The sequence below is a fragment of the Glutamicibacter sp. NPDC090743 genome, assembly GCF_044769125.1.
Taxonomy (GTDB): Bacteria; Actinomycetota; Actinomycetes; order Actinomycetales; family Micrococcaceae; genus Glutamicibacter.
On record NZ_JBIVXE010000002.1, the window covers coordinates 57,672 to 281,828 of the forward strand.

Sequence of the window (224,157 nt, forward strand, 5' to 3'; positions counted from 1 at the left end):
CGCCGACTTTTACGTCGAATCCCGCTGTGAGCTTGGCAACTTGCCGCTTCCCAATGCTCCCTCGGCTCTCGTTGCTGGCCCCGTGAAAAGCCATGATCACTACGGGTCAACGAACAACTTGGAGACTTTCGCCCTTGTGGCCGGGTTGTCCCCCATCAGAGATTACGGATGGCACTCTGGGAAACTCACAGCGTACTCACGTAGGATTTTTGCTGTGCTAGATCATTCTTCGTTTCTTTCCCTTGTGACCGATTATGCGGCTCCAACCATGGGCGCGGCTTTCCTGCCCGACTGGTTGAACCCAGTCGTCTTCCTGAACAACCCCGCGCTTGGCCCATGGGTCTTGCTGCTGGTTTGCGCCATTGTCTTCGCCGAGACCGGCTTGCTGGTGGGCTTCTTCCTGCCAGGCGACTCGATGCTCTTCACCGTTGGCATGCTCATTGCCACCGGCACCATCCAAATTCCGTTGTGGCTCTTCGCCGCCGCGATCTTTGTCTGCGCCTTCGCAGGTGACCAGACCGGCTACATCATTGGCAAGAAATCCGGACCTGCCATCTTCAAGAAACCGGATTCCCGCTTCTTCTCGCAGAAGAACGTTGAGCGGGCCCACGAGTTCTTCGAGAAGTTCGGCGGCCGCGCTGTGATCCTGGCACGCTTCGTTCCAGTGGTCCGCACCTTCGTCCCGGTAATCGCTGGCGTAGCGAAGATGAACCACAAGACCTTCATCCTCTACAACCTGATCGGTGCCGCCCTGTGGGGTATCGGCGTCACATTGCTGGGTTATTGGCTGGGCCAATTCACCTGGATCGAAGAGAACATCGACCTGATCTTCATCCTGATCGTCCTCATCTCGGTGATCCCTATTGGTGTTGAACTGCTCAAGGCCCGCAAGCCGAAGAGCAAGACCCCCGAAAACTGATCTTCAAGCACTTCGGCGGCGGAACTGACCGCCGCCCCACTGTACGCCGCGGCGCATCAACCAATGTCCACATGGTTGGATTGTGCCGCGGCGTACTCCTTTACAGACAAGATTTTCGTCATTGTCCACGGCTTGAATCGCTTCACGCGTGATCGGGCGGATGGCATTGGCCAGCACTTCGCAGTCGCAGAATCCGCCCAGCAGCTGCATTTTCCGGTCAATCGCGGTAGCTCGCGGAGCGCTCGCATCGCGATAAGACAAGAGGAAGAGATGGGTCCCGTCGCATCCTTGCGCGCAGACCGCACGATACAAATAGCACGCAAGGCATTCATGTTCGACAGGTTCGAGTACTGCAGGCATTGGTGGCTCCTTGAAACAGTGGATGGCAGTAACGAAGCGTTACTGCCATCCACTGTCCATTTTGAAGCGCCGCGCGCAGCGCATTGCTCACCCAATGTGGAAAACTAGCTTCCTGCCAAGCTCTGCCGTAGGAAAGCCGCAACGCGTTCCAGGGCTTCTGCCACACGCTCATATCCGGCCGCGAAGGACAAGCGGATAAACAGGTGGCCTTCGAACGGATCAAAGTCGCCGCCAGGGGTCAGCGCAACATGCGCATGCTCCAAAACCGCTTGGCAGTACTTGCCCGCAGAACCGAAATGCTCCAAGACTTCGGGGGCCAACCGGCCGTAGAGGTAGAAAGCCCCATCGGCGGGAGCTGCCTCGCTGATGCCCAAGCTGCTGAAGTGCTCCAACACGTGGGCTCGGGTGCGGGCGAACTCGTCCACGCGCTCATTGGCTTCATCGAGGCTCCGCTGTTCAAAGGCAGCTACCACCGCGCGCTGTGCTGTCGCTGGAGCGCACAAGGCGAGGTTCGAAGCCAGTGCGTCCACCGTTGGCACTAGCTCATCGGGCACGATCATCCAGCCCAGGCGCCAGCCGGTCATCCCCCAGTATTTGGAGAAGGAGGAGACAACGATGGACGAGCGGGAGAACTCCCACGAGGTATGTGCCTTGCGGTCTGGGACGAATTCAATGCCGTGATAGATTTCATCGCTAATCAGCCGCACATCATTTGCTTCGCACCAGGTGGCCAAGTCCGAGAGCTCGCCTGCGCTGAACATGGTTCCGGTGGGATTATTCGGCGACGCAACAACCAGCCCATCGAGGCGTCCATGCTCCTTCTTGGCCGCCTCAAGCAGCTGCACGGTGGGCTGGTAACGCTGCGCTGCACCGGTGGGCAGGTCGACAACTTCCAGCCCCAGGGCACCCAGAATATTGGCGTAGGCCGGGTAGCCGGGACGGGCCAGCGCCACCACGTCTCCAGCATCGAAGGCTGCCAAGAACGAAAGCTGGAATGCACCGGAGGAACCTGTGGTCATCACGAAGTTCTTTGCGGGGATCTGTAAGCCATAGGTATCGAGGTAGTGCTTCGATAAGGCCTGTCGGGTTTCGAGCAGTCCCGCAGTTGAGGTGTACCCGAAGTCGGCATGCTCGGCATGCAGCTTCGCGGCCAGGTCATTCACGGCCGCTGGAGCACCGCCGCCAGGTTCTCCCACGCACAACGAGATCACGTCGTGGCCGGAGGTCCGCATCGTGGCGACCTGATCAACAATTTGCATCACTTCAAAGGGAGCTACCTTGGAACGCTGGGAGGCTTGCACTGTTTGTCCTTCTTTTCGCAGGCGTGGAAAACCGAAGCGCCCTCGCTTTGGTCTTCTCAGCTATCTGCTTCAAGGCTATCGGCTCCAGCTTGGTATTAGTGCGCGAGACAGCCGGTGAGCAGGCTCACCGACCCAGTTCACCCTTCGTTTGCCTCATATCCACCCTTGGGGCACGCGCCCCGGGCATCCTCAAGGTACCCGCCTTTTGCAGGCGACACCTCGCACAGGAGAACGCACTATGAACAACAAGCCCCTCTCGGCCGCACTTGCCGCCGCTGTATTGATCCCGTTGGTCTTGGCGCCGGCAGCCAGCGCCGCTACTCTGCCAGGAACCGCTGCTTCCGCGCTTCCAGCGGTAACGGCCTAGTCCCCAGAACCGGGTTTCCGCGTACTGCCCTACCTCCAAGCTCCTGCTGCCACGTCGATGACCATCAACTGGATCAGCGAAACCGATGAGCCGGGCACGATAAGCCTCTCGGGACCGGGACTGGGAAAGTCCGGGAAGCAGAGCAGCGCACCACAGTACCTGGATCTCATGGAATACACCCGGGCCGAACTTGATCAGCAGATCGAGGGCTTGGAACAGGGCTCGTGGTTGAAGTCGAATTCGAACTACAAGCACTCGGTGACCTTCCAGGGCCTGCTGCCCGGAAAGTCCTACAACTACACCGTGACCCAATCAGGAGAAACCCACAGCGCGGCTTTCAAAACAGCTCCCAAGGGCGGGGCGTGGAAAAACGTGCGCATCATTGCGTTCTCAGATTCTGAAACCGAACCACGCGGACGCACCGAACACCGCGAGTGGGAGCTCTCCCCGGTCAACGGCTACACCGCAGATTCCATCCAGCGTCCGGGCGCGGGGTCCAAATGGGACCAGCAGTTCGGCATGACCACCCGCAACGGCGAACCGACCCTGCGCTACCCGCTGGACCAGTCCACCGCATTCAACGAGAACCTCAAGCACATCGAAGCTGCCGATCCGGACCTGGTCATGATGGCAGGCGATCTCACCCAGGGTTCGGGATACCAGCCGGCGTGGGATGAGTTCTTCGGCCATGTGGCCGGCGAGCATTCGGACTTGGCCTCCAGCGTTCCGCTGCTTCCAGCTTTGGGCAATTGGGAAACCTATGCGGCGCTGAACGGCGGCTACGGCACGGAAACCGACCGCACCCCCGCGGTCATCTCACGCAACCGCTTCCTGGATTACTTCTCCTTGCCGCAGGACCCCGAGCACCCCGAGTACAAGGGCTCGTACTACCGGGTAGATCATGGACCGGTGACCGTGCTGACTCTGGATTCCACCAACGGCCGTCCGGACGAGGACACCAGGACCGGACAGCTCTCCGGAGAGAAGTTCTCTGGCGATGATACGAATATGGCCGCAGGGAATCTGTCCACCGACACCCAGGACGAGTTCACCTTCGAATCCTATGCCCAGGGATTCAAGGACCTGTTCCCCGGCGCTACCGCGCAAGACTTTGACCTTCCCAACATGGATGCCGCCTCTGCGCAGTGGAATTGGGCCGAAAAACAACTAGCCGACGCCCGCGCCAACGGCCAGATTGTGCTGGTCCAGTTCCACCACTCGGCCTACTCCAACGGCGTGCACGGCACCCCACCGAACCACGAGCACCCTGACAATTAGTCGGGCACCGCGATGCGCGCCTACACTCCGATGTTCGAGGAGCATGGCGTGGCAGCGGTCATCTCCGGCCACGATGAAATGTTCGAGCGTTCCTGGGTGGACGAGGATGGGGATGGCCGCGGCTTCCACTCGTATGATGTCGGTGTAGCCGCCGATGGCTTGCGCGGCGAGAAGCTGGTGCAGAATGCCGAAGGCAAGTACGAGCCGCTGCGTTTCAACTCGCACTCGCAGTGGTCAGCTCCTGCCGACGAGCCAGAGACCTGGGCCAAGGATGAGGACGGCGTTCCGCAGCTGGTCTCCGGCGGACTGCACTACGGGCACCTGCAGATCGATATCGCCAATACCGCGAAAGGCGCAGAACTGACCTTGACCCCGGTTCACATTTCCCCCCAGCAGGATTCGGAATACCAGTTGGGAAAGACCGAGCGACGCGCCTATGACGACGTCGTGAGCTTCGCGGTAGGCAAGGATGGCGTGCCGCTGGCGAAGTAGTGCCCACGGCAGCGACGACTTGTCGCCACGGCTGCACGTAGTGGAGTATTGAAGCAGACGGCAAGACGCTGGTCAGAGCATCGTAGAGAGTAAGGCAGCAGATGAGTGAGCAACGCGTTTTCAAGGCAGTAGTCGGCAAGGAAGGCGGCTGGTGGAACATCTGGGTTCCGGAATTGGACCATGTGACGTCCACCCGGAAATCACGCAAGATCGCCCTTTACACCCGCTCACTGATCGCTGCGGTTCTGGGGATTGACGAGTCTTCCTTCCGCGTGGAACGAGAAGTGGTCAGCGACGAAGAATTCGAACGCCGCTACACCGAAGCCGTGCGCAAAGCCAACGCCTGAGTTGGTATTGGCCGCCGTTTCCCCTACCCGGGCAAACGGCGGCCTTTTGCTATTTGCCCGTCTTTTCCAGTTCGCGTTCCTTGACCGGGTGACGGGAAAGGATCGAAATCCGGTTGAAGGCGTTCATGGCGGCGGCAATCCATTGGATGGCTGCCACTTGCTCCACGCTGAGCACCAGACGGGCCGATGCCACCGCGGCGATACGCTCTTCTGGCTTGGGCAGGTCGGTAGCGGCTTCAGCGATGGCTAGTGCTGCGCATTCTTCTTCGCTAAACAGGCCGCCGCATTCATCCCATGTGCTCAGCAGGTTGATGCGTTGCAGGCTCTCCCCTGCGTCCAGTGCCTTGCGGGCATGCAGGTCCAGGCAGTAGGCACATCCATTGATCTGCGAGACGCGCAGGTTCACCAGCTCGGCGGTGCGGTCGCTGATTCCGGCTGCGCGGTAGGACTTGGCGACATCTTTGGAAAATCTGCCAATCGAGTTCCATAGCTCTGGATTGGTCTTATCAAGGAAAAGCGGGTCTGAAACGGCCATATCAGAACCATACATGCAGTCGTAGACCTCCTGCACGAAGAGGGGTCGTTAACGCACCGTGGAGACCAGCGAAAGCTGGTCTCCACGGTAAATGCTACTTGTCGCCGTCGGCTGCGAGCTGGCCGCAGGCGCCGTCGATTTCCTTGCCTCGGGTATCGCGCAGCGTGGTTGGCACGCCGAGCTCATCGAGGCGGCGAACGAACTTGGAGGTGATATCCGGTTCGCTGCGGGTCCAAATGGAGCCCGGCACCGGGTTCAGCGGAATCGGGTTCACGTGCACCCAGCCGCGGCCACGCGCGTTCAGCTTCTTGGCCAGCATTTCTGCACGCCATTCGTGATCGTTCATGTCCTTAATCAGCGCGTACTCGATGGAAACTCGGCGACCGGTCTTCACGTAGTAGTCGTACGCGGCATCCAGTGCCTCGTCGACCTTCCAGCGCGAGTTGACCGGGATCAGCTCGTCGCGCAGCTCGTCATCCGGCGCATGCAGCGACAGCGCGAAGGTGACCTGGACATTCTCCTCGGTCAGCTTGCGGATCGCCGGAACCAGGCCAACGGTGGAGACGGTGATGCCGCGGGCGGCCATGCCCAAGCCTTCAGGGGCATCGGCGACCATGCGGTGCACGGCGTTCATCACGCGCTTGTAGTTGGCCAGCGGCTCGCCCATGCCCATGAACACGATGTTGCCCACGCGTTCCTCGGGGTGCTGGCGTCCGCCCAGTCCGCCTTCGGCGATGACGCGGTTGGCCTGGACGATCTGGTCCAGGATTTCAGCGGTGGACATATTGCGGGTCAAACCCGCCTGGCCGGTGGCGCAGAACGGGCAGTTCATGCCGCAGCCGCACTGCGAGGAAATGCACAGGGTGATGCGGCCCGGGTAGCGCATCAGCACGGACTCGACCAGCGAGCCGTCAAACAGGCGCCAGAGGAACTTGATGGTCTTGCCATCATCGGTTTCCAGGCGCTTGACCTCGGTGAGCAGCTTCGGGAACATGGCCTCGGCCAGTTCCGCACGGCGCTCCTTGGGAAGATCGCTCATCTTCTCCGGGTCGGTGGTGTAGTGCTGGAAGTAGTGCACGGAGAGCTGCTTGGCGCGGAAGGCCGGCAGTCCCAGTTCCTTCAGCTTGGCCTGGCGCTCGGCCAGGGACAGGTCAGCCAGGTGCGTTGGCGGCTGGGAGACACGGCGCTTGGTGGCGAACTGCAGCTCTGGACGACCATCGGCACCCATCTCCTGCTTCCAGCCTTCGGCGGTTGGAACGACCTGGGCGCGGCCTTCGGCTTCGGCTCGGGACTTGGAGATGCGCATCTGCTGGGCGCGCTGGGCCGCGGCCTGCTCATTGCGCAGTGCCTTGCGTTCTTCAGCGGAAAGTGGGGTGGAATCGATGGAAGTCATTGCTACCTATTGTTTCATGTATCCGCGAGTATTTGGCGGTGAGTTTGGGCACGCAAAAACAGTGCCGCTCCGCCAATCTACCGGCGGCGCGGAACTGCTGCATTCGGGTGTTCAGTACTTGAAGGATTCCTTCAGGTGGCCGAGGTTGCCCACGGCACCGGCAAGGTCCATGTCCCCCAGATGCCCGCTGGTAGCAGAGGCCGGTCGGTCTTTGCTCCAGTGCCGGAATCCATCTTGATGCTCGCGGGTGGCCACCGCATCACCGGTGCCGGCCATGACCGCCTCCAGCTGGAAGGTTTCGCCCCAGATGGACTCGCCATGGTCGGTTTCACCCAGGTAAACCCTGACTTCTCCGCTGACCGAGCCGTTGGCGAGCTGCTTGTCGATGTGCACTTCCTGCGCCACTGGGCGCCATCCGGATAGATGCTCCATTCGCAATCAGTCTTCGAAACGTTGCCATTTCGTCATACGACGGGAACCGAACGCTGTCCGGGACCGGTCATAGTGAAGTCGCGCGCCACCTTCTCATGCAGCCAGGCACTGGAGGCCAGCCGGGACATCGCCGAATCCCGCAGCGGGACAGCCCAGCGCGGCAGGGCACGGCCCAACAGCATGTTCACCTGCGCACGCCGGGCCGCACTGCGCGCTGCCCCGAGCCGGCGATCATCCAGTGCTCCCATGGGTGCTCTGGCAGCAATGAGCTGCGCCACCGCCTGCGCATCAGCCAGCCCCAAGCTCAGCCCCTGCCCACCGATCGGGCTGATCTGGTGGGCCGCATCGCCCAGCAGCACCACGCGCCCATGGACCATCGAGGGCACCATCCGGGTGGCAGTGCCGAAATTGCTGGTCATCGTGCAGGCCTCGGCGTCAAGAAGGTATCCGGTGCGGTCCAAGATGGTCTCGGCCAGCATGCCCGGCGAATCATCGACCTGCGTTTGCTCGACGCGCACCACCCAGCGCCGCCGCGCAGCGGGCAGCGGGAAGGATTCGACAATCCCCTGCTGATGCAGGAAAAGCGCGGCAGTGTGCGCCAGTCCAGTGGTCTCCGGGAAGTCCCCCATCAGGTAGCGGTCCCGATGGTCCCTTCCGGCAAAGCCCACGCCGAGATCCCTGCGGACCGCGGAACGGACCCCGTCGGCTCCGGCCAGCCACCGGGCCCGGTGAACCACGCCGCCAGCGGCAAATTCCACCGCCTGCTCTGACTGCTTAAGAACCTGCTCGAAAGCGCAGTCCATCATCAATGACCCCGGTGCCAGCTGTTCCAAGCGCTCGCGCAGCAATTGCTCGGTGTCCTGCTGCGGCAAGGACAGCACATAGGGATACTGGCCGCCAATAGTGGAGAAATCCATCGAAGCGATGCTCCGCCCGCGCGAGATTCCCAGTCCGCCGCGGATCTGCACCCCGCCGCGCTGCGCCGCCGGTCCCACGCCGAGTCGCGCCAGGACTTCTTGCGCTGGAGGGTGCAGGCCGATCGCGCGCGAGTGGGCTACCGGTGCGCTGCGCTGCTCGAAGACCCGAACGGTACGCCCGCTTTGGGCGAGCTCTATGGCCAGGGCCAGTCCTACCGGTCCGGCCCCGATGATCGCGGCGTCATCCACGGCCGCCAGCTTCCCAGAGCAGCAGGTTGCGGTAGGGCCGCTGCGTGCGCACCTCCCAACCAGGGCGGAGCAATGGCCTCAGTTCCCCCGGCACGAAGCTGCGCCGAATGGAGGTCAGGCCATCGCGCCGGATCAGCGAACTGCCTGCCAACGGCAAGGTCGCCAGCCCGAACAGCCCCAGCGCCACCGGGGAGCGCCTGATATCGCTGTGCAACCCGATCCCGGTGCACAATTGCTCGGTCTCGTCCTGCAACTGGCGCAGCTGGTCCGTACCCAGATGGTGCAGCAGGTGGTTGGAGAGCACCAGGTCGAACTGCTCGCCGTCGGCCGCTAGCCGGGTGCTGGTCGTTTCCCGGAATTCCAGCACCCCGCGCGGCAGCTTGCAGCGTTGCAGCGCTTGCCGGGCGTAGGAGATGGCCCGGGGATCCGGGTCGATACCGCACACTGCCACCTCGAACCCGTCGGCGAGCGCCCAGCGCGCCAGATTCGCCGCAATGTCTCCTCCCCCGCAGCCCACGTCCAGTATCCTGGCCCGGACCCGGCGCGCCAGCAACGGGCGGATGTACTGCACGTAATTGCCCCGCCAGCCGGCTACTACCCGGTTCACCAGAGGGAACTGCGCGTAGGTGCGGCGCAGCAGCACCGGGTCGCAATCCGGGCGGTCCATTTCCTCGATGGCTTCCGCTGCCCGCGCCAGCCGGAGCATTATCCTTGCCGGCATATGGTGAACAGCCCGGATTCCACCGTCAGCCCCGGACCGAATGCCATGGAGCAGACCCTTTCGCCCTCGTCCGCAGCGGCCGCTTCCAGGATTTCCTTGAGCACGAATAGCACCGTGGCGCTGGACATGTTCCCGTAGCGATCCAGGATCGCGCGGGCTGGCACCAGCTGCTGGTCATCCAGGCCCAGCCGGTTTTGCACCCGGTCCAGGATGGCCCGGCCCCCGGGGTGCAGACCCCAATGCTGGATCCGGTCCACAGAGAGTTCCGGGTCGGCGTCCTTGGCCAAGAGCGGCTGCAGCGCCCCGGTGATGTGCTCGTCGATGATGTGCGGAACGTAGGTGCCCAGCACCATCTCGAATCCGTGGTCGCCGATATTCCAGGCCATGGCCTCCTCGCCCACCGGGGTGAGCACGGTTTCGAAGCCGTCCATTTGCAGCAGCCCGCTGCCCTGCGCCGAGACGATCACCGCCGCGGCCCCGTCGGCGAAGATGGCCGAACCCATGATGGTGTCCGGGTCATTGGAGCTGTGCACATGCAACGTGCACAGCTCGGCGCAGACCACCAGCACGGTGGCTTGAGGATCGGCCAGGCAGAAGTCGCGGGCCGCGCGCAGGGCGGGGAACGCCGCGTAGCATCCCATGAAACCAAGGTGGTGGCGCACGGTGCTCGGTGCCAGCCCCAGCGCCCGCACGATCTGGTAGTCCGGGCCCGGGTTGTAGAACCCGGTGCAGGAGACGGTTATGACGTGGGTGATATCTTCCGGGGCAAGGTCCGGGCAGGCGTCGAGGGCCTTTTTCGCGGCGTTCGTGAACAGCGCGCTGGCCTGCTTCGCATAGATGCCGTTGCGTTCGGCGGTGCTCGGGGAGAGCAACCGGCCTTCAACCCGGTCGTAGAACAGCGGAGTTTCGGGTTCGGGCAGGGAGAGGTCGAATTCATCGACGCAGCTGTACCTGGTGCTGATCGCGGCGGAGTTGAACGAGGTGGCGATGAGCCTTTCACCCAGCCGGCTCAGGTTCGGCTGGCTGGCGAAGACATCGCGGATCTCTTCCTGGGCCAGGGTCGTCGCGGGAACTGCGGTTTGAATCGTGCGGATCTTCACTGACATGACCCGAGCCTAGGACCGATGCGGCGGAAGGTAAACAACTTTGGCGAATTACCAGCAATAGCCCGGGTATTCTGTTCCGCCGTGCGCGTGGATTATCTATCCCCTGCGAAGAATATGATTATTGTTATTAACATCAGATTTAATCGATCACGCATGAAGAGGTCATCTTGGCAAAGGCATCAGTTCATTCCCTGGAGGGTATCCGCCGAACCATCCTTGATGGCTTCTGGTCCCCCGGCGACCGCCTTCAACCAACCACTTTGGCAGAGCAGTTCGAGACCAGCACCACCGTGATCCGCGAATCGCTGACCCGGCTAGCGGGGGAAAACCTGGTGGTCATCCGTCCAAACCGCGGTTTCTTCGTGCCGGATCTGAACCTGCGCGAACTGGCGGATATCACCGAACTGCGGTGTTCCACCGAGGCACTGGCCGCCCGCTTGGCGGTGGAGCGCGGAGATGTCGCGTGGGAATCGAACTTGATCGCAGCCCACCACAAGCTTTCGCGCACCCCGCGGCGTTTGCCGGAGGAACCCGGCACCGTCAACCCCGCATGGTCCGAGGCGCACCGCGAATTCCACCATGCACTGCTGGTACCGTGCGATTGCCAGCCGATGCTCAAGCTCTCTGCCGACCTTTCGAACTTCACCGAGCTGTACCGCCGCTGGGCTGCCCCGTCGAAGGCCGCAGGCAAGCGCAACGTTGAAAAGGAGCACCAGGAAATCCTGGATGCCGCCTTGGATCGTAATGCAGCCCTGCTCGGTGAACTGCTCAATAGCCATTACCGTTCCACTATCCAGGTGGTCATGGATGCGGGATTGAGCACCCTGCGCTGAATCATCGCGCAGTAGTCTTTCCTTTCGAGCGCCGTCCAGCTATTTCTTGCCAGGCGCGGGCGGAATGACGCGCTGGGTAACGATGGCGGCGTTCATCGCTGCCACTGCCCGTTGCGCTGAATCGGCTGCCGGTGAATCCTGTGCGAGTTCCGCAATCCGGGACTGCGCTTGGCTTCCCGACATGGGTGCCAGCTCGTCTTCCAGCACATGGTTCACCAGACCTATCGCCTGCAAGATCGCGAGCACGGTGGTATCGCTGGTTCCCGGGATCTTCTGTCCGTGCAGGGCGCCTTGCAAATCGGTCCGGATCTGGCGCTGGATCTGCTGGTTGATGATGCGGACCCGTTGCTTGCCCAAGCCCAGCAGTGTGCGTTCGCCGTATTCGATAATCCCGGCCTTGGCCAAGGAATCGGTCAGCGAGCGGGCATCGCACAAGGAATTGATCTTCACCGCTTCGTCGAGGCTCAGATTGCCTCTCTTTTCCAGCTTTTCCAAAGGCGCGGCGAGAACTGGATCCGGGCAGGGGCCGGCACCGATGAGGTGGATCTGCCGATGCTGATCCTCGCTCAACGCCACACGCCCAGCGATCATCAAGTCGGTGATGATGGCAGCATTCATGCCGTATCCCGTAGCTGATACAACTGTCTCCGGCTTTTCGGAGTCATCGGCCATTAGCAAGTAGAGCTTTTCCGCAATCAACATATTTTCAGGCTACCGGCCTGCAGTGGCGAAATGCTTCAGCCTTCCGACGGATATTCAAGTTCAGCCGCCCTTGGCCGCGGACTTCTTCGCCTTGGCTACTTCGGAAGGCGAGTGGGTGGTTCGGGGTTCTGAACGGTCCTGGGTCATCGCCGAAGTCGTGCGGATGAACACCGAGATCCAGCTGAACATGATGGCCACGACCGAGAGCTCGAAACCGGTCAGGTTGTAGTAGGACCATTCGGTCCACAGCTGGAAGGCCGCCCAGATCGCGCCAATGGCCGCGTAGGACAGCATATGGAACACCGCAGGGTAGCCAGGCAGCAGCACGACGGTGCCCAGCAGCAAGAAGATCATGGCTGCCGAGACCATCTGCACGAAGGCCGAATGCACTTCCATGGCCACGTCGAAGGGAACCAAGCCAATGCCGATAATGCCCACCGAAACAATCAGCAAGCACCAGCGGACAAGCCACGGCCGCGGACGCACCATTCGTGCAATCCTGTATCTTTCCAGCGCCGGGCGGCAACGGTAGGACTGCGCCAGGCGGACCAGGTCGCGGGTCAGGAACTCGGTGAAGGCCGCCAGCACCAAACCGGAAATCACCAGGGTGAGGTTGAAGGTCCAGAAGGAGCCCATGCCGGCCTGGGTTGTTCCCAGCGAAGAGAACATGCTCTGCCACCAGCCTTGGTCTTCAGCCAGCAGCATGCTGATCAGCACGCCAGCGCCCATGAAGATGCCCAGCACCACGGAAAGTGATTCCGCGTTGATCCGCGCGGTTGCTTCCAAGGACAGGTAGGCGGAGATGCCCGTGGCGACGCTGACCGCCAACGCGCCTGCCAGCACATCCAGATGCAGCCCGTAGAAGGCCTGTTGGAACAAATGGAACACAACCAGCAGGATCATGACAGAACTGGCTACGTGCACCAATACGAGGCCCAGGGCCGTGACGATTTGGCGCCATTTGGGAATCTTCTTCAACCACGGTTCCCGTGCCCTCAGCATCGAACGGAAAGCATAGGCGCTGCTGGTTCCGGCCGAGACAGCACCGCAAGCGGCGGAGACGATGCCCACGGACAGATCGCCAAAGAGCGGCGGACGTTCACCGGCAAAGACAATGAGCCCCACAACCAACCCGAATAGGGAACAGAACAGGCCAGCCCACAGGGCACGGCGCTCAATGTCTAGTTCGCTGACTCGTTTGCTGAGAGTTACATCGGGATATTGGGAATGCACGGAGTACATTCTCTCATTTTCATTGAAAAACGTGTACCGCCCGCGGCGCCGCCGCACACCGCGCAGCAGCGCACTGCGCTAGTGGGAGGCCAAGTCGACCAAGCCGCTGGCCATCAGGCTCACGGCACCGCCGAAGGCAATCAGTATCACGAATGCGCGACTGAATTTTTGCGGGATCCTCGGAGCCAGGTAATTGCCCAGCAAGATGCCCAGCACCATCGCACCAAGACAGGCACCCCACTGCTGCCAATCCAGGTGAGGCATGCCGCCCTTGGCGGCCAGGGACGTCAGCGACAGCACCAGGAAGTAGAGCTGAACGGAGATGGCGAATTGCGCCTGCGGCCAGCGGCTGGCCACGGCGTATCCCGCGATGGCCGGGCCGGAGACACCGGCGGTCACCGACATGAAACCGGAAACTGCCCCGGCACCGACGGCCAATCCCTTGCTTTGGGCCATCGCGAGATCTCGAATCATGAAGCTCGAAACCAGTGCCAGGATCACCATGAACGATATGCCGATGGAAAGCCATGGACCCTCCAGCGAGTTCGCCAGCCAAGCTCCGGGAACGGTCATGAGCATGGCCGGTATGAGCATGAAGGCGACCTTCCGGTACTCGACCTGACGGAAGACCTGCGCAAAGATCAGCAAACTGCTGCAGGCGCCGAGCAGGTTGACCAGCATGACTCCATCATGGGGTCCCAAGACCATGACCAGGAAGGGCGAGGAGACCAGTGCGAACCCCATTCCGGAGATTCGTTGCGTGGAGGCGCCCACGAATACCGCGGCTGCCAAGCCGATTACCGCCACTAGTTGCACGCTGCCTCCGCTTTCCCGATTCCCATCCTCTATTACGTTAGTCCACGGCCAATGAGTCAATTGAATGGAGCCCGCTTCATTTGGAGTTTTACGCTGTAGAGGTGAGCAATGACGTAGATTTCCTGATTATCGGCGGCGGCGCGATGGGCTCGGCGGCCGCGTGGTCCCTGGCCTCTGCCGGGCACGAGGTGCTGCTGCTGGAACGCTTTGCCCCGGGCCATATGGAGGGCGCCTCGCACGGAGCAACCCGCAACTTCAATCCTGCTTACACCGAACCGGAGTATCTTCGCCTGTTGACGCGTTCCGATGCTTTGTGGGATTCGCTTTCCGAGCAAGCCGGCACTCCGCTGCTGGAGCGCACCGGATTGGTCAATCACGGAATCGTTGCCGAACAACGGGCAATGCACCAGAGCCTCGCCCACGCAGGATTCGGCAGCGAGCTGCTGAGCATCGCTGCGGCCGAAGAGCGTTTCGCGGGAATGAAGTTCGAGACCGAAGTCCTGCATATCCCCGCCGGCGGCCAGATCAATGCCGATCTTGCGGTAGCTTCGCTGCAGAAGCTGGCCGTCGCGCACGGGGCTGCCATGGAATACGGGCACCGGGTGACCGGATTGGAGGTGCTTGCCAATGACCGTGTCGAAGTGCAAGTCCAGCACCAGGGCACCATGTCGGCCATCCGTGCCCGCCATGCCATCGTCACCGCGGGGGCTTGGACCGGGCTGCTGCTGGGCGATGCGCTCAAGCTTCCTGCCATCCACGTCACCGAAGAGCACCCGGTGCATTTCGCGCAGAAGGACCTGCCGGCGCACTGGCCGGGGTTCAACCACACCCTGGATCCGGCACGGGATATCGGATCACGCGTCTTCGGGCCCATCTACGGCATGCGCACTCCGGGGGAAGGCATCAAGGTGGGCTGGCATGGTTCCGGACGGATCATCGATCCGGAGCACCGGCCGCACCAGGCCAGCGACGAACAGCTGCGCGGACTGCAGGACTACGCGGCACGCTGGCTTCCGGGTGCGGATCCTTCGCGCTACGAAACGGTGTCCTGCACCTACGCCAACACCGTCGACGAGCACTTCATCCTCGATTCGCTGGGGCCGGTCACCGTCGGCGCGGGATTCAGCGGCCACGGCTTCAAATTCGTGCCCGCCATCGGCGAATACCTGGCCGACCTGGCCCTGGGCCGGCGTGCGGCCGACCCCCTGTTTTCCGCGACTCGCACGGCGGCGAAACCGGTCTTCTTGGAACGTCGCCGCGCGGTCGGCCTGGGCTAGGCGCCTATCCCCGTTCGGTGGCGGGCAGCTGCTGGGTGATGCAGTGGATGCCGCCGCCGCGGGCGAACAGCTCGCGCGCATCCACGCTGGTCACTTCCCGTCCGGCATAGGCCGCAGCCAGGATGCTCGCGGCCTGGTGGTCGTTGGGATCATCGAAGCTGCAGGCGATGACCCCGCCGTTGGTCACCAGGTGGTTGATATAGGAATAGTCCACCCAGCCTTCGGCATCGCGCAGCACCGTCGGTGCCGGCACGGCAATGAGCTCCAGCACCCGTCCCTGCGCGTCGGTTGATTGCTCAAGCCGTTCGCGCACGGCCTGCGAAATCGCGTGGTCCGGGTGCCGCGGATCCTGCTGGTCGTGGTAGAGCACGACACCGGGCCGGGCGAAGCAGGCGACGATGTCCACGTGGCCACGCGTGCCGAATTCCTCGTTGTCGCGGCTCAGCCCGCGATCGAGCCAAATGGTCTTCCGGGTTCCGAGCAGCCGGGCGAACTCGTCCTCGATGTCCTTCTCGGTCTTGCCCGGGTTGCGCCCCGGATCCAGCTGGACGCTGCGCGTGGCCAGCACCGTTCCCTCGCCGTCCACGTGGATCCCGCCGCCCTCATTGGTGATCGACGCCCGGATCTCCTCTGCCCCGGCAAGGCGCGCGACATGGCCCGCCACCAGTCGGTCCTTGTCCCAGGATGCCCAGCTCTGCGCGCCCCAGCCGTTGAAGTTCCAGTTCACCGCCTTGAGCTGGCCTTGTGCGGTGCGCACGAAGCTCGGGCCGGAATCGCGCATCCAGGCATCGTCCAGCGGGTGCAGGCAGTAGGCGACCGCATCGCCCAGATGGCGCCGGGCTGCGGCTTCGCTGGCCGGGTCCACCACCATCGTGACCGGGGTGAAAGCGCTGACCGCCCGGGCCACGGCGCTCCAGGCGGCGCGGGCCGCTTCGGCCTGCGCTTCGGTTTCTCCCAGCGTGTAGCCGCCGGAGGGAAATGCCATGAAGATGCGCTCATGGGCTTCGGTTTCTGCCAGCATGCGCAACTCAGGCATGGGTCTGCGTCCGTTCTCCCAGCTGGGCGTTTTCGCGCGGCGCCGCCAGCGCCGCGTAGGTATCGGGACGGCGGGTGCGCAGGAATGGGAAGAGCGCCAGCCAGTCGCGCCGGGCGTCCAGGTCCAAGGTGGCCACGAGCACCGCTGAGGCATCGCGCGGGGCGCGGGCCAGGATGCGGCCGTAGGGGTCCGAGATGAATGACGAACCGTAGAAGTCCAGTGCTCCCTCGTCGCCCCACCGGTTGGGGACAACCATGAACAGCCCGTTGGCAATGCCGTTGCCGATGATGGTCTGGCGCCACAGCGGCTCGGTGTCGAAGTCCGGGTGGTCCGGCTCGGAACCGATTGCGGTGGGATAGGCCAGCAGGTCCGCTCCGGCCAGCGAATAGATGCGCGGCGGCTCGCTGAACCATTCATCCCAGCAGGTGGGCAGGCCCATGGCCAGGTCCCCGAGCGCCGCGATGCGGTGCACCGGATAGGGCTCGTCATTGGGCCCTTCGCGGAAGTACTTGTCCTCGTAGTAGCCTGCGGTCCGCGGAATATGCAGCTTGTTGGTCAGCGCGACGATCCGGCCCTGCGGGGAAAGAACCACTGCGGTGTTCAGTCCCAACCCGTCGGCGGCCGGAGCCTTGCGGAACAGCGAGATGTGCACGTGCAGGTTGTACTTCGCGGCCATCTCGCGGGCGAAGGCCACGGTCGGCCCGTGCTCCAGATCCTCGGCGGTCTCGTCCGCGGCGTCGGCGTCCGGGATCTCGAAGGCCGGATATTTGCCCAGGGTCAGTTCTGGGAGGAAGACAATGCGCGCGCCATGCTTGGCCGCGCGGGCAATGCCGTCTTCCAGTTCCCCGCGCAGTTCCCGCGGGTCTTCGCGCCAGCGGTGCTGCACCAGCGCAATGGTGATCTCGCCGCGCGACTTGGCTTCGGCACGCGCTGGGGAAACGGGTGGTTCAAGGGCCAGGATCTCTTGCATTGGGCTCCCCTTCGGATATTAAACGAATGGTATTCGTTTACAGATTAGGTCCAGCGGCGGCCTCGGCGCAAGAGATTTAACGAATGACTTTCGTTTATTTGTGTAAGCTCTACCCAGAACCTTCAACAACGGGAGAATTCATGGCCAGGCCTTCCAAGCCGAAGCTCAGCACCGCCGCAATCGCCGATGCCGCACTCAAGCTCGTCGACGCCCATGGCGAGTTCACGCTTCCGCAATTGGCCAAGGCCCTCTCGGTCTCCGCTTCGTCCCTGTACAACCACGTGTCCGGCAAGGATGAGATCATCGAGCTAATGAGAGGCCGGGCCATGTCGGCGATCAGCCTGCCAGATAACGCTTCCAGCGACTGGCAGGAGATCGTACGGCAAATTTCCACGTCCTACTGGGAGTCGTATTCAAGGCACCCACGGCTGATCCCGCTACTCACCAGCCACACAGTCCGCGACAACACCACGCTGCGCGTCTACGATGCACTGGCCGAGGCCTTCGCTATGGCCGGGTTCGAACCGAAGCGACGTCTGCAGGCCATCACGATCGTCGACTCCTTTGTGCTCGGATCCGCCTTGGACGCGGCGGCACCCGAGAATGTATGGGAAATCGACGGAGAGTCGACACGCGCTTTCAGCGAGTCACTGGCCACTGCCCTGGGCGACGAGGACCGGGCGTCAAAGACCTTTGCGGTGGGCCTTGATCTGATTATCAATGGTCTATATTCGCTGCCACACTAGTGCGGTTGGCAGGTTAAACGCTTGTTGATGCCCAGAAGTCCGGCGCTGCCATGAATTTGAGTAAAGCTCACGGGGGCTGAACTCCATGATCCGTAATTCGCCCTGATCGCCACCGTGAATTTTCTGTCGAAGCCTACGAGCAAATCCAGCAGGGCACCCAGTAGACCCTGGCTCGAAGACAGGGATGTCGTGTAGCTTCGCGTGTTGCCAGCAAGCGACTCTGTCTTTACCGTCGAGCTGCCATTGAGTTGTCCGGTGATGGTATAGGACGTTGGTTCTGGGCCGGAAACTGACCAATCGAATCGGATGGTTTGCTGGTCCCCGACATTGCCTGTGCATTTAGCGTTGGCTGGGGGCAGAGCCGTGAGCGCAGTAGCCGTGGCGGAAGCCGCCGCTTGGCTGGAGAAAGCTGCCTGGGTTTGTTCGATTTGAATCGGCAAAAGGCACAACGTGAGCATTGAAAACATGCCAGCCATCTGAATCAGGGTCCGTCGCCGAGATCGTTGCGGCATGGATTCCCGACTAGCTCCGGATACCCGAAATTCAGTGGCTTGATGCTCGCGACCAGCAAAAGGGCCTGGGTCCATTTCGGCCTCATTCACGCCCTGCCCGGATGAAAGTCGGCCGCTTCCACCATCCCTCTTGATGAACGCGACATAGAGCAGGTAGGCGCACAGCAGTCCGCCGAGAGAATAGGCCCATGGCTGGGACAGCCACGATACGACGTAGCCCAGGACCGGTACACTGGCCAGCAGCTTGTCGACGCTGTCCACCGCATACGGTTGCAGGTCCGCGACGGGATTGGCATCACCCTTGAGGATCAGCCCCTCGTCCGTCTTTTCGACAACCCGGTGCGTCACCCGCACTTCGTCACTGATCACCACCGAAACCACGTCGCCTATGGCGGCGTCCTCTACCGCGGTCGGAACAGCCAGACCCAGCGAACCAGTGGGGATGCCCGGTCCCATTGATCCCGAGGCGAAAACCAGGGGCTTGATCCCGAAAGCCAACGCCAGCACCGCCATGACCAGGCACAGGGTCCCGGCCGCGGCGCAGGCGTTCAGCACGAGGCGCTGGAACAGCGTCAGCGAAGATCCTGTGCGGGGTCCAGTTCGATTCAACTTCATCTCATGAACCCACCGTCGAGGTGAAGTCCAGGGTGATTGCCGTCGTGGCGCCCTGCAGGGTATTGGCCGCGGTTACTGGCAGCGAGTACTGCACGCACAGGGTTTCGCTGCTGCCGGCGGCCAAGGGCCTGGCGGCCGAGGCACTGCCGAACTGGGATCCAGCGTTCTTCGACAGCAGCGTGGTTCCGCCCGAGCAAGTAACGCTGGAGCCGGTGCCGCTGACCGTGGCGCCTGTTTTTACAACGATATTGAGTGCCGCCCCCAGCGCAGCGTTGCCCGATTCGGTGATTCTTCCGCCGAAAACATAGGGCGCCGAGATGGAACCGGTGTTCTTCACTGTCACGACGGATGCCGATGTCGAGCCCGGAAACAGGTTATTGCCGCTGATGGGCATCTGGTAGCTGGCCGAGGTTGCGCTGGTCGCAGTAGCTCCAACTCCCAGGGCAACGGTGGCCGTGCTGACGTTCGAGGTAGCTGTCGCTTGTCCGGTCCATGAGGCCAGCGTCGAGACGGTGCCGAATCCTACGAGGATGCCCAAGGACAGAATTGCCTTGATGCGCATTGAACGGTCGCTCATTCTTCCACTCCGTCCGTTTCAAGTTCCTTTTGTTTCCTGCGTTGCGCAGCAAGCAACGATAATCCCCCGATACCCGCGATGCCTGCCGCCGCAAGCAGCGCCGCACCGCGGAACCCGGTATCTCCGAGCCCATCATGCTGCTCGGGAGGATCCGATTGGGGCAGCTCTTCCCTCGGCGCATCACTGTCGGGCGAATCCCCTTCGTCAGGCGGCCGCGAAGAATCCGGAGCTTGCCCATCTCCGCCTGCTAATTCGACGGCGTCGATGCGCACCTGCAACGAAGGCACCTGCTGGTCCTCCGAATCATTTTTCGCCGACCAGGGCAGTCCGACCCTCAGTCCGAATTCCGCGGCTTTGTCAGGTTCCAACCGGACTACCGAGGCTCCGGCTGTTTCGAAATAGATCCGGGTTGACGCAGCGGGCTCGATCGTCCGGATGCGGACTTCGATATCCGACTCCCGGTCATTGCGAATCCACAAGGATCCTGTGGATTCAACGCCAGGCGCCAAGACCGGACCTCCTCCAAATACCTGCGGTGGGGCATCGGAATAGACCCGGCCGTCCAAGCTGTAGCTTAGGCCCTGGTCAGTTTCCGCGGCTGATGCGGGCAGTGCCAGGCCGAGTGCCGCACAGGGAATCACGGCCGTCATGGCCGCGCTGGCTGCAAGAAAACGGAGCTTCATCGCTGCCCTTTCCCCTGCCGTTCACGCCATGCCCCGCCGAACATCACCAGCGAATACACGATCAATCCGCTCGCTGCGATCCAGGTCAGCCACGTTCTCTGCTGGAGTGACAGCGCGCTGTTCACGTATCCCAGGAGCGGGACGGAATACCAGAGCTCGCCCCGGATCTGTTCGGGTTGCACCGGCTCGTCATCGGTATTGTTTGCATCCCCGCGGAAAATGAATTGTTCTTCCCCGCCCAGGCTCGCGCCGATAGCGGAAACACGGTGCGTAACGACTTCAGGCTCACCTGATTCCAGCTGGTAGGTGGCAACCTCGCCAATGCGAAGGTACTGCGGGTCAATCGGCTTCACCACTACCAAAGTACCGGGCGGCAAATGCGGCCGCATGGATCCGGTGAGCACGGTATACGCCGTCGCCCCGCCCAATTTCGGAACCACGATCATGACGGCAATCAGGGCAAGGACGATGAACAGCACGAGCCAGGAAAGCACCTGACCGCACCACCACCGGATCCCTGTGCGTTCCTGCTGTTCCCTGCGCCGGACGCGATTCCCAATTGTCATCGTTGCTGCCCCGCGAACCCCAGCTTGAGCGCTACTTTCCCGCCGGAAGCCGTTTGAGGTGCCCCGGAGGGAACCGAAACACGAATGCACAAGGCCTCATTCGCCATCGCCGGCGCTGCGCGCAGCACCCTGGCAGCTGCGAAGGAGGCGGTGGATCCCAGCGGCCCGGCATACAGCCGTTCCCCGGCCAACGGCTGGTCGGCTTCGCAGGCCGCTTGGTCCATGCCGGAATAGATGCTCAGTTGCAAAACGCTGGACAGGGCACGATCAGCGGCAGTCGGCGAAGCGGTCGCATTGACCGCCCCATCCAGCTGATAGGTCAAGTCCACAGTGCCAGCATTGCTGATCACCAGTGATGCTTGCGTAAACGCCCCGGGGATCAGCTCACTGCCGGACAGCTTCGCGAACTGGTGCTCGGTTTCGCCACCGGCCAGCAATGCCAGCGAACCGGTTTTCAAGGCTGGCGGATCCACCGTGCTTTCGGCGCGCCAAGTTGCGGCCGTGCTTTGCGCGCTGATACCCAGCAGCAAGAGCACAACCGCGACTATGGCGAACTTCAAGGGTTTGGGCATGCACCAGCCAATCCACGTTCCATGACTAAGCGCGGACTTGGTCCAAGGTCAGCGTCAGCGCTTCAAGATCCAGCGGCTGGTCGTAGGTCGACGGCGGGGTGTCCCCCACCGCTCCTTCGGCAAAGGTGACGGTGATCAGGAATGGAACTGAATAGGTGCCCGGATCGGCAAAGCTCAGTGTGCCGTCAGCTTCCTCCGTAATCCCCGGCGCCGATGCATCGACCTGCAGAGCGACGGTCACGTATCCTTCCAACGCTCCCAGCGCCGTAGCCGCCTGGTCGACGCTCAGCGATCCAGCAATGTTCTTGCCTTCGGCATCGATGGTGGCGGTCTGGCTGAACGCAACAACGTCCCCGGGAACGAGCTGCTGGGTTGCCGGGTCGAACGGCTCGGGCGCTTCCGGATTGCTGATGTCCTGCCAGCTGCCCTCCCCGTTGGTCGTCAAGTTCAGGTGGCCGGTTTCCACGGTGCCCGCGTCAATAGTCTGCTGCGCCTGCCAGCGCGCGATCGTTCCAGCGCCGCCGAGCAACAGCGCTCCGGCTGCAACAGCAGCAATGGTTGCTTTGGTTACTTTCTTCATGAATTACGCATCCTCAAAGTTTCAGGTGCCCCCAGTGACACACACTTTAAGTAAAGCTTGTTTAGTAGGTTTTACAACCCCCGGACGTCACATGTCGCTGCCGCCGGCCTGCACCGCCATAGGAAAGAATGCAACCGCCGCGGAAGCGCATTCTCATGGCGTCGAAGGTTTTGGCTAACCAGTAGCTGATCAGTACCTTTGCATGGTGCTTCCAACTCTCGAAACGATCCGGCGCCGAATGGCGAAAGATGGACGGCAAAGGCCATCCACCTGTCCATAAAAGTCTAGCTAGTTAGCGAATCAATCCGCCTTTTGGATAATGCGTGAAACGCCCGGGATCAGCTTTCCCGATCTGGCGCCGACGCAAACAGATTCAGGCCCATGGCACGCGAAAGCTGCCCGATGGCCAGCTGCGCGCGCACCGAGTTCCCGGCCATGTCCAAGGGCGGCGAGAACGCGCCAATGGCGCCCTTGCCCGGAGCTACCGCGACAATGCCGCCAGAAACCCCGGACTTAGCCGGAATCCCGATCTCGAACAGCCACTCGCCAGAACGCTCGTACAAGCCGTTGGAGGCCACGGTCGCCAGGGTATCGCGGCAAACGTCTGCATCGACGACGCGCTTTCCGGTCACCGGGTTCACTCCGCCATCGGCCAGCGTCGCGCCCATGACGGCAAGATCATGCGCGCTGATATTCAGCGAGCACTGCTTGGTGTACACATCAACGGCATCCGCAGGTTCGTTCTCCAGCCGCCCGTAGCTCTTGAGCAAATGACCCAGGGCCTTGTTGCGCTCGTTGGCCAGCGATTCGGAGTGGTAGACCTCGTCATCCAGGCTCAGCGCCCGGCCAGCAAAGGCGGAGAGCCCTTCCCGGACGTTCTCCCACTTCTTGGCAGCGGTCTTGCCGGGCATCATTGCTGTCGTGGCGATGGCGCCGGCATTGACCATGGGGTTCATCGGCAAGCCGTTGTTCAATTCGACGGCCATCACAGAGTTGAAAGACATGCCCGTATTGTTCACGCCGATGCGTTCGCGAACGACCTCGCGCCCATGCTCCTGCACCACCAGCGCGTAGACGAACATCTTGGAGATCGACTGGATCGAGAACAGGTGATCGCAATCGCCAACCATGTGGACAGAGCCGCCGACGTGGGACATGGCGATGCCAAAGAGATTGGGGTCCGCTTGGCCCAGGATCGGAATGTAGTGGGCAAGGAGCCCGTCGTCTGCATCCGCGTATCGCTCATGGGCTTCCTTGAGCAGGGAATCGATGCGATCATGTTCCAGCTCACCGGTAGAAACTTGCTGAACGACGTCGTCGAAATCGGTGGGAATAGTTTCGTTATTCCCTTCCGAAGGATAGGTCATCTTCACCTGCCTTTTAGTCCTGGGTCCGTTGATTCATGCTGCTTGATTTGACCTTATCAACAGCATTGCCGCTTAGCACCTTGGATACAGCCATCAGCAGGCAAGAAGCATTGGGCCAGTTCTCCCGGCACCCGCCCCAATCACGCGTCCACTTGGTATTCAATGCATGAATCGCATGTGTTTTCCCCTACATTGTGGAGCACCTTACAGCGCAATGCACCCGATCTGACTTAGCATTTTGTGTATGGCTAAGGGTATTACTTTTCATACGCGCAAGTGGGTTCGCCCAGAAGACTTGAACGCAAACGGCACGCTGTTCGGCGGCAGCCTGCTGCGCTGGATCGACGAAGAAGCTGCGATCTACTCGATCATCCAGCTGGGCAACAAGCACGTTGTCACCAAGTTCATGTCCGAGATCAACTTCATCGCCTCCGCAAAGGAAGGCGACCTGATCGAGATGGGCCTGACCGCTATCGACTTCGGCCGGACTTCGGTCACCCTGCGCGCTGAGGTGCGCAACATCTTCACCCAGGAATCGATCCTGACCATCGAGAAGATCGTCTTCGTGAACATCGGCGAAGATGGCAAGCCGGCGCCGCACGGCTACGACCACATCACCTACACCCGCGATCGCATCCCGCTGGAAATCACCAAGGCACTGATCTAGTCCCCGTTTGAATGCCCGAAGCCCTCAAGAATTCAAGGGTTTGGTTCAAGGCCCCGCACGGCCGCGCTTAACTGCGTGCCTTAGCGGGGCCTTGTTTCATTTCAAGGTTAATCCCGCATAGCTCTTGCGCTCGGTTCATGCGTCCAGCAAAGTTGTTTTTGCACTGAGGAATTCCCCCTACGCAGAAGCGAGAAACCCATGGGCCAGATGATTTTCGTCAACCTACCGACCGCCGATCTAGCCAGAGCCGACAAGTTCTACGAGGCCATGGGCTTCACCAAGAACACGACGTTCTCCGATGAAAATGCCACCTCATGGATCATCGCCGAGAACATTCTCGTGATGGTGCTGCGCCAAGAGTTCTTCGCAAGCTTCCTGGTCAACGGCGATAAGCCGGCGCTCGGAAGCGGCCTGCGGGAAACCCTCAATGCCCTCTCGGCAGAAACCCGCGAAGGCGTCGACGACTTCGTTGCGCGGGCCGAGGCCGGTGGCGGCAGCGTCTACCGCCCGGCAGATGAGCCATTCCCGGGCATGTACCAGGCAGCCGTCCAGGACCCGGATGGCCACGTCTGGGAAATCGCGTGGATGAGTCCAGAAGCAATGGAAAACCCAGGCAGCTAGGCAGCTAAGGAACTAGCCGACCTCGGAAATCCGCAGGTGCCGCAGCTCTTCTGCTTTGCGGCGCTTGCGGAACTGCTTCTTCATCCCCTTGGCCGGATGCATCGGCTCCGGCCAGCGGGGACGCAGCTGGTCCCCCAGGGTAATGCCGCGCATGCGCCGCCCGAACATCGGCAGCACCCACTGCCTCAGCCACTCCACGTCGCGCTGCGTGGCCTGCCAGAATCCGACCCGGTCCGCGGCGCCAAAGGGATCGAAAACCAGCTGGTGTGGATACCCGAGGATCTCCAGGATCCTGATGGCCATGTAGCGATGGCCGGCACGATTCATGTGCAACTTGTCGATATCCCACATGCGCTTATCCCGGTACGCCTCCCAATTCCAGTAGTCAACGAGCACTACTGAGTCCGGATAGCGTTCAGCGAGCCGGCGCACGTGGTCATTGAAGCGCCAGTTGCGCCGCTTGAACGGGGCGAGCACCGGGTGCACGGGGATATCGAACCCGGTGAACAGCAGGACCTTGGCACCCGTGGAAACCAGGGCTTCGACAGCCTGCGAGTATCGGGCAAGGAATTCCTTCATGTCCTTGCGGAATTCCAGGATGTCGTTGCCGCCGGCATAAAAGGTGATCACCTCCGGCCTGAGTTCCAGGGCTATGGGGATCTGCTCGTCGATAATCGACTGGAGCCGTCGGCTGCGGATTCCCAGGTTCACGTACTGCCACTCGGGATCCGCTTTGGATAGCTGCTTGGCCACGCGATCGGCCCATCCGCGTACCCCGTTGGGCAGCCTGGGTTCCCAGTCCCCCACACCTTCGGTAAAGGAATCCCCGATCGCCATAAACAGCCGTCCCATGCTACCGACGCTAGAAGCCGAAAGTGCATAGCATGAAGCTTGCGGTTGAATTTCTGGTAAACCCTGGCGGTTCAGAAAACCATGCGCATGATCAGCCGGGGCATCCTGCTGGCCTGGGCGTCGCTGACCCCGACGACCTCGAACCCGGCCTGCTCGAACATCTTCCTAGTTCCGACGAAGGCCATGGTCAGGTCCATCCGCCCTGCCGGATCCACTGGGTAGGCTTCGACCGCTGGCGCCCCGAGGTCCCGCGCATACTGCACTGCGCCTTGGACCATTTCCCGATTCACGCCCTGGCGGCGGTAGCCGCTGCGCACCACCATGCAGGTGATGCTCCAAGCCTCCAGATCATCCACGGGCCTGATGAGCTTGGACTTTTCCAGCAGTGGGATCCTCGATCGCGGAGCGATGCTGCACCAGCCTACCGGTTCCCCTGCGCGATAGGCGATCACTCCCGGGGCAATCGGCTCGGTGCTCAGCGAGCGCATGGCGGCGAACCGGTCCCCTGCACCTCGTTCCCTGATCTCGGCGGCACCGATCCGGTGCGACAAGCACCAGCAATGCTTCTGCCTCCGGCTCGGATTCACTACCGTCGCGAAGTCGTCCATGCGTTCTTCGGCCAGGGGCCTGATCTCGATGGGCGCTGTTCCTGCCGCCTGCGGATCCTGGTTCGTGTCCATCTGTCCATCCTGCGCTCCGAAAACCCAAAAGGGCACCCTGGGAGGCAAATTCTTCGGGTTTTCCATAATGAAGAACTCCGGCTCCCTCGGTGTTGGCGCTGACCTGCGCGCTCTAGTGTTGAGGTATGACTTCGACACCTAAGGTTCTACCGGGCACCGCACCTGCCCGTCCCCCACTGAGATTGGGCATGACGCTGCTGCATATGGCATTGTTCGGGTCTGCCGGCCTGATCCTGTTTTCGCTGCTGCTGGCCTGGCTCTCGCTAGGCGTCGCGCTGACCCCGATCCTCGGTTTGGGCCTGGTCGTCTTGGCCGGATTGGTCTATGCGCTTTTCGGCCTGGCCCGCTTCGAGCTGACTCGAATCAGCAACCTCTACGACATGGACGTCGCTCCGCTGACCTGGCGGCCACGCCGCCGTGAAGGCTTTGGCGAATACGTCCGTTCGCTCGGACGCAATGTGTCCAACGGACGCATGTGGGCGCTGCTGGGAAGCTTGCTCTTCTCCTGTCTCGCCGGTTCGCTGATGCTCACTGCCCTGCAAATGGCCGTGCGTTCGTCCATCGTTGCCTTCGCCCCGGTCTTGCGGGCAGATAATGCCGACCCGCTGGGAACCGTTCCCGGGCTGTGGGGCTTCCAGACCCCGGTAAGCCAGGCACCTTGGCTGGTGCTGGCGGCGCTGCTGGGAATAGCAGTGGTTATCGGCTTGGTTTTCTTGCACCGGATGGTCACCGTGGGAATCGTCGGCTCTATTGCCCGCGAGAGTGCACTGGTCGAACGCGTGCGCACGACCGCGGTGCAGCGCGAAGGAGCGGTGCGCGCCGCAGAGGTGGAGCGCACCCGCATCGAACGCGACCTGCACGATGGGGTCCAGCCCCGGCTGGTCTCCGTGGCCATGACCTTGGGGCTTGCGCACCAGCAGATCGACAGCGATCCGCGCCAGGCCAAGGAACTGGTGGCCGAAGCCCACGCTTCAACCAAGTCCGCGATTACCGAACTGCGCCAGCTCACCCGCGGAATCTACGCGTCGGTGCTCGATGACCGCGGACTGGATGCGGCGCTCTCGGCTATCGCAGGCCGCTCGCATATCCCGGTTGGCCTGGATATCCAGCTCAATGGGCGCTATCCGCGCGTGGCCGAAGCGGCGGTGTACTTCGCCATTGCCGAGGCGCTGACCAATGCGGCCAAGCATTCGCGGGCCCAGCGCTGCCAGATCACCGTGAGGGTCCGGGAGCATGAGGGCCGGCAGAGCCTGTGGGCCCGCATCGAGGACAACGGCACCGGCGGGGCGCGCATCACCCCCGGCGGAGGGCTGGATGGAATCAATAATCGGGTGCTCGCCGCCGGCGGCACCTTCAACCTGGACAGCCCCCAGGGCGGGCCAACTGCAGTGGAGGTGAACGTGCCATGCGCGTACTGATTTGCGAGGATTCGGTCCTGCTGCGTGAAGGGCTAGTCCGGTTGCTGGCCCACAGCGGCCACCATGTTGTCGCGGATTTGCCCGAAACCAGCGGGCTGATGGATTTCCTGGACAACTCGTCCGCCGATGATTTCCCGCAGATCTGCATCCTTGATGTCCGTCTCCCGCCGACCTACACGGATGAAGGCATCCGTGCGGCGCTGGAACTGCGCAAGAAGTATCCGGATCTGCCGGTGCTGGTGCTCTCCCAGTACGTCGAGGAGCGCTACGCCTCGGAACTGATTTCCACCCAGTCCGGAGCGATCGGCTACCTGCTCAAGGACCGTGTTGCGGATGTCAGCGAGTTCATTGCTTCGCTGGAGCAGATTGCAGGTGGTGGAACCGTCTTGGACCAGGAAGTGGTGGCACAGCTGTTGACTCGACGCAATCACGATGACCGCATGCAGAAGCTGACCGACCGGGAACGCACAGTCCTGGCCGCACTGGCCGAAGGAAAATCCAACCAGGCGATCGCCGCGCTGCTCTTCCTCTCGGAGGCCAGCGTAGAAAAGTACATCACTTCCATCTTCCAGAAACTCGGCTTGGAAGCCGACGGAACGGGCAACCGGCGCGTGCTGGCAGCCCTGGCTCATATTGAAACCCTGGGCACCAACCGCACAGACAGGACAGGATCATGACTACCACGCAAACCATGCCGCTACCGCCAAACCCACCGGCGCCACCCAACAACGGCAAGCCGCTGAATATCATCCTCGCGGTGCTCGGCGGGCTGGTCATTCTCACCTTGGTCATCGCCACGGCACGCAGCGCCTTCGCTTCGGTCTCCCGGGAGCATTCGGTCCACGAAGCAGAGGTCTCCGGGGTGACCGCCTTGGAAGTTTCGGCGAGCTCGGGACGCTTCGATCTGGTCTTTGCGGACACCGACAAGGCAACACTTGAAGTCAAAAGCGCCAAGTCCGCGAGCTGGAAGCTGCATCGGGAGCGCGATCGGCTCATCGTCGAAGCCCCGAATGCCTGGGACAACTTCTGCTTCTTCGGCTGCGGATTCGACGACAACGAGGCAACGCTGGTGCTTCCGCAATCCATGGACAACGGAAGGCTGGATGCGGACTTCGAGCTGTCCGCCGGATCCTTCAACGCAGTCGGCGCCTACAAGGACCTGGTGGTTGAAGTCGGTGCCGGGGAGCTGAACCTCACCGGCAGCGCGCACACCGCCGATATCGACTTGGGCGCAGGGGAAGCAACGGTGCGCCTGGACAATGTCCGAAGCGCCCGGTTTGATATCTCGGCCGGCGAACTCATTGGCGAACTCTCGGGCACGGCGCCCAAGAGCATCGAGGGCAGTGTCAGCGCCGGCTCGCTGGAGCTGGAACTGCCCGAGGCCACCTACGATCTGCGGCAGAATACGGCCGCCGGATCCGTCGAGAACCTGCTCGCCACCGATCCGAACTCCCCTAACAAGATCACGATCGATGTCTCCGCAGGCAGTGCCACCTTGCATCCAGCAGGCACCGCCCAGGAATCGGTTGGCCGCTAGACCCGGTTCCCACGAAAAAGGCAAAGCGTCCCTTCCCGGATCAGTAGTGATCCGGGAAGGGACGCTTTGGCGCTTGTGGCTAGGACCTAGGCCTGGTTCTTCTTCAAGGCAGCCAGGCGTGCTTCGATCTCGGAAACCTGCGGTGCGCCGGCTTCGATCTGCGCTGCGCCGTCGGCTTCCTCGAGGATGTCCTGCGGGGCGTTGCTGGCCTTCAAGGCTGCCAAGCGCGCATCGACTTCGGTCTCGGCACCGAGGTCTTCCAGCTGCGCGAACTGCGCATCCAGGGAAGAGGCCGCCAGTTCCTGCGCACCGCGGACCTTGGCTTCGTCCTGGCGGATCTGCTGCTCGAAGCGGCTGATCTCGCTGGTCGGGTCGTTGATGTCCAGGGCCTTGAGGGTGTCCATCATCTGGTTCTGGGTCTTGGCATTGCGCGCGCGGGCCACCAGCTCATCGCGCTTGGCCACCAGTTCCTGGCGCTTGGCCTGCATGGTGTTCAGACCGGTCTTCAGCTTGGCCACGACATCACGCTGGGTGGTGATCGTGGATCCCAGGTTCTTGGCGCGCTTCTCGGCATCCATCTGGCGCTGGATGGCCACCGTAGCCAGCTGGTTGAACTTCTGCTGGTTGGTGCTGTCACCGGCGGCAGAATATTCGTCAGCCTTGTTCGACGCGGCCAGCGCCTTGTTGCCCCAGTCCTTGGCTTCCTGCTGGAACTTGGCGTGGTCGTCCTCGGCCATGCGCAGGTTGCCGATGGTCTGGGCAACCGCCTGCTCGGCCTGGGCAATGTTGTTGGTGTATTCGCGAACCGACTGGTCCAGCATCTTCTTCGGATCCTCCAGAGCATCCAAAGCGGCGTTGGCGTTAGCCTTGCCGATACCGAACATTCGAGCCCAAATTGAGCGCTTCTTGGCCATAGTGCGTCCCTTCGTCTTCCGTTGCTTAAAGCTTAGGGGAATTAGCAGCGCCGCTCTAACCGAAGACCACGCTGCGTCGGCAATCTAGTCATTGAAATGGCGCAGGTACCGTCCCGGGGCATCCAGGAAAAGCCGCCAGTTCCGCACCATGTCCAACTCGTCGTAGTCCGATTCGCGGATGCCCCACTCCCCGATTTCATAGATCCGCGCCTCCGGCAAGGAAGCAAGAATTGGCGAGTGGGTGGAGAGAATTACCTGGGAACCGGAACGCAGCAGATCTGCAATATGCGAGAGCAGCATGAGGCAGCCATTGAAGGACAGCGCTGACTCGGCTTCGTCGAAAACCCACAACCCATTGACATACGAGCGCTCGGTGAAGAACTCGACGAAGGATTCGCCATGGCTCTGGAAATTGTGCTTTCCGCGCGAGCCGATGGAGCCCAGATAGGCGAAGTGCCCGTGCATGGTTTCCGCGCGCAAGAACACGCCGGCCTTGGACGCACCGGCTCCGCGTTCCAATTGCAGGTGCGAGGACAACCCGGATTCGGTGGGTTGGGTCTGGTGCATGCTGTTGCGGGTTCCGCCCTCGGCATTCAGCCCAAAGGCCGCTGCAATCGCCTCGACGAGCGTTGATTTTCCCGCGCCGTTCTCCCCCACCAGCACAGTCAGCTGGCCCAGTTCAAGGCCCTCGTCAAGCAGTTGCTGCACCGCCGGGATCTGGGCGGCCCAGTCGGAACGATCCATGGGTGCCTTGGGATGTTCGGTGATGCGGCGAACCGGCAGCGTGTCGAAAAGTGCGCTCATGCACCCGAGGCTACCAGCAGCGCGCGACAGCTTGGCGGCAGTTATGCAGGCTTGGCCCCTTGGCCGCACCCATGGTTCAGCAGGGTGCGGCCAAAAGAGCCAATAGGGTTTCCTAGCCGTTGACCGGAAGCATGTTCCCGGCGAAGAACGCGGCGATCTCCTCACGCGCATCCAGCGGGAAGATCCCGGCGACGTACTGATCCGGGCGAACCACCACGATGGCGCCGTTCTTGCTGATTTCGCGGTCGCGGAAGATGTCGCGGCCGTGGCCGGCTGCGAATACCTGGTTGATGTCGTGCAGGCCGTACGGGACCTTCAGCGGCTGGAAGGCCTTGGGCACATCATGCAGCTCGACCTGCGTATAGTCCTGCTGGTAGATGGCCTTGGTATCGAAAACGGCATCCTCGTCCCCGCCTGCCGGGGTGTACAGGTTGCGCGGCGATGCCGGATCGGCGCTCCACCAAGCGGCGAAGTCGGCCATTGCGGTGCCCTCCAGTGCCGGTGCAGCCGCATCGGCGAAGGCGTAGATGCGCCAGCGTCCGTCAGCCTCGTGGAAGTGGCCCAGGTGGCGCCAGCGGTTATCCGAACGGCGGATGACCTCGGCGGACTTGAAGCGCTTGCCCACCGGGAAGCCCGGGGCCAGATCCTGGTGCTCCAGGCCGGCGGTGATCAGCGATTGGGTGTACTGCGTCATGAACCCGGCAGGGAATTCCTGGGTCTTGGTGTAGTACTTCTCCAGCTCGTCAGGGTCTTCCCAATCGTCCACGGACTTGGCCATCAGGGTGGACCATTCCTTGTCGAAGTCAATCAGGTTCTGCGCGATGACCTTGCGTTCCCCGGCGTAGGTATCCAGCAGCGCATCCGGGGCGCGGCCTTCGAGCACGGCGGCCAGCTTCCAGCCCAGGTTGAAGCCGTCCTGGATGGACACGTTCATGCCCTGCCCGGCCTTGGCCGAGTGGGTGTGGCAGGCATCGCCCATGATGAAGGCGCGCGCGCAGCGGGTGCCGCGCTCCTCATCGGAGACGTCGTCGAAGCCGTCGGTGATGCGGTGGGCCACCTCGTAGACCGAGAACCAGGCGACGTTCTTCACGTCCATCGTGTACGGGTGGATGATGCGGTTGGCCGTGGCCACGATTTCCTCGACCGGGGTGTTGCGGATGGCCCCGGCATCCTCGGCGGTCAGCTCGCCCAGGTCCACGTAGAAGCGGACCAGATAGCCGCCCTCGCGCGGGATAAGCAGGATATTGCCCGCGTCATGGGACTGGATGGAGCATTTGACCTGGATGTCCGGGAAGTCGGTGTTGACCATGACGTCCATGACGCCCCAGGCATGCAGGGCCGCATCGCCGTGCAGCTTGTGGCCCAGCGAGCGGCGCACCTGGCTGCGCGCGCCGTCGCCGCCAACCAGGTACTTGGCCTTCACGGTGCGCTCTTCGCCAGTACGCGGCCCCGCCACGTACTTGATGCGCGCGGACACCGGGTATTCGGCGTCCGGGTCGATCTCGCAGCCGAGGTATTCCACGCCGTAGTCCGGGGTGATTTTGCCCGGCGCGCGTTCGGCGTCACGCAGGAAGTAGTCCAGGATGCGCGACTGGTTCACGTAGATGTGCGGGAACTCGCTCATTCCGGTGGAGTCGTCGGCAGCACGCGAATGGCGCTTGATGTTCGCCGGGTTCTCGGGGTCCGGGGTCCAGAAGCACATTTCGACATTGCGGTAGGCCTCTTCGACAACCTCGTTGGCGAAGCCGAAAGCCTGGAAGGTTTCCACCGAGCGGGCCTGGATGCCGTCGGCCTGGCCGACGTCGAGCCGGCCCGGGCGCATCTCGATGGCGCGGGCGTTGATGCTCGGGAAGCGCGAGAGCTGCGCGGTCACCACGGCGGCCGCCGGACCGGTTCCAACGATCAGCACATCCATTTCATCGGGAATTTGCTCGGCGCGGTCGATGCCGTAGCCGGCCGCTTCCTTGACCCGTGGATCCCCGGAAACGTATCCCCTGTGGTGAATCTGCATAATGTGGCTCCCCTATCGCTGTGCCGCTGAACTTCATTGTCTCTATAATTGCGACACTGTCCTAACTATAGAAACAATCGTAGCTTTCACGTAGGCTGTAGGCAAGACGTGGATCACACCGGGAACAGCGCGGCAGGCATCTGCGCAGGCCAGATGGAATGATTGGAACATGAGCAAAACCACCGAAGGCGGTTCGCAGACCCTGGGCCGCGGGCTAGAGGCACTGACCCTGATCGGGGAATCCGCGACGCCGCTGAGCGTCTCGGAACTCGCCGGACTGCTAGGCGTGCACCGCTCCATGGCCTACCGGCTGGTCAAGACCTTCGAGCAGTACGGATTCGTGGAACGCAATCCGGCAGGCGAGCTCGAATTGGGAGCCCGCCTGGGCGCGCTGGCGCGCAACGTCGCCAAGTCCCTGCAGGCCGCGGCCGCACCGCATCTGGCCACCGTCTCCGATGAGCTGCAGATGACGGCGCTGCTTGTCGTCTTCGATGGCGAGGCAGCCGTTACCCTGAGCACCGCAGAACCCCGGCTCGCCGATGCCACCGTGGCCCAGCGCCCGGGCACCCGCCATCCGATCGACAACGGCGCACCGGGACGGGTCATCCGTTCCATGCTCAATCCCCAGGAGCACCCGGCCAAGAACTTCGAATTCAGCCATGACGAAGTGATCCCGGGACTAACCTCGATTGCCGTTCCGCTGGTGCTCCCGCAGGGCAAGCCCGCGGCCATCGCCGTCATCTACCCGCCACTGGAACGCGATCGCAACCACATTGCAGCCGTGCTTACGGCCGCCTCGGCACGCATCTCGGCAAGCCTGGGCATCCGCTCGTGAGCGGTACCTGCCCGCACGCTGCGCTAGCTAGGCGGTGCAGGCCTCATTGGAGCACCCCGCATCACGCGGACGGTAGGTCTGGGTTCCTTCAACCTTCTCCCACACTATGTGGCGGTGCTGCCCGCAGCGATCGCATGAAGGAGCCAGGTACGTGGCCCGCTCTTCCATGGTGTATGCACGAAAATCACCCATCACAACCTCCGATGACCAGCCGCGAAGCGAAGTTCGCGGGCCTGCTGGACCTGCTTGGTGCCTTCACTCTACGCGCGGTTTGCACAACCGGCTAGGGTCCACTGGCGGCAGTTACCCACAGCCCCTCAAGCAGGGCTCTGCACCTCGTGGCAAACTAATGCAGAGAACCGGATATGACCGCTTCGCCACCGCCGGACCGCTAGCAAGGAAGAAGCCATGAGCACCTCTGAGCAAAAGCTGCAACGCTTGAAAGAACGCATTGCCCTATTGCTGAACAAGGCCGAGAACACCACTTTTCCGCACGAAGCGCAGGCCTTCCAGGAACATGCCGAACGGCTCATGGTGCGCTATGGCATCGGCCGTGCGGAACTGGATGCCGACTCGGCCCACCGGGGCAAGAAGAAGGAAGCCATTATCGAGGAGCACTTCGATATGCGCGGCGTCTACCGCCTGGGACAGCGCGATGGCCTGTCCGCTGTGGGCCGGGCCTTCCGCACGGTGTCCATGCTGCAAAGCAACTACTCGACCTCGTGCAGGCTGTACATCATCGGCCATGAATCGGATGTAGCTACCGTCAAGAATCTCTTCGCCTCCTTGGTTGTCCAGGCGACTGCTGCCATGGCCCACTGGTGGGCACAGGAGGGCAAGCTCTACGCGAATTGGTACACCGATTCCGAGAAAACCATTGAACGCCGCGAATTCCAGCGCAGCTTCTACCTGCAAGTCGCTTCGCGCATCGCCATCCTCTACCAGGAAGAAAGCGTGCACAGCGGCAGCGGGACCGAACTGGTCCTGGCTAGCCGCAAGGAACAGGTCGACGAATTCGTCAGCAGCCAATATCCGTTCCTGCGCCGCAGCAGGAACCGCGCCGCAGCCGGAAGCGCCAATGCCTCATTGGCCGGACGGGTCGCAGGAAGCCAGGCAGATCTCGGTTTCGACAAGCACGTCGACTCAGCCGCGACCGGCGAAGTCGCCAGCTAGCGCACTTGCTCTAGTTGCGTGTCCTCGATGTAGCGCGGACGCCCGGCCATGATGCCGACCAGGGTCTGGAAAACGATCAAGCCGGCAATTAGCCACATTGGCGCAACCCATGAACCCGAAGTTTCGTGCAGCACCCCGACCAGGAACGGACCGGGGAACGCCAGCAGATAGCCCGCAGACTGGCCGAAGGTGGAGAGCTTCGAGACACCCGCGGCGGTGCGGGCCTTCAAGCCGATCATGGTCAAGGCCAGCGGGAAGTTCGACCCGCAAATGCCCAGCAGCACCGACCACAGCACCGCTCCCTGGACCGGAGCAAGCAGCATGCCGATGATCGCGATGATGCCCACGGCACCGTTGAAGATCACCAGTGGCGCCTGGTTCGAGAATTTGGCAGCGAGCGCCGGCATCACGAAGGACAAAGGCACGCCCACACCCAGCAGGATCGCCAGCAGGGATCCAGCGAATGCCGGCGAGACTCCCAAGTCGATGAAGATCTTGGGCAGCCACCCCATGAAGATATAAGCCACGGCGGACTGCCCGCCGAAGAACAACGCCACCCACCATGCGGTGGCGTTCTTGCTCATCGGCCCGATGTCGGCCGCATCATTTGAGTTACTGGCAAGATGCTGCTGCTGGGCTGCGATTTGGTTGCGCATCCCGAAGTACACCAAAAGCCACAGCACCAGCGCCAGCAAGGCCAGAATTGCCCAGAATCCCAAGCCCACGCGCCAGTTTCCGCCGAGCATCTGATTCACCGGCACGGCGACCCCCGCAACTCCGGAAGCACCCAAGGCAACCGCCGTAGTGTAGGCGCCGGTGACAATCCCGATCTTTCCCGGGAACCAGCGCTTGACCAGTACCGGCATGAGAATGTTGCCCACCGCGATGCCCGCAAGGGCCAATGCGGTGCACAGCAGGAAGAATCCGGTCCCCGGAGCCACCGCGCGCAGGGCAATGCCCAACAGGACAGCACCCATGGCTGAGGCCACCACTAGTTCCGGTCCGCGCTTCCCGGCCAGCCGCGGCGCCAAGGGACCCAGCAGCGCGAAGCACAGTGGAGGGATGCCGGTGATCATTCCGGCCACGAAGCCATTCATCTGCAGGTCGCCAATCACCAGATCAAGCAGGGACCCCAAGGAGGTGACGGCAGGACGCAGGTTCAGCGAGGCCAGGATGATGGCAAGGATCAGCAGTGCGCCAGAGCCCTTGGACAGGGTGGCGCGGTTTTTCGGGAAGTCAGGCATGGTATCCACAGACTATCTGCTTCAAAACCCGGTTCCCATCCCCGTTGCCTGGACTACGGCAACGGGCCGCCCCAAAAGTGGGACGGCCCGTGCCGAATGAAAAGTCCAGTGTTGGCTAGCCCAGTTTGGCGCGCACCATCTGGGAGACAGCCTTGCCGTCGAAGCGGCCAGCGATTTCGGCGCCGACCAGCTTCATGGCCTGGCCCATGTCCTTCATGGTCAGGTCGTGATCGGCTGCAAGTTCGGCCATGATCCTCTCGACAATGTCCTGGGCTTGCGCTTCGTCAAGCATCTTGGGCAGGTACGTGGAGATGAATGCAGCTTCGGCCAGTTCGCGTTCAGCCAATTCGGTGCGGCCATCCTTGGCGGCCAGTCCAGCAGTTTCCTCGCGGTTGCCGACTTCCTTGCGAAGCAGGTTCTCGACATCCTGGTCGTTGAGCTCGCTGGGGTTCTTTCCGGACTTTTCCTTGGTGCCGATGGCACTGAGGATATTGCGCAGGGTCGTCTTCTCCAGCTCGTTGCCGGCCTTCAGATGGGCGATGCTGTCATCGCGCAGGCGATCTTTCAAACTCATGGGAACTCGCTTTCAATACGTGTGCTTGAAATTTTACTCGCATTATCCGGTTACCGTTTTCCGGAGTACCAGCGGTCAAGCATGAGGTCGCATTTGATACAGTAGCCAGATGAATTCACTGCGCGCTGGAGCTAGCGTCATCGCACTGGCTCTTATCGCAGCCATCCTGGTGATCTGGCAGCCATGGAATTCCTGCGACGCGCCCGATGAAGTTTGCGATTTCGTTGCAGCCGTCGAGGACCGGGACGGGGTCCTTGGCGTCCAGATGTCCTCCGAGGTCATGGATCACGATGCCTTGGCCGCACCGGATCTGTCAGTTGACCTGCAATTCGTGCTCTCGGATCAGCTCGATCCTGCACAAGCGGAAGAAATCGTGCGGGAGATGGCACAACAGATCCAGGCTGGGGCCCATGCCCTGAACTTGCGGGACATCGATCTGGCCTTTGTCGCCGGTGAACCCCAGAATATCCCAGGCTCAAAGACGAAAACCTACCCACTGGAAGTCTCCGACAATTTTTCGCACTTTGGAGGCGAAGAGCAAGCGAAGCCTGGTCTTCTCGGTGAGAGGGCTTCATTCGCGTTCCGCCTACGCGAGCTCGGCGCGGCAAGTGCGGCTAACTACTCGGCCACGGCGTTTAATTTGGAGCAGCTGCTGGCGCTGGGAAAATTCGCTGCACAGGCCAAGCACCCCACCGATTTGGCACTAGCAGACCGATCCGTGCGCTATTCGCCCGCGAATCGCACTGATATTCCCGAGCTCCAGCTTCTTATCGAGGCGGCCAAGCGAGGTGTCTTCGAGAGCGCCAGCATTGATCATTCCGGATTGAACCTGGTCCTCGGCAACGAGGCGCCAGCAGAGGCGGAAAAGGAAACCCGCTTATGGCTGGAGCGGCAGGGTCCCTTTGGCGAGCCCATGCCCTACAAGCTGGCATCGCCTCGATACGAGGTCCTTGCTGAAGGCTGGGTTGGAGACAAGAAACCACAATGGCTGATCCCCAAGCCTGTGGTTCTTCCCGACAAGGTCAAAAGCTGGCCAGCGAATCAGTCAGCTCCGTTGTGCGCAGAGGGGGACTTGGAAATAGCCCTCGGCGCACCCGATGCAGCTGCCGGTTCACGGTACATGGCGGTCTACGCCAAGAACATTTCTGCTCGCTCGTGCGCGTTGCAGTCCTACCCGCAGATCGATTTCCTCAACGATGCCGGCGATGCCCAGCCGGATATCGAGCTGCAGCCCGAACCGGATATCCTCCTTGAACGCGTTGCCATCCCTTCCGGCGAAGCGGTGATTTCGACGCTGGATTGGAATGCCATGTCAACGTCCCAGGATCCGGATGAAACCGTTGCCCTGGTCATCGCCGCAGCCAAGGGAATGAAACCGGTCCAGCTCGCACCCCAATACGATGGCCAGCCGACGTCCCTTGACATCCTGGACGGGGCGCAGATCGCCCAAAGCCCCTGGGTCCAGGCGCGCGACGGGTGGGCAATTCCTGGAGACGCCTTCAAACCGCAACCACCGGCCACTCCTAGGCCCTAGGCCTGGGCAAGCCTACTGGGTGCGCGGCGGGAACGCCTTGAACTTGCGGTAGTGGTTGGCCGCATTCAACAGCAGGTAGAGCTTGCGGCGAGGGTTCTTCTCGGCTGCGAATTTCAACGGGTTCGAGACCTTGCCGGCCTTGAGCAGTGCTTCCGCCTTGCGGCCGGTTCCGCTGTCCAGGAAGCGGCGCAGCAAGTGGTGCGGCAGCACGGTGAATAGCCGCTGGCGCGACAGCTGCAAGACACCTGTCCCGGTGTCCACCACCGCGTCGGTTTCCGGGTTCGACTGATCGAACTGCGCGCCGAGGAACTCGGTGACATAGAAACGGGCCGGGTTCACCCCGGCTGCGGTCAGGTAGAAGTGGTTGCGGCCCAGGCGCGGGTTGATCTCGAAGAATTTGATCTGGCCATCGCGGTGATCGTATTTGGCATCGATCATGGCAATTCCGCGCCAGCCCAGTTCTTCGAGCATGCGCGCGCCATCGGCGGCCATCGCATCGTTGCGACTGCTGACAATGGCGGCCGAATTGCCCAGCACCAGCGGGGCATGCTCCTCGATCACCACTTCGCCGTAGCCGGCGAAGATGACCTTTTCTTCCTGGGTGGCGAAGTAGGTGCACAGGCGCATCGCGTCATCTCCACCCGGAATGTACTCCTGGAAGATATAGCCCGAGTCGTAGCCGCTGCCATCGATTCTGGAAACCAGGGCTTCGAGGTCGGCGCGGCTGTCGATGGTGTGGATCTTCTGCTTGCCCGCGAACTTGGCGGCGATCCAATCCGCGGAGCTCGATGGCTTGCCGATGACCGGGTAGTCGAAGGAACCTACAAGCGAATCCAGCGGGGTTCCCGGGTAATACACGGCGGTGCGCGGATGGGCGATGCCCAATTTTTCGGCGAGCGCGTAGAAGTTCTCTTTCAGTGCCGCACCCTCGATGGTTTCCAGCTGGGGGTACGGGATGACGTACTGTTCCTCAAGCTGCTCACGGTTCTTGGCGATCAGCATGATGTGGAAGTCCAGGGAGCCGAAGAGCATCAGCGGCCGATCCGCCGCGGACTTCAGCTCATCGGCCAGCTCGGCCAGGGCCGCGACTACGCGTCCCTCGTCGGCCATGGAGCCGATGGGGCGCAGTTCGATGGCTATCGAGTGCTCGATGACGCCGTTGCCGGCAGCCGGCAGGACCACCGAGCGAACCCCGTAGGCCTCGTAGAATTCGCGCGCCAGGGTGTAGGTGCCGATGTCCCCGCCGAGGATGACCGGGACAAATGGCTGGGTTGGATCGATTGCCAAAGTGGTGTTTTCCCTACTTCTTGCGCCAGTTCATGTATTTTTCGAAGGCCCACGCCAGGGGCTTGTTCAGCGCCAGGTCCCACTCGCCGTTGGTCTGCACGATGTCGCAGCCGGTGTTGGTCTTGAACTTGGTCAGCCCCGAGAGGTGGTGCTCCTTGTCCAGGGTCGCGCTCACGCCGCCCTGGTCCAGGTAGCGGCAACCGGCCTCGATGGAATCGATGACCATGTGCTGCATGATCGCCTTCGGCGCGAACAGCTTGCGCTGCTCCGAGGAGGAAGCGCCGTACAGGTACCAGGCCAGGTTCGAGGAACGGATGACAATGGATGCGGCCAGGTCCACGCCTTCATTGCTGGCGATGTACAGGGTGCAGGAGCCCGGCACCGCTTCGTTGAGCACGGTGTGCATCTTCTCGAAGTAGCCCAGCGGGCGGCCGGTGAAGTCCTGGCGATCCGCGGTGTGGTTGTACAGGGCATGGAAGCGGGCCATGTCCTTGGTCTGGCCGACTTCGATTTCCAGGGTGCTCTTCAGCGCCTTGCGGGTCTCGTTGCGGGTGGTCGCCGAGTAGCTGGCCATGACCTGGTCCACGTCCAGCTGGTTGCCGTCATCATCTTGCAACGCCACGCGGGCCACGAATTCCGGCTGGCCCGCAGCGAAGTCCAGTCCCACATCTTCTTTGGAGAAGCCCATTTCCAGCAAGGCGTCATTCAGCGCTAGCGCGGTGCCTGAGGTGCTCTGGGTTTCAAGGTCAGCGAGCTGGGTGAACCCTTCCTTGCCCAGGTTCTTGCGCACCGCGGCGGCACCCCAGGTGCGCACGGCCAGTCCCGGGCCCATCTTCAGCTGGAATGCGCCACGATTCTTCAGGTAGGCGGCCAGCGGCTGGATTACCTGTCCCGGAGCATAGGTGCCGAAGTCGATGACCGGGCCATCGGGGATGTAGGCGAGGGTCTTCTTGATGACCGGGGCTGCACGATGCAGCACCAGTGCCGCGCCCACCAGCTCGTCTTCCTCGAACCAGCCGAGGGATTCACCGCGCCAGCCGCCCTTGACCTGAGCCCATTCGGGACGCTGCAGGAAGCTGACGTCTTGGGCGGTCTCAAGGAATGCTGAGTGCTCGGTGCCGGAAATCGGACGCACATGAAGTTCGTTGTGGCTCACGGGTGAAATCCTACCGTGCTTCCCTCTCCGGCTGGGGGATGCTGGATACCCCTAGGGGGTACTTGACTTAATACCCCTAGGGGGTATAATCGTTATATGGATACCAACCACACGCCACATGAAACAGCTGAGCACCACGGCTATCACGCGGATAAAAGCGCGTTGGAACGACGCCTGAAGCGCATTGAAGGCCAGGTGCGCGGAGTGGCCAAGATGGTCGATGAAGACAAGTACTGCATCGACATCCTGACCCAGATCTCCGCTATCAACGCGGCATTGCACAAGGTCAGCGTGCAGCTGATCGATGACCATATCGGCCATTGCGTGGTTGATGCGGCCAAGTCATCCATCGAGACGGGTGATCCATCCATCGTGCAAGACAAAATCGCCGAGGCCACGGCCGCCATCTCCCGTTTGGTGCGCTGAGCGCGCCCCAACGCACCCATTTCCAATTCACACAGAATTCATCGAAAGAGAGCAAGATCATGAGCCACAACTGCAATTGCGGATGCTCCTCGGAAAAGAACTCCAACCAGGGCCTGCAGATCATTCCCCGCGAGCAGAGCACCCCGTTGACTAGCCATATGGAAATCAAGATCTCCGGCATGACCTGCGGCCACTGCGTATCCTCTGTCACCGAGGAGCTCAAGGAGCTTGATGGGGTGCAAGAGGTGGAAGTGTTCCTCGATGCGAAGGGCGTGTCCACCGCCAACGTCACCACCAGCGCAACCGTAAGCGAAGAGAGCATTCGCAATGCCATCGACGAGGCTGGTTACACCGTCGAAGCAATTAACGCCTAGCCGCAAAAAAGCCAGGCACCAAGCCTCAACGGCAAGAAAGTGCAAGGTCGTAAATCATGACTTCCCATGCCCCGCATGAAACAATCCCCGAATTGCGCACCGTCGATCTGGACATCCAGGGAATGACCTGCGCCTCGTGCGTGAATCGGGTGGAACGCAAACTCGGCAAGCTGCCCGGTGTCAGCGCGACGGTGAACCTGCCCCTGGAAACCGCCAAGGTCCAGGTCCCAGCCGATGTCACCGATGAGGCACTGATCGATACGGTGCACGCCGCCGGCTATACCGCTTCCCTCAAGCACCCGCCCAAACCCGCCGGTTCGGATCACCAGGGACACAGGGAGCATGATCACGGCGGGCACGAGCACCTGGTGCCCAACCACCTGCTGCGCCGCCTGCTGGTCTCCGCGATCTTCACCATTCCGCTGTTCATCATTTCCATGATTCCCGCAGCGCAGTTCCCGCATTGGGGTTGGGTCGCCTTCGCGCTGGCCACTCCCGTGGTCTTCTACGGCGCCTGGCCTTTCCACAAGGCAGCGGCCGTCAACGCACGGCACCTGGCCTCGACCATGGACACTCTGGTTTCCCTCGGTGTGCTCGCGGCCTACTTCTTCTCTGCAGTGCAGCTGATCCTCGATCCGCAGCTGACCGCCCATATCGGCATGGCCATGTCCGAGCATGCGCTCTACTTTGAAACTGCCGGCGTCGTGGCCACCTTGCTGCTGCTGGGCCGTTTCCTGGAGCACCGCGCCAAGTCCTCGGCATCCGATGCGCTGAAGTCCTTGCTGAACCTGGGCGCCAAGGATGCAGTGGTGCTTCGCGACGGCGCGGAAGTGAAGATCCCTGCCGGGCAGGTGCAGGTCGGAGACCATTTCGTGGTGCGCCCCGGCGAGAAGATCGCTACTGACGGCGTGGTCATTGACGGCGCCAGCGCGGTAGACACCTCGCTGCTTACCGGCGAATCGGTCCCGCAGAAGGCCGGGCCCGGCGATGAAGTCACCGGCGCGACCTTGAATGCCTCGGGCCGGCTGGTGATCGAAGCTACCCGCGTTGGCGCGGACACCACCTTGGCCCAGATGGGCAAGCTGGTCTCCGAAGCCCAGTCGGGCAAGGCGCCCATTGCCCGCCTGGCTGACCGGATTTCCTCCGTCTTCGTACCGATCGTACTGGCCATTGCGCTGCTCACGTTCGTGATCTGGTTCTTTGCCAGCGGCGATCCCTACCAGGCGTTCACCGCTGCGGTCGCCGTGCTGGTCATCGCCTGCCCCTGCGCATTGGGCCTGGCGACCCCGATCGGCTTGCTGGTCGGTACCGGCCGCGGCGCGCAGCTGGGCATCCTGATCCGCGGCCCGCAGGTCCTGGAAGATACCCGCAAGCTGGACACCATCGTGCTGGACAAGACCGGCACCGTGACCACCGGGGTCATGGCCCATCAGGGCACCCGGGCCATCGACGGAGTCGATCCCGATGAGGTCCTGGCCTTGGCCGGTGCCGTGGAACACCATTCCGAGCATCCGATCGCCCAGGCCATCGCCAAGGCCGCAGCCGGCTTGGGCCCGCTGCCCGAAGCCAGCGACTTCGATTCCGATCCGGGCGGCGGCGTGGTCGGCACGGTCAACGGGCATCGCGTTGCCGTAGGCCGCTTCAGCTGGCTCGAAGCCCAGGGCGCGTCCTTGGATGACTGCGCCAAGGCCATGCTCGCGGAAGCCGAGCAGGCCGGCGCGACCGCCATCCTGGTCGCGGTGGACCAGCAGTTCCAGGCAGTGATCTCGGTGGCGGACAAGATCAAGGACAGCTCCGCAAAAGCTATTGCCGAACTCCAGGAGCGCGGCCTGCGCGTGGTGCTGCTGACCGGCGACAACCAGTCGGTGGCTACCGAGGTTGCCGCCCAGGTAGGCATCAAGGCCGAGGACGTATTCGCCGGGGTCTTCCCTGCCGGCAAGGCCCAGGCGATCACCTCATTGCAAGAGCAGGGCAAGGTCGTGGCCATGGTGGGCGATGGCGTGAATGACGCGCCAGCACTGGCGCAGGCCGACCTCGGCATCGCCATGGGCTCGGGCACCGATGTGGCCATCGAAGCCGCGGACATCACCCTGATGGGTAACGACCTGCATCAGGTCACGCAGGCCATCGACCTGTCGGCCCGAACCCTGTCCACCATCAAGATGAACCTGTTCTGGGCTTTCGCCTACAACACTGCCGGCATTCCGATTGCGGCCCTGGGCTTGCTGAACCCGATGATCGCCGGAGCGGCCATGGCAGCCAGCTCGGTGCTGGTGGTACTGAACTCGCTGCGGCTGCGACGGTTCGGGAAGTAGCCCTCCGTACCTCCCCACGCGGGGCATCGGTTGAACCGATGCCCCGCTTTGCCGCATCCATGCCCTTGCTTCCCGAATCATTACGAAGCGGAGAATCCCCCCATTTCGCAAGCCACTTTCCACGATTGGCGTGGCCAAGCGGTTATCCGGGGCCCGAAGTGTGAAATTGCGACTTGCACCACGTTCATTTTTCTGCGCATACTGTGATGGCAATCACCACATATGCCGTTGATGCGTGGCGGGAGAGATCCGCTCACACCATGGGCGGGCGCCGTAGGAGCAATTTCCTCCCCGGGAAACTCTCAGGCACCCGTACCGCCACGACGAGGCAAATCTGGAAAGCAGCGCGGTTGTACCGCGCTCACCGAAGGAGCAAGCTTCGCCCAGTATTCGGGCCGAAGTGAAAACTCTCAGGTAGACATACAGATTGGGGAGGGACCAAGAACAGTGCCGCACCGAGCGCACCGGTTTCGAGGTACTCCCCGTGGCTTACCTGGCTCCTGCTCCCTGCGCAGCTTGCTAGGCACGCCAGCTGGCCCCCTCCCTATCGGATGTGCTCATCGAAGCGAGTCCCTGTGCTCCAAGCCATGAAGGCTTGGAGGCAGGACACCTTCGGGGCGTCACGCCACACTCCTGGAAGGCAACCAGCATGAGTACCACCAGTTCTGATCCCACTCTCGAGCGCGGGCTCTCCAATCGTCACATCCAGCTGATCGCCATTGGCGGCGCTATCGGCACCGGCCTGTTCATGGGCTCGGGCAAGACCATTTCGGTCGCCGGCCCGTCGGTCATCTTCGTTTACATGATCATCGGCTTCATGCTCTTCTTCGTCATGCGCGCCATGGGCGAGCTGCTGCTGAGCAACCTCGAATACAAGACCTTCGCCGACTTCGCCGGGGACCTGCTGGGCCCGTGGGCGGCGTTCTTCACCGGCTGGACCTACTGGTTCTGCTGGGTAGTCACCGGCATTGCCGACGTGGTGGCCATCGCCCACTACGTCGCCTTCTGGTGGGGCGACCTTCCGCTGTGGATCCCGGCGCTGGGCTGCATCGCACTGCTGCTGGTGCTGAACCTGGCCACCGTGAAGGCCTTCGGCGAAACCGAATTCTGGTTCGCGCTGATCAAGATCGTGGCCATCGGCGCGCTGATCGTGGTCGGCTTGGTCATGGTCATCACCGGCTTCGAGCACGACTCGGCCACCGCTTCCTTCTCCAACCTGTGGACCGAAGGCGGCATGTTCCCCACCGGCTTCATGGGCTTCGTCGCCGGCTTCCAGATTGCGGTGTTCGCGTTCGTGGGCATCGAGCTGGTTGGCACGACCGCGGCGGAAACCAAGGACCCCGAAAAGACGCTGCCCAAGGCGATCAATTCGATCCCCATCCGCATCCTGTTCTTCTACGTCGGAGCCTTGATCATCTTGATGACCGTGGAACCGTGGAACCTGTTCTCCGCCGAGCAGTCCCCGTTCGTGGGCATGTTCGCCCTGGCCGGCCTGGCCGGTGCGGCAGGCATCATCAACTTCGTGGTGCTCACCTCCGCGACCTCCAGCGCCAACTCGGGGATCTATTCGACCTCGCGCATGCTGCGCGGCCTGTCCATGGAAGGCGATGCGCCCCAGGGCTTCGCCAAGCTTTCCAGCCGCAAGGTGCCGAAGAACGCACTGATGTTCTCCTGCATGTTCCTGCTGGCAGGCGTCGCATTGCTCTACAGCGGCGACTCGGTGATGGGTGCCTTCACCCTGGTCACCACCGTCTCGGCCCTGTGCTTCATGTTCGTGTGGACCATCATCCTGCTCAGCTACCTGGTCTTCCGCGCACGCCGCCCGCATCTTCATGATGCTTCGAAGTTCAAGGTGCCCGGCGGGGTTGTCATGCCCTACGTGGTACTCGGCTTCTTCGGCTTCATCCTGTGGGCACTAACCACCCAGGCCGATACCTTCAGCGCCCTGCTGATCACCCCGGCATGGTTCCTGATCCTGGGCGCAGGCTACCTGTACATCCGCCGCAACCCCCAGCACCAGGCACTGCGCGCCGCGCACCTGGCGAAGGTGGCGCACGAACGCTATGAGGCCGCCGCCTACAGCGATGCGAAGTCCTTCTCCAAGCGCGAAGCGGAAACCGCCGCACAGGTTGCCGAGGACATCCGCCAGTAGCCCGAGCACTTGACAGCTGTCTCAGCCGGGCCCCGGCATCACCCGATGCCGGGGCCTAACTGCATAGTCGCTGGGATCGCTACCGCGATAGCCGGGGTCGATGCGATCATGATGGCAGGCAGCAACCACTTGCATAGTCCGACCCGCTGCCGCTTGGAGGAGAGAACCATGGCATCAACCGGTCCGTTACCGCGCTTCGAATTCGATCAGAGGCTGGGCGCCTTGCCTGATTGGAAGCGTGATGACTTGGGTTTGCGGGCCGCTTACCGTTTCGATTGCGCGAGCACGGCCTTGCAGTTCATTGTCCAGGTAGGCCTGCGCGCCGAGCAGGACAACCGGCATCCGCACCTGGAGTGGCGGGTTTCCATCGTCGAGCTGCGCCTAACGCACAACCAGCCCGAGCATCTGGGAGCACTGGACCTGGAATTAGCCCGCCATATCTCCATCGAGGCCGGCAAGCTCGAAGCGCAGGTGGTCACCGAGCACTGGTAGCCCCCGGCGTTCGGCCTTGGCGCCGGCGGGCCACCAGCAGCGAGATGGCGATGCTCTGCACCGCACCCACCAAGGCGCCCAGCGCCGTCATGAAGATGCGGTCGATGAGCAGGGACGCGGCCGGTTCAGGGCTGACCAGGTGGACCATGAGCAGTGCGGTGACCGTCATGAAGACCATCCCCACCGCATAGTTGCGCAGGATCACCAGCTCGATGACGAACTGCGAGGCCAGCGCAGCGGCCAGGATCACCCAGACCGGGGAATCGAAGGCGAAAACTATTGCGGTCAGCGCTACGCCAATGCAGGTGCCTGCGCAGCGCTGCAGCCCGCGGGCTACCCGCGCATAGGCATCAGCGCCGGTGACCGCGGCGATCGCGCCGAGACTGGCCCAGTACCAGTGGCCGTCGCTGAGCAGATGCCCTGCGATGCCCGCCAGCAGCACGCCCGAGCCCATTTGGAGCGACTGGGCCATGGCCAGGGGCGAGGGCGCCCAGGCATATCCGGAGCGCAGGGTATGGAGCAGGTTGGCTTTGCGCATCGACAGGCCAAGCATCAGCAGCATGCTGAAGGCCATTGTTCCGCCGCCGGCCAGCAGCACCCCGGTGAAGCTTTGCGAACTGGCCGGGATGCCCAGGCAGGCGCCGCCGGCGAAGACCGCGAAGACCGGTCCCGGCGGCATCCAGCGCGCGGCATGGGAGACGTAGTTGGCGCCAAAACCAATGAATGCCAGCACTAGCACACGTACCGGGAACGGTGCCTCGATAAGCGAAAAACAGGTGCCCAGCAGCATCGCGGCCAGTTGCACGATGCCTGCCGAGAACTGCTGCCAGAAACGCGGCGCGTACGCGTCGAAACGGCCGAAGACCGCGCAGAAGGCGCCGAACGCTGCATACATTGCCCAGTCAAGGCGGCCAAGGCCGGCCAACAGGATCAGCGGCGCGGCCAGGCTGATCGTCGCCTTGGCTGCCGGGATGAGCGACGGGCGGTGCGGGGCCACGACGACGCTGCGCTGCACTATTTCTTCCAGGTGGCGCTTCACTGGCGTGCCTCGCCGTCCTGCGTAGCGACCAGCTGCAGCAAGGCGCGCAGCTGCTCCCGCTGCGGCTCATCCAATGCGCCGAAGACCTTGGCTTCGTTATGCGAGGCAGCCTCCATCGCCCGGGCAGCGAATTTCCGGCCCTCGGGAGTCAGCGTGATGACGTTGCGGCGGCGGTCCTCCGGATCAACTTCGCGTTCCAGGATCCCACGGCTCGACAGCTGATCGAGGTAGGCCACCAGATGGCCGCGGTTCACATTCGAGCGATCTGCCAAGTCGTTCTGGGAGATGCCGCCGAACTCCTCCAGCGCGCAGATGATGGTGAAATGATGCCGGGACAAGGACTCGGATTCCATCAGCTCGGTGAGCTCCTGGGTGCCGATGCGTCCGGCTCGGGCGGTGAGATAGCTCAGCGAGTTCCATTGGAACTGCGGAATCCGGTGTTCGTTCATCCTTTCAAAATATCATTTCAGCTTGAAACGATTTCGCCCTGAAGCAGTTTATTCGATGTATCTCACACGCAGCTGGCGCGCGTTCCATCGCCAGCTGCGGTCCGCGGAATCGTCGTCTTTTGGAAGGTGAGGGCTCGTTCTCCTTGGCCACGGCCATAGTGCGCCGCCTGTCAGAGCCGAAGATCAGCCAAGAGGAATTTGGCGCCCAGTTCGCCGATGAGGATGGCCGGGGCATTGGTGTTGCCGGTGGTGATCTTGGGCATGATCGAGGCATCGATGACGCGCAGCCCTTCCAAGCCGCGTACCCGCAGCTGCGGATCCACCACGGCCTGCGCATCCGTGCCCATGCGGCAGGTACCCACCTGGTGGTGGTAGGTCACGACGTTGTTCCGAATGTAATCCTCCAGCTGCTCATCGCCGCGTATTTCTTCGCCCGGGTAGATTTCCCTCGCTCCCCAGTCCCCGGCCAAGGCATCTTGCTCCACCATCGCGCGGCATTGCTTCATCGATACCAGGAATGCCTGCATATCCCGCGGATCATCCAGCGCATTCAAATCGATGTTCACCGGGTCATCCAGGCCGGGCCCGCCCAGGGTGATTTCGCCGCGGCTGTGCGGGGTGACGATCCCGGAGTGCAAGGTGAAGGCAGTGCCATCGACCGGTTCCATGCCCGGGGAGTACATGGGCACGGCGAAGAAGATCGGCTGGGTGTCCGGGCGATCCAGGCCCTCGTGGGATCGGGTGAACATGTGCGATTGCGAGACGGAGACCCCGGCACGCGGGGCGGGTATCGCGCGGGTGGTGGTTTCGGCAATCACCGGTGCCAGCAGGTGGTCATGCAGGTTCTTTCCGACCTGATCCAGCTCATGCAGCGGCATGACGCCCGCGGCATCGAGCTCGGCCACCGGGCCGATGCCTGAGCGCAACAGGATTTGCGGGGATCCCAGGGCACCGGCGCTGAGCACCACCTCATCCGCGCGCAGCTCCTGCAGCTGCCCGCCGATCCGATAGCGCACGCCTACAGCGGATCCGGATTCGAGGATCACCGAATGCACCTCGGCGTCCGTGATGATTTCCATGCACTCGCGCACCGGCTTCAGATAGGCCTTCCAGGTATTGATGCGTTCGCCGCCAGCAACGTTGATCTGCTCCTTGGAAACGCCTTCCAGCTGCTCGCCGTTGTAGTCGGGATTGAATCCGATTCCGGACTGCACCGCGGCGTCGATAATCGACTGGTGGATCTCATCCAGCTCGTAGTCGTTGTCCACCGGCACCAGCCCATCGCTGCCGTGGAATTCGCTGGCGCCGCCAGAGAAGTTCTCGATTTCCTTGTAGATCGGCAGGACATTCTTCCAGGCCCACTGCTCGCCGCAGTCCTTGGCCCAGTCATCGAAATCCTGCGGGGCGCAGCGCACCCAGATGGTCGCATTCAGCGCGTGGGAACCGCCGAGCACCTTGCCCCGTGGCAGGTGCATCGGTTTGTTCGCTGCCCCGGCCATCGGGACGGTGTGGTAATCCCAGTCGTCCTTGCTATGCCACAGCTCGCCCATGCGCGAGAGGTCGTGGATGGCAGGGTTGGTGTCCTCGGAGCCAGCTTCGAACATGGTCACCCGCGCCCCGGCATCCACGAGCCGGCGCGCGACCACCGAGCCAGCCGAACCTGCGCCTACGACTATGACCGACTTGCTGCCCATGGGTTTTCCTCCAGCTAGGATGCCTGCGAAACTTGTTTCTCCCAGCCTGTACCGGCCAACGGGTTTTCCCTTGGCATCCGGCGCACAACAATTGGCATCGCGTGCGCGTTTTACCCTACGGGCCGCTTAGATCCCCTTGCGTGCCGCACGCAGTTCATCGACACGCACCAGCACCACGCCGCACACAATCAGCAGGCCGCCGAACAGCTGCACCGCACCCGGCAGCTCGGAGAGCAGCAGCCAAGCCCACAGCACCGCGAAAAGCACCTCGGTCAACGAGATGAAGCTGGCCACCTTGGACCCCAGTTCCCGGGCTGCCATCACCCCGGTGGTGTAGGAGAACACGGTGGCGATCAGGATCAGCCCGGTCAAGGCCAACCACCACGGGGTTTCATATCCAGCAAATGATCCGCTGCCGGCGGCCCACTGCATTGGAAGGATTCCCAAGCCGCCAACCAGCAGCATGGTTAGCGCGCCAACGGCCATGCCACCGGCCGACAGCATGATGGGTGGCAGCGCGCCATCGACCTTGGCGCTAATGAAGAAGTAGACCGTCAGGCCCACCGCTGCCCCCAAGCCCCAGAGCACGCCGATAGGATCAATCCGCGTGGCGCCGGTCAGATCCAGCACCGCCACCAGGCCCGCCAATGACAATAGGGTGCCAGCGATCGTTGCCGCCGATGGACGCTTCTGGTGCTTGGCCCAGAGCACCAGCACGATGAGCACCGGAGCCAGATATTCCAGCAGCAAAGCCACCCCGACATCCAAGCGCTGCACCGCCAAGAAATAGCACAGCTGGCAGGCCCCCACTCCAAACAATCCGAAGAGCACAATCGACACCCAGTTGGTGCGCAGTAACGTCCAGCGGCCGCGCATCGCCAGGACCGCAGGGATCGCCAGGACCAGCGCGGCGCCGGCCATGCGTGCGGCCACGGCCGCAGTGGGACTCCACCCTGCTTCGAAAAGCCCCTTGGCGAAGGAGCCGGAAATCCCGAAGGCCGCGGAGGATGCCAGCGCAATCCAGATCCCCCGGGACTGGCTTTGACGCAGTACTGGACTGCCGGCAGTGGCGGCCGGAAGGCCGGAATCAGACAGGTCGCTCATGAGGATCTTTGAAGTCTTTCGCGGAGAATTTCATGCCGCCGTTCAGGGGCAAATGGGGGTATGAGCATGACGATACGGTTAGGCTTGAGTGGCAGTCAATCTACCCAGCTTCCAGGAACGAATTATGACCTTTGCCCCAGATATCGAAGCTTCATTGAAGTCCGTGGTGAACCTTCTGAATACCGAGGTGCAAATCGTGGATATGCTCTCCACCGTCGCTGATCTCGATGAGTTCCTTGATGCCGAGAATTTCGAAGGCTCCCGCGCGCACAACCAGGCAGAGCTTCGCTCCATTCGCCAGTTGCGTTCCCAGCTGAAGAACATCTGGATAGGTACCGAAGAAGAATCCGTCTTCCGGGTCAATGCGATCCTGCGCAACGCCAACGCCCAGCCTCAATTGATCAAGAGCGAATCGCTGGGTTACCACCTGCACGCCACCACCAACAGCACCCCGCTCTACGACCGCATGGCCGTGGACGCCGCGATGGCACTGGCGGAAGTGATCCGCTCCGGCGGATTGCAGCGTCTGCGGATCTGCGCCTCGGAGGACTGCGAGGCGGCCCTGCTGGATCTGTCGCGCAACCGCTCCAAGCTGTACTGCGATACCGGCAACTGCGCCAACCGCGAGCACGTACGCGCCTACCGTGCGCGCAAAGCCGGAAAACGTATCGACTAGCCAGAACCCCGACACTGAGCACACCAAGTCTAGTTTCGTCCGTGATCGGCCAGCGCCCCTGCGCACTTCATCGCCGCAGCGTGGCCGAGTAGCTCGCTGTGGCCTCGGGCCCACCGCCCATGCCCGTGACCAGCGCGGAGCACCTGTCATGGCCATCAGGTTTCCTGCATGGGTGGCCAGCACGTGGCCAAAATGGCGTTGGGCGATGCCCCTCGCCTTTTACCTTGCCCGGGCCATATGATGAACACACAACCGGGATACCGGCAGTTGCAGTAGTGGAAGGGGCAGGTCATGACTCAGGAAACCCACGCTTCGGATGATTACGAGGCACGGATAGAAGCAGCTGAGAGCGGACCATTGAAAGCCGCGGCCCGTTGGGTTGTAGCTCTGGCTTCTGCCACGCTGGGCGATGCAGAGTACGAAGCGAACGAGCCCCAGGTAGTCGTGCATTCCCGCCAAGATGATTCGGTGCTTCTGCGCATGACAACCTCCAGCCTCGAAGAAGCTGAGCGGCTAATCGTCCAGATCCGCGCGGACTTGGAGGCTTTGGGCACCGAGGAATTCAAGGCGGAGTGGGAAGGCGCAGGCGACAAGCCCTAGCTAGATGGGCTAGCGGCTAGTTCTCGACAAGAATCCCGTCGATATCCGCGTACACCATCGCGCCCGGCCGGACCTTCACATCCCCGATGCTGATCACTTCATCCACCGAACCGTGCGAGCGCTTGACGGTTTTGCGCGGGTTGCTGCCTAGTGCCTTGATCCCGAGTTCCATTTCAGCCAGTGCCGCACGGTCGCGTACGGCGCCGCTGATGATGACCCCGGCCCAGCCATTAGCTTCGGCATTCGCGGCAATCATGTCACCCATCAGGGCGTAACGCAGGGATGCTCCCCCATCGACCACGAGCACTGCGCCATTGCCCGGGAAGCTCAGGATCTCCTTGACCAGGCCGTTGTCCTCATGGCACTTCACGGTACGTGCCGGCCCGTGGAAGGACAGCCGCCCGCCGAAGTCCTGGAATTGAGCCGAGACGGACTGCAGTGCATCCCCATGCTGGTCGTAGAGGTCGGCGGTGCTGATCGGTTCCTGGTGCATGGTGTTTCCTTCATGAGCTGCGATAGTGGTCCACCACACAGCTTAGCCCGCAGTGCCAGCAACCCCAGCGCATGACGAAAGTGTCAGAGATTCAGTTCCGCTTCATAGGCCTTGGCGTCCAAGGTGCCGAGGCGCGAATTGCGGCGGCCGAAGCCCAGATAGATCGCAGCTCCCACAGCCATCCAGATGGCGAAGACCAGCCAGGTGATGCCGGCCAGGTTGAACATCAGGAACAGGCAGGCAGCGATGCCCAGAATCGGGGTCACCGGATACAGCGGGACGCGGAAGGTCCGCGGGGTATCCGGCTGGGTTTTGCGCAGGTACATTACCGAGACACCTACCAACGAGAAGGCGAACAGGGTGCCGATGCTGGTCGCTTCGGCCAGCTGGCCCAGAGGAATCAGCGAGGCGGCAATGGCCACGACCGCGCCGGTGACGTAGGTGCCGATGACCGGGGTGCGGGTGCTGGGCGAAACCTTGGCGAAGAAGCGCGGGATCAGGCCGTCGCGGCCCATGGAGAGCAGGATGCGCGTCTGCCCGTACAGGGTGGTCAGCACCACCGAGACGATCGCGATCACCGAAGCCAGGGCGAAGGCCAAGACCATCCACTTCTGTCCGGTGATCTCGGAAACGATCTGCACCAGGGCGGCTTCCGATTCGGCGAACCAGTTCCACTCCCGGGCGCCAATGGCGGCTACAGCAACCAGCACGTAAATGGTGGTTACCAGCACCATGGCGATCATGATTGCCCGCGGCAGGTCCTTCTGCGGATTCTTGGCTTCCTCGCCGGCGGTCGAGGCCGCGTCGAAGCCGATGTAGGAGAAGAAGACCATGGACGCTGCCCCGGTCACGCCCGCGGCGCCCATGGGCAGCAGCGGAGCGAAGTTCCCGGCATTGAAAGCGGTGAAGGCGACCACCACGAAGAAGACGAGGATGGCGATCTTCACGATCACCATGACGGTGTTGGCCAGGGCCGATTCGCGGGCACCGCGAACCAGCAGCAGGGTCGCCAAGATGACCACGATCAATGCCGAGAGGTTGATGACACCGCCGTCGCCCGGACCGGCGGCCAGGGCCTGGGGCAAAGCCAGGCCGAAGATCTCCAGCGTCTGGTTCACGTAGGCGCCGGCACCCACCGCCACCGCTGCCGCGGAAACTGCGTATTCCAGCACCAGGCACCAACCGCACACCCAGGCCATGCCTTCGCCCAGCGTGGCGTAGGAATAGGAATAGCTGGAGCCGGAGACCGGGACCATGCCCGCCATTTCGGCATAGGAGACCGCCGAAAGCAGCGCGGTGATGCCGGCAAGCACGAAGGCGATCCAGATCGCCGGGCCGGCGACCGGAACGGCAGATCCGAGGATCACCAGGATGCCGGTGCCCAGGGTGGCTCCGACGGAGATCATGACCAGCTGGGTGACGCCCAGCGAGCGCTTGAGCGTCCCGAGCCCGGCGTTGTTCGCGGCGTCGTTGGCCATCGCCTGGATGGACTTGCGCCGTCGCAGCTGCTTGCCCAGTGGGGTGCGGCCATGCTGCTCAGAGATACTCGTGCTACTCACTTGAAATCCTTGGTGCGTGCTTGAGGCGTCCTGCCTCGATCAATTGGCCCGGCAAACGACAACGCGCTGGGACTATCTGTGGATGGACAGTCCCAGCGCGTCATGCCGCGTGGCTAAGCTTTATTATCAGTCTTCAAACTTCTTGTCCGGGTTGGATGAGGATCGGTTTACCCCGGTCCCCTTTCCCAGGTCAGGATCATTGTCCTTGGCGGCCATGGTCATCACCGAGATGACCAGCAGGCTTGCGACAAAGGCGATGCCGAAACAGGCCAAACCGATATCGAAGCGCAAGGGATTCTGCGATCCGCCGGTGGAGCTAACCAGGCCGACCACGCCGGCGACGATGGCCAGGATCAGCGAGAAGCTCAGTGGGCCCTTGATTGACTGGCTCCACGGTTGCTTCTTCTTGTTGTTTCCCACCAGGAACTCCGTTTCTACTTTTACTGCAGACCTAAAGACTAGTTGCTTTCCTGGTCCGGCGAATTGATCGTGGTCGGGGCGGCTGCCTTCATTTCATGGCGATGGCCGAAGGCGGCAATCAGCGCGAAAACGGCCAGAACGATAGTTCCGCCGCCAATCAGGCCGAACAATGCGTGCGCATCCATGCCACCGCTGAAGCACAGCGAAATGGCCAAGATCACGCCCACCGCGCCGGAAACCAGCTGGTTCCTGAACGGCGGGAAGGCCTCGCGATGCTTGGCAAAGACGATGAGCTCGGCAATGCCTCCGGCCAGGAATGCAAAGGCACCCACATAGCCGACCCAGGCAATCGAGCTGACGAAGATGGTGGCAATACCAGCCAGAAGCATCAGTCCCGCACCCAGCGCGTAGGGGGCGCGCGACTTCTCCGGCGCGCTTTCCACAGATACGTACTGCCACATGAACACGCCAGTGACAACGAGGAACGCTGCCGTCGAGTAGGTGACAACCTTGTCATCTGCGCCGATCCAGAAAATCGACATCAGGGCATAGGCCAGGGCCGTCAGGCCGCGCAGGAAGACCGGGCGGAAAACATCTGAAGCTTGAACTGGGGTGGTTTTTGGTGCAGGCACAATTTCTATTCTACCGCTCATAGAACTAACCGCCACTTCGCCCGGGGTTAATCACATCAGCCACGGCGGCGAATCAGCGACTGGTCCAGATCCCCGATGCTCGCCGCGCCCATCAGCTGCATAGTCACTTCCACTTCCTTGGCCAGCAATTCGATGGCACGGCTGACGCCTTCCTCTCCCCCAGCCATCAGGCCGTAGAGGTAGGCGCGGCCAATCAGCACGAAGTCCGCTCCGGCACACAGCGCGGCGACAATGTCCGCGCCGGACATGATGCCCGAATCCATGATGATTTCCATGTCCTCACCGACTTCGGCACGCACTTCGCCCAAGGCCTCGAAGGCGATCGGCGCGCGGTCCAGCTGCCGTCCGCCGTGATTGGAGACCACCAGTCCGTCAGCACCGGCGGCCTGTGCCTTGGCAGCGTCTTCGCTGGTGAGCACGCCCTTGACGAAAAGCTGGCCCTTCCACAGCTCGCGGATCCATTTCAGATCCTCGAAGTCCAAGGAGGAATCGAACATGGAGTTGATGATCGTTGGCAGGTCTGCCGACGTATCCGACAGCGATGCGAACTTCAGCGAATCGGTGGTCAGGAAGTTGTACCACCATTCGGGTCGGTACGACGCATCGAGCACGGTCTTCACGGTCAATTCCGGCGGGATCTTCATGCCGTTGCGGGTATCGCGGTGGCGCTGGCCGGCTACCGGGGTGTCCACGGTGACCAGCAAGGTGTCATAGCCCGCTGCAGCAGCACGTTCCACCAGCGCCCTGGACTTTTCCCGGTCCTTCCACAGATAGAGCTGGAACCATTTGCGGCCCTCGGGTGCCGCCTCGGCGACCTCCTCGATGGATCGGGTGCCCATGGTGGACAGGCTGAAGGGAATCCCTGCTTTCTGGGCAGCCCGCGAGCCGCCGATTTCGCCCTCGGAGTGCATGAAGCGGGTGAAACCGGTGGGGGCGATGCCGAAGGGCAATGCCGATGGGGCACCGGCAATGGTGGTGGAAAGATCCGACTGCGCGGTTCCGTGCAGTATTCGCGGCAACAGCTCAACGTTGTCGAACACCGCTCGGGCGCGGGTCGCGGTGATTTCTCGCCCGGCAGCGCCATCTACATAGTCGAAGGCCGCGGCGGGCGTGCGACGCTTGGCGATCTTGCGCAGATCCCAGATGTCGGCGGCACCGGCCAGGCGGGCGGCGCGAGGGCTAGTGGAGGGGAGCTTGAACTTCATCAGGCTGACCAGTTCGGCCACGTCGGGCAGTTGGCGATTGAGATTACCCATGGATTGTTCCTTTACTTCGGTAGAAATTGCCGGTCTAGTACAGGGTGCGCGAGCTTGCGCGGGTGCCGATGAAGATTGCAATGGCCGAGGACAGGCAGCACAGCGCCAGGTATCCCGCTGGCATCGCGATGGAGCCGTTGCCCGCTTGCAAGAGCGCGGCGGCAATCAGCGGCGAGAGCCCAGCGACGATGGCGCCGTTCAGTTCGCGCGCGATGGCAATCCCGGAGAAGCGCACCGAGACGGGGAACAGCTCGGTGAGGAAGGCCCCTTGGGCACCGGAAGTGCACGGGATCACCAGCGCGTAGCCGGCGGCGATGCCCAGGAATCCGAAGGCGAACTCGCCGGTGGAGATCAGTGCGAAGATCGGGAAAGCCAGGACCAAGCCTGAGATATTTCCTGCCGCCAGCACCTTGGAAGCGCCGAACCGATCGGCCAGCCAGCCGCCCACCGGCGTGAGCAGTACGGAGACCAAGGAGCCCAGGGTGACCGCCAGCAACGCATGGCTGCGTTCCATGCCGCTGGTGACCATCAGGCTCAGCGCGAAGACCGCAAGGATGTAGTTCACCGCGTTGTGCCCGGTGATGGCCAGGAAGCCCAGGGCCACGCGACGCCAGTGCGCGGCGAAAACCTGCACGATGGGCAGCTTGGCCTGCTGCTGCTCGGCACGGGCCGAGGCCATGGCGGCGGCATAGTCAGGGGTCTCTTCCAGCTTGTTGCGGATGTAGATGGCCACGACGAACAGCAGTGCCGAGACCAGGAATGGGATGCGCCAGGCCCACCCGAGCAGTACCTCGTCACCGGCCAGCGAGACCAGGAAGAAGCACACGGTGGCCAGGGCGATGCCCAGCGGCGGGGTGGAGAGCACCAGCGAGGTGTAGAACCCGCGTTTTCTCGGCTCCACGTATTCGGCCACCAGCGTCATGGCACCGGTCAGTTCCGCGCCAGCGCCGAATCCCTGGATCAGGCGCAGCAGCACCAGCAGGCCCACGGACCACACGCCCCAGGTCTGCGCGGTCGGCAGCAGGCCGATGCCCACGGTGGCGATGCCCATCAGGATGACCGAGAGCAGCATGGCCGGGCGGCGCCCGAACCGGTCCCCCAGGTGGCCGATGAGCACACCGCCCAGCGGGCGGGCCACGAAGCCCACCGCGAAGGTCGCAAAGGACGCGATCGAGGCCGCCGATTCTCCAGCCCCGGCGAAGAACAGCGGACCGATCACCACCGATGCGGCCGCGCCATACAGCGCGTAGTCGTACCATTCAATGGCCGTGCCGAAGACAGAGGCGAACAGGGCCCGGCGCCGGTTGCGCGCTTGCTGCGTGCTGGCAGAGTTCTGGGTGATCGGCACAGTCGTAGTCCTTGCGATAAAGTGGTGTTCCGTAAGATACCTGAAATATATTTCATCCCAGACTAGAGTGTTGCCCAGAGCGATAGCTAGATCAGGTCGCCAAGTTACGCCCCTTAGGAATCGGAAAACCATGGCCAGCTCGCTCTCCGAACAGCTCACGCTCACCTTGCGCGAACGCATCAACCGCGGGGAACTTGCCCCGGGAAGCCTGATCATCGAACCCGCACTGGCCCAGGAGTTCGAGGTCTCCAAGACCCCGGTGCGCGAGTCCCTGCGCCAGCTCACCAGCGAGGGCCTGCTGCAGGTGCTGCCCAAGAAGGGCTATCTGGTTCGCGCCATCTCGATGAATGATGTCTATGAAGTCCTGGAACTGCGCAGCTTGCTCGAACCGCATGTGGCGGGGCAGGTAGCCAGCATGCATTCGGCAGCGCTTGTAGTTTCCCTGGCCGGGCACCTTGAAGCCCAGCAAAAGCTGGCGGTCTCCGACCCCATTGCCTCCATGCATGCCGCCCAGTGCTTCCATAGCGAACTGGCCGCGGCATCGCGCAACTCCCGCATTGTGGACAGCCTGGAGAACTGCTTCACGCAAACCGCCCGAGCCCACTACGTCTTGCCTTCCATGCAGCCATACATGTCCCAATCGGACGAGCTGGCCGAGCACCAGTCGATCTTTGCCGCCATACAGAATTCAGATCCTTCAGCGGCCGCCGAGGCCATGACGCTGCATCTGGAATCCATCCGCCGAGCCATGCTGGGACATCACTAGCGGCCAACCACTGGTGCATCATGGGCAAGGCACGCAGCATCGCCGTGCTTGCCGGCGCTGGCGTCAGCACCGATGCCATGCCAGAAGGCCTGCGCTCACTGAACGAGTCCGCTGACGATTTTCTGGTTCAAGCTGGATCCAACGCCAAGCACAGGCAGATGATGCCCGATAACCGGATTGAGCGGCTTGGCGTGCATGACTCGCTCTTCTCCTGCGCCGTGGGCAGCCTGCTGCAATTCCGCCAGCCAGGGGACGTGGACTTCTTCGTGGTCCGCGAGAACATCTTCGAAGGCATCGAACGCCGTCATCCGGAAAACGGTAGCGTCCTGTACCGGTATCGGCCACGCCCTCGAATACGCATTGGAGCTCGCGCAAACCGGTAGCGCCAAGCACCTGACCAGCCCAGCGCAACAGCTCGTTGCCCAGCCCGGATCCGGGTGCCAGGGCACCACCAGCTCACTGGACCATGCGGTCACCCATGAGATTGCCGCCCAGGCAATGGAGCTCCAGGAGTAATCGGTGGCGAGCGGCCCGGTGGCCTGGGTTCAGCTGCCCAACCGCATCCAAGCGCTGTTCCTGGCACGCAGGGACAGGCTCACGCCGCGAGCTGCCATGTAGCCGATGGCGAAAGCAACCCAGATCCACAAAATCGCTGACGTGGAATCCTTGGCAAAGACCTGAACCGCCCAGAGCATCGGCACGTAGAGAACAAGGTTCGCTACACCTACCAACCCGAGATAGCGGGCATCCCCCGCACCGATGAGCACGCCGTCCAGCACGAACACCAAACCGCACAACGGCTGGGACAATGCCAGCACCCATAGCCCAACGGTGGTCAGCTGCCGGATCTGCTCATCCGGGGTGAAGATCATCGGGAAGACCCACGAGGTGGCAAGCAGCAGGATCCCGGTTACCACGCCGAAGCAGATGCCCCAGCGGCTCATGATCCCCGTGAGCTTGCGGACCTGCTCTGCATCCCCGCGGCCCAGCTCCTGGCCAATCATGGCCTGGGCCGCAATAGCCAACGCATCCAGTGCAAAGGCCAGGAAACTGAAGATCGTGAAGACCAGCTGGTGCGCTGCCAGTGTCTGGGTGCCGGCGTTGGTGGCGACAAGAACCGTGAGGAGCAACGCCGCGCGCATGCTCAGGTTGCGCAGCATCAACCAGGAACCGACTTGCCCGGTGGAAATGAACCCGGACCAGCTCGGCGCCATGGAAATTCCTTGCTTGCGGATTCTTGGCAAGATCATCCACAAATACACCACCGCCATCATCCACTGGGCGATCGATGTGCCAAGCGCGGCACCGGCTACGGACATATCGGCCCAGTAGACCAGCACGAAGTTCAGGACGACATTCAATCCGAAGCCAGCGGTGGCCACGATCAACGGTGTTTTCGTGTCCTGCATGCCACGCAGCACGCCGGTGGCTGCCAGGACCAGCAGCATCGCGGTCAGGCCAGGCATCGAGTAGCGGATGTAATCGACGGCGAATCCAGCGGTTTCCCCTTCGCCGCCCATCAAGCCCACAAGCCGATCGGCACTGAAGTATCCGAGCAGCGACAGCACCACCCCGAGGACTATGGCAAACCACATGCCATCGCGCCCCGCCGCCATGGCCTTGCCGGGGTTGCCTGCGCCCAGGGCCCTGGCTACAGCTGGCGTGGTGGCATAGGCCAAGAAGATCATCAACCCCACCGCAGTGTGCAGCACCGTGGTGCCCAGTGCGGCGCCGGCCAGCTCGGCCACACCAAGGTGGCCCACGATGGCCGAATCGGCCATCAAGAACAGCGGCTCGGCGATCAAAGCACCCAAGGCGGGAACTGCCAAGGCAAGGATCTGCCGGGCCAAGCTCCGCGGGGATTCGGTGGGGGTTGAAGGATTCACAACCTCAACTCTACGAAGCAGAGTGGACTTTCACCATTTGCTTGCGCGCAGGAGGATTCCCGGTGCAGTCCTCTTTCCTGCGTCCGGAGCGAGTACTAGGTTTGGAAGCAAGCAGGGCACAGCCAGCACCGCCACCAGAAAACAGGTTTCCCATGGGACAAGAACAGATTGGCCATTGGCAATGCGCGGGTTGCGCCGTGGAGTTCCCGCCGGGCCCGCAACCCACCGGCACCTGCCCCATCTGCGCCGATGAACGCCAGTACATTCCGGGCGGAATCCAGCGTTGGGTGCGCACCGAAGACCTGGCAGCAGCCGGCCACCAGCTGACGATCACTTCGCTGGAGCCGGGACTGAATGCGATTGCTTCTCCCGAAATCGGCATAGGCCAAAGCTCCTTACTCGTGGAGACCACCGCGGGCAACCTGCTCTTCGACGTGCCCGGGCTGATTACAGGAGAAATCATTGATTGGCTGGATAGCCGCGGAAAGCTGGCGGCCATTGTGGCGAGCCATCCGCACATGTACGGGGTGCAGCAGCAATACAGCCAGGCGCTGGGTGATGCGCCGATCCTCGTCGCCGAGAAAGATGCGCAGTGGGTCCAGTATTCCTCAGCCGCCGTCAGGACCTGGTCCCAGCCTTTTGAGGTGCTGCCCGGGATCAGGCTGATGCAGCTCGGCGGCCACTTCCCGGGCAGCACTGCGGCTGTTTGGGAAGCAGGGGCCGATGGCCGCGGAGTCCTGCTGGCTGGCGACGCGATTTTCCCCGTGGCCGATGGCAATGCGACCTTCTTGCGCAGCTACCCCAACCGCATCCCGCTCTCGGCTGCCGTGGTGCGGCGCATGGCCAAGGATCTGGAGCCGGTGAAGTTCGACCGCCTCTACAACAACTTCGCCGCCTGCATCCAGGCCGATGCCCACCGGGTGGTCCAGTTCTCTGCGGAACGCTATGCCAGGTGGGTATCAGGAGAATTCGACGATCTGACCTGATATTTCGCGCAAAGTTGAGTATTCCGAATGCGGAATATGAATTATCCGCGAAGGGATGGGTCCCTTTTGGAGAGCAAGGAAGCCATGATCAGGGCAACCACCTGCAACGCGCCAACACAGAGCACGACGCTGGCCCAGCCGTAGTGCATGAAGGGGATGCCGATGAGCCAGCCAAGCAGTGACGAGCCCACGTAGTAGTACAAGTTGTACAGGCTGGAGGCCTGTGCCCTGGCTTCGGTGGCCAGCACCGGCACCCACCCGCTGGCGACCGCGTGGGCCGCGAAGAAGCCAGCGGTGAAGATCAGCAACCCGCTGATGATCACGACCAGGTTCCCGGCCAGGGTCAGCAGCAAGCCCAGGGCGCTGGTGAGAATGCTGATGCGCAGGGTATTTCGCCGTCCAGCCTTGGCGACGAGTTTGCCGCTGGCCACCGAGGTGTAGGTTCCAGAAAGGTAGGCCAAGAAGACCAGTGCCGCCCACGAAGCCGGAATCAGGTAGGGCGGTGCTTCCAGCCGGAAAGCCAGGTAGTTGTAGACGGCCACGAATCCGCCCATGAGCAAGAATCCCTGGGCATAGACCAGTGCCATTTTGCCGTGCAATGCATGTGCGAACTTCTTGGCGATGCTGCGCAGGTTCTGGCCGTGGATGGGGTCGAAGCCCTGGGCGCTGGGCGCCTTGAACAGGAAGAAGAGCGTCGCCAGGCCGGCCATGATGCTCACTGCCGCGACCCCCCAGCGCCAGCCGGCGGGGTCTGCGACAAAGCTGGCGACCAAGCGTCCGGCCAGCCCGCCAAGGGTGGTGCCGGAGATATAGGTGCCGCTGGCCACGGCAACGGCTCGCGGATTGACCTCGTCAACGAGGAAGGCCAGTGCAGAGCCGGGAACACCTGCCAAGGCAATTCCCTCGAAGAACCGGATCGCCACCAGGAACTCGAAGCTTGGCGACAGGCAGCTGAGCAGTCCCAGGGCGACCGAAGAGATCAGGGCGATGCTGATGACCTTGCGGCGCCCGACGCGGTCGGAAATGATGGCCCATGGAGTCACGGCCAACGCCAGCCCCAGGGTCGCTGATGAAACGGCAAGTGCCGTGTGCGAAGAGGTGATGTGGAAATAGCCGGCGATCACCGGCAGCAGCCCCTGCACCGCATAGAGCTGGGAGAACGTGGCAACGCCGCCGGCAAAAAGCGCCAGCAGCATGCCCCGATAGGCGGGGGTGTTCGGTTCGAGTCCGGTAAATGCCACTGCCTAGGCTCCCACAGGAAGCAGCGGGTAGATCAGGTACACCACCAGCAACGCTACTGCATTGTTAATGACATGCAGCATGTAGGAGTAGGCCAGCGACTTGCCGCTGAGGATGTAGGCAACACCCATCATGACGCCCAGCATGAAGTACGGCACGACTTCCAGCCAAGAGCCGATGCCCGCGCCAATGAAGTGGATGCTGGCGAACAGCACCGTGGAGATCAGTGCGCAAATCCAGACGTTGAGCTTGCGTGAAAGCTTGCCAATGAGCAGATGGCGGAACAGGTATTCCTCGACGAATGGGCCGAAGAGCGCAGTGACGACCAGCATGACCGGCAGCGGCACCGTTCCGGCCATGGATTCCAGGGCCGCCTGGTTCTCGCTGGTGGCCGCTTGGCCCGTCAATGCGGCGATGATTCCGTTGGCCATGATGGTCAGGAACCAGCCACCGGGCAGCATCAGCCATTTGGCCCAGGGGTGGTAGCGCATGGTCTTGAACGACTCGAAGAACTGCGGACCGCACTGGATCATCGCGAGAATGAAGAAGGTGACATACAGGATCAGGTTGATCCCGAACAGCGCCTGTTCCTGGGTGGAGAAGGCGCCCATGTAGCCAGGGATCAAGCCGATGAGGCCTGCTGCGCCCCCGACAAAGAAGACGAGGTAGGCAAGAACTGTCCAGAAGTCGCCCTTGGTGAATTGCCCGGCGTTGAAGACGCGTTGCTTGGGCCGCGGAGCCGAATAGGGGTTCATGTACTCTGGCCGTTGTTGCATATGACAAGCCTAATCGCCTTCCATGTGGATTTCCCAAGTTCATCGTTCCACGTGAAAGGACGAACCCAGTCCAGCCGACGTCGAAGTCTGCTGGACTGGGTTCAGCGAGCTGCGGTAACCGCGAGCTCCCATCATCTGCTAGTTCTTGTCGAAACCTTCGCGACCCTTGTCCACGAAGGCCGGGAAGAGCACCTTGTAGCTGACACCGGCAATGGCCGCACCGATAACCGGCGCCAGGATAAACAGCCATACCTGGCCCAAGGCTTCCGGGCCGGCGAACCATGCGACGCCCAGGGAACGTGCCGGGTTGACCGAGGTATTGGTGATGGGAATGGACACCAGGTGGATCAGGGTCAATGACAGGCCGATAGCGATCGGCGCGAAACCCTGCGGCGCGCGCTTGTCGGTGGAGCCGAGGATCACGTACAGGAAGATCGCAGTCAAAACGATCTCTGCGACCAGTGCCGCAACCAGCGAATAGCCATCTGGTGATCGCTCCCCATAGCCATTGGAAGCGAAACCGGATTCGACTGCGTTGAATCCGTCCTTGCCCGAAGCGATCCAGAACAGCACGGCACCCGCCACCGAAGCAGCGACGATCTGCGTGACGATGTACGGGAGGACATCCTTCCACGGGGTGCGCCCGGCAAAGGCCGTGCCCAGGGTGACGGCAGGGTTGAAATGGCCGCCGGAGATATGCCCTACTGCGTACGCCATGATCAGCACAGTGAAACCGAAAGCCAGAGCTACGCCCAGGAATCCGATGCCCATGTTCACGGTTTCATCTGCAATGACCTTGGCCGCGAAGATCGCTGAACCACAGCCGCCGAAGACCAGCACGAATGTGCCCAAGAACTCGGCCGAAAGTTTTGCGCCGGTCGTCGGCGCGGATGTATCTGACATGTCTTGTTCCGTTCCTCAAAAGGTGACGCGAGTTCCATGACAGCAAGAGCTGTAACCTAAGGCTACTGGAAGAATTCTCTATTGGAGGATCTGCGACGTTCATTTTCGACAATGGTTTGTGGCCGGCCATGACATGGGAATTATTTGCCGACATATTCGAAGTGCCATGCTTCGGCGTATGGATTCCTGCTTCCGTTAGCGCGGAATTCTTCCAGATTTTTCCGGTGGATCCAGTTGTATTTCTTGGTGTTGGCTTTCAGCCACTTGTAGTACTTGCCCTTGAACGAATAGCTGTAGGTCTCCGGGACGTCGATGGCCAGTCCCCAACCATGGTTCGAGGTGCCCGGTTTGGCCGCGATGTAGTGGCCGAGCTCCTGGTAAAGGAATTTCTGCGTATCCAGGGTGCGGTAGGCCAGATCAATATCCAGATTCTTCCCGAATTTCTTCTTGAAGGCCGAGTTCAGCCGGCCCAGGTCCGCAGCGGCCGGGGCGGCGACGAGCGTTTTCTCCTTGTCCCAGTGCAGGGCCACCAGCATCGACGCGGGCAGCTTCCCGTTGGCTTGCTTCAGTACCATGGCGCGAGTGATTTTTGAGGTGTTGCTGGTTTTGGCGTTGGTGCTGGGCTTCAGCGCTGAAACTTTCATCCAGCCATCGGCCCCCTGGGTGCGCACGTAGTACCAGCCGGAGACCTGGCCAGCTTTCCTTTCCCAGACCTTATCCCGATAGACGATCGAGTTCTTCGGGATATCACCGATGCGCTTCTTGCCCTTGACCGAAGCGAACAGGTCTGCGCCGGAAGACTTGGTGAAGTAGCGGTCCGACAGCCCAGCCCGGTTGGTGGTGTACGGGCCGGCGTCGATGGCGCAGCCCTGGGAGCAGGTGGTGACGTAGGCACCGGAGATCCATCCGTTCTTGCCCTGGGTGGAAATCTTGTACCAGCCGTTGGCGGCCTTGGACGTCGCGTAGGCGGGCTGTCCCTTGCTGATCTTGCCGACGACTGAGTGTCCGGTTCCCGCCCCCTTGCGGATATTCATCGTCGATTTCGGCGTGATCCACAGCTTCACGCTTTTCGCCCGCGGCGAGGTTTTGCCGGTGCCGGAGGTCTTGGTGACCTTGGTGTATTTGTTGGAGATCCACCCGGTCTTCTTGTTGTAGGTGACTTGGTACCAGCCGTTGGACGCTTGGGACTTGACGGTGACGGTCTTGTTCTTCGGGATGGTCAGGACAACGCGGTACTTGGTGCTGGAACCGGAGCGCATATTCAGATTGCTCGTGGTCTTGACCTGCACCATCCGTTTGGCGGCGTGCACCTGCAGGGTTGCTGGCGCTGCAAGTTGCGTGGATGGCTGGGCGGCTGGGATTGCCTGCGCGGCACTGGCTGGCATCAGGCCGCCGAAGGCCAGCGCACCGGCCAGCAACACGCCAGCGGTGGACACGGCGAATTGTCGAGGGGAACTGAAGAGTGTTTTCACGGCGGTGGAGTCTTCCGAAAGGCGCGGGCTTGGCTGGTGTCCTGCGCAAAGCCGTTCTCGGTGCGAGCGAGGTTGCCGATTCGGCGCCAGACATCATTAATAATGCAACAGCCACAGCGAATCGGGAACACCGCCACAGGCCACCGGTCACGGGCAGGCAAAAACCGGCGCTGTGCAGGATTTTTTCCTGCCCAGCGCCGGTTTCGGCGTTTCAGTGCGTTGCCCGCGGGCGAGCCGCTACTTGGAGATCTTGCCCGACATCCCGGCCAGGGCCCGGATGACCACCGGCTTGCAGGCGAACCAGGCTCCGGCGGTCACTGCAACGGCCAGCAGGAACATGATGACACCCATCCAGCCGTCGTCGCTGCGGGCGGCGAACATGTGGTTCAGGTTCGCCCGCGCACCAGTGAGCAGCACCAGCAGCACATGCATCACCAGGAAGCCGACGAAGAACAGCATGGCCGGGAAGTGCACCTTGCGGGCGGCTTCCATGGGGAATGCCTTATCCAGTTTGGCCGGCCAGGCCGGGGACATGCGCAGCCCGGTGATGGCGGAGACCGGGGCGGCCAGGAACACGATCGAGAAGTAGGCCAAGACCTGCAGCGCGTTGTAGTTCAGCCAGCCGTTTTCGCTTGGCCAGTCCAGCGACAGGTACTGCACGCCGGCGCTGATCGCATTCGGGAAGATGTCCCAGCTGGTCGGCACGATGCGCATCCACGCGCCGGTGGCGAACAGCAGCACAATGAACACCACGCCATTGACGATCCACAGCACATCCAGGCTCAGGTGCAGCCAGATTTCCAGGCTGATCTTCTTAGGCTTGGTTTTGGTCTTGAACAGGCCGGTGTTATTCCGGGTCCAGTAGGCCTTCGGCCTAGCCGTGGTGCGGATCAGCCAGCCGGAGCGGATGATCAGCACCAGGAAGAAAGCATTCAGGAAATGCTGCCAGCCCAGCCAGGCGGGGATGCCGGTGGGGGCGTTCTCCGGCAGCGCCGAATGCCCCGGATAGGCGGCAATAAATTGCTCCCCTGCTCCGGTTCCACGCCACCAGCGGGCGGCCAGCACCAGCAGGGCCAGGACAACCACCACTGCGGCGGCGATCCAGATCTTCTTCAGCGCCGGGTTGCCCGCCGTCGTGGCGGTGCGGGCGCCCTCCTTGGTTGTCAGCGACATGGAAACGATTCTCCTTGGTCTAGCCGGCGTTGGCCGGCTGCTTGGACTCCAGCAGCGCGGTGAGCTGCGGGAGGATCTCGAAGAGGTCGCCCACGATGCCTAAATCGGCAATGTCGAAGATCGGTGCGTCCTCGTCCTTGTTGATGGCCACGATGCGCTTGGCGGTCTGCATGCCGGCCAGGTGCTGGATGGCCCCGGAGATGCCCACTGCCACGTAGAGGTCCGGCGAGACGCTGACACCGGTCTGCCCGACCTGGTGGCTCTGCGGGATGTAGCCGGAGTCCACGGCGGCACGCGATGCGCCCAGTCCTGCACCCAGCGAGTCGGCGAGCGCTTCGATGAGCGCGAAGTTCTCCTTCGAGGCCACGCCGCGGCCACCGGAGACCACGATCTTGGCGGCGCGCAGCTCCGGGCGGGAAGAGGCGGCGGCCAGCGGGGTCACGGATTCGATTTCTGCCGAGGCGGCGGTGGCCACCTCGATGGCGGCGGAATCCACCTGGGCGGTGGCGGCCGGCAGCGGCTCGGCGCCGCTGGAAGCCACGGTGATCAGCGGGATGCCGGAACCTGCAGTGGATTCGGTGACATAGGTGCCGCCGAAGACCGAGTGCGTGGCGGCGATGCGGCCATCGCGCTGCGCCAGCTCGACCGCTTCGAGCACTACCGGGTTGCCGGTGCGCACCGAGAGCCGGCCGATGACCTCGCGGGCCACGGCGCTGGTCGAGGCGAGCACGGCGGCCGGGGCGTAGGCCTCGATGGCAGCCTGCAGGGCGGCGACGGCGCTGGCTGCCGGGTGGGCAGCAGCCTGCTGGGTTTCGCCGATGAAGACCTGCGCGGCGCCCTGCGCGGCGAGGGCGGCGGCGGTGCCGTCGCGGTCAGCGGAGGCGGCCACGGCCACCGGGGTGCCCAGCTGGGATGCCAGGGCCAGCAGGTGCGCGCCGCTGGCGGTCGGGGTGCCGTTCTCGGCCAGTTCGATGTGTACCAGGATGTTCGTCATGTCGTTGGTTCCTTAGATCAGCTTCTCGGCGGCCAGGTAGGCGGCAAGTTCCTGCGCGCCCTGTCCCTCGTCGATGATTTTCACGCCGGCGGTGCGCGCCGGGCGGGCGGCGGAGGAGAGCATCAGGTTGCCTGCTGCATGCTCCGGCGCGCTCAGGCCCAGCTCGGCGGTGCCCTGCACGGTGACCGGCTTGCGCTTGGCGGCCAGGATGCCCTTGAACTTCGGGAAGCGGGCCTCGCCCATGCCCTCGGCCACGGAGATGACCGCCGGGGTGGCCGCGCGCAGCGCGGTGGTGCCCGAAGCATCGGAGCGGGTGCCGCGCACGGTGCCGCCGGAGATCTCCAGGGTGCCCAGCGGGCCGAGGAACGGAAGGTTGAGCAGTTCGGCGATCATCGCCGGGACCACGCCGCCACGGCCGTCCGTGGACTCGTTGCCGGCCACGATCAAATCGGCATCGAGCGCGGAGAGCGCCTGGGCCAGGGCCCGGGCGGTGGCCAGCGCATCGGAGCCTGCCAGTGCGTCGTCCTGCACGTGCACCGCCTTGTCGGCACCCATGCTCAGGGCCTTGCGCAGCGCTTCGTTGGCGGCGGCCGGGCCCATGGTCACCACGGTGATTTCCACCGACTTGTCCGCGTCCTTCTGCTTCAGCGCGGCTTCCAGCGCGCGTTCGGTGATCTCATCGATCACGCGGTCGCTGGCGGCACGGTCTGCCCGACCATCGGAGGTGAGGTGGCGGCCTTCTTCGGTGTCCGGCACCTGCTTGATCAGCACTGCAATCTTCATGGTTTGCTCTTTTCTCGGTTCGATTCCACACCCGGCGCAGCCGCGTGGCGCGGGTCACGTTTCTGAAATACTATAACTAGATTCTAGTTTTTTGTCTAGGGCGGGGCACGGACCGCGTTGACGCCGCCTGAGCACCCCGCCCCGACGGGCTTGCCCAGCCCTGGTCGGCTTGCTCAGCTTTGCTCCGGCTGGCTCTCGCGCGGCGGCACCCACAGCCCGCGGGCCTGGGCCACCACCTGGCCGCCGGCCTCGATCTGGCCCCTGACCCAAATCTTGCGGCCATCGATTTCCTCCACCCACGCAGAAAGCTCCAGCTGCTCGAACAATGGCACCGCATGGTCGTAGTCCACGGTCAGCGACCGGGTGAAGATCCACTGCGCCACCGTGCCAGCGGCATAGCCCATCAGATGGTCCAGCAGCGTGGCCACCCATCCCCCGTGCACCCGGCCCGGAGGCCCCTGGTAGGGCAGGCCCAGCCGGGTGGTGGTGCGCACCCGGTTCGGCCCGTCCATGCGCATTGAAATCGGCGGGGCGATCGGGTTCAGCACCCCGGACACCGGCGAGCGGTCCATGTAGTCCTCGCCGCGCTCGCCGAAGGGGTCCAGCACCATGTCCTGCTCCTCGATGACAGCGCCGCGCAGCAGTTCAAGCACCCCGTCCAGGCGCTCGCCCAACTCCTGCGCTACTTCGGTGTCCACCGGAAGCCGGACCATCGCATCGAGCAGCTCGCGCACCTGCCCGGCAGCGTCCAGCAGCTTTTCCCCGCCGGCCGCCCGAACCTGCGTTCCGCCGTCCGGCAGGGCCACCTGCCTAGTCATTGCCCAGGATCAATGCGCTGGTCGGCACGCCGGTACCGGCGGTGACCAGCACGTTGCGGGCGTTGGCCACCTGGTTCACCGCGGTGCTGCGCAGCTGGCGCACACCCTCGGCGATGCCGTTCATGCCGTGGATATAGGCTTCGCCCAGCTGTCCGCCGTTGGGGTTGATCGGCAGGCGCCCGCCCAGCTCGATGGCGCCGTTCTTGATGAAGTCCTTCGCCTCTCCGCGGCCGCAGAAGCCGAACTCCTCCAGCTGCGCAAGCACGAACGGGGTGAAGTGGTCATAGAGCACCGCGGTGTCGATGTCCTCCGGGCGCAGCCCGGTGTCATTCCACAGCTGGCGTGCCACGTTGCCCATCTCCGGCAGCGCACGGTCGCCGTCCTTGCGGTAGTAGCTGACCATGGTGTGCTGGTCGTAGGCCGCGCCCTGGGCGGCGGCGCGGATGGTCACTGCCTTGCCCGGCAGGTCCTTGGCGCGTTCCGGGGTGGTGATCACGAACGCCTGGCCGCCGTCGGATTCCTGGCAGCAGTCCAGCAGGTGCAGCGGATCGGCGATCCAGCGCGAGTTCTGGTGGTCTTCCAGGGTGATCGGCTTCTCGTAGAACCAGGCCTTCGGGTTGGTGGCCGCGTGCTTGCGGTCAGCCACGGCCACCCGGCCGAAGTCCTCGGAGGTGGCGCCGGACAGGTGCATGTAGCGCTGGGCGAACATGCCCACCCAGGAGGCCGGCGTCATCAGCCCGAAGGGCAGGGTCCAGGCGTAGGCGGCGGCGCGGGTATCCGGGGCCATGCCCTCGGTGCTCATGGCCGCGCCGAAGCGGGCGCCGGAGCGCTCATTGAAGGCGCGGTAGCAGACCACGGTCTTGGCCACGCCGGTGGCCACTGCCATCGCCGCGTGCAGGATCGTGCCGGCTGCGGCACCTCCCCCGTAGTCCACATGGCTGAAGAAGTTCAGCTCCTTGCAGCCCAGGCCGCGGGCCACCTCGATGGCCGGGTTGGTGTCCATGGAGTAGGTGACCATGCCATCCACATCATGCGGGTCCACCCCGGCGTCGCGGCAGGCGGCCAGTGCGGCTTCCTGGGCCAGCTGCAGCTCGGAACGCCCGGAGTTCTTGGAGAACTCGGTGGCGCCGATGCCTACGATCACTGCCTTGTTCAGCAGGTTGCTCATGCCGATTCCCCTTTCGATGGGATCACGAGGTCTACGGTGCCCGTTACATGCGGGCCCAGGGAGTTGGTGCCGATGACCTTCACCACGACGTTGTCCCCGTCGACCGAGTCGACGGTGCCGGTGAAGGCCATTTCATCGCCCGGGAAATTGGTGGCGCCCAGGCGGATGTTGATCCGGCCCACGCGGGCAGCCGGTCCGGCCCATTCGCCCACGTACCGGTTGACCAGCGCGTTGGTGGTCAGGATGTTCATGAAGACGTTCGGCGTGCCAGCCGCCTGTGCCACGTCCTTGTCGTGGTGCACCTTCTGGAAGTCGCGGGTGGCGATGGCGCCGGTGACGATCAGCGTCGCGGTGATCGGGATGCGCAGCTCGGGCAGCTGGGCGCCGGCCTCGATGCCGGCGCGGACGGCGGTATCTACGGTGCTCATGCGGCGCCCCCTGCCGGACGGGCGACCGGCAGGACCAGGTCAGCGTCCATGCGCTCGGCGGTCACGTGCACCGGCATGCCGATCTGCACGTCCTCGCGGGCCACGCCCTCGAGGTTCATGACCACCCGGGCGCCTTCCTCCAGTTCCACCACTGCCACGATGTAGCCCGGCTCGAACGGCGGGACGATCGGGTGGTACATGACCACGTAGCTGTGCAGGATGCCGCGGCCGGACATGGTCTTCGGGGACCAGTGCAGCGAGTTGCACTGAGGGCACATCGGTACCGGCGGGTGGCGCAGCTCGTTGCAGTCGTCGCAATGCTGGATGGTCAGCTCGCCGCGCTCGTTCAGGGACTCGAAGAAGAAGGCGTTGTCCAGGTTGATGGCCGGGCGGGGACGCAGGGCCTGGCTCTTGGCCGTGGCCGGGGTCTCGGTCAGCGTTTCGCTCATTACGAGTTCCTCTTTTCAGGGTTGTACCACAGGGTGCGGAAACGCATGGTGCCCACGCGTTCGCCTTGCTGGTCGGTGTAGGTGGTCAGGGTGGTGATGAAGTAGCCCTCGCCCAGGCCGGTCTGCTTGGGGCCCGCGAAGGACTCGACCTTCTCGCTGGCGGTCAGCAGGTCGCCGGGGACCAGATAGCGGTCGTATTCCTGGTCGCAGTTCACCGCCACGACCTTCGGGTAGCCGCAGTCGGCCAGGTGGGCATAGGCGCGGTCCACGTCGGATTCGATCTCCGGGTCCGAGGGATTGATCATGTTCCAGACCTGCAGCGCCGAGGGCGGGGCCACCACGTCCGGGTGCCCGGCGGCGCGGGCGGCTTCCGGGTCCAGGTAGATCGGGTTGGTTTCCTCCATTGCGTCGCACAGGTGGTGGATCATGGGCCGGTTGACCTCGTCGCGGGCGACACTGATCCTCTCGTTGCCGGCGGCGATCATCTCGCCGATCAAGACAGTGGGATTCTGGCTCATACTCTCTCCTTAATGGTGGTTTCGGCTGGTTTCAGCGGCAGCAGGTGCGCACGGCCGTTCTCCTCGAACAGGGCCTCCAGCTGCGCCAGGGCCTTTTCATCCAGCACCTCGAAGGCGATATCCCTTCCGGTGCGGTGGAAGACGTTCTCATTCACCAGCCAGGCGTCGCGGCGCAGGCTGGGTTTGTTGATCTTCTGGGTGGCGGTCACCGGCACATCACGGACCACCGACAGGAAGCGCGGGGCCCACTTGGTACCCAGATCCGGCTGGGCTTCCAGGAAGGCGGCGAAGTCCGCCGGGTCGAAGGATTCCGGGTCCTCGACCTGCAGCGTGGCCATCACCTGGTCGCCGGTGCGGGCGTCCGGCACCGGATAGACGGCGGCCAGCATGACCCCCGGGTAGCGCGAGAGCACGCGTTCCACCGGGGCAGCGGAGAAGTTCTCGCTGTCCACGCGCAGCCGGTCCGAGGTGCGCCCGGCGAAATAGAAGTAGCCTGCCTCGTCGCGGTAGGCCAAGTCCCCGGTGAGGAACGCGGTGCCGCGCACGCGTTCGGCCACAGCTTCGGGGTTCTTGTAGTAGCCCTCGAACAGGGCAGCGCCGGTGAGGTTCACCAGTTCGCCGATGGCCTGTTCCGCGTTCAGAATGCGTCCGTTCTCGGAGAAGATCGCCGGCGGGCACGGTTCCATGGTGTCCGGGTTGACCACCGCGGCGTCCATGCCCTGCGGGGCAACGCCCAGCGCGCCGGCCGGGCAGTCGCCGGTGCGCTTCAGGGTCAGCCCGCCCTCGGAGGCGCCGTAGCTTTCGGTCGGCCAGACGCCGAAGCGGCGGTGGAATTCGGCCAGATCGAATTCGCTGGCTTCGGTGCCGAAGCAGGAGCGCAGGTAGGTCTCGGCTTCGGCGGCCTTTTCCGGCTGGGCCAGCAGGTAGGACAGCGAGCGTCCCACGTAGTTGAAGTAGGTGGCTTTGTAGCGCATCAAGTCCGGCAGGAACCCGGAGGCGGAAAACTTGCGGGCCAAGGCGAAGGTGCCGCCGGTGTACAGCGGATTGGCCCAGCAGGCGAAGATGCCGTTGCCGTGGAACAGCGGCATGGAGTTGTAGCTGACATCTTGCCGGCCCAGGCCCATGTGCTGGAATTCCGCGGTGCGGAACAGCCGCCCGGTGGTGCAGATGACCGCCTTCGGATCCCCAGTGGAGCCGGAGGTGAACAGCAGCAGCAGCGTGGTGTCCGGGTGCGCGGCGGCCGGCGCGTCGGGGCGCGGCAGGTGGCGCAGGGAATCCAGCTCGCGGGCGTAGCCGGCGGAATCGACATAGCGGGTCCGGGCGGCGGGCACTCCGGAATCCACCGAGTTGAAATAGCCTTCCAGCTCGCGGGTGGTCAGCAGGATCTCCACGTCGGTGTACGCGATGTCGCGGGCCAGTTCCTCGCCGCGGCGGGTGAGGTTGATGCCCACTACAGTGGCACCGGCGTAGGCTGCGCCGCCGATGGCGAAGATGTATTCCGGGTCGTTTTCCAGCATCACGCCCACGTGGAAGGGCTTGCCATCGTCGTGCAGCGAGAGCATCAGGTGGGCGCGGAGCTTGCATTCGGCCACAACTTCGGCCCAGGTCCAGATGCGGCCCTCGAAGAGCAGGCCGGGGTGGTGGTCCTCGGCGCGCAGGTCAAGCAGATCTCTGGTAGTTTGAAGTTTCGTTTCGAGAACGGTGTTCATTGCTAATCCTTAAGGGTGAGGTTGGAGACCTGTGGCTCGCCGCCGGCCGCGCTTGGCTGTTTCGTCGCTGGAATGAAAAGGACCACGACGATGGTCAGCAAGCAGGTGGCGATGAGTACGCCCACGACCAGCAGGAAGCCGGTCATCGAGACGAACGTGTTCTCGCCTGCTGCAACAGGCGAGAACACGAGCAACAGGCCCACGACCGAGGCGGCGACCGCCTGGAAGGCCGTACGGGTCACTGCATTGACGCCCGTGGCGGTACTGGTCTGCTCGGGCAGCACGCATTCGACGATCACGGTCGGCATGCCCGAATAGAGGAAGCCGGTTCCGAAGATCACCACGACCATGCCGGTGACGACCACCGCGATGCTGGTCGGGTCGATGCACACGATCAGCAGGCCGATGATAGTCAGCAGCGAGCCGATCATCAGTGAGCTGCGCGCGCCGAAGCGGCTGGAGATCCGGCCGATCAGCGGCGAGATCGCGAAGGCCGCGGCGGCGGTGATGAATCCCAGCAGGCCGGTCATGGTGGCGCTCAGCCCCAGGCCCACCGGGAGCTCCATAACGCTGCCGTCCGCCAGCGGGATGCTGTTCGGATTGCGGTACAGGGTCACGGTGAGGATATTCGTGGTGCCGATCGGACCGATGGCGATCAGCGCGGTGGCCAGCATGCCCAAGGCGAACTTGCGCTGGGTGAACATCCGCACGTCGATCATCGGTTCGCGGGTGCGCAACTCCCAGCGGACCCACAGCGCCAGCAGCACTAGGCCGCCGATCAAGAAGAACAGCACCTGCCAGTTGCCGAAGCCCAGTTCCTTGCTCAGGGTCAGGGCGTACAGCGCGCCGGCGATGCCCGCTCCGAACATCAGCCCGCCCGCCCAGTCCACATGCACCGCGGAGGCCAGCGAGGCCTTCGGTTCGCGGGTGATGCCGAAGTGCACCAGCACGGCTGCCACGCAGGCGAAGATCGCCGCGGTCCAGAAGATCCACTGCCAGCTGGCGTAATCCAGGAACAGGCCTCCGCCGAGCATGCCGCCGGCGCCGGCGATCAGCGCCGAAGTTGAGACCACCGCGATGCCGGTGCCGATCTTGTGCTCCGGGAAGGTGGAGCGGACCATGCCGATGGCCAGCGGCAGCACTGCGCCGGAGACGCCCTGCAAGGCGCGGCCGGCGACCAGGATGCCGAAACTCGGGGCGACGGCGCTGATGACCGAACCCAGTGCCGAGAGCAGCAGCACCCAAACCAGGATCTTGCGGCGGCCGAACTGGTCGCCAAGGCGTCCGACGAAGCTGGTGGCCAGCGCCGCGACCAGCGAGTAGGAGGTGACCACCCAGACCAGCTGGGAGAGGTCCGAGGTGAAGAATTCGCCCGGCGTGTACAGCAGCTGCACCGCCATGGACGTCTCGAAGGCCGCGACGACCTCGGCGACCACCAGGATCGCCAGCACTGCGGCCACGCTCTGCCCGGCATGGGTGCGGGCCTTGCCCGCGGTCCCCGGCGCACTCATGCTTTCCCTCCGTCCAGGATGACCGCCGCTAGTTCTTCGCTGACATGTCCCGCGGTGCCCCAGAGCACGTCCAGTTCGCGCATCCACACGAAGAACCGGTGGATGTGGTTGTCCAAGTCGGCGCCCATGCCGCCGTGCAGGTGCTGGGTGGTGTGCACCACGCGGAATCCGGCCTCGCGGGCCAGCCAGGATGCGCCCAGGGCGGCTTCGGCCCCGTCGCCATCGTGGTCCAGCTGCCAGGCGGCGTCGATGGTGGACAGCCAGGTGGTTTCGGTGTCGATGAACGCGTCCGCCGCACGCAGGGCCACCCCCTGGTTGGTGGCGATGGCGCGCCCGAACTGCTTGCGCTCGTTGGTGTACGCGGCGGTGCGGCGCAGTGCCTCGGCACCCACGCCGGACATGAGCGCGGCCGCCGCGGTGAGCAGGCGCAAACGGATCCACGCGGCCGCCTGCCCGGTGCCGCGGTTGGCCCCGATCAGGTCCGAGGCCTGCACCTGGACGCCGGCAAAGGCCAGCTCGGCGTGCTGCTGGCGGGACAGCCCGTGGTACTCGTCCAGGGTGATGCCCGCGCGGTTCGCCTCGATCAGCGCGGTCAGCTCACCGGCCTCGGTGTGGAACTGCACCATTAGGTGGGTGGCCGACGGAACCAGGTACCCCAGCTCGATGGCCCCGTCCAGCACCCAGCCCTCGCCGGAAGCGGTGCCGTTGACACGGCGGCGCACCTCGGGTTGCAGCGCGGCGATGCGCACCGAGCCGGCGCCAATGCCTTCGAGCAGCTGCTCGTGGCCTCCGAATTCGGCGATGGCCAGGGCCGCGACGGCGGTGGTGATGAAGGGGACGCGGCCCAGGGTGCGTCCCTGTTCGCGGGCGACGAGCGCCAGCCCGGCCATACCCAGTCCCGGTTCGTCCTCGCCCATGGGCAGCAGCGCGTCGATCAGCCCGGACTCGGCGATTTGGCTCCACAGGGCCGCATCGTAGGCGGCTCTTGCCTTTTCGCCGGCGGCGTTGAGTTCGTCGGTGCCCAGCGAGGAGAAGATCTGCGCGGCGAGGTCGGCCAGGCCCTGCTGGTCCTCGTCCAGGGCGAACTCCATGCTCGGGGACTCAATGGTGTTGTTCATGCTCGCGGTGCTCAACGTGCGCTCCTTGCCATGCCGAGGGTGTTCCAGGCGACGATTTCGCGCTGGATTTCGGCGACTCCCCCGCCGAAGGTATTGATCTGCGCGCCGAGGTTCATCAGTGCCAGGCGTCCGGTGTCGAAGTTCCACGGGGCATCGGAGATGCGGGTGGCGGTGCCACCCACGATCTCCAGCAACGACCGGTACACGTCGATCACGGTTTCGGTGGCGAAGACCTTGGCCGCGGAGGCCGAGCCCGGATCCAGCGATCCCTGCGCGGTGGTCTCCACGAGTTTCCAGTTCATCAAGCGCATGGCGCGCAGCCGGGCGGTTGAGGTGGCCAGCAGCGAGCGGACCCAGGGCTCATCGCCCAGCGGGGTGCCGTCGGCGGTGACCTGGTCCTTGAGCCATGTGCGAACCTCGTCCAGCTGTCCTTCGCAGATGCCGCTGAAGGCGGCCAGGCCCACGCGCTCGTGGTTCAGCTGGGTGGTGATCAGTTTCCAGCCTTCGTTTTCCTCGCCCACGACGTTGGTGAGCGGAACCCGGATGTTGTCGTAGTAGGTGGCGGTGGTGCTGAAGCCGCCCACGGTATGGATCGGGGTGGCGGAGAAGCCCGGGTCGCTGGTCGGCACCAGGATCAGCGAGATGCCCTTGTGCTTCGGGGCATCGGGATCGGTGCGGGCGGCCAGCCAGATCCAGTCGGCGCCGTCGCCGCCGGAAGTGAAGACCTTGGAGCCGTTGATGACGTACTCGTCGCCGTCGCGCACGGCGCGGGTGGTGAGCGAGGCCAGATCGGTGCCAGCCTCCGGTTCGGTGTAGCCGATGGACACCACCAGCTCGCCGGCGAGGATCTTGGGCAGGAAATAGTCCTTCTGCTCTTGGCTGCCATGGCTCATCAGGGTCGGGCCCACGGTAGTCATGGTGATCATCGGGATCGGGGCGTCGGCGCGGTAGGCCTCGTCATAGAAGACGAACTGCGCGGCCGGGCCGCGGCCCTGGCCTCCATACTCGACGGGCCATCCGATGCCAAGCCATCCGTCCTGGCCCATCTGCCGTTGCACTGCGGAGTGGACCGGTCCCCCGGTCTCACCTTCTTGCTTCAAGCCCGCGCGCACCTCGTCGGTGAGGAGCGCGGCGAAATAGGAGCGAAGCTCCTCGCGGAGTGACCGTATCTCCGTGGAAGAACGTAAATGCATTACGTTGCCTTTCGTCTTTGACTAGGCGATTACCGTAAGTAACGGTGGAATGTGATCCAGATTACTTACCGGCCGACAAGTAATCAATACCTTGCGCACAGCAGATTCTTGAGCTAGTTCCGGAGGAATCCCAGAGGGAAAATATTTCTTTTCGCAGAGGCTTTGCCGTGGGGAATCCGGACGGCAGATGAGAAGAACGGCGATTCTTTCTGCAGGCCCAAGCCCTGCGATATTGATCCCGCAAGCCGGATCCACGGCAGATGCAGCCAGTCGCGAAGGAGCAGCGGAGCATCTGCAGAATAGAAACTAGAACCTTATTGCAGTTCAGTTGCCATTTGGTCGGCATCCCCAGTCCTGATCGGCCATGGGCGGCGCCCCTTGCGGCGACCCTTGAGTCAGGACTTGGACCGCTGCGGGCCGCGCTGGAGACCGCGGGCGGAAAGCGTTGCCGAAGCTGAAGAATCGAGAATCTTCCAGCGCCGATACTGCCCGAAAACTCGGCGGAATATGGCAAACGGATCCCATGGGAATCCTGCAGTCCCGGTTATTGAGACGAAAAATCCCCCGGAAATTTTTCCGGGGGAAGATCGGTGGCATAAAACTGCCGAAGCTACGCGATCAACGAGGGATTTGCTCGTAATAAACCCGCTAGTTCGGGCCTTCGGAAGGTGGTCGGCATTGGTCCTCTGACGAACGCCGGCTAGCGGTTCGGCAGTCTCATTTCACCAGGCACCCCAGCGTGCCAGCTTGTCTGGCCGAAGAGTCAGTGGGCGGTAGTGGAGTCGAGTGCTTCGCGGATGAAGCCGTAGACGATCTCGCGTCGCCGCGCGGACTTCATCCCGGGGACCACCATGCGGTCATCTGTGAAGACCATCTCCCGATGCAGCATGTCCATGACCAGGATGGCCTTCACCTGGTCTTCGTCGCTCATGTCCGGGAGCATGGCCAGCTCCATGGTGCGGCGACGATGGTACTCAATCCGCTCCTTGATCTCGTCGGGCAGCCAGGTGTTGTTGCTGCTGCTGGCCAGCACCGCTACGGCGCGGGAATGCGAGAGCAGAACCTGCGAATAGCTGTAGAGGAATTCCCAGCGCCGCTGCGCATCGGGGAACTGCTCGGGCGCCTGCTCCAGCAGGTCGTCAATGGCGTCCAGCAGTGGAGAGAGGATCCCGGAGAGGATATCGGCCTTGCTCTTGAAGTGGTAGTACAGTGCGGCTTTGGTGAAATCCAGTTGCGCTGCGATGGCGCTGAGCGGGGTTCCCGCATAGCCATGCTCGAGAAACAAGTCGGTGGCTATTGCCAGGATCTTTTCGCGACTGCCCTGCTTTTCGCCAGACGGCTTCGTGGTGCGTTGCTCAGTCTTCACGTTCTTGGTTCCTATGCTATGGATTCTCCACCCGATCATATCGGGTACGCGCAGTGCTACTGAGCCGTCGATTTCCTGCGGAATAATTCACCGCCCCCGGCCGGCCGTCATCGGCGGCCGGGGGCGGCTGAAGATCCAGGAACTGCCGGTTAGTTCGCGGCGGCATCCTGGAGTTCGACGGCATCCTGCGCTATCGCGGCGGCAGCGGTGGCGACTCCACGGTCCAGTACGATCTTCCCGTCGGCGAGCACCTGGAACAACGCGCCGTCAGGGGTGTTCCATATGAGCGTTTCCAGCTTCTGCCCCGGGAAGACCGGGGCGGCGAAGCGTGCAGTGATCGAGCCCAGGCCGCGCTCGGCCAGCAGCGTCGAGTTGCGCACCAGCGCGAGGGCCGCCATGCCGTAGGTGCACAGGCCATGCAACACCGGCCGGGGGAAGCCTACCCTGCTTGCCAACACCGGATCGGAGTGCAGCGGGTTGCGGTCGCCGTTCAGGCGGTAGAGCAGGGCCTGGTCCACGCTGGTCGCCTGCTCGATAACCTCGTCGGGTTCGGTCCCCGGCTCTGCCCAGCCGCCGGTGCCTTCCGGGCGCGGGCCGTAGCCGGTTTCGCCGCGGATGACCATGGAGGTTACGGTGGTGGCAACCAGTTGCCCCTCGTGGTCCAACAGTTCGGTGGTCAATTCGATGATGGCGTTTTTGCCCTGGTCATAAACGGCACTCATGAAACTGCGCGGGGTAACGCTACCCTCCGAAGGTAGTTCTCGATGCAGGACCAGCGACTGCCCGCCATGCAGGATCTGTTGCAGCTTGAAGTCCCCGAGATGGTCCATCGAACCGCCGCTGCCGCCGAGGACGACAGCGAAGGTCGGGAAGACCTTCTGCTGGACGCCGAAGGAGTTCTCCGTCGTGTATTCGATTTCCTTGGTTGCGTCGGGACGCCCGGCTCCGATACTTAACGCATATAGCAGCGCCGAATCGCGGTCCCAGGTGACGGTTTCCCCTACGCTGACCTTGCCGATATTCTCTGTAAAAATTGCCATGCTCTTGCCTCTCCAGCCCGTTCATCCATGACGCGAGTCACTCATTCCATCAAGACTATAACTGGATTCTAGTTTTCGTCTATGGCTTGAAGGGAATTCGGGCCTTGGCCGCGCACGAACCGACGAAGCCAATCCCCAGGACTCCGCCTGCCGTCGCGCAACTAGGACATCGAGCAGAAGCCGCGGCCTGGGCGCCGCGAGCATAGGCCTCAGCCTAGCGCGTCGGTTCGGCGGTTCCTGCTATGCACGATCGCCAACGCCACCCACAACACCACGAGGAGCGCTGCAAATTGCGCCGCAACGAGCGCCGGAACTGGCATGGCCGCGGCAGACACGGCCAGCACCGCGATCAAGGTCGCAGTGCAGGCCACGATACCCACGAAGAACCCAGCTGAGTTTGGCCCACGGCTCACCCGCGCGGTCGCCACGGTACCGATAGCTACCGCAGCGCCGGCAGCTATCCATGATGCGACACCTGCCCCGAAGGCGCCCAGTGCCACCGCACCGACGGCCAAGACCGCCGCCATCGCGATCCTCATCATCACCGACATACCCATCGTTCCTCCTCCTGCACAACCGATCACTTTGAGCCTGCGGGGCAACCATCGAGGTCCTGCTCCATTCCTGGATGCGCCCGCATTTCCAACGTATCTAACTTATTTAGCTTAATACAGAGCATTTCAACCGTATTTTCTTCTACACCCTCATACTTAAGTAGGATCGCGCCGAGGCCGGGAGTTTGGTAGGGCAGCACCAGTCCGCGCCCCGCCAACCCCGGTTGCCTGCGCGCACAGCGAAGACCGGCCCAGCTCCGTTGCGAAACAGAGCTGGGCTGGTCTTGTTCGGCGTTGCGGCGGTGCTACCGGCGGCTAGACCAGATCATCAGCTGGTTGCGCCTGCTTCGGCAGCTGCATGGCGGCATCTTGAGGCACCCAGACTTTCGGAGTGCGGCTGAGCATGAACGCGATCAACAGCGCCGCGAGCCCGAAAACTGCCACGAAGCCGAAGGCCTGGAAGACCCCTTGCTCCCCCACCGCGGTGGTAACCGGATCCTGGTGGCGGGCCAGCAGGTAGGCGCCGACGGCGGTAGCCACGGACTGGCCAATGTTGCGCACCATGGTGTTGGTTCCGGCGCTCTCCGAGGTATGCGTCTCTGGAACCGCCTCGATCAGCACGTTGGGCAGGGCACCAAAGGTCAGGGCGATGCCCACCGAGTTGACGGACATGGCCACCAGGAACGCCAGCAGGCTGCCCAGGGTGAACATGATCGCGGTGACAGCGGCCAGCATCAGCAGCAGGCCGGTGATGAACACGAAGCGGGCGTTGAACGCCTGGGCGAGCTTGCCGCCCAGCGGGGAGAAGAAGTAGCCCAGCAATGCGGTGCCGCCGCTGAACAGGCCCGCTGTGGTGGCGGAGAAGCCCAGGCCGAAGCCCATTTCCGCGGGGTACTGCAGCACGTACTGGCTCGGCACCGCCATGCCGCCGATCGGTCCAACCGCTGCCAGGAAGGTGGCAGCCATGGCCAGGGCGATCTGGCGGTTTTTGAACATCTGCAGGTTCACGATCGGGCGCTGGCAACGCAGTTCCCACCAGACCCACATTGCGACGACCGCCAGGCCAGCGAGCAACAGCCCGCCGCCGCCAAGCGAGGCCCATCCGGCCTTGGAACTGTTGGACAGGCCAAGCAGGATGCCCGAAGCACCCACCGGCAGCAGCAGCGCCCCGGCGATATCCAGCCGGCCCGAGGTGGTTTCGCGCGGCTTGTCCTTCGGGAGCACCACGAGCACCGCGATGACCGCCAGCACCGCCAGCAGGCCGGCGAACAGGAAGATTCCGTGCCAGGAGAAGGTGTCGATCATCAGGCCGGCAATCAGCGCCCCGCCGGCGCCGGCGATCAGCGCGGAGGCGCCGATCATGGACACGCCCACGGGCAGTTTCTTCTCTTGGAGGTGCTCGCGAGCCAGGCCGAAGGCCAGGCCCATGACGGCACCGGCCGCACCCTGGATGCCGCGGCCGAGGATGATCATTTCAAGGCTGCTGCCGACCAGCGAGATCAGCGAGCCGATGGCGGCCAGAGCCAGCACCACCACCATCACCCGGCGCCGGCCGTACAGATCGCCGAAGCGCCCGCCGAGCAGCGCCGCCGACGCGGACACCAGAAGGTAGATGGTCACGACCCAGGCTACGGCATTCGCATCCACGTGGAAGTCGGCCATGAGCGTCGGGAGGGTTACGTACATCATTGAGAGCTCGAACGCTGAAACAATCTCGGTCAGCACCAAGACCGCGACTACCGCCACGAATCCCGGAGCCGATGCACGCGTCGCACTCAGCTTTGGGGGCCTAGCTTGAGACATCTTTGTCCTGCCTTATCCGCGCCGGAATGGCGCTTTGAGGGGTCACCTAGGCACCCTCCGGACAGGACGCCCGGGCAAGGCCATGCGGTGATGTTCTTGCCCGAGCGGGCAGCTGCTTAGCGGGTTGCGATACCCACTGACTTGGTCCAGAAGAACTCTTCCAGACCTTCAAGTCCGCCTTCGTTTCCGATGCCGGAGTGGCCGATGCCGCCGAAGGGGCGTTCGGCCGTGGCGTTGAAGGCGCCGTTGACTGCGATCTCGCCGGTCTCCATCGACTCGGCCAGGCGCAGCCCCCTTCCCAGATCGGCGGTCCAGATGTACCCCGAAAGCCCGTAATCCGTGCCGTTGGCGATCTGGAGCGCGTGCTCCTCGTCGCGGAACGGGATCACCGCCAGCACCGGCCCGAACACCTCATTCTGCGCCAGCGACCCGTCAGGGTCCACGTCAGCCACGATGGTTGGCGGGTAGTAGAAGCCCTGGGCGAGTTCCCCGCCCAGGCGTTGCCCGCCGGTGACCAGGCGGCCGCCTTCTTCCAGTGCCTGGCCGAGCATCGAGTCCATGCGGTCGATGGCGTCCTGGTTGATGACCGGTCCGCACATGGTGTATTCGCCGGCGGGATCCCCGATGGGGAACTGCTCCGCCGCCTGCACGACCTTGCCGATGAATTGCTCGTACACCGATTCCTGCACCAGCAGGCGGGTCGGCAGCGCGCAGGCCTGGCCGCTCATCATGCCGAAAGCGAAGAACGCGGCGTGCCCGGCGGCCTTGTCCAGGTCCGCGTCCTCGAAGACCAGGTTGGCCGACTTGCCGCCCAGCTCCAGGATCATCGGCTTGAAGGTCTTGGCGCAGGAGGCGGCGATCGCCTGTGCGGTCGCCGGTCCGCCGGTGAAGGTGATCTTCTTGACCAGGCGGTGCTCGACCAGCGCGGCGCCGGCGGAGGGGCCGCCGGGAACGATGTTGATCGCTCCGTCCGGGATCCCCGCCTCGCGGGCCAGGTCCGCGAAGGCAGTCGGGGTGTACGGTGTCAGCTCGCTGGGCTTGATGACTATGGTGTTGCCCGCGGCCAGCGCGGCCGGGACCTTCATGGCCAGCGACATCAGCGGCGCGTTCCAGGTGATGATGGCGCCGATGACGCCGTAGGGCTGACGCAAGGTGTGGCCGAAGGAGCCGCCAGCTCCGCCATTGCTGGTGATCCGGCCCAGCGGCAGCTTGTCCGCCCAGCCTGCATAGTAGCGGGTCCACTCCACTGCGGCGGCAACCATGTTCCGGGCGGTGATGCGCGGGGCCCCGTTATCGGCCATGCCGGCGGCGGCCAGCAGCTCGGTGTTCTCCTCCATGAGCTCGGCGAGCTTCATCAGCTTGCGCGAACGCTGCCCGGCAGGCAGGGCACGCCATTCGAGGAACGCTGCATGGGCGGCCTGCACGGCTTGGTCGATCTGCCCGGTTGAGGCCATGGGCACCAGGCCGTTGACCTTTCCGGTGGCCGGATCGATGTGCTCGTGGGTGGTTTCGCTTTCCATGATCACCTGCGCGCCGATGCGCAGGGAAGGGGCTGGCAGCTGGATGCCGGTCTCGATGCTCATGATCCAGTCTCCGGTTCGTAGCGCAGCATGGTGATGTCTCCCTCGGGGTGGTCGCAGAAGACCGGGCGGACCTGCATGCCGATCTCGAGCTGTTCCGGGTCGGCGTTGATGATTTCGGTGGAGAACTTTGGTCCCTCGTCCCACTGGACGATGGCCAGTATCATTTCCTTTGCCGAGGCGAAGTGCGCCGCCGGCGGACGGGTGGCCACAGTGTAGGAGTACAGCGTTCCGGCGCCGGAAATTTCGCGCCATTCGAGGTCATCGGCCAGGGTGCGTGGGGCCAGCGGACGCGGGTAGAAGATGTATTCGTCCAGCGACGGCGAGTACTGGATGCGGATCTTGCGCTCGGCAAGTGCATCCCAGAATGGCCGGGTCAGCGGGGTCGGAACCGGCAGCGGCCGGGACAGGGTTTCCGGGGTGTAGGTGGTCATTTTCTGTGTCTTTCCTTTCTAGTCGCCCTGCAGGATCAGCGCGGTCTGCTCGCTCATGATGCCGCCGTTGCCGCTGACGAACGCGCGGTTGCAGTCGGACACCTGGGCGGCGTTGGCGCGGCCCATGATCTGGCGTGCCCCGTCGATGACGTGGTGCATGCCGCCGGCCACGCCGGCCTGGCCGAAGGACAGCTGCCCGCCGGCGGTGTTCATCGGGAAGTCCCCGCGGAAGGTCAAGTCGTGGTTGGATACGAAATCCATGCCCTTGCCCTTGGGCGCGAAGCCCGCGTCTTCCAGGCTCATCAGCACCGTGATGGAGTAGCAGTCGTAGATGGAGACCATGTCCACCTCCGAGCGGGTGATGCCTGCCATGGAGAAGGCTTGCTCGGCGGCGTGCACCATCGGGGAGGTCATCAAGTCGCGGGCGTAGGTGGGGGTCTTGTACGGCACGCGTTCGCCGAAGCCGGTAATCCATACCGGACGGTTCTTGGACTTCTTGGCCAAATCCGCGTTGCCCACCACCACGGCTGCGCCGCCCTGGCACGGCATGACGATTTCAAGCATGTGCAGCGGGTCGGCAATCATCGGCGAGTTCAGCACATCAGCGACGGTGATCGGCTGGCCGTGGAAGACCGCCTCCGGGGTGGCGCAGGCGTTGGTGCGCTGGTCCACGGCGATCTTGGCCATGGCCCGCTCGTCGTAGCCGAACTCGTAGCCGTAGCGCTTGGCGATCTGCCCGTAGGGGCCGTTCTGCCCGAGGTTGCCGTAGGGGATTTCGAATTCTGCCTGCGGGGAGCCGAAGGCGTTGGAGGATGCGCCGAAGTGCATCTTGTCATCCATCACGAACGGCTTGCGGTCGTCCATCGGGAAGTGGTGGGTGCCCGGGAAGGTCACCAGCACCGCGTCGCACAAGCCCAGCTCCACGGCGGCCGCGGCGCGCCAGATGCCGGCGGCGGATCCCGCGCCGCCCAGGTCCACGATCTCCGCGAAGTTCGCGTCGATGCCGAGGTATTCGGTGACAGTGGACGGCACGAACATGTCCGCTTCGCCGATCATAGGGGTGACTACGCCGTTCACATCCGTGGCGGACAGTCCTGCGTCGTCCAGCGCGGCCTTGGACAGCCGGGCCCACTGTTCCAGGTTGAACGAGGGTTCGCGGGTGAGCTTTCGCTGCGGTGGAAGTTCGCAATAGCCGAGGATGGCTGCTTCGCCTCTCAGTCCCATGAGGTGTCTCCTTAGTGCTAATTCTTTGATAGTGAAGTTCGTGTCTCAGGCGGCGTGCGCACGCTGGCCGGTGAGGATGTCCAGGCCCAGGGCCTGGAATCTGCTTCCGGCACCGCGCAGCGCCTGCAACAGCCCTGCATCCAGGTCCGGTGCGGGTGCTGATGAGGCGGTGAAGGATAGCGACTGCAGCCCCGGTGGGGCATTCTCGTCAACCCGCAGCACCAGTCTGGAGCCCTGCGGCCAGGAGAACAGCTGGGAGGCCGGGTCGAATTCCAGGCTCGTGACCCGGGCCCCGAGCACCGCGCCCAGCACCAGCCGGGCCTGGGCCGCGTCGCGGATGCTGCCGGCAATGAAGTCCAGCCGTTGCGGAGGATTCTGCGCCGAGGGCTGCTCTTCCCAGGGGCAAGGGGCTGCACCGGGTGCGGTGATGCCGTCGTTGCCGTCCAGAGCCAGCTCGGTCTGCACCAGTTGCACCAGGAATCCCAGTCCGGTGTCCTTGGGATGCAGGAACAGTTCCTTCCACCATTGGTTGTCAAGGTTTTGCAGGATGGTTCGCACCCCGGCGGCGCGGGCGAGCTCCATGGAGGCATGGATGTCCGAGACCTTGAAGGTGATGTGGTGCGGGTTGGCTGCGCCCCCGGTACGGGCCAGGTGCTCGGCAACGAACCCGCCGCCGCCAGCAGGCGGTTGCAGCAGTTCCAGGCGCATGCCCTCGGCCAGTTCCAGCTGGCAGGGGCTGAAGGAGCCCTGGTGGAAACCGGAGACCCAGCGGGCGCCGAGCGTGCGGTGCACGCTGGGCCCGGCGGACTGCCAGGAAGGCACGGCGAAAGCAACATGGTCCAGTTCATGGGCGCTCATGAGGCACCCCCGGACCGGGAGACAGGAATTGAGGGGAAAGGGCCAGGCCCTAGGCTTCGGCTTGCTCCAGCCGGTGCTGGATCAGCGCCACGAAGCGGTCGAGCACCCCATAGGCCTGTTCCATGGTCTTGTCCTGCAGCAGCACCCGCGAGACCACGTCCAACAGCACCGCCCACACCATCACGGTGATGTCCGCGGCTTCGGCATCGTCCAGCACGCTCATTTCCGCGCGGATCGGCGCTTCCAGCGCCTCTCCGAGGCGAGCCATGACCGGGACGACGTCCGCCGCGGTGCTGCTGCGCAGCTGCAGGATCGCCTTGTAGAAGTACGGGTGCTTCTCGAAGCTGCTCAAGGCATTGCGCAGCCGCAGCGAGATCGCTTCCGTGGTGGACAGCCCGGTCTCCGAAGCCCCCGACCGCTGGGCGAAGGGCAACGCCCAGTCGTAGACCACGTTCGCGTACAGGTGCTCCTTGGAATTGAAGTACCGGTACAGAGTCCCCAGCGCGACGTTCGCCGCGGAGGCCACGTCGCGGATCTGGATCGAGTCGTAGTCCTGCGCCCGCAACAGGTCCTTGCCCGCGTCGATGATGCGCTGGCGCCTGACGACCTGGTAGGCCGGAAGCTCTGCCTGCTCCATGGAAATTGTTCCCGCCATGATGTGCCTCGTAAGTGGTGTGTGCCGTGGATTCCAACGGTATCACCAAGTTTTGGGCGAATTGCCTGCCACCAGTAATCATTACCGGTCCTTCCAGCGGATCAGGGCGTCCAGCGCCTCGATCTGCTGACCGGCAACCCGTAGCGGATTGATTTCAAGTTCTTCCAAGTCCTCGCCCAGCGACTGCGCAACCTGGGTGATCTGGAAGATCACCCGCGCGAGCTCGTCCAGATCGGTGGCCTCGCTGCCGCGGAAGCCCTTGAGCAGCTCGATGCCGCGCAGCGATTCGAGCATGCGGCGGATCTCCGCCAGGCTGACCGGCAGCAGGCGCAGCGCAGTGTCCTTGAGGATCTCCACCAAAACGCCGCCGAAACCGACTGCCAGCACCTTGCCCCACTGCGGATCGGTGATGATGCCGACCAGCAGCTCGTTGCCGGCAGGGCGCATCGGGGAGACCGCCACACCTTGGATTTTCGCGTCCGGAGCCAGCCGGGCCACCGAAGTGACGATGAAGCCATAGGCCTCGGTCACCTCTGCGGCGTCCTTCAGCATCAGGCGTACGCCCCCGACCTCGGTTTTGTGGGCGATGTCTTCGCTGGCGACCTTCAGCACAACCGGGTAGCCGATCTCCTCGGCCGTTGCGACTGCTTTCGCGGCGCTATTGACCACACGGCCCGGCACATAGGGCACGCCGTGCGCGCGCAGGAAGTCGCCGGTCTGGATTTCGCTCCACTGCTCGGCGCCTTCGGGCTTGGCAATAGCGGCCGGAGCCTCCAGCTGCGGTTCGGCGGCCAGCTGCGCGGTGCGCTGTCCCCACCAGACGCTGTGCCCGGCGGCTTCGATGCCGCGGTCAAAGGAGTCCGAGGCGTGCGGCAGGCCGTGCTCGGCGGCGAAGCCGCGCGCGAATTCGTTGACCTCGGTGGGCAGGAAACTCATGGCCACAACCGGCTTGGCCGAATTCTTGAGCTGGCGGTGCAATCCTTCCTGGGTGGGCTTGCCCAAATCCACCATGAACTGGTTGTTCGGCCAGGAGGTGTTCAGCACGACGAAGTCGAAGTTCTCATCATTGATGAATGCGTCGCCGGCCTTGGTGAGGATCGAAGGATCCACCGAGATGTAGCCGGTGGTGTCCATCGGGTTGTTCACCGCGGCGAATTCCGGCAGGCCGTCCGCACGCAGCTGGCGCACCGTGGATTCGGCCGGGGTGGGCAGCTGCAGGCCGGATGCCTCGGCCTTGTCGGCGACCAGCGCGCACATTGCGCCGGAGCCGGTGACCACGCCGAAGCGCGGGCCGGGCAGCGCGCCGTAGGATTCAAGGATCCCGGCGGTGGCGACCAGGTTCTCGATGTTCGCCACGCGGATCACGCCGAACTGCTTGCACACCGCGTCGAAGATCTTGTCATCCCCGGCCAGCGACCCGGTGTGGGCGGCGGCGGCCTTGGCCGAAGCCTCGGAGGCGCCAGCTTTGAAGATCACGATCGGCTTGCCGGCTTCGCGGGCGCGGCGGGCCACGTCCAGGAACTGTGCGGTGTCGGTGACCTGCTCCAGGTAGGAGGCGATGACCTTGGTGTTCTCGTCATCCACGAGCATCGACATGACGTCGATGGCCGAAATCATGGCCTCGTTGCCCACGGTCACGGAAATCGAGGTGCCAACCCCGCGGCTTGCCATATACGGTAGCAGGTAGATGGCCAGCGCGCCGGACTGGCTGGCCACGCCGACTCCGCCGGCCACCAGCGGCAGCTCCGTCATGTGGGCGAAGGCTGCTACCTTGGCATGCGCATTGATGAAGCCCAGGTTGTTCGGGCCCAGGATCAGCTGGTCGGCTTCGCGGGCGCGGTCCACCAGCTGCTGCTGCAGCGCCTGCCCTTCCGGCCCCGCTTCGCCCAGGCCGGAGGCCAGCACGATCAGGTTGCGGATGCCGCGGTCGATGCACTGTTCCTGGATCTCGGGCAGCGAGTTCGTGCCGGTGAGCACGATGGCCAGTTCAGGGGCTTCGGGAAGCTGCGCAATGCTGGCGTAGGACCCCTGCCCGTGGCATTGTTCCCCGCGGCGGTTGACCAGGTACAAATCCCCGGTGAATCCGGCGGCCCGGAGATTGGAGTGGCCGAAGTGGGACCAGGTGGAGTTGGTGTTCGCACCGATAATCGCTATGGAACGCGGTTCAAGCAGCTCGCGCAGGCGCTGGGGCGAGAGGGTTTCGTTGGTGCGGAGTTCATTGGTCGCAGCGGTCATGCCTTGGGTGTCCTTTCACGGCGCGCTCCGTCGTCGTCGGCGGGCGCATTTCGGGCTACGGCCCGAAAGAATGCTGGGGATTACTGGAGTCTCGGGCTTGCGGTTCAGGGGTGCGGGTGGGCTGCGCCTAGCTGCGCGGCAGCCCCAGGATCCGCTCGGCAATCACGTTGAGCTGGATTTCGATGGTGCCTCCGCCGATCAGCGCCGATGGAACCGAGAGCTGGGAGTTGACGGCGTCGGCCGGTGCGTGGGCGAAGAGCGCTGCGGGTCCGGCAAGCTTCAGCAGGTCCCCGGCCACCTGCCGGGCCAGGCGGCCGTGGGCCACCTTGGCCAGCGAGGAGCCGGTGCCCGGCTGCAGGCCGTTGACCTGGCGCAGGGTTTCGCGCAGGTTCATCGCCCCGATGGCGGTGCTGATCGCGGCGGCGCGGCCCAGCACCTCCAGCGCGTTCCGCCGGGTTCCGGCGAAGTTCTCCCCCAAGATCAATTCGCGCAATCCGTCCTCGGTGCCCATGGAGACACCGGAGGAAATCTGGGTGCGCTCGTTCTGCAAGGTGGTGGCGGTAATCCGCCAGCCCTGGCCCGGCTCGCCCAGCAGGTAGTCGTCCGCGACGAACACGTCATCCAGGAAGACCTCGTTGAATTCGGCTTCGCCGGTGGACTGGCGCAGCGGGCGCACGTCCAGTCCGGGAGCCGACATGTCCACGAGGAAGTAGCTCAGGCCCTTGTGCTTGGCGACCTCGGCATCGGTGCGGGCCAGGCAGATGCCCCAGTGCGCTTCGTGGGCCCCGGAGGTCCAGACCTTCTGGCCGCTCAGTTTCCAGCCGCCGTCCACCTTGACGGCTCGGGTGGACAGGCCTGCCAGGTCGCTGCCGGCTCCGGGCTCGGAGAACAGCTGGCACCAGATCAGTTCGCCCCTCAGCGTGGGCAGCGCGAACTGTTCCTTAACCGCTTCGGAACCGAAAGCGAGGATCGTCGGCATGGCCCACTCCCCGATGACCGAGGATGGCTGCAGCATGTCGCGGCGGGCGTATTCCTGGGAGATGATGACTTGTTCGGCCGGGCTGGCGCCCAGCCCGTAGGGGGCTGGCCAGTGCGGGGCGGCCAGGCCGTTTTCGGCGAGGAAGCTGCGGCGCGAGCCGCGCGAGTACCAGCGTCCGGCTTCGTGCTCGTTGCGCAGTTCGGCTGCGGTGTCCAGCAGCGCGGCGATGCGGCTGCGGAACGCGGAGTCCTGCTCGTCCAGCTCTACCTCGATCTTGCGTTCGGTGTGCAGTGCGGCTTCGCCGGCTGCCTCCAGTTCGCCGCTCAGGGCGGCGTTCAGCGCGTTCAGGCTGATGGCCCGGCGCCAGTACAGGTGGGCGTCGTGCTCCCAGGTGAAGCCGATGCCGCCGAGGATGGTGATCGCTTCGGTGACTGCTTCAATGGATGGGACAATCGCTGCTTCAAGCGCGCCGGCGGCGGCCAGGTGCTGCTGGGCTTCGTCCTGGCCGACGGAGACGACGGCGGACCAGGCTGCGGAGGTGGCCATTTCGGCCGCGATCGCCAGGTTGGCGCATTTGTGCTTGATGGCCTGGAAGGAGCCGATCGGGGTGTTGAACTGTTCGCGGATCTTGGCGTAGCCGGTGCTTTCCTCGCTGGCCCAACGCATGATGCCGGCGGCTTCCGAACCGGTGAATCCTGCGTGCAGCGCGGCGATCTTGCTGGCAGTGGCGTTGCCCAGCACCGCGTCGGCGAGAATGACGACATTGTCCAGGACCAGGGTGGCCGCGTCGCGGCCCAGGTCGGTGCCTTCGGCGGGGACCATTGAGACCCCGGCGGCCTGCGCTTCGATGACCGCGTAGCGGACGGTATCCGCAACGGTGAAGCCCAGCACCAGGTACTTGGCGGCCAGTGCGCCGATGACCTGCAGCTGGCCGGCAACGGCCCAGCCTTCGGAGATCTGCACGACCTTGAGCTGGCCGGTGGCCAGTACCAGGGCTCCGGTGGCGCCTTCGGCGAAGTCCGCGACGATCGGCTGGTTGTAGGCGTTCGGTTCGGCCAGGGTGACCGCTGCGCTGGCCAGCACGGTCGGCAGGAAGGGGCCTCCGACGTAGCGATGGCCGAATTCCTCGATGACGATGGCGGTCTCCACCAGCGTTCCGCCTTGGCCGCCGAGCTGCTCCGGGATGTGCAGGGCATGCAGGCCGGTCTCCAGCAGTTCGTTCCAGAAGCTTGGAAGTGCACCGGTGGCCAGCTGCTCGTGCTCGTCCCGAGTGATCAACGTGTCTACGCTTCGGCGGGTGAAATCGACCACGGCCGACGCGAGATCATTTTGTTCCTCGGTCAACGACAATGCCATGTCCAGTGCTCCAATCAGGGAACTTCGCTCCCCGCCCAGAATGTGACCGGGGTTACTTATATTCAATAACTGAAACTAGACTCTAGTTTAAGTTTGTTACCTAGGCAACACCTTTTCGGAAGAAAAAACTGCTTGACATTCGCGAGAATTCAAAGGGCCGCGGCAAGGTCGATTTTCCGTGGACCGCTCGACGCGAAGGTACGCGAAAACGGGCTGTGCGCTCCGGCGGGTTTCGCAGGAATCATCGCTCCAAAGCTTACCGAAATCGCTGGGGTTGCTGGTTTCCCCTATGCGAGCGTGCAACCTTCCAGCTTCATTCGCCCCGGCATGGAAAACGGGCATGGAAAAGCCGTGGCTGGGACGGGTTGTGCCCATCCCAGCCACGGCTGTCGCATCACTGCTTACCAGGTATCCCTAGTTCCTAGGAATCGAGGTTCGGCTCCGATCCGGGAACCGGCGTCTCAGCCAGCGGAATTCCGCCGGTTACCGCGGGCACCGCAGCCGTATCCGGATTCGCATCCACGTCCTCGGCCGGGCCAGCGAACTGCGACTGGTACAGCCGGTAGTAGGCTCCCTGGGTCCCCAGCAGGTGCTCGTGGTTGCCCTGCTCCACGATCCGGCCGGACTCCATCACCAAGATAGTGTCCGCGTCGCGGATCGTGGACAGCCGGTGGGCAATCACGAAGCTGGTGCGGTCGCTGCGCAGCGCGGCCATCGCCTGCTGCACCAGCAATTCGGTACGGGTATCCACCGAGCTGGTCGCCTCGTCCAGGATCAGCAGCGACGGGTTGGCCACGAACGCGCGGGCAATGGTGATCAGCTGCTTCTCGCCGGCCGACACGTTGGTGCCTTCCTCGTCGATGATGGTGTCGTAGCCATCGGGCAGCGCGCGCACGAAACGGTCCACGAAGGTCGCCTTCGCGGCCGCGATCACTTCCTCATCGGTCGCATCCAGCCGGCCGTAGCGGATGTTCTCCATGATGCTTCCGCCGAAGAGCCATGCGTCCTGCAGCACCATGCCAACCTTCGAGCGCAGGTCGGCGCGGGAAAGATCGGTGATATCGCGGTTATCGAGCATGATCTTCCCGGAGTTCAGCTCGTAGAAGCGCATCACCAGGTTCACCAGCGTGGTCTTGCCCGCGCCGGTCGGCCCGACAATCGCCACCGTGTGCCCCGGATCCGCATCGAAGGACAGGTCCTCAATCAGCGGCTTGTCCGGGGAGTAGGAGAAGGACACATTCTTGAAGGAGACATGCCCGTCGGCGCGGGCAGGAAGGCTGTCCTGCGCGTCGTCCGGTTCCTGTTCCTCCGCGTCCAGCAGCTCGAAGGTGCGTTCAGCCGAAGCCACGCCGGACTGCAGCATGTTCGCCACGCCGGCAATCTGGCCCAGCGGCTGGGTGAACTCGCGGCTGTACTGGATGAACGCGGTCGCGTCGCCCAGGCTCATCGTGCCCGAAGCCACGCGCAGCCCGCCCACCACGGCGATGCCCACGTAGGCCAGGTAGGACACGAAGTTCATCACCGGCATGATCATGCCCGAGACGAACTGGGCGCCGAAGCTGGCCTTGTACAGTTCCTCGTTGCGCGCGGTGAAGCGGTCCACCATGTCCGCTTCGCGGCCGAAGACCTTCATCAGCTCGTGGCCGGAGAAGGATTCCTCGATCTGCCCGTTCAGCGCGCCGGTGTTCTTCCACTGCGCGGTGAACAGCTTCTGCGCCCGGGTGCCGATAATGCCCGCGGCAGCTGCCGAAAGCGGCAGGGCCACCAGCGCGATCAGCGCCATTTGCCAGGAGACCACGAACATCATGATCACGATGCCGATAACGGTCATGGCCGAGGAGACCAGCTGGCTCAGCGCCTGCTGCAGCGCATTCTGGATGTTGTCCACGTCGTTGGTCACGCGCGAGAGCAGATCGCCGCGCTGGCGCGTGTCGAAGTAGTTCAGCGGCAGCTTGTTGATCTTGTCCTCGACGTCCTTGCGCAGGTTGTATACCACGCGCATGACCAGCTTGTTCAGCAGCCAACCCGAGGCCCACGAGAAGAGCGAAGCGACGAAGTACATGGAGAGCACGATCAGGATGTACTGCGAAAGCTGGGTGAAGTCGATGCCCTGCCCGGGGACGAAGTCCACCTTGGAGAGCATGTCGGCCTGGGTGCCCTGCCCGGAGTCGCGCAGCTGCTGGATCACCAGCTCCGCGGGCGTGCCGGCCGGGATGTTCTTGCCGATCAGCCCGGCGAAGATCACGTCCATGGCCTTGCCCAGGATCCGCGGTGCGATCACCGAGAGCACCACGTACACGGTGATCAGCGCGAACACCAGGACCATGCCCAGCTTGTACGGGGACATCAGCCCGACCAGGCGCTTGGCCGATGGCCAGAAATGCTCGGCCTTGCGTACCGGGGCGCCACCGCTCCAGTCGTCGGCTCCCGCCGCGGCATCGAATTCATTGACGTCCGCAAGCTCGCTTTCGAGCTGTTCCGGATCGATATTCTTCTGCTTCTTCGCCATTTAGGCCACCTCCTCCACGCTCAGCTGGGATGCCACGATTTCCTGATAGGTTTCCGAGGTTTCGAGCAGTTGCTCGTGGGTACCCCGGGCCACGATTTCGCCATGGTCCAGGACCAGGATCTGGTCCGCACCGGTAATGGTCGATACGCGCTGGGCCACGATGATCACCGCGGCGTCCTTGGTCGGTTCGGCCAGGGCCGCACGCAGCCTGGCATCGGTGTTCACATCCAGTGCCGAGAACGAATCATCGAACAGGTAGGTGCTCGGCTTCGCGGCCAGGGCCCGGGCAATGCACAGGCGCTGGCGCTGGCCACCGGAAACGTTGGTGCCGCCCTGGGAGATCTTCGAATCCAGCTGGCCTTCGCGTTCGGCGACGAAACCGTCGGCCTGGGCCACTCTCAGCGCATCCCACAGGTCATCTTCGGTAGCGTCCTGGGCGCCGAAGCGCAGGTTGCTGGCGATGGTCCCGGAGAACAGGTAGGGGCGCTGCGGCACCGCGGAGATGTTCCGCGAAATGGTGTCGCGTCCCAGTTCCCTCAGCGGCACCCCGCCGATCAGGATTTCGCCTTCGGTGGCGTCGTAGAGCCGCGGGATCAGGTTCAGCAAAGTGGTCTTGCCGGCACCGGTGGAGCCGATGATGGCAGTGGTCTGCCCCGGCTTGGCGGTGAAGGAGATATCGTTGAGCACCGGCGCCTCGGCGCCGGGGTATCCGAAGCTGACGTTCTTGAATTCCACGGTGCCCGGGGTGGGCAGCGCGACCTGCCGTTCGGCGGCGTCGAGCATGCTCGGCTCGCTGTCGAGCACCTCGGAGATGCGGTCGGCCGAGACCATGGCACGGGGAATCATCATGGCCATGAAGGTACCCATCATGACCGCCATCAGGATCTGCAGCAGGTACTGCAGGAAGGCGGTCAGCGCGCCGACCTCCACCTGGTTGTTATCCACCCGGTGCCCGCCGAACCACAGCACGGCGGCGGTGGACAGGTGCAGGATCATGGTGATCGCCGGGAACATCAGCACGAACAGGTTGCCGACCTTGACACCGAGGTCGGTCAGCTTCTGGTTGGCATCGGCATAGCGCTGCTTCTCATGCTCTTCGCGCACGAAGGCGCGCACCACGCGGATGCCGGTGATCTGCTCGCGCAGCACGCCGTTGATCCCGTCGATGCGGGTCTGCATATCGCGGAACAGCGGCATGAGCTTGATGACCAGCAGTCCCACGACAATGAGCACCAGCGGTACCGAAACCCAAACGAGCCAGGACAGTCCGGGATCTTCGCGGATCGCCATGATCACGCCGCCGATGGACATGATCGGCGCGGTGATCATGAAGTTCAACGCCATCAAGGTGAGCATCTGGATCTGCTGCACGTCGTTGGTGCCGCGCGTGATCAAGGTGGCGGCGCCGAATTTGTTGACGTCCTGGGCCGAGAAGGTCGAGACCTTCTCGAAGACCGACTGGCGGATGTCGCGGCCCACGCTCATGGAGGTCTTGGCCCCGAAATAGACGGCTGCCACCGCGGTGGCTACCTGGATGAGGGCCACCACCAGCATCAGTCCGCCGGTGCGCCAGATGTAGTCGATATCGGCTTCGACCACGCCGACGTCGATGATCCTGGCGTTCAGGCTAGGGAGATAAAGAGTGGCCACGGTGGTGGCCAGCTGCAAAATGACTACGGCAATGATCCACCCCGTATACGGCTTGGAGTGTTTTAAGATGAGCTTGAGAAGCATGTGGAAAATCCTCGCTGGCATCAAGCTCTCCGGCATGCTGGACCTTCGGATTAAGGGCAGCGTGATTGAAGAGCGATTGCCAGTCTAGCGCTCGCCTTGGACACTTTGAATCATCCTTGCGATTGATCTTTATCAATCACTGTCAGGCATCCGCATTCCCGCAGGATCCCGGGCATGGTGGCGTTAATCATAAACCGTGTATTTACCGGCAGGACAGGTGCCGGTTACTTGCCACCAGCTCCTCTTGCGGTGGACATCATCGTTCTGCCGAGTCCTGTGCCCCGTGGCCCAGATAGGCCAAGGCGGCCACCACCTGGGCGCGGGTTCCGGTTTCCAGGGTCGGATGGATCACCGGGGCGAAGAATGGCGAGTGGTTCGCCGGGATCTTCGAGGCAACGGTGCCCTCGGCGACCGCCGCCCGGTAGGCGTCCTGATCCGCGCAGCCCACCGTCCAGTAGGCGTACGGGATGCCGAAGGCATCGGGGATGACGCTGAAGTCCTCCGAGGCGGTGGCCGGTTCGGCCTGGTAGACCTGGCCCTGGTCGAAGTGGGCTTCGAAGGCCTTGGTGATCCGGTCGTTGGCCGCCGCGTCATTGCTGGTCAGCGGGAACTGGTCGTAGAACTCGAAGTCCGGTTCCTTGGGCGAGCCGGCCGCGGCGCATTCGCCGCGCACGATGCGTTCGATGGAGTCGATGACGTGCTGGCGCAGCTGGAGATCATAGGTGCGGATGTTCAGCAGCAGCTGGGCCCGGTCCGGGATGATGTTCGCGGCGCTACCGGCATTCAACGCGCCGACGGTCAATACTGCGAACTGCCCGGGCCGGGTTTCACGCGAAACAATGGTCTGCAGCTTGAGCACGATGGACGAGGCCAGGACTACCGGGTCCACCGAATTATGCGGCATCGAGCCGTGCGCACCGCGCCCGTAGACGGTGATGCGCAGGCTGTCGCCGGCGGAAAGGATCGGTCCCGCGGTGGTGCCGATCCTCCCCGCTTCGACGGGCATCACGTGCTGGGCCAGCGCCACATCGGGCTTCGGGATCCTCTCCACCAGCCCGTCGGCCACCATGGCCTTGGCCCCTGCGGCGGTTTCCTCGGCTGGCTGGAACAACGCCAGATAGGTGCCGGACCAGCGCTCGCGGTTCCCGGCCAGGAACCGGGCCGCGCCCAGCAAGGTGGCCATGTGCATGTCATGGCCGCAGGCGTGCATGGCACCGCGGACCGTGGAGGAATATTCCAGCCCGGTGTCCTCGGCGACCGGCAGGGCATCCATGTCGGCCCGGGCCAGTACCACCGGCCCCTCGCCATTGCGCAGGATTCCGACGATTCCGGTACCGCCGATCAGGCAGGTTTCATAGCCCAGATCCTCCAGTTCCTCGCAGATTCGCGCCGAGGTCTCGTGCTCGGCCAGGCCCAGTTCCGGATGCCGGTGGAAATGCTTATAGAGCTCGGCCTGCCAGGGCAGCTGCTGCGAGATCGAGGCGGTGATTTCCTGTGCGGTGCCCATTGGCTTCCTTCCATCGCGGCCAGCATCCGAGCCCCCAAGGCCCCGCTGGCTTATCCGCTGTCAATCTATCCCCTGGCCGGCAGGACAGTCCAGAATCCGGTCGATTGCACCGGGAGCAATGGCCGGCTCAGGCCAAGGCCGCTAGCGGTCCTGCTCGGTGCAGATGCAGAAGCGGTTGCCCTGGTGGTCGCTGGCTATGGTGAAACCCGGAGCGCTGCGCTCATCGAGCACCGCACCCTGGCTCTCCAGCTGCGAAAGCACGGCAGCGCTTTCGGTGTGGGGAACCCACACATCCAGATGCAGCCGTGAGGGATGAGGCGTCGGGGTGTGCTGGAACCAGATGGCCGGCAACCTGCCCGCAGGATCGGCGAGGCTGCCGTCGGGCTGCTCGCGGTAGCCCAGGCCAGCGGCCCAATCCCCGGTTATGGCTTGGGCGTCGTCGGTGTCGATGCCGATTTCCACCACCTTGATCAAATCCAGGCGCGCTTTGGCATGCAAGGCGGCGGCCCGCTGCGTGATTTCCGAGGCCAGCGCGAGGTCCCTTTCGGTGATGTCGCCACCGGCGTCGTGGGACACGGTCGAAACGAACAAGAGGTTGTAGCGCCAGTCCACATCAGGATGGTGGTTGGCCATCTGCGCTGCGCCAGCGATGTCGCTGAACAATTCGATGGCTTCTGCCGAGCTCTTGGTCTCGTACACGGTGCAGAGCTTCCCGGCCAGCTTGCGCCACTGCGGCAGAGCCTCCAGCCGAGAGGCCAATTCGGTGCTTTCAATGCGGTCGTTTACGGTCATGATCTCCTCCTCCTGGTGCAACTGTGGCACCACTTCCGGGCCGGCTCAAGCGGTCGGCCGCAACGCACAGGTTGGCGCCAGCGCCAGCCGCTGCGAACTGGATGCCGCCTGTGAACCGGAACTCGGCTGGTCCTGGCGCAGGCGAATCGGCTTAGCCTCGATAGCAAGAGCGCAAGGAGGGCCCAAATCCCATGCTGAATATCTTCCAGGCCAAGATCAGCGACTCGACGCTGGATGACATCACCTCGGAGGACAGCAATCGCAGGCGCCGGCTGCTGAGCCTCGCCGCCCTGCTCGTGATTGCAGCCTTCGTGCTGGCGGCTCTGCTCGGCGCATTCGACCAGAAGAAGAGCATGGAACAACAGGCCGACGGCTTCACGGTCCAGCTGCAGTTTCCCGCGGTGGTCCGCGCCGGCAATGAAATCCAGCTGAGGGTTGGGATCAGCTCTGCCGTCCCTTTGCCCGAGACCATCACGCTGGACCTGAGCGAGGACTATCTCATGCTCTTCGAGGACTTATCGGCCTTTCCCGAACCGGAGTCCGAGTCGAGCCGAGCTGACGGAACCATTGAATTCGAGGTGGCCCCGGCACCGGGGTCGCGGCAGATGGTTGCCACCCTCACGGGCCGGGCTTCGGACGAATGGTCGCCGAGCGCCAAAGGCGTGCTCGGAATTACTGCCAACGGCGAAAGCACCGACCTGAAGATCAGAACTTGGAGGATCCCCTGATGGAAATCGTCATCCGCGCAGCCACCGCCTTCATCATCCTGTGGCTGGTCACGCGCGCCGCCGGCAGATCGACCCTGGGCGAGCTCAGTTCCTTCGAGCTGGTGCTGTTCGTCGTCCTGGGCGATCTGGTGCAGCAGGGCATCACCATGGAGGACCGTTCGCTCACCGGCAGCCTGCTGGCGGTATTCACCATGGTGGTCCTGGCCGCTGCGCTGAACTTCGCCAATATGCGCTGGCCCAAGCTGGGCAAGCTGATGCAGGGCCGCCCGATTGTGCTGATCCGCGACGGGGTCCTGGACCGCAAGGCCCTGCACAACGAGCGCATTGGGCTGGACGAATTGAGCATGCTCGCCCGCCAGGCTGGCATCGAGAACTACAGCAGCATCCGGCTGGCGATACTGGAAGCCAGCGGCAAGATTTCCTTCTTCACCCAGGAGGCCGAATCCCGTCCGTGACCACGCGATGGCAATGGTAGAAGGGGCATCCCTGCACGGGATGCCCCTTCTGCGGTTCTCAGCCCACCGGTGCGCTACTGCTGATCGGGTGTTTCACGCTGGTCCGGCAGGTTGGCGGTCCGCTCGGCGTCCAGGCCTTGCTCGTCATCCTGGTCGGGGTAGTCCAGCAGCGTATCGTCGACCGGACGCTGCCCGTCAATCGGTTCGGGAAGCAGCGTTTCGGGATTGAGCGCCAAGGGATCGCCGTCGTTTTCCTCCAGCACCCGGTCTGCTCCGCGCAATGGATCCTCGGCGTCCTGGGCCTGGGGTGCATCCGATGACCCAGCCGCCGGCTGGCTATCGCGCCCATCCAACGGCTCGTCCGTGTCCGAGTCCTTGCGCACGTCGTCGAATTCAGAATTATTCAGTGACATTCCAGCTCCTTGTCGTGTTTCCAATCGGTAATGATTTCCAAGGTGGTCTTCAGCTTCTGCCGATGCTGCTTGCGCATGAATTCCAAGGTAGTCCCTTCGAAATCCGGGTCGGCCGATGCGGTGGCATCGGTGGCCACCGCCACCGGCAAGTTCGCAGCGAAGGCATCGGCCGCGGTGGCGGAGATGCACGTCTCGGAGGAGACCCCGGCGAGCACCAGCGAACTGGCGCGGCGCTGCAGCAGCAGGTCCTTGAGCGCCGTATTCCAGAAAGCGCTGTCCCTGCGCTTGACCACCTCGATGGCCCCGTCCAGTTCCAACTCCGCCAGGTACGCGGCCTGCCCCGTTCCTTCGAACAGGTAGCCCTGGTCGTCTTCGAGCATCTTCAGCGTCCAGGTGGATTTGTCTTCCTTGTGCACGGTGCGCACGCTGATCACCGGGTATCCGCAGGCCCTCGCCGCTACGGCCAACTGGTTGCAGCGGGCTGCCAGATCCTGGCGGGCCAGTGCCAGAGCCGGATCCTCGAAGAATCCTTCTTGCAGGTCAATGAGCAGCAGCGCGGGGTGGCTGAAGTCGCTTGTCGCGCTCATGGCTCAGCATGTTCGGCGCAGTGCTGGCAGCAGTACGCCTTCGGGCCGTGGTGGACGGCGTGGCCCAGAATGGCGCAACCGCAGTGCGCGCACCTTTCGGCCATGGCGTGGATGGCGCATTCGAAACTGTCGAAGCGGCCAGAGCGCCCGTTCCGGCTGAGCGTGAACACCATTTCGCTTGCATTGCCGCAGATATCGCAGGTCTGCATGGATTGCCTCCTGAACTCGGATTGGCCATGGAACAGCTAGCGGTCCCCTTCGCCTTCGGAATACTGGTCTTCCGGGGAATCGTCGAGGTCGGGGTCGGCTCCTTGGACAGGAGGCAGGTGATTCCCGGGCTGCTCCAGGTCCTCTTCTGATGGTTCCCCGGAGTCGGCTGGCAGGTGTTCGTCGTCGGGTTGCCCCAGCGGCCAGAGATTCTCAACCAGGTCCTTGTCGGGATCCTTGAATCTGTCGGCAGCATGCGAAATGGCATCTTTGGCTTTGTCGATGAATCCCATGGTCATTCTCCTCACGTTGCGTTTCCCGGTTCTCTACCAACTACCAGCTATTGGCGGCACAAGTACATGATTAATCGGCTGTTGCCAGAGTCGAGGGGGCGCATCTGCAAGCTCGCTGGCAATGGTTGAAGACCAGCTTGCTGTGCTTGAGCGTGGAGGGTGTCCCACAGGAATACGCGAAAGGAGCACGATCATGGTTGCAGCCAAGGAACTAATGACCTCGCCTGCCAAATGCGTCAAGGAGCAGGACTCGATTCAAGTCGCCGCCCAGATGATGAAGGACCTCGGGGTCGGCATGCTGCCGATCTGCGGCAAAGACAACCGCCTGGCCGGCACGATCACTGACCGGGACATCGTCATCAACGCCGTGGCCGACGGTGTGGTCACTTCCAGCACCAAGGTGGCCGATTACGCCCAGGGGAAGCCGGTCACCATCGGAGCAGACGACTCGGTCGAAGAAGCAATCCGCACCATGCAGGAACACCAGGTGCGCAGGCTTCCGGTCATCGACGGGCATTCGCTAGTCGGCATGCTCGCCCAAGCAGACGTCGCCCGCTACTACGACGAGCAGAGCACCGGCAACCTGGTCGAAGGGATTTCCCAGGACTAGGATCTCCCAGCCCAGCCGGACCGCAACGCAGAGCGTCCGGGAAAACCATGGTTTTCCCGGACGCTCTGCCCTTGTTCTCATGCGATTCTCCTGGCGGGAACGCCGTCACCGTCCGTTGGCGTCTGTGCCTCCCCGCGGATCGTCCAAGGAGCTCGGTCCCCGGATCACGCGGTACAGGCCGTAGATGAAGACCAATGCGCCCCAGCCGGCCACGATCCATAGCGGCCCTGAGGTGCTGTCAGGCGCTGCGAGCAGCGCATAGATGGCGAATCCTACGGCCACGAGCCCGCCGACAATCGCCAGCCACAGGCCAGCGCGATGTTTGCGGGGGCTGTCCGCTGCTTTGCCCGTCATGGCTTTTCCCTTCGCTGGAGGGAAAGTTCAGCCCGCGTCATAGCGTTCTTCCCTTTCCTCGGATTCATCTTCGGTGTTCTCGTTGATGCTGCCGCGGCGAACCACGCGCTCGTCCCCTGGCTGGGCATCCTCATCCGGTTGGGTGGTGCGAGCCGGATTCTCGGGCTTCTCGCGTTCACTCATTGTGTCTCCTTCCGTGGCGGTCTGCTATGAATTGCGCAGGGCTTCGATGAGTTCGGCCTTGCGCATTTTCGAACGGCCATCAATGCCGATTTCCTTGGCCCGGTCCTGCAGCTCCCCGACCGTCCAGTCCTCGTAGTCTCCGGCTTTGCCTCCGCGCTTGCCCACTGCTGACCGGCCGTCGCGGGCGGCGGCATTGGCGATGCGCGCCGACTTCTGCTTGGAGTTCCCCTCCTCGCGCAGCTCCTCGTAGAGTTCTTCATCCTTGATCCGGCTCTTGCCTGCCATGGGTTTCCTCCCTCGTACGCTTCGCCAGCTGGCCCTTTTGCAGTGCCAGCACTGTGCGTTCCACGCTAGCCACTTCGCTGATCAGGGGACAGTGCCCCTGCCGGACTTTGCGCTGAATCCCAGACTTCAGCGGTAGCACAATTCATGCAGCGGGGTGCGAAACTGGATCTTCGCAGAAAAAAGTCTGGCTGTTGCCGCCGAAGGTGGAGGTGATCCTGGCGCAGCGGAAGGCCCGGAGCACACTGGATGTGAACCCGGACGCCGCTGAGCGCACCGCGCCGGCGTCCTGCCGCAACAGCAGGAGGAAATCCCATGCCCGAGAAGAATCCCCAGAACCGCTCTGAGCCGCTCGGTACCGAAAGCGAAGACCGCGCCGGCAAGGAAAAGATCAGCCCGCCCGAACAGCGCCAGCAGGAACCCGGCCTGGACCGGGATCTGAAGCCCAAGGCGGATCACGGCGAGCGCAGCTACAAGGGCCGGGACCGGCTGTCTGGAAAGAGCGCTTTGATCACCGGCGGCGACTCCGGCATCGGCGCGGCGGTGGCCGTCGCCTTTGCCCGCGAGGGGGCCAAGGTCGCCTTGGCCTATCTGCCCGCCGAACAGCCTGACGCCGACGCCATCGCCGGGGTCCTGGAAGATGCGGGAGTCGAAGTCCACCTGCTGCCCGGGGACCTGCGGGACCGCAATTACCGCGATTCATTGATCGACGAGGCGGTGACCGCGCTGGATGGCTTGGACATCCTGGTGAACAACGCCGGCAAGCAGATCAGCGTCGAGTCCCTGGAAGAGCTGAGCGACGAGCAGGTCGAAGCCACCTTCGATGTGAACATTTTCGCGATGTTCGCCTTGAGCCGCGCAGCCCTGCAGGTGCTTCCCGAAGGCGGCTCCATCATCAACACCACCTCCATCCAGGCCTTCGATCCCTCGGATCACCTGATGGACTATGCCGCCACCAAGGGCGCGATCAGCAACTTCACCAAGTCGCTGGCTTCCCAGGCCGCGAAGAAGGGCATCAGGGTCAATGCCGTGGCTCCCGGCCCTATCTGGACTCCGTTGCAGCCTTCGGATGGCCAGCCGATCGAGGCGCTGCCTGAGTTCGGCCACGATACCTGGCTTGGCCGGGCCGGCCAGCCGGTGGAAGTGGCCCCGGCCTATGTGTTCCTGGCCAGCGATGAGGCTTCATACGTGGTCGGTTCCACGGTGCATGTGAACGGCGGCAAGAACCAGCCGTAGGGCCGTGAACCGGTCCCCGGGCGATAGCGCCCGGGGATCAATCCACGTCATCCTTGCTGATGGTGAATTCCATGTTCCTCCGCTCGTATTCGCGCTGGCTGAAGGTAGCGCGCTGGACTTCCTTGACCTCGTCAAAGCTGGAGCCGATGGCCCCGCCCATGGTTCCCAGCGAGGATGCCAGCCATGCAAGATTGATGTATTCGGCCATCGTGACATCATGGCGCAGCTGGTAGGCGAGGTATTCCTGGTCAATGACAATCAGCGAGCCTGCCAGCAGGGCAAGGAACAAGAGCAAGTACATGGCCGTCGCGGCAAACCCGACCGTCAGCACGGTGGCCGCGTTGTAGACGACCATCCGCTCACGGCGGCGGTTGCCCTTGGGCCTCTCCCACAACCGGTTGTGCAGCAGCAGCCAGAGCGTGAGGATCAGGATGCTTGAGACCGTGATCAGCGAAAGCCGCCCGACAGGCAGGTAGTCGGCCATGGACCAAATGCTCGTGTAGAACACGCCGAAGGCACCGGTGGCCACCGCACCTGCCATCGCGGAGGAAAGCCGCGGCACCAGTTTCCACGGCTGGTTGCTGCGCACCATCCCGGCAATCAGCAGCAACCGCCCACGCAAACCCTCGATGCTCGAGATGCGGTTCTGCTCGTTCTGCCCGTCCTGCCGGCTGGCGTGCACGCTCATCGCCCGTCCCAGCGGGGTCGGAGGCGGAGCCGGCTGCTTGCCGGTAGCCAATTCCCTGACCAGTTCGGCCAGTTCCCGTGCCACGGTGCGCGGCCGGGCCAACCCGAGGCTGGGCATGGAAAGCACAGCCGAGGCATCCTCGACGGAAATCACCGAACGCACCGGACGGTTCTGCACATAGTGCGGTGCATCGGTCAGGTAGATGATGAAGTCCCAGCCATGCTTCTCCCGCAGCCTGGGCACCTTGTCGTTCAGCGCGACCCGTCCGCTCTCCCCCAAGGGTAGGGAAAAGGGAGCTACCTGCACGTCCCATTGCTGCTCGTGCTCCTGCAGCTTCTCCATGACCCCTTCCAGCCGGGCAGCGATCCGATTGGCCATCGCGTCGGCTATGCCAGGGTCGGCAATTAATCCCACCGTGCGCTTCTCGGGCTCTTGCACGCTCATCAGCACCTCGCAGCTCTCAGGGCAGCAGTTTGGCCCGCTCCCACAGCACACACTAGGAAGTCGCGCCCGGGCCTGCAGTGCCGTTCAGCAACCTTGCAGGAACCGGCACCGGCAGTGCACGCTTGTTCCCCGGAATTCCGGGGATCCTCGACTCACAGGCAATGCCCATCAAACTTGCCTTGTTCCCTGCTGCCCGGTGTGGAATGGTCGGTGCCATCGCCCCTCTGATGAAGAAAGGACAATCCATGGAATCCAACCAGCCAGAAGAAGAACCGCGAGCGGGGACCACTCGAACTCCCGATGAGCCCGCGGAGGAAAAACAGAATTCTGTCGGGGACCACGAAGACGCGTTCGAGCAGCCAGCCGAGGAGCAGGACCCGGACCAGGTGGACACCGACCAGTTCAATACCGACTGATCCGCGCTTGTGTTCCGCCGGCAACGATATGACTAGGAGACAACCTCTTGAAAGCATTGACATGGCAAGGTAAGCGAAAGATCGGTTTCAGCGATGTCCCGGATCCGGTGATCCAGGATCCCGGGGACGTCATCATCAAGGTCACTTCCACTGCAATCTGCGGTTCGGACCTGCATCTCTATGAGCTGCTCGGCCCCTACATGCATGCGGGCGACGTACTGGGCCACGAAACCATGGGCATCGTCCAAGAAGTTGGCAGCGGCATTACCAAGCTGTCGGTAGGCGACCGGGTGGTCATACCGTTCAACATCTCCTGCGGCCACTGCTGGATGTGCCAGCACGACCTGCAGTCGCAGTGCGAGACCACCCAGGTGCGCAAGCACGGCAAGGGCGCCCAATTCTTCGGGTACTCCGAACTCTACGGACAGGTGCCCGGCGGCCAAGCCGAATACCTGCGCGTGCCCCATGCCGATTACGGTGCGGTGAAAGTAGGCGACCAGCTGCCCGACCACCGCTACCTTTTCCTCTCCGATATCCTGCCCACTGCGTGGCAGGGCGTGCACTACGCCAATGTCCCCGACGGCGGAACCCTCGCGGTCTACGGCCTCGGGCCGGTGGGCCAGCTCGCCGCGCGCATCGGCCGGCACCTGGGCTATGAGGTGCTGGGCATCGACCCGGTGGCAGAACGCCGCGCCATGGCCGAGCGCCACGGCATCCAGACCCTGGACTTCACCAAGGACACCGTGGGCGAATTGCGCGGACGCACCGGTCGCGGCCCCGATGCCGTGCTCGATGCGGTGGGCATGGAAGCCCATGGTTCCCCGGTCTCCTCGATGTTCCAGCAAGCCACCGGGTTGCTGCCGGACAAGGCCGCGCAGCTGGCCATGGAGAACGTTTCCGCGGACCGCACCAGCGTGCTGGATTCGGCCATCGATGCCGTGCGCCGCGGCGGCACCCTGTCGATCAGCGGCGTCTATGCCGGGGCCGCCACCCCGATGCCGATGGTGAAGCTGTTCGACAAGCAGATCCAGATCCGCCAGGGCCAATGCAATGTGCGCTCATGGACCCAGAAGCTGCTGCCGCTGGCCGAGGATGCAGCCGACCCGCTGGGCCTGGACGACTTGGTCACGCACGAGCAGCCGCTCTCGAACGGCCCGCAGATGTACGAGACCTTCCAGAAGAAGCAGGATGCGTGCATCAAGGTGGTGCTCAAACCCTAGCGGCTAGGCGCTTTTCTTCCCGGAACCGGAGGCCTTCTTCTTGTGTGGCGAGGAGGAGGCCTCCTTTGCCGTTGCCTTCTTCGTGGCTGGTTTCTTGGCTGCCGCCGCTTTCTTCGCAGGTTTCTTCGCCGCTGGCTTCTTCGCCGCAGAGGCCTTCCCATCCTTGGCTGCCTTGGCCGGGGCCTTGGCATTGCGCCCGTCGATGCTGCGCTTGAGCGCCTCCATCAGATCGATGACCTCCCCGGACTCGCTGTCCTGGTCCGGGGAACCGAAGGTCGCCTCGGTATCCAGGTCCTCGCCCTGCTCGATTTTCGCTTCGATCAGCGCTTGCAGCTGGACCTGGTAGTCATCCTGGAACTCTTGCGGCGTGAAATCACTGCTGTACTGGTCTACCAGGGCGGCAGACATCTTCAGTTCCTGCTCGCTGATCCGCGGTGATTTCTCCGGTGCCACTGCCTCGGCATCGCGCAGCTCGTCCGCCCACATGACCGCTTGCAGCACCATCACCTTGGATCGGACACGCAAAATGCCCAGCCGGGTCTTCTGGCGCAGGGCGAAGCGCACCACTGCCAGCTTCTCGGTGTCCTGAAGCGTTCGGCGCAACAGCTCGTAGGCCTTGGGCGATTTGGAGTCCGCCTGGAGGTAGTAGCTCTTCTCCAGCATCAAGGGATCTACTTGGCTGGCCGGGACGAACTGGACCACCTCGATTTCACGGCTCTTCTCCGCAGGCAACGCATCCATGTCCTCATCGGTGAGCACAATGGTCCGTTCCCCGTCCTCATAGGCCTTGTCCAGATCCTTGTAGGCGATTTTCTTCCCGCACACTTCGCATCGGCGCTCGTAGCGGATCCGTCCGCCGTCCTTGTCATGGACCTGGTGCAGGTCGATGTCGTGGTCCTCGGTGGCGCCGTAGGCCTTGACCGGCACGTTCACCAGGCCGAAGGCAATTGATCCAGTCCAGATAGCTCGCATGGGCATAGTGAAGCATCTTTCCGGCCAGCGCGTCACGGCCCCCGGCAATACTGGCAGGCGGCGCTGAGGTTCGGCAGCGCGAAACGCAAAGCTTGCTTGGAACGCTGGATTCCCCGGCGCCGCTCGGGAAGATTGGTCCTCATAAGGCAAAGCAAAGGACAGCGCATGGCACGCAGGGAGCAAACCGTCACCGTCGCGGGGCACACGCTGAAGGTCAGCAATCTGGATAAGGTCCTGTACCCGCAGACCGGGACCACCAAGGGCGAAGTCATGGACTACTTCCAGCAGGTGGCCCCGGTGCTGATTCCGCATGCCGCGTGGCGCCCGGCCACCCGCAAGCGCTGGGTGGACGGCGTGGGGACCCCCGAAGAACCGGGCAAGGTGTTTTTCCGCAAGGATCTCGAGGACTCCGCCCCAGGCTGGATTCCCTCGGCCAAGCTGCAGCACAAGACCCACTCCAATACCTATCCGCTGGTGAACAACGAGGCGGTGCTGGCCTGGATGGCCCAGGTGGCTGCGCTGGAAATCCATGTTCCCCAGTGGCGCTTCGATTCCTCGCTGGAACCTGCCAATCCGGACCGGCTGGTGCTGGACCTGGATCCCGGTCCGGGCGCCGGCTTGGAGCAGTGCGCTGAAGTCGCCTTGATTTGCCGGGAGATCCTTGACGGCATGGACCTGCCCAGCTTTCCTGTGACCTCCGGTTCCAAGGGCATCCACCTCTATGCCGGACTGGATGGCAAATACACCTCGGAGCAGGTCAACGAGGTGGCCAAGGAGTTGGCCTCCACCTTGCAGAAGGAGCATCCGCAACTGGTTCTCGCCAGCATGAAGCGCTCGCTGCGCGAGAACAAGGTGTTCGTGGACTGGAGCCAGAATAACGCCTCGAAGACTACCGTCTGTCCGTATTCGCTGCGCGGCCGGGCACGGCCCACTGTCGCGGCCCCGCGGACCTGGGAAGAAATCGAAGCGCCGGGTTTGGAGCAGCTGGACTTCCACGAGGTGCTGGACCGCATTGCTGATGGAATCGATCCGCTGGCGCAGCTGACCTCGGGACAACAGCAGGACCCCGATCGCCTAGCGGTCTATCGCTCCAAGCGCGATGCGGCGCTGACACCTGAACCGGTGCCGGAGCAATCCGGGAATTCCCAGTCCGTGCAGCCGGGCGGAAAGGACGGCACCGGCTTCTCCTTTGTTATCCAGGAACACCACGCCCGCGCGCTGCATTGGGATTTCCGCCTGGAGCACGACGGAGTGCTGGTCTCCTGGGCGGTGCCCAAAGGCCCACCCCTGGAACCAGGAATCCAGCGCTTGGCGGTCATGACCGAAGACCATCCGCTCTCCTACGCAAGCTTCGAAGGCAGCATCCCCAAGGGCCAATACGGTGCCGGGGAAGTGTCAATCTGGGATTCGGGAAGTTGCACCATCGAGAAGTGGCGCGAAGGCAAAGAAGTCATCGCGGTGCTCACCGGCTCACGCGAGGGCGGGCTGGGCGGAGTGGACCGGCGGTTCGTGCTGATCCAGGCCGCAGGGATGGGCGGCAAGGACAATTGGTTGCTGCAGCTGGCCAAGGAACAGCCGGTAGGAGCCGATGCGGGAACGTCCGCTGATTCCGGTGACGGAGAACCGGAGGCTGCTCGCGAGCCTAGCGCCAAGCAGGCCGTGGCTGATCTGTCGGGCCAAGCGTTGCGCCCCATGCTGGCCACTGCCGGCACTGCTCGGGAGATCTCCGGCGAGCCGGGTTGGAGCTTTGAAATGAAATGGGACGGCTACCGCGCGTTGGCAGTAGTCGATGGCGCCAAAACCAAGCTGATCAGCCGCAACGGCCACGACCTGACCGGAGACTTCCCGGAACTCGAAATCCTCGGTTCGCTGCTGCCGGAACGCGCCGTGGTGGACGGGGAAATCGTCGCCCTGGATTCTTCGGGCCGCCCTGACTTCTCGCTGCTCCAGCAACGGGTGTCCCACCAGCGGAAGAAACGCACGAAGCAGGCCTCGGCCATCAGGATCCAGTACATGGTCTTCGACGTGCTGCAATTGCCATATGACAAGGATGCAGGACTGGTGGATCTGACTGCCCTGCCCTACGAGCAACGCCGCCAGCGGCTTGCGGGCCTGGATCTCGACCACCAGTACGTGCAGGTGCCGCCGGCCCACACCGGGACCTTGGAGCAGGCCATCGAGACCAGCCGTGCGCTGGGCCTGGAAGGCGTGGTGGCCAAGGAACGCGACTCCGTCTACGAGCTGGGCCGGCGCAGCACCAGCTGGGTGAAGCTCAAGCACCAGCGGCACCAGGAAGCTGTGGTGATTGGCTGGCGGTCTGGACAGGGGTCGCGCAGCCGCAGCCTGGCCTCGCTGCTGCTGGCCATTCCGGGAAATGGCGGCTTAGAATACGCCGGCCGGGTGGGCACCGGATTCAGCGACGCGCAACTGGCCGAAATCCGCGAGCGGCTTGAAAAGATCGAACGCAAGACTCCCCCGGCCAAGAACATCCCGGCAGCGCATCAAAGCGATGCGCACTGGGTGAGCCCGAAATACGTGGCAGAAGTCCGATACAGCGAACTGACCTCGGACCGCCTTCTGCGCCACCCGGTGTGGCGCGGCTGGCGGGATGAGAAGCAACCGGATGAGGTCCGTTGGGAACCGGCGGATCCGGCCGGGAACCAAACTCCAACTAACCGCTAACAGAGGAGCAGAACATGAAATTGCTGGTAAAGATCTTCGGAACCCTGATTTCGCTCGGTGCAGGCTGGCTCGGAGCCAAGCTCGTCTCCGGGGTCTGGCATAAAGCCATGGGGGAAGAACCGCCGTCGCTGGCCAACCCCGAAAAGCAGCAACAAGCCGCCGTAGGCAAGGTGCTGGCGTTCGCCGTGATTTCGGGGGCAAGCGCTTCTGCCATCCAGGCTATGGCCAAACGGTGGACGCGTTCCCTCGAAGCCAAGGCCGCCAACCGCTAGCAGGCCGCGTTCTGGCCGCTACCCGGATGCACCGGGTCGCGCAGCTGTTGCCCAGTTGCACGGCTCGGTGTTTTCGTTGGTGCCGGGCAGCTTTCTGCCCGGTGTCCATTGACCTGGTGCATCGCGGATAGCTGAAGGCCTGCGGGAATCGCATGGCGATTATTTGGCCGGTCGGCAGCTTCTCCAGCAGGCAGAACTGCCAACGGGATCGCAGGCTTTTGCAGCAACCGAGTCTTCCTTGATGCCTTGGAAGCGCGCATCATGGTCCATGGCGAGGTTATTGCCTTCCAGAAGTCGTTGGAAATATATCCCAGAAGTCTCTGGCATTGAGTGCATCCACTGAATTAGAATGAAAATAAAATATCACTATATGAAAGTTGAATCGATGACTGCCCATTCTTCTCCGCTCACCGCCGGCCAGCCAGCGCCAGCCTTCTCCCTGCAAGATGCCAAGGGAGAGACCATCTCGCTTTCGGATTATTCAGGGCAGAAAGTGATCGTGTATTTCTACCCCAAGGCCGCGACTCCCGGTTGCACCACCGAGGCCTGCGATTTCCGCGACAACCTCAATTCGCTGCAGGCCGCAGGATTCTCCGTTCTGGGCATCTCCCCGGACGCTCCAGAAGAGCTGGCTACCTTCGCTAGCGATGAATCGCTGAATTTCCCGCTGCTTTCCGACCCGGGCAATGAAGTTGCCAAAGCCTACGGCTCCTACGGTGAAAAGAACATCGGCGAAAAGACCGTCGTGGGTACCCTGCGCTCCACCGCAGTCATCGATGAAGACGGCAGCATCCGCCAAATTGAATATTCCGTGGATGCCCAGGGGCATGTGGCGCGACTTCGCGATTCCCTCGGAGTCTAGAGGATTCCGCACCCGGATCTTTCCGGTGCCAGCCCGGATGCTTCGAGCCGGGGCCAGCTTTCACCGGCCCCGGCCACACCCTGCAGTCTGCGTTGAGGATCCTGGACGGCAAGCTACATCTGCATCTCGGAATGGGCATTGGCCAACAGATGCGTGAAAGCACCGCGCTCGAATGCAGCCCGCTGGCGGACCGCGCCGTTGCCTGTCTCCAGCATGTTCCTGAGTGAAATCACGGCATAGTCGTAATCTCCATGATCCTTCAGTGCGCCCTCAATGAGTCGGAGCATTCTGCGGGCCACCTCCTCCACAGCGACCGGCTCTCCGGTTCGCGTGTCCACGTGCACTCCGGTGATTCCGTTCTTGGCCGCTTGCCACAGGGACAGGTCCAGGACTTCGGGCAGATACTCGAGCGCATCGAATTCGCCGGCCACCGCAGTCTCGACCAACCCTCGCATGAGCACGGCCAGCAATACCGAATCCTGCGCTCTCAACTGCGAGTCCGCGACCCGAATTTCGAGTGTCGGGTACTTTTCCGACAACCGGGCGGACCATCCGATGTGGCCAGGGTCGGGAACCGCATCGGTTCCATTGATTCGCGCAAGCCGAGTCCAATAGTCTTTCGAATCCTTGAAGTACGGCGGAATTCCCTGGACGGACCACTTTCGGTAATGAATGGTTCTCCACGATGAAAAGTTGCTGTCGACCCCTCTCCAATACGGAGAATTGGCGCCCAGGGCGCAGAGAAATGGCAACCATCCGCGCAAGAAGTTGAGCGCACGAATTCCCGCTTCGGAATCAGGGATGGACACATGGACATGCAAACCGCACATGTAATGCTCTGTCGCTATTCCGGAAACGAAATTGCCGATTTCCCGGTACCTTGCATTATCGGTCAGCTCCGGAGCCTGCTGGGCAATCATCGGCGCCGCCCCCAAACCCGCGACCAGCAGACCGCGGGAGGCCGCTTCGCCTGCCAGAGCCCTGCGGAAACTTCCCAGCTCATGCAGGGCCTGATCCCGGTCTTCGCAGATGGCACTGGCATGTTCTATTTGGCAAGCAAGCAGTTCGTTCTGCACTTCGCCATCGCGTTGCGAATCCAGCGCTTGCCGTAACGCTTCTTTATCCGTGCTGGCCGGCAACCCTGTTTCTGCGTCGAACATGAAGAATTCTTCTTCAATGCCAAAGGTGCTCATTTCGTGCCTCCCGGAATATGGTTGCTAGGGCGTCGGACCAGCAACCGGTCTGTGTGGACTTACTGCTGGCTAACCTGGTCTGCCTGATGCGAACTAGCGGGGAACTGCTCAACATTCTTCTTGCGCGGAACTGAATACCGCATGATCAATTCCCCTTCAGCTAGGCTGCGAATTTCCGGATGGCCGCAGCTTCATCCGCCTCGGCGGCTTGCGTTCCGCGAAAGCGGATTCTGAAACAGTAGATCCCGTAGCCTGGCTGCATCTGCTTGCCCGATGGATTCTCATGGTTTTCCCATCAACTCAGAATGAATCGGACATGAAATCCGAACTAGCTCTGGAAGCGGCAACAATCTGCCCGCAGCTGCGGGCAACAGCAAGCTCGGGTCAGGCTGTGGAGCTTGGAAATGCGGTCTGTTCGGGCGTACATACGGAGCCTAGCGGCGGACAGTCCGCGGCAGGCCAAACAAACTACTGACTAGGCCAGGAAATAAGTTCAAAAAGCTCTCCTCTGAGCCTGTCAATAAGCTGGGAGCCCTAGGCCACCCCTCCCGGTCGCAGACGAAGTGGCATAGGTTTGAAACACACTCCGCTTCCCAACGACGGCGATCCTTGCCCACTGGCAGGCTCGTCGGCAATCTGCGAAGTGGCGTGACTTATGGGGTGCACTCGAGAGTTACGAACAAAGTGGAGGTAGTACTAATGCCAGGACGTATAGTCAGGTCCAAGACTGCTGAACGTGTCGCCGAACTCCTGGGATCGCGCGAAGGTCGCTCCCATCTGAGCGAGTACGGGTGGATCCAAGGAATGCCCGTGATCATTGCACAACTCAACGAGCCGGTAGACGACGTCATGGGCCTCGCTTCCGTTCACAATTGCGCTGTACTCGTGGCGATACTGGACAACCAGAGCGAGCAGCTTCGTTTCATCCATGTCTCGCCTCCCAACGGTGCTCTTCAGATCGTCGATGAGACTCCTGCGAAAACCCGGATCTGCACTCTCTTCGAGCAGGCGGAGGAAAAAGGAATGCTGGCCTTCCGGGTTCGGTACTGGACCCACACGGCAATTGCCAACGCCCTGCCGGTCTTCACTCCGGAAGAACAGCGGCCGATGGCAATGACGCGCGTCTAGCTGCCGGGTGCCTGGAGGTTCCCGCCCAGGTGCTGCTGATTCAACGACTCGTTGCTAACCGCATATAGGCCATTTTCGACTGACGGTCCTGGCTTTCCCGGAATTTTCCGGGAAAGCCAGGACCGTTGCCGCAATCCCCTGGCTCAGCGCCCGGCGATCTTCACCAACTTGTGGTTGATGAATTCGTCCATGCCGTACTTGCCCAGCTCGCGGCCGATGCCCGAGCGCTTCACGCCGCCAAAGGGCAGCTCAGGGTAGGAAGCCGAAGGCTCGTTGACGGCGACCATGCCGCTTTGCAGCTGCACGGAAACGCGCTCTGCGCGTTCCATGTCCCGAGTGTGGATGGAAGCTCCCAGCCCGTACTCGGTGTTGTTGGCCAGGGCCACTGCTTCTTCTTCGCCATCCACCTTGTAGAGCACGGCGACCGGGCCGAAGAGCTCCTCGGAGAAGGCGCGCATCTCGGGGGTCACCCCGGCAAGGATCGTCGGCTCGTAGAATGCGCCCTCGCCCTGGATCGGCTTGCCGCCGGCCAAGACCTGGGCACCCTTGTCGATGGCATCCTGCACCTGTGCGGCCAAGCCGTCGCGGGCAGCGGCCGAAGACAGCGGGCCGAGGAAGTTCTCCGGCTGGGCCGGGTCGCCCACCTTGATTCCGGCCACCTGCTCCACCAGCGCTTGGGAGAAGTCCTCGTAGACCGAGGAATCGATGATGAAGCGCTTGGCCGCGTTGCAGGCCTGGCCGGTGTTCCCGAAGCGGGCGCGCATGCCCAGCTTGGCGGTGCGCGCCACATCCGCGTCGTCGAAGACCACGAATGGATCCGAGCCGCCCAGTTCCAGCACCACCTTCTTCAAGTTGCGCCCGGCAATCTCGGCTACGGCCGCTCCGGCGCGCTCGGAACCGGTCAGGGATACTCCCTGCACCCGGCGGTCCGCGATGATGTCCGCGACCTGGTCATTGGTGGCGAAGATGTTCACATACGCACCCTGCGGGGCCCCTGCTTCCTTGAAGATCTCTTCCATGGCCAGCGCCGATTCCGGGCACTGCGGCGCGTGCTTGAGCAGGATGGTGTTGCCGTTCATCAGGTTCGGCCCGGCGAAGCGTGCCACCTGGTAGTACGGGAAATTCCACGGCATGATGCCCAGCAGCGCGCCGACCGCTTCCTTGCGCACCAGCGCCTTGCCGCCCGAAGCGATTTCCAGCTCTTCGTCTTCCAGGTACTTCGGGCCGTTCTTGGCGTAGTAGCGGTAGATCGCCGCCACGATGCCGATTTCCCCCAGAGATTGCTTGATGGGTTTGCCCATTTCGCGGGTGATGATCGCGGCCAGTTCTTCGGCGCGTGCCTCGTAGATGTCTGCCACGCGCTCCAGCAGGGCGACGCGTTCCTGAAGCGCGGAGACCGACCACTGGGTGTAGGCGTTGTGCGCCTCGGCGATGGCATCCTGGATCTGCGCATCGGTGGCAGTCGGGTAGGTTGCTTCGACTACGCCGGTGGCGGGATTGGTCACGGCATAAGTGGACATGGTGCTCCTTCGAAGATTCGCTTGTTGGACACTTAGCGCCCAGTCTTCCAGCTCTCGTCGCCAATGCCCCGGACTGTTCGGGTATTGGCGTGTTCGCCACGGAAACTGCCGCTGTTCCTCCAAAGCCGCGGACTGGGCCGCAGCAGGGATTGCAGTGCTGCTGGACTCCTCGCTGCTGCGCCGGGTGGTGCGCTGGACGCTCGGGATCCGGCTCGATCCTACTCGCTTGCCTCCTGCTTTCCTGGAAGCTCCGAGCTGTCGCCATCGAACCTGAATGCTTCCTGCGGATTGGCCGCGATCCGTGACCTGCGGCGCTCTCTTGCCTAGCGTCGTAGGCAACCAGCAGCGCTCCGCACGGACTGCGGAGCCGGATGCGCGGCCACCTGCCGCGCCACCCGCAGCTGACGACAGCAGCAGAGGAAGGGAAGACATGAGCACCAACGATCACACCAGTTCGAATCCATTCCCCGATGACCCGCGCAGCACCCCGCAACCCGGAACCGTCCGCCACGGCCTGAACGATCCGGATCCGTTGACCGAGCCGCAAACCGACCTGTTCCCGTCGGGCACTGTCGAACCGGTACCGGCCGACACGCATGATTCCGATGACCTGCAGTCCGCAGGAAGCGGCAATACCTCGGGTAAAGCGCAGGCAGCCCAGGATCTGGCGCGCGAGGGCCAGGAATCCGCCACCCACGTGCTTGACAGCGCCAAGCAGGAAGCCTCGATGCTCGCTGAGCAGGCCAAGGACCAGGCCACCCACCTATGGGATGAACTCGGCTCCGACCTGAAGGAGCAGACCTCCGTGCAGCAACGGAAGGTCGCGGCCAACCTGCGCGACATCAGCGATGAGTTCCGCGCCATGCTCGACCAGTCCAGCGCGAGCGGGACCGCCTCCATGCTGGTCGACCAGGCTTCGCATCACAGCGGCCAGGCCGCCGATTGGCTCGAACAGCGCGAGCCGCACGACTTGCTGGATGAGGTCAAGAGCTTTGCACGCAAGCGTCCTGCGGCCTTCTTGGGACTGGCGCTGGGCGCTGGGCTGCTGGCAGGACGCATGACGCGAAATGCCAGCGAGCCGAAAAACACCACAGGGCACCGCGACCAGGAACCGCGTCCCGGCGCCACCAGCGCACCGAACGCCGCGGCCGGAGATGGGCCAGGTCCGGTGCGGGTTGACCCGTCTTTCCAAGGAACCACCCGCGTGGATTCGGCAGGCAACCCGCTGCATGCCGATTCGGTGGACGTTGACCCGCTGCGCTCCTACCCTCCTGGGGATCCGCGCAGCACCGACTACCGCTAGGAGCATTCGATGACTCACACGACGCCAGATCCCGATTCTGCAGAACATGAACGCAGTTCCCTCGGCGCCCTGTTCAATGACCTGACCCAGAACGTATCGCTGCTGGTTCGCCAAGAGATCGAGCTGGCAAAGACGGAGTTGAAGGAGTCGGCCAGCTCCGCCGGCAAGGGTGCGGGCATGTACGCCGGTGCCGGTGTAGCCGGCCACTTCGTCTTGCTGTTCCTTTCCGTTGCGGCTTTCTTCGGATTGTCGCTCTGGATTGGCTACGGCTTCTCGGCCTTGGTGGTCGCCGCCCTCTGGGCGGTGATCGGTCTGGTCTTGGCAAGCGCAGCCAAGAAGAAGATGCAAGAGATCAAGGGACTGCCTAATACGGCCGAGACAGTCAAGAGGATTCCATCAGCTTTTACTCCGAAGGATGATGCACCATGAGCAAGAATTCAGAAGAACTCCGCGCGGAAATCGCCCAGACACGAGGCGACATGCAACAGGATGTGGATGCGATTGCCGACAGGGTCAGTCCCAGCCATATTGCCCACCGACAATCCGAAAAGGTCAAGGACTCATTCAGGAAGGTGAAGGACTCCGTCATGGGAACCGGTGAATCAACGAGTGACCAGCTGCACCACTACGGTGAAGACGCCGCGGAAGCCGTCAGGGACGCACCGCACAGGGTGGTGGAGCAGACCAAGGGCAATCCGCTGGCCGCCGGAATCATCGCCTTCGGGGCGGGACTGCTGGCCTCGTCGCTGCTTCCGGGGACCCAGAAAGAAGCCGAGCTGGTCCAGCGGGTCAAGGACAAGGCAGAACCGCTGGCCGAAGAGGCCAAAGATGCGGCGAAACAGATTGCCGAAGACCTGCGGGAGCCTGCGCGGCAGGCCGCAGAGGACCTGCGGGATTCCGCCCAGGAATCCGTGCAGACCGTCAAATCCGAAGCCAACTCCGAAGCCGAGCATCTGCACAGCGAAGCAAAGGACACGGCCAAGGATATGGGTAACGGCTCCTGATCCCTAGGCGCGGCAAGGGGCTGGTGCGTGCAATCACTGATTGGAACCACCAGCCTCTTGCTATGCCCGGTAGCCGCCGAGCTAGGCGGGGCATCCACCAGAATTTAGCTAGCTAAGCTAAATAACCACTAGGATGAGTCCATGGAGAACTCCAAATGACTCAGCCTGCTTTGCCTGCCCAGCTGGTATGGTTCCGCGATGATCTGCGCACCAGCGATCACCCAGCGTTGGATGCCGCGCTTTCTTCCGGTCCGGTGATCGCGGTATATGTCCTGGACCAGGCATCTGCCGGCATCCGCCCGCTGGGTGGCGCGGCCAAATGGTGGCTGCATCAGGCGCTGGAGGACCTTCGCCGATCGCTGGAAAAACTGGAAATCCCGCTCATCCTGCGCCAAGGCCCGGCCGCCGGGATCATCAGCGAACTCGTGCACGAAGGCAACGTGCAGACCGTGCACTGGAACCGCCGCTACGGCCACGCTGAACGCGCCGTCGACATGCAGATCAAGCAGGACCTCGACGCGCGAGGCGTCCATGCCCGCAGCTACAGCGGGACGCTCTTGCATGAGCCCTGGGAGCTGCTGACCAAGAACAACACCTGCTACAAGGTCTTCACGCCCTTCTACAACGCGTTGCGCGACAGCGAGATCCGGCCTCCGTTGCCCGCGCCACAGGCACAAGAACCCCTCCCGGACACTAATCTTCCCGCCAGCGACGAGTTGGAGAGCTTGGGATTATTGCCGGCTTTGGACTGGATTGACGGGCTCGCCGCGCAATGGGAACCCGGAGAAGCGCCTGCGCGCCAGCGCCTGGAGCAGGTGCTGGAATCGATCGCCGAAGACTACCCGGAGCACCATGACCGCCCCGATCTGGACGGAACGTCTGCCCTCTCCCCCGCCTTGCGCTGGGGGCATGTCAGCGCAAGCCAGATGTGGGAGGCGCTGGGCCGTCTGGCCGCCGTAAATCCCGAGGCTTCCGACGGTGCCACCGCGATGCGCCGCCAGCTCGCCTGGCGGGATTTCTGCTGGCACCTGTACTACCATCACCCGCAGCTTCCGGAGCGGAATCTGCGTGCGCAGTTCGATCATTTCGACTGGTCCTGGCCTGAGGCAGACCCGCAGGCCGCGGAATATATGAGCTGTTGGCAACAAGGACGCACCGGTTTCGGTCTAGTGGACGCCGGCATGCAGCAGCTCTGGCAGACCGGATGGATGCACAACCGGGTGCGCATGGTGGCAGCCAGCCTGCTGGTCAAGAACCTGCAAGTGCATTGGAAAGCCGGCGAGCGCTGGTTCTGGGACACCTTGGTTGATGCGGATCTCGCCAGCAATACTGCCAATTGGCAATGGGTCGCCGGCAGCGGAGCCGACGCTTCCCCATATTTCCGGGTCTTCAACCCGGAATTGCAGGCCAAGAAATTCGACCCTCAGGGAAGCTACGTCGCAAAGTACGCCCCGCTGGCTACCGAACCCATTGTGGATCTGAAGCAATCGCGGCGGGCTGCATTGGATGCCTATGAGCAGATGAAGCTCATCTCATAGTCGCGAAGCATCGGGCAGCGGGAAAATGAAGCCGCGGATCCACGAAGATCTTCACATGCTCTTCGCTGTTTCAGCCCGATGCCTCTTCGGCTCCCTGTCTCAGTGCATCAGCTTCCTTGCCGGAGGGTCCAGAGCATTCTCCACCGAGTGCCGGAGCTCATACGCATACCCGCATCCCTGCGTGCCTCCGGTGCCTGCAAAATACGTCCAATCAAGACCAATCCGCCTTCCGCCCTTCTCCGAAGAACCTCTACAGGGTTCCTTCCGGAGCCCGTAAAACTCGACACGGACTAGAATCCGTGTCCCAGGAAGGACTGATTGCCATGCGCACATCGCCTAACCGCTTGCTCGCAACGATTTTCGGGGCCGTGTACCTCCTTGTCGGCCTGCTCGGGTTCCTTGTCACTGCCGGCGTGGACTTCTTCGCAACAGAGGGCGGGAAGCTGATCATTTTCGAGGTCAATCCACTTCACAACGTCATCCACCTGGCCATCGGCGCAGCACTGCTCATCGCTGGGCTCGGATCCGTGCGTGCTTCCAAGCTCGCCAACACCACAGTGGGCGCCGTCTACCTCCTGGTTGGCATCCTCGGCCTCTTCTTGGCCTCAACAGCGCTGAACATCATTGCCCTGAACGGTGCGGATAACGTCCTGCACCTAGCCAGCGCGCTTGTCCTGCTGTCGGTAGGCCTGTCCCAGGACCGGACGCCAGCAGCCCATACTGCACGGTCATGAATTCCCACGAGGCGACGGCGGCTGCCACCGAACCTGCCACTCAAGGGCGAGGTGCAGTTGCGGGATCCGTCGCCTTCGGCGGCCTATATGCCGGGATCGCTGGTCTGGGAGTTGCGGCGCTGGCCGCGGCCTCCTCCGCCAGCTTGGCATCGGCATTCGGGGTCGGGTCCGCCCCGGCACCGTGGTGGGCGTGGCTCGGCGCGATAGCATCCGCAGCCTGGGCTGGGGTGGCGCTGGTGTACGCCGTTGCCAGCCTGCTGAAGGCAGCGGCCCCTGCCGTGAAGCTTGCGGTCCCCTGCCTGGCGCTCGTCTCCTCCGTGCATTTAGCCAGCATTGTTGCCGGCCTTTGGGGGTTCCCGGAGGGAACGAAGAATCTGGATCTCACGATTGCTTCCTTGCTGCTGCTTGAGCTGTCGGTGCTGGCGGTATTCCTGTGGCAGCGCAAGCGGCGGAAGAACTATCCGCACCGGGCAGTGCGTTCCAGCAGCCTAGTTGTCCTCGGGAGCATGTTTGCCGGTTCGGTTGCGGTTGCGGCGGTTGCCAGTTTGGGGTTGGCAGCTTCGTCCGCTGGAGAACTCGCGGTACCGCATTCCGAGCACGGCGCTCATCGTTCGGGAGACATCGACCCGGGAATCATTGGCAAGATGAAACAGGCAGAACACCACCACTAGCCGCAGCCAGGGGGCCAGTGCCAGTGATCCAACTGGCCCCGATAGCTGCAGGCTAGGCCCGCGGATCAACAATGATCTTCACGTGTTCCTCATTGTTGTTGATCAGCTGGTCGAACCCTTCGGAAACCAGCTCGTCGAGCCCGATGCGCCCGGTGATGAACGGGGCCAGGTCCAGTTTGCCGCTTTGCACCAGGGCAATGGTGTCCGGATGGTCATTGGCGTAGCCGATGGTGCCGCGCAGGTCGATTTCCTTCAAGACCAGCTTGGGCATGTCCACTTGCGGCTTATGCCCCCAAATCGAAACGTTGACGATCACCCCGCCGGGAGCCACCGCGTCCAGGAGCATATCCAGCACCACCGGGACCGAGGAACACTCGAATCCGGTATCCGCACCCCGGCCGCCGGTCGCTTCGCGCACCCGTTCGGCCACGTCCCCTTCCCTGGGATCGAAAATCCCGTCGGCAATTCCGGTTTCTCGCGCCTTGGCCTTGCGGGCCTCGGAGAGTTCCGAGATGTAGACCGTCAGCCCCTTGGCCTTGAGCACCGCTGCGGTCAGCAGGCCGATCGGGCCGGCACCTCCCACGATCGCCACCTGCCCGGCCTTCGCCCCGGAGCGGACGAAGGCGTGGTGGGCCACCGACAGCGGCTCGATCAGCGCGGCCTCATCCAGGGGGATCTTTCCGATGGGATGCACCCAGCGGCGTTCCACGACGATTTTCTCCGATAGCCCTCCGCCGCGGCCGCCCAGGCCGATGAAGTTCATGTCCTGGGAGAGCTGGTACTGCTGGCCTTCGCCGGTGTCCACATCCTCATGGATGATGTACGGTTCCACCACGACGTTCTCGCCGATTTCAAGGCCGGTGACGCCTTCGCCCAGGGCGGTAATGGTTCCGGAGAATTCATGGCCCATGGTCACCGGAGCGCTCTCCCCGGAGATCGGGTGCGGATGCCCGGCCGGCGGGATGAAGATCGGGCCCTCCAGGTATTCGTGCAGATCGGTGCCGCAAATGCCGCACCAGGCCACGTCGATGGCCACTGTTCCCGGTTTCAGCTGCGGCTCATCGATGTCCTCGATCCGGATGTCCTTCTGGTCGTAATACCGTGCTGCGCGCATGGCTCCCCCTCGATTCTTCTGCCTGTTGCCGACCGGCCCGATCCCGGCCGGCCATTCCAGCTCCAAGCTACTGCGGCAGCCAAGGTTTGGGAACCGTTGCAAGAGGTTTCATCCGCTGGCTCCAGCAAACCATCCAGCCAAAGCCCAGCCAGCAGTGCGCGGCCTGTTCGCGGCGCACAATGGACTATGGACATCATGTCGGCGGCGCAGCGCTCGGCGCTCATGTCGCGCATTTCCAGCAAGAACACCGGACCGGAACTGGTCCTGCGCCGGTTGCTGCATGCCGCCGGGTACCGCTACAGCGTGCACGGCGTCCTGCCCGCACGGCAAGTAGCCCAGCTGCGTGCTGCGCATCCCGGCATCCCGCTGCGGGGCGGAAAGCTTCCCGGATCCCCGGATCTGGTCTTCAGCGCCCGGCGCAAGGCCATCTTCGTCAACGGCTGCTTCTGGCACGGCCACGACTGCCCGGTGGGCCAGCGGCGCCCCGCATCCAATACCGGGTACTGGAACCCCAAGCTGGATGCCAACATCGCCCGGGACCAGTGCAATCGCGATAGCCTGGCGGCACTTGGCTGGGAATCGCTGACGCTCTGGGAATGCGAGCTGAAGGCGATGGATGGCGTCTTGGACAGGGCGGCAAGTTTCCTCGGACCGGTACGGATCCTGCCGGGCAGCCCCGGCGGGCAGGACCCGTCCCAGGGCACCGGTGTTGGCTAAGATCAAAGAGTCCGCCCGATCTGCCCGCAGCGCACCTGCCCGTTCCCCGAGGTCCATGAAAACCAGCACGTCCCGCTTCGAAGTCCCGGTACTGCTGGGAACCCAGACGCTGTTCAATATCGGCTTCTACGCCGTGGTTCCCTTTCTTGCCGTAGTGCTGGCCAACGACTTCCTGTTGGCAGGCGCCGCGGTGGGCCTGATCCTGGGCATCCGGACTTTCGCCCAGCAGGGCCTCTTCCTGGCCGGAGGCAGCCTGGCCGATCGCTTCGGCGCCCGGCGCATGATCCTCATTGGCTGCGCAGTGCGCGCCGCCGGGTTCCTCACGCTGGCCGCCTCGCTGTCCTTGGGTGACCCGAAGCTCTGGTTGTTCATCCTTGGCACATTGCTCACCGGATTCGGCGGGGCACTTTTCTCTCCGGGCCTGAGCATTCTGGTGGGCGCGGCCCAGAGCGCGCGCGACAGGGGCCAGCCCACGGGAGCCAAGCGGGCCACGCTCTTTGCGTGGCTGAGCGTCACCGGAGAAATCGGCGCGGTGGCTGGACCGCTGGTGGGAGCGGCCTTGTGGGATTGGGGGTTCGCGGCCGTTGCAGGTTTCGGGGCAATCTTCTTCATCGCCATCGGACTGTTCCTGGCTGCGGCATTGCGCCGCTACGCTCCGGAAGTCACTTCGCTGGATCATGCTGGATCCCGGGCCAAGCGGCCGGCCCAGCCTGGCAGCCTGCGCCGTTGCCTGGCGGACCGGAAATTCGTGGCCTTCTGCGCCTTGCATGCCTCGGACCTGCTGGCATACAACCAGCTCTATTTGGCCATTCCCCTGGAATTGGAACGCACCGGCCTGCCCACCCAGTGGCTGGGACTGGTTTTCGCGTGGATCTCCGTGCTAACTCTGGGCTTGCAATTGCCCATCGCATGGCTCGCCGCACGGATCGGCTTGGCGGCGACCCTGCGTTGCGGATATTTCTCCAGCGCCTTGGGGTTCGGCGTACTCGCCTTTCTCCCCGCCACGGCATTTGGCGAGAATACCGCGGCGGTACGCATCTTGTGCGCGGTCACCCTGCTGGCCTTGGGGCATATGAGCGTGCACCCTGCAGCTCTTTCGCTGGTTCCCGGATTCGCCGGGCACCGGGGTACCGGATCCTACTTCGGCTTGCTGTCCAGTTGCGGCGGCCTGGCGGTGCTACTGGGGAATTTGCTGGTGGGCTGGCTCTTGTCCCAGGCCGGCCAGGGCCACGTCCCCGGATTCCTGCCGTGGCTGGTTCTCATCATTCCGCTGGTCGTTGCTTCTTGGCTTGGCGCATCGCTCGTGAGGCGTTCAGGCCTGCAGACCCAGGGTGCGTGAACTGCGACACATGACGCGCTGCCCTCGCAGAATTTCCACGGGGCACCCCAACTTTGCACTACTCAGCTTCCACTCTTCCCAGGCTCTCTGCGGGGGCTTTTCCTCCGCTTTCCCTGCCGGGTCATAATCAGCAAAACGAGGCAACTAATTAGGGTACGCTTACCGAGGCTCTATTGCATTAGATGCCAATCCATCACGTAATACCGAAGGATTTCCATGAAACTTGGACGATTGAGCGTTGCCGCAGGTTTTGCGGCCATTGCCCTGGCGCTGACCGCCTGCAGCTCCACCCCTGCGAGCTCCGCCCCGGAACAAGCCGCGGACCCGGAAGCCCGCGTGGTTGTGGCCAATTTCCGCGCCCCGGTCTCCAATTGGGCGCTGGAAAGCGACGACGCCTATGTGCTCTCCATCGCCGGTTGCCTGGAAACCCTGGCCAAATACAACCAGAGCACCAAAACCGTTGAGCCGATGCTCGCTGCTTCCTGGAAGCAGTCCTCGGACACCGAATGGGATTTCGAGCTGCGCAAGAACGTACTGTTCCAGGATGGCACCGCCATGGATGCCAAGGCCGTTGCCGGCTCGCTGAACCACGTCCTTAAGGCCACCGCCCCGGCCCGTGCGGTGAACCCCAAGACCATCAAGAAGGTCCAGGCCCTGGACGCTGATACCGTGCGCGTCACCACCCCCGCCGCGGATCCGCTGCTGCCCTACCGCATGGCCAGCGTGAATGCCGGCGTGCTCTCCCCTGCCGCGTACACCGGCAAGGGCATCGACCCGATGAAGCACTGCACCGGACCTTTCGCCCCGGTCTCCGAAAAAGCCGGGCAGTCCCTGACCTTGGACCGCAACGCGAATTACTGGGACGGAGAGGTGAAGCTGGCCGGCGGCGAAATCCGCTACATCACCGAAGGCGCCACCCGCGCCACCCAGGTCCAGACCGGAGAAGCGGACATTTCCATGTCCATCCCGGCCACGAGCCTGGCGGCTTTGGAAGCCGATAGCAAGATCAGCGTGCTCAAGGCCGATTCGCCTCGCACCTCGACCCTGTACCTGAACAACTCGCGTGCCCCATTCGAGAACCTGGACCTGCGCAAGGCCGCCACCATGGCCCTGGATCTGCCGGCCATGGCCGCCAGCATCTACGAAGGCGCCGCGCAGCCTGCCACCGGCCCCTTCGCCCCGAGCGAGCCCTGGGCCAACCCGGATCTGGCCGTGCCGCAGGTGAATATCGAAGAAGCCAAGAAGCTGGTGGAAGCGTCCGGCTACCAGCAGGACAAGCCGCTGGAAATCATTGCGATCACCGAACGCGCGGAGTTCGCCGGGGTAGGCGCCATCGTCCAGGAGCAGTTCAAGCAGATCGGCTTGCAGGCAAACGTGGTGACCAAATCCTACGGCGCCGCGGAGCCCGATGTGCTGGCCGGCAACTACGACATGATCCTCAGCCAGCGCAACCGGATGATCGACATTGCCGATCCGATCGGCTTCCTGCAGTCCGACTACACCTGCGAGGGCGGCTACAACCTGAGCCACTACTGCAACAAGGACTACGACCAGCTGATCGGCCAGGCACTGGCAGAGAAGGACGAGGCCCAGCGCCACGACCTCTACCGCCAGGCAGGGGACCTGCTCGCCGACGACGCCGCGAACGTCTGGCTGGTCAACGAGCAGGCTATCGACGGCGTGGGAGCCAAGGTCCAGGGCTACGTCCAGGACCCGCTGACCCGCTACGTGCTGACCAAGGATCTGGCGAAGACCAGCTAGCGTGTCGCCTCTAGCCACCATGCTGCGCCGGGCCATTGGACTCGGCGCAGCAGTTCTGCTCTCATCCTTCGCGGTATTCCTGGTCCCCTTCGTTTCCCCCGGGGACCCCGTGCGGTCCTTGCTGCGCGCCCGCATGGATATCGGAACCGCCGACGAGGCAACGGTGCAGGCCTACGCACAGCAATTCGGCCTGCACGACCCGATGCTGGTGCAGTTCGGACGGTGGCTGGGCCGATTCGCCACCGGAGACATGGGCATCTCGCATATCAGCGGCACCCCGGTAGCCGACCAGGTGCTGCCGGCCATCGGCGTCACCCTGTCCTTGGCCGGCAGCGCACTGGTGGTGGCCATCGCCGTGTCCATTGTCTTGGGAGTGCTGTCGGCCACCCGTGCCGGGAGGTGGCCCGATAGGCTGATCACCTCGGCGACCCATGCGTTGATTGCCATCCCCGAATATGCGCTGGCTCCGCTGCTGGTCCTGCTCTTCGCGGTGCGCTTCTCGCTGCTTCCCTCGGCCGGTTTCGAATCCCCGGCCTCGATGGTGCTGCCGGTCTTCATTCTGGCCTTGCGCCCCATCAGCTTCTTCACCGTCGCGGTGCGCTCGGGGGTGCGCCAGGCATTGGACTCCGAGCACGTGCTGGCCGCCCGCGCCCGCGGGCTGAGCAGCACCCAGGGGCTGGTCCGCCATGTGGTTCCCCACGGTTTGCTGCCGCTGTGGACCATGGTGGGTGTCTGGTTTGCCGGGCTGCTGGGCGGGTCGGTCATCGTGGAAGTCATCTTCGCCATTCCCGGAATGGGCCGGCTGATCTTCGACTCCATCGTCGATGCCGATATCCCGGTCGCCCAGGGTGGCGTGGTGGTGGTCGTCACCTGTGCCGTACTGGTGACCGGAATCGTTGACCTGGTGCACAGGATCAGCGATCCCAATGTGAGGATTGGTGTACGACATGGCTAGGAATCATTCCAGGGAAATCCTGTTTTCCCCTCCCGCGTTCATCTTGCTGGCGGTGGTCATCCTGACCATCGCCGCCCCGTGGATTTCCCCCTACAACCCCGACGCCCAGAACCTGGCGGACCGGTTGCAGGGACCCAGCCTGTCCCATCTGCTGGGCACCGATGCCCTGGGCCGCGACACCTTGAGCAGGGTGCTGCACGGTGGCCGGTTCTCACTATCGGTAGCGCTGATCACCACGCTGTTCGCGCTGCTGGTTGGCACCGCACTGGGCCTGCTCAGCGCGATGCGCGGCGGATGGCTGGATGAGCTCTTCCTGCGCGTGAACGACTTGCTGCTCGCACTGCCCGAAATCGTGATTGCGCTGCTGATCATCGCGGTCATGGGCCCCGGATTCTTCACCATGGTGCTTTCCGTGGGCGTCGTGGCATGGACCCCCACCGCACGGTTGGTGCGTTCCATGGCGGCCCAGGCACTATCCACCCACCACGTCGAAGCCTCCAGGCATGTCGGCGCTTCGCGCTGGTTCATCCTGCGCCACCACGTCCTGCCCTTCGTGGCTGGACCGGTGCTGGCCCAGGCGGCATTGCGCTTCGGTCTGCTGCTGGTATTGCTCGGCTCCTTGTCCTATCTGGGCATCGGCGTCCAGCCGCCGCAGTCCGACTGGGGTTCAATGCTCGCCGAAGCCCAGCCCCATGCCATCCGCTCCCCTTGGGGCCTGATTGCGCCGGGCGCAGCCATCTTCCTGGTCAGCTTCTGCGTCACCCTGCTGGGCAATCGAATCACGCACGTGCTGGGCGGGCAGGACGTGCTTGCCACCGAGGCCAAGGCGGAAGCCCATGACTAGAGAACTTGAATTCATTGACCTTTCGGTCAGCTCCGGCGATCAGCGATTGCTTTCCGAAGCACGCGGCGCCCTGCGAGCCGGCGAATTGGTGGCGGTTGTCGGGCGTTCCGGTTCCGGCAAGACGCTGCTCACCAAGGCGATCATCGGCCTGCTGCCCCAGCAGCTGCGTGCCGAGGGCCAGATCCTGCTTGACGGCCAGCGCCTTGACCAGCTGGGCGAGAAAGCCATGGACTCGGTGCGCGGACGGCGCATCAGCATGCTGTTCCAGCAGCCCAAGCGCGTGATGAACCCGCGGCTGACCATCCGCGCGCATCTGCTTGAAGCCCTGGGAGCCCACGGCTGGGGCAAAGCCCGCCAGCACGAGCAACAGGTGCTGTCCTTGCTCGAAGAAGTAGGCCTGTCCCCTGCCCAGCAGATTGCCGGCCAGCGCCCGGACCAGCTCTCCGGCGGGATGGCCCAACGCGCCATGCTGGCCATCGCCCTGGCCGCTGACCCGGAGTTCATTTTGGCTGATGAACCCACGTCATCCTTGGACTCGATTCTCAAGGCCGAAGTGCTGCAATTGTTGCGCCGCAAGCAGCAGGAACGTGGCGTGGGCGTCCTGTTCATCACCCACGACATCGCCAGCATCCAGCACATCGCAGACCGCGTCGTAGTAGTCAGCGACGGGCAAATTGTGGACCAGTGCCCCACCGCGCACATCTTCTCCAAGGACCGCCACGCCAAGACACGCGAGCTGGTGGAAGCCAGCTTGCCTCCCCTGCGCACGCCACGAATGAAGGATTCCGCATGCTTGCTGGAAGCGGTGGATGCGGGCAAGAACTACACGCGCCGCGCAAAGGGCCCGGCAGCATTGAAGCCCACAAGCTTGCGCCTGCACGGCGGCCAGATCCTGGGAGTGGTGGGCCGCTCCGGTTCGGGCAAGAGCACCTTCGCCCGGCTGCTGGCCGGGTTGGAAGAGCCAACGACCGGACGGATCATCGATACGCGCCGCAATGGCGAAACAACGCGGGTGCAGGTGATCGCCCAGGAACCGTACTCGTCCTTCGATCCCCGGCTTTCCCTCCGCACGTCAATGAGCGCGGCGGTGCACCGGCTGCCGGCAATCCAGGCCGGCGAGCGCATGGCGCAAGTCATGGCCCAGGTGGGGCTGTCCGGAGAATTACTGGATCGCAGGCCGGGCCAGTGCTCCGGCGGCCAGCTCCAGCGCCTGGCCATCGCGCGGGCGCTGCTGACCGACCCCCAGGTATTGATTTGCGATGAGTCCACCTCTGCACTGGATTCGGTAGCCCAGCGCCACATCCTCGACCTGCTGCTTGAATTGCGCGAGCACATGGGGCTGAGCCTCGTTGTCATCTCCCACGACATGGACGTGATCCGCTATGTGAGTGACGACGTAGCCGTGTTCTACGAGGGCGAGCTGGTGGAGCATCGACCGCTCAACGATTTCCTGGGCAATGCGGAACATCAGCACAGCAAGGATCTCGTGGCCGCGCTGGACCTGACCGCAGCGGTTCCTGCTGCCGGCTGATTTCTGCTCGCGTAAGAAAACCCGGAACTCTTGTGCCCTGACTTGGAGCGCTTATAGATTGATGGACTATGACCGACAGTTCGCAGAAGAATCCGTCCATTACCCGCCGGTTGCCATTGCTGGCCCTATGCGCAGCCTTGTTCCTTGCAGGCTGTTCGGCTCCAGCCCCGGATTCCGGCGACGCCCAGGAGCCAGTTTCCGAGAGCACCCGGCTGACCAGCGTAGCTGAAGCCGGAACGCTGAAGGTCTGCACCACCGGGGACTACCGGCCTTTCACCTACCTTGACCCGGACACCGGGGAATGGTCGGGAATCGACATCACGATGGCCAAGAATCTTGCCGAGTCGATGGGCGCAGAGCCCGAGTTCATCCAGACCTCCTGGAAGGACTTGATGCCGGACTTCCTCTCCGAATGCGATATCGCCGTGGGCGGGGTATCCATTTCCATGGAACGCGCCCAGCAGGCCTACTACAGCGAAGCCACCCTGGACGAGGGCAAGACGCCAATCACCTTGTGCGAGAACGTGGAGAAGTACGACACGGTCAAGGAAATCAACCAGCCCGGGGTCCGTTCCATCACTCCGATTGGCGGGACCAACGAGAAGTTCGCCGACGCGAATTACCCCGAAGGGGAAATCATCCGTTTCGAGGACAACAACAAGATCTTCGATGAGATCATTGCCGGGCGTGCCGATGTGATGACCACCGATGCCTCCGAAACCCGGTGGGTGGCCAACGAGCAACCCGAGCTGTGCGCGGTGCACCCGGATCAGCCATTCAATTTCTCCCAGAAGGCGTACCTGCTGCCGCTGGGCGATGACGAGTTCCAGGAGTACGTGAACCAGTGGCTGAACATGGCCAAGAATGACGGGACGTTGGCGGCTGCCGAGAAGCCCTGGTTCGGATGACCGCCGCCGCCACATGACAATAGGCCAGCGGCCCCGCCCAATGCTGATTGGACGAGGCCGCTGGCATCGCTATTCAGTTGGCGCTATCAGTTCTCCCAGAAGGGGTAGTCGATGTAGCCCTCGGGGCCTTCGGTGTAGAAGGTCGCGAAATCTGGTTCGTTCAGCGGCAGCTGTTCCTTCCAGCGGCGCACCAGATCCGGGTTGGCTATCGCAGGGCGGCCCACGACTACGGCTTCTCCCCAGCCTTCGGCAGCCACGCGTGCGGCTTCCTCATAGGTGGTGATCTCCGCGAAGCCGGTGTTCAGCAGCACCGGTCCGCCAAAGGCCTTGCGCAGCGACTGGACCAGCTCGCCGGCTGGGTCATGGTGCAGGATGCTCAGGTTGGCCAGCTCCAGCGGCGCGATGCCCTGGACCAGCGCGGTGTAGGTAGCCAGCACATCCGCACGATCATTTTCTACCGCGCCCTGGACATTGTGTTCCGGCGAAATGCGCAGGCCGGTCTTGCCGGCGCCAATTGCTTCAGCGACAGCGGTAACTACCTCGATGACGAAGCGGGCCCGGTTCTCCGGGGAGCCACCGTAGTTGTCGGTGCGGGTGTTGGCCGAAGGCGCCAGGAACTCGTGCAGCAGGTAGCCGTTGGCCCCGTGAAGCTCCACGCCGTCGAATCCGGCGGCGATGGCATTGCGCGAAGCGGCAACGAATTCCTCGATGATCCTTGGGAGTTCTTCGGTGCCCAGAGCATGCGGAACCGGGTACGCGTGCTTTCCGGTGTAGGTGCGCGACTCGCCTTCAACCGCGATGGCGCTTGGTGCCTCGACGTAGTTTGCACCGGTGGTTTCCGGGTGGGTGACCCGGCCGGCGTGCATGACCTGGGCCACGATGAGGCCGCCTTCGGCGTGCACCGCGTCGGTGACCTTCTTCCAGCCGGCAATCTGCTCCTCGGTGACCAGGCCCGGCTGGCGGACGAAGCCCTGGCCGGCAAAGCTCGGGTAGGTGCCCTCGCTGACGATCAGGCCCAGGGACGCGCGCTGGCGGTAGTACTCGACTACATCTGCGTTGGGCACGCCGTCCTTGCCCGAACGCGAGCGGGTGAGCGGTGCCATGACCAGGCGGTTGGACAGCTTGAGGTCGCCGAGGGCGAGAGGGGAAAACAGATCCATGGGGCGGGACTCCTGAATTGGAAATTGTAGTTGCACAGCGTAACTATCGCCGCAAGCAACTTATTCCGCTTCGGCTAAGAACATGAGCTGGCTAACGGCTCCAGAGCATTGGAATCGCCTGACGCTCATTGCTTGGATTCGAGGGTTCGCCAGGAGCAATAAACCAGCGGATGCGGCACAACTCCGCACCGCATCCGCTTGATCCGATGGGCTATACGGCGGTGTAGCCGCCGTCAACCAGATGGTAGCTGCCGGTCACGAAGGACGCGGCATCGCTGGCCAGGAAGGCCACGAGCGCCGCCACTTCTTCCGGCTTGCCCAAGCGGGCAATCGGGTGCTTGTCGACCAGCGCATCATAGGCCTTCTTGGGCATTTGCTGCAGCAACGGGGTTTCGATGAAGCCCGGGGCTACGCTGTTCACGCGTACCCCTGAGGTGGCATATTCGACGGCGGCGGTCTTGCTCAGACCCACCACGGCATGCTTCGTGGAAACGTAGGCGGAGCTGCCGGCGAAGCCCACCGAGCCGAGGATCGAGGCCATGTTCACGATGGACCCTCCCCCGTTCTCGCTCATGGCGTTCGCCTGGGCACGGGTTCCGCGGAAGACGGCGTTGAGGTTCACGGAGATGACCTTGTCCCAGTCCTCGTCAGTCAGCTCGCCCACCTTGGCGGCGCGGCCGCCGATGCCTGCGTTGTTGACGCCGATCTTCAATGGAGCCATGGCGTTGGCCGCCTTGATGGTTTCGTCTATGACAGCCGAAGAGCTGGCATCTCCTGCAACAGCTACGGCTTCTCCGCCTGCGGCCTTGATGGTTTCCACGGTAGCGCCAGCGGCCTGCGCATTGAGGTCCTGGACCACCACCTTGGTTCCATTAGCGGCTAAGAGGATGGCGATAGCCTGTCCAATGCCCGAACCGGCGCCGGTGACTACTGCCGAACGATCTGCTACATCATACTGAGCCATGATGGACCCACTTTCCGTTTCAAGATGGTCACGGGATTTCCGTTGGCCTCATACCTTGGACGCTACTCCGAACCATCCCGAAAGTCGATGACGTGTCAATCAAAGGTCGGTGAGCTCAGTCACTGCTCCGCATGCGGTGCACCCTGTGCGCGGTGGACGACATGAACCGCTCATCGTGGGAGGAGAACAGCACCGCTCCCCCGCGTTCGAGTACGGAATCGATGGCCCCGTGCAGGCAGTGAAGCCCCGCCGAGTCCAGCGCTTCGGTTGGCTCGTCAAGGAGGAGCAGCTGCGGTTCGCGCACCAAAACGGTGGCCAAGGCAACGAGCCGGCGGGCCGAAGCTGGCAGCTCATAAGGATGGGTCTGCGCAAAGGATTCCAGACCCAGCTGTGCAAGCACCAACGGCACGCGGTCACGTTGGATGCTCTTCTTGGGAAGGCCAAAGGCGACCTCCCGGGCAACTGTACGCTCGAAAAGCTGGTCCGAAGGGTTCTGCAGGAGCATCCCAGCATCACCTGCCACCCGCACTTTTCCGGCAGTTGGCTTGATTAACCCTGCTGCGGCTTTGAGCAGTGTCGTCTTGCCCGTACCGTTGGCGCCGGCCAGCCCCACGCATTCACCGGCACGGACTTCGAGGTCAAGGTTGGAGATGACCGGGGCGCTGGCGCCTTTGTATCCGAGTTGCACGCCGGCAAAGTCCAGCAAAGGCTTTGCGGATGCGGCGGGGACAGATGGTCTATTAGATTTGGAAGGCAACGCACTGGTTGTAGCGCCTGCAGTTGCTCGCTGCAAAGTTCCTTCCGCCAAGTTCCACAGTGAATCCGCTTCGGCCTCCCATGCTTCTGCCGTCCGGCTCAGCACCACAAGTGCAGTGCCTTCGGCACGCAACCTGGTGATCATCGAAGTCACGGCCTGAGTTGCCTTGGAATCCAACCCGGCCAACGGTTCATCGAGCACAATGATGGACGGTTTGGCTGCGGACAACGCGGCCAGTGCGACCAGGCGTTCTTGGCCTCCTGAAAGCTTGGCGGGATCGCGTTCCAGCAGATGTTCCAGGGAAAGCCGCGTGGATAGCTCGTCGATGAGGTCTGCCATCTCTTCACGGGGCATTCCTTCATTCTCCCGCGCGAAGACCAGCTCTTCTGCAACCGTCTGGCGAATCCCCGAGAGGTAGAGCCCCGCATCGTGGGGCAGCAGTCCTACGTGCCTGGCCCAGCCGGCGACGTCGATGCGTGGCGAACGCTCCGGAGAAAAATCGATCCATTGCCCCGCCAGGCTGACCGTTCCCTCGCATTGGTCCGCTCCCGGCCGCGGAAGCATGCCAGCTAATACTCCGCCCAGCGTGGACTTTCCGGATCCAGAGTCGCCGGCAATGACAGTCAGGGAACCCGGGAAGAATTCCAACTCGATCTCGCGCAAGGCCTCGGCGTGCGCCTCGGAGTAGCGGAAGCTTCCCAGCCTGAGGTGCAGCGCCGCCGTGGTTCCGGCAGGTGCACGGTGATCCATATCCATCATGAGGCTCCCCCGAGAGGCACCAGAATCACTACCGGCACCAGCACCGAACACAGCAGGGCAACCCAGCGGACGCCCCTCTGGATCTGCGAGTCTGCGACACGGCGCAGTCTGCTGTGCTCGCCGCGGGCGGGGAAACCGCGCGCGGCCAGATGCACCGAACGGTCATGGGCATCTTGCACCGAGGAGAGCACCAGCGGTACTGCCCGCAGCTTCAGGCGCTGCAGCCAGCCGGCCAAGCCCCGGCCGGTTCCTGCTTTCCGCAAGGCCTGGGCTTGGCCAATGGCATGCTGCTTTTCCATCATCTGCGGAAGAAGAAACAGCGTGGATGCCAACAGGTATCCCGCCTGCGGCGGAGCCGGAGACAAGTCGATAGCAGCCACCAGCTGGTGCTTGTCGATCAGCACACCGCAAAGCAAACCAGCCACCACCAGCACGGCGGTGCGCAAGGCCAGGGCCATGGCGATTTCCATTCCTCCAAGCGTCAGGCTGACAGGCCCCCATGCCGCGATCACCGCCGAGGAATCCTGTGAAGCCAGTCCATGGATCATCAGCAAGGACAGGAGGGTCGGGAGCATGATGGCACCACTGAGCGCCGCGAGTTTGCGGGCCTTGCCCGCAACTGCGGCAATGGCCAGGCAAAGCGCTATTACCGCGCAGCTCAGCCACCAGCGGCTGGCAGCCGTGGCCACCGAAACGGTGAGCACGGCTAGGCAAAGCACGGTAAAAGGATGCAACTCAGCGATGCGGCGCTTCATAGGTGGCCTACTTGTTTCCGCTCTTGCCCAGCACCTTGTAGCGGCGGATGAATTCGAAAGAACCGCTCAAGCGCTTCGGCAAGGCGAAGACCAGTAACGCCGCGATGAGGAAGACAATTGCCTTGTCTCCCGGGTCAGAGATCAGGGCCTGTTTGGTGACCGCGGAGAGCAGCGAATCCCCCATGGAGCGGAAGGCCGCAACCACTGCGCCGGTACCGACACCCGAGGTGCCGCCGTAGACGAAGGCAGCCACCGGGGAGGAGACTACGCCAACCAGTACACCGGAAACCAGGCCCGCGATTGGGGCAAGGTATGGCCGGCGCAGGGCGCCGTAGCGAGCGGCGGTTCCCGCAAGGAAACCGACCAGTGCGGCTCCGGCAGCGAACGGCAAAACGGTGGGGGCAAACAGCGACCAGATCAGCGTGCTGAGCACACCGGTGGCAGCACCAGCACGGCGGCCGGCCAGGAAGCCCACGAGAACAGTACCGATGGAATCCAGGTAGAGCGGGACCATGACGGACCCGACGAATTGGCCCAGGATGATATTCAGTGCCAGCGCGACCGGGATCAGTGTCAGGGCGGAGACCGGCAGATCCGGCAGCACAGCGAGCAGCAGCAGGACGGCTGCAATCAGGTAGGCGGCGAAAGTTGCCAAGGCAACTCCCTGGCCCAAGCCCTCGACGATTCCCGCGGGTTGGGTGATGACCAGGAACAGGTAGGTTCCCACGAGCAGCAGGGTTCCAGCGGCGCCGAGCACCCTGCGGCGCAGGAGCTGGGTCGCTGATGCTTCGGGCAAAAGAAGGTTCGGTGACATGATGAGGCAATCCTGGGGATACGAGTTTGGCTGCGCGCAGGATTGCTCCCGCAACGCGCGAATGGCGGGTCTATGTCACCTCGACCCGGTAGACGATTCTAGCCCACCTGCCTGCGCTCAGGAATTCTCGTTGAGTTTCCTTGCTAGCGCACCGAGGCGCTGGACCAGCTCGGCAAACCCTGCTTCGGGGTCATTTGACACGACCACCTGGGCATTCGCCGGCTTGCCCCACAGCCCACGGAAATCGGCCACCGTGGTACCAAAGAGTAATTGCGATTCTGTCTCAACGTCAATTGTTGCTGGACGTGTTTCATAATCGAGGGTTCCCGCGGCAACGCCAGCGGCAAAGTAGTCGTGCACGTGAGCGATGTAGCCCTGGTCGTAGTGCCTGTGGAATTCGAAGTAGAACCGCAGGGCGTCAGAAAGGTAGCGCACCAGCGGATTGGAGGACTTGCTCAGGGTCCCCTCCGGGTCGCTAGCCTGGACGATCTCTGGTTCAGCGCATCCGGCTTCAATGGAAAGCTTCGCCAGGAAGTCCGGCTGCATCTCGAAGCGCTCCGTGGTGTCTAGAGAACAGACAATCGGCAACTTCGAGGAATCTAATCCTTGTTCCGCGGCAGCAGTGTAGGCAGCAAAAACTTCCTTTGCCGCATGCGGGTCCACGTGAGTGTTCCACTCAGCGGTAGGCGTGGTGTTGCCTTGGTAGTAGAAGGCGCCGCCCATGATCACTACCTTGCGCAGCAACCAAGGAAGACGTGGTTCGCGTCGAAGTGCCAGAGCGAAGTTTGTCAGCGGCGCAGTCAGGAGCACTGTAAGCTCTCCTGGGTTGGCGCGTGCTGCATGAATCCAATAGTCAACGGCGTCATTGTCTGTAGCTGAGCCTGAGCCAGGATCGGGAAGCGTTGCGTAGCCAACCCCCTGAGGCCCGTGGGTCTCCGGAGTGGTCACGAGCTGAATTTCAAGTGGCTCCCGCGCACCGACGAGCACCGGGACGTCTTGCTTTCCGCAGAACTTGAGCAGAGCGCGGTTATTCGCGGCGACTTGCTCGACATCGACGTTGCCCGGGGTGCTGGTGGCTGCCTCGATCTGCACGTGATCGAGCGAGCACAGATACACCAAGGCCAGGGCATCGTCGATACCAGTGTCGCAGTCGGCCAGTAGACGTATGCGATTCATGAACTACCTCCTGAAACTTGCCATATTTCATTGTGCCCCGAGATACCTCTCGACTGACCTCAAAGACAGGCAGTAAGCCGGATCCTAACTTGATTGCTTTTCTATCGCATCAGTTGCCGCCTCGAAAATCTATTCGACCAGAAATAATATTCATTAGAGCGCTTGAACCTGAACAAGAAACAATTCATTTTACTTCGGACGAATGCTATCTATAGTTAGCTCAACGATCCTGGTTACGAATCCTCATGATTTCCGCCCTGGACGGGCGCCGGCGCTCCAACCAGAAAATGCTCGAACTCACCGAGAACCTACTCGAACGCGATATCGAGTTTCGGGTCCTGGATCTCGACGGCATTGCGGACACCGAAACACAACGGCCCTGGCCTTCGCCATCGTGACAGACCTCGCCCAAACGAAACTCAAAACCGAGCGGGAAAGAACTAATAACTCCGTGGCCATACGCAGCACTGCCAGCGGCGACTCCGGAGGCCGCAGCCCCCACCTCCGCCGGATTCTACATCCCCGATCTGCAGCCGGTCTGATTCAAGCTGAAGATCCAAAGAACCAAGCCGCCAACGATAATATGGGCATGTCCACCACGACCCTCATCTACCGCCGATTTCATGTACCAAAAACCCAATAGTGTTCGGCTGCTTCGCACACTTACCAAGAGCTCCATTCTGTAGGTCTGACGTGCTTAGATAGCAGTATCAGAATTCTAGAGTTAGGGGGCTACGTGGATAACTCTCGTTGGGTTAGCCAAGGGGCAACCCATGCCTTTGAATCTGAGCCGAACGTCGTCCCCTGTCTGTCAGGCTGGAGTGAGACCACTGATTCATAGCAAGTAAACCTCCCCTCAGACAGGGCGAGAACAGGTACAACCGCCATCATGAGCATCGATTCCATCCACCCCACCCCGGGGAACATGCCGGAGAATGGAACTATTGACTCCATCGATTCGCGCCCAGAACAGCCCCGCCGCAGGAGCATCAGCCCAGCCCAGAAACTGGCTTACCTCGACGGCTGCGAACAAGCGATCCAAACCGGCGAGGGCCGAGGCTACCTGCGCGCCAACGCCTTGTATTCCTCGCAGATCGTTGAATGGCGCAGGCTACGCGACGCCGGAGTCCTCGGAGATTCAACCAGCAACAGCTTCCCGGCCCGGTCCAGTAGCCGGCTGAGCAAGGAACAAGCGGAAATCGCCCGACTGAAAAAGCAGCTAGCTGCCAACGAGCAGAAGCTTGCAACCACCCAAACCGCGTTAGAGATCATGGGAAAAGCACACGCGCTCTTGGAACAAATCTCGAAGAGCGCGGATTCCAAATAGCAGCCCAGGACCTCCTGTCCCACGTTTATGAACAACTGGTCACCGGCGGGGTATCAACACGTCAGGCCAGCTCGCTGGCCGGGGTCAGTAGGGCGACGATGAACCGCCGCCAAAACGCTGCCCGCGCAGGGCGAGCACTGCGGGCTACCGCTCCTCGCCCGGCACTAGCGAACAAGCTCACCGCGCAGGAAGAAACCACGATTCTGGCAACGCTGAACACCGAACGGTTCGTGGACCAAGCCCCAGAGCAGATCCACGCCACGCTGCTGCCTGAAGGGACACATCTGTGCTCGGTATCGAGCATGTATCGGTTGCTGCGGAGGGCGAAGCAAGTGGCTGAACGCCGTCGACAGGCCCGTCATCCAGCACGAAAGGTCCCCGAGCTGGTCGCGGATCAGCCTGGAGAGGTGTTCACTTGGGATATCACTAAGCTGGCCGGCCCGACGAAGGGCGTGTATTTCGACGCGTACGTGATGATTGATATCTATTCGCGCTATATCGTCGGTTGCCAGGTACATACTCGTGAATCCGGGGAGCTGGCGCGTGATTTCATTGCCGGGGTGTTCGCCAAAGACCAGGTGCCGAAAGTTGTGCATGCCGACCGCGGCACCTCGATGACCTCGAAACCCGTGGCGGCTTTGTTGGCGGACTTGGACGTGCTCAAATCGCATTCGCGGCCGAAGGTCAGCAATGACAACCCGTTCAGTGAGGCGTGGTTCAAGACCTTGAAGTATCTTCCGACATTCCCGCAGCGGTTTGGATCACTTGTTGATGCCCGGGCTTTCATGGACCGGTTCGTTCAGTCGTATAACGGGCACCATCGCCATTCGGGGATTGGGTTCCATACGCCTGCTGATGTTCATTTCGGGATGACTGGGCATGTTGATGACCAGAGGTTGGCTGCATTGCAGAAGGCTTGGGATGAGCATCCTGAGCGTTTTGGGCGGCGCAGGTTGCCGAAGAAGCTTCAGATGCCCGAAGCGGCGTGGATCAATGAGCCGGTGAAGCGGTTGGAAGGACAAGAAATGCAAGCTGGTTAACACTCATTGGTCTCACTTGACTTGAAAATTTCCGATCTGGACAAGGTCCCATTCATTGCAGTTTCCATTTTGGATTACCCCATATTTTGATTACTTTTAGAATGCATCATATGTCCTGTGAGCGCATCGCTTCGCTTCTTGGACGTGTCTCAATTGACTCGACGTCAACGCGACGCTTTTGACAGTGGATCTCAATTAATCACGAGCATAAATCGGATGCATTTACTCGTAATTTGCCTACTCATGCTGCTATTGTTCAATCATATTGTCACTGAAGGAGAATCACTCAATGCCACGCAAATGGTCTCAACTTGACGATTTGCGATTGCGCCTTGAAGCGATCGAATGGCTTCGTGTACGCACAGATGACGGTAAATACTCACTCACTCGTGAAGAGATCAACGACTTTTTCTTCGACGGTGAACCGTTCAAACTTATCGATCCCATGAAGGGGATCAGAAAGCCTCAGGTGCTCGACACCGCACTGAGCATCATGACCTCCTTCCGGAAACCTGGCGAAGAACGCCCGTACGCCGACGAAGTCGGACCTGATGGTATGCCGAGATATAAATGGGAGGGCAGCGATCCCCACAAGAACACGAACGCTGGTCTTCGTCTTGCTAAAGAGCGGGATCTACCGCTTATTTGGTTTATCGGAGTAGGCGGCTCACCAATGCGGTTCCATGTTCTCTGTCCTGTCAAGATCGTGGGCGAAGAAGCCGATCAAGAGCAGTTCGTTCTGAGCATCGCTGCCGAAAAGGGCTTGTCCCTTGCTGAACTCACAGCACCCGACGGTCCAGACACGATCGTCAAAAAGTATTTAGTCCGTGAGACTAAAGCCCGACTTCACCAGCCAGTGTTCAGAGCTTCGGTGATCCGCGCTTACCAAGTGCGTTGCGCCGTTTGCAACCTGGGGCACGCACAGCTCCTTGACGCCGCACATATCATTCCCGATGCGGACGAAGACGGTATCGCAGCTGTAACTAACGGCCTCACACTTTGCAAAATCCATCATGCAGCTTTCGATTCGCATATCCTGGGCATCACCCCGGACTACACTGTCGAGATTCGACCCGATCTGCTCGACGAAGTCGACGGACCCATGCTCGAACACGGACTAAAACAACGACACAAGCAAAAGCTGATGATGCTTCCTCGCACTGCCAAAGAGCGGCCAGACCGAGAGCTACTCAAAGTCACCTACGACAAGTTTCTCCTAGCTCAAACGGCCTAGCACCCGGTACATAGTCCACGCTCACGGCAAATTTCATGAGTGGCTGCACCGGACACAACTGCAACTGCGGCGATAGGCTGGTCGCGCTCATACGGCGATTAACACCAACGCTTGCGCCTCTGGTAGCCGTAGTCGAGGTCGGCTTTGCCAGGACCCGCTGTAACTTCGTCGCAAGCCAGATGAAAACAAGATCAATCCGCAGGTCAGACATTATTTCGCTGATGCGAACCGACCTACATCCGACCAGCACAACAAGTAGCGGACCTCTTTGCAGTTCCGAATCCCTGCGGCAATGTTCGAATCATCTTGGGTAGGCAAGCAATTGAGGTCTCACAGCCCGGAAAATACCCGGATTTGTTGCTGTTCCGGGAGATTCTCAGTAGGTGGAGAGCAAAGCAGATTTTACTGCCTACCCACCATTGAGTGTGGGCGATTAGGCAATCAACGCACGTAATGATCAGCCCACTAAGCATTCGCTTAGCCGAGATTAGTCCTCGAAATGCGAAATAAGGGGCCCGTTTCAATTCTGAGTTCCGAAACTGGCCCCTTATCTGTAGTTCGCGTTGATTAGCCCTCGACGCGTTTAACCTTGCCGACCAGGAACACGTAGGAGAGGATGCCAACCGCGGCAATGACCGTCATGTAAATGAAGGCTGGGCCGAAATCGGTCGCCGAGACCAGCAAGCCAATCACGATTGGAGTGGCAATCGAGGACAGGTTGCCGATGAAGTTGAACATGCCACCGGTCAAACCAATCAGGCGAGACGGTGCCAGTGCAGATACCAAGGACCAGGTAATCGAAGCCAGGCCATTGCCGAAGAAGGCAATAGACATGAAGGTGATGACCAGTGCGGTGCTGTCCGTGAAGATTGCACCAATCATGCTCATGGAGAGCAACAGCCCGGTGATGATTGGCAGCTTCCGGGAAGTACCCAGGCTCACCCCACGCTTGAGCATGAGGTCAGAGAGAACACCACTGATCAATACACCGACCAACGCCGCGATGAATGGAAGCGACGTCAGAAATCCCGTCTTGATGTAGTCCATCTGGCGGTAGGTCACCAAGTAGGTTGGGAACCAGGTCAGGAAGAACCACAGCGTGGAGGTCAGGCAGAACTGGCCAATATAGATTCCCCACAGCTTCTTGCGTCCCAAAACCAAGGCAAAGTCAGCCTTGCTCAGCTTCGGTGCAACCGTCTTGGCCTTCTTGCTGCCAAGGTCAACAAGTCCGCCACCCTCGCGGATGTACTCGATTTCAGCGGCATTGGCTCTCTTGGAATCCACCGGATTCCGGTACATGATGAACCAGATCAGGCCCCATACGACGCCTACCGCACCGGTGACCACGAAGACCCAGTGCCAGGTCAATGCATGCTGAAGCCACAGCAGGACGGGGGTCAGCAGCGCGAGACCTATGAACTGGCCAGAGGTGTAGAAGCCAATAGCGGTGGCGCGCTCACGTTCAGGGAACCAGGCAGTGACCACCTTGTTGTTGATTGGGTACGCAGGGGCTTCGAAGCCACCGACAGCCATTCGCAACACGATCAAAGCAATGAAGCTTCCGGCCATGCCCATGAAGATTGTGGCCACCGACCACAGCACCAGGCAAATTGGGTACAGCAGACGAGGCTGAACTCGGTCTACCAACCAACCGCCCGGTAGCTGCATGGCCGCGTAGGTCCAGCCAAAGGCAGAGAGCAACAGGCCTTGCTGCGCTGTGTCCAGGCCGAACTCCTCGGAGATCAACGGCGCTGCAACCGAGAGGTTTGAACGATCCATGTAGTTGATTACTACGGTGAGGAACAACATGAAGGCTACGGCGTAGCGCGTCTTTGTAGCTTTGCCAGCGCTCTTGAGTGTTGCAGCTGACGACAGTGTCGACTGAGACATACGATTTACCATTCTGCGAAGGATCCGTCCTTGTGACGCCAAATTGGGTTGCGCCAGCGATGACCTTCAGCTGCGCGTTCAATGACGTACTCTTCATTTACATCAATGCCCAGACCCGGACCTTCAGGGATGGCAACCATGCCATCCTCGTAGGCGAAGACCGACGGATCATTGACGTAGTCAAGGAGATCGTTGGATTTGTTGTAGTGGATTCCCAGGGATTGCTCCTGGATAAAGGCGTTGTATGCACCGGCATCGATCTGCAGGTTCGCGGCTAGAGCGATTGGGCCCAGTGGGCAGTGCAAGGCGACTGCAACGTCATAGGCTTCAGCCATCGCCGCAATCTTGCGGGCTTCGGTGATGCCGCCACAGTGCGAGGGATCCGGCTGAATGATGTCCACCGCTCCGCTGGCCAAGACATCCTTGAAGTCCCAACGGGAGAACAGCCGCTCGCCCAAGGCAATCGGAGTACTGGAATTGCGCAATGGCTCCAGCATGGAGTTCACGTTTTCACTGAGTACCGGTTCTTCAATGAACATCAGCTTGAAGGGCTCTAGTTCCTTGAGCAGGACTTTGGCCATTGGCTTGTGCACTCGACCATGGAAGTCAACGCCGATGCCTACGTTCTCGCCTACTGCGTCGCGGACAGCCTGAACGTTCTCCAAGCACCCCTGAACCTTGTCCCAGGTATCGATGTACTGGAGTTCTTCGGTGCCGTTCATTTTCACTGCAGTGAAGCCACGTTCAACAGCGGCCTTCGCGGCGGCTGCGGTATCCGACGGGCGGTCGCCGCCAATCCATGAGTACACGCGGATCTTGTCGCGCACCTTGCCACCGAGTAGCTCGTAGGCAGGAACCCCAAGGGCTTTGCCCTTGATGTCCCACAGCGCCTGGTCGATGCCGGCCAGGGCGCTCATCATGATGCCGCCACCGCGGTAGAAGCCGCCGCGGTACATTACCGTCCACAGGTCCTCGATGTTTCGCGGATCCTGGCCGATGAGGTAATCCGAAAGTTCCTCAACTGCTGCGGCAACAGTAGATGCGCGGCCTTCGAGTACTGGCTCGCCCCAACCGACAATTCCCTCGTCGGTTTCGATCTTCAGGAACAACCAGCGAGGTGGCACCATGTACGTGGTCAGTTTTGTAATTTTCATGCAGACTTCCTCATCTCATGAATCGTTTGGTAGGCAGAGACAAGATTGCCTGCCCTCGTTTTCAGGTCTTCAAGGCTTCGTCCGGACTTGTAAAGGGAGGAGCCAATGCCAAAACCTGTGGCTCCGGCTTCCAGCCATTGCGCCATGTTCTCCTCGTTGATGCCCCCGACAGGGATCAGGCCAATGCCGGAGGGAATCACAGCGGTCCACGCCTTGAATCCCGCCAGGCCTACTTGCTCGGCAGGGAAAATCTTGACGTTCTTCGCTCCGGCTTCAATGGCATCAAAGGCGTTGCTCGGAGTAGCAGCACCTGGGAACGAATCCATGCCCAGCGCCACCGTTTCTTGGATAACCCGCACGTTGGTGTTTGGCGAAACGATGATTTGGGAGCCCGCCTCGTGGCACGAGCGAACTTGGTCTACGGTGAGCACAGTTCCTGCACCAACTACTGCGTCTTCAGGTAGCGCACCGCGTAAAATTTCGATGCTCTTCAATGGCTCCGGGGAATTCAGCGGTACCTCCAAAGACCGAAAACCGCTGGCATAGAGCGCTTCGCCAACGCCTTGAGCTTCCGAAGGATGAAGACCTCGCAAAATGGCTACGAGTCCGGCAGCCTTCAAAGTTGTCGTCAGTTCATTCACGGCAAAACCTTTCTTGATAAATCGTGTTGCAAGTTGGTGGCTCAGACCGAGGGGGTCTGCAGGAGGCCTTGTGCGCTTGCAACGGCCCAGATTCCCCGAGGGGCTGTGCCTTGCAGTTCGCGCACCTGATCAATTCCGAAAATATTCAGCGCCCTGGTGTACCTGGAGCTGAGTTCCTTATTGCCGCAGATGGTCAGCGACAGGGCGTCGTTGGTGGCTTGCTTGCCAAGAACGGAACGGATTTCAGCACCGATCATCAGCCCAGAGAGATAGTTACTGACTTCGTTTTTTTCCAAACGCTCGGTCAGAACCAAGGTTCTCGCGGAGAAGGCCGTGAGCATCAGATCCGCAGCGCCCTCGCCCGATTGCGATACCTTCACGCCTCGATCAAAGGCCGACCAATTCGCCGATGATGCTGGCTCGATGAGCTTGGAGAGGATGGACCGGGTGCTGAGCAGTGCAAACGTTTCACCTGTCATGGAAGTGCAGAATTCGGTAATCGTGCGTCCGGAGACCTTGACCCATTTGGAGTGCGTCCCCGGGAGCAGGAACAGTTGCTCTTCGGAGTCATCTGCGTTCAGGGCGGCAAGATCAATGGCACCGAGGATTTGAGTTTCTTCACCGCGCATGACGTCTGGAAGTTCTTTGAGGTCCAAGACGCCGGGGATGATCTGCATCGTTCGGCCCGGAGCGATCTCCACTGATGCCAACTCGAATTCTGGATCAGCCAAATTGGCTGGAACTGGTCGGTAGGCCGCTTCGGTCCAGCCCTGCTGACTGCCAACCATTCCGCAGGCGATCACGGGGACATTCTCGAAGTTATCCAGCCAATCGCCGCACAGTTCGGTCAGCGTCGCCTTGAAGGCCTCATCGAGGGACTGGGTCTCGGCTTGCGCCTTCGAGGCCACTTGCATGATGCCAAGAGCTGCACTGCGTTCCGCCACGATGTGGCCATCGGCGCCCATGAGGTAGGCGCGTGCGGACGTAGTTCCCCAGTCCAAGGCGATCAACTGGGGTTCGGCGATGTTTGTCATAACTCCTGTTTTCATTTCATGGACTGCACAAGATCGTTCAGCTGTGCTCCCCTTCACATCTGAATAGTGTCGGAGGTATCCCAATAGTTCAAAAGGTGTTGTATATAGTGGGATGAAATACTTTGATCTTTTCATACCAAGGAACACGTCATGACCATGAATCCCGAACCCACCACAGACGATTCAATTGACGCTCCTCCTCCGGGCACGCTCACACTTGCTCGCGGACTGGAGATTCTGCGCGCTGTTGGCCGCGGTGCGACGAATCTGAATGAAGTGGCAGCCGCAGCCAATATCGGAAAGAGCGCTGCGCAACGCATGGTGAAGCTCCAGGTGCAGCGCGGATTCCTGCGCAGCACCCATGGCACCGATTTCAGCCTGGGCCCGGCACTGATCGAGCTGGGTTTCCATGCCCTCTATCAAAGCCCGGTCCCTGTTATTGCGAAACCCATTTTGGAAGAGCTCGCCCGCAAGTACCAGGACACGGTGCATCTAGCGGTGGAAGACGAAGCGCAGGTGCTTTATGTCGACAAAGTCCCTGGAACTCGCGGCGCACAAATGCGCTCACGAGTCGGACAACGCATGCCTCTAAGCCGCACCGGCATCGGCAAAGCGCTCCTGCTTGATACTCCCCTGCGCTGGGAATCCACCTTTGATTCCGAGTCGCCTGTAGAACAGGCCTCGCATCAAACCAAGGAGGCGTTCCTGTCCAGGATGAAAGCCTACGCAAAAGAAGGCATCGCCATGGATCTGGAAGACAATGAGCCTGGCATCCGATGCGTCGCCGCACCGATCCGCGACGGCAGTGGCCAGATCATCGCCGCCATCAGCATGTCTGCCACTAATCCCTACATGCCTGACGAGCGGATGAAAGCGCTCAAGTCCGTGATGGGATCTACCGCCACGCAAATTTCGCGCAAGTTGGGCTACTCGGGCAAGACCTTCTAGGACGCTTCGCATTTAGAGCGCGAAACGGCAGTCCATACCTAGATGTGGACCGGATGTCCCTCCGCCTATTCGACATCGACAAGCACCGATTCCGCGAAGTCCGCCACGCTTGGGACAGGACTAGGAAAGTCGTGCGGATTGAGCCCTGGTCGATCGTGGTTACTGATCTGGATAACGGAAAGAACTTGGATACCGTGGACGGTCGCCGTGGCACCGCAGTGAAACGATGGTAGAAATCCCGGCCATGGAATTGGTATCAAAGTGTGCAGTACGTCGCAATCTACAAGTCATCGGAATTCTGCAAGGCGGTGCGAGATAATCTGCCGAAGGCTAAGGTCAGCGTGGAACATTTCCACGTGATTCAGCGGGCAATTCTGATGATCATGCAGGTCCGCCGGCGCAGCTCCCACGAAGTGCACGAGCGTCGCGGCCGGGCGGCTGATCCGGCCTTACAAGTACCGCCAGCTGCTGAGCTGCAACTAGGAGAACCTGTCGATCGAGCAGGTTGAACGGTTGAAGGTGATCATGGAACTGACGCGGAATTCGGGGTGATTCATGCGAACAAGGAGCGCGTGTGGCAACTGTTGAAAGCCGCGGATACCCATGAATTCCAATCCAGATGGGCGGTGCAGGAGAAATCCCTGATAACAACAAAATGGTTGAGGTGAAGTCGATGTACCGCACATTCGCTGCGTGGAGGAGTGAGTTTTTGGTGTTCAGCCGAACGAGGCTGACGAACGCCAGGAAAGAGGAAGCGAATCTGACAGCGAAGAACCTGAAACGGATTGGTCGGGGTTATAGGAATCATGGGCATTATCGGCTTCGGATATTGTTATACACGGCAGGGTTGCGGCCCTGCCGAGCACTCTGCACCACGCTTAACTGTTAAGAGCCCGTGAAGACCTTTCTTGTGGCGTCCGGCCGACAAGCACCCCGGCCAGGAACGCCACCTCGCTCATGTACCAGTTATTCGTCGCCGCCCGGATGATCCCGGGGGTTAGCACCACCATCTCCGCATCTCAGAGCCTGCACCCAACGATCCGGACCGCCACCTACAAGAAGTTCAGATCGAAGAATGCCAGCGCCCAGTCGAATTCGCTTCCCTTGGTGGCGGACGCGTTCTCGGCGAACCTGCAAGCGTCGAAGAGCGCGGTCCAGTCCGAACAGCAAGGTTCATGTGTAGGCGTTCTTGAAAGCGACGGCCACCAGTGCGACCACCACGTTGAGGAGCATCAACACTCGCTCGATGGTGAGGAAGCCCGGGTCGATCCGCCCTGAATTGCTGTGTATTCGCATCAGATCGCCGATGAGCTCGATGAACTTGCGCAAGCATGCGTCGCTGCGGCTGGGCGCGGTATTTGACCTCGTCTTCGACGAGCTGCTCAGAGCAAAGTCCCTCACTCGGTGGCGCCGGGGAACTGCGCGGCCAGCCGTTCCAGGGTGCGTTCCATATTAGGCCCGGTACTCCGAGTGAATCCTAGGATCCGTAACACCCACTTGTGCCGTAACCGGCTCGCATCCCAGGTTTCGCTGACCATGGTCCCGGACCCTATAGCTTCCAGCTCGTAGCGCCACCGATGCCCGCTGAAGTGCCGCCAAGCGATCTGCCGGTCCTGCTCGAATTCCACCACGGTATTGCTGATCCGGTACGGGACACCCAGACGCATCTGCATGCCGAACTCGCTGCCCAGGCTGAGCTTGCTGCCCTGCGCATTCGAGGCCCGCACCGTTCCTGAGCCGTCGATGACCGGGTGCATGGCCGGATCCCTGAGCAGTTCGAAGATCTCTGAAGGCGCGGCGGCAACGAGGCGGCGGCGGGTTTGCAGATACGGGGATGGATTCATCAGCCCATCCTATTCCGCATCTGGTCCTGAGCCCGGCAGCCGGGCCTCTCCTCAACGATTCAGTTGTGCCACTCGGGTTTGACTTGTACCACCAGAAAAGTCACAGGTGCTTCGGCTCTGCTTCCTCGCCCGGCTCGCCGATGCCTGCCCGGTCATGCGGATACAACTCCGCTCCGGTGCGAATTATCAATCAGCCAATCAGCCCGCCATGGCCAAGAGCTATCGGCCAGTGGCGGGCTCTTGGCGGGTCGGCAAGCAAGCTTGCTGCATCCAGACCTCCTCGGCACTCCAGCCCTGCCCGAAATCGACCGAATTTGGTGTCCTTCATGGCCTTTGCCCCAACGGGCACAAGAATTCCTGGCAGTGTCCTGCCCCAGAGCTAGCCCAGTTCAAGTATCCGGGTCATGTAGATGCTGTTGGGGTCCTCCAGATAGGTCCCGAAGGGCTGGCACTGCTTGAAGCCGTGCTTTCGGTACAGCGAGCGTGCAGGTGCGAAGAACTCCATAGCTCCGGTTTCAAGGGATATGCGCGATAGCTTGCGCTGCGCGGCATCCTCCAGAGCATGGAGCAGCAATCGGGAAGCGACGCCTTGCCCGCGGAAGTCCGGGTCCGTCCGCATGCTCTTGAGCTCCTCGTGGCCCGGCTCCAATACCGCCAACGCGCAAGTTCCCACTATGCGATGATCCTTCTGCGCTGTCCAGAGCCGGACGGTTGGCTGGCGTAGCGCAGCCAAGTCCAAGGCATGCTGGGACTCCAGCGGCGACTGCGGCGCCATGTCAGCAAGGTGGGCTTCGAGGAAGGCTCCCAGAGAGGGATCCTCGAAGTCTGCGGGTTCAATGGACAACGTCATGAGCGACAAGTTATCAGCAGTTTGTATCGCAGATGTTTCGGGCAGCTAGTTGCCCGTTCGCCGCCACTGCTCACAAATGCTCGGGGCCGGCTTCTTCTGTGTGGCCTCCCGATTCTCCGGTTGCGCCTTCCTGCGGATATAGATCAGCTCCGGTGCGGTCTTTCAATGTCAGGGTTGCGATCAGCGAAGCGCCCACCCAGATGAACAGGTAGGTGGAGACCGCCACGGTGGTATTGAACTGGCCCACCAGCGCCGCGGCAATGGTCGGGGCGAACGCGCCACCGATCACCGAGCCCAGGGCGTAGCTGATCGAGGAACCGCTCAGGCGGATGCGGGCCGGGAACAGCTCGGCATACAGCGCCGGCAACGGACCGTAGGAGAAGCCCATGAAAGCGCCGAAGACCACCAGGGACACGGTGACCCAGGCCAGATTCCGGGTTTCGATCAGCAGGAACAGCGGGAAGAGCCAGGCCAGCAGCAGCACCCAGCCGATGATGAACATCTTCTTGCGGCCAATGCGGTCCGAGACCACTCCGCCGATCCAGGTGGAGATCAGCCAGGCCAGCGTGCCGATGGTGATGATATTCAGGATGTCGCCAGCCTGCAGTTCCAGCTTGTTCGTTGCATAGCCCAGGATGAAGCCGCCGGTGAGCATGTACCCGGCAGTGTTGTTGCCCATGAATACCAGCGTCGCCTGGATGACCTTCTTGGGGTGCTTGCTGAACAGCGTGGACAGCGGGGCCGACTCGGTCTGCTTGGTCCGGGCCATTTCCTCGAAGACCGGGGATTCCTCCACGCGCTGGCGGATGTAGTAGCCGATGAGGATCAGCACGAAGCTGAGCAGGAACGGGATGCGCCAGCCCCAGGCCATGAACTGCTCCGGGGAGAGAACGGCGGCGATAATGGCGCTGACCGCGGAGGCCAGCAGCATGCCGGCCGGGACGCCGAGCTGCGGGAAGGCGCCGAATTTGCCGCGGGCATGATCCGGTGCGTGCTCCACTGCCATCAGTGCCGCGCCTCCCCACTCGCCACCGGCGAAGAAGCCCTGGACGATGCGCAGGAAGATCAGGAGAATCGGAGCCCAGATGCCGATGCTCGCATAAGTGGGCAGCAAGCCCACCAATGTGGTGCCGACGCCCATCAGGACCAGGGTGATGATCAGCACCGCTCGGCGGCCGTACTTGTCGCCCACCCGGCCCATCACGATCGCGCCCAACGGGCGGAAGAGGAAGCTGATGCCGACGGTGGCGAAAGCGATGATGGAGCCCAGCGACGCTTCGGCGGGAGTGAAGAATTGCGGGGCCAGGACCAGGGCCGCCGCATTGGCGTAGATGAAGTAGTCTTACCACTCCACGGTGGTGCCCACCATGGTCGCTCCCGCGACGCGTTTCTGCTCCTTGGTCATGCGCCCGGGTACTGCAGCTGGAGTGCTCATGATTCCCCTCGATGTTGCGAGTATGCAGGAATCACTTTCCTCCGCCCCAGCACCCCAGTGCTGGCCGTTCATGCAGGATCGACTCCCTGCCTTAGTAGTAGGCCTCTGCCGAACCCGCGGTATTTCTCCATGCACGCCGCTCCCCTGGTTGTTCGCGCTGCTCCTGCAAAAACCTGTCAGGCTTGCGCGAACAGCTTGGCGGCATCAGCCACGACCTGCTTCGCTCCGCCCTGGTTCCAGCTCTCAAGTTGGCGCGTGGCACCATTGCCGAAATTCGCGAGCGAGTCCAGGTAATCGGCCACGAATTGTTCATCGCCATTGCGCTGCAATTGACGGCCCGCGTAATCGAGCACCCGCTGGATCATGGCCTTGGCAGGCACGGGAGTCCTGGATTCGCTATCGAAATAGGTGCCTTCCACTCCCGACTTCGCCGCCTGCCACAGGCCCAGGTCGAGAACCTCGGACGCTGCCGTGCTGGCAGGGCTGCGTGTTGCCGAAGCGGTATCCACAATGGCGCGGATGAGCAAAGCCAGGGCCACGGATTCGCCGGCTGCCATCTGCGTGTCCGCCGCGCGGACTTCAATGGTCGGATGGTTCACCGACAAGCGGGCGAACCAGCCGATATGGCCCGGATCGAGCAGCGCCCCGGAGGTGATCATGTCCTCGATGCGCTGCTGGTATTCCTGCGCTGTCGCAAAAGCCGGCGGGATGCCTGCCGCAGACCATCTGCGGTAGTGCACCGTCCGCCACGAGGCGAAGCCGGTCGGCTCCCCGTTCCAGATGGGAGAGTTCGCGCCCAATCCCGCAATCAGCGGCAGCCAGCCGCGCAAGGCATTCAGCGCCCGGACTCCGGCGGCGGCATCCGGGACATGCACATGGATGTGCAGTCCGTTGATGAAATGCTCGCGGGCGATCCCCGGGACGAACTCGTGGATGGTTGCGTAGCGCTGGCCCCTGGTGAACTCCGTAGTGCTCGGAAGCCCCAGCGCCGTTCCCGAAGCAAAGGGGAGCACCTGGTATTCGCGGCATATCCGCTCAATGGCGGCGCGCCGCCGCACCAGCGCTTCCACGGCTTCTTGCGCAGAGGTGCAGATTCCGGTGACGATTTCCAGCTGGCTGGCCAGAAGTTCGCGGTGGACCGTGGTGCCCGGCAGTTCGAGGCCAAGCAGCTGGGCGCTGAGCTCATCGGACATCGGCACCGGGGCGGCAGTTTCCGGATCCACGAGGAAGAATTCCTCTTCGATCCCAAAGGTCCTGGTCATGGATGCTGGTTCGCCTTCCCTGGGCAGCAATACGAACTGAACATTAGATGGCAGCTGGCCAGGGACGGCCGTTCCCAGCAGGAAACCCAGCGATTTTCCAGCTTCGCAGCAGCCGCGGAAGCAGCTGCTCGTCACCCGTGCACCCGCCTCGCCCTACGCCCGATAGCTGCCCCGGGCACTTGCTGACCGCTTTTCACAGCTGCTACTGAGCTTGCGGCCATGCAAGCACAAGCCCCAGCGCAAGGGCTTGCAAAGTGTGCCACGCTCTAATCACCGCGGCTCGGCAAAGCACCGTAAGAAGCCAAGCTGCGGGCCGTCACGCCCACTTGGAGGCGCAGCTTCAGCCGGCCGGCCGCTGGCCAGCCGGACTGGAATTACTGGATTGATCCGAAGTCGAACGCAGCAGGAGGACAGACCCATGATCAGCACAGAACAACTTCAGGAACTCAGCGCAATTGGCGGCACCGTCATTGGCCCCGACGGCCAGAAGATCGGCAAATTCGGCCAGATTTTCCTTGACGACCGCAGCGGGCAGCCGGAATGGGCGACCGTCCGCACGGGCCTCTTCGGCCTCTCCGAGAGCTTCGTTCCGCTCAGCCAGGCAACCGTCGCCGGCGATACGCTCTCGGTGCCCTATGGCAAGCAGACCGTCAAGGACGCCCCGAACATCGATCCGGAGGGCCAGCTCACCCCAGAGCAGGAACAGGAGCTCTACCACTACTACAGCCTGTCCTACCAGGAAGCTGACCAGGCCGCCGTGCAGCTCGGCGTCCCGGAGACCGATGCCCGCGCCGAGTATTCGCGGGAAGACGTGCGTGATCCGGTGGACGGCACTTCCCAGGCCTCTGCCATCCGTTCCGAGGAGCGGCTGCATGTGGGAACCGAAAGCGTGGAAACCGGCAGGGTGCGCCTGCGCAAGCACGTGGTCACCGAGAATGTGGCCACCACCGTGCCGGTGAGCCATGAGGAAGTGCGGCTTGAGCGCGAGCCCCTCACGGATGCCGAAGCCACTGGCACCAGCGGAGAACTGGTTGAAGACGAGCAGGAGGTGCCCTTGCACGAGGAACGCCCCGTCGTAGAGAAGACTGTTGAGCCAGTTGAGCGGGTCAGCCTGGAAAAGGAAACAGTCATCGAGGAAGAACGCCTCGAGGCGCAGTTGCGCAAGGAACAGGTTCAGGCCGAGGGCTGGGAAGGCGGCCGGCAAACCCGCTAGCGCCGGCGCGCTGGCTTAGCGCAGGAGCTGAACCTGCACGCAGCGGTGATCGGGGCGGAATCAGGCGGGTGCCGGGTTCCGCCCCGATCCGTTTTCCGGAAGCATGCTGGGTATCCGCCGTTGCCCTCGAATCCATTGCCGCACCCGGTTAGATTCGGGATCCAAGGAGGCAAGCACCATGGCGAAGCAAAAAGGACACCGGATCTACCGGTGGGAACAGGCCGAGCTGCTTGCCACGCGCCTGGACCGTCCCATGGGGATGCTCGGCGTGATCTTCCTCTTTGTGGTTCTCGGGCAGTTGCTGGTGACCGACCCGTTCTGGACCCGGACGCTGGCCATCGCAGGATGGATTTTCTGGGCAATCTTCGCTGCTGAATTCGCCTTGCGGGCGATCATCGCCAGGTCCCAAGCTGATTTCTGGCGCCGCAACTGGTGGCAGGTGCTGTTCCTGCTGTTCCCTTTCTTGCGTTTTCTGCGCGCTTTCCAGGCCTCCCGCCTGCTGCGGGTGGGCCGTGCCGCCCGGGTGAGCGGCATCCTCTCGGCAGGGGTCCGCGGTTCGCGCTCCGCAGGCAGGTTGCTCAGCGGCCGCATCGGCTGGTTGGCTGCGGTGACCGCCGTGGTCATCCTCGCCTCCAGCCAACTGCTCTACGCGATGGAATCGGCCAGCGACTATTCTTCCGCACTGTACGAGACCGCCATCGCAACGATTACCGACTCCGGGATCACCAGCACGGATACGTTCTCCAAAGCCCTGCAGCTGATCTTGGCGAGCTACTCCGTGGTGGTCTTCGCTACCTTGGCAGGCTCACTCGGCGCATTCTTCCTCCAGACGCAAGACGAAGCGAAGAGCAAGGATCACGCACCGCGGCACCAGTGATCCACGCACCGCCGTTGCTGGACGTTCCCTAGGTACTGGAAGATTCCCGTGCCATCCAGTCGGCAATCCCCTAGCGTGGCTAGCATGACGGCGGCCACCATACCTGGCCAACGTTTCCTTCCGATCGCAACAGCCAGAATGAAGGAGCAAGATCATGGAACATCCAAAAGATCCTGTCATAGCAACACGTCCGCTGGTGCAGAAGGCCGCCCTGGCGGTCGGCATCGTGTTCTTCCTGGTCGGTGTCCTCGGATTCATTCCGGGAATCACCACCAACTACGAATCGCTCTCTGGTGCCGGCCACCACTCTGAAGCCAAGCTGCTGGGCATCTTCCAGGTCTCGTACCTGCACAATGCCGTGCATCTGCTCTTCGGTGTTGCCGGCTACCTGATGGCGCGAACCGTGCCTGCTGCCCGCAGCTACCTCATTGGCGGCGGAATCATCTACCTGGCCCTGTGGGTCTACGGGCTAGTCATTGATTTCGACAGCGCCGCCAACTTCATCCCGCTGAACGATGCCGATAACTGGCTGCATCTGGGGCTCGGTGCGCTCATGATCATCTTGGGATTGCTCCTCTCCCGCAAGGCGACCGGACAGCATCGGGACCCGCACGCGGCTTGACCAGATGCTCAATTGCTGAAGCGGGCACCCCGGCATGCCGGGGTGCCCGCTTTGTCCATGCAACCATGGCAAAGTCCTCAGCGTCATCGCCATACCCAACGCCTTGGAATGCCTAGATCGCCGAACGCCGGGATTCTGTGAATCCCAGGAATCTAGGCGAGTTCGCTGGCGCAGAGGAACTCATCCGCTGCTTGCGGGAGGACTTCAACGCCCAGCTCATCATCCAGGTCGAAGTTCTAGGGATCGCTCGCCAGGATCTCCAGAGCATACTGGCCTTCGAAACGGAGTTCATCATCAAACCTTGCCCACGATATGTGGTGCGGGTCAGAGAGCTGGTTACGCAAAATGATCATTCGCGAGCGGCCGCCCGAAGGGATCGCGACACTCACGGTCGTGCGCGAGTTGCTCTCAGATGGCATTAAGCAGCTCCTCCAACTTCGCTCGACCTGCCGAGCCTTCACGGGTGGATATCGAGTCCATTAAATCAACCGCGATCGCCGCAACTGGCACCTGGCCGCCTTCCAAGGGCTGCACGAAATCGGGTTCCCTAATGAGGATGTCTCCGCCAAGATCTTCCCGCAGCCCAAGTTTCCGCGCATTCTTCTGGGTGAAGCCAGTCATTGCGTAGCCTTCCAGTGCGTCCACTCCGGCGGCGAGCCCGAAGGCATTGGCCAGGACAGGATCCTCCAGCACTCCAGCGCCGGTGTCCGCCAGGGCCTTGGAGAGTTTCTGCTTCGCCGACTCACCGCCCCGATAGCGGTGAGCAGTAGCTCGGTTGCGTGCCAATTAGTGAATTTCTTCCGCCGAGAGAGTGGCGAGTCTTTTGCGCAATCGCCACAGCTCGCTCGCGGACAGCCAAGAGACCTCAGCACCAGACAGGAGGCTCAAAGCCGCCCAGGCGGTTCGCTGCGTCCAGAGCCGTCCCGTACGCTTGCCTTCCCGGTGCGCGCGGTGAACCGACTCAGCATCAATCAGGATCGTGCGGCCGGCAACACCGGTTTGCTCCAGTCGGCCGGTTTTCAGCATTTTTCGAACCGCTTCGGAACTCACTCCGAGAAGCTTCGCCGTTTCGGTCGTGGTCATCACGCTCATGACACAATGCTGCCGATAAGCCAACCATTGTGCCAATAGGTCTGTGAGACCACCAGCTTGCAGACTCAGTGAAGAGAGAAAACCACCCGCCAGCCTGCTGGCGTTTGCAAGCGTAAAAAGGGGGCTCTCCTTGTATTCGAACGTCGATAATTTACATGCTTCTAAACAAGTCGAGCTTTCTACACATGAGATTTCAAGGCTGGACAACGTAGATACACTTCACATATGAATAGTCATAATGAAGCCAAAAAGACAGTGATTTTGCTTGGTGCTGGTGCAAGTATGGACGCCGGTGTACCTGGATCAACCAATATGACACAGCAGATTGTTGAAGCACTCGACACTTTCCAGAATAAGCGTTCTGGCATTACTCATGCAGTCAACTATGCGCTAGGTGCAATGATTGCTCATCGCACCGCTAACGGAGCTAGCGCCTACGCCGGTATCGATGTTGAAGATCTCTTTTCTGCGGTGCAGATGCTTGCAGAGCGAGAAACACTAGAAATCGCTCCCTTCGTTCAATGGTCTCCAACGCTTTCAGAGATCAAGCCGACCCCGTCTATGCCAGCTTTCTTCGATCGAGACTTTAGAGAAGGGCTAGAAAGAGGAACCGGCTTTAAGACTCCGAGTCGTATGATCAAGAAAGCGTTCGAGGAACTAAACGCATCTGAAACCAGAGCCACCAAAACTCTCTACGAGAGTCTTCAAAAAGAACTGTTAAGCGCTCTGACCAAATTGGTAAGTGTGACGGATAAGGATGTTAGCTACCTTTCTCCCTTACTCAAAATGAGTACCGGTACAGCTCAAATAGCCACACTCAACTATGACCGTTCAATTGAGCTTCTATGCGAACAAAATAACGTTTCCCTAGATACAGGGATCAATGGATGGACTGGCGGCAGCGACTGGGAATGGAGTCCAGGAGCTGAGGTTCGCCTGCTCAAGATCCATGGTTCTATCGACTGGAGAATCAAACAAGAAGACGGTCTTGGAGGTATTCCTGAGACAAAAGTAGTCACCGAGGAAGATGGCCTAGAACGGCATTTTAGTGTTCCCGGTGTCGTCTTTGGGGCACGGGGTAAACTCCGGGCGGACGGCCCGTTCCTATCCATGCTCCGTGAATTTGAAAATATGCTAAGCGATGCAGAACGTCTTTTGGTTGTTGGTTACTCGTTCCGTGACGAACACATCAACGTGGCGCTCACAAGATGGATTAACTCTTCCAAGTTGAGAGACCTAACTGTTATTGACCCTTCGTTCAACGACGATCCAAGAACTTTTGGACAGAAGAACTTTAGTAGCCAGCTGGTATCGGCATCTACCGAGAGAAACTGGGTTGCAGAAGGTCGAAAACTGAATCTGAGAGTTTTCAACGAGACTGCTTCCAATGGACTTAAAGCGAACGATCTGTGGTCTAAGGAACCGGTAGGAACCTCCCCTAATGCAAACTGAATAGGGGCATCGTCAGTCAGAGAGTGCACAGCTAATTGCGCAACGCCCGGTTGCCTTCTGTCTTTCATTAGGCAGGCTGCTAAGCCAGGTTATTGGCCTGAGCGCGCGTTCAATGTCGTGCGTAGCTCAAACTCCTTATCTCAGAGTCGGTCCGCTCGGTCCGAGGCGCTGCGCTTCATCGCGGATCAGCCAACGGCTCACGCGGTGCGAACCACTCGCCCAACGGGTTCGGTTCACGACGCTGTCCTAAATGCAGTTGTTCCAGTTTACGCAGCTTCAGCTCGGTACTGATGCGTCACAGGACGGTGCCGCTGGTGGCAGCCAGGTTCTTGTGGCCGCGGTCGCGGGTCTCTGCTTGGGCGACGGCTTCTGGCATGTCCCGGCGCAGCTTCTGCTCTAAACGCAGCCGGTTAAGAGACCAAGACAAGTAGGCTCCGTTGTCGTCCGCGGCTGAGACGATCTGGCGGATCAGTTCGTCATCGGTGCGCTTGATCCTAGCAACCAGCTCTTCCTGCGACAGGTGACCATACAGCCGGCGAGTCAGCGGCGAGATCTTTTCAGCTTAGGCAAGCTCGACAGCGCTCTTGCGGTACGGGGTGCCGCCGGCCTCGGAGCGGACCAGGGCGCGTTCTTTCAACGCTAGCAGGTGGTCTTGGTTGACCTCGCGCAGTCGGCGAACGGCGCTGGTGTGGGTGGCATTGCGGTTTTCGACAAGGGCGTCCATGCGCCAGGCGAGGACCGCGGTGATGCTATCGGCTTCGGTGAAGTCGTGCTGGGATTAGGCATCCTCGATGAGGGTTTACGCGATAACCACAGCGTGGTGGCGTGCGCTTCGATCGCCAAAGCCCTGGATGGCGTGCTTTGGTCCCAGCGCAGCGAAGCCGCCGTCCAGAAGGCTGGCTTCGACGGCGGCTTTGCCGGCTGGCCGCCAATTGCTAGGAGCCGAGCTCCGCGGCAATGGCGCTGTTGAACGCATCAAGGTCGCCTGGATTGCGCGAGGTAATCAGCACGAAGCCGTTTGCCGGGCAGCGGAAAACCTGTTCGTCCTTCCAGGTGCCGCCGGCATTGACGACATCGGTCCTGATCGAGGTGTACGAGGTCAAGGTCTTGCCCTTGGCCAATCCGGTTTCCACCAGCAGCCATGGCCCATGGCAGATGGAAGCGATCGGCCGGCCAGAACCGGCAAAGGACTTGGCAATGCGCTGGGCATCGGCATCCAAGCGGAGGTTGTCGGCATTCAGCGTTCCGCCGGGGATCAGCAGCAGATCGAAATCCTGCTCGTTCACTGTTGCCAGCGTTTCGCTGGCTTCGAAGACCTCCCCCAAATCCCAATCGCCGACCAGCGACTTGACCTGGCCGGCCTCCGGGGCCGCGATCACCACCTCCGCACCGGCTTGGCGCAAGTGCTCTACTGGCTTCTTCAGCTCATCCTGCTCGACTCCGCGGTTGGAAACTGCCGCAAGAACTTTCTTGCCTGCTAGGTCTGGCATATTCATGCTCCTTTCATCGTCCACAGCCCACTGTGCTCTGGGCAGCTACCGCAGGCAAGCAGCAGTCAGGAAGCATCCAGCTGCCGGCTTCGGATCGGGCCTTCGCAGTGCTGCCATGCGCCTTGAACGCGCACAGCAGGCCTTGCCGCGGTAGAAGCGGCAAGGCCTGCTGTGCTGGGAAGGAGATGATCAGGCGTTGATCAGCTCGGCATCTTCCTTGGCCTTCTTGCTAGCACGCACGTGCTTGTAGGCGGTGAATGCCAGCGTCAATGCGAGGATCGAGTACAGGGTAATCGTGATTCCGCTGGAAACCAGGATGCCCGCATCGCCTTCCGAGACGGTCAGTGCTCGGCGCAGCTCGGTTTCGGCCAGCGGGCCGAGGATCACTGCAATCAGCACTGGAGCCAAGGGGATCTCGTAGCGTCGCATCACGAATCCAACCAGTCCTACACCCAGCAGGATCCACAGATCCAGCAGCGCGGCGCTGATGGCGTAGACGCCGAGGACCGAGAGCACGGTAATGCCTGCGTACAGGTAGTGGCGCGGAACCAGCAGCAGCTTGGCCCACAGCACCGCGAACTGCATGTTCATGACCAGCAGGATCACCAGTCCGATGAACAGCGAGGCCAACAGGGTCCACACCATGGGGCCGCTGCGTTCGAACAGCAGCGGGCCTGGCTGCATGCCGTACTGCTGGAAGGCGGCGATCATGATGGCCGCGGTAGCGCTGGTGGGCAGGCCCAGGGCCAGCAAGGCGCCCATGGCGGTGCCCGCGGTGGCATTGCCAGCGGCTTCCGGAGCAGCCACGCCTCGGATGGAACCGATCTGGCCGAATTCGATATCGCCGCGGCGCTTGGCCAGGCGCTTTTCGGTGCCGTAGGCCAGGAAGGTCGGCACCTCGGAACCGCCAGCAGGGATGATGCCGAAAGGCAGGCCGAAAGCGGTACCGCGCAGCCATGCAGGCAGGGCCTTCTTGATGTCGTGGCGGTGCAGGCGCGGACGGCCGCTTGGCTTGATCTTCACGGCTTCCGGGTCGCGGTGGATGCGCGAGGCAATGTGCAGTACTTCGCCCAGGGCCAGCAGGCCCACGGTGATCACCACAATGGAAATGCCGTCGAAGAGCTGCGGCAGGCCCAGGGTGTAGCGGATGGTTCCCGAAGGCCCATCCACCCCGACCATGGCCAAGACCAAACCGATGCCCAGGGCCACCAGGCCCTTGACGATCGAATCGGAGACTACCGAGGAGATTGCAAGGAAGGCGAAGACCGCCAGCGCGAAGTATTCAGCCGGACCGAAAGCGGTGGCCAGCTTGACCAGGGTCGGGGCGAAGAACACCACGACGGTGGTGGCCAGCAGGCCGCCTATGAAGGCGCCCATGGCCGCAGTTGCCAGGGCCTTGGCGGCCAGGCCGCTGCGGGCCATCCGGTGGCCTTCGAAGGTCGAGGCGATCGCCGAGGAATTGCCTGGCGTATTGAGCAGGATGCCGGAGGTGGAGTCGCCGAACAGCCCGCCGTAGTAGACGCCGGCGAACATGATGAACGCGGCGGTGGGATCCAGCGAGAAGGTAATAGGCAGCAGCAGCGCCACGGCCATCGCCGAGCCCAGGCCGGGCAGCACGCCTACGGCGGTGCCCAGCAGGGCACCAAGCAGCACCCACAGCAAGTTCATTGGGGTCAGTGCGTTTGAGAATCCCTCAAGCAGCAGATTGAGCTGTTCCATCTAGAGCAGTCCTTCCAGGAATCCCGCAGGCAGGTTCAATCCCAGTCCGGCGTTGAAAGCCAACTGGATCACGCAGGAGAAGAGCAGTGCAATGCTCACGTCGAATAGCGCCTTCTTGCTGCCCAGTGCGCGGGCAACGACCCAGAACAGGGCTGCCGCGCTGAGGATCCAGCCGGCGTAGGGCAGGATCAGGATGAAGCCGATGACGCCGGCAACCACCATGCCCATGGTCTTCCAGTCCGACTGGGTCTTGTACTGCTTTTCTTCCGCGGCCGGCGCGGCTGCGCCGCCACGCGGGGAGCGGAAAATCTGGATGGTGTGGGCGATGACCACACCGTAGAGCAGCACGCACACAATGGTCGGGAAGAACTGCGGGCCGGGGACCGACTTGCCCAGTACCTCCATGGTGGCGGTCTGCCAAGTCAGGAAGACCGCCAGGGCCAGTACCAGAGCCGGGACGACCAGTTCGCTGCGCCCGCTGAAGAAGTTCTGGGCAGGGGCGTCGTTACGGCGGGTGCCGGTGCCGTTGCCGGTGCCTTCTGTTGCTTGGGGTGCTTGAATGCTCATAGTCCCAGTCCCTTGACGATTTGTTCCGTGACTTCGATTTCGCTGTCTACGTAGTCTTCGAATTCCTTGCCGATCATGAAGCTGTCGGTCCAGTTATTGCGCTCCAGCGCATCTTTCCACTGCTCGGATTCATGGATTTCGTGGACCATGTCCACGAAGACCTGCTTGTCCTCTTCGGTGATGCCCGGGGCACCGACGAAGCCGCGCCAGTTGGCCATGACCGCGTCAACTCCCTGTTCCTTGAAGGTCGGGACGTCGACCCCCGGCAGCCGTTCTTCCGAGGAGATGGCCAGCGCCCGCAGGTTTCCGGCCTCGATCTGGTCAGCTACTTCGTTATAGCCGGACATGCCGCCAACGGTGGTGCCTGCCAGCATCGAGGTCAGTGCCTCGCCGCCGCCGGAGTAGGCGATGTAGTTGGCCTTGGACGGGTCGATGCCCACTTCCTGGGCCACCGCACCGGTGAGCAGGTGGTCAATCGAACCCAGCGAACCGCCGGCAATCGAGGTTTTCCCCGGGTCCTTCTTCCAGACCGCGATGAACTCGTCCAGGGTCTTGATCTCGGACTTGGCCGGCACTACCAGCACCGCGTAGTCATCAGACATGCGCGCGACCAGCTCCACGTCCTTCATGGTGGCTTCGGAGTTGGCCAGCTCGATTGCGCCGATCATCACCCCTCCGGTGGCCATGAGCATGTCGTGGCGCCCGGTCATCTGCACGAATTGGCTCAAGCCGATGGTGCCGCCAGCTCCGGGGATGTTCGTGACCTGCACGTTGTTCACTGCGCCGATGGACTTCAGTGCCTGCTGGGCTTCACGGGCGAAGCCGTCCCAGCCGCCGCCGGGCGAGGCAGGTGCCATGATGACCAACTTGTTCCGCGCCGAGGACTCTCCGCCCGACGCTGCCGCGTTGGTGAATGCGAGTCCCGCTACCGCCACGACGACAACGCCGTACAGGGACCGGCTCAAGATGCGTTTGCTCACCATTTTCCGTAACCTCATTGTTAGTGATTCACCTCACCGATTCCCGGTGCGGCCTTTCCCAGTGTGCAGTCAAAGTGAGCCGAAACACACCGGGAATGCGGTTCTGGTCATAACGGGCAATTAAGAAAATAAAAACAACGGGAGCAAGCGGGTCCACCATGCAATGGATAAAGAACAGCCAGCGCTTCCGCGTTCGCATCCTGTTCCTGCAATTAGCCATCGTGCTGATCACGCTGCTGGCAGTTTCGGTGATCGTGATGCGCTTCGAGATCAACCGGGTGGAGGACAGCGCTTTCAGCCGCGTCGCCCTGGTGGCCGAGGAAACGGCCCAGCTGGCCCCGATTAGCCACGCGCTGGCCGAGGATCCCGGAAACGCAGCCGAAGTCGTCGCACCGCTGGCCCACCTGGCCGAATCGGCATCCGGAGTGGACTATGTGACCATTGCCGATCTGAACGGCATCCGCGTGGCCCACCCCGATCCCGGGTCCATCGGCCAGCCGGTTTCCTCGGATCATGAGTCCATCCGCAACGGCGAAACCTTCAGGGGCGTGGAGGAAGGCCCCCTGGGCGTCACCCTGCGGGTGAAGCAACCGGTCTTCGATGAGGGGAAGATCGTTGGCACCATCTCTGTGGGCATCCTGCAAAGCAAGGTGCGCGCCAGCCTGGTTGATATCGTCTGGGCATTCGCGCCGTGGATTATCCTGGCCGTGGCCATCGGCTCCCTGGCGGCCGCGCTGGCCGAACGGGCCATCCGCAGGATCTACCGGGTTGATCCCGAAGAGGTGGATTCGCTGAAGCAGGCGCAGCAGGCGGTGCTCTACGGAGTCAGCGACGGCGTGCTGGGCGTGGATGGCAATGGCCGGCTCACCTTGGTCAACGGAGAAGCGCGCCGGCTGCTGGACCTTCCCGAGGACACTGTGGGCCAGCAAGCCGAAGAGGTCCTGGACCAGAGCCTGGTGGACCTGCTGCGCAGCGACTCCCCCGAGGCCGAATCGGTGCAGAACGTGCTTTCCGGAGAACGGGTGCTGATTGCCACCCGCCGCGAGGCGATGCTGGGTCCCAAGCACTATGGACGCACCCTGACCTTGACCGACCATACCGAGCTGGAAGAGACCTTGCGCGAGTTGCGCGGCCAGAGGTCCTTGGCCGATACGCTGCGCGCCCAGGCCCACGAATTCACCAACCGCTTGCACCTGCTCTCGGGGCTGATGTCCATCGGCGAATACGAAGAAGCCAAGGAGCATATCCAGCGTTTCTCCGGCGCTCGCGGCGAGCATCCGGAAACGCATCTGGGCGACCCCACCCTGTCAGCGCTATTCGTTGCCAAGCAGGCCGTGGCCAGCGAAGCCGGGGTCCGGCTGGAGCTTAATCCTTTCTCCGCGGTGGTTCCCGGAACCGCGATTGACGACGATGCCATCACCGTCGCCTCGAACCTGCTGGCCAACGCCATCGAGGCCGCCGGCGATGGCGGCGTGGTGTCATTGCACTTGAACGCCGGGCCCACCGGCATGCGCATCGCGGTCAGCGATTCCGGCCCGGGCATCAAGGAAGGCGACGCGGCCCGCCTGGTGCAGCTTGGCTACAGCAGCAAAACCGGGGCGCCGGGAGCAGTCCACGGACGGGGCATCGGCTTGGCCCTGGTGGACCGCATCCGGACCCGGCGCGGTGGCGTGCTGAAGTTCGGGTCCAGTGATCTGGGCGGAGCCGAGGTCATCGTCGCCTGGCCTCCGTCGAAGCGACCTATGGTTAAGCAGAGCATTCCCGTTCCCGCGCAAGGAGATTACTTCAATGATTAAGACACTCGTGGTCGATGACGACTTCGCAGTGGCCGGGCTGCATCGCCGCTACCTGCAGGGCATGGAGCATTTTGAAGTGGTCGGCGTGCTGGAGCGCGGTTCCGGCGTGGTTCCCTTTGTGCAATCCGGGCAGGTGGATCTGGTCTTGCTCGATGTGCACCTGCCGGATCTGACCGGGCTGGAAGTATTGGCCCAGCTGCGCGCAGCTGGGTCCGACGCGCACGTCATCATGATTACCGCCAACAATGAACGCGATGCGGTGCGCCAAGCAGTGGGCCACGGCGTCGAGGATTACCTGGTCAAGCCCTTCACCGTGGACGAGTTCAAGCAGCGTCTGGCGCTCTATGCCCAGCGCGTTTCGGAGCAGCCCGGAGCGGTGGCGCAGCCAGAGGAGCAGATCGACGAGCTGGGCCAGGCCGAGATCGACCAGCTGCTCCAGGCCGCCAGTGGACGAGGGGATGCCAGGATCCCCGAAGTCCTCGAACTGGCCCCCGGGGCCGTCACCGGCGCCCAGACCGAACGATTACCCAAGGGCTTCACCGCGCCCACCATGGCACTGGTCGGAGAAGCCTTGCGCAGCGCACCTGGCCAGCCGGATGGCACCCTGTCTTCCTTGGAGGTTGCCGAAATTTGCGGGATCTCCCAGGTCAGTGCCCGGCGTTACCTGGACTTCCTGGTCACGGTGGGCAAGGCTCAGCTGCGTCCGCGCTACGGTTCGGCAGGCCGTCCCGAGCACCGGTATTCGTGGGTCGGCTGAATTTCCTGCACTCCACTGGCTTTTAATGCACATTAGTGTATACACTAATTTCGGATCCACGTTTTCCCACGTCTTCATTTCCGAAAGGCCATCTCATGACAACCCATGCTCAGGAAACCGCTGCCAACGTCGCAGACGTCATCGTGGTCGGCGGCGGCAACGCTGCCTTCACCGCAGCGCACGCGGCAGTGACCCGCGGCCGCAAGGTACTGCTCCTGGAAAAGGCTCCGCGCGACCAGTTCGGCGGCAACAGCTACTACACCGCAGGCGCAACCCGCATCGCGCACAACGGCCTGGAAGACCTGCAGGACCTGGTCGAATTCGATGAGCGCCACCCGCTCTCCGAAGTTCCGCCCTACTCCGAGGCCGACTACGCCGGCGACATCGCCAAGGTGACCGAAGGCCGCAACGACAAGGAAATGACCGGAGTCCTGGTCAAGGAAGCAGCACCCGGCCTGCGCTGGCTCAAGTCCCTGGGCCTGAAGTACCGGCTGATGTACGAACGCCAGGCCTACAAGACCCCGGAGGGCGGCTACCTGTTCTGGGGCGGCCTGCACGTGGGCAACGTCGACGGCGGCGAAGGCCTGATGAAGGACCACCTGGAAGTAGCCCGGAAGCTGGGCACCGAAGTCCGTTTCGAGCAGGACGTCTACGGCCTGATCGTGGAAGAGGGCAAGGTGGTGGGCGTCAAGGTCCGCGCCAACGGCGAAGAGCAGGAACTGCGCGCCGAGTCGGTCATCCTCGGCGCCGGCGGCTTCGAATCCAGCCCGCAATGGCGCCAGGAGCACCTGGGCGAAGGCTGGCAGAACGCCAAGGTCCGCGGCACCCCATTCAACAATGGCGAGATGCTGGCCGCCGGCCTGGAAATCGGCGCCGCCAAGGGCGGGGACTGGAGCACCTGCCACTCGGTCCAATGGGACGCGCTGACCCCGAAGAACGAATCCAACCGCGAGCTGACCAACCGCCTGACCCGCCAGTCCTACCCGTTGGGGATCATCGTGAACAACCGCGGCGAGCGCTTCCTGGATGAGGGCGCGGACTTCCGCAACCTGACCTACGCCAAGTACGGCAAGGTCATCCTGCAGCAGCCGGACTCCATCGCCTACCAGGTCTTCGACGCTTCGCTGCGTCCGATGCTGCGCGCCGAAGAGTACGAGATGCCGGAGATCTCCGAGGTCATCGCCGACACCGTTGAGGAATTGGCGCAGAAGATCGGCGTGGATCCAGCGGCGCTGTCCAAGACCGTCTCGGAATTCAATGCTTCCATCGACACCTCCATCGCCTACGACCCGAACGTGCTCGATGGGCGCGCCGCGAAGGTAACTCCGCCTAAGAGCAACTGGGCCAACCCGCTTGAGACCGGCCCGTTCTACGCCTACCCGGTCACCTGCGGCATCACCTTCACCTTCGGTGGCCTGAAGGGCAACACCGACGGCCAGGTGCTGGACGAGAACGGCGAGATCATCCAAGGCCTGTACGTCTGCGGCGAAATGCTCGGCGGCCTGTTCTCGGCCAACTACCCGGGCGGTTCCGGCCTGGCTGCCGGTGTGGTCTTCGGCCGGCGTGCCGGTAACCTTGCCTAAGTACTAAATCCCCTTGTTCCGCCAGTACGCCTGTACTGGCGGAACAAGGGTTTTACCCGCCATCCAGCCTTAGACGAGAATGGGGATCATGGCCAAGCTCGATTCGGATTCAATCCATGCCCAGCTCAAGGACGACTTGCTGCAAGGCGCATTCCAGCCCGGGGATGCCCTGCGCGAGGTCGCCCTGGCAGAACGCTTTGGAGTTTCCCGCACCCCGGTGCGCGAAGCCCTGACCCGCCTGCTGCATGAAGGGTTGCTGGAACGCCGCGCCCGCGGTCTTTTCGTCAAGGAAATCGACCCCGAACAGATCATGCAGGTCTACGACCTGCGCATCCTGCTCGAAGGCCAGGCCGCCCAGGAAGCCGCCTCGGTGCGCACCGAAGTGGACCTGATGCGGCTGCAGGCCCTGGTTGACCGGGACCGCGCACTGGCCGAACCAGATGACGCCACCCGCTTGGCCACCAACATCGAGTTCCACCGCGCGCTCTGGCGCGCCGCTCACAACCCGGTGCTGGAGGATCTGCTGGAGCGCCTGGCCACCCACCAGATCCATGCTCCTACATCCACGCTCTCGGTTGGCTCGCGGTGGACCGAATCCCTGGATGAGCACCAGTGCATCGTGGACAACATCCGCGAGCGCGACAGCGCCAAAGCCAGCGGACTCATCCAGGCGCACATGGCCACCGCCAAGGCGCTGCGCTTGAAGATGTTCGCCAGCCTGATGCATTAGCGTCGGGCCCACGGCAGCCGGGACGTCTCGAGTTAGGCCAATGCATCGCTGGTCTGTAGACTGGAAGCATGGCTCTGGTTGTCTCAACGCATGCGCAGCGGCTTCTCGCTGCCGTTTTCCCCAAGGGAAAACTGCTGACCAAGCTAGCCAGCGGCACCAATGGGTGGTTGAGTTCCTGGGGAACCAACGCCCACGGCGAGATCGCCGGCTGCCCGCCACCGCGCCACTAGTTGCGCGGTCCCGATTCCTGGTTTTTCTCCGGTGGATTCCGCGCGCCCTCGTGCCCTTTTCCCGGATCCCAGAAAGACCCGTTACTTTGCCATACCCCTCAACTGGCGTATCCCGCCAAGCACCCCACGCCCTGTGGCGTGGAATCCGCCAAACCCTCAAGCAGGACTCGATGGGCGGACTGCTGCTGCTCTGCGCCACCCTCGCCGCCTTGGTCCTGGCCAATTCCCCTGCAGCCCCATGGTACGAGGGGTTGCGCGACTTCCGTTTCGGCCCCGAGTCCCTGCACTTGAATCTCTCGGTCGGAGCCTGGGCCGCTGACGGCCTGCTCGCCATCTTCTTCTTCGTTGTCGGCTTGGAACTCAAGGAAGAATTCGTTGTCGGCAAATTGCGCAATCCGCGCACGGCGATCGTTCCGGTGGCCGCAGCCGTAGGCGGCGTGGCGCTGCCGGCACTGTTCTACGTCCTTGTCATCTCCGCATCGGGAAGCTCCGCCATCAACGGCTGGGCAATCCCCGCAGCCACTGATATCGCCTTCGCGATCGCCGTGATCGCAGTGGTGGGCAAGTTCCTGCCCCCTGCCCTGCGCACCTTCCTGCTCACGCTGGCGGTGGTCGATGACCTGCTGGCCATTTCCATCATCGCCATTTTCTACACCGATGACCTGGCCTGGCTGCCGCTGCTCCTCGCGGTGCTGCCACTGGCGGCATTCGCGCTGGCAGTGCAGCGCGGGGTCCGCGCCTGGTGGGTCCTGATCCCGCTCGGCGCCACCGTCTGGGCATTGGTGCATGCCTCGGGAATCCACGCCACGGTGGCCGGCGTGCTGCTGGGCTTCATGGTTCCGGTGATTGCCACCCAGCGGGCGCATGTGCGCACCGGGAGCACCGAGCAGGGCGAAGTGATCCACGAAGGCCTGGCCGCCCACTTCGCGGACCGGTGGTCCATTCCCTCATCCATCATCGCCATTCCGGTGTTCGCCTTCTTCGCTGCCGGTGTTCCGGTCGGCGGCCTGTCCGGACTGGGCGAAGCGCTGGCCAGCCCGGTGGCACTGGGAATCATTGCCGGCCTGGTGCTGGGCAAGTCGATGGGCATCACCGCCGCCACCTTCCTGGTCACCAGGCTTCCGGGAATCAAGCTGGATGGCAGCATCAAATGGCCTGATGTGCTGGGGCTGTCCTTCGTGGCAGGCATCGGCTTCACCGTCTCCCTGCTGGTCGGCGAGCTGGCCTTCGGCCAGGGCGGCGAGGAAGCGCAGTACGTGAAGGTCGGGGTGCTGTGCGGTTCGCTGCTGGCCGCGGTCATCGGCGCGGCGCTGCTCGGGTCGCGAAATCGCGCGTACCGCGCGGCGGCCAAGACTGCTGCATAGCTAGCCCTGCTGCATCCTTCCTGCGGATGGATGCAGCAGGGCTGTTCGCCCGAATCAGGAACGCGCGGTGATCGAATCGATGGCTTCGCGGGCATCTTCGGCCAGCTGCTGCGGCATCGGCGCGCTCTTGGCCGAGTCGGACGCTGTCTTCTGCCCCTGGTCGCTGACGACGTACTGGCCGAAGGTCTTGGCCAGTTCCATGGTCTGCGGATCCTCATAGCCGCTGCAGAACAGCAGGTAGGAGACCAGCACCATCGGGTACGCGCCGGCGGCGGTGGTCTTGCGGTCCAGTTCCAGGGCGATGTCATGCTCACCGCGGCCGTGGACCCGCTCTGATTCGGCCACTGCCTTGGCCGCTGATTCCCCGCTGACTGCCACGAATTCCTCGCCGACCTTCAGCTTCACCTTGCCCAGCGACTTATCCACCAGGGAGTCATCGGCATAGGTAACCGCGCCCACGGCGCGGGTCACGGTGGTCACCACACCGGCGTTGCCCTGGGCCTTCTCCAAGCCGGTGGCGTCCGGCCAGCCGCCATCCGGCTCGTGCGGCCAGGCTTCGGGAGCTACCGCATGCAGGTACTCTGTGAAGTTCTCGGTCGTGCCAGAATCGTCGGCGCGCGCCACCCCGGTGATCGGCAGGTCGGGCAGCTGCACCTGCGGGTTCAGCTGGGCGATGGCCGGGTCCTGCCAGGAGCGGATCTCACCGGAGAAGATCCTGGCGATCGTTGGGGCATCCATGTTCAATTCCTTGATGCCCGGCAGGTTGAAGGCGATGCTGATCGGGGAAATATACGCCGGGATATTGATCGCGCCCTGCGGGCCGCAGGTCTCGATGGAGCGCTGGACTTCCTCTTCCTTCAGGTAAGCGTCGGATCCGGCGAATTCGGTGCCGCCTGCCAGGAGCCCGGCGCGTCCGGCGCCGGAGCCCACCGAGGCGTACTGCACCTGGACCTGGGGGTGCATGGTGGAGAATTCGGTGGTCCAGGCATTCATGGCGGAATTCTGCGCGGTGGATCCGCCGCCGGTCAGCGTGCCTTGGAGGCTAGAGCTATTCGATTCAGCGGCCTTGCGCTGCTCTTCTCCCAGCGGGTAGTCCGACCCGCAGCCCGAAAGCAGCAGGACCAGGCCCATGCTGGCAATCGCGGTGAAAGCGGCGGTTCGAGGCAGAGGTGGCCGGGCAGGTCCGGTGGTTCGCAAAACTTCTCCTGGGGTCCAAGGTGAACGTCGGGTGTACTTGAAATTCCAGTGAATCATCATCCCTGCACTTTCCGAAATCATTCCCTGGCCACAGCCGATGAATACTCGGCGGGCCCGCGGGCGTCGAATTGCTTTTCCAGACACCTAGTCCCCTCCGGTGCCAGTCCTCGAGTCAATGGCAGCGAGGTCCTGCGTAGCGGACCCGGTGAGCCCAGGGCACACGACGATGGCGTCATGGGTTGCGCCCGGCTGGGATTGGCCGGTGCCACCGGAAGAACGCTTCGCCTGCCATAACGACTCCATCATCGCTTTCTCCTCTTGCTCAGTTTGCTGCCGCACGCTGATTCCACGGTATGCACAAGCGCCGAGGTTCGGTACGGCCACGAAAAATTAGGCGAATTCACCCAGCTTGGCCAGCAGCCGCGGCCCGCCACGGCCGCCTTGCCGATTCCGCAGGCTGATTTGCGCTGCCGAGAAAACTTAAGTGATAATGATTCTCATTATGACTCTTGAAGAGCCCGGGCTCGCCCGCCAGCCCCGCGCCCCACTGCCGCCCAGCCCGGCCTTGTGCCTGCGTAACGCGCGCCTGGGACTGCCCGGCGCCGCCAGCCCGCTGCTCGACGTCGAGGAGTTCATGCTTCTTCCCGGCGAGCGCGTGGTCATCACCGGCCCGTCGGGTGCTGGCAAGTCGCTGCTGCTGTCGATGATCACCGGGAACTGGGCACCCGGACTGGAATTCACCGGAACCCGCACTCCCGGATCAACGCGCATCGGCTACATCCCGCAGCGCGGCCAGGACGCCCTGCATCCGCTGCTGCCGCTGGGACGGCAACTGCGCAAGGCCACCGGCGCCAGCGCGCAGCAAGTCCGCGGCATCCTGCAAGACGCCGGGCTGGGCGATCCGCAACTGCTCGCACGACGTCCCGCAGAACTCTCCGGAGGGCAAGCACAGCGCGCCGCCATAGCCCTGGCCGTGCTCAGCCAGGCCCCGGTGATCCTTGCCGATGAACCGACCAGCGCCCTGGACCACACCGCCCGGGACCTCATCCTGGAACTGCTGGGCACCCTGCTGGGCCAGCAGCAGGCCCTGGTGCTGGTCACCCACGACGCGGCAGTTGCCCAGGCGCTGGCCACCCGGCACCTGGTCCTGGACTCCGGGAAGATCGCCAGCACCCGCGCGCCCCGGCTGGAACGGGTACCGGCTTGAGCATCCCCGCATTGGAAGTATCCGCGCTCAGCGCACTGCGCGGGCACGGCGCAGCCCGCCGACTGGTCCTGGAGCCCCTTGGCTTCACGCTGGCTCCGGGCGAATCGGTGGCCGTCACCGGGCCATCCGGCGCCGGCAAATCCACCCTGGCCGACATCGTGCTGGGCCTGGAACTGCCGGACTCCGGAGAAATCCGCGTGCTGGGCCAGCACTGGAGCTCACCGAAGCGCAGCCACGCGCCAGCACGCCGCCGGCTGGTCCAGGGCGTGCCCCAGGATCCTGCCGCCGCCTTCGTGCCGCGCTGGAGCATCCGCACCTCGCTGCAGCAGGCCATCCACCGGCTGGCTCCCCCAGCCGGCCCCGGAACGGGCATCGACCGGGCTGCCGAGCTGGCGCAATTCGACACGGCACTGCTGGATCGGCGCCCGCACCAGCTCTCCGGAGGACAGTTGCAGCGGGCCGCACTGGCCCGCGCCGTGGCAGTGAACCCCTCGGTGCTGGTGGCGGACGAGCCGACCAGCGCCCTGGATCCGGACACCGCCCAGGCAGTCGCCGGCCAGCTGCTCTCCACCGCCGCCAACTCGGGCATTGCCTTGCTGCTGATCACCCATGACCCGCAGCTGGCCGCGCAATGCTCGCGCACCATCGCCATCCGCCCACCGTCCCGATAACCCGCCCACCAGCTGATCACCCATCACCGATCACCCATCCCCAAGGACCTCGCACCCATGAATCGACCCCGCCCCAAGACCCTGGCTTTGCTCACCATCCCGCTGGCCGGGGCACTTGCCCTCAGCGGCTGCTTCTCCGCGGCCGCCGAGCAGGCCGGAAGCACCGGCCGCATCTCCGTAGCCCACATGCAGCCGCCCCGCTCCGGGCTCAGCCCGCTCAGCGACGACGCGTTCAAGCTCTCGCGCTGGTCCACCGCCGAAACCCTGGTCAATCTCGACGCGTCCGGGGACGCCCAGCCGGCATTGGCTACCAGCTGGGAGCGCAGCGGTGAGCTGGCCTGGGACTTCGAGATCCGCGAAGGAGTCAGCTTCCACAACGGCCAGCCGCTGACCGCCGACACCGTGGCGAACTCACTGCAGCGGGCCATCGACTCCACCCCGGTGCCGCGCATCCTGAACGGAACCGCATTGAAGGTCGCGGTGCGCGGGGAGCACGGGCTGCGGATCACCACCGCGGATCCCGACCCGCTGCTGCCTCAGCGCCTTTCCAGCCCGCAGCTGGCCATCTTCGCCGCCGAAGCCTACACCGCCAACGGGGTGGATCCGGCCGGCCACGGCACCGGCCCCTTCCAGATCGTGGGCGTAGACGGGATTTCCGGGGCCACCCTGGACCGGTACGAGGGCTACTGGGGCGAAAAGGCCGCAGCCTCGGGCATCGACGTGAAGTTCGTGCCCGATGGCACCGCCCGCGCCGCCGCGCTGCGCACCTCGGAAGCAGATGTCATCGAGGCCATCCCCGCCGGGCAGGCCGCCACGGTGGACCAGGAGCTGCTCACCGAAGTGCCGATGCCGCGCACCAACACGCTGTACCTGAACACCGAGAAGGGCCCGTTCGCCGACCCGGCGGTGCGCGCCGCGGCCCGCGAAGCCATCGACCGGGCGGCCATCGTGGAGTCGGTGTACGAGAACCGCGCCGATATAGCCGAGGGCCTGCTCGGCCCGGCCCTGCCCTACGCCGCCGGGCTGCGCGATTCTGGAGAATACCGGCAGCTGCTGGCCCAGCGTGCCGAACCAGCCAAGGTCAAGGACGTGGAAATCACCCTGGGCACCTTCACCGACCGCGCCGAACTGCCAGAAGTCGCGGTGATCCTGGAGCAGCAGCTGGAAGCGGCCGGATTCATCGTGAAGCAGGATGTGCGCGAATACCAGTACATCGAGGCCGACGCACTGGACGGCGCTTTCGATGCCTTCATCCTCTCGCGCGCCACCGTGCTTGATTCCGGGGACCCGGTTGCGTACTTCGCCTCCGACTTCACCTGCGAAGGCGGCTTCGCCATCGCCCAGCTCTGCGACAAGGACGTGGACCAGGCGATCGCCCGGGCCTCGGAAACCGAAGCCGGGGAGCAGCGCCAGCAGCAGATCATGCTGGCCGAAGCCCGGATCCTGGGCACCGACGCGGCCATCGCGCTGCTGCACGAACGCGTGATCCAGGGCGAGGGCCCCGCCGTGCGCGACGCCGCGCAGGATCCGCGCGAACGCGAGCTGATCACTGCGCAGACCCGCCTGGACAGCGAGCAGGAGCCGCAACGCTGATGAACTGGTTCGCCCTGAAGGCGCGGCGCCTCTCCTGGCCGTCCTTCGCATCCTGCCTGCTCAGCGCGCTGGCCCTGCTGCTGGTAGCCGGCGCGCTGCCCTGGCTTTCGCGCACGGACCCGGCCGCCGCGGTGCTGCGCGCACGCTATGCCGAACTGGAACCCACCGAGCAGGCGTTGGCCTCCGTGCGCGCGCAGCTGGGCCTGGACCAGGGCCCGCTGGCCACCAGCCTGCACTGGTGGTCCGGGGTGCTGCACGGGGATCTGGGCAACTCCTGGGTCAGCGGGGCAGAAATCGCTCCCGGCGCCTGGCGGGCCCTGTCGGTCTCCGCCACGCTCACCGCCTTCGCCACCATCATCGCGCTCGCCGTGGCCTTCGCCCTGGTGCTGCCCGCCGCGCTGCGCGTGCTGCGCAACCGGCAGCATTCAGGTTCCGGGCCGCTGGGCGTGGCGCTGACCGCCTTGCCCGAATTCCTGCTGGCCAGCTTGCTGCTGGTACTGGTGGCGGTGCAGCTGCAATGGCTTCCGCCCTACGGGTGGACCGGGCTGGACACCGCGATCCTGCCCGCGCTGGCCCTGGGCATCCCGGCCGGCGGATTGCTGGGCCGGCTGCTGGCCGATGCCATCGCCTCGGTGGCCGCCGAACGCTGGGCCGGGATCTGGCACCTGGCCGGAGCTCCGGCCCCTGCCATCCTCTCCGGGGTGCTGCGCCGGGCCGCCGCGGCAGTCATCGACCAGCTCGGCCTGGTGTTCATCGGCTTGCTCGGCGGCGCGGTGGCCGTGGAGCAGGTCTTCGCGGTGCCCGGACTTGGCCGCTATCTGCTCGGGGCGGCCAATGCGCAGGATATTCCCGCCTTGCAGGCCGGGCTGCTGCTGATGGCGGGATCGGCGCTGCTGATCGGAATGCTCACCGCAGCGGCCCGGCGCGCGCTGCGCGGCGGCGCCCTGCCCGCAGGATCGCTGCCAGCCCCGCCCGAGGCGCGCGGCAACGGCAGGATCCAGCGCTGGACTGCGGCGATCACCTGCACCGCGCTGCTGGCCATCCTGGCTTTCGGACTGCCACGCGACCCCTACACCCTTGCCTTCCAGAGGCTGCAAGCCCCGGGGGCCGGTTTGCCATTCGGCGCCGATTCCAGCGGACGGGATCTGCTGGCCCGCGTGGCCCACGGAACCCTGGGCACGGTAGGCCCGGCGCTGGGAATCTTGGCCTGCGCAATCCTGATCGGCCTGCTGCTAGCGGCAGCAGGCGAGATCTCGCGCGGGCCGGCGGTAATCGCCAACGCGACTCCGCCGATTCTGGCCGGGGTGGTCATCGCGGCCCTGCTGGGCCCCTCGGTCGGCGGCGCGGCGCTGGCCGTGCTCTGGGTGAGCTGGCCTCCGCTGGCCACGCATGCTGCCTCGTTGCTCGACGAAGCCAGGGCCATGCCGCATATCCGCTGGCTTCCGCTCTCCGGTGTGCCGCGCGGCCGGATCTGGGTCCAGCATCTGCTGCCCGCGGTGCTTCCGGCCCTGCTGAGGCACGGGATGCTGCGGCTGCCCGGGGTGGCACTGGCCTTGGCCGCCCTCGGCTTCCTCGGGCTCGGCGCGCAGCCGCCCACCCCGGAGTGGGGCCTGCTGCTGGCCGAAGGCATCGGCTATGTCGAGCGGGCTCCGTGGACTGCCATCGCCCCGGCTACCGCCCTGGTGCTCACTTCCGTGTGCGCTGTGGCGCTCGCCGGAATCCCGGCGCCGCAGCGTACCGGCACAAGAGGCACGGCAGCCCAGCAGGATCCGGCGGCCAGGAACACACCAGTCCCGATGAGCTGAAACGCGGTCCTATCCCGGCCATCGAAAAGAAAAATTGAGCCAAGGGGCAACGCGACTTATGCCGCGTTGCCCCTTGGCTCCATCGAATTTCCGTGGCGATCGCCCCTTGCCCAATCTGGCTTACTGGGCGGCCACTTCGCTGTTGCCGTGCAGTGTTCCCGTGGCCAATCCCAGGCTCACCGGCTGCGGCGAGGCGCAGCAGCTGGCAGCTTCGGCGGGCTCGGTTCCGCAGGCGGTGTCGCCGTCCGCGGGGGCATCGCAGGAACCGCCCAGATCCGTGGAGCAGACCCCGGTTTCCGGCAGATCCAGTTCAACCCGGCCCGCCCCTTCGGCATCGCCGGACAAGGCAGCGGCAATGGAGCGCACCTGCTCGTAGCCGGTAGCCATCAGGAACGTCGGAGCCCGTCCATAGCTCTTCATTCCAACGATGTAGAAGTTCTTCTCCGGGTGAGCCAATTGCTTTTCGCCGTGCGCGCTGACCGTTCCGCAGCTGTGGAATTCCGGGTCGATCAATGGCCCGAGCTGGCGCGGGGCTTCAACGCATTCATCCAGGTCCAGACGCAGTTCGGAGAGCATCTGCAGATCCGGGCGGAAACCGGTGGCCGCGATGATGCGGTCAACGCCCAGCTCGCGTCCGTCAGCCAGCGATACGGACAGCCGCTCCCCTGCGCTCATCGAAGCGACGGCGACATTTTCCAGCAGTTCCACGTTGCCGTTCTCCACCAGCCGGCGCAGCGATGTGCCCAGCTGGCCCCGGGCTGGGAGCTGGTCAGCAGCTCCGCCGCCGTAGAGCCGGATCGGGTTGGCCGCCCCGCGCAGGCCCCAGAGGATCCGGGTGTCCGGGAACTTCTTCTGCAACCGGCCCAGGGCAATGACGGTATTCGCCGCCGAATGCCCGGCGCCAAGCACCAGCAATTTCTTGCCCGCGAGCTCCTGCTCATCGGCGCCCAGCGGATCAGGAAGCCCGCAGATGATGAAGCCGCGCTCGCGCGCCTGCGCTTCACCGATGGCTTCGATTCCGGCCCGGCCTACCGGGCTTGGCTGGTTCCAGGTGCCACTGGCATCAACCACGGCACGGCCGAGAAGATCCACCGGGCCGCCAGGAGTCTCGGTGCGCACCAGGAATGGGGCTTCATCGCGGTGCGCGGTGCGTGCCTTGTCGGCGCCGCGGCCGCCGGCCAGTACGCGGCTGATCTTCGCCACGCGGTGGCCGTAGCGGATGCGCGGTGACAGGTCGGGGTGGGCGGCCAGCGGCTGGAGATATTCGCTGACCAACTCCGCGCCGGTGGGAAGCTTGGTGATCCGCGGCGCTTCCCAGCCTCCGGCGTATCCCTCGCTGGGGGTTTCCAGCAGCCGACGGGCGGCGGCATCGATATTGAAGCGCCATGGGGAGAAGAGCTTGATGTGGGCCCATCGCGAAATCGCGGCGCCTGCGCTGGCTCCTGCTTCCAGGACGAGCACCTCCTGCCCACGTTCGCGCAGGTGGGCGGCGGTGGCTAGGCCGATGGGGCCGGCGCCGATGACGATGACTGGAAGGTGCTCACTCATGGGCTTCTCCTTGGCTGCTGGAATTCTGGAGACGGTCTGCGCCTAGCTGGCTGGCAGCAATTCTGCGATGAGGTTCTCGATCCGGGCACGGATTTCATCGCGGATTGGGCGCACGCCGTGCACGCCCTGGCCTGCTGGGTCTTCCAGCTTCCAGTCTTCGTAGCGCTTGCCCGGGAAGAATGGGCAGGCATCTCCGCAGCCCATAGTGATCACCACATCGGAGTCCTGCACGGCTTCGGTGGTCAGCACCTTGGGGATTTCCGCGGACATGTCGATGCCGACTTCTTTCATGGCTTCAACGGCGGCCGGGTTGACCGAATCGGCTGGGGCGGAACCGGCCGAGCGGACCTCAATGCGCCCTCCGGAGAGGTGGGCGAGGAAGGCGGCGGCCATCTGGGAACGCCCTGCGTTGTGCACGCAGACAAAGAGAACCGAAGGCTTTTCGATAGCAGTCATGAGTTTTTTCCTTAGGCAGAAGTAGCGGGAGCCTTGGCAGCTGGGAAGAATTTCCGGGACCACAGGGCCACGTAGACCAGGGCAACCAGGATCGGCACCTCGATCAGCGGACCCACCACCCCGGCCAAGGCCTGGCCGCTGGTGGCACCGAAGGTGGCGATGGCTACCGCGATGGCCAGCTCGAAGTTGTTGCCGGCGGCAGTGAACGCCAAGGTGGTGGTGCGCGGGTAGCCCAGCTTCAGCCAGTGGCCGATGAGCATTCCGGCGCCGAAGACCACCACGAAGTAGATCAGCAGCGGGATCGCCATGCGCAGCACATCCAGGGGCTTGGAGATGATGTTATCGCCCTGCAATGCGAAGAGCAGCACGATGGTGAACAGCAGCCCGTACAGTGCCCACGGCCCGATTTTCGGCAGGAATTTTCTCTCGTACCAGTCGCGCCCCTTGGCCTTTTCGCCCAGGGTGCGGGTCAGGTAGCCGGCCACCAGCGGAATGCCCAGGAAGACCAGGACCGAGGCGGTGATGGCGGCAATGGAGAACTCGGCGCTGGTGGTTTCCAGCCCCAGCCACGATGGCAGCAGCTGCAGGTAGAACCAGCCCAGGGCACCGAAGGCGATGACCTGGAAGACCGAGTTGATGGCCACCAGCACCGCGGCCGCTTCCCGGTCCCCGCAGGCCAGATCATTCCAGATGAACACCATGGCGATGCAGCGGGCCAGGCCCACAATGATCAGGCCGGTGCGGTATTCGGGCAGGTCTGCCAGGAATACCCAGGCCAGGACGAACATGAACGCCGGGGCCAGGACCCAATTGATCGCCAGCGAGGTGATCATCAGCTTCTTGTCGGCCAGCACGCGGCCGGTTTCGTTGTAGCGGACCTTGGCCAGCACCGGATACATCATGACCAGCAGGCCGATGGCGATGGGTACCGAGACCCCGGCCACGGTGAAGCGGTCCAGCAGCTCGCCCAGCTGAGGGAAGATGCGGCCCAGACCCAAGCCGACGCCCATGGCCAGCAGGATCCACAGGGCCAGGTAGCGGTCCAGGAAGGAAAGTTTTGCCGCCACGGGGGCAGTGTCTAGCGCAGGCGCGGGTGCCACTGATTCATCACTCCAAGAATAGGCATCGACGATTGTCGATGTTTTGAGTATGATGAAACATATCGACGTTTGTCAATCTCTGGCGCCAGCCAAGAAAAGAGCCAAGGTCCGTGAGCACAGCCACCGTGAATCCTGCCGGAGGAACTTCCCCAGCACCGGCAGCCGACGCCTGCTGCACGCCATCCCAAGGCGAGGCAATCCTCAACGCAGGAGAGGCCGAAGCGCTGGCACTGCGCTTCAAGGCCCTGGGCGATCCCAATCGCCTGCGCATCCTGTCCATCGTCTCCGCCAGCGAATCGGCCGAGACGTGCGTCTGCGACCTGCCCGAACCATTGGGCCTCAAGCAGCCGACGGTCTCGCACCACCTGAAAATCCTGGTGGAGGCCGGAATCCTGCACCGCGAAAAGCGCGGGGTGTGGGCCTACTACTCCGTCGTCCCTGGCGCTTTGGAATCCCTGGGCGCCAGCTTGGCGGCCAAACCCTAGACAGGCTTGACGAGGTTGCATTCCAGGCGGCTGGGATCGCGCCACCCGGGATCCACCAACTAGCCGCATTCCCGCGTCCGCGCAGGCAGCTCGGCAAACGGCATCAAACGATGCAGGTGCCGGCAGCGCCGGCCCGCTGCGGACCAGATGCTCAATAGCCCATTTCAGGATCCAGTGCCCTACTTCGGGCGCTCGAACTTCATGAGCTTGTGCGTGCCATCGCAAAAAGGCTTGATGGCAGAGCCCCCGCAGCGGCATAGCGCGACGGGCCCTTTCCGGGCCTCGATGGATTGCCCCTCGGCATCCACGATTTCAAAATCTCCCCTGAGCAGCAAGGGGCCCTGCGGGCAAACGGTAATCATGGCCGCTTCCGAAGCGCTGTGCCCCTCGCTCATACCACTGCCCCCGCTCCGGCATGCAACGCCGATCTGCCAGCTTCCCACGCGTCCAGGTACTTCGCGCCGGCCAACGCGTCAACCGCTGCCGCGGCTTGGGCTCCGAAGAGTATGTCAGGCACCAGATCCGGTTCGTCTTCAGCCAGTCCGCCCGCCAGGTCGCGGCCGGCGATTTGCTCATGGACCGCATCAGCTTCCACATGCTCATCGAAGTAATCGGTCACCGGGGATTCATATCCCAAGCGCCGGAACCCGCGGGCATAAGCGGCCTGGGGTATCGAGGAAGTCATCTCGTACAACGCCAGGTGGCCAGTGATGGCTCCCCGCAGGCGCCGGTGCATGCCGAAGAGCGAAATCATGTTCACTGCCGCCAGCGTCACCGCCGGAATGCGGTCCACGTACGCGCCGAAATCATCACGCAACCCCAGGCCCTTCATCGTCTGCCTGAACAGCTCGCTATGCATTCGCGGCAGCTGCCCATTTCCGTATTCATCAGCCTGGATCTCCACCATGGCGGCTTTTGCACGACCTTCGAGTTTCGGGATCGCCCAGGTATGCGGATCAGCTTCCTTGAGCTGGTAAATCGACTTCAGTATCAGGAATTCGCGTGCTTGTCCGGCAGTAGCCTTGCGCTGGATGAACTTCGAGACCGATGGTCCAGCATCATCAGCAGCGAGCTCGAACAGGGCTTGGGCCACCTTCGCGGAGCTGGGTTCCACGCTTGGAATCGGGCCTGCAGCCTCGCGCAGCGCTTGCTCGAAACCCTCCTCGATCCGGGCCCGAAGCGAAATGAGCCCGGGGTTCCATTCCCAGCGGTCATCGACTTCTTCGAATCCCCGATAGTGCAGTTCGTAGAGCACGAAAAGGCTCAGCTGCAGGTCCCCGTCATCCAGCACATCCGAAGCCGCAGCCAACCGATCTCTTGCGACCGTTGCCAGATAGGCCGCGTATTCCTCCGAGGGGTTGCACAGCAACGCATTGTTCAGCGCTTGGGACAGGTCTCCGCGGGGTACGGGTAGATGCATGATGCTCCTTCGTTCACACTGATCGCACGGTCAGCAATAGTGGCAGTAGGATGATCGTGCCAGCATCCTCGGGATATAACCACCATTGGGAGGAAAAGCCAAGGTAGCCCCTGATCGTGCTCCCCAGCTATGTTCTCGACAGCACCTTATCCCTGAGGAACATAGGGCTGTCGGCCGGCCAATCTCGACATGATGTCTTGTCCCAGCTTTTCCATAGCCAGTGGGAGCTGCGACCGGGATTGGGTTGGGATCATGATGGCAACCGATTAGAGGCAGAACTTACCGGAGTCGTCAGGGAGCGCCTGTCGCCGCCCACTCTTACTGGCACATTCAATCTGGCAAGTAAGCAGGTCATGCCGTGTAAAACTGCCGACAATACTGGCGCCCAGAAGTTGCTCGCACCTCTGACAACAAACCCGGTCCAGAATCTTTTGCTCCATGTCCACACCCAACTGCAAGGTGTCGGCTCGTTCATTTCCCCAAGATGAAAAACAGGTTCCCTAGGGTTGTCGCGTTGCCACTTTAGTATCGAGTAGGCCCGTCTGCTACTCCAGCAAGGGACCAATTACTTGGCATCAATCACTCGCTCGCACTTTCGAATAACGAACTTTCAGGGCCGCACTGGTCGTCAGGTCCGTGCTCGCTAATCGAGGAGAGTCATGCCCTAAGCCACTAATATCACAGCTTTGAAGCAGTGGGCCCGGGCACTTCAGAGGCACTGGAAGTTTCACAGAGTTACTACAGTTGCTCCATGGGCCCTACTGCGATCGATTATTCGGGCTCCAGCGCTGGGCGCTTGGCAGGCGCTGTATAACGAGAAGCTGCTCCCTCAATACCCTGCTAGGCTCAAGATGCTGCCGACGTTGCGCCGCGTGTACGGAAGAAACATCCGAATTTATCTTCATCGATGGGAATATCTCATGGGCAACAGCCCTGAAGCAGCACTAGGTATCGCACTACTGACATCACTGGTCCGCCAAGACCGAGAAGCCTTCCTGATCATCGCCTCCGAGCTGGAAGGAGGCAACACGCAAGCCGTGGCGATCCTTGCACGGCTAGGTGAAGCAATGGTCGCGATGATCGCTGAGCTGCTGCAGATCGGCAACGAGGAAGCGCTCACACGCATCGCAGCTTCACTGGCCCTCAAAGCTGGATAGAACTCAAAGAAATATGTGAAAGAGCAGAATCTGACAGCGGAAGAACAGCGAGAGCGGCCGTGAACCTGAGTAGAATGGGGGTAATAGGCTCGGTCGGGTAATTTATTGTTCACGACGCAGCGAGCTCTTTCAATCAAGGATTATATTTGCCTCGCAGTTCTCTGCTGGACGTTCCAGCACCCACCGTTAAACCCGGTGATCCTCAAAGTTTCTTCCATATCAAAAAGTTGGTCACCGAAGCTGGACTGGTCGGCCGCCGCCGCGGGCACTATCTCGGGTTGGGCATCGTGCTGACGGTGCTGCTAGCCGGCACCGTTACCGGTTTCATCCTCCTAGGCGACAGCTGGTTCCAGTTGCTGATGGCCGCAGCCTTGGGCCTGCTGCTCACCCAATTCGCGTTCCTGGCACACGAGGCGGCACACCGCCAGATCCTGGCTTCGCACAAGCGCAATGACAAGCTGGGCCAGTTCCTGGCCAATATCGTCGTGGGCATCAGCTACCAGTGGTGGATGAACAAGCACAACAAGCACCACGCCACCCCCAATACCGTGGGCAAGGATCCGGACATCGAGTGGGACACCATCTCCTTCCAGACCGAGGACGCCAAGCGCCAGCGCGGCCTGCTCAAGTGGATCACCAACCGCCAGGGCTACCTGTTCTTCCCGCTGCTCACCCTTGAGGGCTTGAATCTGCATATGCATTCGATCAAGTACCTATTCAAGGCCGGCCGGGTCAAAAACCGCAAGCGCGAGATGACCGGCATTGCACTGCGCATCGCCATCTACCTGGCGATCGTGTTCTACTTCCTGCCAGTGGGCATGGCTTTCGCCTTCCTCGGCGTGCAGCTGGCAGTCTTCGGCGTCTACATGGGTGCGTCCTTCGCCCCGAACCACAAGGGCATGCCGATGGTTCCCCAGGACGCCCGCATCGACTTCTTCTCCCGCCAGGTACTGACCGGACGCAATGTCATGGCCAAGTCCAGCTGGGGAAACCGCGTGCTCTCCCACGTCTATGGCGGATTGAACTACCAGGTAGAGCACCACCTGTTCCCGTCCATGCCGCGCGCCAACCTGGCCGGCGTCTCGCGCATCGTGCGCCAGTACTGCGACGAGCACCAGGTGCCGTACACCGTGGCCGGTGTCCGCGAATCCTACGCACAGGTGATCACCTACCTGAACAAGGTCGGGCTATCGGCCCGGGATCCTTTCGAGTGCCCGATGATCTCCGGATACCGAATCCCATAACGGTCTTGCTGCAGGCACAGAACAACGAAATCAGCTCCCGTGGCAGGGCTTCGGCTTCCCCTCACAGCAAACCGGCGAGATTAAGCGAGCTCCTCATGGTAGTCTAGATATTAGAACCAATAAGGAAAATTGAAAATTCCTATTGTTCCTCCCTTGGATTTTTAATAAGCGTTTCCTCGGAATTTTTCCCATGAGAGCGAATCGCATCACTTGAAATATTCGTCCCCACTTCCGTGGTGGGGCAGTCGGTTTGAAACTGCGTTTCTATAGAACCTCTTCGACCGCTATTACATGCGTCTCCAGTGAATTCTTACCCCAGAACTCAGAATTCGATGTTCTGGCTCTCCAAGCTATTCATGCTTGATTAAGTGTCACGGGATGCAACAAAAATAATGGCTTCAGTGCTGCTACGGTGGCACAAGCTCAAATCGCGGCATGCCGCGAATTACGATTTAGGAATACACATGGCTACTGGCACTGTAAAGTGGTTCAACTCCGAAAAGGGCTTCGGTTTCATTGAGCCTTCTGATGGATCCGCTGACGTTTTCGCGCATTACAGCGCAATTCAGAGTTTCGGATTCAAGAATCTTGAAGAAGGACAATCGGTCGAATACAAGCTTGAATCCGGCCCAAAGGGCCCTCAGGCTGCAGACATCCAGGCACGCTAAGCGCGTTTAGGTCGATCATCCCAAAAGCGGGGCAGGCGGTCGACGGGTTCTAACGGTCGTTGCAACATCCTGAACAATCAGGCGTTGCAACGACCGTACCTTTTTACGCCAAAGATCAGCACCCAGCAACCCGACACGGTCCTGAAGAGCAAGACCAACACCGGGCTAGACGCAACGCTTCGATCAGGAGCCGGACTAACGAAAGATTTCAAGCAAAGCGAGACCAACGAGGGTTATATAGCCTACAGTTATATTCCTTCCAAGCACTTGACCGGCTCGTTGATACGCGCCGCTTCAGGCATCTGAGCTTTTTCCGGGACCTGCGCGGTCCAAAACGCTCTGGGTATTGAGTGCAGAATTACTTCGATCCACAGCTTTAAGAGGCGAAACAGGAAAGTGCCCATTCGCTGGTCATTCAATTCTTCGACTCTACTTATCCGGCCAATATCGTCCTACCAAACGCATATTTCTACCACGGCTTGCGCAGGGACATGCTATTTGAAACCCTGCGAATTGCACCGCCTCGGGCATGTGCCAACATGAGGCTCCGCCCGGCGGTTGGAAACGGGATGTATTATTTGAAGAACACTCCACGATGATCACCGAGCGCCAAAGGCGAAACCCGGGGAATTCCGCGGCTCAACGCCGCAGGACTTCGTGGGCGGTCACCTTTCGGAGAGCTGCCATCAGCGGAGGATCACATGAACATGCCTGAACGACATATGCGCGCCATGCAACGCGTCAAAAAACTTTTGCATTGCCCCGAGGCCAGAACCCATCTCACTGCGTACGGCTGGATGGAGGGCATGCCCGTGGTATTCGCGCAACGAGCTGATCCAGTGGATGAAGTCATGGGCTTCGTATCTGTCCATGGCCGGGCTGTACTCATGGTCCTTGACGATGACCAAACCGATGACCTGCAGCTATGGCACATCACGGTACCCAGCCCGCTGTTTCCCAAAGTTCCCCATTTGCCAGCTGGAACCACCATCAGCGAACTCTGCTCCCGGCAGCACACGGAGAAAATGATTCCCTTTCGCGTCGCTTTCTGGTCCCATAGCGCGGCAATCCATGAGATTCCCTGCTTCGTGCGCAGTGACTGGCCTGGCCAAGTAGCCACGTCACCCACCGATATCGGCTAGTCCGGCGGGGCAGCCAAGGCGGGCTGCTAGCTCCAGCGCCAGCACCCTGCCTCGCCGGTTCTCCTCGCCGGATCGCCGTGCTTCCACTGCGCTTCAAGCGAAGGGCCCGGGCCTCGGTTTTCAGTCCTGCTTGAGGAACTCAGGCAGCTCGGGAACTATCGTCACCACCACGTCATACGCTTTCCAGTCGGTTCCCTCTAGCACTTTTCGCGCTTCCTCGGATTGGGCAAGCGTCACGGTATCGGATTCCGGAACGATGAACGCTTCCGTGTGCTGGACCTGGCCGAGTTCGCGGACCCTCAATCCCGCAGTGCGAACCCAATCCAGGGCATGGAGCTGTTCCTCCATGGCCGGGATCAGCGGGTGCGGATCCGTGCCGTCGACACCTTTGGAACGGCGATCCAGCAAATCCGAGGTTGCGGACTTCGTGCTGTCCCAGCCGTCCTTGAGAATGCCGGCAGCGATCACCAGCGCCGCGGTGGAATCCAGCCACCACAACCCAACGCCGATTCCGGCGACACCGACGATCGAAGCAGCATTGGTCTGCCAGTCGGCCTTGGCCATCTTGGAGTCGGCGTAGAGCAGCTTATTGTGCAGCGGTTGGGCAATCTTGATTTTCAACCGTCCCAGCACCACGGCCGGTGCCGCGATCAGCGCCATGACCGCCATCATGATCCATCCTTGCCATACCGTATGGCCAAACAGGTTCATGGTTCCGATGGTCGGGTGCTCCAGTTTAACCAGAGCCGATACCGATTCGTACGCGAGCATCGCGCCGACGACCAGCAACGCCACTCCTGCGACCAGATGCCCGGCTCCCATGGACCGGTGGTAGCCGTAGGGGTGCGAGCGCCGACGAGCCCTCCGGGTGAACTGCAGTGATGCCAAAAAGGCCAGCTGCGGCAGGACTGAGAGCATGTCTTCGATCCACGCTGTGCGCATGGCCTGCGAATTTCCCACCACTAGTGCCACAAGGGTAATGGTGAGCGCCGTGTATCCGATGCTGATCCACTCGAGCTTCGCAGCGCGCGCCATGAGTTCGCGTTGCGCGGGAGGCAAGTGCGTTCCGGCAGCGTTTTTCATGGCATCTCCTGCGTCTGGTCCAGGAAGTACTCCAGCTCGGACAGGAAAGCATTTTCGCCTGGAGGCACGAGCAGGACTATTTTCCTTTCCTTGCCCGTGGCGTCAATGGCGGTCGTGTAGGGACGAGTGACTCCAGCCTTTTCCGACCACGGCGTCTTGGAGGTGATGCCTCCCGCCACCAAATCCAGCTGGCCTGCTTCCAGCTGCTTCACTAGCTGTTCTTCGCCACCAATGGTCCATTGGATTTCGGCACCTGCATGCTGGGCAAAGTCTTCTATGAGCGCTGGTTCGGCGCCCTGGGGTACTCCATCCCGGATTTCCACGAAATCCGAAGCAGGAGATACTCCGGCCCGAAGCGTCCCGGAACGAACCGTGTCCAGGGTTCCTTCGGGGTCCACCGGCACCGCTGGGAAGCAGGCTGTCGCCATGAAGACGCATCCAAGAGCCGCTGCTGCCTTCACTTGCCGGGTGCGGGACGAACTGTGCCGGAACATCATTCCTCCTGAGCTTGATCGGCCGGGTTGGCCTCCAAACTACTCCGAGGACTCGTGCTGCAATGCAACGCCCGGGAAATATCGGCGAACTCTCAGCTCGCTCCTGCAACCTGCCGAAGGAGAATTCGCCCTGGGCAAGTTGATCCAGCCCGGAGTGCCGCCGGCAGGGATTCCCGTTCAATGACACGAATGCCGGATCGCTGCCCGGCCCGTGCCACAATCCGAAGTGGACAGTAGCGCCGAGCACCAGTTGGCGCGTCCTATGCGAGGAGGCATCGGCGGCAGTGCAAGCCAAAATGGAACAGGTCCAGCAACGGACCAATGCGGCCTGGATCATCATCGTGGCCTCCGGCGTGGTGGCCGGCCTGCACATCTGGAAGCTCGCCCCCGCGCTGACCGTGATCCAGGACGAACTGGGCTTCTCGCTGATTTTCTCCGGCGTGCTGCTGGGCGTGGTGCAGGTAGCCGGCATGGCCGGCGGCCTGGCCGTTTCCCTGCTTTCGGAAGTCATCTCCCAGCGCCGCACGCTGATCCTCGGCTTGCTGCTGCTGGTGCTGGGCAGCACGCTGGGCGCCTTGTCCCCCAGCGCGCCGCTGCTGCTGGCCACCCGCGTCCTGGAAGGGGCGGGCGTAATCATGGCTACCGTCATGGGGCCGGGGCTGGTGCGCCTCCATGCCCCCATCCGGAACCTGAACATGGCCGTGGGGTGGTGGGCCGCCTACATGGGCATGGCCACCTTCATCGGGGTCTTCTCCACGGCGATGGTGCTCCAGCACCTGTCATGGCACCTGTGGTGGGGCATCCTCGCGTTCATCACCCTGCTGCCGATTCCGCTGATCCTCAAGTTCGTGGGTGCGGATGAACCCGCCGGATCGGCGGCCCTGCGCGAGGCCGCCCGGCGCATCGCCATCACCGCCCGGGCATCGCGCGTGTGGATCAGCGGCCTGATTTTCGGCTGCTACACGGTGCAATGGATGGCAGTAGTGGGGTTCCTGCCCACCATCTACGAGGAATTCGGCCTGGATCCGGTGGCCGGTGGTTTGGCCTCGGCCGTGGTGGGCGGGCTGAACGCGGTGGGCGCGATCATCTGCGGAGGGCTGCTCCAGCGTGGCGCCAATGGGCGCACGCTGCTGCTAGCCGGCTTCGCGCTGATGTCCCTGGCATCGTTTTGCACCTTCGCCTTCGACTACCCGCCTGGGTTGCTGTGGATCCAGATGATCTGCGTTGGCTTCTTCTCGCTGGCCGGAGCGGCCATCCCGACCACCATGACCCGCGTGGTGGTCGATCTGGCTCCGCCCGGCGGTTCGGCCCCTGCCTCGATGGGCTTGACCCAGCAGATCTTCAACATCGGCAACTTCACCGGCCCGATGCTGCTGGCATCCATGGCGACACTCACCGGCGGCTGGAATGCCACCTGGTTGCTGACCACAGGCTTCGCGCTGCTCGGGGCAATGCTGACCTTGCTGCTTTCGCGCAAGAACTCGCCCTTCGCCACGGCGGATTAGTTCCCGATGCCAGAAAGGGCCGAAGCCAGGACGGAATCCCGTCCTGGCTTCGACCCGTGCATTGCGCGGCTGCGGCTAGCTTGCGCTGCGGTGCTCGTCCCTGATCTGGCCGACCAGCTCTGCGAGCATGTCTTCCAAGGTCACCATGCCGGTGGCCTTGCCCGTTTCACCATCACGCACCAGGGCCAAATGGGCTCCGGAGAGCTGCATTTCCTGCAGCGCGGTGCGCACGCTCTGCTGCTGCCCGAAGGACGGCAACTCGCGGATGCCGCTGGGCTGCAGCGGCCGCGCCCGGGCTTGCGCGTCGGCGCCCAGCACGTCCTTCACGTGGACATAGCCCACCGGGGTGCCGCCGGCGTCCACCAGCGGGAAGCGCGAGAAGCCATGCGCGGCCGCCGCCTCGATCTGCTCTATCGTGGCATCCACCGGCAAGGTCTGCACCTCATCGAAGCTGATCGCCACGGACTCGATGCTCCGGGCATCGAAGTGCAAGGCGCCCAGCAGCAGCTGCTCGTCATGCGCATCGAGCAGGCCTCCCTCCCGGGATTCGGCCACCATGGAAGAGACCTCGTCGCGGGTAAAGGTGCTGGCCACTTCGTTCTTCGGAACGACGCCGAAGATCCGCAGCACCAGGTTGCCCATGGCATTCATCAGCCACAGCACCGGGCGCAGCACCTTGACCAGGATGACCATGCTCGGACCCAGGATCAGCGCCATGCGCTCGGGTCCGGCCAAGGCCATGTTCTTGGGCACCATCTCGGCAAGCACCACGTGCAGGTAGGTCACCGCGATCAGCGCAATCGCGTAGGACAGCGCGTCGATCATGCCTGCCGGAACGCCGATGGCTTCGAAGGGCCCGGCCACCGCGTACTTCACCAGCGGCTTGGTGACATAGCCCAGCGCCAGCGAGCAGACGGTGATGCCCAGCTGGGCACCGGCCATGACCAGCGAGACGTTCTCGATGGCCCACAGCGTCATCTTGGCGCTGCGGCTGCCTTCCATGGCCTTGGGCTCGATGATGCTCCGGCGTGCGGAGATCAGCGCGAATTCGGCGCCGACAAAGTAGAAGTTCGCTGCCAGCAGCGCGACCGTCACCAGAATTCCCATAAGGTCGCTCATCGCGCGTCCTCCCCTTCTGCCTGCTCGGACACCGTCACATCGACACTGGCGATCCGCTGCCCATCGGTGGCGTGGATGGTGAATTCAAGTTCCTTATGCGGTCCACCGGGCTCGCCCGGGACCACGAGGCGCACGACATCGCCCACCTCGCCGAACTTGCCCAGCTGCACGGTCAGCAGTCCTGCCAAGGTCTCGTAGTCCGAGTCCTCGGGGATCTGGCAGCCCAGCAGCTCATTGGCCTCATCCGGCCGCAGTGCCGCATCCAGCCGCCAGGAGTTCCCGGAGAGCACCTGGATGGTGGAATCCTCCGGGTCGTGCTCGTCGCGCACTTCGCCGACGATTTCCTCCACGAGGTCTTCCAGCGTGAGCATCCCGGCGACGTCGCCGGTTTCGTCGATCAGTACCGCCAGTTGCAGCCCGCCGTTGCGCATCTGGTCCATCAGCTCATCGAGCTCGATGGTATCCGGGACCAGGAAGGCATCTTCTGCACTGTCTCCTGCCGCGGACTGCTGCCGCTGCGCGTAGGGGATGGCGAGCAAGGCACGGATGTGCACCATGCCCAGCACGCGGTGCCCGCCCTCGTCCACCAGCGGGAAGCGGGAATGCCCGGTCCGCGCGGCAAGCTCCAGCACTTCGTGCACCGTCTCCTGGGCGGTCACGGTGATCATCCGCGATCGGGCGGTCATCACATCATGGGCCCGGCGGTTGCCGAAGGCCACGGTCCGGCGCAGCATTTCGGCAGTTTCCGAGGGAAGCAGTCCCTCGCGGGCCGAGTGCCCCACCAAGGCCACCAGTTCCTCGGCCGAACGGGTCGAGGCCAGCTCTTCTTGCGGCTCGATGCCGAAGCGGCGGACAATCCAGTTGGCGTTGCCGTTGAAGAATGAAAGGAAGGGCTTGGTCACGACGCTGAAGCCGCGCTGGAACCCCACCACGGCCTTGGCTGTTTCGAAAGGCTTGGCAATGGCCAGGTTCTTGGGAACCAATTCGCCGAAGACCATGGTCAAGATGGTGGCCAGGATCAGCGCAATGGCAATGGAGACCGAGCGGGCCAGGGTTTCGTCGAGACCGAAGTCCTGCAGCGGCCCGACGACCAGGGCCGCGATGGCCGGTTCAGCGAGGAAGCCGATGCCGAGGTTGGTCAACGTGATGCCCAGCTGGGCGCCCGAAAGCTGGGTGGACAATGTTTCCATGCCCTTGAGGACACCGGAGGCACGGCGGTCGCCGTTCGCGGCGGCCTGCTTGACCTGATTCCGGTTTACCGTGATCAGCGCGAATTCAGCGGCAACGAATAATCCGCAACCGAGAATGAGGAGAAGCGCTATGAGTAGCGAGATCCATTCCAATTACATGCACCCCCTGACCTGCGGAGCCTGGCCGGCATGCCTTCCGGGCAGAGGGTTGGAACTATGAGATCTACTGTCGCCTGAAGCGTCCATCATTCCCTTCCGACCGGAGTATCTTCCTCCGGCCTGCTGTGTTCCATCAATTATCCGGCATGCTGCGCGCCAAATTGGTTGAACCGTACAATTGTTTGCCCAATCCCCTGCTCTTGCATAGAGATTTCACAAGATTACCGGCAGCCGAGCTGATCGGCTATGCCGGAGATTCAACAAACCTGTATCTTCGGTTCAGATCCATTGGCTTCTTTTAAGTCCGCGAAATACGCTGGTCCGGCGCATGGCGCCCAAGAAGGAGAAGCTCTATTTCCGGGCGCTACCGTCTTCGGCGGTTCCTGACGGGCGTGGCTCACTGGCGTATTGCTCTTAGCTTCTTCCAACGACCTGGACACGCAGTTCAATTAGGCCGAAGACCCGCAGAATTTCGTCATCGTCAGGCACGGCTCCCAAGAATGCGGACGTCGAAGGGCTGACTACCGCTTGCTTGAAGATGCGCAAATGCCTGGGCGGTGGGCACTGAGCCGGCCGTTTGCCGACTCACCCAACAGCGAAGAGGTTCGCCGCGGAGCTACAGTGCTCCGTGGCGAACCTCGTCAATGCCCATGCGTCAGGAGAAGTTGATGCCGCCATCGATCAAGACAGTCTGGCCAGTCATGTGGTCCGAGTCCGGCCCTGCCAAATAACTCACCAGCTTGGCGACGTCCTCCGGCTCGGAAACACGGCCAGCCAGAATGTTGTCCACCTGCGCCTGCAGGGCACTGCCCCTCGGGGTTCCTTCACGCGCCGTGAGCCGCTCGTCAATCAAATCCCACATCGCGGTTCCCACCACGCCCGGCGCATAGGAATTGACGGTGATGTTGTGTTTGGCGAACTCCATGGCGGCCGCTTGGGTCAGTCCTCGCACCGCCCATTTGGTGGCCGAATACGAGGCGAGGATGGGAAACGGACGGAAAGCAACGATGGATGCCGCGCCAATGATTTTCCCGCCGCTGCCCTGCTCAATGAAGCGCTTGGCCGCCAGCTGGTAGGAATAGAAGACGCCTTTGATGTTCACGTCGAGCATGCGGTCCAACGCCTCGGGTTTCACGTCCAGGATCTCGTCAACCTGCGCAATGCCGGCGTTGGCCACGAACACCGTCAGGTCACCCAAGGCTTCGGTACCCTCCTTGATCATCCGTTCCACGTCTTCGGGGTTCGACACGTCTCCGGCCACCCCGACCGCACGGCGCCCGCGCTGCTGGACGGCGGCGATGACCTCATCCACGTTCTCCTGGGCTCCCGGGACATCGGCAACGATGATGTCCTGCCCATCATCAGCCAGGCGCTCGGCGATGGCCCTTCCAATCCCTCGTCCTGCTCCGGTGATGAGTGCGACCCCTGCGGTGGATCCTGCCATGGTGATTCCTCCTGTTAGATGCTGCTCGGACTTTGAAGCGGCCCCTTGGCCCGTCGAGTCTGCCCAGCTTGGGGCCCGCGCTCGCTGCGGGGATAGCTTCGTTCTCGCAGAGCGATAATGCCCGCAACGTGGCGCCGAGCGCGTTGCCGGGCCATTCTCACCAGCCGATAACGACGCTGGCAGCACTGTGACGTGCACTACATAATCCAAGTAAGGCTTCACTGCCGGTTTCCCTGCAGAATCAGCGCAGGAACTGACCTAACCGTCTAATAATCGAGGTGACAACAATGGTGTTCCCAGCAAAATATTCATCTCTCAACGCCCTGGAGCTCTCGGATGAGGCTCGGCGGATCTTGACCCGGATCATTCGGGTTTCGTTTCCGCACCCGCAGTTCCCGGATGGGCCCTACGAGCGCATGACAGAGAAAATCATCGAGGCTTCAGCCGAATCCAGCTGGTTCCGCATGGCTTTGACCCAGGGCTTGATGACCCTGGATACGCTCAGCGAAGAGCATTTCCTGGATCTTCCCGATGACCGTGCACTGGCGGTGCTCAAGCGCATCGCGGATCTGGAGTTCTTCGCCTTCATCCGCCGCACCGTAGTCCTCAATTTCTACGATGACCCCGAAGTGCATCAGGCCCTGGGCTACGAAGGCGAATCCTTCTCCAAGGGCGGCTACGTGAACCGCGGTTTCAATGATCTGAATTGGTTACCCGAACCGCGCATCGAGGAAAGCGGAGAGCCCGTACAAGACCAGGGCCCGCTTCCCTACGCCGTGAAAGCCTACGCACCGGAAACCAGCAGCAAGCCCGTGGACAACGTCCTGGGTGATTCAGGAATCCTCGAGGAAGGGACAACCCGATGAGCACCGAAGAGCAATCGGCAGTGCACGACCATGACGACGACTCGGTAGTTGTCGTCATCGGCTCCGGCGCCGGCGGCGGAACTTTGGCCCATGAGCTGGTTTCCAAGGGCGTCAAGGTGGTCATGCTGGAGGCCGGCCCGTATCTGAAGAATGAGGACTACCACCAGGACGAATGGGCCGCCTTCAACCAGATGGCTTGGCTGGATCCGCGGACCACCTCGGGGTCATGGCGCGTGGCCCGCGACTTCCCCAATCTGCCGGCCTGGATCGTCAAGGCGGTCGGAGGCACCACCACCCACTGGTCCGGGGCCACCCCGCGATTCAAGGCACATGAGTTCAAGGCGCGCAGCACCTACGGCCGGGTCGACGGGGCCAACCTGCTGGACTGGCCCATCAACCTGGACGATTTGGCACCGTACTACGACCGTGCCGAGCAGAAGATGGGCAGCACCCACCGCCACGGGCGTCCCGCGCTGCCGGCCAACAACAACTACAAGGTTTTTGCCAATGGAGCCCAGCGCCTGGGCTACCGCCAGTATGCCACCGGGCCCTACGCAACCAATGCCGAACCCTACGACGGCCGCCCAGCATCCATCCAGGATGGGTTCAACTTCCAGGGCGACAAGAACAAATCCAAATGGTCCACAATGGTCTCGGAAATCCCGAAGTCGCTGCGCACCGGCCTGCTGGATTTGCGTCCCGAATCGCATGCTGTTCAAGTTACCCATACTGCTGCCGGCAAGGTGGACGGAGTCATCTACATAGATTCCGAAGGGAACCCGCAGCGCCAAAAAGCACGCATCGTGGCGGTGGCCGGCAACGCCATTGAAACCCCTCGCTTGCTGATGCTGTCAGCTTCGCCGCTGTTCCCCGATGGATTGGCGAACTCCTCGGGCCAGCTGGGTCGCAACTACATGCGCCACACCACCGGCAGCGTCTATGCCAAGTTCGACCAGCCGGTGAACATGCACCGGGGCGAGACGATGGCCGGGCTGATTGCCGACGAATCCCGCCATGATCCGGATCGCGGATTCTGCGGTGGCTATTACATGGAAACCATCGCGTTGGGGCCGGCGTTCCTCGCCAGCTTCGTGGAGCCCGGCGGCTGGGGACCGGAATTCACTACGCTGCTGGACGACTACTTGAACACTGCGGGCATGTGGATTACCGGTGAGGATATGCCGCAGGAAAGCAATCGAATCACGCTGAACAACACGGTGAGCGACCGCTTGGGCCTGCCGGTGCCGAATGTCCATTTTGACGACCACTCCAATGACCTCGCCATGCGAACGCACGGCTACCAGCAGGGTTCGCTGCTCTTCGAGGCAGTGGGCGCGCGGTCCACGCACCACACTCCCCCGTACCCGTCGACGCATAATCTCGGTACGGCGCGAATGAGCCAGCGTCCTGAAGACGGGGTGGTCAACGCTTTCGGCCAGGCCCATGATGTTGCGAATCTGTTCATCTCCGATGGCTCGCAATTCACCACTGGAGCCGCGGCCAATCCGACCTTGACCATCGTGGCGCTGGCCATCCGCCAGGCCGAGTACATCGTCGAGCAAATGGCCCAGGCCAAGTTGTAGGCTGTCCGGGCACCTCGTTAGTCGGCGCAAGCTGCGCCTAGCATCGAGGTGCCCCGCAGCGCGCGGCTCACCCGCGAAGCCACATCGCGCAGCAGGACGGAGACGTCTCGGTGGCGGGTCTGGAATTCGGCCGGGTCCATGGAAACTGCCACCGATCCGATGACTTGCCCGGCGCCCGTGGTTACCGGGGCGGCCATGCAGGAGGCGCCTCGGATGAATTCTTCGCGTTCGATGGCAATGCCGGTCTCGCGTACGGCGTCCAGTTCTGCGGCAAAGACCTGCGGATCGCAGATGGTCGCGGAGGTCATCCCGGGCATGCCGTGCTTGTCCAGGTAGGCGTGGCAGCGTTCGGCATCCATGGCCGCCAACAGCACTTTGCCGAAGGCGGTCGCATGGGCACCATTGTTGAACCCGAAGCCCATGGGGGTGATGCGCGGGCGCAGTGGCGACTCAACGACGTGGGCCACCACGATATCTTCTCCGCGGTGCACTGCGTAGTAGGCGGCGGCATCGGCCCGCACATGCAATTCGCGGATCAAGCGCGCCACCGAAGGCGGGGTGCCTACCTGCCGGCGCAGCGAGTTATCCAGGGCGTGAAGCTTGTAGCCCAGGGCATAGAGCCCTTCATCGCGCAGGTGGACCAGGTGGCCCGACAGGGTCAAGGTCTTGAGCAGGCGATAAACGGTAGGCAAGGGCATCTGCAGTTCTGCAGCGATCTCCTTGGCAGCCATACCCCGGTTATGCGCGGCCACCACGTCCAGCAAGGCGAATGCTTTTTGAACTGAAGCAAGGCCAGCTAGTGAATCGTTATATCCCATAACCCCATCTTGTCGAGGTGAGCTGGGAACTTCAATATGAGTCGCAGCTGCCGCTGGCCTTGCCCCAGCAATTTCAGGGTTCATCGCAAAAGTTGCTAGCTGATTTCCAATTCGCCCATGCGGTCCCAGGTATCGCCTTCGATCTGCCGGCTGACGATGCGCGGAGTTTCAACCAGGGCCGGCGCCATGTCGATCATGGCCTGCTTGAAGTGGTCGCTGCCCACGTGGTCTCCAGCTGCGTCGTCCTGGAAGGCTTCAACCAGAACGAATTCGTTGGGGTCTTCAAGGCTGCGCGACCAATCAAACCAAAGGTTGCCTGGTTCCGCACGGGTTGACTCGGTGAAACTGCGCACCAGATCCGGCCAGCGGTCTGAGCAATCCGGCTTGACTTTGAATTTAACGACAATAAAGTACACGATGACGTCCTTTCGGTAAGCAGCACATCCCTGCAGAAACAGGGCCTACTGCCAGTTTCCCCGGTGCCACGCGGCTGGGCCTATACGCATTATCGACAGGCGAGAATGCGGCAATCCCAAGAGGACAACAGTGTCCTGCAGCAGCCATCCTGTCCGAGACTCCAGGCGCGATAGTGGCAGTGAAATCCAAATCAGAGCAGCCTCAGCAGCGAGTGGTTGCCGGCCAGATCCTCATCGCCCATCACGGCATCCTTCGGCGGTCCCGCTTCAATCTTGTATTCGACTGATTGGCCTTCTTCGACGCTCATGAATCCGAAGCTCTGAATTGCACTGCAATGCGCGAAGGCATCGGCAAATCCGCCAGAAGGCTGGATGAATCCGAAATTGCACGCATGATCAGCCTGCATTTCATGATCTCTCTCCTTATGATCGGGGCCAGCTTTCTGTCCCCATAGAAGTCGCCGCACGGCAAAGCCCTGCGCGGCTGAACGTCCCAGAAATCCAGCAACTTCCGCAGGCACTTTCTAACCGGCCGTAAGCATGGGTACACGGCATAGGGCGCTCTTGCCGATAGGGTGGGCCATAACCGGAACAATGGCAGAATCCACCCAAGATCCAAGAGGAAATGGCACCATGAAGAATCCGATTCCCGATTACCTCCACGAAGTGCTCGATGCGCTGCGCGACGACACCGCCGGGCAGCGCGCCGGCTACATTCCCGAGCTGGCCGACGCTAATCCGGATTTCTTCGCCCTGGCCGTGACCACCGCCATGGGCAGCACCTACAGCGCCGGGGATGCCGGGATCGAGTTCACCATCCAGTCCATCTCCAAGCCCTTCGCCTACGCGGCGGCCATCATGGACCGCGGGCTGGAGCATGTGCTGGAACATATCGGGGTGGAGCCTTCGGGCGAGGCCTTCAACGAGCTGTCGCTGGAGGATGGCACCAATCGGCCGAAGAACCCGATGATCAATGCCGGTGCGATCGCCGCCCACGGCCTGATGGTCGGCGCCGACGCCACCGGCGAGCAGCGCGTTGACCGGGCACTGGATTTGTTCTCCGCACTGGCCGGGCGCCGGCTGCGCATCGACGAAGCGGTCTTCAACTCGGAGCTGGGCACCGCGGACCACAATTTGTCCATGGCCCACATGCTGCGCAAGCACGGGATCATCGACGATGACCCGCATGAGGTGGTCACCGGCTACACCCGCCAGTGCTCCATCCTGGTCACCGTGGCGGATCTGTCGGCGATGGCCGCCACCTTGGCCAATGGCGGGGTGCAGCCGTGCACGCACGAGCGGATCATGGACGAGGCCACGGCCCGCCAGGTGATGTCGGTGATGGCGGTGGCCGGAATGTACGACGGGGCCGGCGACTGGCTGACCCGCGTCGGGATCCCCGCCAAGAGCGGGGTGGCCGGCGGGCTGGTGGGCGTGCTGCCGGACCAGGTGGGCATCGGCGCGTTCTCGCCGCGGCTGGATTCGCACGGCAACAGCCAGCGGGCGCGGCGGGCCTTCGAGCGGCTGTCCACGGACATGGGCATGCACCTGCTGGCCCCGAGCCATGGCCGGCTCGATGTCATCGACGTGCAGCGCGGCGGCACGCGCGAGACCTTCTCGCTGCAGGGCAACGTGCAGTTCACCGCAGCTGCCGAACTGCTCGATATCATGTCCGAGTCGCGTTTCGACGGAGACGTGCACGTGGATATTTCCCGGGTCTTCTCCTTCACCGATGTGGCCCGGCGAATGACCTTGGAAGGGCTGCGCCGGCTGCGCAATGAAGGGCGTCCGGTGTTCTTGCATGATCCGTTGCAGTCGCTGGCAAATCCGGATTTGGGCGATGGCACCTATCCGGAGACGCCCTGAGCGCCGGAATCTAGCGGAAGATGTCCAGGTACGCCAGCGCGGAACCCACCCGATACTCCGCGGCGGGGTTGTTGGCCACCAGGTAGCGGTCCCGGATGGCCAGTTCCACGTTGTCCGTGACGATGCCGTCCACGCCGAGGCCCAGCAGCTCGCGGATGGTGGACTCGTCATTAACGGTCCAGGCATACACCTCCCGGTCCAGCGCGTGGGCCTGCTCCAGGAATTCGCGGGTGAAGGAGGCCTGCTCCAGGGTGTAGAAATCGGCGTTCGCCTTCGGCAGCCCGCCCACGCTCATGGCCACGGTCAGCCCGACCCGCAGCTCGGGGCGCTGCGCCTTGATTTCCTTGACTGCCCGGGGGCTGAGCGAATGGTAGATGTTCTGCGTGGTGGTCCCGATCGCGTCCAGCTGCGCCAGGAAGCGCTCCAGGTAGCCCTTGGATTCGTGGCCGGTGACCTTCAGCTCCACGAGCACCGGGATGCCCAGCTCATCGGCGTGCTCCAGGTACTCCTGCATGGTGGGGATGCGGTCGGCGAAGCCGCCTTCGCGCACGGTGACCTTCCGGACTTCGGCCAGGGTCATCTCGTGGATGTTCCGGTTCACCCCGGCGACCACCAGCAGGTTGGTATCGTGGCTGGCTACGAAATGCCCGTCCGCGGTTTCCTGGAAATCGGCCTCGACGATGTCGGCCTGATGCGTTGCCGCGGCTTCCAGGGCTCCCAAGGTGTTTTCCACCCCGCCCGCCGAGTAGCCGCGGTGGGCCAGGATCTGCGCGTCCCCGGCTCCCGTTGCGGTCTGCCCCAAGGCAGGGGATGCGGCAAAGCTCGCTGAAAGCACCAAGGCCGCGGCCGAGGTCCCGGCGGTGGCCTTCAGTGCGCGCGACTGCGCGCTGCGATGCCGCTGCGAGCGCTCCTGCAGGGTGACGGGCAGTGCCAGGTGCTCGCGGCTCAGGGCCACCACAATCTGGATCGCCACCACGGTCGCGGCTCCGATCAGCAGGAAACCGAGCGTGTGTCCCACGCCGATGCACAGGGTCGCCACCAGCGCGGAGTTCTGCACGCCGAGCAGGCTGGCGGCCAGATCCGAGGTCCACACCAGCGCCTCGACCAGCAGCGAGGCGCACAGGGCGCAGACTCCCAGCGGGATCCCGATCAGCAGCAGGTAGCGCAGGCTGTTGCGGTGCGTGGCCTTCAGGCTGGTGCCCAAGGCAGCCAGCGGCCGCTTCGGCCCGACAGCCAGCAGCGGCAAGGTGAGCACCAGGCGGAGGTTTGCGTAGATGATCGCCCCGATCATCAGCAGGTAGATCCCCGTGCTCAGCGGCGCCTTGAGGTACTCGCGGGTCACGAAGGGCGGGATCCCCACACCCTGGATCAGCACCGAAGACAGGCCCAAGCCGCCCAGCGGCAGGGCGAGGAAAAAGTACACCATCATCAGCGGCGAGGGGTAGGACAGCATCCGGCCAAGGCAGGCGGCGGTCTCGCGGCACTCGGCCCGCAGGTTGGGAGGCTTCCCGGATTGCTGGCGGTTGACCATCACGATCAGTGCCACGAACTGCACGCTCACCGCGCCCAGTGCCAGCACCGCGATGGCCAGCAGGAGCAGCACCGAGACCGGATGGGCCAGCAGCACGGTGTAGGTCCGGTCGGTGACGTTGTTCAGCTTGCTGATTTCCAGCGCCAGGCCGAAGAGGTACTTGATCGCAGGGATGACCAGCAAGCCATTAGCTGCCTGCAGGGTGGTGATCACCGCCAGGTAGCGGAAAACGCGCACGTGCCCAAGCTTCAGCACGCGCAGCAGGAAACCGAGGATCTGCCTCAGGGCAGGCAGGCCGCGGCCCGAGGGCAGCGCAGCGGCAGGAAAGTTCTGCCTGTCCTTGCGCGATGAAATCCTTGGGTCCACTGCTTTGCTATGCCTTCCCGCCCGCCGGGTACACCTCGGCGGCTCCTTGCAATCCTATCGCCGCCACGTGCCGTTCGCTGAGCGCCTGCTGGATGGCACCTGCGGGTAGCTTGCTGGACAAGGGGCGAGTGTCGCCGCCAACGGGCAAGACCCAATACGAACTAGTCGAGAAGAACCCATGGATATTTTAAGTTGGATCGTTTTGGGACTGATCGCCGGTGCTATTGCCAAGGCCATCAAACCCGGAGAGCAGGGCGGCGGATGGTTCGCTACTTTGCTGCTGGGCGTCGTCGGCGCAATCGTAGGTGGCTGGATCGGCTCAGCAGTCTTCGGCGAAGGCGTGGACCAGTTCTGGTCCCTGTCCAGCTGGGTCCTGGCCATTGGCGGTTCGCTGATCGTACTAGTCATTAGGGGATTGCTCACGCGCAAGCGTGCCTAACTGCACCTGCAGAGCAACGGTCCACCACGGAATAGTGGTGGACCGTTGCCGTGTGAAGAAGTGCCTCTCGCATGCCTGCGCCGGATGCTCACTGGCGAGAATCGGATTCAAAGTCCCGATCCCGAGCCGAATCAACCTCGGGGCCAGTGTCCGCTTCTCTGGTGGAAGACTCAAACTGTTCCAGTTCATCAGTACTGTGCTCGTGAATCGTCTCGCGTAGACCCTCGACTTCCTGGGCTCGTCCTTCCCAGTAGGCCGGCTCTAAGCCGAAGCCATTAGTCGCTTCTTCGGCCATCTTCTTGAAACCATCTCGATGGTCCTCCAGAGCGTTATTCAGATCCTCGAACTCAGCATGGCTGACACTTACATCAACGTGCTTTCGTGGCATTTGCATCATCCTAACTTGTTAGAAAGGCTAAATACTTTCTGGTTTCCTCTAACTTACGCGTCCAAGTTGCCTGCGACAGCTACCACAAGGTTTTCCTCAGAAACCTGTCTTCAGAAACACAGGGACTAGGCCCCTCGCGCGTCAGACGATCACTCAACTAGAGCACGTGGAGAATCAAAATCACTGAAGGAAACTAAACGGACAACTATCCCTTGGTCGGTCTGCTAACTAAGGTATCGGTCAGATCTTCCAGCGTGGATAAAGCGGTGCTATGCGCTCTGCACCTACCGGGAAGACGCGGTGCTCTCCGCCATCTCAGATTTCCCCCTGGAAGGCTGGCTTGGCTCGTCCTCGATCTCGACGCTGCGGATCATGGCCTTCAGGAACTTGGCAACCGCAACCCTCTCGGCCTCGGAGAGCGTGCCTACGGCATCCATCATCTGCTCATGCATCCGATGCAGCGTTCCACGAACTTCCGTATCACTGTAGTCAGTGGGCACAATTCCCACAGACCGCCGATCCGCAGGATGCACAATACGCTCGGCATACCCATCGCGGCATAACCGGTCGATCAATACCGACACCGAAGCATTGGAGATCCCCAGTTCCTCAGCAAAATCCCGCTGGCGGGGAACCAACCCCTTACGGTGCGCAGCGAGCAGGAAGCGCAGCGCCGACATATCGGTCTCATTCATTCCCATCGAACCGCGGGTCGCAGCTCGCATCTTGCGCTCCGCCTCACGGTACTTGCGCATCAGATTCAACAAATCCACCGCCTCGGGCACCGAACGGCCCTCGCCGTACCAATACCCACTGGCTTGATACCTACTCATGACAACTCCTTCCGCCGGATGCGAACGCCATGCCCGCAACCCCTGGGGTTCCAATACCCTTCTTCGCGAGGTCCAGCTTGCTCGACACAGAAAAAATCATGTAACCTATCTAATAGTTAGCTTGTCTAAAGATATTCTACTACGAAACAGCTATCAGTACCGGAGTGAAAGATGAAAGAATCCTTAGCAGTTCCCGTAGAAACAACGATGCATGACACCAATTCGTGGACCACGCGAATCCACAAGATCGCCGCCTTCGCCTCTGAAGAGTGTCGGAGCCGGGACGCGGTGCATTCAGCAATATGCACCATTACCGGGTCCCCGGAGCAGCTGGTCGTGAATTTGGCCTGCACCGCGAAGAGTGAACGGGACGTATCCTCGCTGATGCAATACGTCAACGACACCCTCATGCCGCAGATGGAGACAGCGCTCGGTGTCCGATTCGAGGTGAAGAATCTGCAGTTCGCCGTCGCGGGCAAGGAGAGCCTGCTCGCAGCACCAGAGCACGCGCCCGAGGCCGAACTCCCCGCGCATTGGCTCGATCAGCCTTTCGCCGCACCGAAGCAGACCCCCACCACTGGTTTAGGGTCCGAACCTGCCAGTTTGGGAAGTGAATCAGATGGATCCCATGCAGATTTGAGCATGGCCTAGGATCTGCAGCACCCGCCGCCCGCCAAGAGCGGCAGCACCAAAACGAAAGGACCTTTCCAAAGCGCATCCCGCTGCGGAGCCTTACGTCAATATCGCTATTTTCATGAGCAGTGCAAGAAAGGGAAGTATCTAAAATGCCAGGTCGAATCGTACGAACCCGAACCGCAGTCAGAGTCGCTGATTTTCTCGTCACCCGTGAAGGCAAGTCCCACCTGTCCGGCTACGGCTGGGCGCAGGGAATGCCGATCGTCATGACCCAGCCGGCCGAAACGCTCAACGATGCCATGGGAATGGCATCGATCCATGGCCGCGCAGTGCTGGTGGCCATGCTCGATCCGCAGACCGAGGAACTTCACATGATGCATGTCACCGTCCCCCAAGCAGCACTGAAAGTGACCAGGGCCTGCGCTGATCGACTCACCATGGGAGAGTTCTTCGAACGCCTGGCGACCGAGCTCATTGCTGAGTTCCGTGTGAAATTCTGGAAGAACACTGCCGTCGCCCATAAGATCCCAGCCTGCCCCGCTATGCAGTCGCGAACCACCTCACCGGCTCGATATCCTCTCCCGGAACGCTGCCACGCAGAAGCGCCCGTCGCGGCGGGCGCCAGCCAGTAAGCCCTTCAGCCCAGCGGTCCTGGCTCATTCTCATGGCTGGTCAATACCCATGTTGGGTTGGACCGCTAATGGGCCAGAACCGGGCTTCTTCTGGGGGCTAGTTGTTGGCCTCGGTCCTCTGTCCAGGGTTGCGGATACCAGGATCCATAACAGCCACTAAGCCACAACAAAGTGCACAAAGCGTGATGGCATTACCCATGAAGCGATGATGCTCCCCTTTCGTAGCCTTCGAACCGGGATCTTCTGCCTGCCAGTTCCCTTTCAATGACGCCTTTTCGTGAAAATCATTAAGAAATGCTCACCATCAGCACGTAAAGTTACCTGGGACGCAGCGTCCACTTCAGTCAACTGCCTCCTTTCGTTGGAACTTCGGCAGTTAAACATTTAAGGACGGATTCCAGGAGCTCAGCGAAAAAGTTCATCCCCTACCGAGTTATGCTCGATATTGACCGCGAAGACGACAGCTACTGCCTCTTTAAAGCGCTCCAGCATTACGGTCGATAGCTTAGCGACCACAGCCGGCTCATGGTCACCGAGCACGGCGTCTAGAGCGTCGACTCCTTGCCCGAAGCACTCCCTCTTCACCGGGCATGAAGACCTCGGTGCCAGCATATTCTCGGTTCTTCCCCTAGAGATCGGGCAATTTTATTCGCCTGGGTGTCGGCGTCTAATCCGAATTGGCCCTTTGACACCGTCAGCTTCCACGGGCTCGCCATTTTGAGTTGCAACGACTTCACCTTGCACGGCCAATGCCGCGGCAATCTGGCGCACTTGGCCCATGTACTTACGCCACCCTTCGTCCGCCCCGCCCACTATGCGTGCAACATCACTCGGGCAGATTGACGTGTTTGCCCTATGGCTCAGCAAGCTGCGAATGGTCGCGCGGATTCGCTCTCCCATTGAATCCGATTCCGGCTCCTCCCACCACGGCTGTCCACGTTCGCCCAGTGCGAGCTTGGCATTATTCACACGCTTGCTAGCGCCGATTTCGCCTTGCTTGACTGCCCGGCGGGCTGACATCAGCTCGTTGACCAGCTCTTGTCGTAATTTCGCAGGGATCGAGGGATCACTGGCTCTCCACCGCCGCCCCTCGATTATCAGGTAGCGCCCGTCGGTGGTGGTTTGTACTGGCTTCTCTGAAGGTGCCATCCTATACCCCATCTCCATTCAAAGTCCGACTCCCGAAGCGCACCGTCGCGCTGATCGCATCCTATGGCGAATGAGTCAACTACTAGAGAATTTGCTTTCTATAAATCGTCGAAAATTAACTTGATGAAGGGCAATTGCATTCGCGGACTGCCGCAGGGTTACAGCTGTTTGATAGCTGCAGGGCTTCGGCATTTTATCTTCGTGGCTAGTGCCAGATAGGCGCTGTCACTCCCCCGACCTCTGGGGATGCTCGCTTGGTTTCGGAGCACGCCAACTACTCGTCAAATGCTTCCGATACCCGCTCCGATCATGGTTTGGCTGATGCCGGGTTCAATTTTTCCCCGAAGGCAGGGGTCGTTACGGCGCATTCCACGCGTTCGCCGGGCTTGCCGGTTTGCGCCGCGATCTCCTTTACCCCGTCGAGCAGGATCCGGCAGGTGGCGGTGCTGCCTGCGGCAGGCGTAGCCGCGATGGCTGCATCCTTTTCGGCCGTGATGACGCTCTGCGCAGTCCAGATTGATTCGCTGTTCTTGCCAGCACCGCTGGTCGTGGCCACCGCTTGCTCGGTCACTTCGGCCGAGTCTTCGCCGCGGCTGGGCGAGTCCAGGTAGGACACATCACTCAGCGCATCGGCGGCTTCCCCGCTCACGGTGATCTCGTAGGTCACCGCCCAGGCATCCGCAGTCGATTTGTCGAAGCTTTCAATGGCGCCGCATCCAGTCAGGCCCATGCCGAGGACAAGCCCTGCGGAACTGGCCGCCAGCCAGGTCGAAGTGCGGTTGGATGCTGAACGCGAAGTGCCGTGCATGGGATTCCTTTTCTCAGGTGGACGCAGCTGCTGCTTTCTCTACGTGTCAACACTAGTTCCGCGCGCCGGCGATGTCCTCCCGACCGGGAATGATATCCGTTGCCCCCGCCTCCCACCTCAGGGTGGAGGCAAGGATCGCCAGCGCTCCCCTGCTTGCCGCGTCTTGGATGCCCCGCTGCCCTGCGCAACGCGGTAAGCTCACTGACTGGACCCTCGCCGTTGAAAGGACATGATCATGCAGCTGCAGCTTGCCCCGGAGAATCGCAAAGCAGGCCTGCCTGCATGAGGCTTTCCATACTTGACCAGGTCCCGCTCACCGAGCATGCCTCCACCGCAGGCCAGGCCGTGTCCAGCGGCCTGCAATTGGCTCAGGATGCGGAAGCGCTGGGCTACCACCGCATCTGGTTTGCCGAGCACCACCACTCGAAATCCTTCGCCAGTGCCGCCCCGGAAATGATGACCGCGCTGGCTTTGGAACGCACGGAAACCATTCGGGTCGGCACCGGTGCCATCTTGCTACCGTACTACCAGGCGCAGAAGGTCTCCGAAGCCATGGGCCTGCTGGCCGCCGTGCACCCAGACCGGGTGGACATCGGCGTGGGCCGGGACAAGCCCCAAGCCGAGGAACAGTGCCGAGCCGGCAACGATGCAGGAGCCCTTCTTCAGCAACTGAGCGGGGAACTGCTTTGGCATATTCTTCATTGAATCTCCGATGTCTTCCTGTGATGGGATGGATCTTGGTCATTGCGCCGTCCTCCGGCGTTTCCAGTCTCAGCTGCCGATGATGAAGTAGCCGCCGTTCAGTCCGTCCACCATGACGCGGTAGGACTTTTTCTCCAGGCTCGCTTCGATCATCCAGTTGGGTTTCCAGACCTTTGCGACACTGCTCTTTTCCCGGACCCCGCCGAGCCATGCCAGCCGGGCCCGGCGCAGTGCCGCGGTGGATAGCAGGGCCTTGGCCCGCCGGCGTGCAGTGTCGAAATCGATGGTGTTCCACTGCGGATCAGCCACCCGGTCCAGCACTTGGTCCGTTTCCGCATCTTCGGCTTGCCACGGATCGCAGACGAAGGCCTTGCCCGAGTAGTAGTCCACCAAGGCGTGCGCCTGCCCTGACCGCCCGGCCAGCTGCGGCACCTCGAAGATGAACCCCGCAAAGGGATGATGGCGCAGCTTGGCCGACTCGACTCTCAGCCCTGGCGCCTTGGCGGCAAGGATGCGTTGCGCGTCCTGGTCATCGACCAAGGTTTTCAGCACCAGTTCATTCACCGCGGGCCGCCATTTCCGCCTGGCTGGCCAGCAGTGCATCCTGGCCCATGAGCATCTTCTTCGGGATCGGGCCGATCTTCGCGGTCTCATCCAGGGCCCGGCCAATATGCTCCGGCACGGGATGCGACTTCTGGCTGGCCAGGCTGCCGATGACCATGGCCGCGGTGGAGGCCAGGATGCCGGTGACCATCGGATCAATGCCGGTGGCATCCGGCGCGCCGGACACCTGCCAGAGCACCGAGACCAGGGTGCCGGCGGCCATCGATGAGATCGCGCCAACGGTATTGGCCTTCTTCCACCACACCGCGCAGATATAGGAAGGGACAAAGGCGCTGCCCAGCACGGTCGTTGAGAAGATCACCACGGCGGCCACCGCGGGAGGATCAAAAGCGGCAATGCCATAGCCGATGATGGCCAGGGCCAGCACGGTGATCCGCGAGACCCAGACCATCTGCGCATCGCTCATCTTCTTGTTGATGAACCGGGCGTAGATGTCCTGGCTGGCGATGGTGCCGGCCTGCAGCAGCAGGGCATCGGCGGTGGACATGATGGCTGCCATGATCGCTGCCATGACGATGCCCACGGCGAAGGTCGGCAGCACCGCGTCGGCGACCTCGAAGATCGCGGTTTCCGGGTTGGCCAGGTTGGGCAGCAGGATCAGCGCGAACAGGCCCACCAGGTAGGGGCCGGGGATGAACAGCAGGTTGAATACCAATGAGTAGACCCCTGCGGTACGTGCCACCGAAGGCTTCTTCATGGCCATGTGGCTGACCACCACGTGCGGCCAGCCCATGTAGCCGATGGAGAAGACCAGCAGCGCACCGAGAATGACTCCCCACTGTCCCTGGTAGCCCAGGTCCGCTCCCCACATAGTCAGCAGGTTGGGGTTGATCCCGCCCACGGCTTCATTGCCCTTGGTGAAACCGCCCACGGCCATCAGCGTGGCAACCAGGATCCAGACCATGCCGACCACCATGATGATGGCCTGCACGAAGTCGGTGTAGGCCACAGCCAGGTAGCCTCCCAGGAAGGTATAGAGGACAATCACGCCGATGGCGATCGCCAAGGCCACCGGGAAGGAAACCCCAGAGACCATTTCCAATCCGCGGCCGCCGGCGATGAACTGGGCCAGCACGTAGAAGAACATGCAGAACAGCGCCACGGGAGCCGCGATGAGCCGGATCCACTTCGAGGGATAGCGATGCTCCAGGTACTCGATGGAGGTGATGGACCCCAGGATCTGGGATAGCTTGCGCATGCGCCGGCCCAGGACCGAGAGGTTCAGGATGCCGCCGCCCAGGTCGCCCAGCGCGTACCACATGCTGAAATAGCCTTGGGTGTAGCCCATCGATCCGGCACCCATGAACATGTAGCCGGACATGGAAGAACTCTGCAGCCGCAGTGCGGTGACACCGGGGCCGAGGCTGCGTCCGCCGAGCAGGAACCCTTCGGCATCTTGCTTGCCGCGCTTCATCGCCCAGAAGCCGATGGCGGCCATGGCGATGAAATAGATGACCAGGAACAGGATCTCGATGCTCACTGCTGCTCCTTCGCATCCTCGCGCTTCCAGCCGCGGCTGAGCCACAGGAAAACAGCTGTGTAGATCACCCAGAGGGCCGGAACCCCGATGATGACCATGGTCGTGAACGCCGGTAGTCCAAACATCGACACATTCCTTCTGGGAGCCGCTGGTTCTTATTTCATGAGCTGGGTCACAAGCACCCGCTTGATCCATAGCCTTGCATAGCCCCCGTGGCCAAGACAAGGATAATTCCTAGGTTAACTTGGGAAAACTTGCGTGTCCCTGCATTCGACCGCTCTGTCTCCCCGGCCTTTTCGCCACCGGTCGAGCGCCTCCGGGCCCAAACGGCGGGCAACAGCAAAGGCCCCGGCCGGGTTCGGCGGGCATCGTCATATGATGTCCGTCGAATCCCCGCCGGGGCCTTTGGCCCGGAGGGTGCTAGCGCAGCACCACGGTGCGCGAGCCGCTGAGGAAGACCCGGTCTTCGCAGTGCCAGCGCACCGCATCGGACAGGGCCTTGCACTCGGTATCGCGTCCGGCGGCCACCAGGTGCTCGGGCGCGTAGCTGTGGTCCACTTCCTGGACGCGCTGGGTGATGATCGGCCCCTCGTCCAACTCCGAATTCACGTAGTGCGCCGTGGCGCCCACGGTCTTCACCCCGCGTTCGAAGGCCTGGTGGTAGGGCTTGGCCCCCTTGAAGGAGGGCAGGAACGAATGGTGGATGTTGATGGCCCGGCCGGTGAGCTTGCGGGTGAGATCATCGGAGAGCACCTGCATGTAGCGGGCCAGCACCACCAGATCCACCTCGAAGCGCTCCACCAGGTCCATCAGCTTGGACTCGGCCTCGGGCTTGGTCTCAGGGGTGACAGGAATGTGGAAGAACGGAATCCCATTCCACTCGACCTGCTGCCGGTGGTCCGGGTGGTTGGAGACTACTGCCGCGATCTCCACCGGCAGCTCCCCCATCCGGGCGCGGAACAGCAGGTCGTGCAGGCAGTGGCCGAACTTGGAGACCATCACCACCACGCGCTTCTTGTTGCCGGCCGGGCGCAAACCCCAGGTCGCCTGGTGCTCATCGGCGAGTTGGCCGAGGCCCGACTCGAGTTCGGCGATCTCGGCGGGGATATCCTCCGCCGCGGCGACCTCGAATTCGATGCGCATGAAGAGCGTCCCGGAAAGCTGGTCGTCATGCTGCTTGAGCTCCCGGATGTCGCCATGGTGCTTGAGCAGCAACCCGGTGACCGCATGCACGATGCCCGGGCGCTCGGCGCAGGTGAGGGTCAGGACATACTTGTTGTTCGGTTCGGTCATCGTGCCGCTCCTTGGTTTCGCCGAGATGGCATTAGCTTCGCCATGGCTCGTAGTGGTTTTTCGGGGGATTTTCATGCGGTTGCACCTGGCTTCCGCGCAGTGCTCTGCGCCGCGGATTCAAAGCCGTCCGGTCTGAGTTTTCCCAGCGAACTGCGCGCCGCCCCTGCCTTCGGAAGCAGCTGCGGGCAGACTCGCCAACCTCTGGCCGGATACTGATATATCAATTGATGATCACAATACTATGTGTGCTTCAGCACAGCGTCAACAACTTTTCCGGCGGTTCTTCCTGGCGCCTTTCCCAGCGCCCCCAATACAGTTTTCCGCTCTGCCGTTCGCCGGCAAGCCAAGGGCTGTTGAGCGCATCGGCACAGGAAAAGCGCCCAAATCGAAGCCGGGGCGATACTCTTTGTGTGTCGGCAATTGATTTTTGAACAGTGATAGAGAGCGATATGCCAAGGCCCACCGAACTGACCAGCGCCGCCACCGAGCAAGGCTCGATGGCTGATCGAGCCTACAACGCATTGCGCGACCGGCTGGTGCTGCTCGAAATCGCTCCGACGCACCCGATCCACGAGCCGCAGCTGGCCGAAGAACTGGGCATTGGGCGCACCCCGATGCGCGAGGCTCTCAAGCGGCTGGAAACCGACCATCTGGTGGTGTCCTATCCGCGCCGCGGCACCTTCGCCACGGCCGTGGATTTCCATGAGCTGAACTACATCTCCGAAATGCGCCAGGTGCTCGAGCCGCTGGCCGCGCGCAACGCGGCCGCGAACAAGGACCCGCAGATCCGCGAGCAGCTGGCCAGTTACCTGCAGCAGATCGATGCCCTGGATCCCGCCCTGGACCAGCGTTCGCTGCTGCTGCTGGATGTGCGCATCCACCGGCTCATCTACAAAGCGGCGGCCAACAAGTACCTGGAGGAAACCCTGGTACGCCTGGATAATCTGGTGACCCGGATCTGGTGCCTGGTCATCGACCAGATGCCTCCGATCGCAGAGCACATTTCCGAGCATTCGGCCCTGCTGCGCGCCATCCTCGACGGCGACGCGCAGCTGGCAGCGCGGCTGGTCTCCGAGCATGTGGCCCACTTCGAGCAGGCCCTGCGCCGCGCCCCCTAGCTGGGTGCCGGGGACGCGAACCGGTCGCTAGCGGCCGGCGCCCTCGGGTTCCAGATCAGTTTCGGGCCGCGGCTGCGGTTCGCGCACCGGGGCTTCCAGCTCCTGGGCCACCGGCTCCGGCCGGTCTCCAGCCGGCAGGCCCGACGCGGCCACAATGGAGTTCTCCCTGGTCATCAGGCTGAACTGCTCGCCTTCGTGGCGGTCGATTCCGTCATCCACCGCCTGCTCCAGCACCTCCATGGCCACCTTGCCGCGCAGCACCAGCGGATCACGGCTCAGGTCCTTCCACAGCGCCACGCACAGCAGCAGCATCACCAGCACGAAGGGCAGCGCCGAGACGATGGTGATATTCTTCAGCCCGTTCAGGGCGGCCGCCGGATGGTCCCCGCCGGCCAGCAGCATGACCGCGGCCACCGCTCCGACCGAGACGCCCCAGAAGACCACCGATTTCTTCGAGGGTTCCTGCGCGCCGCGTTCGCTCAGCGCGCCCATCACGATCGAGGCGGAGTCCGCCCCGGTGACGAAGAAGATGGCAATCAGCACCACGGCCAGGGCCATCAGCGCGATGGAGAACCACTCGGGGAACGGCAGTGCGCCCAGCAGCTCGAAGAGCACCGAGTTGAAGTCGATGTCCGGGGCCCCGTCCACCATCTGGGCCAGCGCCTGGCCCATGTCCCCGTTGCGTTCGGCCCGTTCCTGCAGGCCGATGGCGCCGCCGCCGAAGATGGCGAACCAGAACAGCGTGACGGTGGAAGGTACCAGCAGCACCCCGGTGACGAACTGGCGGATGCTGCGCCCGCGCGAGATCCGCGCGATGAACAGGCCAACGAACGGGGTCCAGGAAACCCACCAGGCCCAGTAGAAGATGGTCCAGGAGGAAAGCCAGGCGGCCATGTCGCCGTCCCCGGAAGCCGCGGTCCGCGATGCCATTTCCGGCAGGTCCGCGATGAAGGAGCCCACCGCATTGGGAATCACATTCAGGATGAACAGCGTCGGTCCGCCGATGAACACGATCAGCGCCAGGATCACCGCCAGCACCATGTTGATATTGGACAGCCACTGGATGCCGCGCTCGATTCCTGAGACGGCCGAAGCCACGAACAAGGCGGTGAGGACCGCAATGATCAGCACCAGGACCCCGGAACCCACCGAGGACAGCAGCCCGGCGGACTGGATGCCTCCGCCGATCTGCAGCGCGCCGAGCCCCAGCGAGCAGGCCGAGCCGAAGAGCGTGGCCAGGATAGCCAGGATGTTGATCGTCTTCCCGCCCCAGCCGTGGACGACCCTTTCGCCGAAGATCGAGGTGAACATCGAGGAGAACAGCTGCGGGCGGCCCAGCCGGAAGCTGCCGTAGGCCATGCCCAGCCCGACAATCGCGTACATGGCCCAGGGGAACAGCGTCCAGTGGAACATGGTGGTGCCCATGGCCGTGCCCACCGCGGCCGAGGTCTGCCCGCCCACGGTTTCCGGCGGCGGGGACATGTAGAAGTAGAGCGGCTCGCCCACCCCGTAGAAGACCAGGCCGATGCCCATGCCGGTGGCGAACATCATCGAGATCCAGGAAACCGTGCTGAACTGCGGCTTCTCCCCGTCCTTGCCCAGCGGGATGCGCCCGAAGCTCTTGGCCGCGACCACCAGCACGAACAGGGTGAAAACGGTCGCGGCGATCACGAAGACCCAGCCGGTGTTCGTGATGACCCAGTCCAGGGCCTTCCCGGCCGCGGAGCCCAGCCCTTCGGGCGAGGCGAAGCCCCAGGCGATGAACGCCAGGGCGAGGAGTCCGGCAATGCCGAAGACCCAGTAGTCGGTGCCGGAGGACAGGTATCTTCTGGGCCGGCGCCGGCGAGCCGAGTGCAGCTCGCTGACCAGGTCGTTCACGGGTTGCTCAGTGCGTTTCATTTCGGTTTCCTTCAATAAAGGCAATAGGTGGCGGGCCGGCAGGGGAATGCGGGCGCGCCGAATCAGCCGGGGTCCCGGGGCTGCTCGTGAGTGGTGGCCGGGGCCGGCAAATCGGCCGGGCTCAAGAGCCGGCCGGAAGTGCGCCGTGCAGGCCGGGAATTGTTCCCGGCCTGCACGGCGGTCAGCGGTTAATTGCGCGTCAAGCGCGGATCAGGCGCTGATCAGCCCGTGCGGGTCGAGCACGAACTTCTGCGCGGCGCCTTCGTCGAAGGCCGCGTAGCCCTGCGGGGCCCGGTCCAAGCCAATGGCCGTGGCGTTGACGTTCTTGGCAATCGAGACCTTGTCCGAGAGGATCGCCTGCATCAGCCCGCGGTGGTACTTCATCACCGGGCACTGGCCCGTGACGAAGGTGTGGGACTTGGCGAAGCCCAAGCCGAAGCGCATGGACAGCGAACCGACCTTGGCCGCTTCGTCCTCGGCGCCCGGATCCCCGGTGACATAGAGTCCCGGGATGCCCAGGCTGCCGCCGGCACGGGTGATTTCCATCAGCGAATTGAGCACCGTGGCAGGCTGCTCCTTGCCAGCGTCGTGCCCGTGCCCGCGCGCCTCGAAGCCCACCGCGTCGATGCCGCAGTCGACCTCGGGCACGCCCAGGATCTGGGCGATCTGCTCGGCCGGGTCGCCCTGCGAGACGTCCACGGTCTCGCAGCCGAAGCTGCGCGCCTGGGCCAGCCGGTCGGCGTTCAGGTCCCCGACAATCACGGTGGCCGCACCCAGCAGCTGCGCGGAGGTGGCCGCGGCCAGGCCCACCGGGCCGGCGCCGGCGACATAGACGGTGGAGCCGACGGTGACCCCGGCGCCGATGGCTCCGTGGTAGCCGGTCGGGAAGATGTCCGAGAGCATGGCCAGGTCCAGGATCTTCTCCATGGCCTGGTCGCGGTCGGGGAATTTCAGGGCGTTCCAGTCAGCGTAGGGCACCAGCACGTATTCGGCCTGGCCACCCACCCAGCCGCCCATGTCCACGTAGCCGTAGGCGGAACCGGGGCGGTCGGGATTGACGTTCAGGCAGATGCCGGTTTGCCCGACCTTGCAGTTGCGGCAGCGGCCGCAGGAGATGTTGAAGGGCACCGAGACGACGTCGCCGACCTTGAGGAATTCCACATCGCGGCCTACTTCCACCACTTCGCCGGTGATCTCGTGGCCCAGCACCAACCCGACGGGCGCGGTGGTGCGGCCGCGGACCATGTGCTGGTCCGAACCGCAGATGTTGGTGGCGATGGTGCGCAGGATGACCCCGTGGTGCACCTGCCGCCCGACGTTTGCCGGGTGGACCCCGGGCCCGTCCTTCAATTCGAATTCGGGGTACGGGGTGTCGATCAGCTCGACCTTGCCTGCCCCGGCGTAGCTTACTGCCAAGTTGCCCATAGCGGACCACTTCCTTGAAATATCAGTTGGATACCAAATCGGATGTGCCCAAGTCTGACCACTGGATGTGATCCATGTCAATAGCCCGGCCTGAAATCCGCCGGGTCCGGCAGCCCGCCAGCGGCCGGCTACCCGTCCAGTTCCTCGGCCGAGCGCAGGGAAATGATGTCCTTGGCGGTGCGCTGCAGGATATCCAGGGATTCCTCGATCAGCGGCGAGCCGCGGCTACCCTTGCGGGTCACCGCCACGATGCGCCGCGAGGGCTTGGCCGCCCCGGAAATCCGGCGGCGCACCACGTTCTGCGCATCGCCCAGGGTGGCCAGCCGGGGCAGCAGCCCCACGCCCAGGCCCGCCCCGATGAACGCGATCATGGTTTCCCACTCCACCGCCTCGTGGGCGATGTGCGGGGTGACCCCCAGCGAAGTGAAGGCGGCAACGAACAGCGCCCGGTAGACCGACTGCCCGGATTCGGAGATCCACGGGTCATCGGCCAGGTCCTCCAGGGCCACGGACTTGTGCTGCGCCAGCCGGTGCGTGGCGGGCAGCACCACATCCAGCGGGTCATCGAGCAGCACGGTCTGCTCGAACCGGTCCCTGGCGGCAGAACCCGCGGACGTCTGGCTGGCCACGATCACGGCCAGGTCGATCCGCTCCGCGAGCAGCAAGTCCAGGCAGCGCTGCGGCTGCGCTTCGATCAGCTGCACTTCGGTATCGGGCCGAGTGGCTCGCAGGTTCGCGGCCAGCGGGGCAAGCAGCTGCGCGGCAGCGGTGGAGAAACCGCCCAGGCCGAACTGCCCCTGCACCTGCCCGGAGGCGTTGCGCGCGGACGCCGCGAGCAGCTCCCATTGCGTCACAATCCCGTCCAGGCCCGCAACGAAATGCCGGCCCGCGGAGGTCAGCCGCACCCCGCGGCCCTCCTTGGTGATCAGCTTGATGCCCAGGGTGCGCTGCAGTTCGCGCAGCTGCGCGGAGACCGCCGAGGCCGAATAGCCGGTCAGTTCCGCGGTGCGCGCTACCGAGCCCGTGGAGGAGAAGACCCGCAGGGTGGCGAAGCGTGGATCGATCATGCACCAATTGTGCACGGTTCCGTTCAATTTCTTGCGCTTTTCTTGCCGACTATTTCTTCCTAGTCTCGATTCATGCGGTGACCGGCCTCACATCGGCCCGCGCAACCACAGCCCGAGGACGCCAGCCGCGTCGTGTTCCAAGGAGTAACAGATGACCGCTTCGGTAAGCGCACCGCGCACTACGCGTGGGAAGCTCGCTACGTCGGTGAACCAAGAACAGCTCGCCGAGATCACCGAACTCTTCCGCAACCGGCGCAAGGGCTACTCGCTCGAAGCCCCGCTGTACACCGACCCCTCAGTATTCGATGTCGAAATGCAGGCCATCTTCGGGACCCACTGGCTGTTCGCCGCGAGCATTGCCGAGATCCCCGAGCCCGGGGACTACGTGACCGTGGACTACGGTCCGCATTCGCTGATCGTGCTGCGCACCGAGGAGGGCGGGGTCAACGTGCTGCACAACGTCTGCCGGCACCGCGGCGCCCGCGTGCTCACCGAAGCTTCGGGCAGCACCGGGAACCTGGTCTGCGGCTACCACTCGTGGACCTACTCCCCCGAAGGGGACCTGATCCACGCCTCCGCCCCGGGCGAAGGCAAGTTCGACAAGAGCTGCTTCGCGCTCAAGCGCGCCCACGGCCGGGTCCATGCCGGGCTGGTCTTCGTTTCCCTGGCCCAGGACCCGCCGGCGGACTTCGACGAGGTCGCCGGCATCTTCGAGCCCTACCTGGCCCCGCACGATATCGCCCGCGCCAAGGTCGCCTACCAGCAGGACATCATCGAGGAGGGCAACTGGAAGCTGGTGATGGAGAACAACCGCGAGTGCTACCACTGCGACGGGCACCCCGAGCTGGCCTGCTCGCTGTTCCCCACCTGGGGGCTGAGCGACGACACCGTTCCGCCGCACCTGGAAGAGGTATGGGAACGCAACCAGCAAGCCCAGGCGGCCCTGGAGGAACGCTGCCGCCGCTACGGATTGCCCTACGAGGTCGTGGAGCAGCTGGACACCCGCATCGCCGGCATCCGCATCTCCCGCGAATCCCTGGACGGCGACGGGGAATCCTTCTCCGCCGACGGGCACCGCCTGTCCAAGAAGCTGCTCGGCGAGCTGCGCGACTTCCGGCTGGGCCGCTGCTCCATGCACCTGCAGCCCAACAGCTGGTTCCATTTCCAGTCCGACCACGTGATCACCTTCGCCGCCTTCCCGATCAACGAGCACCAGACCCTGGTGCGCACCACCTGGCTGGTGGCCGATGACGCGGTCGAAGGAGACGACTACGATCTGGAGAAGCTCACCCACACCTGGAAGCAGACCAACCTGCAGGACAAGGCCTTTGTCGAGCTGTGCCAGAAGGGCGCAGCCAGCCCCGCCTACCAGCCGGGCCCGTACATGAAGAGCGAATACCAGGTCGAGGCGTTCATCAACTGGTACACCCAGCGCGTGCTGGAGCACCTGGCATGAGCGCAGGCGCCCAGCTGGCATCGAGCGTAGCGGCCCAGCGCATCCGCGGGCTGGAAATGCCGTGGAACCGGGTCCTCAGTTCCCAGGAAGGCCCGGCGAGCGCGGCCCGCGCGCTGGGACCCTGGCACCCCCAGGAGTTCCTGGCCGAATGCGTGCAGACCATCGAGGAAGCCGGCGGGCTGATGACCTTCGTCTTCCGCCGCGCCGACGGCGCCCCGCTGGCCTTCCGCGCCGGGCAGTACCTGAACATCGCCTTCCCGGTGCATGGCGAAGACCAGGACCCGGTGGACCGCAGCTACTCGATTTCCAGCGCGCCCACCGTGCCCTGGACCTTCAATGTCAGCATCAAGCGCGATCCCAAGGGCCTGGTCTCCTCCTGGGCGCATGAGAACCTGCGCCCCGGCATGGTGCTGGAGATGCTCGGCCCGGTGGGCGCCTTCCACCTGGGCGATTCCGACCGGCGCGCCCGCTACCTGTTCCTTGCGGCCGGAGCCGGGATCACCCCGATCATGTCGATGGTGCGCACCATCCACTCGCTGCCCGGCCAGGCCGATGTGGTGGTGCTCTGCCACGGCACCGTGCCCGGGGACTTCGCCTTCTGGCCCGAGCTGGAATACATCGCGCAGGTCGATTCGCGGATCAAGGTGTTCTACTCGCTGGGCGACCGGGCCAAGCCCAAGAGCTGGAAGGGCTTTGCCGGGCGGCTGACCACGGCAATGATCGATGCGGTGGCCCCGGATGCCAATGGCCGCAAGGTGTTCGCCTGCGGGCCGGAAGGCTACCTGAATTCGGCCACCCAATTGCTGCGCGAGGCCGGGGTGGATGACACCTCGGTGTTCATGGAGTTCTTCTCCGGGGACCGCAAGACGCTGCTCGAATACCAGGAGGAAATCGCCCTGGCCGGGTCCATCGCCGAGGAGGTGGCCGAATCCGTGGAGGAGTTCTACGAGAGCCAGCCGCCGGAGCTGGGGATGTACGAACCGGAGTACGACCAGAGCGGCACCATCGATGCCAGCGGCCAGAAGCTGGTGGCGGTCGATTCCAATGCCCCGCTGCCGCCGGCCTCACCGCTGGTTCCCGCGCAGGACCCGCCGGATACCGCTTCCTTCCCCACCGTGGGCGAAGGCGAGCTGACCATGACCTTCCTGCGCACCGCGGTGAATGTCCGGATCAGTTCCCAGGAGCACATCCTGGGTGTCGCCCAGCGGGCCGGGGTGCGCATCGGCGCCAACTGCCAGGAGGGCATGTGCGGCTCGTGCAAGGTCGTCAAGCTCGAAGGCGAGGTGGCGATGAACCACCAGGGCGGCATCCGCGCCCGTGAAATCGCGGCCGGGAAATTCCTGCCCTGCTGCTCCACCGCCCAATCGGACCTGGTCATCGACGCCTAGCGCGCCGGCCACCACCACACCATCAGCTTTCAAGGAGTCCCCATGTCCCGTCTTTCCCCTCGGATCCTCATCATCGGCGCCGGCATCGTCGGCGCCAACCTCGCAGACGAACTGGCCGCGCTGGGCCACACCAATACCCTGGTCATCGAGCAAGGTCCGCTGGATCTTCCCGGCGGCTCCACCTCGCACGCCCCGGGCCTGGTCTTCTCGTCCAACCCGTCCAAGTCCATGACCGAATTCGCGCAGTACACCATCGAGAAGCTCACCGGCCTGGTGGGCGCCGACGGGCGCGGTTCCTTCCTTCCGGTGGGCGGGCTGGAAATCGCCACCACCGATGAGCGCCTGGCCGACCTGCATCGCCGTGCCGGCTGGAACCGCTCCTACGGGGTCGACGCCGAAGTCATCGACGCCGCCGCCTGCCTGGCGAAGTTCCCGATGCTCAACCCGGAGAAGGTCCTGGGCGGCCTGTTCACCCCGGGCGACGGGCTGGCCCTGGCCGCCAAGGGCACCGCGCTGGTCATGGAACGCGCCAAGGCCGCGGGAGTCGAGTTCCGCGACCGCACCATCGTCACCGATATCGAGGTCTCCGGCGGCAAGGTCGCCGCGGTCATCTGCGGCGAGGAGCGCTTCGCAGCGGACATCGTGGTCTCCTGCGCAGGCTTCTGGGGACCGAATATCGGCAGGATGGTGGGCACCTCGATCCCGCTGCTGCCGCTGGGCCACCAGTTCGCCTGGAGCACCCCGGCGCCGTCGCTGGCCGGAGTCAACGAGCTGCCGGCCGGTGCCAGCCGCCCGATCCTGCGCTACCAGGACCGCGACCTCTACTACCGCGAGTGGGGAGATCGCATCGGCATCGGCTCCTACGCCCACCGCCCGATGCCGGTGGATCTGGACACCCTGCAGGCCTACCGCCCGGAAGAGATCACCCACGAGCGGATGCCTTCCTCGCTGGACTTCACCCCGCAGGACTTCGCCGCCGAATGGGAAGCCAGCCAGGAGCTGCTGCCGGATCTGCGCAATACCCGGATCCAGCGCGGCTTCAACGGCGTCTTCTCCTTCACCCCGGACGGCGGCTCGCTGGTAGGCCAGTCCAGGGAAGTGGACGGCTTCTACGCGGCCGAGGCCGTGTGGGTCACCCACGCGCCGGGCATCGCCAAGGCCGTGGCCGAGCTGATCACCACCGGCACCTCCACGACGGACCTGAGCGATTGCGACCTGAACCGCTTCGAGGACGTGCAAACCACCAGGGAGTACGTCAGCGAGACCTCGCAGCAGAACTTCGTGGAAATCTACGATGTCCGCCACCCGCTGGAACCGCGCACCAAGCCCCGCGCCGTGCGCACCAGCCCGTTCTACTCCCGCCAGCAGAAGCTGGGCGCCTTCTTCCTGGAGGGCACCGGCTGGGAGCGCCCGCACTGGTACGAGGCCAACGCCGCGCTGCTCGATGAATTGCCGGCGGAGTGGGCGGCCCCGGAGCGCGACAGCTGGTCAAGCAAGTTCCACTCGCCGATTGCCGCGGTGGAAGCCTGGAAGACCCGCACCGCGGTGGCCATGTTCGACATGACCCCGCTCAAGCGCGTGGAAGTCACCGGCCCCGGTGCCGGGCCGATGCTCCAGGGCTTGACCACGGCGAATATGCTGCGTGCCCCGGGCATGGTCAGCTACACCCTGCTGCTGGACCATGCCGGCGGCATCACCAGCGACATCACTGTGGCCCGGCTCTCCGAGCAGGTCTACCAGGCCGGCATCAACTCCAACGTGGATGTCGCCTACCTGGACCGCGAAGCGCGCAAGTTCAATGAGGCCAACCCGGGCCAGTGGGTGGCAGTTCGCGATATCACCGCCGGGACTTCCTGCATCGGCCTGTGGGGCCCGCTGGCTCCACAGGTCATGGCCAAGATCAGCGACGATGATATGGGCAACGAGGGGCTGAAGTACTTCCGCACCAAGCAGATCTCCATCGCCGGCATCCCGGTCACCGCGATGCGCCTGTCCTACGTGGGCGAATTCGGCTGGGAGCTCTACGCCTCGGCGGATGTCAGCGCCAAGCTCTGGGATGCGATCTTCGAAGCCGGGCAGGAGCACGGCATCATTGCCGGCGGGCGCGAGGCGTTCAACTCCATGCGACTGGAGAAGGGCTTCCGTTCCTTCGGCACCGATATGACCAGCGAGCACGAACCGGAACAGGCCGGTTTGGGCTTCGCGGTGAAGGCCGCCAAGACCGCGGACTTCGTGGGCAAGTCGGCGCTGGCCGAACGTGCCGCGGCGGCCACCAAGCGCCTGCGCTGCCTGACCGTGGATGATGGCGTGTCCATGGTCCTGGGCAAGGAACCGGTCTACGTGGATGGCAAGCCTTCCGGCTACGTCACCAGCGCCGCCTACGGATACACGGTCCGCAAGCCGATCGCCTACGCGTGGCTGCCGATCTCGGTGGAAACCGGTGACCCGGTGGCGATCGAGTACTTCGGCAAGCAGATTGCCGCCACCGTGGTCGATGATCCGCTGTACGATCCGCAGATGGACCGCTTGCGCGGAGTTTCGCTGGCTACTTCGGCCAGCTAGCGGCCAGACGCAAGTGACCCGGGGCCGGGCACCGCTCATGCGAGCGGTGCCCGGCCTGTCGTCGTTAACCTGCGTGGCTGCCTGCACGCCGAGGCGGTACGCCATGCATTCATGCCTCTTAATAGGGGTGCCCTGCCGATAGCGGCCGCGGATGGCCTTCCGCTGGAGGGCAACGGGCCGCTCAGAAGGCGCGTTCGGCAACATTCACGCGAGCCGCAGAATCCAGTGCTGCCTTGACCTGGTCCGCTGGTGTTGGCGCTGGAATCGAGGAAAGCAGCTGGTCATCCGGGGTCGTGGAATCCGCCAGGTAGATGCGCGTATATCCGGCGGATTCGGGCTCGAATTTCCACGTTTCCGCGAGCGCGCCCGCGTCCAGCGTATCGAAGCCGAGGCGTTCGATGATTGCCGCTGCTTGCTCCTTCGCTTGGGAATCATCGGAGGCAATGGGAAGCGCAGAGCGGCCAGCAGCCTCGGCGGGACGGGCCAGCAGCGGAATGTGGTGGGCCAGGATGTTGCCGAAGGCTTTGACATAGCGAGCACCATCGAGCCAGCTCGCCACCAGTTCGCTGGTCGTCATCGTCCCGCTGTCGAGTTCGGCAATGCGTGCATCCCTGGATGGATAGTAGTTGCTGGTGTCCAGCACTGTCTTGCCGCGCAGCAACCCGGCTGGCAGCTCACGTACCGCAGCGAGCGGAATGGACAGCACCACGGCTTCGCCCGCTTCGGCCACCTCTTGAACCGTGCCGGCTGCGGCCAGCGGCCCCAGCTCGGCCACGAGTTCCTGCAGCGATTGGACTCCGCGGGAATTCGCAATCACCACGTTCACATTCGCGGCAACGGCCAATCGGGCGATTGCAGATCCGATATTCCCGCTTCCGATGATTCCCAGCGTTGGCATTCCATTTCCCTTCAGCAAAGTCCGGCATTGCGGGTGCCTGCCGCTCTTCGCAGCAGCTATCCCCTTTGGTTGAACTGCCTTCCGGGCACCAAAATTCCCTACGTGACATACTGGCGAAGCTATCCAGTGCTTGCGCGGCAACGCGCCCAGCGGGGCCGCATCCGAGGCGGCCTTGAACGCCCTGGCGCCCGTTTCCGAGCGAAGGTAGACGCAAGGGAGCCCGGGGAGAAATCGCCAGGCCAGCGGCATTAACCCGGGCGAACTAAAACCGGCGGGCAGCAGAAAGCCACCGCATCATCAACCTCCCAATCGATGATGCGGCGGCGGTACGTGGTGCATCTGGTCGGCGGCAGATCCCAGTTCATGTTCCCCTCCGGCGTGCACTGTGCACGTAATTCGCTTCGCCATGGCAATTGCGGTTCCGGCATTCCGGGTTCCGCTGCACGCTGGCTTGCCCGCAGCGGAACCCGGAACACCGGCCAGCCAGCTACCGGCGTCCGGCCATGCGCGCTCCCTTCGCCGGGGCCGCCTGCAGGCTTGCCTCCGCGGCTTGCGCGGCATGAAGGACCAGCAACGCCGTGGTTACCGTGCCCACGCCCCCCGGAACCGGGCTCAGGGCCCGCACCAGCGGGCGCACCGATGCCGCATGGACGTCCCCCACCAGCTTGCCTTCAGCGTTGACATTGGTTCCGACATCGATCACCACGGAGGTTTCATCCACCTCACTGCCGGTAAGCAGGTTCGCCTTGCCCACGGCCATGACGACCACCGCGGCGGACTTCGTTAACTGGGCCAGATCGACGGTCCTCGAATGGCAGATGCTCACCGTGGCATCGCGCTGCAGCAGCAGCTGGGCCAACGGCTTGCCCACCACCGCAGAGCGTCCGACCACCGCGACATGCTGCCCGGGCAGCGGGATCCGGTAGTGCTCCAGGATCTCGATGACCGAGCGTGCGGTAGCCGGGGCGAAGGCCGGCTGGCCGACACTGAGCCGTCCCAGGCTCAGCGGATTGGCCCCGTCAATGTCCTTGGCCGGGTCGATCAGCGCCACCAGCGCCGCGGCATCCACCCCTGGCGGCAACGGGGTCTGCAAGATGATTCCGTGCACCGAACTGTCCTCGTTCAAGGCGGTGATCGCTTCGGACAGCTGCTCCTGGCCGGACCCGGTCAGGTCCACGACCTGGCAGTCCACCCCGAGCTGCGCGGCGGCCCGTTCGATCGAGCGCACATACCAGGCGGTGGCCTCGTTATCCGTGGCCAGCACGACCGCGATCCGGACACTGGTGCCCTCGCTGGCCATGCGCACCACCAGTTCTGCGGTGCGGGCGCGGATCGCTTCAGCCACCGGCTGCCCGGCTAGATTGCGTGCCGTCATGCTGCCACCACCGCACGGGCGTGCGCGCTGAGCTCTTCGGCGTGGGCGATCGCCTCGCTGGCCTGGCTGGCGGTCTGGACCAGCCGGTCGCGCTGGGCGATGTCCTTGATTGAGCAGATGTTCATTTCCAGGGTGGCCAGCGCGGTAGCCAAGGCCGCCCGGGCAGCTTCGGCCGCGGCGACCACGTCGCTGAGAACCGATCGGTTGCCAATGGGCAGCAGGCGCTGGCCCAGCTTGATGACCTCAATGGAGGCCTCGACGGTAGAGACCAGCGGTGCGGCGGCGGCGATGGTGGCGTTTTGAATGGCCGCGCTGCGCTCCGACTTCTGCTCGCTGCTTTCCTTGGGCAGCTTGTACGCGGCACCCAGGGCGCCGAACAGCCTTTCGTCTTCCTGAGCGGCGAAGAGCCCCTGGCGCATCAGCAGCCGGGCATGCTCGGAAATCTGCTGGGCCTGCTCCTGGACGTCCGCGTACCGCGGTCCGGAAGTGAATTCGGCAACCATGGACACCAATGCCGCGGCCTGCGCCGCATGCAGGCCCGCGGCCGCGCCCCCTCCTGGCGTCGGGGCGCCCGAGGCAAGCCGCTCAAGGTAGCTGCTGACAGTTTCATTGGAGATCAATGGGGTTTCCCCTCGTTCGGGACGCATGGAAGTTGATCCCTGCACCGTTCGGCGGGATTTCCGGCGCGCAGGACCACGGTCCAGGCCGCCGGAACCCCTTAGTATCCGACTGGTATATCAGGTTATCTTGAAGCCTAGAGCACCTACCGAACGCCGGTCAAGGGTTTTCTGGCGCCCGGAACACCCCCGGCATCCAAGCGCCACGCGACCGGATCCCCCGCTAGTCCATCCAGGTCTTGCACATGCCGGCCAACAGGGTCCGGAAGGCATTTTCCCTGCGGCGCACACGCGGTCCCGGCTCAGGGCCAGGGGTGCGCGGCACGAGCCGGAATCCATCAGGAGCGCACCACAGCGACAACCACTTGCTGCGGCGACATGCCCGCGGACCGCGGGGCCAAGCGAGCGAGTACCGCCTTCTCGCGCCCGATGGATCGGGGCAGTGTGCAGCCTCACGAGCATTCCACAAGAAGCTTGTACAAGTTAATTATATTCTATAGCTATGGAAATTGATCCCGAGCCCGCAGACCTTCCCCAGCAAATGCACGAGGTGCTTTCGCCATTGCTGAGCCTGATACGCACGGCACGATCCATCTCCCCGGGCAAACTGGGAATCCTGCACACCTTGGCCACCGAAGGCCGGGCCAGCGCCGCCCGGATGAGCCAGGCCATCGGGGTCAGCCAGCAAGCCATCTCGCTGACGACCAAGGAATTGGAAGGCCTAGGACTGATCGAGCGGCACCGGGATGAGGCCGACCGCCGCAAGCTCTGGTTCCAGCTCACCGATGCCGGCCGCCAAAAGCTGGACCAGGAAATCCTGCTCGGCCGGACCGCGCTGCTCCAAGCCATGGGCGAGAACCTGAGCGATGAGGACCGTTCCCTGATCCGCTCCGCCTTGCCTGCGCTCAAGAAAATCAATACCGCGGTCCGCCCATGAGCCGCAACGCACCCAGCCAGAGCCCGCTGGTGCCCACGCTGGTCTTCGCCGCGCTGGCCACGGCAATCGTCTCCTCGCTGGGCATGCTGCTGGTCCCCTCGATTTCCTTGCGGTTCAATGTCGATATTGCCGCCGCCCAGTGGATGCTCACCGTGAATCTCCTGGCCGGCGCCGTGGCAACACCCATCATGGGACGCCTCAGCGATGGACCGCATAAGAAGCGGCTGCTGCTCGTCTCGCTGGCGGCCATGCTCCTGGGCTCTGTCATGGCAGCGTCCGCACCGAGCTTTGGCGTGTTCCTTGCCGGACGCGTGCTCCAGGGATTGTCCTACGGCATTGTTCCAGTCACCATCGCCATCGCCAGGCGCTATGTAGCGGCCGAGCACGTGCAGAACACCATCTCCACCTTGTCCGTGACGGTTGCTTCCGGAATCGGCATCGGCTACCCATTGACCGGCATCATCGCTGGCATTTTCGACTACTCCTACGCTTTCTGGTTCGGTGCGCTTTTCGTGCTGGCCACCCTCTGCGTGGTGTGGAAAGTTGTTCCGGCAGGCCCCGATACCCAGGCCGAGCAACGCCCCTTCGACTACACCGGCTCCGGCTTGCTGGCTCTGGGGCTCACCTGCCTGCTGCTGGCCATATCCGAGGGGCCCAAGTGGGGCTGGGCTTCACCTGCCACCCTTGCTTTGGGCGCTTTCTCGGTAATCGTGCTGATCATCTGGGTGAGGGTGGAAAACAGCCTTGGCCACCCGCTGATTAATCTGCGCACGCTCAAGCAGGGCGAAGTCCTCTTGGCTAATATCTCGGCCATCGCCCTGGGCGCCGCACTGTATATCGGCATGTCCGTATCATCACTGGTAGCCCAGGCAGACTCGGCAACGGGCTACGGGCTGAGCCTGCCGGTCTTCTGGGCAGGAATCGTCATCTTCCCGCTCTCGGTAGGCAGCTTGGCTGCCAACCGCGTGGTGCGCATACTTGCCAAACGCGTTGGCATCCAGGTCATGCTGCCCATTGGAGCGATCATCATGGCCGCAGCAGGCACCATGCTCTGGCTGCTCCACTCGGCGCTCTGGGAGATCTTGCTGAGCATGCTGGTCTTCGGCATCGGCATGGGCGCAAGCTATGCGGCCATGCCAGCATTGATCGCCCGCAGCGTAGCGACCAAGGAGCTAGGCAGCTCGGTAAGTTTCAACCAGGTGCTGCGTACTGTAGGTTCTTCCTTCGGCACGGCGATTTCCGCGGCCATTATCGCCACCCACCCCGGGCTCAATGGCGAGGCCAGCCCGGAAGGCATCGACATGACCTTCTTGATTGGCGCACTGCTTTGCATCGCTTTGGGTGCTGCGTTGCTGGCCGATTCGGCACGGCGCAAGTTCAAGGGACGCAGGTAGGCGAAAAGGTCCTGGATGCAGATAACGCCCCGATACCACGAAGGCATCGGGACGTTGCCCGCAGGCTGCTGCGCCTAGAATTCGACGATCTCGAATTCGAGAAGTTCAGCGCCGCTGGCCACTGGCTTCTTGGCATCGCTGCCAGCATGGGCCGCATCAGAGCGCTGGGTACGCCAGTTCTCGAAGTCCTCGCGGGTTGCCCACTGGGTGTACACGAAGTACTTGTCTCCACCATTGACCGGACGCAGCAACTTGAACCCTTCGAACCCCGGTGAGGAATCCACCGAATGCTTGCGAGCAGCAAAACGCTTCTCCAGTTCCGGTCCAGCTTCGCCGGGAACCGATAGGGCATTGATGACGACAATCGACATGTTCAACCTTTCTTTTCCGGGCTTCTTTCACGGGAAACCCTCTGTCTCCACCCTACGCCCGCGCGTTCTCGACCGCAGGCCAGCGTGACGAAGTTCGACCGGCTAGTCGGCATGCTCCTGTGGCCAGCAAATTTCAAAGCGTTCCAAGACCAGCTCTCCCCCGGCGTTGGCGGTGTCTTCAGGGTTCCAGTCGATTCCTATGGACTTCTGGGTACGGCGCCAGAATTTTTCATGTTCTGCGCGCCAGTATTCCAGCGAGAGATCCCCTTCGCCCTCGGCCGCGGCAAACTGCGCGTCTACCTCGAAGAACGAGGAGCGCTCGACGGAAAGTACTCGCAAAATTGCTCGCGGCTGCCCTTGTCCATCGCAGACAATGCAGTGGTCTTCAGGTTGCGGGACACGTTCGTCGTAATAGGCATAATCGCTAGCCAGAGATGAAGTCGCTCGCTTGGTTCCGTGCAGCATTTCTTCCAGAAGCTCATCGGCAAGCGCAGGATGATCACCGAACGATTCGGCGACATGATGCGGCGCCTTGGTCCGCGGAATCCCTTTGCTCTCCAGGTACGCAGACCACATCTGTTCAGCAGCTTCTGCATTGATAGGCGGCAACACTGGAAGTGATTTTTCAGTCATGGAACGATCCTAGCCGCGACGCAGATTCCGCATGGCCCTGGAATGGCTATGGGAGGACGGTTGGGCTGCGCCTAGAGTCCTGGAATCTTGAATTCGAACTTCACCTTCGAATTCCCTTGGCTTTCAAATGCAATAGTCCGGCCCCCAAGGAGGTAGAACTGCTTCAGCTTTATAGTCACTGGACCTTCGCAGCTAAGCCTGAACGAATTAGCTCGCATGTTCGAGGGAACGCAGTTCCCCTCGTACGTCATGTTATCCACCCAAAGCCAGTTGAGCCGCACCTCGAAACTTATTGGATCGCTTTCAGAAGCTCCGCTGATATCGAAGGTGTAATTCGCAAAGAATCCACCTTCCTCTTGTGCCATGATGACCTGGAATCCAGATCCGTCTTGGTCGTCTTCCGGCTCAACCGTTGGTTCCGAGGTTGGTTCCGCAGTCGGCTCCGGGGTCGGTTCTGCAGTCGGCTCGACTGAAGGCTCCACCGTAGGATCCACCGTTGGTTCCGGGGTCGGTTCTGGGGTCGGCTCCACCGTTGGTTCAGGAGTTGGTTCAGGAGTTGGTTCCGGGGTTGGTTCAGGGGTTGGTTCAGGGGTTGGTTCAGGAGTCAGTTCCGGAGTTGGTTCAGGAGTCAGTTCCGGAGTTGGTTCAGGAGTCAGTTCCGGAGTTGGTTCAGGAGTCAGTTCCGGGGTTGGTTCAGGAGTCAGTTCCGGGGTTGGTTCAGGAGTCGGCTCGACTGTAGGCTCCACCGTTGGTTCAGGAGTCAGTTCCGGAGTTGGTTCAGGAGTCAGTTCCGGAGTTGGTTCAGGAGTCAGTTCCGGAGTTGGTTCAGGAGTCAGTTCCGGAGT

The 224,157-nt window shown here is 62.8% G+C and carries 225 protein-coding genes, 1 pseudogene and 1 riboswitch; of the genes and pseudogenes, 89 read left to right on the forward strand and 137 right to left on the reverse strand.

From position 1 onward, the window contains the following. The first annotated feature begins 244 nt into the window (after positions 1-244). Positions 245-919 carry a VTT domain-containing protein gene (locus ACIQTS_RS03585; protein WP_365942750.1) on the forward strand — a complete coding sequence of 225 codons (675 nt, stop codon included), beginning with the start codon at positions 245-247 and terminating at the stop codon, positions 917-919. A gap of 3 nt (positions 920-922) precedes the next feature. On the opposite strand, the gene ACIQTS_RS03590 is transcribed toward ACIQTS_RS03585, so the two are convergent. Further along, positions 923-1,279: a DUF2695 domain-containing protein gene (locus tag ACIQTS_RS03590; RefSeq protein ID WP_365942751.1), complete on the reverse strand. Its 357-nt coding sequence runs from the start codon at positions 1,277-1,279 to the stop codon at positions 923-925. 104 nt (positions 1,280-1,383) lie between these two features. Then, on the reverse strand, positions 1,384-2,580 hold the full coding sequence (locus tag ACIQTS_RS03595; protein WP_402471304.1) for a pyridoxal phosphate-dependent aminotransferase: 1,197 nt from the start codon (positions 2,578-2,580) through the stop codon (positions 1,384-1,386). A gap of 238 nt (positions 2,581-2,818) precedes the next feature. On the opposite strand from ACIQTS_RS03595, the gene ACIQTS_RS03600 reads away from it, so the two are divergent. The 4 genes from ACIQTS_RS03600 (at position 2,819) to ACIQTS_RS03615 (ending at position 5,064) form a co-directional block, all read left to right on the forward strand. Next, entirely contained in the window at positions 2,819-2,947 is a 129-nt protein-coding gene (locus ACIQTS_RS03600) for a hypothetical protein (RefSeq protein ID WP_402471306.1), read from the forward strand. 24 nt (positions 2,948-2,971) lie between these two features. Next, positions 2,972-4,225: a metallophosphoesterase family protein gene (locus tag ACIQTS_RS03605; protein ID WP_402472131.1), complete on the forward strand. Its 1,254-nt coding sequence runs from the start codon at positions 2,972-2,974 to the stop codon at positions 4,223-4,225. Positions 4,226-4,237: 12 nt separating this feature from the next. Further along, positions 4,238-4,717 carry a hypothetical protein gene (locus tag ACIQTS_RS03610; RefSeq protein WP_402471308.1) on the forward strand — a complete coding sequence of 160 codons (480 nt, stop codon included), beginning with the start codon at positions 4,238-4,240 and terminating at the stop codon, positions 4,715-4,717. A gap of 101 nt (positions 4,718-4,818) precedes the next feature. Next, on the forward strand, positions 4,819-5,064 hold the full coding sequence (locus tag ACIQTS_RS03615) for a hypothetical protein (protein WP_402471310.1): 246 nt from the start codon (positions 4,819-4,821) through the stop codon (positions 5,062-5,064). A 49-nt stretch (positions 5,065-5,113) separates the two neighbouring features. Here ACIQTS_RS03615 and ACIQTS_RS03620 read toward each other — a convergent pair whose 3' ends face one another. The 6 genes from ACIQTS_RS03620 to ACIQTS_RS03645 all read right to left on the reverse strand — a co-directional run bounded on the left by ACIQTS_RS03620 (position 5,114) and on the right by ACIQTS_RS03645 (position 10,417). Beyond that, on the reverse strand, positions 5,114-5,599 hold the full coding sequence (locus tag ACIQTS_RS03620) for a carboxymuconolactone decarboxylase family protein (RefSeq protein WP_365942754.1): 486 nt from the start codon (positions 5,597-5,599) through the stop codon (positions 5,114-5,116). 94 nt (positions 5,600-5,693) lie between these two features. After that, entirely contained in the window at positions 5,694-6,905 is a 1,212-nt protein-coding gene (rlmN, locus tag ACIQTS_RS03625; RefSeq protein WP_166650787.1) for a 23S rRNA (adenine(2503)-C(2))-methyltransferase RlmN, read from the reverse strand. Between the two features lie 198 nt (positions 6,906-7,103). Then, positions 7,104-7,424, reverse strand: coding sequence for a hypothetical protein (locus ACIQTS_RS03630; protein ID WP_400289419.1), 321 nt, complete (start codon positions 7,422-7,424; stop codon positions 7,104-7,106). Positions 7,425-7,456: 32 nt separating this feature from the next. Beyond that, positions 7,457-8,590, reverse strand: a complete 1,134-nt coding sequence (locus ACIQTS_RS03635) for an NAD(P)/FAD-dependent oxidoreductase (protein WP_365942756.1) — start codon at positions 8,588-8,590, stop codon at positions 7,457-7,459. Then, positions 8,583-9,311 (reverse strand): methyltransferase domain-containing protein, encoded by a 729-nt coding sequence (locus ACIQTS_RS03640; protein ID WP_400289417.1) that lies wholly within the window; start codon positions 9,309-9,311, stop codon positions 8,583-8,585. The genes ACIQTS_RS03635 and ACIQTS_RS03640 overlap by 8 nt, the downstream gene beginning before the upstream one ends. Then, positions 9,296-10,417: a type III polyketide synthase gene (locus ACIQTS_RS03645; protein ID WP_365942758.1), complete on the reverse strand. Its 1,122-nt coding sequence runs from the start codon at positions 10,415-10,417 to the stop codon at positions 9,296-9,298. Before ACIQTS_RS03645 ends, ACIQTS_RS03640 begins: the two co-directional genes overlap by 16 nt. Before the next feature lie 167 nt (positions 10,418-10,584). Here ACIQTS_RS03645 and ACIQTS_RS03650 point away from each other — a divergent pair, with 167 nt between their 5' ends. Beyond that, positions 10,585-11,250 carry a GntR family transcriptional regulator gene (locus tag ACIQTS_RS03650; protein ID WP_105656154.1) on the forward strand — a complete coding sequence of 222 codons (666 nt, stop codon included), beginning with the start codon at positions 10,585-10,587 and terminating at the stop codon, positions 11,248-11,250. Positions 11,251-11,289: 39 nt separating this feature from the next. Here ACIQTS_RS03650 and ACIQTS_RS03655 read toward each other — a convergent pair whose 3' ends face one another. The 3 genes from ACIQTS_RS03655 to ACIQTS_RS03665 all read right to left on the reverse strand — a co-directional run bounded on the left by ACIQTS_RS03655 (position 11,290) and on the right by ACIQTS_RS03665 (position 14,001). Further along, positions 11,290-11,952 (reverse strand): GPP34 family phosphoprotein, encoded by a 663-nt coding sequence (locus ACIQTS_RS03655; protein WP_359185219.1) that lies wholly within the window; start codon positions 11,950-11,952, stop codon positions 11,290-11,292. A 60-nt stretch (positions 11,953-12,012) separates the two neighbouring features. Then, positions 12,013-13,185: a hypothetical protein gene (locus ACIQTS_RS03660; RefSeq protein WP_402471315.1), complete on the reverse strand. Its 1,173-nt coding sequence runs from the start codon at positions 13,183-13,185 to the stop codon at positions 12,013-12,015. A 78-nt stretch (positions 13,186-13,263) separates the two neighbouring features. Beyond that, on the reverse strand, positions 13,264-14,001 hold the full coding sequence (locus ACIQTS_RS03665) for a sulfite exporter TauE/SafE family protein (protein WP_402471317.1): 738 nt from the start codon (positions 13,999-14,001) through the stop codon (positions 13,264-13,266). A 101-nt stretch (positions 14,002-14,102) separates the two neighbouring features. Between ACIQTS_RS03665 and ACIQTS_RS03670 the strand changes: the two genes are divergently transcribed. Beyond that, positions 14,103-15,278: an FAD-dependent oxidoreductase gene (locus ACIQTS_RS03670; RefSeq protein ID WP_402471319.1), complete on the forward strand. Its 1,176-nt coding sequence runs from the start codon at positions 14,103-14,105 to the stop codon at positions 15,276-15,278. A 4-nt stretch (positions 15,279-15,282) separates the two neighbouring features. On the opposite strand, the gene ACIQTS_RS03675 is transcribed toward ACIQTS_RS03670, so the two are convergent. Together ACIQTS_RS03675 and ACIQTS_RS03680 are read right to left on the reverse strand one after the other, a co-directional pair. Beyond that, complete coding sequence (locus tag ACIQTS_RS03675; RefSeq protein WP_402471321.1) at positions 15,283-16,314, reverse strand: agmatine/peptidylarginine deiminase; 1,032 nt, start codon at positions 16,312-16,314, stop codon at positions 15,283-15,285. Then, a complete protein-coding gene (locus tag ACIQTS_RS03680; protein WP_402471323.1) occupies positions 16,307-17,284 on the reverse strand; it encodes a nitrilase-related carbon-nitrogen hydrolase in 978 nt (325 codons plus the stop codon). The genes ACIQTS_RS03675 and ACIQTS_RS03680 overlap by 8 nt, the downstream gene beginning before the upstream one ends. Positions 17,285-17,424: 140 nt before the next feature. Between ACIQTS_RS03680 and ACIQTS_RS03685 the strand changes: the two genes are divergently transcribed. Beyond that, on the forward strand, positions 17,425-18,030 hold the full coding sequence (locus ACIQTS_RS03685; protein ID WP_402471325.1) for a TetR/AcrR family transcriptional regulator: 606 nt from the start codon (positions 17,425-17,427) through the stop codon (positions 18,028-18,030). Here ACIQTS_RS03685 and ACIQTS_RS03690 read toward each other — a convergent pair. The 7 genes from ACIQTS_RS03690 to glsA all read right to left on the reverse strand — a co-directional run bounded on the left by ACIQTS_RS03690 (position 18,027) and on the right by glsA (position 23,502). Continuing rightward, positions 18,027-19,157 carry a signal peptidase I gene (locus ACIQTS_RS03690; RefSeq protein WP_402471327.1) on the reverse strand — a complete coding sequence of 377 codons (1,131 nt, stop codon included), beginning with the start codon at positions 19,155-19,157 and terminating at the stop codon, positions 18,027-18,029. The two genes, ACIQTS_RS03685 and ACIQTS_RS03690, sit on opposite strands and share 4 nt — an antisense overlap. A 1-nt stretch (position 19,158) precedes the next feature. After that, on the reverse strand, positions 19,159-19,734 hold the full coding sequence (locus ACIQTS_RS03695; protein ID WP_332489202.1) for a hypothetical protein: 576 nt from the start codon (positions 19,732-19,734) through the stop codon (positions 19,159-19,161). Next, a complete protein-coding gene (locus tag ACIQTS_RS03700; RefSeq protein ID WP_402471330.1) occupies positions 19,731-20,417 on the reverse strand; it encodes a hypothetical protein in 687 nt (228 codons plus the stop codon). Before ACIQTS_RS03700 ends, ACIQTS_RS03695 begins: the two co-directional genes overlap by 4 nt. Further along, positions 20,414-20,911, reverse strand: coding sequence for a signal peptidase I (locus ACIQTS_RS03705; RefSeq protein WP_402471332.1), 498 nt, complete (start codon positions 20,909-20,911; stop codon positions 20,414-20,416). Before ACIQTS_RS03705 ends, ACIQTS_RS03700 begins: the two co-directional genes overlap by 4 nt. A 68-nt stretch (positions 20,912-20,979) precedes the next feature. Then, complete coding sequence (locus ACIQTS_RS03710; RefSeq protein ID WP_402471333.1) at positions 20,980-21,555, reverse strand: hypothetical protein; 576 nt, start codon at positions 21,553-21,555, stop codon at positions 20,980-20,982. A gap of 25 nt (positions 21,556-21,580) precedes the next feature. Next, positions 21,581-22,135 (reverse strand): alternate-type signal peptide domain-containing protein, encoded by a 555-nt coding sequence (locus ACIQTS_RS03715; RefSeq protein WP_332489206.1) that lies wholly within the window; start codon positions 22,133-22,135, stop codon positions 21,581-21,583. Between the two features lie 338 nt (positions 22,136-22,473). After that, complete coding sequence (gene glsA / locus ACIQTS_RS03720) at positions 22,474-23,502, reverse strand: glutaminase A (protein ID WP_105656141.1); 1,029 nt, start codon at positions 23,500-23,502, stop codon at positions 22,474-22,476. A 244-nt stretch (positions 23,503-23,746) separates the two neighbouring features. Here glsA and ACIQTS_RS03725 point away from each other — a divergent pair, with 244 nt between their 5' ends. Next, a complete protein-coding gene (locus ACIQTS_RS03725; RefSeq protein ID WP_105656140.1) occupies positions 23,747-24,169 on the forward strand; it encodes an acyl-CoA thioesterase in 423 nt (140 codons plus the stop codon). 198 nt (positions 24,170-24,367) lie between these two features. Beyond that, entirely contained in the window at positions 24,368-24,790 is a 423-nt protein-coding gene (locus ACIQTS_RS03730) for a VOC family protein (protein ID WP_332489207.1), read from the forward strand. Between the two features lie 12 nt (positions 24,791-24,802). Here the strand turns inward: ACIQTS_RS03730 and ACIQTS_RS03735 are convergent, their stop codons facing one another. Both ACIQTS_RS03735 and ACIQTS_RS03740 read right to left on the reverse strand, forming a co-directional pair. Continuing rightward, positions 24,803-25,642, reverse strand: coding sequence for an SGNH/GDSL hydrolase family protein (locus tag ACIQTS_RS03735; protein WP_402471337.1), 840 nt, complete (start codon positions 25,640-25,642; stop codon positions 24,803-24,805). Between the two features lie 71 nt (positions 25,643-25,713). Next, positions 25,714-26,322: a GNAT family N-acetyltransferase gene (locus ACIQTS_RS03740; RefSeq protein WP_332489208.1), complete on the reverse strand. Its 609-nt coding sequence runs from the start codon at positions 26,320-26,322 to the stop codon at positions 25,714-25,716. 125 nt (positions 26,323-26,447) lie between these two features. Here ACIQTS_RS03740 and ACIQTS_RS03745 point away from each other — a divergent pair, with 125 nt between their 5' ends. The 3 genes from ACIQTS_RS03745 to ACIQTS_RS03755 are packed head-to-tail and all read left to right on the forward strand — an operon-like array spanning position 26,448 to position 29,277. Next, positions 26,448-27,740: a sensor histidine kinase gene (locus ACIQTS_RS03745; RefSeq protein ID WP_402471339.1), complete on the forward strand. Its 1,293-nt coding sequence runs from the start codon at positions 26,448-26,450 to the stop codon at positions 27,738-27,740. Continuing rightward, on the forward strand, positions 27,728-28,417 hold the full coding sequence (locus ACIQTS_RS03750) for a response regulator transcription factor (protein WP_332727922.1): 690 nt from the start codon (positions 27,728-27,730) through the stop codon (positions 28,415-28,417). Before ACIQTS_RS03745 ends, ACIQTS_RS03750 begins: the two co-directional genes overlap by 13 nt. Then, positions 28,414-29,277: a hypothetical protein gene (locus ACIQTS_RS03755; protein WP_400341368.1), complete on the forward strand. Its 864-nt coding sequence runs from the start codon at positions 28,414-28,416 to the stop codon at positions 29,275-29,277. The genes ACIQTS_RS03750 and ACIQTS_RS03755 overlap by 4 nt, the downstream gene beginning before the upstream one ends. A gap of 86 nt (positions 29,278-29,363) precedes the next feature. On the opposite strand, the gene ACIQTS_RS03760 is transcribed toward ACIQTS_RS03755, so the two are convergent. The 3 genes from ACIQTS_RS03760 to ACIQTS_RS03770 form a co-directional block, all read right to left on the reverse strand. Beyond that, a complete protein-coding gene (locus tag ACIQTS_RS03760) occupies positions 29,364-30,191 on the reverse strand; it encodes a PspA/IM30 family protein (protein WP_365942773.1) in 828 nt (275 codons plus the stop codon). Positions 30,192-30,275: 84 nt separating this feature from the next. Then, positions 30,276-30,995, reverse strand: coding sequence for an AAA family ATPase (locus ACIQTS_RS03765; protein WP_102599184.1), 720 nt, complete (start codon positions 30,993-30,995; stop codon positions 30,276-30,278). Between the two features lie 112 nt (positions 30,996-31,107). Further along, entirely contained in the window at positions 31,108-33,006 is a 1,899-nt protein-coding gene (locus ACIQTS_RS03770; RefSeq protein WP_365942774.1) for an FAD-dependent monooxygenase, read from the reverse strand. Between the two features lie 169 nt (positions 33,007-33,175). On the opposite strand from ACIQTS_RS03770, the gene ACIQTS_RS03775 reads away from it, so the two are divergent. Together ACIQTS_RS03775 and ACIQTS_RS03780 are read left to right on the forward strand one after the other, a co-directional pair. Beyond that, complete coding sequence (locus tag ACIQTS_RS03775) at positions 33,176-33,841, forward strand: helix-turn-helix domain-containing protein (protein WP_365942775.1); 666 nt, start codon at positions 33,176-33,178, stop codon at positions 33,839-33,841. A 408-nt stretch (positions 33,842-34,249) separates the two neighbouring features. Next, entirely contained in the window at positions 34,250-35,014 is a 765-nt protein-coding gene (locus ACIQTS_RS03780) for a DUF2786 domain-containing protein (protein ID WP_402471345.1), read from the forward strand. Here ACIQTS_RS03780 and ACIQTS_RS03785 read toward each other — a convergent pair. Continuing rightward, positions 35,011-36,258: a CynX/NimT family MFS transporter gene (locus tag ACIQTS_RS03785; RefSeq protein WP_402472134.1), complete on the reverse strand. Its 1,248-nt coding sequence runs from the start codon at positions 36,256-36,258 to the stop codon at positions 35,011-35,013. The genes ACIQTS_RS03780 and ACIQTS_RS03785 overlap by 4 nt on opposite strands. Positions 36,259-36,373: 115 nt before the next feature. Beyond that, entirely contained in the window at positions 36,374-36,832 is a 459-nt protein-coding gene (locus ACIQTS_RS03790; protein WP_105662056.1) for a GatB/YqeY domain-containing protein, read from the reverse strand. Between the two features lie 109 nt (positions 36,833-36,941). On the opposite strand from ACIQTS_RS03790, the gene ACIQTS_RS03795 reads away from it, so the two are divergent. Beyond that, complete coding sequence (locus tag ACIQTS_RS03795) at positions 36,942-38,366, forward strand: DUF4232 domain-containing protein (RefSeq protein WP_402471348.1); 1,425 nt, start codon at positions 36,942-36,944, stop codon at positions 38,364-38,366. Positions 38,367-38,378: 12 nt separating this feature from the next. Here ACIQTS_RS03795 and ACIQTS_RS03800 read toward each other — a convergent pair whose 3' ends face one another. Then, positions 38,379-39,653: a carbamoyl-phosphate synthase gene (locus ACIQTS_RS03800; protein WP_402471351.1), complete on the reverse strand. Its 1,275-nt coding sequence runs from the start codon at positions 39,651-39,653 to the stop codon at positions 38,379-38,381. Between the two features lie 13 nt (positions 39,654-39,666). Continuing rightward, positions 39,667-40,809 (reverse strand): peptidoglycan bridge formation glycyltransferase FemA/FemB family protein, encoded by a 1,143-nt coding sequence (locus ACIQTS_RS03805; protein ID WP_133834168.1) that lies wholly within the window; start codon positions 40,807-40,809, stop codon positions 39,667-39,669. A 96-nt stretch (positions 40,810-40,905) separates the two neighbouring features. On the opposite strand from ACIQTS_RS03805, the gene ACIQTS_RS03810 reads away from it, so the two are divergent. The 5 genes from ACIQTS_RS03810 (at position 40,906) to ACIQTS_RS03830 (ending at position 46,568) form a co-directional block, all read left to right on the forward strand. Then, positions 40,906-41,235: a metal-sensitive transcriptional regulator gene (locus ACIQTS_RS03810; protein WP_105656113.1), complete on the forward strand. Its 330-nt coding sequence runs from the start codon at positions 40,906-40,908 to the stop codon at positions 41,233-41,235. 59 nt (positions 41,236-41,294) lie between these two features. Then, positions 41,295-41,609, forward strand: coding sequence for a heavy-metal-associated domain-containing protein (locus ACIQTS_RS03815; RefSeq protein ID WP_365942782.1), 315 nt, complete (start codon positions 41,295-41,297; stop codon positions 41,607-41,609). A gap of 56 nt (positions 41,610-41,665) precedes the next feature. Next, a complete protein-coding gene (locus ACIQTS_RS03820; protein WP_402471355.1) occupies positions 41,666-43,924 on the forward strand; it encodes a heavy metal translocating P-type ATPase in 2,259 nt (752 codons plus the stop codon). A 229-nt stretch (positions 43,925-44,153) separates the two neighbouring features. After that, positions 44,154-44,252: riboswitch (glycine riboswitch) on the forward strand. Positions 44,253-44,573: 321 nt separating this feature from the next. Then, positions 44,574-46,076: a D-serine/D-alanine/glycine transporter gene (gene cycA / locus ACIQTS_RS03825; protein ID WP_402471358.1), complete on the forward strand. Its 1,503-nt coding sequence runs from the start codon at positions 44,574-44,576 to the stop codon at positions 46,074-46,076. A 168-nt stretch (positions 46,077-46,244) separates the two neighbouring features. After that, entirely contained in the window at positions 46,245-46,568 is a 324-nt protein-coding gene (locus ACIQTS_RS03830; protein ID WP_359185145.1) for a 4a-hydroxytetrahydrobiopterin dehydratase, read from the forward strand. On the opposite strand, the gene ACIQTS_RS03835 is transcribed toward ACIQTS_RS03830, so the two are convergent. The 4 genes from ACIQTS_RS03835 to ACIQTS_RS03850 all read right to left on the reverse strand — a co-directional run bounded on the left by ACIQTS_RS03835 (position 46,552) and on the right by ACIQTS_RS03850 (position 50,854). After that, positions 46,552-47,607, reverse strand: coding sequence for an FUSC family protein (locus tag ACIQTS_RS03835; protein ID WP_402471361.1), 1,056 nt, complete (start codon positions 47,605-47,607; stop codon positions 46,552-46,554). The genes ACIQTS_RS03830 and ACIQTS_RS03835 overlap by 17 nt on opposite strands. After that, entirely contained in the window at positions 47,604-48,056 is a 453-nt protein-coding gene (locus ACIQTS_RS03840; RefSeq protein ID WP_105662061.1) for a MarR family winged helix-turn-helix transcriptional regulator, read from the reverse strand. The genes ACIQTS_RS03835 and ACIQTS_RS03840 overlap by 4 nt, the downstream gene beginning before the upstream one ends. Positions 48,057-48,226: 170 nt before the next feature. Further along, positions 48,227-49,750, reverse strand: a complete 1,524-nt coding sequence (locus ACIQTS_RS03845; RefSeq protein WP_402471363.1) for a GMC family oxidoreductase — start codon at positions 49,748-49,750, stop codon at positions 48,227-48,229. A 126-nt stretch (positions 49,751-49,876) separates the two neighbouring features. Continuing rightward, positions 49,877-50,854 (reverse strand): EamA family transporter, encoded by a 978-nt coding sequence (locus ACIQTS_RS03850; RefSeq protein WP_332595217.1) that lies wholly within the window; start codon positions 50,852-50,854, stop codon positions 49,877-49,879. 124 nt (positions 50,855-50,978) lie between these two features. On the opposite strand from ACIQTS_RS03850, the gene ACIQTS_RS03855 reads away from it, so the two are divergent. Both ACIQTS_RS03855 and ACIQTS_RS03860 read left to right on the forward strand, forming a co-directional pair. After that, positions 50,979-51,530, forward strand: a complete 552-nt coding sequence (locus ACIQTS_RS03855; RefSeq protein WP_105656104.1) for a CGNR zinc finger domain-containing protein — start codon at positions 50,979-50,981, stop codon at positions 51,528-51,530. Between the two features lie 291 nt (positions 51,531-51,821). Further along, positions 51,822-52,130, forward strand: a complete 309-nt coding sequence (locus ACIQTS_RS03860; protein WP_105656103.1) for a hypothetical protein — start codon at positions 51,822-51,824, stop codon at positions 52,128-52,130. 16 nt (positions 52,131-52,146) lie between these two features. On the opposite strand, the gene rraA is transcribed toward ACIQTS_RS03860, so the two are convergent. The 6 genes from rraA to ACIQTS_RS03890 form a co-directional block, all read right to left on the reverse strand. Continuing rightward, complete coding sequence (rraA, locus tag ACIQTS_RS03865) at positions 52,147-52,623, reverse strand: ribonuclease E activity regulator RraA (protein ID WP_105656102.1); 477 nt, start codon at positions 52,621-52,623, stop codon at positions 52,147-52,149. Between the two features lie 83 nt (positions 52,624-52,706). Next, complete coding sequence (locus ACIQTS_RS03870) at positions 52,707-54,101, reverse strand: amino acid permease (RefSeq protein WP_402472137.1); 1,395 nt, start codon at positions 54,099-54,101, stop codon at positions 52,707-52,709. Positions 54,102-54,308: 207 nt separating this feature from the next. Next, positions 54,309-54,602 carry a hypothetical protein gene (locus ACIQTS_RS03875; RefSeq protein WP_286134039.1) on the reverse strand — a complete coding sequence of 98 codons (294 nt, stop codon included), beginning with the start codon at positions 54,600-54,602 and terminating at the stop codon, positions 54,309-54,311. Positions 54,603-54,640: 38 nt separating this feature from the next. Further along, the gene (locus ACIQTS_RS03880) at positions 54,641-55,234 is read right to left on the reverse strand and encodes a DUF308 domain-containing protein (RefSeq protein WP_402471367.1); all 594 of its coding nucleotides are present in this window, start codon (positions 55,232-55,234) and stop codon (positions 54,641-54,643) included. Positions 55,235-55,290: 56 nt separating this feature from the next. Beyond that, on the reverse strand, positions 55,291-56,511 hold the full coding sequence (locus tag ACIQTS_RS03885; protein ID WP_365942792.1) for an alpha-hydroxy acid oxidase: 1,221 nt from the start codon (positions 56,509-56,511) through the stop codon (positions 55,291-55,293). A gap of 34 nt (positions 56,512-56,545) precedes the next feature. Next, the gene (locus ACIQTS_RS03890) at positions 56,546-57,859 is read right to left on the reverse strand and encodes an MFS transporter (RefSeq protein ID WP_402471370.1); all 1,314 of its coding nucleotides are present in this window, start codon (positions 57,857-57,859) and stop codon (positions 56,546-56,548) included. A gap of 130 nt (positions 57,860-57,989) precedes the next feature. On the opposite strand from ACIQTS_RS03890, the gene ACIQTS_RS03895 reads away from it, so the two are divergent. From ACIQTS_RS03895 to ACIQTS_RS03905, 3 genes are read left to right on the forward strand one after another with little or no spacing between them, the layout of a single operon-like run. After that, positions 57,990-58,625: a GntR family transcriptional regulator gene (locus ACIQTS_RS03895; RefSeq protein ID WP_105656097.1), complete on the forward strand. Its 636-nt coding sequence runs from the start codon at positions 57,990-57,992 to the stop codon at positions 58,623-58,625. 20 nt (positions 58,626-58,645) lie between these two features. Then, positions 58,646-59,008, forward strand: coding sequence for a hypothetical protein (locus tag ACIQTS_RS03900; RefSeq protein WP_365942795.1), 363 nt, complete (start codon positions 58,646-58,648; stop codon positions 59,006-59,008). Further along, entirely contained in the window at positions 58,986-59,141 is a 156-nt protein-coding gene (locus ACIQTS_RS03905; RefSeq protein ID WP_400289400.1) for a hypothetical protein, read from the forward strand. Before ACIQTS_RS03900 ends, ACIQTS_RS03905 begins: the two co-directional genes overlap by 23 nt. A 29-nt stretch (positions 59,142-59,170) precedes the next feature. On the opposite strand, the gene ACIQTS_RS03910 is transcribed toward ACIQTS_RS03905, so the two are convergent. Then, complete coding sequence (locus ACIQTS_RS03910; RefSeq protein WP_402471374.1) at positions 59,171-60,511, reverse strand: MATE family efflux transporter; 1,341 nt, start codon at positions 60,509-60,511, stop codon at positions 59,171-59,173. Between the two features lie 152 nt (positions 60,512-60,663). Here ACIQTS_RS03910 and ACIQTS_RS03915 point away from each other — a divergent pair, with 152 nt between their 5' ends. Further along, on the forward strand, positions 60,664-61,497 hold the full coding sequence (locus tag ACIQTS_RS03915; RefSeq protein ID WP_365942797.1) for a hypothetical protein: 834 nt from the start codon (positions 60,664-60,666) through the stop codon (positions 61,495-61,497). Positions 61,498-61,538: 41 nt separating this feature from the next. Here ACIQTS_RS03915 and ACIQTS_RS03920 read toward each other — a convergent pair whose 3' ends face one another. The 31 genes from ACIQTS_RS03920 to ACIQTS_RS04070 form a co-directional block, all read right to left on the reverse strand. Then, a complete protein-coding gene (locus tag ACIQTS_RS03920; RefSeq protein WP_402471377.1) occupies positions 61,539-62,738 on the reverse strand; it encodes an MFS transporter in 1,200 nt (399 codons plus the stop codon). A gap of 3 nt (positions 62,739-62,741) precedes the next feature. After that, positions 62,742-63,512: a CPBP family intramembrane glutamic endopeptidase gene (locus tag ACIQTS_RS03925; RefSeq protein WP_105662070.1), complete on the reverse strand. Its 771-nt coding sequence runs from the start codon at positions 63,510-63,512 to the stop codon at positions 62,742-62,744. A 138-nt stretch (positions 63,513-63,650) separates the two neighbouring features. Beyond that, positions 63,651-64,415 carry an aquaporin Z gene (gene aqpZ, locus ACIQTS_RS03930; protein WP_365942799.1) on the reverse strand — a complete coding sequence of 255 codons (765 nt, stop codon included), beginning with the start codon at positions 64,413-64,415 and terminating at the stop codon, positions 63,651-63,653. 140 nt (positions 64,416-64,555) lie between these two features. After that, positions 64,556-65,887 (reverse strand): SH3 domain-containing protein, encoded by a 1,332-nt coding sequence (locus ACIQTS_RS03935; RefSeq protein ID WP_402471381.1) that lies wholly within the window; start codon positions 65,885-65,887, stop codon positions 64,556-64,558. 237 nt (positions 65,888-66,124) lie between these two features. Next, positions 66,125-67,060, reverse strand: coding sequence for a cytochrome b/b6 domain-containing protein (locus tag ACIQTS_RS03940; protein ID WP_365942801.1), 936 nt, complete (start codon positions 67,058-67,060; stop codon positions 66,125-66,127). 19 nt (positions 67,061-67,079) lie between these two features. Beyond that, a complete protein-coding gene (locus ACIQTS_RS03945) occupies positions 67,080-68,054 on the reverse strand; it encodes an electron transfer flavoprotein subunit alpha/FixB family protein (protein WP_402471384.1) in 975 nt (324 codons plus the stop codon). Between the two features lie 12 nt (positions 68,055-68,066). Then, on the reverse strand, positions 68,067-68,837 hold the full coding sequence (locus ACIQTS_RS03950) for an electron transfer flavoprotein subunit beta/FixA family protein (RefSeq protein WP_402471386.1): 771 nt from the start codon (positions 68,835-68,837) through the stop codon (positions 68,067-68,069). A 173-nt stretch (positions 68,838-69,010) separates the two neighbouring features. Then, complete coding sequence (locus ACIQTS_RS03955; RefSeq protein ID WP_402471389.1) at positions 69,011-69,655, reverse strand: PaaI family thioesterase; 645 nt, start codon at positions 69,653-69,655, stop codon at positions 69,011-69,013. Then, positions 69,648-70,823 carry a lipid-transfer protein gene (locus ACIQTS_RS03960; protein WP_402471392.1) on the reverse strand — a complete coding sequence of 392 codons (1,176 nt, stop codon included), beginning with the start codon at positions 70,821-70,823 and terminating at the stop codon, positions 69,648-69,650. The genes ACIQTS_RS03955 and ACIQTS_RS03960 overlap by 8 nt, the downstream gene beginning before the upstream one ends. Continuing rightward, positions 70,820-71,251 (reverse strand): MaoC family dehydratase, encoded by a 432-nt coding sequence (locus ACIQTS_RS03965; protein WP_402471395.1) that lies wholly within the window; start codon positions 71,249-71,251, stop codon positions 70,820-70,822. The genes ACIQTS_RS03960 and ACIQTS_RS03965 overlap by 4 nt, the downstream gene beginning before the upstream one ends. Next, positions 71,248-71,700 (reverse strand): Zn-ribbon domain-containing OB-fold protein, encoded by a 453-nt coding sequence (locus tag ACIQTS_RS03970; RefSeq protein WP_402471397.1) that lies wholly within the window; start codon positions 71,698-71,700, stop codon positions 71,248-71,250. Before ACIQTS_RS03970 ends, ACIQTS_RS03965 begins: the two co-directional genes overlap by 4 nt. Continuing rightward, positions 71,700-72,218 carry a MaoC family dehydratase N-terminal domain-containing protein gene (locus ACIQTS_RS03975; RefSeq protein ID WP_402471400.1) on the reverse strand — a complete coding sequence of 173 codons (519 nt, stop codon included), beginning with the start codon at positions 72,216-72,218 and terminating at the stop codon, positions 71,700-71,702. Before ACIQTS_RS03975 ends, ACIQTS_RS03970 begins: the two co-directional genes overlap by 1 nt. After that, entirely contained in the window at positions 72,215-73,927 is a 1,713-nt protein-coding gene (locus ACIQTS_RS03980; protein ID WP_402471402.1) for an AMP-binding protein, read from the reverse strand. The genes ACIQTS_RS03975 and ACIQTS_RS03980 overlap by 4 nt, the downstream gene beginning before the upstream one ends. A gap of 2 nt (positions 73,928-73,929) precedes the next feature. Next, positions 73,930-75,438, reverse strand: coding sequence for an MFS transporter (locus ACIQTS_RS03985; RefSeq protein ID WP_402471404.1), 1,509 nt, complete (start codon positions 75,436-75,438; stop codon positions 73,930-73,932). After that, positions 75,435-76,571 (reverse strand): acyl-CoA dehydrogenase family protein, encoded by a 1,137-nt coding sequence (locus ACIQTS_RS03990; RefSeq protein ID WP_402471407.1) that lies wholly within the window; start codon positions 76,569-76,571, stop codon positions 75,435-75,437. Before ACIQTS_RS03990 ends, ACIQTS_RS03985 begins: the two co-directional genes overlap by 4 nt. Next, a complete protein-coding gene (locus ACIQTS_RS03995) occupies positions 76,568-77,749 on the reverse strand; it encodes an acyl-CoA dehydrogenase family protein (RefSeq protein WP_402471409.1) in 1,182 nt (393 codons plus the stop codon). Before ACIQTS_RS03995 ends, ACIQTS_RS03990 begins: the two co-directional genes overlap by 4 nt. Before the next feature lie 763 nt (positions 77,750-78,512). Next, complete coding sequence (locus ACIQTS_RS04000; RefSeq protein WP_402471411.1) at positions 78,513-79,115, reverse strand: TetR/AcrR family transcriptional regulator; 603 nt, start codon at positions 79,113-79,115, stop codon at positions 78,513-78,515. Between the two features lie 149 nt (positions 79,116-79,264). Then, positions 79,265-80,155 carry a MaoC/PaaZ C-terminal domain-containing protein gene (locus ACIQTS_RS04005; RefSeq protein ID WP_402471413.1) on the reverse strand — a complete coding sequence of 297 codons (891 nt, stop codon included), beginning with the start codon at positions 80,153-80,155 and terminating at the stop codon, positions 79,265-79,267. 209 nt (positions 80,156-80,364) lie between these two features. Then, positions 80,365-80,712 (reverse strand): hypothetical protein, encoded by a 348-nt coding sequence (locus ACIQTS_RS04010; RefSeq protein WP_402471415.1) that lies wholly within the window; start codon positions 80,710-80,712, stop codon positions 80,365-80,367. Between the two features lie 312 nt (positions 80,713-81,024). After that, positions 81,025-82,512: an MFS transporter gene (locus ACIQTS_RS04015; protein ID WP_365942817.1), complete on the reverse strand. Its 1,488-nt coding sequence runs from the start codon at positions 82,510-82,512 to the stop codon at positions 81,025-81,027. A gap of 116 nt (positions 82,513-82,628) precedes the next feature. Further along, on the reverse strand, positions 82,629-84,095 hold the full coding sequence (locus tag ACIQTS_RS04020) for an aldehyde dehydrogenase family protein (RefSeq protein ID WP_402471418.1): 1,467 nt from the start codon (positions 84,093-84,095) through the stop codon (positions 82,629-82,631). After that, the gene (locus tag ACIQTS_RS04025) at positions 84,092-84,526 is read right to left on the reverse strand and encodes an OB-fold domain-containing protein (protein ID WP_365942819.1); all 435 of its coding nucleotides are present in this window, start codon (positions 84,524-84,526) and stop codon (positions 84,092-84,094) included. Before ACIQTS_RS04025 ends, ACIQTS_RS04020 begins: the two co-directional genes overlap by 4 nt. A gap of 18 nt (positions 84,527-84,544) precedes the next feature. Then, positions 84,545-85,750, reverse strand: a complete 1,206-nt coding sequence (locus ACIQTS_RS04030; protein WP_365942820.1) for a thiolase family protein — start codon at positions 85,748-85,750, stop codon at positions 84,545-84,547. A 45-nt stretch (positions 85,751-85,795) separates the two neighbouring features. After that, on the reverse strand, positions 85,796-86,608 hold the full coding sequence (locus ACIQTS_RS04035) for a VOC family protein (protein ID WP_402471422.1): 813 nt from the start codon (positions 86,606-86,608) through the stop codon (positions 85,796-85,798). 49 nt (positions 86,609-86,657) lie between these two features. Further along, a complete protein-coding gene (locus tag ACIQTS_RS04040) occupies positions 86,658-87,263 on the reverse strand; it encodes a TetR/AcrR family transcriptional regulator (protein WP_402471425.1) in 606 nt (201 codons plus the stop codon). An 81-nt stretch (positions 87,264-87,344) separates the two neighbouring features. Then, entirely contained in the window at positions 87,345-89,498 is a 2,154-nt protein-coding gene (locus ACIQTS_RS04045) for an acetate--CoA ligase family protein (protein WP_402471427.1), read from the reverse strand. A gap of 127 nt (positions 89,499-89,625) precedes the next feature. Further along, the gene (locus tag ACIQTS_RS04050) at positions 89,626-91,833 is read right to left on the reverse strand and encodes an acyl-CoA dehydrogenase (protein WP_402471430.1); all 2,208 of its coding nucleotides are present in this window, start codon (positions 91,831-91,833) and stop codon (positions 89,626-89,628) included. A gap of 421 nt (positions 91,834-92,254) precedes the next feature. Next, positions 92,255-94,342, reverse strand: coding sequence for an ABC transporter ATP-binding protein (locus ACIQTS_RS04055; protein WP_365942825.1), 2,088 nt, complete (start codon positions 94,340-94,342; stop codon positions 92,255-92,257). After that, positions 94,343-96,076 (reverse strand): ABC transporter ATP-binding protein, encoded by a 1,734-nt coding sequence (locus ACIQTS_RS04060; protein WP_402471432.1) that lies wholly within the window; start codon positions 96,074-96,076, stop codon positions 94,343-94,345. Between the two features lie 256 nt (positions 96,077-96,332). Next, positions 96,333-97,583, reverse strand: coding sequence for a M20 family metallopeptidase (locus tag ACIQTS_RS04065; protein ID WP_402471434.1), 1,251 nt, complete (start codon positions 97,581-97,583; stop codon positions 96,333-96,335). A gap of 141 nt (positions 97,584-97,724) precedes the next feature. Then, the gene (locus tag ACIQTS_RS04070) at positions 97,725-98,375 is read right to left on the reverse strand and encodes a 4a-hydroxytetrahydrobiopterin dehydratase (protein ID WP_332595004.1); all 651 of its coding nucleotides are present in this window, start codon (positions 98,373-98,375) and stop codon (positions 97,725-97,727) included. 191 nt (positions 98,376-98,566) lie between these two features. Here ACIQTS_RS04070 and ACIQTS_RS04075 point away from each other — a divergent pair, with 191 nt between their 5' ends. Together ACIQTS_RS04075 and ACIQTS_RS04080 are read left to right on the forward strand one after the other, a co-directional pair. Further along, positions 98,567-99,103 carry a hypothetical protein gene (locus ACIQTS_RS04075; protein WP_402471437.1) on the forward strand — a complete coding sequence of 179 codons (537 nt, stop codon included), beginning with the start codon at positions 98,567-98,569 and terminating at the stop codon, positions 99,101-99,103. Next, positions 99,103-99,558, forward strand: a complete 456-nt coding sequence (locus ACIQTS_RS04080; RefSeq protein WP_133834812.1) for a DUF421 domain-containing protein — start codon at positions 99,103-99,105, stop codon at positions 99,556-99,558. The genes ACIQTS_RS04075 and ACIQTS_RS04080 overlap by 1 nt, the downstream gene beginning before the upstream one ends. Before the next feature lie 74 nt (positions 99,559-99,632). Here ACIQTS_RS04080 and ACIQTS_RS04085 read toward each other — a convergent pair whose 3' ends face one another. From ACIQTS_RS04085 to ACIQTS_RS04095, 3 genes are all read right to left on the reverse strand, one after another. After that, complete coding sequence (locus ACIQTS_RS04085) at positions 99,633-99,971, reverse strand: hypothetical protein (protein WP_105656083.1); 339 nt, start codon at positions 99,969-99,971, stop codon at positions 99,633-99,635. Further along, complete coding sequence (locus ACIQTS_RS04090) at positions 99,962-100,558, reverse strand: cysteine hydrolase family protein (RefSeq protein ID WP_133834811.1); 597 nt, start codon at positions 100,556-100,558, stop codon at positions 99,962-99,964. Before ACIQTS_RS04090 ends, ACIQTS_RS04085 begins: the two co-directional genes overlap by 10 nt. Positions 100,559-100,803: 245 nt before the next feature. Further along, complete coding sequence (locus ACIQTS_RS04095; protein ID WP_332728707.1) at positions 100,804-101,058, reverse strand: hypothetical protein; 255 nt, start codon at positions 101,056-101,058, stop codon at positions 100,804-100,806. Between the two features lie 193 nt (positions 101,059-101,251). On the opposite strand from ACIQTS_RS04095, the gene ACIQTS_RS04100 reads away from it, so the two are divergent. After that, positions 101,252-101,668, forward strand: a complete 417-nt coding sequence (locus ACIQTS_RS04100) for a CBS domain-containing protein (protein WP_402471441.1) — start codon at positions 101,252-101,254, stop codon at positions 101,666-101,668. Positions 101,669-101,773: 105 nt separating this feature from the next. Here the strand turns inward: ACIQTS_RS04100 and ACIQTS_RS04105 are convergent, their stop codons facing one another. From ACIQTS_RS04105 to ACIQTS_RS04115, 3 genes are read right to left on the reverse strand one after another with little or no spacing between them, the layout of a single operon-like run. Further along, entirely contained in the window at positions 101,774-102,022 is a 249-nt protein-coding gene (locus ACIQTS_RS04105; protein ID WP_105656078.1) for a hypothetical protein, read from the reverse strand. 27 nt (positions 102,023-102,049) lie between these two features. After that, positions 102,050-102,205 carry a hypothetical protein gene (locus ACIQTS_RS04110; protein WP_181149051.1) on the reverse strand — a complete coding sequence of 52 codons (156 nt, stop codon included), beginning with the start codon at positions 102,203-102,205 and terminating at the stop codon, positions 102,050-102,052. Positions 102,206-102,229: 24 nt separating this feature from the next. Continuing rightward, complete coding sequence (locus tag ACIQTS_RS04115) at positions 102,230-102,490, reverse strand: Rho termination factor N-terminal domain-containing protein (protein WP_332499151.1); 261 nt, start codon at positions 102,488-102,490, stop codon at positions 102,230-102,232. A gap of 312 nt (positions 102,491-102,802) precedes the next feature. Between ACIQTS_RS04115 and ACIQTS_RS04120 the strand changes: the two genes are divergently transcribed. Continuing rightward, complete coding sequence (locus ACIQTS_RS04120) at positions 102,803-103,723, forward strand: SDR family oxidoreductase (protein WP_402471446.1); 921 nt, start codon at positions 102,803-102,805, stop codon at positions 103,721-103,723. A gap of 37 nt (positions 103,724-103,760) precedes the next feature. On the opposite strand, the gene ACIQTS_RS04125 is transcribed toward ACIQTS_RS04120, so the two are convergent. Next, positions 103,761-104,855 carry a hypothetical protein gene (locus ACIQTS_RS04125; RefSeq protein ID WP_402471449.1) on the reverse strand — a complete coding sequence of 365 codons (1,095 nt, stop codon included), beginning with the start codon at positions 104,853-104,855 and terminating at the stop codon, positions 103,761-103,763. Positions 104,856-105,100: 245 nt separating this feature from the next. Between ACIQTS_RS04125 and ACIQTS_RS04130 the strand changes: the two genes are divergently transcribed. Both ACIQTS_RS04130 and ACIQTS_RS04135 read left to right on the forward strand, forming a co-directional pair. After that, positions 105,101-105,271, forward strand: coding sequence for a hypothetical protein (locus ACIQTS_RS04130; RefSeq protein ID WP_402471451.1), 171 nt, complete (start codon positions 105,101-105,103; stop codon positions 105,269-105,271). 47 nt (positions 105,272-105,318) lie between these two features. After that, positions 105,319-106,491: an alcohol dehydrogenase catalytic domain-containing protein gene (locus tag ACIQTS_RS04135; RefSeq protein ID WP_365942834.1), complete on the forward strand. Its 1,173-nt coding sequence runs from the start codon at positions 105,319-105,321 to the stop codon at positions 106,489-106,491. 3 nt (positions 106,492-106,494) lie between these two features. Here ACIQTS_RS04135 and ACIQTS_RS04140 read toward each other — a convergent pair whose 3' ends face one another. Continuing rightward, entirely contained in the window at positions 106,495-107,463 is a 969-nt protein-coding gene (locus ACIQTS_RS04140) for a Ku protein (protein WP_402471453.1), read from the reverse strand. 165 nt (positions 107,464-107,628) lie between these two features. Between ACIQTS_RS04140 and ACIQTS_RS04145 the strand changes: the two genes are divergently transcribed. From ACIQTS_RS04145 to bcp, 3 genes are all read left to right on the forward strand, one after another. After that, positions 107,629-110,145, forward strand: coding sequence for an ATP-dependent DNA ligase (locus ACIQTS_RS04145; protein ID WP_402471456.1), 2,517 nt, complete (start codon positions 107,629-107,631; stop codon positions 110,143-110,145). Positions 110,146-110,159: 14 nt separating this feature from the next. Continuing rightward, positions 110,160-110,417 carry a DUF4235 domain-containing protein gene (locus ACIQTS_RS04150; protein ID WP_105656071.1) on the forward strand — a complete coding sequence of 86 codons (258 nt, stop codon included), beginning with the start codon at positions 110,160-110,162 and terminating at the stop codon, positions 110,415-110,417. A gap of 385 nt (positions 110,418-110,802) precedes the next feature. Then, entirely contained in the window at positions 110,803-111,279 is a 477-nt protein-coding gene (bcp, locus tag ACIQTS_RS04155) for a thioredoxin-dependent thiol peroxidase (RefSeq protein WP_402471459.1), read from the forward strand. A gap of 113 nt (positions 111,280-111,392) precedes the next feature. Here the strand turns inward: bcp and ACIQTS_RS04160 are convergent, their stop codons facing one another. After that, the gene (locus ACIQTS_RS04160) at positions 111,393-112,472 is read right to left on the reverse strand and encodes a YbdK family carboxylate-amine ligase (protein ID WP_402471462.1); all 1,080 of its coding nucleotides are present in this window, start codon (positions 112,470-112,472) and stop codon (positions 111,393-111,395) included. 810 nt (positions 112,473-113,282) lie between these two features. Between ACIQTS_RS04160 and ACIQTS_RS04165 the strand changes: the two genes are divergently transcribed. Further along, entirely contained in the window at positions 113,283-113,600 is a 318-nt protein-coding gene (locus ACIQTS_RS04165; RefSeq protein WP_365942840.1) for a hypothetical protein, read from the forward strand. A 143-nt stretch (positions 113,601-113,743) separates the two neighbouring features. On the opposite strand, the gene ACIQTS_RS04170 is transcribed toward ACIQTS_RS04165, so the two are convergent. Continuing rightward, a complete protein-coding gene (locus ACIQTS_RS04170) occupies positions 113,744-115,120 on the reverse strand; it encodes an NAD-dependent succinate-semialdehyde dehydrogenase (protein WP_365946091.1) in 1,377 nt (458 codons plus the stop codon). Positions 115,121-115,550: 430 nt separating this feature from the next. Between ACIQTS_RS04170 and ACIQTS_RS04175 the strand changes: the two genes are divergently transcribed. From ACIQTS_RS04175 to ACIQTS_RS04200, 6 genes are all read left to right on the forward strand, one after another. Then, complete coding sequence (locus ACIQTS_RS04175; RefSeq protein WP_402471466.1) at positions 115,551-116,423, forward strand: hypothetical protein; 873 nt, start codon at positions 115,551-115,553, stop codon at positions 116,421-116,423. 9 nt (positions 116,424-116,432) lie between these two features. Next, positions 116,433-116,852 carry a phage holin family protein gene (locus ACIQTS_RS04180; protein WP_066142299.1) on the forward strand — a complete coding sequence of 140 codons (420 nt, stop codon included), beginning with the start codon at positions 116,433-116,435 and terminating at the stop codon, positions 116,850-116,852. After that, the gene (locus ACIQTS_RS04185) at positions 116,849-117,427 is read left to right on the forward strand and encodes a DUF3618 domain-containing protein (RefSeq protein ID WP_402471469.1); all 579 of its coding nucleotides are present in this window, start codon (positions 116,849-116,851) and stop codon (positions 117,425-117,427) included. The genes ACIQTS_RS04180 and ACIQTS_RS04185 overlap by 4 nt, the downstream gene beginning before the upstream one ends. A gap of 155 nt (positions 117,428-117,582) precedes the next feature. Next, positions 117,583-118,965, forward strand: coding sequence for a cryptochrome/photolyase family protein (locus ACIQTS_RS04190; protein ID WP_402471472.1), 1,383 nt, complete (start codon positions 117,583-117,585; stop codon positions 118,963-118,965). A gap of 323 nt (positions 118,966-119,288) precedes the next feature. Further along, positions 119,289-119,699 (forward strand): DUF4383 domain-containing protein, encoded by a 411-nt coding sequence (locus ACIQTS_RS04195; protein ID WP_332489345.1) that lies wholly within the window; start codon positions 119,289-119,291, stop codon positions 119,697-119,699. Continuing rightward, positions 119,696-120,370, forward strand: coding sequence for a hypothetical protein (locus ACIQTS_RS04200; RefSeq protein WP_332504630.1), 675 nt, complete (start codon positions 119,696-119,698; stop codon positions 120,368-120,370). Before ACIQTS_RS04195 ends, ACIQTS_RS04200 begins: the two co-directional genes overlap by 4 nt. A gap of 52 nt (positions 120,371-120,422) precedes the next feature. Here ACIQTS_RS04200 and ACIQTS_RS04205 read toward each other — a convergent pair whose 3' ends face one another. After that, complete coding sequence (locus ACIQTS_RS04205) at positions 120,423-121,484, reverse strand: 2,3-butanediol dehydrogenase (protein ID WP_365946096.1); 1,062 nt, start codon at positions 121,482-121,484, stop codon at positions 120,423-120,425. Between the two features lie 186 nt (positions 121,485-121,670). Here ACIQTS_RS04205 and ACIQTS_RS04210 point away from each other — a divergent pair, with 186 nt between their 5' ends. The 7 genes from ACIQTS_RS04210 (at position 121,671) to ACIQTS_RS04240 (ending at position 129,539) form a co-directional block, all read left to right on the forward strand. Then, on the forward strand, positions 121,671-122,201 hold the full coding sequence (locus ACIQTS_RS04210; protein ID WP_402471475.1) for a very short patch repair endonuclease: 531 nt from the start codon (positions 121,671-121,673) through the stop codon (positions 122,199-122,201). Positions 122,202-122,256: 55 nt separating this feature from the next. Then, complete coding sequence (locus ACIQTS_RS04215) at positions 122,257-123,540, forward strand: MFS transporter (RefSeq protein ID WP_402471476.1); 1,284 nt, start codon at positions 122,257-122,259, stop codon at positions 123,538-123,540. A 216-nt stretch (positions 123,541-123,756) separates the two neighbouring features. Continuing rightward, the gene (locus tag ACIQTS_RS04220) at positions 123,757-125,301 is read left to right on the forward strand and encodes an ABC transporter substrate-binding protein (RefSeq protein WP_402471479.1); all 1,545 of its coding nucleotides are present in this window, start codon (positions 123,757-123,759) and stop codon (positions 125,299-125,301) included. Between the two features lies 1 nt (position 125,302). Next, positions 125,303-126,256 (forward strand): ABC transporter permease, encoded by a 954-nt coding sequence (locus tag ACIQTS_RS04225; RefSeq protein ID WP_402471482.1) that lies wholly within the window; start codon positions 125,303-125,305, stop codon positions 126,254-126,256. Next, a complete protein-coding gene (locus ACIQTS_RS04230) occupies positions 126,249-127,100 on the forward strand; it encodes an ABC transporter permease (RefSeq protein WP_402471484.1) in 852 nt (283 codons plus the stop codon). Before ACIQTS_RS04225 ends, ACIQTS_RS04230 begins: the two co-directional genes overlap by 8 nt. Then, on the forward strand, positions 127,093-128,631 hold the full coding sequence (locus ACIQTS_RS04235; protein WP_402471486.1) for an ABC transporter ATP-binding protein: 1,539 nt from the start codon (positions 127,093-127,095) through the stop codon (positions 128,629-128,631). The genes ACIQTS_RS04230 and ACIQTS_RS04235 overlap by 8 nt, the downstream gene beginning before the upstream one ends. A gap of 68 nt (positions 128,632-128,699) precedes the next feature. Further along, positions 128,700-129,539: a transporter substrate-binding domain-containing protein gene (locus tag ACIQTS_RS04240; RefSeq protein WP_402471488.1), complete on the forward strand. Its 840-nt coding sequence runs from the start codon at positions 128,700-128,702 to the stop codon at positions 129,537-129,539. An 86-nt stretch (positions 129,540-129,625) separates the two neighbouring features. Here the strand turns inward: ACIQTS_RS04240 and ACIQTS_RS04245 are convergent, their stop codons facing one another. The 6 genes from ACIQTS_RS04245 to ACIQTS_RS04270 form a co-directional block, all read right to left on the reverse strand. Further along, positions 129,626-130,699 carry an alkene reductase gene (locus tag ACIQTS_RS04245; RefSeq protein ID WP_402471491.1) on the reverse strand — a complete coding sequence of 358 codons (1,074 nt, stop codon included), beginning with the start codon at positions 130,697-130,699 and terminating at the stop codon, positions 129,626-129,628. Positions 130,700-130,910: 211 nt separating this feature from the next. Then, entirely contained in the window at positions 130,911-131,663 is a 753-nt protein-coding gene (locus tag ACIQTS_RS04250) for an SDR family oxidoreductase (protein WP_365946104.1), read from the reverse strand. Between the two features lie 115 nt (positions 131,664-131,778). Beyond that, complete coding sequence (locus ACIQTS_RS04255) at positions 131,779-133,179, reverse strand: ABC transporter ATP-binding protein (RefSeq protein ID WP_402471493.1); 1,401 nt, start codon at positions 133,177-133,179, stop codon at positions 131,779-131,781. Next, complete coding sequence (locus ACIQTS_RS04260) at positions 133,176-133,934, reverse strand: energy-coupling factor transporter transmembrane component T family protein (protein ID WP_402471495.1); 759 nt, start codon at positions 133,932-133,934, stop codon at positions 133,176-133,178. The genes ACIQTS_RS04255 and ACIQTS_RS04260 overlap by 4 nt, the downstream gene beginning before the upstream one ends. 7 nt (positions 133,935-133,941) lie before the next feature. Continuing rightward, positions 133,942-134,748 (reverse strand): glycosyl transferase family 9, encoded by an 807-nt coding sequence (locus tag ACIQTS_RS04265; protein WP_105659162.1) that lies wholly within the window; start codon positions 134,746-134,748, stop codon positions 133,942-133,944. Positions 134,749-134,865: 117 nt separating this feature from the next. Further along, on the reverse strand, positions 134,866-135,924 hold the full coding sequence (locus tag ACIQTS_RS04270) for a nucleoside hydrolase (RefSeq protein WP_402471497.1): 1,059 nt from the start codon (positions 135,922-135,924) through the stop codon (positions 134,866-134,868). 245 nt (positions 135,925-136,169) lie between these two features. Here ACIQTS_RS04270 and ACIQTS_RS04275 point away from each other — a divergent pair, with 245 nt between their 5' ends. The 3 genes from ACIQTS_RS04275 (at position 136,170) to ACIQTS_RS04285 (ending at position 139,525) form a co-directional block, all read left to right on the forward strand. Continuing rightward, the gene (locus tag ACIQTS_RS04275; RefSeq protein WP_365946108.1) at positions 136,170-136,322 is read left to right on the forward strand and encodes a hypothetical protein; all 153 of its coding nucleotides are present in this window, start codon (positions 136,170-136,172) and stop codon (positions 136,320-136,322) included. Positions 136,323-136,813: 491 nt separating this feature from the next. Next, positions 136,814-138,291 (forward strand): IS3-like element ISAar44 family transposase gene (locus ACIQTS_RS04280; protein WP_402471499.1). Its coding sequence is split into 2 segments (ribosomal slippage): positions 136,814-137,204 and positions 137,204-138,291, totalling 1,479 coding nucleotides; the frame shifts between segments, so codons are not numbered across the junction. A gap of 289 nt (positions 138,292-138,580) precedes the next feature. Further along, complete coding sequence (locus tag ACIQTS_RS04285) at positions 138,581-139,525, forward strand: HNH endonuclease (protein ID WP_365945408.1); 945 nt, start codon at positions 138,581-138,583, stop codon at positions 139,523-139,525. A gap of 567 nt (positions 139,526-140,092) precedes the next feature. Here ACIQTS_RS04285 and ACIQTS_RS04290 read toward each other — a convergent pair. Genes ACIQTS_RS04290 through ACIQTS_RS04305 form a run of 4 tightly spaced genes read right to left on the reverse strand, consistent with a single transcriptional unit; the run spans position 140,093 to position 144,244 of the window. Next, complete coding sequence (locus ACIQTS_RS04290) at positions 140,093-141,415, reverse strand: MFS transporter (RefSeq protein ID WP_402471501.1); 1,323 nt, start codon at positions 141,413-141,415, stop codon at positions 140,093-140,095. Positions 141,416-141,420: 5 nt separating this feature from the next. Next, complete coding sequence (dgoD, locus tag ACIQTS_RS04295; RefSeq protein ID WP_013350471.1) at positions 141,421-142,569, reverse strand: galactonate dehydratase; 1,149 nt, start codon at positions 142,567-142,569, stop codon at positions 141,421-141,423. Beyond that, positions 142,566-143,210 carry a 2-dehydro-3-deoxy-6-phosphogalactonate aldolase gene (locus ACIQTS_RS04300; protein ID WP_365945410.1) on the reverse strand — a complete coding sequence of 215 codons (645 nt, stop codon included), beginning with the start codon at positions 143,208-143,210 and terminating at the stop codon, positions 142,566-142,568. The genes dgoD and ACIQTS_RS04300 overlap by 4 nt, the downstream gene beginning before the upstream one ends. Before the next feature lie 41 nt (positions 143,211-143,251). Further along, positions 143,252-144,244: a 2-dehydro-3-deoxygalactonokinase gene (locus ACIQTS_RS04305; protein ID WP_365945411.1), complete on the reverse strand. Its 993-nt coding sequence runs from the start codon at positions 144,242-144,244 to the stop codon at positions 143,252-143,254. Positions 144,245-144,394: 150 nt separating this feature from the next. Between ACIQTS_RS04305 and ACIQTS_RS04310 the strand changes: the two genes are divergently transcribed. From ACIQTS_RS04310 to ACIQTS_RS04320, 3 genes and pseudogenes are all read left to right on the forward strand, one after another. Continuing rightward, complete coding sequence (locus ACIQTS_RS04310) at positions 144,395-145,192, forward strand: IclR family transcriptional regulator (RefSeq protein ID WP_402471506.1); 798 nt, start codon at positions 144,395-144,397, stop codon at positions 145,190-145,192. 41 nt (positions 145,193-145,233) lie between these two features. Further along, positions 145,234-146,081, forward strand: a pseudogene (locus ACIQTS_RS04315) (transposase); the annotation flags it as partial. Between the two features lie 68 nt (positions 146,082-146,149). Beyond that, positions 146,150-146,470 carry a hypothetical protein gene (locus ACIQTS_RS04320; protein ID WP_402471508.1) on the forward strand — a complete coding sequence of 107 codons (321 nt, stop codon included), beginning with the start codon at positions 146,150-146,152 and terminating at the stop codon, positions 146,468-146,470. A gap of 119 nt (positions 146,471-146,589) precedes the next feature. Here ACIQTS_RS04320 and ACIQTS_RS04325 read toward each other — a convergent pair whose 3' ends face one another. From ACIQTS_RS04325 to ACIQTS_RS04340, 4 genes are all read right to left on the reverse strand, one after another. After that, the gene (locus tag ACIQTS_RS04325) at positions 146,590-147,036 is read right to left on the reverse strand and encodes an SRPBCC family protein (RefSeq protein ID WP_105662126.1); all 447 of its coding nucleotides are present in this window, start codon (positions 147,034-147,036) and stop codon (positions 146,590-146,592) included. Between the two features lie 379 nt (positions 147,037-147,415). Next, positions 147,416-147,886 carry a GNAT family N-acetyltransferase gene (locus ACIQTS_RS04330; RefSeq protein WP_402471511.1) on the reverse strand — a complete coding sequence of 157 codons (471 nt, stop codon included), beginning with the start codon at positions 147,884-147,886 and terminating at the stop codon, positions 147,416-147,418. Positions 147,887-147,956: 70 nt separating this feature from the next. Then, on the reverse strand, positions 147,957-149,219 hold the full coding sequence (locus tag ACIQTS_RS04335; RefSeq protein WP_402472140.1) for an MFS transporter: 1,263 nt from the start codon (positions 149,217-149,219) through the stop codon (positions 147,957-147,959). Positions 149,220-149,497: 278 nt separating this feature from the next. Then, the gene (locus tag ACIQTS_RS04340; protein WP_402471514.1) at positions 149,498-150,583 is read right to left on the reverse strand and encodes a YbdK family carboxylate-amine ligase; all 1,086 of its coding nucleotides are present in this window, start codon (positions 150,581-150,583) and stop codon (positions 149,498-149,500) included. A gap of 418 nt (positions 150,584-151,001) precedes the next feature. Here ACIQTS_RS04340 and ACIQTS_RS04345 point away from each other — a divergent pair, with 418 nt between their 5' ends. From ACIQTS_RS04345 to ACIQTS_RS04355, 3 genes are all read left to right on the forward strand, one after another. Further along, a complete protein-coding gene (locus ACIQTS_RS04345; protein ID WP_402471516.1) occupies positions 151,002-151,796 on the forward strand; it encodes a YsnF/AvaK domain-containing protein in 795 nt (264 codons plus the stop codon). A 178-nt stretch (positions 151,797-151,974) separates the two neighbouring features. Further along, a complete protein-coding gene (locus ACIQTS_RS04350; protein ID WP_402471519.1) occupies positions 151,975-152,673 on the forward strand; it encodes a hypothetical protein in 699 nt (232 codons plus the stop codon). 154 nt (positions 152,674-152,827) lie between these two features. Then, on the forward strand, positions 152,828-153,295 hold the full coding sequence (locus ACIQTS_RS04355) for a DUF4383 domain-containing protein (RefSeq protein WP_105658756.1): 468 nt from the start codon (positions 152,828-152,830) through the stop codon (positions 153,293-153,295). A gap of 408 nt (positions 153,296-153,703) precedes the next feature. On the opposite strand, the gene ACIQTS_RS04360 is transcribed toward ACIQTS_RS04355, so the two are convergent. Together ACIQTS_RS04360 and ACIQTS_RS04365 are read right to left on the reverse strand one after the other, a co-directional pair. Continuing rightward, entirely contained in the window at positions 153,704-154,081 is a 378-nt protein-coding gene (locus ACIQTS_RS04360) for a hypothetical protein (RefSeq protein WP_402471522.1), read from the reverse strand. Continuing rightward, positions 154,082-154,387 (reverse strand): helix-turn-helix domain-containing protein, encoded by a 306-nt coding sequence (locus ACIQTS_RS04365; protein WP_332499278.1) that lies wholly within the window; start codon positions 154,385-154,387, stop codon positions 154,082-154,084. 225 nt (positions 154,388-154,612) lie between these two features. Here ACIQTS_RS04365 and ACIQTS_RS04370 point away from each other — a divergent pair, with 225 nt between their 5' ends. Beyond that, positions 154,613-155,839, forward strand: a complete 1,227-nt coding sequence (locus ACIQTS_RS04370; protein ID WP_402471524.1) for an SIR2 family protein — start codon at positions 154,613-154,615, stop codon at positions 155,837-155,839. 295 nt (positions 155,840-156,134) lie between these two features. On the opposite strand, the gene ACIQTS_RS04375 is transcribed toward ACIQTS_RS04370, so the two are convergent. The 6 genes from ACIQTS_RS04375 to ACIQTS_RS04400 form a co-directional block, all read right to left on the reverse strand. Continuing rightward, positions 156,135-156,266 (reverse strand): hypothetical protein, encoded by a 132-nt coding sequence (locus tag ACIQTS_RS04375; RefSeq protein WP_402471527.1) that lies wholly within the window; start codon positions 156,264-156,266, stop codon positions 156,135-156,137. Positions 156,267-156,401: 135 nt separating this feature from the next. After that, entirely contained in the window at positions 156,402-156,563 is a 162-nt protein-coding gene (locus ACIQTS_RS04380; protein ID WP_402471529.1) for a hypothetical protein, read from the reverse strand. Positions 156,564-156,774: 211 nt separating this feature from the next. Continuing rightward, positions 156,775-157,329, reverse strand: coding sequence for a type 1 glutamine amidotransferase domain-containing protein (locus ACIQTS_RS04385; RefSeq protein WP_402471531.1), 555 nt, complete (start codon positions 157,327-157,329; stop codon positions 156,775-156,777). Positions 157,330-157,518: 189 nt separating this feature from the next. Next, complete coding sequence (locus tag ACIQTS_RS04390) at positions 157,519-159,048, reverse strand: tripartite tricarboxylate transporter permease (RefSeq protein ID WP_105658753.1); 1,530 nt, start codon at positions 159,046-159,048, stop codon at positions 157,519-157,521. Beyond that, a complete protein-coding gene (locus tag ACIQTS_RS04395) occupies positions 159,049-159,615 on the reverse strand; it encodes a tripartite tricarboxylate transporter TctB family protein (protein ID WP_402471533.1) in 567 nt (188 codons plus the stop codon). Further along, positions 159,612-160,598: a Bug family tripartite tricarboxylate transporter substrate binding protein gene (locus tag ACIQTS_RS04400; protein WP_402471535.1), complete on the reverse strand. Its 987-nt coding sequence runs from the start codon at positions 160,596-160,598 to the stop codon at positions 159,612-159,614. The genes ACIQTS_RS04395 and ACIQTS_RS04400 overlap by 4 nt, the downstream gene beginning before the upstream one ends. A 155-nt stretch (positions 160,599-160,753) precedes the next feature. Here ACIQTS_RS04400 and ACIQTS_RS04405 point away from each other — a divergent pair, with 155 nt between their 5' ends. From ACIQTS_RS04405 to nhaA, 6 genes are all read left to right on the forward strand, one after another. Beyond that, the gene (locus ACIQTS_RS04405; protein WP_402471538.1) at positions 160,754-162,391 is read left to right on the forward strand and encodes an ATP-binding protein; all 1,638 of its coding nucleotides are present in this window, start codon (positions 160,754-160,756) and stop codon (positions 162,389-162,391) included. Next, positions 162,384-163,148 (forward strand): response regulator, encoded by a 765-nt coding sequence (locus ACIQTS_RS04410; protein WP_402471541.1) that lies wholly within the window; start codon positions 162,384-162,386, stop codon positions 163,146-163,148. The genes ACIQTS_RS04405 and ACIQTS_RS04410 overlap by 8 nt, the downstream gene beginning before the upstream one ends. Before the next feature lie 95 nt (positions 163,149-163,243). Beyond that, complete coding sequence (gene tcuA / locus ACIQTS_RS04415; RefSeq protein ID WP_402471543.1) at positions 163,244-164,731, forward strand: FAD-dependent tricarballylate dehydrogenase TcuA; 1,488 nt, start codon at positions 163,244-163,246, stop codon at positions 164,729-164,731. Positions 164,732-164,819: 88 nt separating this feature from the next. Then, positions 164,820-165,461 carry a GntR family transcriptional regulator gene (locus ACIQTS_RS04420; RefSeq protein ID WP_402471546.1) on the forward strand — a complete coding sequence of 214 codons (642 nt, stop codon included), beginning with the start codon at positions 164,820-164,822 and terminating at the stop codon, positions 165,459-165,461. A 68-nt stretch (positions 165,462-165,529) separates the two neighbouring features. Further along, positions 165,530-165,691 carry a hypothetical protein gene (locus ACIQTS_RS04425; RefSeq protein WP_166650850.1) on the forward strand — a complete coding sequence of 54 codons (162 nt, stop codon included), beginning with the start codon at positions 165,530-165,532 and terminating at the stop codon, positions 165,689-165,691. Positions 165,692-165,777: 86 nt separating this feature from the next. Then, positions 165,778-167,055, forward strand: coding sequence for a Na+/H+ antiporter NhaA (gene nhaA, locus ACIQTS_RS04430; protein WP_402471549.1), 1,278 nt, complete (start codon positions 165,778-165,780; stop codon positions 167,053-167,055). Positions 167,056-167,109: 54 nt separating this feature from the next. Here nhaA and pstS read toward each other — a convergent pair whose 3' ends face one another. Further along, the gene (gene pstS, locus ACIQTS_RS04435; RefSeq protein WP_286134369.1) at positions 167,110-168,186 is read right to left on the reverse strand and encodes a phosphate ABC transporter substrate-binding protein PstS; all 1,077 of its coding nucleotides are present in this window, start codon (positions 168,184-168,186) and stop codon (positions 167,110-167,112) included. A 210-nt stretch (positions 168,187-168,396) separates the two neighbouring features. Then, positions 168,397-168,558: a hypothetical protein gene (locus ACIQTS_RS04440; RefSeq protein ID WP_402471551.1), complete on the reverse strand. Its 162-nt coding sequence runs from the start codon at positions 168,556-168,558 to the stop codon at positions 168,397-168,399. 196 nt (positions 168,559-168,754) lie between these two features. Here ACIQTS_RS04440 and ACIQTS_RS04445 point away from each other — a divergent pair, with 196 nt between their 5' ends. Genes ACIQTS_RS04445 through ACIQTS_RS04460 form a run of 4 tightly spaced genes read left to right on the forward strand, consistent with a single transcriptional unit; the run spans position 168,755 to position 173,528 of the window. Next, the gene (locus tag ACIQTS_RS04445; protein WP_105662163.1) at positions 168,755-169,459 is read left to right on the forward strand and encodes an ATP-binding cassette domain-containing protein; all 705 of its coding nucleotides are present in this window, start codon (positions 168,755-168,757) and stop codon (positions 169,457-169,459) included. Further along, positions 169,456-170,130, forward strand: coding sequence for an ATP-binding cassette domain-containing protein (locus ACIQTS_RS04450; protein ID WP_105662139.1), 675 nt, complete (start codon positions 169,456-169,458; stop codon positions 170,128-170,130). Before ACIQTS_RS04445 ends, ACIQTS_RS04450 begins: the two co-directional genes overlap by 4 nt. 57 nt (positions 170,131-170,187) lie before the next feature. Then, the gene (locus ACIQTS_RS04455; RefSeq protein ID WP_402471554.1) at positions 170,188-171,723 is read left to right on the forward strand and encodes an ABC transporter substrate-binding protein; all 1,536 of its coding nucleotides are present in this window, start codon (positions 170,188-170,190) and stop codon (positions 171,721-171,723) included. Further along, the gene (locus ACIQTS_RS04460; protein ID WP_402471557.1) at positions 171,723-173,528 is read left to right on the forward strand and encodes an ABC transporter permease subunit; all 1,806 of its coding nucleotides are present in this window, start codon (positions 171,723-171,725) and stop codon (positions 173,526-173,528) included. Before ACIQTS_RS04455 ends, ACIQTS_RS04460 begins: the two co-directional genes overlap by 1 nt. A gap of 120 nt (positions 173,529-173,648) precedes the next feature. On the opposite strand, the gene ACIQTS_RS04465 is transcribed toward ACIQTS_RS04460, so the two are convergent. The 3 genes from ACIQTS_RS04465 to arsB are packed head-to-tail and all read right to left on the reverse strand — an operon-like array spanning position 173,649 to position 176,599. Then, positions 173,649-175,076, reverse strand: a complete 1,428-nt coding sequence (locus tag ACIQTS_RS04465) for an NAD(P)-binding domain-containing protein (protein ID WP_402471559.1) — start codon at positions 175,074-175,076, stop codon at positions 173,649-173,651. Positions 175,077-175,118: 42 nt separating this feature from the next. After that, entirely contained in the window at positions 175,119-175,532 is a 414-nt protein-coding gene (locus tag ACIQTS_RS04470; RefSeq protein WP_365945437.1) for an arsenate reductase ArsC, read from the reverse strand. 11 nt (positions 175,533-175,543) lie between these two features. After that, the gene (gene arsB, locus ACIQTS_RS04475; RefSeq protein WP_402471561.1) at positions 175,544-176,599 is read right to left on the reverse strand and encodes an ACR3 family arsenite efflux transporter; all 1,056 of its coding nucleotides are present in this window, start codon (positions 176,597-176,599) and stop codon (positions 175,544-175,546) included. Positions 176,600-176,742: 143 nt separating this feature from the next. On the opposite strand from arsB, the gene ACIQTS_RS04480 reads away from it, so the two are divergent. Next, on the forward strand, positions 176,743-177,117 hold the full coding sequence (locus ACIQTS_RS04480; protein ID WP_402471563.1) for an ArsR/SmtB family transcription factor: 375 nt from the start codon (positions 176,743-176,745) through the stop codon (positions 177,115-177,117). A 179-nt stretch (positions 177,118-177,296) separates the two neighbouring features. Here the strand turns inward: ACIQTS_RS04480 and ACIQTS_RS04485 are convergent, their stop codons facing one another. Next, positions 177,297-177,512 (reverse strand): CDGSH iron-sulfur domain-containing protein, encoded by a 216-nt coding sequence (locus ACIQTS_RS04485; protein ID WP_402471566.1) that lies wholly within the window; start codon positions 177,510-177,512, stop codon positions 177,297-177,299. Further along, the gene (locus ACIQTS_RS04490; protein WP_402471569.1) at positions 177,509-178,537 is read right to left on the reverse strand and encodes an iron-containing redox enzyme family protein; all 1,029 of its coding nucleotides are present in this window, start codon (positions 178,535-178,537) and stop codon (positions 177,509-177,511) included. The genes ACIQTS_RS04485 and ACIQTS_RS04490 overlap by 4 nt, the downstream gene beginning before the upstream one ends. Positions 178,538-179,457: 920 nt before the next feature. Between ACIQTS_RS04490 and ACIQTS_RS04495 the strand changes: the two genes are divergently transcribed. The 4 genes from ACIQTS_RS04495 to ACIQTS_RS04510 all read left to right on the forward strand — a co-directional run bounded on the left by ACIQTS_RS04495 (position 179,458) and on the right by ACIQTS_RS04510 (position 182,748). Continuing rightward, entirely contained in the window at positions 179,458-179,694 is a 237-nt protein-coding gene (locus tag ACIQTS_RS04495; RefSeq protein ID WP_105658704.1) for a hypothetical protein, read from the forward strand. A gap of 146 nt (positions 179,695-179,840) precedes the next feature. Continuing rightward, on the forward strand, positions 179,841-180,938 hold the full coding sequence (locus ACIQTS_RS04500) for a fatty acid desaturase family protein (RefSeq protein WP_402471571.1): 1,098 nt from the start codon (positions 179,841-179,843) through the stop codon (positions 180,936-180,938). A gap of 464 nt (positions 180,939-181,402) precedes the next feature. Continuing rightward, positions 181,403-181,606: a cold-shock protein gene (locus ACIQTS_RS04505; RefSeq protein WP_105658961.1), complete on the forward strand. Its 204-nt coding sequence runs from the start codon at positions 181,403-181,405 to the stop codon at positions 181,604-181,606. A gap of 707 nt (positions 181,607-182,313) precedes the next feature. Next, positions 182,314-182,748 (forward strand): hypothetical protein, encoded by a 435-nt coding sequence (locus ACIQTS_RS04510; protein WP_402471574.1) that lies wholly within the window; start codon positions 182,314-182,316, stop codon positions 182,746-182,748. A gap of 120 nt (positions 182,749-182,868) precedes the next feature. Here the strand turns inward: ACIQTS_RS04510 and ACIQTS_RS04515 are convergent, their stop codons facing one another. Next, on the reverse strand, positions 182,869-183,831 hold the full coding sequence (locus ACIQTS_RS04515; RefSeq protein WP_365946669.1) for a cation diffusion facilitator family transporter: 963 nt from the start codon (positions 183,829-183,831) through the stop codon (positions 182,869-182,871). Continuing rightward, entirely contained in the window at positions 183,828-184,259 is a 432-nt protein-coding gene (locus ACIQTS_RS04520; protein ID WP_402471576.1) for a transporter substrate-binding domain-containing protein, read from the reverse strand. Before ACIQTS_RS04520 ends, ACIQTS_RS04515 begins: the two co-directional genes overlap by 4 nt. Before the next feature lie 350 nt (positions 184,260-184,609). Between ACIQTS_RS04520 and ACIQTS_RS04525 the strand changes: the two genes are divergently transcribed. Continuing rightward, positions 184,610-185,830, forward strand: a complete 1,221-nt coding sequence (locus tag ACIQTS_RS04525; RefSeq protein WP_402471579.1) for a CynX/NimT family MFS transporter — start codon at positions 184,610-184,612, stop codon at positions 185,828-185,830. Positions 185,831-185,905: 75 nt separating this feature from the next. On the opposite strand, the gene ACIQTS_RS04530 is transcribed toward ACIQTS_RS04525, so the two are convergent. From ACIQTS_RS04530 to ACIQTS_RS04540, 3 genes are all read right to left on the reverse strand, one after another. Further along, positions 185,906-186,949 carry a hemolysin family protein gene (locus tag ACIQTS_RS04530; RefSeq protein ID WP_402471582.1) on the reverse strand — a complete coding sequence of 348 codons (1,044 nt, stop codon included), beginning with the start codon at positions 186,947-186,949 and terminating at the stop codon, positions 185,906-185,908. Further along, a complete protein-coding gene (locus ACIQTS_RS04535; protein ID WP_332502756.1) occupies positions 186,946-188,292 on the reverse strand; it encodes a hemolysin family protein in 1,347 nt (448 codons plus the stop codon). Before ACIQTS_RS04535 ends, ACIQTS_RS04530 begins: the two co-directional genes overlap by 4 nt. Positions 188,293-188,953: 661 nt before the next feature. Beyond that, the gene (locus ACIQTS_RS04540) at positions 188,954-189,742 is read right to left on the reverse strand and encodes an SDR family NAD(P)-dependent oxidoreductase (RefSeq protein ID WP_105658950.1); all 789 of its coding nucleotides are present in this window, start codon (positions 189,740-189,742) and stop codon (positions 188,954-188,956) included. 287 nt (positions 189,743-190,029) lie between these two features. Between ACIQTS_RS04540 and ACIQTS_RS04545 the strand changes: the two genes are divergently transcribed. Then, entirely contained in the window at positions 190,030-190,608 is a 579-nt protein-coding gene (locus ACIQTS_RS04545; RefSeq protein WP_105662355.1) for a hypothetical protein, read from the forward strand. Continuing rightward, positions 190,605-192,191: a GMC family oxidoreductase gene (locus ACIQTS_RS04550; protein ID WP_402471585.1), complete on the forward strand. Its 1,587-nt coding sequence runs from the start codon at positions 190,605-190,607 to the stop codon at positions 192,189-192,191. The genes ACIQTS_RS04545 and ACIQTS_RS04550 overlap by 4 nt, the downstream gene beginning before the upstream one ends. Before the next feature lie 17 nt (positions 192,192-192,208). Here ACIQTS_RS04550 and ACIQTS_RS04555 read toward each other — a convergent pair whose 3' ends face one another. The 3 genes from ACIQTS_RS04555 to ACIQTS_RS04565 all read right to left on the reverse strand — a co-directional run bounded on the left by ACIQTS_RS04555 (position 192,209) and on the right by ACIQTS_RS04565 (position 193,946). Next, positions 192,209-193,009: an IclR family transcriptional regulator gene (locus ACIQTS_RS04555; RefSeq protein WP_105658947.1), complete on the reverse strand. Its 801-nt coding sequence runs from the start codon at positions 193,007-193,009 to the stop codon at positions 192,209-192,211. A 95-nt stretch (positions 193,010-193,104) separates the two neighbouring features. Next, on the reverse strand, positions 193,105-193,425 hold the full coding sequence (locus ACIQTS_RS04560) for a putative quinol monooxygenase (RefSeq protein ID WP_105658946.1): 321 nt from the start codon (positions 193,423-193,425) through the stop codon (positions 193,105-193,107). A 191-nt stretch (positions 193,426-193,616) separates the two neighbouring features. Further along, positions 193,617-193,946 carry a cold shock domain-containing protein gene (locus tag ACIQTS_RS04565; protein ID WP_402471589.1) on the reverse strand — a complete coding sequence of 110 codons (330 nt, stop codon included), beginning with the start codon at positions 193,944-193,946 and terminating at the stop codon, positions 193,617-193,619. Between the two features lie 112 nt (positions 193,947-194,058). Between ACIQTS_RS04565 and ACIQTS_RS04570 the strand changes: the two genes are divergently transcribed. Beyond that, positions 194,059-195,291: a glutaminase gene (locus ACIQTS_RS04570; RefSeq protein ID WP_402471592.1), complete on the forward strand. Its 1,233-nt coding sequence runs from the start codon at positions 194,059-194,061 to the stop codon at positions 195,289-195,291. Between the two features lie 10 nt (positions 195,292-195,301). Here the strand turns inward: ACIQTS_RS04570 and ACIQTS_RS04575 are convergent, their stop codons facing one another. Beyond that, positions 195,302-197,188, reverse strand: a complete 1,887-nt coding sequence (locus ACIQTS_RS04575) for a glycerophosphoryl diester phosphodiesterase membrane domain-containing protein (RefSeq protein ID WP_402471594.1) — start codon at positions 197,186-197,188, stop codon at positions 195,302-195,304. Positions 197,189-197,366: 178 nt separating this feature from the next. Here ACIQTS_RS04575 and ACIQTS_RS04580 point away from each other — a divergent pair, with 178 nt between their 5' ends. Then, positions 197,367-197,627 carry a GlsB/YeaQ/YmgE family stress response membrane protein gene (locus ACIQTS_RS04580; RefSeq protein ID WP_402471597.1) on the forward strand — a complete coding sequence of 87 codons (261 nt, stop codon included), beginning with the start codon at positions 197,367-197,369 and terminating at the stop codon, positions 197,625-197,627. 88 nt (positions 197,628-197,715) lie between these two features. Here the strand turns inward: ACIQTS_RS04580 and ACIQTS_RS04585 are convergent, their stop codons facing one another. After that, the gene (locus ACIQTS_RS04585; protein WP_133833959.1) at positions 197,716-198,015 is read right to left on the reverse strand and encodes a hypothetical protein; all 300 of its coding nucleotides are present in this window, start codon (positions 198,013-198,015) and stop codon (positions 197,716-197,718) included. Between the two features lie 284 nt (positions 198,016-198,299). Continuing rightward, positions 198,300-198,848: a MarR family winged helix-turn-helix transcriptional regulator gene (locus ACIQTS_RS04590; RefSeq protein ID WP_402471599.1), complete on the reverse strand. Its 549-nt coding sequence runs from the start codon at positions 198,846-198,848 to the stop codon at positions 198,300-198,302. Between the two features lie 207 nt (positions 198,849-199,055). Between ACIQTS_RS04590 and ACIQTS_RS04595 the strand changes: the two genes are divergently transcribed. Together ACIQTS_RS04595 and ACIQTS_RS04600 are read left to right on the forward strand one after the other, a co-directional pair. Continuing rightward, positions 199,056-199,499: a hypothetical protein gene (locus ACIQTS_RS04595; protein WP_402471601.1), complete on the forward strand. Its 444-nt coding sequence runs from the start codon at positions 199,056-199,058 to the stop codon at positions 199,497-199,499. Positions 199,500-199,633: 134 nt separating this feature from the next. Continuing rightward, the gene (locus tag ACIQTS_RS04600; protein ID WP_402471604.1) at positions 199,634-200,116 is read left to right on the forward strand and encodes a hypothetical protein; all 483 of its coding nucleotides are present in this window, start codon (positions 199,634-199,636) and stop codon (positions 200,114-200,116) included. Positions 200,117-200,761: 645 nt separating this feature from the next. On the opposite strand, the gene ACIQTS_RS04605 is transcribed toward ACIQTS_RS04600, so the two are convergent. Both ACIQTS_RS04605 and ACIQTS_RS04610 read right to left on the reverse strand, forming a co-directional pair. Further along, positions 200,762-201,283 carry a DUF3253 domain-containing protein gene (locus tag ACIQTS_RS04605; protein WP_402471606.1) on the reverse strand — a complete coding sequence of 174 codons (522 nt, stop codon included), beginning with the start codon at positions 201,281-201,283 and terminating at the stop codon, positions 200,762-200,764. Between the two features lie 289 nt (positions 201,284-201,572). Then, positions 201,573-202,073 carry a hypothetical protein gene (locus tag ACIQTS_RS04610; RefSeq protein WP_402471609.1) on the reverse strand — a complete coding sequence of 167 codons (501 nt, stop codon included), beginning with the start codon at positions 202,071-202,073 and terminating at the stop codon, positions 201,573-201,575. A gap of 282 nt (positions 202,074-202,355) precedes the next feature. Between ACIQTS_RS04610 and ACIQTS_RS04615 the strand changes: the two genes are divergently transcribed. Then, positions 202,356-202,778: an LLM class flavin-dependent oxidoreductase gene (locus ACIQTS_RS04615; RefSeq protein ID WP_402471611.1), complete on the forward strand. Its 423-nt coding sequence runs from the start codon at positions 202,356-202,358 to the stop codon at positions 202,776-202,778. Between the two features lie 66 nt (positions 202,779-202,844). Here the strand turns inward: ACIQTS_RS04615 and ACIQTS_RS04620 are convergent, their stop codons facing one another. The 4 genes from ACIQTS_RS04620 to purU all read right to left on the reverse strand — a co-directional run bounded on the left by ACIQTS_RS04620 (position 202,845) and on the right by purU (position 206,172). Then, positions 202,845-203,339, reverse strand: a complete 495-nt coding sequence (locus ACIQTS_RS04620; protein ID WP_402471614.1) for a hypothetical protein — start codon at positions 203,337-203,339, stop codon at positions 202,845-202,847. After that, the gene (locus ACIQTS_RS04625) at positions 203,332-204,879 is read right to left on the reverse strand and encodes a sodium/proline symporter (protein WP_133833950.1); all 1,548 of its coding nucleotides are present in this window, start codon (positions 204,877-204,879) and stop codon (positions 203,332-203,334) included. Before ACIQTS_RS04625 ends, ACIQTS_RS04620 begins: the two co-directional genes overlap by 8 nt. Next, positions 204,876-205,004 carry a hypothetical protein gene (locus tag ACIQTS_RS04630; RefSeq protein ID WP_286134668.1) on the reverse strand — a complete coding sequence of 43 codons (129 nt, stop codon included), beginning with the start codon at positions 205,002-205,004 and terminating at the stop codon, positions 204,876-204,878. The genes ACIQTS_RS04625 and ACIQTS_RS04630 overlap by 4 nt, the downstream gene beginning before the upstream one ends. Before the next feature lie 295 nt (positions 205,005-205,299). Further along, positions 205,300-206,172: a formyltetrahydrofolate deformylase gene (gene purU, locus ACIQTS_RS04635; protein WP_105658923.1), complete on the reverse strand. Its 873-nt coding sequence runs from the start codon at positions 206,170-206,172 to the stop codon at positions 205,300-205,302. A gap of 449 nt (positions 206,173-206,621) precedes the next feature. On the opposite strand from purU, the gene ACIQTS_RS04640 reads away from it, so the two are divergent. Beyond that, a complete protein-coding gene (locus ACIQTS_RS04640) occupies positions 206,622-207,290 on the forward strand; it encodes a GntR family transcriptional regulator (RefSeq protein WP_105658922.1) in 669 nt (222 codons plus the stop codon). A gap of 27 nt (positions 207,291-207,317) precedes the next feature. Here ACIQTS_RS04640 and ACIQTS_RS04645 read toward each other — a convergent pair whose 3' ends face one another. The 3 genes from ACIQTS_RS04645 to ACIQTS_RS04655 form a co-directional block, all read right to left on the reverse strand. Continuing rightward, complete coding sequence (locus tag ACIQTS_RS04645) at positions 207,318-209,189, reverse strand: BCCT family transporter (RefSeq protein WP_400290049.1); 1,872 nt, start codon at positions 209,187-209,189, stop codon at positions 207,318-207,320. A 210-nt stretch (positions 209,190-209,399) separates the two neighbouring features. Further along, positions 209,400-210,614 carry a formaldehyde dehydrogenase, glutathione-independent gene (gene fdhA, locus ACIQTS_RS04650; RefSeq protein ID WP_133833949.1) on the reverse strand — a complete coding sequence of 405 codons (1,215 nt, stop codon included), beginning with the start codon at positions 210,612-210,614 and terminating at the stop codon, positions 209,400-209,402. Between the two features lie 128 nt (positions 210,615-210,742). Further along, positions 210,743-211,681 carry a LysR family transcriptional regulator gene (locus ACIQTS_RS04655; protein ID WP_400290047.1) on the reverse strand — a complete coding sequence of 313 codons (939 nt, stop codon included), beginning with the start codon at positions 211,679-211,681 and terminating at the stop codon, positions 210,743-210,745. A 151-nt stretch (positions 211,682-211,832) separates the two neighbouring features. On the opposite strand from ACIQTS_RS04655, the gene ACIQTS_RS04660 reads away from it, so the two are divergent. Genes ACIQTS_RS04660 through ACIQTS_RS04670 form a run of 3 tightly spaced genes read left to right on the forward strand, consistent with a single transcriptional unit; the run spans position 211,833 to position 217,087 of the window. Then, positions 211,833-213,137, forward strand: a complete 1,305-nt coding sequence (locus ACIQTS_RS04660; RefSeq protein WP_105658918.1) for an SRPBCC family protein — start codon at positions 211,833-211,835, stop codon at positions 213,135-213,137. After that, positions 213,134-214,525: a flavin reductase family protein gene (locus tag ACIQTS_RS04665; protein WP_402471620.1), complete on the forward strand. Its 1,392-nt coding sequence runs from the start codon at positions 213,134-213,136 to the stop codon at positions 214,523-214,525. The genes ACIQTS_RS04660 and ACIQTS_RS04665 overlap by 4 nt, the downstream gene beginning before the upstream one ends. 42 nt (positions 214,526-214,567) lie before the next feature. Next, a complete protein-coding gene (locus ACIQTS_RS04670; RefSeq protein WP_402471623.1) occupies positions 214,568-217,087 on the forward strand; it encodes an FAD-dependent oxidoreductase in 2,520 nt (839 codons plus the stop codon). A 181-nt stretch (positions 217,088-217,268) separates the two neighbouring features. On the opposite strand, the gene ACIQTS_RS04675 is transcribed toward ACIQTS_RS04670, so the two are convergent. From ACIQTS_RS04675 to ACIQTS_RS04685, 3 genes are all read right to left on the reverse strand, one after another. Next, positions 217,269-217,985 (reverse strand): NADPH-dependent F420 reductase, encoded by a 717-nt coding sequence (locus ACIQTS_RS04675; protein WP_105658915.1) that lies wholly within the window; start codon positions 217,983-217,985, stop codon positions 217,269-217,271. 487 nt (positions 217,986-218,472) lie between these two features. Then, on the reverse strand, positions 218,473-219,360 hold the full coding sequence (locus tag ACIQTS_RS04680) for a bifunctional 5,10-methylenetetrahydrofolate dehydrogenase/5,10-methenyltetrahydrofolate cyclohydrolase (RefSeq protein ID WP_105662325.1): 888 nt from the start codon (positions 219,358-219,360) through the stop codon (positions 218,473-218,475). Continuing rightward, positions 219,357-220,007, reverse strand: coding sequence for a cyclodeaminase/cyclohydrolase family protein (locus ACIQTS_RS04685; protein WP_402471627.1), 651 nt, complete (start codon positions 220,005-220,007; stop codon positions 219,357-219,359). Before ACIQTS_RS04685 ends, ACIQTS_RS04680 begins: the two co-directional genes overlap by 4 nt. A 472-nt stretch (positions 220,008-220,479) precedes the next feature. On the opposite strand from ACIQTS_RS04685, the gene ACIQTS_RS04690 reads away from it, so the two are divergent. Then, positions 220,480-220,914, forward strand: a complete 435-nt coding sequence (locus tag ACIQTS_RS04690; RefSeq protein ID WP_402471630.1) for a MarR family winged helix-turn-helix transcriptional regulator — start codon at positions 220,480-220,482, stop codon at positions 220,912-220,914. Next, positions 220,911-222,308 (forward strand): MFS transporter, encoded by a 1,398-nt coding sequence (locus ACIQTS_RS04695; protein WP_402471632.1) that lies wholly within the window; start codon positions 220,911-220,913, stop codon positions 222,306-222,308. The genes ACIQTS_RS04690 and ACIQTS_RS04695 overlap by 4 nt, the downstream gene beginning before the upstream one ends. Before the next feature lie 74 nt (positions 222,309-222,382). Here the strand turns inward: ACIQTS_RS04695 and ACIQTS_RS04700 are convergent, their stop codons facing one another. The 3 genes from ACIQTS_RS04700 to ACIQTS_RS04710 all read right to left on the reverse strand — a co-directional run. Next, entirely contained in the window at positions 222,383-222,679 is a 297-nt protein-coding gene (locus tag ACIQTS_RS04700; protein ID WP_402471635.1) for an antibiotic biosynthesis monooxygenase family protein, read from the reverse strand. 102 nt (positions 222,680-222,781) lie between these two features. Further along, positions 222,782-223,312 carry an ASCH domain-containing protein gene (locus ACIQTS_RS04705; protein WP_402471638.1) on the reverse strand — a complete coding sequence of 177 codons (531 nt, stop codon included), beginning with the start codon at positions 223,310-223,312 and terminating at the stop codon, positions 222,782-222,784. A 71-nt stretch (positions 223,313-223,383) separates the two neighbouring features. After that, on the reverse strand, positions 223,384-224,157 hold a 774-nt coding region (locus ACIQTS_RS04710), incomplete at its 5' end, for a hypothetical protein (RefSeq protein WP_402471641.1).

Coding starts and splice junctions, on each gene's coding strand:
- ACIQTS_RS03925 (WP_105662070.1), bottom strand. CDS start 63,512: ATGCAACAACGGCCAGAGTACATGAACCCCTATTCGGCTCCGCGGCCC.
- ACIQTS_RS03965 (WP_402471395.1), bottom strand. CDS start 71,251: ATGAGCACCGTAGATACCGCCGTCCGCGCCGGCATCGAGGCCGGCGCC.
- ACIQTS_RS03730 (WP_332489207.1), top strand. CDS start 24,368: ATGGGCCAGATGATTTTCGTCAACCTACCGACCGCCGATCTAGCCAGA.
- ACIQTS_RS03780 (WP_402471345.1), top strand. CDS start 34,250: ATGAGCACCTCTGAGCAAAAGCTGCAACGCTTGAAAGAACGCATTGCC.
- ACIQTS_RS03885 (WP_365942792.1), bottom strand. CDS start 56,511: ATGGGTAATCTCAATCGCCAACTGCCCGACGTGGCCGAACTGGTCAGC.
- ACIQTS_RS04160 (WP_402471462.1), bottom strand. CDS start 112,472: ATGAGCACCTTTGGCATTGAAGAAGAATTCTTCATGTTCGACGCAGAA.
- tcuA (WP_402471543.1), top strand. CDS start 163,244: ATGACAACCCATGCTCAGGAAACCGCTGCCAACGTCGCAGACGTCATC.
- ACIQTS_RS03830 (WP_359185145.1), top strand. CDS start 46,245: ATGGCATCAACCGGTCCGTTACCGCGCTTCGAATTCGATCAGAGGCTG.
- ACIQTS_RS04470 (WP_365945437.1), bottom strand. CDS start 175,532: ATGACTGCTATCGAAAAGCCTTCGGTTCTCTTTGTCTGCGTGCACAAC.
- ACIQTS_RS03610 (WP_402471308.1), top strand. CDS start 4,238: ATGCGCGCCTACACTCCGATGTTCGAGGAGCATGGCGTGGCAGCGGTC.
- ACIQTS_RS03675 (WP_402471321.1), bottom strand. CDS start 16,314: ATGCCTGAGTTGCGCATGCTGGCAGAAACCGAAGCCCATGAGCGCATC.
- ACIQTS_RS04655 (WP_400290047.1), bottom strand. CDS start 211,681: ATGATCGATCCACGCTTCGCCACCCTGCGGGTCTTCTCCTCCACGGGC.
- ACIQTS_RS03960 (WP_402471392.1), bottom strand. CDS start 70,823: ATGAGCAACCTGCTGAACAAGGCAGTGATCGTAGGCATCGGCGCCACC.
- ACIQTS_RS04265 (WP_105659162.1), bottom strand. CDS start 134,748: ATGTCACCGAACCTTCTTTTGCCCGAAGCATCAGCGACCCAGCTCCTG.
- ACIQTS_RS04595 (WP_402471601.1), top strand. CDS start 199,056: ATGCATGACACCAATTCGTGGACCACGCGAATCCACAAGATCGCCGCC.
- ACIQTS_RS04195 (WP_332489345.1), top strand. CDS start 119,289: ATGCGCACATCGCCTAACCGCTTGCTCGCAACGATTTTCGGGGCCGTG.
- ACIQTS_RS04085 (WP_105656083.1), bottom strand. CDS start 99,971: ATGTCACTGAATAATTCTGAATTCGACGACGTGCGCAAGGACTCGGAC.
- ACIQTS_RS04140 (WP_402471453.1), bottom strand. CDS start 107,463: ATGCGAGCTATCTGGACTGGATCAATTGCCTTCGGCCTGGTGAACGTG.
- ACIQTS_RS04570 (WP_402471592.1), top strand. CDS start 194,059: ATGAAGAATCCGATTCCCGATTACCTCCACGAAGTGCTCGATGCGCTG.
- rlmN (WP_166650787.1), bottom strand. CDS start 6,905: ATGCGCATCTCCAAGTCCCGAGCCGAAGCCGAAGGCCGCGCCCAGGTC.
- ACIQTS_RS03810 (WP_105656113.1), top strand. CDS start 40,906: ATGGATACCAACCACACGCCACATGAAACAGCTGAGCACCACGGCTAT.
- ACIQTS_RS04050 (WP_402471430.1), bottom strand. CDS start 91,833: ATGGCATTGTCGTTGACCGAGGAACAAAATGATCTCGCGTCGGCCGTG.
- ACIQTS_RS03710 (WP_402471333.1), bottom strand. CDS start 21,555: ATGCCCAAACCCTTGAAGTTCGCCATAGTCGCGGTTGTGCTCTTGCTG.
- ACIQTS_RS04205 (WP_365946096.1), bottom strand. CDS start 121,484: ATGCGCGCAGCACGGTATTACGACCAGAAGGACATCCGGATCGAGGAC.
- ACIQTS_RS04455 (WP_402471554.1), top strand. CDS start 170,188: ATGAATCGACCCCGCCCCAAGACCCTGGCTTTGCTCACCATCCCGCTG.
- ACIQTS_RS04125 (WP_402471449.1), bottom strand. CDS start 104,855: ATGAGCGTGCAAGAGCCCGAGAAGCGCACGGTGGGATTAATTGCCGAC.
- ACIQTS_RS04405 (WP_402471538.1), top strand. CDS start 160,754: ATGCAATGGATAAAGAACAGCCAGCGCTTCCGCGTTCGCATCCTGTTC.
- ACIQTS_RS04350 (WP_402471519.1), top strand. CDS start 151,975: ATGGCGAAGCAAAAAGGACACCGGATCTACCGGTGGGAACAGGCCGAG.
- ACIQTS_RS04690 (WP_402471630.1), top strand. CDS start 220,480: ATGGAAATTGATCCCGAGCCCGCAGACCTTCCCCAGCAAATGCACGAG.
- ACIQTS_RS04695 (WP_402471632.1), top strand. CDS start 220,911: ATGAGCCGCAACGCACCCAGCCAGAGCCCGCTGGTGCCCACGCTGGTC.
- ACIQTS_RS04395 (WP_402471533.1), bottom strand. CDS start 159,615: ATGAGCATTCAAGCACCCCAAGCAACAGAAGGCACCGGCAACGGCACC.
- ACIQTS_RS04060 (WP_402471432.1), bottom strand. CDS start 96,076: ATGCTTCTCAAGCTCATCTTAAAACACTCCAAGCCGTATACGGGGTGG.
- ACIQTS_RS04170 (WP_365946091.1), bottom strand. CDS start 115,120: ATGTCCACTTATGCCGTGACCAATCCCGCCACCGGCGTAGTCGAAGCA.
- ACIQTS_RS03975 (WP_402471400.1), bottom strand. CDS start 72,218: ATGAGCCAGAATCCCACTGTCTTGATCGGCGAGATGATCGCCGCCGGC.
- ACIQTS_RS03955 (WP_402471389.1), bottom strand. CDS start 69,655: ATGACTAGGCAGGTGGCCCTGCCGGACGGCGGAACGCAGGTTCGGGCG.
- ACIQTS_RS04035 (WP_402471422.1), bottom strand. CDS start 86,608: ATGAGCGCCCATGAACTGGACCATGTTGCTTTCGCCGTGCCTTCCTGG.
- ACIQTS_RS03795 (WP_402471348.1), top strand. CDS start 36,942: ATGAATTCACTGCGCGCTGGAGCTAGCGTCATCGCACTGGCTCTTATC.
- ACIQTS_RS04130 (WP_402471451.1), top strand. CDS start 105,101: ATGGAATCCAACCAGCCAGAAGAAGAACCGCGAGCGGGGACCACTCGA.
- ACIQTS_RS04245 (WP_402471491.1), bottom strand. CDS start 130,699: ATGGATCTGTTTTCCCCTCTCGCCCTCGGCGACCTCAAGCTGTCCAAC.
- ACIQTS_RS04520 (WP_402471576.1), bottom strand. CDS start 184,259: ATGGCGACAGCCTGCTTCCCAGCGGTGCCGGTGGACCCCGAAGGAACC.
- ACIQTS_RS03895 (WP_105656097.1), top strand. CDS start 57,990: ATGGCCAGCTCGCTCTCCGAACAGCTCACGCTCACCTTGCGCGAACGC.
- ACIQTS_RS03840 (WP_105662061.1), bottom strand. CDS start 48,056: ATGAACGAACACCGGATTCCGCAGTTCCAATGGAACTCGCTGAGCTAT.
- ACIQTS_RS04210 (WP_402471475.1), top strand. CDS start 121,671: ATGGACATCATGTCGGCGGCGCAGCGCTCGGCGCTCATGTCGCGCATT.
- ACIQTS_RS04055 (WP_365942825.1), bottom strand. CDS start 94,342: ATGGCGAAGAAGCAGAAGAATATCGATCCGGAACAGCTCGAAAGCGAG.
- ACIQTS_RS04260 (WP_402471495.1), bottom strand. CDS start 133,934: ATGAAGCGCCGCATCGCTGAGTTGCATCCTTTTACCGTGCTTTGCCTA.
- ACIQTS_RS04180 (WP_066142299.1), top strand. CDS start 116,433: ATGACTCACACGACGCCAGATCCCGATTCTGCAGAACATGAACGCAGT.
- ACIQTS_RS04145 (WP_402471456.1), top strand. CDS start 107,629: ATGGCACGCAGGGAGCAAACCGTCACCGTCGCGGGGCACACGCTGAAG.
- ACIQTS_RS04250 (WP_365946104.1), bottom strand. CDS start 131,663: ATGGCTCAGTATGATGTAGCAGATCGTTCGGCAGTAGTCACCGGCGCC.
- ACIQTS_RS04230 (WP_402471484.1), top strand. CDS start 126,249: ATGGCTAGGAATCATTCCAGGGAAATCCTGTTTTCCCCTCCCGCGTTC.
- ACIQTS_RS04075 (WP_402471437.1), top strand. CDS start 98,567: ATGCTGAATATCTTCCAGGCCAAGATCAGCGACTCGACGCTGGATGAC.
- ACIQTS_RS03685 (WP_402471325.1), top strand. CDS start 17,425: ATGGCCAGGCCTTCCAAGCCGAAGCTCAGCACCGCCGCAATCGCCGAT.
- ACIQTS_RS04370 (WP_402471524.1), top strand. CDS start 154,613: ATGAATAGTCATAATGAAGCCAAAAAGACAGTGATTTTGCTTGGTGCT.
- ACIQTS_RS04640 (WP_105658922.1), top strand. CDS start 206,622: ATGCCAAGGCCCACCGAACTGACCAGCGCCGCCACCGAGCAAGGCTCG.
- ACIQTS_RS03765 (WP_102599184.1), bottom strand. CDS start 30,995: ATGAGCGCACTTTTCGACACGCTGCCGGTTCGCCGCATCACCGAACAT.
- ACIQTS_RS04235 (WP_402471486.1), top strand. CDS start 127,093: ATGACTAGAGAACTTGAATTCATTGACCTTTCGGTCAGCTCCGGCGAT.
- ACIQTS_RS03790 (WP_105662056.1), bottom strand. CDS start 36,832: ATGAGTTTGAAAGATCGCCTGCGCGATGACAGCATCGCCCATCTGAAG.
- ACIQTS_RS04555 (WP_105658947.1), bottom strand. CDS start 193,009: ATGGGATATAACGATTCACTAGCTGGCCTTGCTTCAGTTCAAAAAGCA.
- ACIQTS_RS03815 (WP_365942782.1), top strand. CDS start 41,295: ATGAGCCACAACTGCAATTGCGGATGCTCCTCGGAAAAGAACTCCAAC.
- ACIQTS_RS04390 (WP_105658753.1), bottom strand. CDS start 159,048: ATGGAACAGCTCAATCTGCTGCTTGAGGGATTCTCAAACGCACTGACC.
- ACIQTS_RS04040 (WP_402471425.1), bottom strand. CDS start 87,263: ATGGCGGGAACAATTTCCATGGAGCAGGCAGAGCTTCCGGCCTACCAG.
- ACIQTS_RS04445 (WP_105662163.1), top strand. CDS start 168,755: ATGACTCTTGAAGAGCCCGGGCTCGCCCGCCAGCCCCGCGCCCCACTG.
- ACIQTS_RS04495 (WP_105658704.1), top strand. CDS start 179,458: ATGGGCAACAGCCCTGAAGCAGCACTAGGTATCGCACTACTGACATCA.
- ACIQTS_RS03640 (WP_400289417.1), bottom strand. CDS start 9,311: ATGCCGGCAAGGATAATGCTCCGGCTGGCGCGGGCAGCGGAAGCCATC.
- ACIQTS_RS04105 (WP_105656078.1), bottom strand. CDS start 102,022: ATGACGGGCAAAGCAGCGGACAGCCCCCGCAAACATCGCGCTGGCCTG.
- ACIQTS_RS03950 (WP_402471386.1), bottom strand. CDS start 68,837: ATGAAGATTGCAGTGCTGATCAAGCAGGTGCCGGACACCGAAGAAGGC.
- ACIQTS_RS04705 (WP_402471638.1), bottom strand. CDS start 223,312: ATGACTGAAAAATCACTTCCAGTGTTGCCGCCTATCAATGCAGAAGCT.
- ACIQTS_RS04185 (WP_402471469.1), top strand. CDS start 116,849: ATGAGCAAGAATTCAGAAGAACTCCGCGCGGAAATCGCCCAGACACGA.
- ACIQTS_RS03915 (WP_365942797.1), top strand. CDS start 60,664: ATGGGACAAGAACAGATTGGCCATTGGCAATGCGCGGGTTGCGCCGTG.
- ACIQTS_RS03740 (WP_332489208.1), bottom strand. CDS start 26,322: ATGGACACGAACCAGGATCCGCAGGCGGCAGGAACAGCGCCCATCGAG.
- ACIQTS_RS03615 (WP_402471310.1), top strand. CDS start 4,819: ATGAGTGAGCAACGCGTTTTCAAGGCAGTAGTCGGCAAGGAAGGCGGC.
- ACIQTS_RS03850 (WP_332595217.1), bottom strand. CDS start 50,854: ATGAGCGACCTGTCTGATTCCGGCCTTCCGGCCGCCACTGCCGGCAGT.
- ACIQTS_RS03980 (WP_402471402.1), bottom strand. CDS start 73,927: ATGAACACCGTTCTCGAAACGAAACTTCAAACTACCAGAGATCTGCTT.
- ACIQTS_RS03620 (WP_365942754.1), bottom strand. CDS start 5,599: ATGGCCGTTTCAGACCCGCTTTTCCTTGATAAGACCAATCCAGAGCTA.
- rraA (WP_105656102.1), bottom strand. CDS start 52,623: ATGCACCAGGAACCGATCAGCACCGCCGACCTCTACGACCAGCATGGG.
- cycA (WP_402471358.1), top strand. CDS start 44,574: ATGAGTACCACCAGTTCTGATCCCACTCTCGAGCGCGGGCTCTCCAAT.
- ACIQTS_RS03945 (WP_402471384.1), bottom strand. CDS start 68,054: ATGACGAACATCCTGGTACACATCGAACTGGCCGAGAACGGCACCCCG.
- ACIQTS_RS04510 (WP_402471574.1), top strand. CDS start 182,314: ATGCCTGAACGACATATGCGCGCCATGCAACGCGTCAAAAAACTTTTG.
- ACIQTS_RS04615 (WP_402471611.1), top strand. CDS start 202,356: ATGAGGCTTTCCATACTTGACCAGGTCCCGCTCACCGAGCATGCCTCC.
- ACIQTS_RS04420 (WP_402471546.1), top strand. CDS start 164,820: ATGGCCAAGCTCGATTCGGATTCAATCCATGCCCAGCTCAAGGACGAC.
- ACIQTS_RS03995 (WP_402471409.1), bottom strand. CDS start 77,749: ATGCATTTACGTTCTTCCACGGAGATACGGTCACTCCGCGAGGAGCTT.
- ACIQTS_RS04330 (WP_402471511.1), bottom strand. CDS start 147,886: ATGACGTTGTCCATTGAACCCGCAGACTTCGAGGATCCCTCTCTGGGA.
- ACIQTS_RS03755 (WP_400341368.1), top strand. CDS start 28,414: ATGACTACCACGCAAACCATGCCGCTACCGCCAAACCCACCGGCGCCA.
- ACIQTS_RS04110 (WP_181149051.1), bottom strand. CDS start 102,205: ATGAGTGAACGCGAGAAGCCCGAGAATCCGGCTCGCACCACCCAACCG.
- ACIQTS_RS04665 (WP_402471620.1), top strand. CDS start 213,134: ATGAGCGCAGGCGCCCAGCTGGCATCGAGCGTAGCGGCCCAGCGCATC.
- ACIQTS_RS04065 (WP_402471434.1), bottom strand. CDS start 97,583: ATGGGCACCGCACAGGAAATCACCGCCTCGATCTCGCAGCAGCTGCCC.
- ACIQTS_RS04540 (WP_105658950.1), bottom strand. CDS start 189,742: ATGGCAGGATCCACCGCAGGGGTCGCACTCATCACCGGAGCAGGACGA.
- ACIQTS_RS04610 (WP_402471609.1), bottom strand. CDS start 202,073: ATGCACGGCACTTCGCGTTCAGCATCCAACCGCACTTCGACCTGGCTG.
- ACIQTS_RS04660 (WP_105658918.1), top strand. CDS start 211,833: ATGACCGCTTCGGTAAGCGCACCGCGCACTACGCGTGGGAAGCTCGCT.
- ACIQTS_RS04345 (WP_402471516.1), top strand. CDS start 151,002: ATGATCAGCACAGAACAACTTCAGGAACTCAGCGCAATTGGCGGCACC.
- ACIQTS_RS04355 (WP_105658756.1), top strand. CDS start 152,828: ATGGAACATCCAAAAGATCCTGTCATAGCAACACGTCCGCTGGTGCAG.
- ACIQTS_RS04580 (WP_402471597.1), top strand. CDS start 197,367: ATGGATATTTTAAGTTGGATCGTTTTGGGACTGATCGCCGGTGCTATT.
- ACIQTS_RS03700 (WP_402471330.1), bottom strand. CDS start 20,417: ATGAAGCTCCGTTTTCTTGCAGCCAGCGCGGCCATGACGGCCGTGATT.
- ACIQTS_RS03600 (WP_402471306.1), top strand. CDS start 2,819: ATGAACAACAAGCCCCTCTCGGCCGCACTTGCCGCCGCTGTATTGATC.
- ACIQTS_RS03630 (WP_400289419.1), bottom strand. CDS start 7,424: ATGGAGCATCTATCCGGATGGCGCCCAGTGGCGCAGGAAGTGCACATC.
- ACIQTS_RS04275 (WP_365946108.1), top strand. CDS start 136,170: ATGATTTCCGCCCTGGACGGGCGCCGGCGCTCCAACCAGAAAATGCTC.
- ACIQTS_RS04150 (WP_105656071.1), top strand. CDS start 110,160: ATGAAATTGCTGGTAAAGATCTTCGGAACCCTGATTTCGCTCGGTGCA.
- ACIQTS_RS04605 (WP_402471606.1), bottom strand. CDS start 201,283: ATGGAGATGGGGTATAGGATGGCACCTTCAGAGAAGCCAGTACAAACC.
- ACIQTS_RS03715 (WP_332489206.1), bottom strand. CDS start 22,135: ATGAAGAAAGTAACCAAAGCAACCATTGCTGCTGTTGCAGCCGGAGCG.
- ACIQTS_RS04490 (WP_402471569.1), bottom strand. CDS start 178,537: ATGCATCTACCCGTACCCCGCGGAGACCTGTCCCAAGCGCTGAACAAT.
- ACIQTS_RS04015 (WP_365942817.1), bottom strand. CDS start 82,512: ATGTCTCAAGCTAGGCCCCCAAAGCTGAGTGCGACGCGTGCATCGGCT.
- ACIQTS_RS03770 (WP_365942774.1), bottom strand. CDS start 33,006: ATGCAGATTCACCACAGGGGATACGTTTCCGGGGATCCACGGGTCAAG.
- ACIQTS_RS04590 (WP_402471599.1), bottom strand. CDS start 198,848: ATGAGTAGGTATCAAGCCAGTGGGTATTGGTACGGCGAGGGCCGTTCG.
- ACIQTS_RS03970 (WP_402471397.1), bottom strand. CDS start 71,700: ATGAGCGAAACGCTGACCGAGACCCCGGCCACGGCCAAGAGCCAGGCC.
- ACIQTS_RS04090 (WP_133834811.1), bottom strand. CDS start 100,558: ATGAGCGCGACAAGCGACTTCAGCCACCCCGCGCTGCTGCTCATTGAC.
- ACIQTS_RS04380 (WP_402471529.1), bottom strand. CDS start 156,563: ATGGACGCCCTTGTCGAAAACCGCAATGCCACCCACACCAGCGCCGTT.
- ACIQTS_RS03590 (WP_365942751.1), bottom strand. CDS start 1,279: ATGCCTGCAGTACTCGAACCTGTCGAACATGAATGCCTTGCGTGCTAT.
- ACIQTS_RS04630 (WP_286134668.1), bottom strand. CDS start 205,004: ATGTTTGGACTACCGGCGTTCACGACCATGGTCATCATCGGGGTTCCG.
- ACIQTS_RS03855 (WP_105656104.1), top strand. CDS start 50,979: ATGACCTTTGCCCCAGATATCGAAGCTTCATTGAAGTCCGTGGTGAAC.
- ACIQTS_RS03725 (WP_105656140.1), top strand. CDS start 23,747: ATGGCTAAGGGTATTACTTTTCATACGCGCAAGTGGGTTCGCCCAGAA.
- pstS (WP_286134369.1), bottom strand. CDS start 168,186: ATGGGCCTGGTCCTGCTGCTTTCGGGCTGCGGGTCGGACTACCCGCTG.
- ACIQTS_RS04645 (WP_400290049.1), bottom strand. CDS start 209,189: ATGAAACGCACTGAGCAACCCGTGAACGACCTGGTCAGCGAGCTGCAC.
- ACIQTS_RS03690 (WP_402471327.1), bottom strand. CDS start 19,157: ATGAAGTTGAATCGAACTGGACCCCGCACAGGATCTTCGCTGACGCTG.
- ACIQTS_RS04485 (WP_402471566.1), bottom strand. CDS start 177,512: ATGAGCGAGGGGCACAGCGCTTCGGAAGCGGCCATGATTACCGTTTGC.
- ACIQTS_RS04070 (WP_332595004.1), bottom strand. CDS start 98,375: ATGACCGTAAACGACCGCATTGAAAGCACCGAATTGGCCTCTCGGCTG.
- ACIQTS_RS04045 (WP_402471427.1), bottom strand. CDS start 89,498: ATGACCGCTGCGACCAATGAACTCCGCACCAACGAAACCCTCTCGCCC.
- ACIQTS_RS04385 (WP_402471531.1), bottom strand. CDS start 157,329: ATGCCAGACCTAGCAGGCAAGAAAGTTCTTGCGGCAGTTTCCAACCGC.
- ACIQTS_RS03860 (WP_105656103.1), top strand. CDS start 51,822: ATGACTCAGGAAACCCACGCTTCGGATGATTACGAGGCACGGATAGAA.
- ACIQTS_RS04515 (WP_365946669.1), bottom strand. CDS start 183,831: ATGAAAAACGCTGCCGGAACGCACTTGCCTCCCGCGCAACGCGAACTC.
- ACIQTS_RS04320 (WP_402471508.1), top strand. CDS start 146,150: ATGTACCAGTTATTCGTCGCCGCCCGGATGATCCCGGGGGTTAGCACC.
- ACIQTS_RS04255 (WP_402471493.1), bottom strand. CDS start 133,179: ATGATGGATATGGATCACCGTGCACCTGCCGGAACCACGGCGGCGCTG.
- purU (WP_105658923.1), bottom strand. CDS start 206,172: ATGACCGAACCGAACAACAAGTATGTCCTGACCCTCACCTGCGCCGAG.
- fdhA (WP_133833949.1), bottom strand. CDS start 210,614: ATGGGCAACTTGGCAGTAAGCTACGCCGGGGCAGGCAAGGTCGAGCTG.
- ACIQTS_RS04680 (WP_105662325.1), bottom strand. CDS start 219,360: ATGACGGCACGCAATCTAGCCGGGCAGCCGGTGGCTGAAGCGATCCGC.
- ACIQTS_RS04465 (WP_402471559.1), bottom strand. CDS start 175,076: ATGAGTGAGCACCTTCCAGTCATCGTCATCGGCGCCGGCCCCATCGGC.
- ACIQTS_RS03645 (WP_365942758.1), bottom strand. CDS start 10,417: ATGTCAGTGAAGATCCGCACGATTCAAACCGCAGTTCCCGCGACGACC.
- dgoD (WP_013350471.1), bottom strand. CDS start 142,569: ATGAAAATTACAAAACTGACCACGTACATGGTGCCACCTCGCTGGTTG.
- ACIQTS_RS04095 (WP_332728707.1), bottom strand. CDS start 101,058: ATGGGATTCATCGACAAAGCCAAAGATGCCATTTCGCATGCTGCCGAC.
- aqpZ (WP_365942799.1), bottom strand. CDS start 64,415: ATGTCAGATACATCCGCGCCGACGACCGGCGCAAAACTTTCGGCCGAG.
- ACIQTS_RS04080 (WP_133834812.1), top strand. CDS start 99,103: ATGGAAATCGTCATCCGCGCAGCCACCGCCTTCATCATCCTGTGGCTG.
- ACIQTS_RS03785 (WP_402472134.1), bottom strand. CDS start 36,258: ATGCCTGACTTCCCGAAAAACCGCGCCACCCTGTCCAAGGGCTCTGGC.
- ACIQTS_RS04220 (WP_402471479.1), top strand. CDS start 123,757: ATGAAACTTGGACGATTGAGCGTTGCCGCAGGTTTTGCGGCCATTGCC.
- ACIQTS_RS04340 (WP_402471514.1), bottom strand. CDS start 150,583: ATGACCAGGACCTTTGGGATCGAAGAGGAATTCTTCCTCGTGGATCCG.
- ACIQTS_RS03820 (WP_402471355.1), top strand. CDS start 41,666: ATGACTTCCCATGCCCCGCATGAAACAATCCCCGAATTGCGCACCGTC.
- ACIQTS_RS04270 (WP_402471497.1), bottom strand. CDS start 135,924: ATGAATCGCATACGTCTACTGGCCGACTGCGACACTGGTATCGACGAT.
- ACIQTS_RS03985 (WP_402471404.1), bottom strand. CDS start 75,438: ATGAGTGCGCCGGGGACCGCGGGCAAGGCCCGCACCCATGCCGGGCAG.
- ACIQTS_RS03760 (WP_365942773.1), bottom strand. CDS start 30,191: ATGGCCAAGAAGCGCTCAATTTGGGCTCGAATGTTCGGTATCGGCAAG.
- ACIQTS_RS04410 (WP_402471541.1), top strand. CDS start 162,384: ATGATTAAGACACTCGTGGTCGATGACGACTTCGCAGTGGCCGGGCTG.
- ACIQTS_RS04310 (WP_402471506.1), top strand. CDS start 144,395: ATGACCATGAATCCCGAACCCACCACAGACGATTCAATTGACGCTCCT.
- ACIQTS_RS03845 (WP_402471363.1), bottom strand. CDS start 49,750: ATGGGCAGCAAGTCGGTCATAGTCGTAGGCGCAGGTTCGGCTGGCTCG.
- ACIQTS_RS04100 (WP_402471441.1), top strand. CDS start 101,252: ATGGTTGCAGCCAAGGAACTAATGACCTCGCCTGCCAAATGCGTCAAG.
- ACIQTS_RS04600 (WP_402471604.1), top strand. CDS start 199,634: ATGCCAGGTCGAATCGTACGAACCCGAACCGCAGTCAGAGTCGCTGAT.
- ACIQTS_RS03735 (WP_402471337.1), bottom strand. CDS start 25,642: ATGGGACGGCTGTTTATGGCGATCGGGGATTCCTTTACCGAAGGTGTG.
- ACIQTS_RS04675 (WP_105658915.1), bottom strand. CDS start 217,985: ATGCCAACGCTGGGAATCATCGGAAGCGGGAATATCGGATCTGCAATC.
- ACIQTS_RS04700 (WP_402471635.1), bottom strand. CDS start 222,679: ATGTCGATTGTCGTCATCAATGCCCTATCGGTTCCCGGCGAAGCTGGA.
- ACIQTS_RS04685 (WP_402471627.1), bottom strand. CDS start 220,007: ATGCGTCCCGAACGAGGGGAAACCCCATTGATCTCCAATGAAACTGTC.
- ACIQTS_RS04030 (WP_365942820.1), bottom strand. CDS start 85,750: ATGGGACTGAGAGGCGAAGCAGCCATCCTCGGCTATTGCGAACTTCCA.
- ACIQTS_RS03750 (WP_332727922.1), top strand. CDS start 27,728: ATGCGCGTACTGATTTGCGAGGATTCGGTCCTGCTGCGTGAAGGGCTA.
- bcp (WP_402471459.1), top strand. CDS start 110,803: ATGACTGCCCATTCTTCTCCGCTCACCGCCGGCCAGCCAGCGCCAGCC.
- ACIQTS_RS04115 (WP_332499151.1), bottom strand. CDS start 102,490: ATGGCAGGCAAGAGCCGGATCAAGGATGAAGAACTCTACGAGGAGCTG.
- ACIQTS_RS04325 (WP_105662126.1), bottom strand. CDS start 147,036: ATGAATCCATCCCCGTATCTGCAAACCCGCCGCCGCCTCGTTGCCGCC.
- ACIQTS_RS03655 (WP_359185219.1), bottom strand. CDS start 11,952: ATGTTGATTGCGGAAAAGCTCTACTTGCTAATGGCCGATGACTCCGAA.
- glsA (WP_105656141.1), bottom strand. CDS start 23,502: ATGACCTATCCTTCGGAAGGGAATAACGAAACTATTCCCACCGATTTC.
- ACIQTS_RS03870 (WP_402472137.1), bottom strand. CDS start 54,101: ATGGCCAACGACGCCGCGAACAACGCCGGGCTCGGGACGCTCAAGCGC.
- ACIQTS_RS04460 (WP_402471557.1), top strand. CDS start 171,723: ATGAACTGGTTCGCCCTGAAGGCGCGGCGCCTCTCCTGGCCGTCCTTC.
- ACIQTS_RS04400 (WP_402471535.1), bottom strand. CDS start 160,598: ATGGTGAGCAAACGCATCTTGAGCCGGTCCCTGTACGGCGTTGTCGTC.
- ACIQTS_RS04440 (WP_402471551.1), bottom strand. CDS start 168,558: ATGATGGAGTCGTTATGGCAGGCGAAGCGTTCTTCCGGTGGCACCGGC.
- ACIQTS_RS04305 (WP_365945411.1), bottom strand. CDS start 144,244: ATGACAAACATCGCCGAACCCCAGTTGATCGCCTTGGACTGGGGAACT.
- ACIQTS_RS04120 (WP_402471446.1), top strand. CDS start 102,803: ATGCCCGAGAAGAATCCCCAGAACCGCTCTGAGCCGCTCGGTACCGAA.
- ACIQTS_RS03940 (WP_365942801.1), bottom strand. CDS start 67,060: ATGTCGCTGACAACCAAGGAGGGCGCCCGCACCGCCACGACGGCGGGC.
- ACIQTS_RS04585 (WP_133833959.1), bottom strand. CDS start 198,015: ATGCCACGAAAGCACGTTGATGTAAGTGTCAGCCATGCTGAGTTCGAG.
- ACIQTS_RS04550 (WP_402471585.1), top strand. CDS start 190,605: ATGAGCACCGAAGAGCAATCGGCAGTGCACGACCATGACGACGACTCG.
- ACIQTS_RS04290 (WP_402471501.1), bottom strand. CDS start 141,415: ATGTCTCAGTCGACACTGTCGTCAGCTGCAACACTCAAGAGCGCTGGC.
- ACIQTS_RS04200 (WP_332504630.1), top strand. CDS start 119,696: ATGAATTCCCACGAGGCGACGGCGGCTGCCACCGAACCTGCCACTCAA.
- ACIQTS_RS04530 (WP_402471582.1), bottom strand. CDS start 186,949: ATGAGCGACCTTATGGGAATTCTGGTGACGGTCGCGCTGCTGGCAGCG.
- ACIQTS_RS03680 (WP_402471323.1), bottom strand. CDS start 17,284: ATGCAAGAGATCCTGGCCCTTGAACCACCCGTTTCCCCAGCGCGTGCC.
- ACIQTS_RS04240 (WP_402471488.1), top strand. CDS start 128,700: ATGACCGACAGTTCGCAGAAGAATCCGTCCATTACCCGCCGGTTGCCA.
- ACIQTS_RS04005 (WP_402471413.1), bottom strand. CDS start 80,155: ATGGCAATTTTTACAGAGAATATCGGCAAGGTCAGCGTAGGGGAAACC.
- ACIQTS_RS04285 (WP_365945408.1), top strand. CDS start 138,581: ATGCCACGCAAATGGTCTCAACTTGACGATTTGCGATTGCGCCTTGAA.
- ACIQTS_RS04175 (WP_402471466.1), top strand. CDS start 115,551: ATGAGCACCAACGATCACACCAGTTCGAATCCATTCCCCGATGACCCG.
- ACIQTS_RS03900 (WP_365942795.1), top strand. CDS start 58,646: ATGGGCAAGGCACGCAGCATCGCCGTGCTTGCCGGCGCTGGCGTCAGC.
- ACIQTS_RS03775 (WP_365942775.1), top strand. CDS start 33,176: ATGAGCAAAACCACCGAAGGCGGTTCGCAGACCCTGGGCCGCGGGCTA.
- ACIQTS_RS04425 (WP_166650850.1), top strand. CDS start 165,530: ATGGCTCTGGTTGTCTCAACGCATGCGCAGCGGCTTCTCGCTGCCGTT.
- ACIQTS_RS04670 (WP_402471623.1), top strand. CDS start 214,568: ATGTCCCGTCTTTCCCCTCGGATCCTCATCATCGGCGCCGGCATCGTC.
- ACIQTS_RS04545 (WP_105662355.1), top strand. CDS start 190,030: ATGGTGTTCCCAGCAAAATATTCATCTCTCAACGCCCTGGAGCTCTCG.
- ACIQTS_RS04215 (WP_402471476.1), top strand. CDS start 122,257: ATGAAAACCAGCACGTCCCGCTTCGAAGTCCCGGTACTGCTGGGAACC.
- ACIQTS_RS04190 (WP_402471472.1), top strand. CDS start 117,583: ATGACTCAGCCTGCTTTGCCTGCCCAGCTGGTATGGTTCCGCGATGAT.
- ACIQTS_RS04020 (WP_402471418.1), bottom strand. CDS start 84,095: ATGAGCATCGAGACCGGCATCCAGCTGCCAGCCCCTTCCCTGCGCATC.
- ACIQTS_RS03695 (WP_332489202.1), bottom strand. CDS start 19,734: ATGAGCGACCGTTCAATGCGCATCAAGGCAATTCTGTCCTTGGGCATC.
- ACIQTS_RS04505 (WP_105658961.1), top strand. CDS start 181,403: ATGGCTACTGGCACTGTAAAGTGGTTCAACTCCGAAAAGGGCTTCGGT.
- ACIQTS_RS03745 (WP_402471339.1), top strand. CDS start 26,448: ATGACTTCGACACCTAAGGTTCTACCGGGCACCGCACCTGCCCGTCCC.
- ACIQTS_RS04010 (WP_402471415.1), bottom strand. CDS start 80,712: ATGGGTATGTCGGTGATGATGAGGATCGCGATGGCGGCGGTCTTGGCC.
- ACIQTS_RS04025 (WP_365942819.1), bottom strand. CDS start 84,526: ATGACCACCTACACCCCGGAAACCCTGTCCCGGCCGCTGCCGGTTCCG.
- ACIQTS_RS04365 (WP_332499278.1), bottom strand. CDS start 154,387: ATGAGCGTGATGACCACGACCGAAACGGCGAAGCTTCTCGGAGTGAGT.